208 protein-coding genes, 4 tRNA genes and 3 pseudogenes (2 of these 215 only partly in view) are annotated in these 229,666 nt (G+C 68.8%); 128 read left to right on the forward strand and 87 right to left on the reverse strand.

Going from position 1 to position 229,666, the window contains the following annotated elements; genetic code table 11:
- The 3 genes from OIE13_RS34545 to OIE13_RS34555 form a co-directional block, all read right to left on the reverse strand.
- Positions 1-1,806: the 5' portion of a CARDB domain-containing protein gene (locus OIE13_RS34545; protein ID WP_326830332.1), read on the reverse strand. Its footprint begins 1,359 nt before the window's first position; 1,806 of the gene's 3,165 nt are visible here — the first part of the coding sequence; its start codon is at positions 1,804-1,806; its stop codon lies off the left edge, out of view.
- A gap of 542 nt (positions 1,807-2,348) precedes the next feature.
- The gene (locus OIE13_RS34550; protein ID WP_326829275.1) at positions 2,349-3,224 is read right to left on the reverse strand and encodes a DUF3037 domain-containing protein; all 876 of its coding nucleotides are present in this window, start codon (positions 3,222-3,224) and stop codon (positions 2,349-2,351) included.
- Entirely contained in the window at positions 3,221-3,628 is a 408-nt protein-coding gene (locus OIE13_RS34555; RefSeq protein WP_326829276.1) for a hypothetical protein, read from the reverse strand. The genes OIE13_RS34550 and OIE13_RS34555 overlap by 4 nt, the downstream gene beginning before the upstream one ends.
- Positions 3,629-3,793: 165 nt before the next feature.
- On the opposite strand from OIE13_RS34555, the gene OIE13_RS34560 reads away from it, so the two are divergent.
- Positions 3,794-4,282: a hypothetical protein gene (locus OIE13_RS34560; RefSeq protein ID WP_326829277.1), complete on the forward strand. Its 489-nt coding sequence runs from the start codon at positions 3,794-3,796 to the stop codon at positions 4,280-4,282.
- 145 nt (positions 4,283-4,427) lie between these two features.
- Here the strand turns inward: OIE13_RS34560 and OIE13_RS34565 are convergent, their stop codons facing one another.
- Positions 4,428-4,943: a helix-turn-helix domain-containing protein gene (locus tag OIE13_RS34565; protein ID WP_326829278.1), complete on the reverse strand. Its 516-nt coding sequence runs from the start codon at positions 4,941-4,943 to the stop codon at positions 4,428-4,430.
- Between the two features lie 842 nt (positions 4,944-5,785).
- Here OIE13_RS34565 and OIE13_RS34570 point away from each other — a divergent pair.
- The 3 genes from OIE13_RS34570 (at position 5,786) to OIE13_RS34580 (ending at position 12,118) form a co-directional block, all read left to right on the forward strand.
- Positions 5,786-7,870 carry a site-specific DNA-methyltransferase gene (locus OIE13_RS34570; protein WP_326829279.1) on the forward strand — a complete coding sequence of 695 codons (2,085 nt, stop codon included), beginning with the start codon at positions 5,786-5,788 and terminating at the stop codon, positions 7,868-7,870.
- Positions 7,871-7,932: 62 nt separating this feature from the next.
- A complete protein-coding gene (locus OIE13_RS34575; RefSeq protein ID WP_442816028.1) occupies positions 7,933-9,504 on the forward strand; it encodes an IS1182 family transposase in 1,572 nt (523 codons plus the stop codon).
- A gap of 76 nt (positions 9,505-9,580) precedes the next feature.
- Entirely contained in the window at positions 9,581-12,118 is a 2,538-nt protein-coding gene (locus OIE13_RS34580) for a DEAD/DEAH box helicase (RefSeq protein WP_326829281.1), read from the forward strand.
- A gap of 488 nt (positions 12,119-12,606) precedes the next feature.
- On the opposite strand, the gene OIE13_RS34585 is transcribed toward OIE13_RS34580, so the two are convergent.
- Positions 12,607-13,725: a hypothetical protein gene (locus tag OIE13_RS34585; protein ID WP_326829282.1), complete on the reverse strand. Its 1,119-nt coding sequence runs from the start codon at positions 13,723-13,725 to the stop codon at positions 12,607-12,609.
- 228 nt (positions 13,726-13,953) lie between these two features.
- Here OIE13_RS34585 and OIE13_RS34590 point away from each other — a divergent pair, with 228 nt between their 5' ends.
- Positions 13,954-14,193 carry a hypothetical protein gene (locus OIE13_RS34590; protein WP_326829283.1) on the forward strand — a complete coding sequence of 80 codons (240 nt, stop codon included), beginning with the start codon at positions 13,954-13,956 and terminating at the stop codon, positions 14,191-14,193.
- A gap of 300 nt (positions 14,194-14,493) precedes the next feature.
- On the opposite strand, the gene OIE13_RS34595 is transcribed toward OIE13_RS34590, so the two are convergent.
- A complete protein-coding gene (locus OIE13_RS34595) occupies positions 14,494-15,834 on the reverse strand; it encodes a hypothetical protein (protein WP_326829284.1) in 1,341 nt (446 codons plus the stop codon).
- Positions 15,835-16,213: 379 nt separating this feature from the next.
- Between OIE13_RS34595 and OIE13_RS34600 the strand changes: the two genes are divergently transcribed.
- From OIE13_RS34600 to OIE13_RS34610, 3 genes are read left to right on the forward strand one after another with little or no spacing between them, the layout of a single operon-like run.
- Entirely contained in the window at positions 16,214-16,336 is a 123-nt protein-coding gene (locus OIE13_RS34600) for a hypothetical protein (protein ID WP_326829285.1), read from the forward strand.
- Positions 16,337-16,350: 14 nt separating this feature from the next.
- Positions 16,351-16,482: a hypothetical protein gene (locus tag OIE13_RS34605; protein WP_326829286.1), complete on the forward strand. Its 132-nt coding sequence runs from the start codon at positions 16,351-16,353 to the stop codon at positions 16,480-16,482.
- A 38-nt stretch (positions 16,483-16,520) separates the two neighbouring features.
- Positions 16,521-18,077: an asparagine synthase-related protein gene (locus OIE13_RS34610; protein ID WP_326829288.1), complete on the forward strand. Its 1,557-nt coding sequence runs from the start codon at positions 16,521-16,523 to the stop codon at positions 18,075-18,077.
- Here OIE13_RS34610 and OIE13_RS34615 read toward each other — a convergent pair.
- The 3 genes from OIE13_RS34615 to OIE13_RS34625 all read right to left on the reverse strand — a co-directional run bounded on the left by OIE13_RS34615 (position 18,070) and on the right by OIE13_RS34625 (position 19,405).
- A complete protein-coding gene (locus OIE13_RS34615) occupies positions 18,070-18,606 on the reverse strand; it encodes a GNAT family N-acetyltransferase (RefSeq protein WP_326830333.1) in 537 nt (178 codons plus the stop codon). The two genes, OIE13_RS34610 and OIE13_RS34615, sit on opposite strands and share 8 nt — an antisense overlap.
- 65 nt (positions 18,607-18,671) lie before the next feature.
- Positions 18,672-19,118 (reverse strand): ATP-binding protein, encoded by a 447-nt coding sequence (locus OIE13_RS34620; RefSeq protein ID WP_326829290.1) that lies wholly within the window; start codon positions 19,116-19,118, stop codon positions 18,672-18,674.
- Positions 19,115-19,405 carry a hypothetical protein gene (locus OIE13_RS34625; protein WP_326829291.1) on the reverse strand — a complete coding sequence of 97 codons (291 nt, stop codon included), beginning with the start codon at positions 19,403-19,405 and terminating at the stop codon, positions 19,115-19,117. The genes OIE13_RS34620 and OIE13_RS34625 overlap by 4 nt, the downstream gene beginning before the upstream one ends.
- A 180-nt stretch (positions 19,406-19,585) precedes the next feature.
- Here OIE13_RS34625 and OIE13_RS34630 point away from each other — a divergent pair, with 180 nt between their 5' ends.
- From OIE13_RS34630 to OIE13_RS34655, 6 genes are all read left to right on the forward strand, one after another.
- The gene (locus OIE13_RS34630) at positions 19,586-20,449 is read left to right on the forward strand and encodes a helix-turn-helix domain-containing protein (protein ID WP_326829292.1); all 864 of its coding nucleotides are present in this window, start codon (positions 19,586-19,588) and stop codon (positions 20,447-20,449) included.
- Positions 20,449-20,679 carry a DUF397 domain-containing protein gene (locus tag OIE13_RS34635; protein ID WP_326829293.1) on the forward strand — a complete coding sequence of 77 codons (231 nt, stop codon included), beginning with the start codon at positions 20,449-20,451 and terminating at the stop codon, positions 20,677-20,679. The genes OIE13_RS34630 and OIE13_RS34635 overlap by 1 nt, the downstream gene beginning before the upstream one ends.
- Positions 20,680-21,284: 605 nt before the next feature.
- Positions 21,285-22,094 (forward strand): hypothetical protein, encoded by an 810-nt coding sequence (locus tag OIE13_RS34640; RefSeq protein WP_326645123.1) that lies wholly within the window; start codon positions 21,285-21,287, stop codon positions 22,092-22,094.
- A 723-nt stretch (positions 22,095-22,817) separates the two neighbouring features.
- On the forward strand, positions 22,818-24,149 hold the full coding sequence (gene ltrA, locus OIE13_RS34645; RefSeq protein ID WP_326635403.1) for a group II intron reverse transcriptase/maturase: 1,332 nt from the start codon (positions 22,818-22,820) through the stop codon (positions 24,147-24,149).
- Positions 24,150-24,820: 671 nt separating this feature from the next.
- On the forward strand, positions 24,821-25,522 hold the full coding sequence (locus OIE13_RS34650) for a hypothetical protein (protein WP_326645119.1): 702 nt from the start codon (positions 24,821-24,823) through the stop codon (positions 25,520-25,522).
- A 2-nt stretch (positions 25,523-25,524) separates the two neighbouring features.
- Positions 25,525-26,961 (forward strand): AMP-binding protein, encoded by a 1,437-nt coding sequence (locus tag OIE13_RS34655; protein ID WP_326829294.1) that lies wholly within the window; start codon positions 25,525-25,527, stop codon positions 26,959-26,961.
- A gap of 43 nt (positions 26,962-27,004) precedes the next feature.
- On the opposite strand, the gene OIE13_RS34660 is transcribed toward OIE13_RS34655, so the two are convergent.
- Positions 27,005-27,781: a lytic transglycosylase domain-containing protein gene (locus OIE13_RS34660; protein ID WP_326645114.1), complete on the reverse strand. Its 777-nt coding sequence runs from the start codon at positions 27,779-27,781 to the stop codon at positions 27,005-27,007.
- 342 nt (positions 27,782-28,123) lie between these two features.
- Positions 28,124-28,294, reverse strand: a complete 171-nt coding sequence (locus OIE13_RS34665; RefSeq protein ID WP_326645113.1) for a hypothetical protein — start codon at positions 28,292-28,294, stop codon at positions 28,124-28,126.
- Between the two features lie 233 nt (positions 28,295-28,527).
- Between OIE13_RS34665 and OIE13_RS34670 the strand changes: the two genes are divergently transcribed.
- Positions 28,528-28,899 carry a hypothetical protein gene (locus OIE13_RS34670; RefSeq protein ID WP_326829295.1) on the forward strand — a complete coding sequence of 124 codons (372 nt, stop codon included), beginning with the start codon at positions 28,528-28,530 and terminating at the stop codon, positions 28,897-28,899.
- A 113-nt stretch (positions 28,900-29,012) separates the two neighbouring features.
- Here OIE13_RS34670 and OIE13_RS34675 read toward each other — a convergent pair whose 3' ends face one another.
- Entirely contained in the window at positions 29,013-29,291 is a 279-nt protein-coding gene (locus tag OIE13_RS34675; protein ID WP_326829296.1) for a hypothetical protein, read from the reverse strand.
- A gap of 65 nt (positions 29,292-29,356) precedes the next feature.
- Here OIE13_RS34675 and OIE13_RS34680 point away from each other — a divergent pair, with 65 nt between their 5' ends.
- The 5 genes from OIE13_RS34680 to OIE13_RS34700 all read left to right on the forward strand — a co-directional run bounded on the left by OIE13_RS34680 (position 29,357) and on the right by OIE13_RS34700 (position 33,513).
- The gene (locus tag OIE13_RS34680) at positions 29,357-30,091 is read left to right on the forward strand and encodes a MerR family transcriptional regulator (RefSeq protein ID WP_326829297.1); all 735 of its coding nucleotides are present in this window, start codon (positions 29,357-29,359) and stop codon (positions 30,089-30,091) included.
- A 257-nt stretch (positions 30,092-30,348) separates the two neighbouring features.
- A complete protein-coding gene (locus OIE13_RS34685) occupies positions 30,349-30,822 on the forward strand; it encodes a hypothetical protein (RefSeq protein ID WP_326645105.1) in 474 nt (157 codons plus the stop codon).
- A gap of 386 nt (positions 30,823-31,208) precedes the next feature.
- Positions 31,209-31,994, forward strand: coding sequence for a neutral zinc metallopeptidase (locus OIE13_RS34690; protein WP_326645103.1), 786 nt, complete (start codon positions 31,209-31,211; stop codon positions 31,992-31,994).
- 210 nt (positions 31,995-32,204) lie between these two features.
- Positions 32,205-32,420: a winged helix-turn-helix domain-containing protein gene (locus tag OIE13_RS34695; RefSeq protein ID WP_326829298.1), complete on the forward strand. Its 216-nt coding sequence runs from the start codon at positions 32,205-32,207 to the stop codon at positions 32,418-32,420.
- Positions 32,421-32,487: 67 nt separating this feature from the next.
- Positions 32,488-33,513, forward strand: a complete 1,026-nt coding sequence (locus OIE13_RS34700) for an HD domain-containing protein (RefSeq protein WP_326645100.1) — start codon at positions 32,488-32,490, stop codon at positions 33,511-33,513.
- A gap of 82 nt (positions 33,514-33,595) precedes the next feature.
- Here the strand turns inward: OIE13_RS34700 and OIE13_RS34705 are convergent, their stop codons facing one another.
- From OIE13_RS34705 to OIE13_RS34715, 3 genes are all read right to left on the reverse strand, one after another.
- Entirely contained in the window at positions 33,596-34,072 is a 477-nt protein-coding gene (locus OIE13_RS34705; RefSeq protein WP_326645098.1) for an NUDIX hydrolase, read from the reverse strand.
- Between the two features lie 3 nt (positions 34,073-34,075).
- Complete coding sequence (locus tag OIE13_RS34710; RefSeq protein ID WP_326645097.1) at positions 34,076-34,816, reverse strand: XRE family transcriptional regulator; 741 nt, start codon at positions 34,814-34,816, stop codon at positions 34,076-34,078.
- A gap of 1,145 nt (positions 34,817-35,961) precedes the next feature.
- Positions 35,962-36,034, reverse strand: a tRNA-Arg gene (locus OIE13_RS34715).
- A 1,005-nt stretch (positions 36,035-37,039) separates the two neighbouring features.
- On the opposite strand from OIE13_RS34715, the gene OIE13_RS34720 reads away from it, so the two are divergent.
- From OIE13_RS34720 to OIE13_RS34730, 3 genes are all read left to right on the forward strand, one after another.
- Complete coding sequence (locus OIE13_RS34720; RefSeq protein ID WP_326645027.1) at positions 37,040-37,180, forward strand: hypothetical protein; 141 nt, start codon at positions 37,040-37,042, stop codon at positions 37,178-37,180.
- Between the two features lie 127 nt (positions 37,181-37,307).
- Positions 37,308-38,387: a D-alanyl-D-alanine carboxypeptidase family protein gene (locus OIE13_RS34725; protein WP_326829299.1), complete on the forward strand. Its 1,080-nt coding sequence runs from the start codon at positions 37,308-37,310 to the stop codon at positions 38,385-38,387.
- A 133-nt stretch (positions 38,388-38,520) separates the two neighbouring features.
- Positions 38,521-38,679 (forward strand): hypothetical protein, encoded by a 159-nt coding sequence (locus OIE13_RS34730; protein WP_326645024.1) that lies wholly within the window; start codon positions 38,521-38,523, stop codon positions 38,677-38,679.
- 253 nt (positions 38,680-38,932) lie between these two features.
- Here OIE13_RS34730 and OIE13_RS34735 read toward each other — a convergent pair whose 3' ends face one another.
- Together OIE13_RS34735 and OIE13_RS34740 are read right to left on the reverse strand one after the other, a co-directional pair.
- The gene (locus OIE13_RS34735) at positions 38,933-39,541 is read right to left on the reverse strand and encodes an RcpC/CpaB family pilus assembly protein (protein WP_326645022.1); all 609 of its coding nucleotides are present in this window, start codon (positions 39,539-39,541) and stop codon (positions 38,933-38,935) included.
- A 271-nt stretch (positions 39,542-39,812) separates the two neighbouring features.
- Positions 39,813-40,622 (reverse strand): S-methyl-5'-thioadenosine phosphorylase, encoded by an 810-nt coding sequence (locus OIE13_RS34740; protein WP_326829300.1) that lies wholly within the window; start codon positions 40,620-40,622, stop codon positions 39,813-39,815.
- Between the two features lie 210 nt (positions 40,623-40,832).
- Here OIE13_RS34740 and OIE13_RS36890 point away from each other — a divergent pair, with 210 nt between their 5' ends.
- Entirely contained in the window at positions 40,833-41,060 is a 228-nt protein-coding gene (locus OIE13_RS36890) for a hypothetical protein (protein WP_442811756.1), read from the forward strand.
- Positions 41,061-41,074: 14 nt separating this feature from the next.
- Here the strand turns inward: OIE13_RS36890 and OIE13_RS36895 are convergent.
- The 3 genes and pseudogenes from OIE13_RS36895 to OIE13_RS34755 form a co-directional block, all read right to left on the reverse strand.
- Positions 41,075-41,215, reverse strand: a pseudogene (locus tag OIE13_RS36895) (FmdB family zinc ribbon protein); the annotation flags it as partial.
- Positions 41,216-41,388: 173 nt separating this feature from the next.
- Positions 41,389-42,894: a potassium/proton antiporter gene (locus tag OIE13_RS34750; protein WP_326645016.1), complete on the reverse strand. Its 1,506-nt coding sequence runs from the start codon at positions 42,892-42,894 to the stop codon at positions 41,389-41,391.
- A 340-nt stretch (positions 42,895-43,234) separates the two neighbouring features.
- Complete coding sequence (locus OIE13_RS34755) at positions 43,235-43,816, reverse strand: 5-formyltetrahydrofolate cyclo-ligase (RefSeq protein WP_326645015.1); 582 nt, start codon at positions 43,814-43,816, stop codon at positions 43,235-43,237.
- A gap of 25 nt (positions 43,817-43,841) precedes the next feature.
- On the opposite strand from OIE13_RS34755, the gene galU reads away from it, so the two are divergent.
- The 7 genes from galU (at position 43,842) to OIE13_RS34790 (ending at position 48,738) form a co-directional block, all read left to right on the forward strand.
- Positions 43,842-44,741 carry a UTP--glucose-1-phosphate uridylyltransferase GalU gene (galU, locus tag OIE13_RS34760; protein WP_326645013.1) on the forward strand — a complete coding sequence of 300 codons (900 nt, stop codon included), beginning with the start codon at positions 43,842-43,844 and terminating at the stop codon, positions 44,739-44,741.
- A 5-nt stretch (positions 44,742-44,746) separates the two neighbouring features.
- Positions 44,747-45,934, forward strand: a complete 1,188-nt coding sequence (gene glp, locus OIE13_RS34765) for a molybdotransferase-like divisome protein Glp (protein WP_326646907.1) — start codon at positions 44,747-44,749, stop codon at positions 45,932-45,934.
- Positions 45,931-46,407, forward strand: a complete 477-nt coding sequence (gene moaC / locus OIE13_RS34770) for a cyclic pyranopterin monophosphate synthase MoaC (protein WP_326645011.1) — start codon at positions 45,931-45,933, stop codon at positions 46,405-46,407. Before glp ends, moaC begins: the two co-directional genes overlap by 4 nt.
- Positions 46,404-46,877 carry a MogA/MoaB family molybdenum cofactor biosynthesis protein gene (locus OIE13_RS34775; protein ID WP_326645008.1) on the forward strand — a complete coding sequence of 158 codons (474 nt, stop codon included), beginning with the start codon at positions 46,404-46,406 and terminating at the stop codon, positions 46,875-46,877. Before moaC ends, OIE13_RS34775 begins: the two co-directional genes overlap by 4 nt.
- Positions 46,878-47,094: 217 nt before the next feature.
- A complete protein-coding gene (locus OIE13_RS34780; RefSeq protein WP_326646906.1) occupies positions 47,095-47,748 on the forward strand; it encodes a GNAT family N-acetyltransferase in 654 nt (217 codons plus the stop codon).
- 124 nt (positions 47,749-47,872) lie between these two features.
- A complete protein-coding gene (gene sepX, locus OIE13_RS34785; protein WP_326645007.1) occupies positions 47,873-48,607 on the forward strand; it encodes a divisome protein SepX/GlpR in 735 nt (244 codons plus the stop codon).
- Between the two features lie 57 nt (positions 48,608-48,664).
- A tRNA-Ala gene (locus OIE13_RS34790) sits at positions 48,665-48,738 on the forward strand.
- A 202-nt stretch (positions 48,739-48,940) separates the two neighbouring features.
- Here the strand turns inward: OIE13_RS34790 and OIE13_RS34795 are convergent.
- Positions 48,941-49,162, reverse strand: a complete 222-nt coding sequence (locus OIE13_RS34795; RefSeq protein WP_326645005.1) for a helix-turn-helix domain-containing protein — start codon at positions 49,160-49,162, stop codon at positions 48,941-48,943.
- Positions 49,162-49,653 carry a DUF2975 domain-containing protein gene (locus OIE13_RS34800; RefSeq protein WP_326645003.1) on the reverse strand — a complete coding sequence of 164 codons (492 nt, stop codon included), beginning with the start codon at positions 49,651-49,653 and terminating at the stop codon, positions 49,162-49,164. The genes OIE13_RS34795 and OIE13_RS34800 overlap by 1 nt, the downstream gene beginning before the upstream one ends.
- Positions 49,654-49,702: 49 nt before the next feature.
- Between OIE13_RS34800 and OIE13_RS34805 the strand changes: the two genes are divergently transcribed.
- The 4 genes from OIE13_RS34805 (at position 49,703) to OIE13_RS34820 (ending at position 54,052) form a co-directional block, all read left to right on the forward strand.
- The gene (locus OIE13_RS34805) at positions 49,703-50,230 is read left to right on the forward strand and encodes an NAD(P)-binding domain-containing protein (RefSeq protein WP_326829301.1); all 528 of its coding nucleotides are present in this window, start codon (positions 49,703-49,705) and stop codon (positions 50,228-50,230) included.
- 75 nt (positions 50,231-50,305) lie between these two features.
- Positions 50,306-51,154 carry a hypothetical protein gene (locus tag OIE13_RS34810; protein WP_326644999.1) on the forward strand — a complete coding sequence of 283 codons (849 nt, stop codon included), beginning with the start codon at positions 50,306-50,308 and terminating at the stop codon, positions 51,152-51,154.
- Positions 51,148-53,790 (forward strand): outer membrane protein assembly factor BamB family protein, encoded by a 2,643-nt coding sequence (locus tag OIE13_RS34815; protein WP_326644997.1) that lies wholly within the window; start codon positions 51,148-51,150, stop codon positions 53,788-53,790. The genes OIE13_RS34810 and OIE13_RS34815 overlap by 7 nt, the downstream gene beginning before the upstream one ends.
- Before the next feature lie 49 nt (positions 53,791-53,839).
- Complete coding sequence (locus OIE13_RS34820) at positions 53,840-54,052, forward strand: hypothetical protein (protein ID WP_326644995.1); 213 nt, start codon at positions 53,840-53,842, stop codon at positions 54,050-54,052.
- A 28-nt stretch (positions 54,053-54,080) separates the two neighbouring features.
- Here OIE13_RS34820 and OIE13_RS34825 read toward each other — a convergent pair whose 3' ends face one another.
- Together OIE13_RS34825 and OIE13_RS34830 are read right to left on the reverse strand one after the other, a co-directional pair.
- Positions 54,081-54,248, reverse strand: a complete 168-nt coding sequence (locus OIE13_RS34825; RefSeq protein WP_326644993.1) for a hypothetical protein — start codon at positions 54,246-54,248, stop codon at positions 54,081-54,083.
- Complete coding sequence (locus tag OIE13_RS34830; protein ID WP_326829302.1) at positions 54,209-54,556, reverse strand: alpha/beta hydrolase; 348 nt, start codon at positions 54,554-54,556, stop codon at positions 54,209-54,211. Before OIE13_RS34830 ends, OIE13_RS34825 begins: the two co-directional genes overlap by 40 nt.
- Positions 54,557-54,685: 129 nt before the next feature.
- Between OIE13_RS34830 and OIE13_RS34835 the strand changes: the two genes are divergently transcribed.
- From OIE13_RS34835 to OIE13_RS34880, 10 genes are all read left to right on the forward strand, one after another.
- Positions 54,686-55,765, forward strand: coding sequence for a hypothetical protein (locus tag OIE13_RS34835; protein ID WP_326644989.1), 1,080 nt, complete (start codon positions 54,686-54,688; stop codon positions 55,763-55,765).
- On the forward strand, positions 55,762-56,880 hold the full coding sequence (locus tag OIE13_RS34840; protein WP_326644988.1) for a DUF5624 domain-containing protein: 1,119 nt from the start codon (positions 55,762-55,764) through the stop codon (positions 56,878-56,880). The genes OIE13_RS34835 and OIE13_RS34840 overlap by 4 nt, the downstream gene beginning before the upstream one ends.
- A gap of 9 nt (positions 56,881-56,889) precedes the next feature.
- On the forward strand, positions 56,890-58,107 hold the full coding sequence (locus tag OIE13_RS34845; RefSeq protein WP_326829303.1) for an amino acid ABC transporter substrate-binding protein: 1,218 nt from the start codon (positions 56,890-56,892) through the stop codon (positions 58,105-58,107).
- A complete protein-coding gene (locus OIE13_RS34850; protein WP_326644984.1) occupies positions 58,107-58,979 on the forward strand; it encodes a branched-chain amino acid ABC transporter permease in 873 nt (290 codons plus the stop codon). Before OIE13_RS34845 ends, OIE13_RS34850 begins: the two co-directional genes overlap by 1 nt.
- The gene (locus OIE13_RS34855; protein WP_326644982.1) at positions 58,976-60,700 is read left to right on the forward strand and encodes a branched-chain amino acid ABC transporter ATP-binding protein/permease; all 1,725 of its coding nucleotides are present in this window, start codon (positions 58,976-58,978) and stop codon (positions 60,698-60,700) included. The genes OIE13_RS34850 and OIE13_RS34855 overlap by 4 nt, the downstream gene beginning before the upstream one ends.
- Entirely contained in the window at positions 60,697-61,410 is a 714-nt protein-coding gene (locus tag OIE13_RS34860) for an ABC transporter ATP-binding protein (protein ID WP_326644980.1), read from the forward strand. The genes OIE13_RS34855 and OIE13_RS34860 overlap by 4 nt, the downstream gene beginning before the upstream one ends.
- 22 nt (positions 61,411-61,432) lie before the next feature.
- Positions 61,433-62,179: an HpcH/HpaI aldolase family protein gene (locus OIE13_RS34865; RefSeq protein WP_326644978.1), complete on the forward strand. Its 747-nt coding sequence runs from the start codon at positions 61,433-61,435 to the stop codon at positions 62,177-62,179.
- Positions 62,176-63,018, forward strand: a complete 843-nt coding sequence (locus OIE13_RS34870; RefSeq protein ID WP_326644976.1) for an amidohydrolase family protein — start codon at positions 62,176-62,178, stop codon at positions 63,016-63,018. Before OIE13_RS34865 ends, OIE13_RS34870 begins: the two co-directional genes overlap by 4 nt.
- A gap of 23 nt (positions 63,019-63,041) precedes the next feature.
- Positions 63,042-63,620 (forward strand): TetR/AcrR family transcriptional regulator, encoded by a 579-nt coding sequence (locus tag OIE13_RS34875; protein ID WP_326644974.1) that lies wholly within the window; start codon positions 63,042-63,044, stop codon positions 63,618-63,620.
- A 614-nt stretch (positions 63,621-64,234) separates the two neighbouring features.
- On the forward strand, positions 64,235-64,693 hold the full coding sequence (locus OIE13_RS34880; protein WP_326644972.1) for a hypothetical protein: 459 nt from the start codon (positions 64,235-64,237) through the stop codon (positions 64,691-64,693).
- Positions 64,694-65,401: 708 nt separating this feature from the next.
- On the opposite strand, the gene OIE13_RS34885 is transcribed toward OIE13_RS34880, so the two are convergent.
- The 3 genes from OIE13_RS34885 to OIE13_RS34895 form a co-directional block, all read right to left on the reverse strand.
- A complete protein-coding gene (locus OIE13_RS34885; protein WP_326829304.1) occupies positions 65,402-65,920 on the reverse strand; it encodes a GNAT family N-acetyltransferase in 519 nt (172 codons plus the stop codon).
- A gap of 548 nt (positions 65,921-66,468) precedes the next feature.
- A complete protein-coding gene (locus tag OIE13_RS34890) occupies positions 66,469-68,043 on the reverse strand; it encodes an ABC transporter permease (RefSeq protein WP_326829305.1) in 1,575 nt (524 codons plus the stop codon).
- Positions 68,043-68,906, reverse strand: coding sequence for an ABC transporter ATP-binding protein (locus OIE13_RS34895; RefSeq protein WP_442816080.1), 864 nt, complete (start codon positions 68,904-68,906; stop codon positions 68,043-68,045). The genes OIE13_RS34890 and OIE13_RS34895 overlap by 1 nt, the downstream gene beginning before the upstream one ends.
- Positions 68,907-69,012: 106 nt before the next feature.
- On the opposite strand from OIE13_RS34895, the gene OIE13_RS34900 reads away from it, so the two are divergent.
- Complete coding sequence (locus tag OIE13_RS34900; protein ID WP_326829307.1) at positions 69,013-69,471, forward strand: GbsR/MarR family transcriptional regulator; 459 nt, start codon at positions 69,013-69,015, stop codon at positions 69,469-69,471.
- 104 nt (positions 69,472-69,575) lie between these two features.
- On the opposite strand, the gene OIE13_RS34905 is transcribed toward OIE13_RS34900, so the two are convergent.
- Positions 69,576-69,806 (reverse strand): winged helix-turn-helix transcriptional regulator, encoded by a 231-nt coding sequence (locus OIE13_RS34905; RefSeq protein ID WP_326644962.1) that lies wholly within the window; start codon positions 69,804-69,806, stop codon positions 69,576-69,578.
- Between the two features lie 20 nt (positions 69,807-69,826).
- Here OIE13_RS34905 and OIE13_RS34910 point away from each other — a divergent pair, with 20 nt between their 5' ends.
- The 3 genes from OIE13_RS34910 (at position 69,827) to OIE13_RS34920 (ending at position 72,291) form a co-directional block, all read left to right on the forward strand.
- Positions 69,827-70,204: a RidA family protein gene (locus tag OIE13_RS34910; RefSeq protein WP_326829308.1), complete on the forward strand. Its 378-nt coding sequence runs from the start codon at positions 69,827-69,829 to the stop codon at positions 70,202-70,204.
- A 158-nt stretch (positions 70,205-70,362) separates the two neighbouring features.
- The gene (locus tag OIE13_RS34915; protein WP_326829309.1) at positions 70,363-71,439 is read left to right on the forward strand and encodes an NAD(P)/FAD-dependent oxidoreductase; all 1,077 of its coding nucleotides are present in this window, start codon (positions 70,363-70,365) and stop codon (positions 71,437-71,439) included.
- Positions 71,440-71,616: 177 nt separating this feature from the next.
- Positions 71,617-72,291: an ankyrin repeat domain-containing protein gene (locus OIE13_RS34920; RefSeq protein WP_326644956.1), complete on the forward strand. Its 675-nt coding sequence runs from the start codon at positions 71,617-71,619 to the stop codon at positions 72,289-72,291.
- A 29-nt stretch (positions 72,292-72,320) separates the two neighbouring features.
- On the opposite strand, the gene pgsA is transcribed toward OIE13_RS34920, so the two are convergent.
- From pgsA to OIE13_RS34935, 3 genes are all read right to left on the reverse strand, one after another.
- Complete coding sequence (gene pgsA / locus OIE13_RS34925) at positions 72,321-72,929, reverse strand: phosphatidylinositol phosphate synthase (protein WP_326829310.1); 609 nt, start codon at positions 72,927-72,929, stop codon at positions 72,321-72,323.
- Entirely contained in the window at positions 72,926-73,714 is a 789-nt protein-coding gene (locus tag OIE13_RS34930; protein WP_326829311.1) for a PEP-utilizing enzyme, read from the reverse strand. The genes pgsA and OIE13_RS34930 overlap by 4 nt, the downstream gene beginning before the upstream one ends.
- A 530-nt stretch (positions 73,715-74,244) precedes the next feature.
- Complete coding sequence (locus OIE13_RS34935; protein ID WP_326829312.1) at positions 74,245-74,748, reverse strand: hypothetical protein; 504 nt, start codon at positions 74,746-74,748, stop codon at positions 74,245-74,247.
- 86 nt (positions 74,749-74,834) lie between these two features.
- Here OIE13_RS34935 and OIE13_RS34940 point away from each other — a divergent pair.
- Positions 74,835-75,095: pseudogene (locus OIE13_RS34940) on the forward strand (3-oxoacyl-[acyl-carrier-protein] synthase III C-terminal domain-containing protein); the annotation flags it as partial.
- Between the two features lie 171 nt (positions 75,096-75,266).
- Positions 75,267-75,746 carry a CDP-archaeol synthase gene (locus tag OIE13_RS34945; RefSeq protein ID WP_326644950.1) on the forward strand — a complete coding sequence of 160 codons (480 nt, stop codon included), beginning with the start codon at positions 75,267-75,269 and terminating at the stop codon, positions 75,744-75,746.
- Between the two features lie 152 nt (positions 75,747-75,898).
- On the opposite strand, the gene OIE13_RS34950 is transcribed toward OIE13_RS34945, so the two are convergent.
- The 3 genes from OIE13_RS34950 to OIE13_RS34960 all read right to left on the reverse strand — a co-directional run bounded on the left by OIE13_RS34950 (position 75,899) and on the right by OIE13_RS34960 (position 79,956).
- Positions 75,899-76,468 carry a TetR/AcrR family transcriptional regulator gene (locus OIE13_RS34950; protein WP_326644948.1) on the reverse strand — a complete coding sequence of 190 codons (570 nt, stop codon included), beginning with the start codon at positions 76,466-76,468 and terminating at the stop codon, positions 75,899-75,901.
- A 546-nt stretch (positions 76,469-77,014) separates the two neighbouring features.
- Positions 77,015-78,229 (reverse strand): hypothetical protein, encoded by a 1,215-nt coding sequence (locus OIE13_RS34955; RefSeq protein WP_326644946.1) that lies wholly within the window; start codon positions 78,227-78,229, stop codon positions 77,015-77,017.
- A gap of 110 nt (positions 78,230-78,339) precedes the next feature.
- Entirely contained in the window at positions 78,340-79,956 is a 1,617-nt protein-coding gene (locus OIE13_RS34960) for a dolichyl-phosphate-mannose--protein mannosyltransferase (RefSeq protein WP_442816029.1), read from the reverse strand.
- A gap of 97 nt (positions 79,957-80,053) precedes the next feature.
- On the opposite strand from OIE13_RS34960, the gene rsmI reads away from it, so the two are divergent.
- Together rsmI and OIE13_RS34970 are read left to right on the forward strand one after the other, a co-directional pair.
- Positions 80,054-80,908, forward strand: a complete 855-nt coding sequence (rsmI, locus tag OIE13_RS34965) for a 16S rRNA (cytidine(1402)-2'-O)-methyltransferase (protein ID WP_326829313.1) — start codon at positions 80,054-80,056, stop codon at positions 80,906-80,908.
- Positions 80,909-80,962: 54 nt separating this feature from the next.
- Positions 80,963-82,492: a dolichyl-phosphate-mannose--protein mannosyltransferase gene (locus OIE13_RS34970; RefSeq protein ID WP_326829314.1), complete on the forward strand. Its 1,530-nt coding sequence runs from the start codon at positions 80,963-80,965 to the stop codon at positions 82,490-82,492.
- Here the strand turns inward: OIE13_RS34970 and OIE13_RS34975 are convergent.
- Complete coding sequence (locus OIE13_RS34975) at positions 82,440-84,059, reverse strand: hypothetical protein (protein WP_326829315.1); 1,620 nt, start codon at positions 84,057-84,059, stop codon at positions 82,440-82,442. The genes OIE13_RS34970 and OIE13_RS34975 overlap by 53 nt on opposite strands.
- A 101-nt stretch (positions 84,060-84,160) precedes the next feature.
- On the opposite strand from OIE13_RS34975, the gene OIE13_RS34980 reads away from it, so the two are divergent.
- The 3 genes from OIE13_RS34980 (at position 84,161) to OIE13_RS34990 (ending at position 88,188) form a co-directional block, all read left to right on the forward strand.
- Entirely contained in the window at positions 84,161-85,441 is a 1,281-nt protein-coding gene (locus tag OIE13_RS34980; RefSeq protein ID WP_326644938.1) for a glycosyltransferase, read from the forward strand.
- Between the two features lie 10 nt (positions 85,442-85,451).
- The gene (metG, locus tag OIE13_RS34985; protein WP_326829316.1) at positions 85,452-87,233 is read left to right on the forward strand and encodes a methionine--tRNA ligase; all 1,782 of its coding nucleotides are present in this window, start codon (positions 85,452-85,454) and stop codon (positions 87,231-87,233) included.
- Between the two features lie 85 nt (positions 87,234-87,318).
- Positions 87,319-88,188: a TatD family hydrolase gene (locus OIE13_RS34990; RefSeq protein WP_326829317.1), complete on the forward strand. Its 870-nt coding sequence runs from the start codon at positions 87,319-87,321 to the stop codon at positions 88,186-88,188.
- Positions 88,189-88,296: 108 nt separating this feature from the next.
- On the opposite strand, the gene OIE13_RS34995 is transcribed toward OIE13_RS34990, so the two are convergent.
- The gene (locus tag OIE13_RS34995; protein ID WP_326644932.1) at positions 88,297-89,682 is read right to left on the reverse strand and encodes an FG-GAP-like repeat-containing protein; all 1,386 of its coding nucleotides are present in this window, start codon (positions 89,680-89,682) and stop codon (positions 88,297-88,299) included.
- The gene (locus OIE13_RS35000) at positions 89,679-91,541 is read right to left on the reverse strand and encodes a serine/threonine-protein kinase (RefSeq protein ID WP_326829318.1); all 1,863 of its coding nucleotides are present in this window, start codon (positions 91,539-91,541) and stop codon (positions 89,679-89,681) included. Before OIE13_RS35000 ends, OIE13_RS34995 begins: the two co-directional genes overlap by 4 nt.
- Before the next feature lie 225 nt (positions 91,542-91,766).
- On the opposite strand from OIE13_RS35000, the gene rsmA reads away from it, so the two are divergent.
- The 3 genes from rsmA (at position 91,767) to OIE13_RS35015 (ending at position 95,585) form a co-directional block, all read left to right on the forward strand.
- Positions 91,767-92,627, forward strand: coding sequence for a 16S rRNA (adenine(1518)-N(6)/adenine(1519)-N(6))-dimethyltransferase RsmA (rsmA, locus tag OIE13_RS35005; RefSeq protein WP_326644928.1), 861 nt, complete (start codon positions 91,767-91,769; stop codon positions 92,625-92,627).
- A gap of 90 nt (positions 92,628-92,717) precedes the next feature.
- On the forward strand, positions 92,718-93,620 hold the full coding sequence (locus tag OIE13_RS35010) for a 4-(cytidine 5'-diphospho)-2-C-methyl-D-erythritol kinase (protein WP_326644926.1): 903 nt from the start codon (positions 92,718-92,720) through the stop codon (positions 93,618-93,620).
- 153 nt (positions 93,621-93,773) lie between these two features.
- Positions 93,774-95,585 (forward strand): ABC-F family ATP-binding cassette domain-containing protein, encoded by a 1,812-nt coding sequence (locus tag OIE13_RS35015; protein WP_326644924.1) that lies wholly within the window; start codon positions 93,774-93,776, stop codon positions 95,583-95,585.
- 106 nt (positions 95,586-95,691) lie between these two features.
- On the opposite strand, the gene OIE13_RS35020 is transcribed toward OIE13_RS35015, so the two are convergent.
- Entirely contained in the window at positions 95,692-96,243 is a 552-nt protein-coding gene (locus OIE13_RS35020; protein WP_326644921.1) for a MarR family winged helix-turn-helix transcriptional regulator, read from the reverse strand.
- A 56-nt stretch (positions 96,244-96,299) separates the two neighbouring features.
- On the opposite strand from OIE13_RS35020, the gene OIE13_RS35025 reads away from it, so the two are divergent.
- Complete coding sequence (locus tag OIE13_RS35025; RefSeq protein WP_326829319.1) at positions 96,300-97,064, forward strand: trans-aconitate 2-methyltransferase; 765 nt, start codon at positions 96,300-96,302, stop codon at positions 97,062-97,064.
- 94 nt (positions 97,065-97,158) lie between these two features.
- Here OIE13_RS35025 and OIE13_RS35030 read toward each other — a convergent pair whose 3' ends face one another.
- Positions 97,159-97,944, reverse strand: a complete 786-nt coding sequence (locus OIE13_RS35030) for a GntR family transcriptional regulator (protein WP_326829320.1) — start codon at positions 97,942-97,944, stop codon at positions 97,159-97,161.
- 364 nt (positions 97,945-98,308) lie between these two features.
- Between OIE13_RS35030 and tnpC the strand changes: the two genes are divergently transcribed.
- The 3 genes from tnpC (at position 98,309) to OIE13_RS35045 (ending at position 101,929) form a co-directional block, all read left to right on the forward strand.
- Positions 98,309-99,796, forward strand: a complete 1,488-nt coding sequence (gene tnpC / locus OIE13_RS35035; RefSeq protein ID WP_326829321.1) for an IS66 family transposase — start codon at positions 98,309-98,311, stop codon at positions 99,794-99,796.
- 120 nt (positions 99,797-99,916) lie between these two features.
- Positions 99,917-100,417, forward strand: coding sequence for an ATP-binding protein (locus OIE13_RS35040; RefSeq protein WP_326830335.1), 501 nt, complete (start codon positions 99,917-99,919; stop codon positions 100,415-100,417).
- Between the two features lie 15 nt (positions 100,418-100,432).
- The gene (locus OIE13_RS35045) at positions 100,433-101,929 is read left to right on the forward strand and encodes a CYTH and CHAD domain-containing protein (protein ID WP_326644897.1); all 1,497 of its coding nucleotides are present in this window, start codon (positions 100,433-100,435) and stop codon (positions 101,927-101,929) included.
- Between the two features lie 51 nt (positions 101,930-101,980).
- On the opposite strand, the gene OIE13_RS35050 is transcribed toward OIE13_RS35045, so the two are convergent.
- The 4 genes from OIE13_RS35050 to OIE13_RS35065 all read right to left on the reverse strand — a co-directional run bounded on the left by OIE13_RS35050 (position 101,981) and on the right by OIE13_RS35065 (position 107,045).
- Entirely contained in the window at positions 101,981-102,859 is an 879-nt protein-coding gene (locus OIE13_RS35050) for an NUDIX hydrolase (protein WP_326644895.1), read from the reverse strand.
- On the reverse strand, positions 102,852-104,915 hold the full coding sequence (locus OIE13_RS35055; RefSeq protein ID WP_326644893.1) for an RNA degradosome polyphosphate kinase: 2,064 nt from the start codon (positions 104,913-104,915) through the stop codon (positions 102,852-102,854). Before OIE13_RS35055 ends, OIE13_RS35050 begins: the two co-directional genes overlap by 8 nt.
- 62 nt (positions 104,916-104,977) lie before the next feature.
- Positions 104,978-105,988 (reverse strand): TetR family transcriptional regulator, encoded by a 1,011-nt coding sequence (locus OIE13_RS36900; RefSeq protein ID WP_442811668.1) that lies wholly within the window; start codon positions 105,986-105,988, stop codon positions 104,978-104,980.
- A 115-nt stretch (positions 105,989-106,103) separates the two neighbouring features.
- Entirely contained in the window at positions 106,104-107,045 is a 942-nt protein-coding gene (locus OIE13_RS35065; RefSeq protein ID WP_326644891.1) for an acyl-CoA desaturase, read from the reverse strand.
- Positions 107,046-107,358: 313 nt separating this feature from the next.
- On the opposite strand from OIE13_RS35065, the gene OIE13_RS35070 reads away from it, so the two are divergent.
- The 5 genes from OIE13_RS35070 to pth all read left to right on the forward strand — a co-directional run bounded on the left by OIE13_RS35070 (position 107,359) and on the right by pth (position 111,523).
- Positions 107,359-107,430, forward strand: a tRNA-Gln gene (locus OIE13_RS35070).
- A 166-nt stretch (positions 107,431-107,596) separates the two neighbouring features.
- Positions 107,597-109,048: a bifunctional UDP-N-acetylglucosamine diphosphorylase/glucosamine-1-phosphate N-acetyltransferase GlmU gene (gene glmU, locus OIE13_RS35075; protein ID WP_326644888.1), complete on the forward strand. Its 1,452-nt coding sequence runs from the start codon at positions 107,597-107,599 to the stop codon at positions 109,046-109,048.
- Positions 109,049-109,124: 76 nt separating this feature from the next.
- On the forward strand, positions 109,125-110,102 hold the full coding sequence (locus OIE13_RS35080) for a ribose-phosphate diphosphokinase (protein ID WP_326644887.1): 978 nt from the start codon (positions 109,125-109,127) through the stop codon (positions 110,100-110,102).
- Positions 110,103-110,253: 151 nt separating this feature from the next.
- Positions 110,254-110,853, forward strand: coding sequence for a 50S ribosomal protein L25/general stress protein Ctc (locus OIE13_RS35085; protein ID WP_326644885.1), 600 nt, complete (start codon positions 110,254-110,256; stop codon positions 110,851-110,853).
- 64 nt (positions 110,854-110,917) lie between these two features.
- A complete protein-coding gene (pth, locus tag OIE13_RS35090) occupies positions 110,918-111,523 on the forward strand; it encodes an aminoacyl-tRNA hydrolase (RefSeq protein WP_326644883.1) in 606 nt (201 codons plus the stop codon).
- A 749-nt stretch (positions 111,524-112,272) separates the two neighbouring features.
- Here pth and OIE13_RS35095 read toward each other — a convergent pair.
- Positions 112,273-112,878 (reverse strand): 3'-5' exonuclease, encoded by a 606-nt coding sequence (locus OIE13_RS35095; protein WP_326829322.1) that lies wholly within the window; start codon positions 112,876-112,878, stop codon positions 112,273-112,275.
- A gap of 132 nt (positions 112,879-113,010) precedes the next feature.
- Here OIE13_RS35095 and OIE13_RS35100 point away from each other — a divergent pair, with 132 nt between their 5' ends.
- The 7 genes from OIE13_RS35100 to OIE13_RS35130 all read left to right on the forward strand — a co-directional run bounded on the left by OIE13_RS35100 (position 113,011) and on the right by OIE13_RS35130 (position 121,036).
- Complete coding sequence (locus OIE13_RS35100; RefSeq protein WP_326646903.1) at positions 113,011-114,396, forward strand: sugar transferase; 1,386 nt, start codon at positions 113,011-113,013, stop codon at positions 114,394-114,396.
- Positions 114,396-115,163 (forward strand): 3'(2'),5'-bisphosphate nucleotidase CysQ, encoded by a 768-nt coding sequence (locus OIE13_RS35105; RefSeq protein WP_326644880.1) that lies wholly within the window; start codon positions 114,396-114,398, stop codon positions 115,161-115,163. The genes OIE13_RS35100 and OIE13_RS35105 overlap by 1 nt, the downstream gene beginning before the upstream one ends.
- Before the next feature lie 19 nt (positions 115,164-115,182).
- Positions 115,183-116,097: a sulfate adenylyltransferase subunit CysD gene (cysD, locus tag OIE13_RS35110; protein ID WP_326644878.1), complete on the forward strand. Its 915-nt coding sequence runs from the start codon at positions 115,183-115,185 to the stop codon at positions 116,095-116,097.
- Between the two features lie 79 nt (positions 116,098-116,176).
- The gene (gene cysN, locus OIE13_RS35115) at positions 116,177-117,439 is read left to right on the forward strand and encodes a sulfate adenylyltransferase subunit CysN (protein WP_326644877.1); all 1,263 of its coding nucleotides are present in this window, start codon (positions 116,177-116,179) and stop codon (positions 117,437-117,439) included.
- A gap of 386 nt (positions 117,440-117,825) precedes the next feature.
- Positions 117,826-118,785 (forward strand): sulfotransferase, encoded by a 960-nt coding sequence (locus OIE13_RS35120; protein ID WP_326829323.1) that lies wholly within the window; start codon positions 117,826-117,828, stop codon positions 118,783-118,785.
- Complete coding sequence (locus tag OIE13_RS35125; protein WP_326644873.1) at positions 118,782-119,723, forward strand: glycosyltransferase family 2 protein; 942 nt, start codon at positions 118,782-118,784, stop codon at positions 119,721-119,723. Before OIE13_RS35120 ends, OIE13_RS35125 begins: the two co-directional genes overlap by 4 nt.
- A gap of 26 nt (positions 119,724-119,749) precedes the next feature.
- Complete coding sequence (locus tag OIE13_RS35130; protein WP_326644871.1) at positions 119,750-121,036, forward strand: WecB/TagA/CpsF family glycosyltransferase; 1,287 nt, start codon at positions 119,750-119,752, stop codon at positions 121,034-121,036.
- Positions 121,037-121,050: 14 nt separating this feature from the next.
- Here OIE13_RS35130 and OIE13_RS35135 read toward each other — a convergent pair whose 3' ends face one another.
- From OIE13_RS35135 to OIE13_RS35160, 6 genes are all read right to left on the reverse strand, one after another.
- Positions 121,051-121,983, reverse strand: coding sequence for a sulfotransferase (locus OIE13_RS35135; RefSeq protein WP_326644870.1), 933 nt, complete (start codon positions 121,981-121,983; stop codon positions 121,051-121,053).
- On the reverse strand, positions 121,983-123,281 hold the full coding sequence (locus tag OIE13_RS35140; protein ID WP_326829324.1) for a lipopolysaccharide biosynthesis protein: 1,299 nt from the start codon (positions 123,279-123,281) through the stop codon (positions 121,983-121,985). The genes OIE13_RS35135 and OIE13_RS35140 overlap by 1 nt, the downstream gene beginning before the upstream one ends.
- Positions 123,269-124,126, reverse strand: a complete 858-nt coding sequence (locus tag OIE13_RS35145) for a sulfotransferase family protein (protein ID WP_326644867.1) — start codon at positions 124,124-124,126, stop codon at positions 123,269-123,271. Before OIE13_RS35145 ends, OIE13_RS35140 begins: the two co-directional genes overlap by 13 nt.
- Positions 124,127-124,208: 82 nt before the next feature.
- Positions 124,209-125,249, reverse strand: coding sequence for a hypothetical protein (locus OIE13_RS35150; protein WP_326644865.1), 1,041 nt, complete (start codon positions 125,247-125,249; stop codon positions 124,209-124,211).
- Positions 125,246-126,538: an O-antigen ligase family protein gene (locus OIE13_RS35155; RefSeq protein WP_326644863.1), complete on the reverse strand. Its 1,293-nt coding sequence runs from the start codon at positions 126,536-126,538 to the stop codon at positions 125,246-125,248. The genes OIE13_RS35150 and OIE13_RS35155 overlap by 4 nt, the downstream gene beginning before the upstream one ends.
- The gene (locus tag OIE13_RS35160) at positions 126,535-127,764 is read right to left on the reverse strand and encodes a YveK family protein (RefSeq protein WP_326644861.1); all 1,230 of its coding nucleotides are present in this window, start codon (positions 127,762-127,764) and stop codon (positions 126,535-126,537) included. The genes OIE13_RS35155 and OIE13_RS35160 overlap by 4 nt, the downstream gene beginning before the upstream one ends.
- 311 nt (positions 127,765-128,075) lie before the next feature.
- On the opposite strand from OIE13_RS35160, the gene OIE13_RS35165 reads away from it, so the two are divergent.
- Positions 128,076-129,239: a glycoside hydrolase family 26 protein gene (locus OIE13_RS35165; RefSeq protein ID WP_326644859.1), complete on the forward strand. Its 1,164-nt coding sequence runs from the start codon at positions 128,076-128,078 to the stop codon at positions 129,237-129,239.
- A 162-nt stretch (positions 129,240-129,401) separates the two neighbouring features.
- Here the strand turns inward: OIE13_RS35165 and cysC are convergent, their stop codons facing one another.
- The gene (gene cysC, locus OIE13_RS35170) at positions 129,402-130,631 is read right to left on the reverse strand and encodes an adenylyl-sulfate kinase (RefSeq protein WP_326644858.1); all 1,230 of its coding nucleotides are present in this window, start codon (positions 130,629-130,631) and stop codon (positions 129,402-129,404) included.
- 101 nt (positions 130,632-130,732) lie between these two features.
- On the reverse strand, positions 130,733-131,461 hold the full coding sequence (locus OIE13_RS35175; RefSeq protein ID WP_326644857.1) for a class I SAM-dependent methyltransferase: 729 nt from the start codon (positions 131,459-131,461) through the stop codon (positions 130,733-130,735).
- Positions 131,462-131,614: 153 nt separating this feature from the next.
- Between OIE13_RS35175 and mfd the strand changes: the two genes are divergently transcribed.
- The 15 genes from mfd (at position 131,615) to OIE13_RS35250 (ending at position 146,961) form a co-directional block, all read left to right on the forward strand.
- Positions 131,615-135,172: a transcription-repair coupling factor gene (mfd, locus tag OIE13_RS35180; protein WP_326644856.1), complete on the forward strand. Its 3,558-nt coding sequence runs from the start codon at positions 131,615-131,617 to the stop codon at positions 135,170-135,172.
- Positions 135,173-135,198: 26 nt separating this feature from the next.
- The gene (locus OIE13_RS35185; RefSeq protein ID WP_326644855.1) at positions 135,199-135,846 is read left to right on the forward strand and encodes a SurA N-terminal domain-containing protein; all 648 of its coding nucleotides are present in this window, start codon (positions 135,199-135,201) and stop codon (positions 135,844-135,846) included.
- 9 nt (positions 135,847-135,855) lie between these two features.
- The gene (locus tag OIE13_RS35190; protein ID WP_326829325.1) at positions 135,856-136,815 is read left to right on the forward strand and encodes a MazG family protein; all 960 of its coding nucleotides are present in this window, start codon (positions 135,856-135,858) and stop codon (positions 136,813-136,815) included.
- 337 nt (positions 136,816-137,152) lie between these two features.
- Complete coding sequence (eno, locus tag OIE13_RS35195; protein ID WP_326644852.1) at positions 137,153-138,430, forward strand: phosphopyruvate hydratase; 1,278 nt, start codon at positions 137,153-137,155, stop codon at positions 138,428-138,430.
- A 164-nt stretch (positions 138,431-138,594) separates the two neighbouring features.
- The gene (locus OIE13_RS35200; RefSeq protein WP_326644850.1) at positions 138,595-139,005 is read left to right on the forward strand and encodes an FtsB family cell division protein; all 411 of its coding nucleotides are present in this window, start codon (positions 138,595-138,597) and stop codon (positions 139,003-139,005) included.
- Positions 139,006-139,044: 39 nt separating this feature from the next.
- Positions 139,045-139,563 carry a DUF501 domain-containing protein gene (locus OIE13_RS35205; protein WP_326644848.1) on the forward strand — a complete coding sequence of 173 codons (519 nt, stop codon included), beginning with the start codon at positions 139,045-139,047 and terminating at the stop codon, positions 139,561-139,563.
- Positions 139,560-140,519 (forward strand): Ppx/GppA phosphatase family protein, encoded by a 960-nt coding sequence (locus OIE13_RS35210; protein ID WP_326644846.1) that lies wholly within the window; start codon positions 139,560-139,562, stop codon positions 140,517-140,519. Before OIE13_RS35205 ends, OIE13_RS35210 begins: the two co-directional genes overlap by 4 nt.
- Before the next feature lie 231 nt (positions 140,520-140,750).
- Positions 140,751-141,803, forward strand: coding sequence for a hypothetical protein (locus tag OIE13_RS35215; protein WP_326644844.1), 1,053 nt, complete (start codon positions 140,751-140,753; stop codon positions 141,801-141,803).
- A gap of 304 nt (positions 141,804-142,107) precedes the next feature.
- Positions 142,108-142,908, forward strand: coding sequence for a uracil-DNA glycosylase (locus OIE13_RS35220; RefSeq protein WP_326644842.1), 801 nt, complete (start codon positions 142,108-142,110; stop codon positions 142,906-142,908).
- Between the two features lie 171 nt (positions 142,909-143,079).
- The gene (locus OIE13_RS35225; RefSeq protein WP_326644840.1) at positions 143,080-144,396 is read left to right on the forward strand and encodes an NAD(P)/FAD-dependent oxidoreductase; all 1,317 of its coding nucleotides are present in this window, start codon (positions 143,080-143,082) and stop codon (positions 144,394-144,396) included.
- 173 nt (positions 144,397-144,569) lie between these two features.
- Positions 144,570-144,642: transfer RNA gene (locus OIE13_RS35230), tRNA-Leu, on the forward strand.
- A gap of 107 nt (positions 144,643-144,749) precedes the next feature.
- A complete protein-coding gene (locus tag OIE13_RS35235; protein ID WP_326644838.1) occupies positions 144,750-145,133 on the forward strand; it encodes a winged helix-turn-helix transcriptional regulator in 384 nt (127 codons plus the stop codon).
- Positions 145,134-145,280: 147 nt separating this feature from the next.
- Positions 145,281-146,066, forward strand: a complete 786-nt coding sequence (locus OIE13_RS35240; protein ID WP_326644836.1) for a Bax inhibitor-1/YccA family protein — start codon at positions 145,281-145,283, stop codon at positions 146,064-146,066.
- A gap of 186 nt (positions 146,067-146,252) precedes the next feature.
- Positions 146,253-146,480, forward strand: coding sequence for a DUF4287 domain-containing protein (locus OIE13_RS35245; RefSeq protein ID WP_326644834.1), 228 nt, complete (start codon positions 146,253-146,255; stop codon positions 146,478-146,480).
- Positions 146,481-146,550: 70 nt separating this feature from the next.
- On the forward strand, positions 146,551-146,961 hold the full coding sequence (locus OIE13_RS35250) for a PPOX class F420-dependent oxidoreductase (protein ID WP_326644833.1): 411 nt from the start codon (positions 146,551-146,553) through the stop codon (positions 146,959-146,961).
- A 24-nt stretch (positions 146,962-146,985) separates the two neighbouring features.
- On the opposite strand, the gene OIE13_RS35255 is transcribed toward OIE13_RS35250, so the two are convergent.
- The 3 genes from OIE13_RS35255 to OIE13_RS35265 all read right to left on the reverse strand — a co-directional run bounded on the left by OIE13_RS35255 (position 146,986) and on the right by OIE13_RS35265 (position 150,461).
- Positions 146,986-148,203: an acetyl-CoA C-acetyltransferase gene (locus OIE13_RS35255; RefSeq protein ID WP_326829326.1), complete on the reverse strand. Its 1,218-nt coding sequence runs from the start codon at positions 148,201-148,203 to the stop codon at positions 146,986-146,988.
- 273 nt (positions 148,204-148,476) lie between these two features.
- Positions 148,477-149,820 (reverse strand): outer membrane protein assembly factor BamB family protein, encoded by a 1,344-nt coding sequence (locus OIE13_RS35260; RefSeq protein ID WP_326644830.1) that lies wholly within the window; start codon positions 149,818-149,820, stop codon positions 148,477-148,479.
- Between the two features lie 59 nt (positions 149,821-149,879).
- A complete protein-coding gene (locus OIE13_RS35265) occupies positions 149,880-150,461 on the reverse strand; it encodes a GDSL-type esterase/lipase family protein (RefSeq protein ID WP_326644828.1) in 582 nt (193 codons plus the stop codon).
- A gap of 261 nt (positions 150,462-150,722) precedes the next feature.
- Between OIE13_RS35265 and OIE13_RS35270 the strand changes: the two genes are divergently transcribed.
- A complete protein-coding gene (locus tag OIE13_RS35270; protein ID WP_326644825.1) occupies positions 150,723-152,093 on the forward strand; it encodes a cystathionine beta-synthase in 1,371 nt (456 codons plus the stop codon).
- Between the two features lie 58 nt (positions 152,094-152,151).
- Here the strand turns inward: OIE13_RS35270 and OIE13_RS35275 are convergent, their stop codons facing one another.
- A complete protein-coding gene (locus OIE13_RS35275) occupies positions 152,152-153,396 on the reverse strand; it encodes a sensor histidine kinase (RefSeq protein WP_326644823.1) in 1,245 nt (414 codons plus the stop codon).
- A 210-nt stretch (positions 153,397-153,606) separates the two neighbouring features.
- On the opposite strand from OIE13_RS35275, the gene OIE13_RS35280 reads away from it, so the two are divergent.
- Entirely contained in the window at positions 153,607-154,746 is a 1,140-nt protein-coding gene (locus tag OIE13_RS35280; protein WP_326644821.1) for a cystathionine gamma-synthase, read from the forward strand.
- Between the two features lie 14 nt (positions 154,747-154,760).
- Here the strand turns inward: OIE13_RS35280 and OIE13_RS35285 are convergent, their stop codons facing one another.
- A complete protein-coding gene (locus tag OIE13_RS35285) occupies positions 154,761-155,186 on the reverse strand; it encodes a hypothetical protein (RefSeq protein ID WP_326644819.1) in 426 nt (141 codons plus the stop codon).
- Positions 155,187-155,753: 567 nt separating this feature from the next.
- Between OIE13_RS35285 and OIE13_RS35290 the strand changes: the two genes are divergently transcribed.
- Positions 155,754-156,164, forward strand: a complete 411-nt coding sequence (locus tag OIE13_RS35290) for a DUF6292 family protein (RefSeq protein ID WP_326644817.1) — start codon at positions 155,754-155,756, stop codon at positions 156,162-156,164.
- Between the two features lie 45 nt (positions 156,165-156,209).
- On the opposite strand, the gene OIE13_RS35295 is transcribed toward OIE13_RS35290, so the two are convergent.
- Together OIE13_RS35295 and OIE13_RS35300 are read right to left on the reverse strand one after the other, a co-directional pair.
- Positions 156,210-158,156: a vWA domain-containing protein gene (locus OIE13_RS35295; protein ID WP_326644815.1), complete on the reverse strand. Its 1,947-nt coding sequence runs from the start codon at positions 158,154-158,156 to the stop codon at positions 156,210-156,212.
- 10 nt (positions 158,157-158,166) lie between these two features.
- Positions 158,167-159,564 (reverse strand): sigma 54-interacting transcriptional regulator, encoded by a 1,398-nt coding sequence (locus OIE13_RS35300; RefSeq protein ID WP_326829327.1) that lies wholly within the window; start codon positions 159,562-159,564, stop codon positions 158,167-158,169.
- Between the two features lie 305 nt (positions 159,565-159,869).
- On the opposite strand from OIE13_RS35300, the gene OIE13_RS35305 reads away from it, so the two are divergent.
- Entirely contained in the window at positions 159,870-161,051 is a 1,182-nt protein-coding gene (locus tag OIE13_RS35305) for an FIST signal transduction protein (RefSeq protein WP_326644811.1), read from the forward strand.
- 79 nt (positions 161,052-161,130) lie between these two features.
- On the opposite strand, the gene OIE13_RS35310 is transcribed toward OIE13_RS35305, so the two are convergent.
- Positions 161,131-161,745: a hypothetical protein gene (locus tag OIE13_RS35310; RefSeq protein ID WP_326644809.1), complete on the reverse strand. Its 615-nt coding sequence runs from the start codon at positions 161,743-161,745 to the stop codon at positions 161,131-161,133.
- A gap of 232 nt (positions 161,746-161,977) precedes the next feature.
- On the opposite strand from OIE13_RS35310, the gene ilvA reads away from it, so the two are divergent.
- The gene (ilvA, locus tag OIE13_RS35315) at positions 161,978-163,186 is read left to right on the forward strand and encodes a threonine ammonia-lyase (protein ID WP_326644807.1); all 1,209 of its coding nucleotides are present in this window, start codon (positions 161,978-161,980) and stop codon (positions 163,184-163,186) included.
- A 126-nt stretch (positions 163,187-163,312) separates the two neighbouring features.
- Here the strand turns inward: ilvA and OIE13_RS35320 are convergent, their stop codons facing one another.
- From OIE13_RS35320 to hppD, 3 genes are all read right to left on the reverse strand, one after another.
- Positions 163,313-164,791, reverse strand: coding sequence for a M1 family metallopeptidase (locus OIE13_RS35320; RefSeq protein ID WP_326644805.1), 1,479 nt, complete (start codon positions 164,789-164,791; stop codon positions 163,313-163,315).
- Positions 164,792-164,864: 73 nt separating this feature from the next.
- Positions 164,865-165,557, reverse strand: coding sequence for an RDD family protein (locus tag OIE13_RS35325; protein WP_326644803.1), 693 nt, complete (start codon positions 165,555-165,557; stop codon positions 164,865-164,867).
- Positions 165,558-165,626: 69 nt separating this feature from the next.
- On the reverse strand, positions 165,627-166,736 hold the full coding sequence (hppD, locus tag OIE13_RS35330) for a 4-hydroxyphenylpyruvate dioxygenase (protein WP_326644802.1): 1,110 nt from the start codon (positions 166,734-166,736) through the stop codon (positions 165,627-165,629).
- 102 nt (positions 166,737-166,838) lie between these two features.
- Between hppD and OIE13_RS35335 the strand changes: the two genes are divergently transcribed.
- Positions 166,839-167,318, forward strand: coding sequence for an Lrp/AsnC family transcriptional regulator (locus OIE13_RS35335; protein WP_030910940.1), 480 nt, complete (start codon positions 166,839-166,841; stop codon positions 167,316-167,318).
- A 104-nt stretch (positions 167,319-167,422) separates the two neighbouring features.
- Positions 167,423-169,582 (forward strand): transglycosylase domain-containing protein, encoded by a 2,160-nt coding sequence (locus tag OIE13_RS35340; protein ID WP_326644799.1) that lies wholly within the window; start codon positions 167,423-167,425, stop codon positions 169,580-169,582.
- A gap of 62 nt (positions 169,583-169,644) precedes the next feature.
- Here the strand turns inward: OIE13_RS35340 and OIE13_RS35345 are convergent, their stop codons facing one another.
- The gene (locus OIE13_RS35345; protein ID WP_326644797.1) at positions 169,645-171,645 is read right to left on the reverse strand and encodes a thioredoxin domain-containing protein; all 2,001 of its coding nucleotides are present in this window, start codon (positions 171,643-171,645) and stop codon (positions 169,645-169,647) included.
- A gap of 335 nt (positions 171,646-171,980) precedes the next feature.
- Between OIE13_RS35345 and OIE13_RS35350 the strand changes: the two genes are divergently transcribed.
- Positions 171,981-173,141 (forward strand): hypothetical protein, encoded by a 1,161-nt coding sequence (locus OIE13_RS35350; protein ID WP_326829328.1) that lies wholly within the window; start codon positions 171,981-171,983, stop codon positions 173,139-173,141.
- 303 nt (positions 173,142-173,444) lie between these two features.
- On the opposite strand, the gene OIE13_RS35355 is transcribed toward OIE13_RS35350, so the two are convergent.
- Together OIE13_RS35355 and mca are read right to left on the reverse strand one after the other, a co-directional pair.
- Positions 173,445-173,645, reverse strand: a complete 201-nt coding sequence (locus tag OIE13_RS35355) for a hypothetical protein (RefSeq protein ID WP_326644794.1) — start codon at positions 173,643-173,645, stop codon at positions 173,445-173,447.
- 34 nt (positions 173,646-173,679) lie between these two features.
- A complete protein-coding gene (mca, locus tag OIE13_RS35360; protein ID WP_326644792.1) occupies positions 173,680-174,564 on the reverse strand; it encodes a mycothiol conjugate amidase Mca in 885 nt (294 codons plus the stop codon).
- Positions 174,565-174,792: 228 nt separating this feature from the next.
- On the opposite strand from mca, the gene OIE13_RS35365 reads away from it, so the two are divergent.
- The 3 genes from OIE13_RS35365 to OIE13_RS35375 all read left to right on the forward strand — a co-directional run bounded on the left by OIE13_RS35365 (position 174,793) and on the right by OIE13_RS35375 (position 177,273).
- The gene (locus tag OIE13_RS35365) at positions 174,793-175,221 is read left to right on the forward strand and encodes a DUF4307 domain-containing protein (protein WP_326644790.1); all 429 of its coding nucleotides are present in this window, start codon (positions 174,793-174,795) and stop codon (positions 175,219-175,221) included.
- A gap of 106 nt (positions 175,222-175,327) precedes the next feature.
- Entirely contained in the window at positions 175,328-175,828 is a 501-nt protein-coding gene (gene greA, locus OIE13_RS35370) for a transcription elongation factor GreA (protein ID WP_326644787.1), read from the forward strand.
- Between the two features lie 200 nt (positions 175,829-176,028).
- Positions 176,029-177,273: a C40 family peptidase gene (locus tag OIE13_RS35375; RefSeq protein WP_326829329.1), complete on the forward strand. Its 1,245-nt coding sequence runs from the start codon at positions 176,029-176,031 to the stop codon at positions 177,271-177,273.
- Positions 177,274-177,278: 5 nt separating this feature from the next.
- On the opposite strand, the gene OIE13_RS35380 is transcribed toward OIE13_RS35375, so the two are convergent.
- Complete coding sequence (locus OIE13_RS35380) at positions 177,279-177,422, reverse strand: hypothetical protein (RefSeq protein ID WP_326644784.1); 144 nt, start codon at positions 177,420-177,422, stop codon at positions 177,279-177,281.
- Between the two features lie 24 nt (positions 177,423-177,446).
- On the opposite strand from OIE13_RS35380, the gene OIE13_RS35385 reads away from it, so the two are divergent.
- The 7 genes and pseudogenes from OIE13_RS35385 to OIE13_RS35410 all read left to right on the forward strand — a co-directional run bounded on the left by OIE13_RS35385 (position 177,447) and on the right by OIE13_RS35410 (position 184,192).
- Positions 177,447-177,974, forward strand: a complete 528-nt coding sequence (locus OIE13_RS35385) for a hypothetical protein (RefSeq protein WP_326644782.1) — start codon at positions 177,447-177,449, stop codon at positions 177,972-177,974.
- Between the two features lie 291 nt (positions 177,975-178,265).
- A complete protein-coding gene (locus tag OIE13_RS35390) occupies positions 178,266-180,065 on the forward strand; it encodes a phosphoenolpyruvate carboxykinase (GTP) (protein WP_326644781.1) in 1,800 nt (599 codons plus the stop codon).
- A 107-nt stretch (positions 180,066-180,172) separates the two neighbouring features.
- Entirely contained in the window at positions 180,173-180,979 is an 807-nt protein-coding gene (locus tag OIE13_RS35395) for a TIGR04222 domain-containing membrane protein (RefSeq protein ID WP_326829330.1), read from the forward strand.
- Between the two features lie 89 nt (positions 180,980-181,068).
- A pseudogene (locus tag OIE13_RS36905) lies at positions 181,069-181,215 on the forward strand (DUF7064 domain-containing protein); the annotation flags it as partial.
- Positions 181,216-181,303: 88 nt separating this feature from the next.
- On the forward strand, positions 181,304-181,780 hold the full coding sequence (locus OIE13_RS35400; protein ID WP_326829331.1) for a hypothetical protein: 477 nt from the start codon (positions 181,304-181,306) through the stop codon (positions 181,778-181,780).
- A gap of 79 nt (positions 181,781-181,859) precedes the next feature.
- On the forward strand, positions 181,860-182,627 hold the full coding sequence (locus tag OIE13_RS35405) for an isoprenyl transferase (RefSeq protein WP_326644776.1): 768 nt from the start codon (positions 181,860-181,862) through the stop codon (positions 182,625-182,627).
- A gap of 242 nt (positions 182,628-182,869) precedes the next feature.
- On the forward strand, positions 182,870-184,192 hold the full coding sequence (locus OIE13_RS35410) for a PhoH family protein (RefSeq protein WP_326644775.1): 1,323 nt from the start codon (positions 182,870-182,872) through the stop codon (positions 184,190-184,192).
- A gap of 81 nt (positions 184,193-184,273) precedes the next feature.
- Here the strand turns inward: OIE13_RS35410 and OIE13_RS35415 are convergent, their stop codons facing one another.
- Genes OIE13_RS35415 through OIE13_RS35425 form a run of 3 tightly spaced genes read right to left on the reverse strand, consistent with a single transcriptional unit; the run spans position 184,274 to position 186,896 of the window.
- Positions 184,274-184,822 carry a hypothetical protein gene (locus OIE13_RS35415; RefSeq protein WP_326644773.1) on the reverse strand — a complete coding sequence of 183 codons (549 nt, stop codon included), beginning with the start codon at positions 184,820-184,822 and terminating at the stop codon, positions 184,274-184,276.
- Positions 184,819-186,225: a HAMP domain-containing sensor histidine kinase gene (locus tag OIE13_RS35420; RefSeq protein WP_326644771.1), complete on the reverse strand. Its 1,407-nt coding sequence runs from the start codon at positions 186,223-186,225 to the stop codon at positions 184,819-184,821. Before OIE13_RS35420 ends, OIE13_RS35415 begins: the two co-directional genes overlap by 4 nt.
- Positions 186,222-186,896: a response regulator transcription factor gene (locus OIE13_RS35425; protein WP_326644769.1), complete on the reverse strand. Its 675-nt coding sequence runs from the start codon at positions 186,894-186,896 to the stop codon at positions 186,222-186,224. Before OIE13_RS35425 ends, OIE13_RS35420 begins: the two co-directional genes overlap by 4 nt.
- Positions 186,897-187,289: 393 nt before the next feature.
- Between OIE13_RS35425 and OIE13_RS35430 the strand changes: the two genes are divergently transcribed.
- A complete protein-coding gene (locus OIE13_RS35430; protein ID WP_326644767.1) occupies positions 187,290-187,922 on the forward strand; it encodes a transglycosylase SLT domain-containing protein in 633 nt (210 codons plus the stop codon).
- A 60-nt stretch (positions 187,923-187,982) separates the two neighbouring features.
- Entirely contained in the window at positions 187,983-189,959 is a 1,977-nt protein-coding gene (locus OIE13_RS35435) for a glycosyltransferase family 2 protein (protein WP_326644765.1), read from the forward strand.
- A gap of 231 nt (positions 189,960-190,190) precedes the next feature.
- On the opposite strand, the gene OIE13_RS35440 is transcribed toward OIE13_RS35435, so the two are convergent.
- From OIE13_RS35440 to OIE13_RS35465, 6 genes are all read right to left on the reverse strand, one after another.
- Complete coding sequence (locus OIE13_RS35440; protein WP_326829332.1) at positions 190,191-192,245, reverse strand: helix-turn-helix domain-containing protein; 2,055 nt, start codon at positions 192,243-192,245, stop codon at positions 190,191-190,193.
- 259 nt (positions 192,246-192,504) lie between these two features.
- Positions 192,505-193,248, reverse strand: coding sequence for a 3-hydroxybutyrate dehydrogenase (locus OIE13_RS35445; RefSeq protein WP_326646902.1), 744 nt, complete (start codon positions 193,246-193,248; stop codon positions 192,505-192,507).
- A 173-nt stretch (positions 193,249-193,421) separates the two neighbouring features.
- Positions 193,422-194,834 carry a class II fumarate hydratase gene (locus OIE13_RS35450; RefSeq protein WP_326644760.1) on the reverse strand — a complete coding sequence of 471 codons (1,413 nt, stop codon included), beginning with the start codon at positions 194,832-194,834 and terminating at the stop codon, positions 193,422-193,424.
- Between the two features lie 69 nt (positions 194,835-194,903).
- Positions 194,904-196,526, reverse strand: a complete 1,623-nt coding sequence (locus OIE13_RS35455) for a protein kinase domain-containing protein (protein ID WP_326644758.1) — start codon at positions 196,524-196,526, stop codon at positions 194,904-194,906.
- A gap of 35 nt (positions 196,527-196,561) precedes the next feature.
- Positions 196,562-197,770, reverse strand: coding sequence for a serine/threonine-protein kinase (locus OIE13_RS35460; protein ID WP_326644756.1), 1,209 nt, complete (start codon positions 197,768-197,770; stop codon positions 196,562-196,564).
- A 332-nt stretch (positions 197,771-198,102) separates the two neighbouring features.
- Positions 198,103-199,755, reverse strand: coding sequence for a fumarate hydratase (locus OIE13_RS35465; protein ID WP_326644754.1), 1,653 nt, complete (start codon positions 199,753-199,755; stop codon positions 198,103-198,105).
- 250 nt (positions 199,756-200,005) lie between these two features.
- On the opposite strand from OIE13_RS35465, the gene OIE13_RS35470 reads away from it, so the two are divergent.
- Positions 200,006-200,350, forward strand: coding sequence for a hypothetical protein (locus OIE13_RS35470; protein WP_326644753.1), 345 nt, complete (start codon positions 200,006-200,008; stop codon positions 200,348-200,350).
- Here OIE13_RS35470 and OIE13_RS35475 read toward each other — a convergent pair.
- Positions 200,277-201,206, reverse strand: a complete 930-nt coding sequence (locus tag OIE13_RS35475) for a DMT family transporter (RefSeq protein ID WP_326644752.1) — start codon at positions 201,204-201,206, stop codon at positions 200,277-200,279. The two genes, OIE13_RS35470 and OIE13_RS35475, sit on opposite strands and share 74 nt — an antisense overlap.
- Positions 201,207-201,273: 67 nt before the next feature.
- Between OIE13_RS35475 and OIE13_RS35480 the strand changes: the two genes are divergently transcribed.
- On the forward strand, positions 201,274-202,797 hold the full coding sequence (locus tag OIE13_RS35480) for an aminotransferase-like domain-containing protein (protein ID WP_326829333.1): 1,524 nt from the start codon (positions 201,274-201,276) through the stop codon (positions 202,795-202,797).
- On the opposite strand, the gene OIE13_RS35485 is transcribed toward OIE13_RS35480, so the two are convergent.
- Complete coding sequence (locus OIE13_RS35485; RefSeq protein ID WP_326644749.1) at positions 202,781-203,245, reverse strand: hypothetical protein; 465 nt, start codon at positions 203,243-203,245, stop codon at positions 202,781-202,783. The genes OIE13_RS35480 and OIE13_RS35485 overlap by 17 nt on opposite strands.
- Before the next feature lie 270 nt (positions 203,246-203,515).
- Between OIE13_RS35485 and OIE13_RS35490 the strand changes: the two genes are divergently transcribed.
- Positions 203,516-204,121, forward strand: coding sequence for a DUF1707 SHOCT-like domain-containing protein (locus tag OIE13_RS35490; protein WP_326829334.1), 606 nt, complete (start codon positions 203,516-203,518; stop codon positions 204,119-204,121).
- Between the two features lie 61 nt (positions 204,122-204,182).
- Here the strand turns inward: OIE13_RS35490 and glpX are convergent, their stop codons facing one another.
- Positions 204,183-205,217, reverse strand: a complete 1,035-nt coding sequence (glpX, locus tag OIE13_RS35495) for a class II fructose-bisphosphatase (RefSeq protein ID WP_326644746.1) — start codon at positions 205,215-205,217, stop codon at positions 204,183-204,185.
- A gap of 82 nt (positions 205,218-205,299) precedes the next feature.
- Between glpX and OIE13_RS35500 the strand changes: the two genes are divergently transcribed.
- Complete coding sequence (locus OIE13_RS35500) at positions 205,300-205,905, forward strand: TetR/AcrR family transcriptional regulator (RefSeq protein ID WP_326644744.1); 606 nt, start codon at positions 205,300-205,302, stop codon at positions 205,903-205,905.
- Positions 205,906-205,943: 38 nt separating this feature from the next.
- On the forward strand, positions 205,944-206,477 hold the full coding sequence (locus OIE13_RS35505; RefSeq protein ID WP_326644742.1) for a DUF4245 domain-containing protein: 534 nt from the start codon (positions 205,944-205,946) through the stop codon (positions 206,475-206,477).
- A 128-nt stretch (positions 206,478-206,605) separates the two neighbouring features.
- Here the strand turns inward: OIE13_RS35505 and OIE13_RS35510 are convergent, their stop codons facing one another.
- Positions 206,606-206,836 (reverse strand): exodeoxyribonuclease VII small subunit, encoded by a 231-nt coding sequence (locus OIE13_RS35510; protein ID WP_326644740.1) that lies wholly within the window; start codon positions 206,834-206,836, stop codon positions 206,606-206,608.
- Between the two features lie 149 nt (positions 206,837-206,985).
- Between OIE13_RS35510 and OIE13_RS35515 the strand changes: the two genes are divergently transcribed.
- Positions 206,986-207,456: a GNAT family N-acetyltransferase gene (locus tag OIE13_RS35515; protein WP_326644738.1), complete on the forward strand. Its 471-nt coding sequence runs from the start codon at positions 206,986-206,988 to the stop codon at positions 207,454-207,456.
- Here OIE13_RS35515 and xseA read toward each other — a convergent pair.
- Together xseA and OIE13_RS35525 are read right to left on the reverse strand one after the other, a co-directional pair.
- Positions 207,434-208,642: an exodeoxyribonuclease VII large subunit gene (xseA, locus tag OIE13_RS35520; protein WP_326644736.1), complete on the reverse strand. Its 1,209-nt coding sequence runs from the start codon at positions 208,640-208,642 to the stop codon at positions 207,434-207,436. The genes OIE13_RS35515 and xseA overlap by 23 nt on opposite strands.
- Before the next feature lie 27 nt (positions 208,643-208,669).
- A complete protein-coding gene (locus OIE13_RS35525) occupies positions 208,670-209,947 on the reverse strand; it encodes a hypothetical protein (protein WP_326829335.1) in 1,278 nt (425 codons plus the stop codon).
- A 111-nt stretch (positions 209,948-210,058) separates the two neighbouring features.
- Here OIE13_RS35525 and OIE13_RS35530 point away from each other — a divergent pair, with 111 nt between their 5' ends.
- Positions 210,059-211,027 carry a 4-hydroxy-3-methylbut-2-enyl diphosphate reductase gene (locus OIE13_RS35530; protein WP_326644734.1) on the forward strand — a complete coding sequence of 323 codons (969 nt, stop codon included), beginning with the start codon at positions 210,059-210,061 and terminating at the stop codon, positions 211,025-211,027.
- 188 nt (positions 211,028-211,215) lie between these two features.
- Here the strand turns inward: OIE13_RS35530 and OIE13_RS35535 are convergent, their stop codons facing one another.
- Positions 211,216-211,740 carry a DUF6542 domain-containing protein gene (locus OIE13_RS35535; protein WP_326644733.1) on the reverse strand — a complete coding sequence of 175 codons (525 nt, stop codon included), beginning with the start codon at positions 211,738-211,740 and terminating at the stop codon, positions 211,216-211,218.
- Positions 211,741-211,866: 126 nt separating this feature from the next.
- The gene (gene rmuC / locus OIE13_RS35540; protein WP_326830336.1) at positions 211,867-213,171 is read right to left on the reverse strand and encodes a DNA recombination protein RmuC; all 1,305 of its coding nucleotides are present in this window, start codon (positions 213,169-213,171) and stop codon (positions 211,867-211,869) included.
- 264 nt (positions 213,172-213,435) lie between these two features.
- Here rmuC and ychF point away from each other — a divergent pair, with 264 nt between their 5' ends.
- On the forward strand, positions 213,436-214,524 hold the full coding sequence (gene ychF / locus OIE13_RS35545; RefSeq protein WP_326644732.1) for a redox-regulated ATPase YchF: 1,089 nt from the start codon (positions 213,436-213,438) through the stop codon (positions 214,522-214,524).
- A 40-nt stretch (positions 214,525-214,564) separates the two neighbouring features.
- Here ychF and OIE13_RS35550 read toward each other — a convergent pair whose 3' ends face one another.
- Positions 214,565-214,975 (reverse strand): tyrosine-type recombinase/integrase, encoded by a 411-nt coding sequence (locus tag OIE13_RS35550; RefSeq protein WP_326829336.1) that lies wholly within the window; start codon positions 214,973-214,975, stop codon positions 214,565-214,567.
- Between the two features lie 1,624 nt (positions 214,976-216,599).
- Positions 216,600-216,812 (reverse strand): hypothetical protein, encoded by a 213-nt coding sequence (locus tag OIE13_RS35555; protein ID WP_326829337.1) that lies wholly within the window; start codon positions 216,810-216,812, stop codon positions 216,600-216,602.
- Positions 216,813-216,855: 43 nt separating this feature from the next.
- Here OIE13_RS35555 and OIE13_RS35560 point away from each other — a divergent pair, with 43 nt between their 5' ends.
- Positions 216,856-217,143, forward strand: a complete 288-nt coding sequence (locus OIE13_RS35560) for a transposase (RefSeq protein WP_326637890.1) — start codon at positions 216,856-216,858, stop codon at positions 217,141-217,143.
- A 47-nt stretch (positions 217,144-217,190) separates the two neighbouring features.
- Complete coding sequence (locus OIE13_RS35565) at positions 217,191-218,015, forward strand: IS3 family transposase (protein ID WP_326829338.1); 825 nt, start codon at positions 217,191-217,193, stop codon at positions 218,013-218,015.
- Between the two features lie 376 nt (positions 218,016-218,391).
- Here OIE13_RS35565 and OIE13_RS35570 read toward each other — a convergent pair whose 3' ends face one another.
- Positions 218,392-218,844: a hypothetical protein gene (locus OIE13_RS35570; RefSeq protein WP_326644727.1), complete on the reverse strand. Its 453-nt coding sequence runs from the start codon at positions 218,842-218,844 to the stop codon at positions 218,392-218,394.
- A 388-nt stretch (positions 218,845-219,232) separates the two neighbouring features.
- On the opposite strand from OIE13_RS35570, the gene OIE13_RS35575 reads away from it, so the two are divergent.
- The 7 genes from OIE13_RS35575 to OIE13_RS35605 form a co-directional block, all read left to right on the forward strand.
- Positions 219,233-219,484, forward strand: coding sequence for a winged helix-turn-helix domain-containing protein (locus OIE13_RS35575; RefSeq protein WP_326644723.1), 252 nt, complete (start codon positions 219,233-219,235; stop codon positions 219,482-219,484).
- A 144-nt stretch (positions 219,485-219,628) separates the two neighbouring features.
- Positions 219,629-220,189 (forward strand): hypothetical protein, encoded by a 561-nt coding sequence (locus OIE13_RS35580; protein WP_326829339.1) that lies wholly within the window; start codon positions 219,629-219,631, stop codon positions 220,187-220,189.
- A 1,407-nt stretch (positions 220,190-221,596) separates the two neighbouring features.
- The gene (locus tag OIE13_RS35585; protein WP_326644719.1) at positions 221,597-222,628 is read left to right on the forward strand and encodes a conjugal transfer protein; all 1,032 of its coding nucleotides are present in this window, start codon (positions 221,597-221,599) and stop codon (positions 222,626-222,628) included.
- Between the two features lie 151 nt (positions 222,629-222,779).
- Entirely contained in the window at positions 222,780-223,055 is a 276-nt protein-coding gene (locus OIE13_RS35590) for a hypothetical protein (protein ID WP_037970213.1), read from the forward strand.
- A gap of 47 nt (positions 223,056-223,102) precedes the next feature.
- Positions 223,103-225,604 (forward strand): TcpE family conjugal transfer membrane protein, encoded by a 2,502-nt coding sequence (locus tag OIE13_RS35595; protein ID WP_326829340.1) that lies wholly within the window; start codon positions 223,103-223,105, stop codon positions 225,602-225,604.
- A gap of 106 nt (positions 225,605-225,710) precedes the next feature.
- Positions 225,711-228,203, forward strand: coding sequence for an ATP-binding protein (locus OIE13_RS35600; RefSeq protein WP_326644715.1), 2,493 nt, complete (start codon positions 225,711-225,713; stop codon positions 228,201-228,203).
- Positions 228,200-229,666, forward strand: partial view of a type IV secretion system protein gene (locus OIE13_RS35605; protein ID WP_326829341.1) — the 5' portion only. It continues 924 nt past the right edge of the window; only the first 1,467 of its 2,391 coding nucleotides appear in the window; it begins with the start codon at positions 228,200-228,202; the stop codon falls past the right edge of the window. Before OIE13_RS35600 ends, OIE13_RS35605 begins: the two co-directional genes overlap by 4 nt.

Below are 229,666 nucleotides of genomic sequence, written 5' to 3' on the forward strand. Positions count from 1 at the left end.
GGGGATGGAGTTGCGCACCACGATCGAGTTGGCGGAGTTGGTCGAGGTGAACTCGACGAACTGCCCCGTGCTGTTAAGCCGCACCGACTGCCGGCCTGAGGACTCGGTGGCGAAGTTGGTGTGCCCGAAGGTGCGCAGCGGGTCGGCCGTCAGCAGGGTGCCCTGGTACCTGGCGGCCTCGGCCTCGTACTCGACCCACGGAACCGCCGCCCCGCGCCCGACCACGATCGCCTGGGAGAGCGTGTTGTTGGTCTCGTTGGTCTCGGCGACGGCGTTGGTCGCGTCGGCGGTGGCGGTGATGGTGGCACCGCCGCTGGTGGCGGTCCAGCTGCCGCTGACGGCCACGTTGACCGTCGCGCCCGCGGCGATCGACGGGGTGTCGGTGTTGAGCGTGGTGCCGCCCACCGTCAGCCGGGTGACCGTGGTCGCGCCCGTCGCGGTGTTCCCGCGGTTCTTCACCGCCACGGTGAACGTGACCGCCGCTCCGACCGCCGGGTTCGGCGGGTTGGAGCTGATGCCGAGGACCTGCAGGTCGGGGCCGGGAGCCTCGGTGACCACCAGCGGCGACGCCGCGGTGAAGGCGTTGTTGCCCTCGTTCTGCTCGAAGACCGTGTTCGACTCGTCCACCTTGGCGCTGACGGAGTAGCCGGCCGCGCCGCGGGTGCCGATGTTCGCGGTCACCGTGGCCTGGGCGCCGGCCGCGAGAGCGGCGACCGGAGCGGTGCCGGCCAGCGTGCCGCCGAGATAGAAGTTGACATTGGTCGCGCCGGAGGCGGCGGTGCCGATGTTCTTCACCGTGCCGGTCAGCGTGATCGCGTTGGTCTCGATCGGCGCGTTCGGGGACCAGGTGAGAGCCGAGACCGTCAGGTCGGGGTTCGGCGCGGGGACGCCGATGACCTGGAACTCGGCGACCTGCCCGGCGGGTGCGCCGGTGTTGCTCGCGAACTTCAGCTGGACGTCGGCGACGGTGGCGTTGAGGTTGATCGTCACCGTGTTGCCGCCGGAGGCCGGGTTGAACGTGTAGTTCTGCGCCGACACCAGGTTGGTGTGGCCCGTGGCGTTCTGCTCCCGGCCCAGGACCTGGATGTTCTGGGTACGGGTGCCCCACACGGCGTCCGGGTTCAGCTTCAGCACGACCGAGCTGACGCTCGCGTTGGCGCCGAGCCTGACCGTCAGCGTGTTCGGGTAACCGGCGTTGCCCTCCCAGTAGGTGGCCGTGTTGTTGTCGTTGGCGTTGGCCGCGACGAACGTGTGCACGTGGCCGGACTCGACCATCTCCTTGCCGATGGCCAGGTTCGAACCGGGGTCGCCGCTGCCGGCGGCGGCGTAGATCTCGAACTCGGAGATCTGCGCGGCGGGCCAGCCGGTGTTGGCGGTGACGTTGACGCGCCAGTACCGGTGGGTCGCGGCGCTGAAGTCGATCGTGACCTTGTTACCGGTCGCCGGGTCGAACGTGTAGTTCGACGAGGCCACAACGGTGCTGTAGCCGGTGCCGTCGGCACTGCCCTGGACCGAGAGGGTCTGGGCGCGGGTCTGCCAGGCGGCCGGGGCGGGCACCTTCAGCACGATCTGGTCGACGCTCGTGGCAGTGCCGAGGTCGATCCGTGCCCACTGCGGGAAGCTGTTGTTCGCGCTCTCCCAGTAGGTGTTCTGGTCGCCGTCGTTGATGGCCGACACCGGGTACCCGGCGGTGGAACTGCCGGCCTGGGTCGCCTTGCCCGGCGACAGGTTGGGTCCGCCCGCGGCGGAGGCCGGCACGACCGATCCCATGACGAGCAGACCGGCGGCGACCGTGGTCGCCAGCATGGCCGCCACTAGCCGTAACGGTCCGTACGGTTTTCTCATTCGCGTTCTTCCATCTCTCGTCGAGCACGACAGGGCCGAGGCGTGAAGGCATGCGCCTTCACCGCACACAGATGGGGGGCAGGTGCATGGGCGCAGCGCATTCCTGAAGTTGCGAAGAGTCGCGAGAAAATAAACTTTTCTTTGCAAGATTCTTGCGTAGTGTTGGCCAAAGGTTGCATATGTGCTACGACCGCGTCAACGGCGAAAAACGGCGTGCCGAACCGGCCCGACGCCGGGGTGTGAAAGGGCTCGGGGCGGCCGTGAACACGTGTCCCTCTCCCGGCCGAGAGCTCGTCGCGGTGGCTGCGGGCACGCGGATGGCGTCGGCCGAGGCCGGTTCCGTCGCCTATGAACGCCGCGTGCTGGGGATCGGCTCGCAGTGGCCGTTTGATCAGTGGGGCCGTTTCCTGCCCGAGCAGGTCAACAAGGCCAGGCGGGAGACCCGCGACCAGAGCCCCGACGTTCAGATGAGTTTTGGACGGCGGGCACTGCGCCGAGCTGATCTACATGTGTCGGATGAGCTTGGCGGCGCGAGTCGCAATGGCTTCGATGTCCTCTAACGGGTGAACTTCGGCCGACAGGCTGTCGAACACCTCTCGTGCCTCCGCGTAGACGCGCTTCTGTTCTGCGGTCTCCGGTGAAGCCACGACGACTTGAAGATCAACGTTCCTGTCGATCGTGCTTACGTGGTCGTTTGTTTTGTCAACCACACGGGCACTCTCGCCGTGGCGAAGGCGCTCCAGAGCGTACCCCCAGGCCTTTACCTGCATTGACACCTCGTCCAGGCCGGAGCGGCGGAACGACCACGCCTGTGTCAACTGAACCGCATGGCCGTTGGCGATCGCGAAGTCCAGGGTGTAGTTGACATGTTCGCCTACGAAGATGTGAGGTCGTTGACGGACGAGGGACGGATCGATGTCCACACGTCGATAGACGTCTCGGAGCCTGCTGGTGAGTGCGTACTTTGTGACCGATGCTGGACGGGGTTGCGTCACCGGATCATTGATGAGGTATTCGAAGACCAGATCCAGTGCTTCTCGTGCGTTGTCCGCCAAAATGGGGGCCGGTGGGCTGAGCTGAATGACACTACGGTGATCGTTGTGCATCTCCAGCAGCCATTCTTCGTTGAGAGGGGGGCCGCCGTCTTCCATCAGTGCACGACGAGCGTCGATCTCGTTGCCCAGCCGAAGCATGAAGGTGTTGGCCGTCTCCAAGGCGGAAATGCCGGCGAACTTGCGGATGCGATCAGTTGTTTTACTGAGATGACGGATGTCCCAGTCCCCGGTGGATGGATCGCCGGCGATCGCCCCATAGTTGACGAATTCGCCCGTTCGTGGATAGGGGAGACATCTGATGATCGAGTAGACGTAACGACTCATCTTGACTGGCCCTCCCTCGCGATCAATGCTCGGACGCGTCTGGCGACAGCAGGCGCTCTGTGTTCGAGAAACCAGCCAAGCGCTTCCAGGTCGTCATCACTGACTGGCCACGATGCTGGCACACCACGCAGAATGTTGACGAGAGCATCGCGATTTATCTTCTCAAGTGCCTCTGACACTTCTTCGACCGCCTCCCCGCTCAGCCCGCCTGGAGGGTCGGGAAGCTTATAGAAAATTATCTCCCGGCTTATGGGGTGACGTTTTTCTGAGACGGATAAGAGGTTTATCCGGTTCCTCATGGAGTACGACCCGCGGCCACCCTTCGCGGCAGGCTCCCGGAGAGCGCCGGAGCCGAGCTCACCTCCCAGGCCTGCGCGTTCAACGAACCTGTAACGCGTCACCATCGCAGAGGACCTCGCCGCCCGAGGTTGGGGCCGTGCCCGCCCGGTTGTCACCGCTCAGGCCACCCGTCGAAGCGGGTCCCCGGTCGGCCCGCCTCTGGCCGGAACCTGTCGGCCGGGATGGCGACGGCACCATACATCTAACCAAGCGCTTGCTGCCCTCCGCGCATGCTCTCCACGATTGTCTGGGGCACCGGCAACGTCGGCTGCGCGGCCATCCGAGCCGTCGAGGCCCATCCGGCGCTGAAACTCGCGGCAGTGCTCGTCCACAACCCCGACAAGGTCGGCCGCGACGTGGGCGGCCTCGGCGACCTCGGCCACGAGCTGGGGATCGCCGCCACCGACGGCATCGACGCGGTGCTGGCAGGCGGTCCGCACGCCGTGGTGTACGCGGCGTCCGGCGACATCCGTCCCGACGAGGCCCTCGCCGACTTCATCAGGGCGATCCGGGCCGGAGCCGTGGTCACCACCCCCTCGCTGTACGCGCTCTACGACCAGCGGGGCGCCCCGCCGGAGCTGCGCGAACCGGTGCTGGCCGCCATCGCGGACGGTGGCGGCTCGCTGTTCGTCTCCGGCGTCGACCCCGGCTGGGGCAACGACGTACTGCCTCTGTCACCCGGCCCGAACCCCTTCTTCCCGCCCTTACGGCGGTGGTAGGTGATCGTCCGGTACATCAGCCTCGTGCGTCTTCCCGGCTTGATGCAGACCAGCCCGGCGATCGACACCCGTCCTGAGCCCTTGCCCGACACCCGCAGGATCGGGGGTCTGCCCCGAGGCGCCCAGGTGCGGCCCTTGGGCGGTCTCAGACCCCGCCCGGACTCGTCGACGAAGACGATCCAGGCGCCCCAGGCCGCCGCGACGCTTTTATATTCGCCCACCCCCGCTCGTGCCGGCGGGTGATCTGTTCCTCGTCGCGTTCCAGCGCGCGGTGAGCCGGCACCTGCGGGGAGTACTCCAGCCGCGCCAGCAGGTACCCCACCCCGCGCACCGTGTAGGACACCCCGAACAGCTCCTTGATCAGGAGTCTGACCCGAGACAGGGTCCAGCGCTGATCGGTCCAGCCGTACGCGGCCGCGCCGCGTTTCAGCTCCTCTTGCAGCCGCTCCAGCTGTTCATCGCTCAGCTGGCATCTGCTGCTGGGCCCTTTGGAGACCAGAGCGGCTTTGCCGCCCTCCAGCCAGGTCCGGCGCCACTCACACGCCGACTTGCGGGTGATGCCCAGCAGCTGGGCCACCCGCGGTGCACCGATTCCCCCGGCGAACATGTCCGCCGCCCGAAACCGCAACTCCTCGCGCTGCGATCGAGCCCGGGCGGACAAGCCCCCGCTTCTGTCCGCGTATCTCATACCTTCAGGTCTACACCTGCGAGAACAACGCACTGGAATCGGCCTCGGGCACACCGTCACGCCGAGATTTCATGGTCAGTAATGCTCATCGCGGTGATCCTGGAGCCCAGGGCAGCGGACGGACCTGCCTCCAGGTTCTCCAGGCGATGGGAGCGATCTACGTTGACCTTGGCGCGACGATCTTCTACGCCCCCAAGGCGGTGTAGGGGCTCGACGTGACAGCAGCGAGCGAAGCTTCTTGTCGAGCAGGCGCTGGAGCTCCAGCTCGACCTGCCGCTCTCGAATCCACTTTTCGTGCGTTCGGCTGGGCGAAGGTCCCCGTGGCCGCCTACGCCGTCGATTCTTGCAGCGGCACGCTGTTCCTGAAGATCACTCAGCGGGCACCCGCCGCACCGGGCTTTTGAGGTAGCAGCTCCCGCTCTGACCGCCCCTTATCCAGGCACCGATTCGGTCGAATCCCGCCGATCGACAACCGCCGACTGGTCCTGAGTGGTATTGAACCTGAAAGCTCGACGTGACACACGATCATGCCTCTGACCTGCATAGATAGAAATCCTCTAGGTGAAGTCCGCCTTTGATCACCGGTACGTGAGGAACCAGCGGTGCAAAGCCCTTCAAGGCTTCCACCAGCTCAAAGCTGGCGGATACGGGCTAGGTTACGGTTGGCGCCCAGCCAGACGTGCAGCCGAGGTCTCGTGCTCTGAGCTTGGCCGAAACTCAGGGTCTCCGCGCGGCAACAACTACGAGCGTGTGCGTCGCTCGGCGGGGTCCGGCAAGATAGGCAGTGCCGCCTTCAACTCGTAAGGGAACGCTGCATGGCCTCGAACTCGACGTCCCGGCACCAGGGCCGCCTCGAACTGACCTGGACCGACAAGGACAAGACGCTCTTGTCGACTGGGGACGGAAAGTACGATTACACCTTCGTCGATCCGTCGGACTACCGGGTCTCCGAGGTCCGGCTGCTCCACGAGGTGGGGCTCGTTGACGCCCCTATGCCTGCGAGTCGACCAGCAGGCTTGCCGGAGCCCACCAGAGACAACCTGCTGATTACCGGTGACGCGATGCACGTGCTGGACGCGCTCGCCAAAATCCCGGCGTACGCCGAGAAGTACCTCGGTCGGGTCAAGTTGGTCTACATTGATCCGCCCTTCAACACCGGGCAGGCGTTCGCCCACTACGAAGACAACATCGAGCACTCAATTTGGCTTACCCTCCTGCGGGATCGGATCCGCCAGATCAGGCCGTTGCTCGCTGAGGACGGATCCGTATGGGTGCATCTTGACCACATGGAGTCGCATAGGTGCCGCGTTGTCCTCGACGAGGAGCTGGGGGAGGGCAACTTTGTCGCTGAGATCGCCTGGCAGAAGGCGGACTCGCCCCGGAACGACACCAGACTGCTTTCGACATCTCAGGACACGATCCTGGTCTACCGGAAGACCGAGTCCTGGACCCCGAACAGAATGCCCAGGCTCGCCGTCTCGAATACGAGCCGCTACCAGTCACGTGACGGGGACCCTGTGCCGTGGCGCGATGGGGACGCGACTGCGGGCAAGGCAGCCACGAACCACCCGATGGTGTACGCGATCCAACACCCTGTCACCGGCACCCTGATGTATCCGACTGCGGGCCGCTGCTGGGGGAAGGCCCAGACGTGGATGCTGGAGCAGATGTCGGAATACGCGCCTTACGAGTTGCGTGACATCGGCGACGAGGTGGAGCGCGCACTTATCTGTGGAACAACGCCGGACAAGGTCCGGGCGGGTGTCCCGGCAATCATGCTGTCGGTGCCTGTGGAGGAGGCAGCCCCTCTCGCCCGTGCCCGCTACGACGCCGGGCACTGGCCGGATGTTGTCATGCTCGGCCTCCGGGAGCGGATCCAGCGTAAGAAGCACCTGGAGGACAACGGCCGCGTCCCCGAAACTCTCTGGCTGGGAAGCGAGGTCGGAGGGAACCTTCGCGGGAAGCTCGAGATCAAGGCCCTGTTCCCCGACGAGCATCCATTCGCGACGCCGAAACCAGAGGCCCTGCTGGCCCGCATCATCCACATTGCATCGAATCCCGGTGATATTGTCCTCGATTGTTTCGCCGGGTCAGGTACCACCGCAGCCGTCGCTCACAAGATGGGCCGCCGGTGGGTGACCAGCGAACTGCTGGCCGATACCGTGGCCCGATATACGCTGCCTCGGCTCGCCAAGGTCGTCAACGGCCAGGACCCCGGGGGCGCTACCGCCGTCACCGAGCGGGTTTCTGCGATGGGTGACGACGAGGAAGGCGAGCGCGGCCTTCCCGATGGAATGACTCCGGAGGAGGCGCAGGAGTTCAACCGACTGCTCGCCAAGGTCGCCAAGGCCGTCGGGCCAGAACTCGATGACACTACGGTCAAGGCCCTCAGGGCAGCAAGTAAGACCAAGAACGTTACGACCGTCAACTGGCACGGCGGAGGCAGCTTCACACACCTTCAGGTTGGCGAGTCCATGTTCGTCGAGATGGCCGGGATTGTCCTTTTAGCCGACTGGGCCACCCAAGGCGCACTGGCCGAGGCGATGTGCGCGCAGCTATCCGTCCCCTACAAGCCCGACGGCATCTTCGCAGCCAAGCAGGGCCGCACCCGATACGTCGTCATCGACGGCATGGTAGGCGAGGGGACCGTCATCGCGATCCTTGATCGGCTAGCCGAAGACGAGGTGGTCGAGGTATGGGCGACCCAGATAGTGGACGGCGCCGCAGAAGCGCTGAAGGCGGCACGCAAGGGATCACGGCTCGAGTTAATCCCAGATAAGGTACTCGATAACTACCGTCGCAAATCGGCTCGTAAGTCGCCATTCGGTGCTGGTCACTCCAGCCTGCAGCCAGTGAAAGTCGCCGTTGGCGAGGCAGAAGTGCTGGAATCTGTGAGCTAGAAGTGCACTGAAAATCTTGCGTTCTGGTCCCGCCTCGGATGATTCGGGGCCAGACTCGTTGCGTGCAGGGTGAATGGGCTGGAGAACCGGTAGGGCCGGATGTGTGGCAGACCTGCCGGGAGCTGATCCCAGCCGGGAGCGTTTTCGCGTTCCTGGCCGAACATCGGCAGACGCTGTTCCCAGCAGACATGTTCACGGACATGTATCCCTCGGCGAACGGGCGGCCGAGCATGCCGCCGCAGGTGCTCGCCACAGTGATCGTCCTGCAGAGCCTGCACGGGCTGTCGGACTTCGAGACGGTTCAGGAACTGCGTTGTGACCTGAGGTGGAAGGCCGCCTGCGGCCTGGGTCTGTACGACACCGCGTTCGACCCGTCGCTGTTGACCTACTTCCGACGGCGCCTGCAGCGCTCGGCCGATCCGAACCGGCTGTTCACCAAGGTCAGGGAAGTCGTCGCGGCCACCGGCGTCCTCAAAGGCAGGCAGCGCCGGGCGTTGGACTCCACCGTGCTGGACGACGCGGTCGCCACCCAGGACACCGTCACCCAGCTCATCGCCGCGATCCGCCGGGTCATCCGCGACGTCCCCGGCGCCGAGCCGGTCGCCGCCCAGTGGTGCACCGCCCACGACTACACCGACCCCGGCAAGCCGAAGATCGCCTGGAACGACCAGCAGGCGCGGGACACACTGGTCGACGCCCTGGTCACCGACGCCCTTAATCTCATCGCTCACGTGCCCGGCCAACCGCTCGGCGAGACGGCGGCAGGCGCCCTCGGACTGCTGGCACTGGTCGCAGGACAAGACGTCGAGCCCGCCGACGGCTCCGACGGCCGATGGCGGATCGCCCGGCGCACCGCCCACGACCGCATCGTGTCCACGGTCGACCCCGAGGCCCGCCACATCCACAAGAACCGCACCCGCCACCAGGACGGCTTTCGCGCACATGCCGCGTTCGAGCCCGAGGCGGGGCTGTTCACCGAGGTCGCCCTCACCGCGGGCAGCGGCGCGGACAACCACGAGGCCGCCGTCGCCCGAAGCCTCCTCGCCGGCGACGACGATGCCCTGACGGTACTGGGCGACACCGCCTACGGCACCGGCGACCTGCGACAGACCCTCCAAGCCGACGGCCACACCCTGGTGATCAAGCCGCCGCCGCTACGCCAAGCCGTCCCCGGCGGCTTCACCACCGACGATTTCCAGGTCGACACCCAAACCGGCCGCGTCACCTGCCCGGCAGGCCACACCAAAACCCTCGGCCGCCCGCTGGCAGGTGGTAACCGCCAGGCCCAGTTCAAGATCCTGTGCCGCACCTGCCCACTGCGCGAACGCTGCACCACGTCCAAGACCGGACGCACCTTCAACGTCCACCCCCACTATGACCTCCTCAAAACCGCCCGGCAGCAGGCCGCCACCAGTCAGCGATGGCAGCAGGAGTACCGCCGCTGGCGACCACCCGTCGAACGCGCCATCGCCTGGCTGGTCGACAAAGGCAACCGTCGCGTTCCCTACCGCGGCGTCCTCAAGAACAACATCTGGCTCCACAACCGCGCTGCCGCACTCAACCTCCGCCGCCTCATCAACCTCGGACTCACCCACACAGGCGGCGCCTGGGCACTGAACCCCGCCACTGCATAAGCCGCCGGGGCGCCTGCTCCGCGCCGATATCCACTCAAACCAAGATCTTCAGTGCACTTCTAGAGAGGAATGCCCGATGGGCGAGTTGCAGTTCCAGCCCGACCTGCTCGACGAGGTTGCCCATCGCATGGACCTTCGGGAGCCGAACCGCAAGGCCATCGAGTCAGTGGTGCTCCGCACCTCCGACCACTACGACGTGCAAAGCAAGACCGAGCCGTACGAGTGCATCGTGGACTCGGCCACCGGTGTTGGCAAGACCTACGTGATGGCCGGGCTCATGGAGTACCTCGCCGGCGCCGAGGCCCCGGTGCGGAACTTCCTGCTGCTGGCACCAGGGCGAACGATCCGCGACAAGTCGGTCCGGAACTTCACGGCGGGTAACCCGAACTCCCTACGCCATCTGCTCCGCTCGAACCCCATCGTGATCACCGCGGACAATTTCGACACGCAGGCGACTCGCATCGCCATGGACGACCCCACGGTGACGAAGCTGTACATCTTCACCGTCCAAGCCTTGACATCGTCCACGGGAGAGGGCCGGGCGACACACGAGCCTCAGGAAAATCTGGGGATGTCGTTCTTCGAGTACCTGTCGCGACTCGATGACCTTGTGATCCTCGCAGACGAGCACCACTGCTACCGCGGCCCGGCCTTCTCCCGCACGATCCGGGATCTGAAGCCTCAACTCGTCGTCGGCATGACGGCCACTCCTGTGAAGGCCGACGAATCCATGGTCGCCTTCCGATATCCACTGGCTGCCGCGATCGCAGACAAGCTGGTGAAGACACCGGTCATGGTCGGTCGCCGCGACGACCGCTCAGACATCGAGACGAAGCTTCTCGACGGGGTCAACCTTCTGCGCTACAAGGCACAGGCCGCTGACGCCTATTGCAATGAGAGCGACCGCCCCTCGGTCAAGCCCGTCATGTTGGTGATCGCTCGGAACATCGAGGAGGCCGAAGAGTTCCATGCGGTGCTGGACTCGAACACTTTCGACAATGGTGCATGGGTCGGCAAGACCCTGCTGGTTCACTCGAAGCTGACCGGCGAGAACAAGGAGAAGGCACTCGCTGACCTGAACGCCGTCGAAGACCCGGACTCACCGGTCCGCATCATCATCAGCGTCGGGATGCTGAAAGAGGGTTGGGACGTCAAGAACGTCTATGTGATCGCATCCATGAGAGCGTCGGTCTCCGAGGTCATGACCGAGCAGACCCTCGGACGCGGCATGAGGCTGCCGTTCGGCAAGTACACGAACATCGAGATCCTGGACACGCTCGAGGTGCTCGCCCACGAGAAGTACAGCGAGCTGTTGGAGAAGCGAAAAGTCCTCAACGAGGCGTTCATCGACTACGGGACCTACGCCGAGGTTCGGCAGCTTCCCGATGGTAGTGCCGTGGTCCGCCAGAAGACGGTCGAGGCGGACGTGGATGTGTTCGCCTCTTCCAATGTAGCTTCGGCGGAAGCTGCTGACGCCAGCCAGGGTTCCAGAGTGGCCGATGGCCGTGTATCGCCCCTAGGATCCGCCGCGCTGGCCGCCGCCGCTGGCGGGACAACAATCGTCGACGTGGAGACAAGGACCCGTGAGGCAGCGGAGGTCGCGAAAAAGACCTCCACTCTGGTTAATTACGAACCGCTGTCCGATCGGGAATCGATCATCATCCCAAAGCTAACCTCAGAGCCGCAGTATGTCGCGGTCAGCCTCAACGAAATCGATGACTACCGGCCGTTTGAGCAGCTTGGCCGCACGCTCACTTTGGACTATTCGGCTGAGCTGAAACGAACCAAGATTGTCGCTACCCATGACGGCCGAAAGGCAGTTGTGACGACCGAGGCGACAACTGACAAGATCGCCTCTGCCCTGCCGTTCGACATTCCCTTGCCAGCTTCCCGCGAGGCACTCCTCCGGCGAATTATCAAAGTCAAGGGCGTCCAGAACCGTCCGCTAGAAGTCGGTGCCGCCGTGCGAATCGTCGATCACCTAATCGAGGCGATGGGCGACAAAGCCGAAGAGCACCTTTCGGTTTTTGGTGACCGCTGCGGGCAGCGTCTCGCCGTCGAGGTTTCCAAGGTACTTCATGCTGCTAGCCAGGCTCAGGTCACCTACTCCGACGACGTGCAGCTGATCGCCCTGAGCAAGACCCGCGAGACCCGCAAGCTTCAGATAAACGGCCACGCGGACGGCTCGTTCGATAAGGCGATCGCGTTCGGTGGTTGGAGTAAGAACCTCTACAGCCATGCCTGGTTTGACACCTCTCTCGAATTCAAGGCAGCGAACGCCATCGATGATGACGATGCCGTGATTGTCTGGGCACGCCTCCACATCAACGATGTGCCGATCACGTGGACCTCGGGGGGGCGTCAGTACAACCCCGACTTCGTTGTTATCGAGGAGGAGAACGGAAAGCGCCTCGGCTGGCTTGTGGAGACGAAGGCCGACAAGGACCTGACCTCCGATGAAGCAATTGCTAAGCGCAAGGCCGCGAAGAGGTGGGCTAACACGGCAAACTCTTCGCCGGATGTCGACACCGCCTGGAGCTATCTGCTCGTTGGCGAACAGGACGTTGAAGACGCTCAGGGATCCTGGAAATTCCTTAGAGGATTCGGTAAATAGGATCGGCCTGCCTGGCGGGTAGTAGCGACACAGTGAGGGCCTTTCAGCATGCGCCGACCTCGCGGTTGTGCAAGCCATGGCTGGCTTTGGCGGCTCTTTGATGTTGAGGGGGCGTCGGCGTGGCCTAACGCACGAAAGCTCATGCCCCCGTGACACTGGCTGGTGATGACGGGGGCCGCGAGCTGTGAACGACAGTACTTCGATTGTCGGCGTACCGGAAATCGCGGTGGTAAAGGTCGAACGCGTCACCGATGATGGCTCTTCAACATTGAGGGTGAACATTCCCTCGATGTTGAAGAGCTGCTTACGCCCCCGGTACCCAAAGGCGCCCGAAGGCGTGTGGGTCCAACCTGTACCACGGCATCGATGAGATCAACGGCCTGATCAAGAACCGGCTCAAATCCCTGTAGTACCAACCTGACCTGTTGAGAAATTAAGTGTCCACCAAGCGGGGCAAGCCCATTCGATTGTACGGATATAGTCAACTATCAATTAATAATGCGTTGCAGGGCTCTCCAGGTGGCAAGTTCTCCGTTTTGAGCTATAGCGAAAATGAGACGTCCTTCGGCTGCGATATCGAGAGGAGCGACCGTGTTGCCTTCAAGGCTGGCAAAATATGTTCTCCGGATCTTTGTCAGAGAGTCCCCCTCCGGCTCTTCTTTGAAGATTCCTACAAAAAGGGAGCGGCCGTCTGCTCCGATGGGCGACCATGATCCTCGTATGGGAAGACCAGCGAGAAGCTGGCTCTCCCTGGGCGGGTTCGGGGCACTCCAGAAGAGAGGATCTTCGTAAAACTGTATGGGAGTTGGTTCGGTAAGATTTCTGACTATCCTTGTCCACTCGCGCTGTAGGTCTTCGACACCTGTCGAAGGAAGCGCTTGATTTAAAAATTCTTCACGCAGATCCGGAGAGGATTGGATATCTTGGTCTAGGTGCTGCGAAAGCGGCTCTACTTCCTTCGTGGGATCCGTGTGGTACAGATCTACGATGGTTTTATCTTCAAGAATCGATGCCCAGCTCAGGGCGAGCGGAAAACCTTCATACTTATTATTTGATGCCCATTCGTGCAACTTTGAGAGAAATTTTCGCTTCTCCTTGGTAGTGTGTGATGAGCCTTTTCTTCTACCCTTTGCTTCTCCAACCATCTGACGACCATCGGGAAGGTTGATTAACAGGTCTGGTCGGGAATTTCCGCCACGTGGTCCCCGGGGTGTGAGGGCGGGCATTAGGTCAAATTGCCTGATCTGGAATGACTTAAGTTTGCCCTGAATCATTAGACTCTCGATGCTGGCCGTCAACAGGCCGAGGCCCGCGCCGGTAATCACGAAAGACTTGATGTGTAGAGATGAGCAGTCAAATGATCTTGTTCTGTGTAGTGCGTAAGATCCCTTCATGCGTGTATTAGCCAGGGCGGTTGCAAGTAATTGAGCTTCAAGTCTCAGTGAGTCAAAAGAGCCATGGCGGCTTCCGGCAATAGAGGCAAGCCCGTTAACGAGTACGACGCGGGCCAAGCTGATTGCTAGGTTCAGCCTGTCGCGGCGAATGATTTGGTCGTGCCCAAGTGGGGAAGGTGTCCATTCGTGTCTGGAAAACTGAACTATTCCCATGGGTTGGGATGGTACTGAGCCGATCATAAGTTCTGGGACTTTTGAGAAGATCGGAAGGCGCGTCGGCCCTGCTGGAGTGGCAGGCGGACCACCTGGACCTCCGGAAAATCTCAATATTTATGATCGCCTCAGTAACGGAAGAGGGCGCGATGCCCAAACCGTTCGCCCCGCGGCTTTCCAGCGCGCGGGCACTGCCTCCGCTAGCTTCCACCGCTGGGCCCTGGGCCGATGATCGAGGGGTGGCAGACCGAACAGAGCTGCTGGGAGGTTTTCTTCGCCGGCTGCGGCCTCGCGCGCAGGCTGACCGAGCGGGGCATGCTCACCGGACTCACCCGGCATCTGGGCGCCGACACCGCCGAGGAGCTCATCCGCCTGGCCGCCGAACAGAAACGCATCGAAGAGCGACTGAACAGGATACCCCGGCGCCCTGCCCGCACTGCGGGCACGTCCAGGAGGACGCGCCGCTGATCGTGGCGGCCCAAGAGCCGATAACCGTCGAGCGGCGCGCACGCAGGCAACTCGACCTGGTCTCCGCCTCAACGGCCGTACCCGTGAGAACACCCGACATCCCGAAGACGCCCGCGGGCTCGTGCGCCCAGACGGTCGAAGCGGGGCCTGGCCCGGGGGCCGGTCGTGGTCGGCTTTCCGCCGCGGTGTCGCCGACCGAACTCCCTCGCGGTCGCCCTACGGGTGACCTGCGGTCATTCCGCCGGCCACACCGCTCCCGTACTCGCTTCTCCCCACAGAGCGGCTCTACCCGTCACCAAGTCACGCGGCGATTCGTTCAATGTAGTCGGCGGCAATACGCGCATCGGCTTGAGCGAGGAGGCCGCCGATAGCGGCGGCTTGTGCCAGGAGCAACGGAACCCGCTGATGTGTTGCAAGGCTGGTGATCGCTCCGGCTGCTGTGTCAGCGGCGGCGTCGATCTCGTCACGAGCAATGAGGAACCGTGCCCGATCCAGGAGGATGAGCGGCCGGTCCATCGGATCGTCATCGGGATAGCCATTCAAGGCGATTTGCTGGGCATCCCACGCATCAGCCGAACCGGTCGCGGTGAGAACTTGGCTGGTGTACATAGCCAGCTCACGGCCGGGAAAACCAAAGAACGTCTCATGCTGCTGAGCCAGGGTGAGCTTGTCGGCAAGCGTCTGCGCCTGCCGTAGGGCTTGCCTCGCTTCGGTATGGCGGCCGAGTTGGGCATGGGCGCGAGCGACGAGCCCAGCCAGTTGCGCCGCACCGGGGCCAGCCTCCCGGATGGCAGGGGCAGCCCGATCGGCGATTGCAATCACATGAGCGAGTTGCGGTGAGTACAACGCGGTCATGGCTTGGGCCATGACGATCCAGGCGGAAGTCTCGTTGTCGCCTGACAGGTCAGCCAGACGGGCAGCGGTGTGGAGCCATTCGCGGGCATCTCGGTCATGGCCAAGGTCGGTATGCGCCGCCCCGATCAATCCCGCGAGGCGAGCCGCGGTGACATGCAGGTCCCGCTGATGAGGATGGGTCCGGCATAGTTCGGCGAGCGCGGCCATGTCCGGAGTGAGGCCGGTCAGTAGTTCAGCCGGTGGAGTGTGGCCGTAGGTGCTGGCATGACCAATAACGACATCACGCCAGTGATCCACATCGGCGGTGCTGATGGTGACGCCGAGGTGACTGTCGAGCCCTTTGCGGACATCCTCCAAGGTGATCATTGGGACTGCTGCCGCAAGGCCCAGGAACGTGCGTCGCTTCAAAGGGTCCTCCTCAGACTCGGCGTACGCCGGATAGGTGCTGATGGGGTCGTCGCCGAGACCAAGACGGTCCACATTGGTGCGATACCAGCGGGTCAGGAGCCGCCGGTAGAACGAGCCGGGGCGTTCTTTACCGTGTTCCCATCGAGAAAGCTGCTGGCAAGAGACGGCGCACTGCTGCCCGTCGTCTGATGCCAAGCCGCGCAAGCCCTGACACACCTGCTCTTGAGTTACCCCCATCGCCAGACGCCACGCCATAAGCAGTGTCGGAGTGTCCGCCTGCTGCTGGATTTCACTGGTCAGTCGCCATGACGGCCACTGCTGATCGGCCGCTGTCTTCCGGAGCCGATCAACGATCTGCGCACGCGGGTGGGGGGCCACGCCTCGACCGTAACAGCGGACAAGCGCCCCGTGAAGTTGCGTCTTTCCCGCAACCCACGGCCACCCGGCTACCAATACCGCCGCAACATTCCCACTCGCCACGATCGCCTCAACACCGCAAACCACAGCCGAAGGAGGCGCAACGGTGACGATCCCCACGATGCGGCAGATGCCCCGAACGCAGGAACAGGCCGGACCCGCATCGACCAGACCGGCGCGGCAGAAGAGCCCGCCGAGGCTGATTCAGGCAGGCGGCCTCTGTAACACCTGCGGCGGGGCCGGAACCGTCTCCACGAATCAGGGTCTGAAGACCTGCCCGGCCTGCGGGGGCTCTGGCAGCAGGTAGCCGGTGAGCCTCACCAGTAGGGAGGAAAGCCGGGTGAGTGCAATGAACGACGTGTTCCGCAGTGTGCCCCGCATCATGGCCGTTCCGTTGGTCGAGCGGTACGAACACAAGAAGTTCGCGGGTACGAGCGACACGGCCCACATCAAGGACGAATGAAGGAGGTGAATCGGATGAGCACGATGAACCACATATTCCAGGGTGCGCCACTGGTCAGGACAGTGTCCCTGGTCGAGCGGCACGACTACAAGAAGAAGGCGGGCTCCAGCGACACGGCCCACACCCAGGACGAGATCATCACCTGATCCGGCGGGGTCTCGGCGGCAGGAGTCCGCAAGAGGACATGTCCGCCGGGACCCCGCCTTTCGCATGGGAAGGCCCTGTCATGTTGACCTTGTGTATCAACCCCGCTGACCTCATCCAGGGATGGCACTGGAACGGTGACCGCTACGTCGCTGGAACGTCGTGGCTGGCTCCGTTCACTCACCCCGCACTGGAGCACCACCATTACACCGGACCAGAGAGAACAACGATCGTCATCCGTGAACGCCGCACCGATATCCCTCCTACGGTGACCACCCCAGAGGCATGGGACGGCCCGATCATCATGGTTTCTACAACCCCGTCCGGGCGTGTGACCATCCAGACCAGTGCGTCGGTCGTCGTCCCGCTGTATACGACCGTGGACGGGACCGGAGTAATTCACGCCTCATGGGACCTGAACGACCTGCGGGGTCGTACCCCGTCTGATCGTTTGAATGAGGTGGAGGTGGCGCGACTGCTCGCCTTGTGGCTGCGCTACACGCCCGCAACTTTCCTGGACGACGTCGTCCGACTGACCGAGCGCGCGACTCTCACCATTGAGCACGGCAGGTTTCGCCTGCTCTTCCCGGATGACGGAGTTCACTACGCGCCACGTGAAGTCCAGCCGGGCGCCGACGTGATCGCCGCATTCGACCAGCTTCTCAGTGAGGCGATCGAGCATCGCGTCTACGATCCGGACGCGGTGTTGGTCGAGGTATCCGGCGGCGCGGATTCGGCCCAGGTCGCCCTATCTCTGACCGCCCGGCATCCAGGCCGGTTAACCGCCGCCGGAATGCTGCTTCCTGGCCTGATTGGCAAGCAGCAGGCATTCCGCCGCGATGCATTGATCACCGGCCGATTCGCCCAGGACGTGACAGTCGCAGCGCTACCGCCGATGCACCCGGAGGGAATCCGCGCAACCAGGCAGACAGTCAGCCCCTATGAGGAGCCCTACACCGAGGCCACCACGGCAATGCTGCACGCTGCCGCCGCCGGACGGCAGGCAACGGTGTGGTCGGGGATCGGCGGTGACGAGATGCTTGCCCTGTCCTCCAGCGAGCGGGAACGACTGCCAATCGGCCACGGCCGGGACGTGAACGGCTGGCTTTCGAACAAGACCGTTGCCCTACTGGAAACCGCTGACGAAGGGTTGCCGCCGGTGTCGGTGGTCAACGAAATGACCCTTCTCGCGTTCGGCTACCGGGCTCCGATGATGCTCCGGGCGAACTGCTGGCCAATGCATCCGTTGGCCGATCCGGCGCTGATCCGGTTCGGGGAATGGCTACCGGTGCAGTGGCGGCGCGGCAAGCGGCTCGCCCGCGCCCGGTTGGAGCGCGCCGGATTCGCCCCCGAGGTGGTTCACCCGGCGGTATCGGAGAACTTCGCCGACCTCATGCGTACGGCCATCACTCGCCATGTGACCCCGTGGCTACGGTTGATGCTCGCCCAGGGCGGGGTTCTGCTGGACTGCGGATTCATCGACCCAGACGGGCTCACCGTCACACTCGATCGAATCGAGGCCGGCGGCTACGTCGAGCGAGACGCCGAGCTATTCGACCTACTCATGGTCGAGCAGGCCGCCGCCGCGTTCAGTTGAGGCGCATTCCCAGGGCCGGGAGATGGGGTTGCGGCTCAGCGCGGCGAGCCAGCGCGTACCCGGTTACGCCGCTCTGCTGGAAGGTCCGCACCACCTGCCAGCCTTGCGTCTCGTAGTAGGCAACGAGACCGGGAAACGGACCAGTGCCCCGTCTCACCCAAGATCGCCCTTGAAGCGCTGCTTGGTGCAACGCCCACCAGGCGATCAAACTGCCCGGCTTGTGGCGGGCGTAGGAAGGATCGGTCACGGTCGTGGCCAGGAACAGCGCAGACTCGGCGCGTTCGGCTTCATCCGGCCAGCCAAGCGATGGCGTGTTCTCAAACACGCTCGTCACTCCGGCTATGGTCGCGGCAGCTGTGTGTACCAGCACCCACACTGGGATGTCTGAGATGCCTGCCTGCCCGGCGAGCATGTCAGCGTTCTCGCGCCAGCCGTCCCAGCCTTCGATCTCGCGTTCCCGCATCCAGTCAGCGCGCGCCCGAATCAGATCAGCGATAGGGCCGATGTCACCGTCGGTCGCAGGGCGCATCTCGAACACGGAAGTCACCCTAGCCCTTCGCTGGCCAAGCCCAGGGGAGGTTGCACCGTCTACCGTCAGAGGGACGGCACCTCATAGGCGAGCTGAAACCAGACCACCCGGCCCATCTCCTCGTCGTGATGGGTGCCCCACGCGGTAGCGAGAAAATCCACCCAGCCCAGCCCCCGTCCGCCGGGGCTGTCGTCATCGGCTTGCCGCATCGCGGGCACGCTGATGACTGAACCGTCGTCGATCACCTCTATGTGGATCATGTTCTCAACGAGTCCCGCGCAGACCGTCACCAGCCCACCCGGCTTACGCGAGTCACTGTGCACGATGGCGTTGGTGACTACCTCGCTGACCAGCAGTTCGAGCGTCTCCATGACCTCGGTCGAAGCCTGACCGGCCAGTAGATCCACCACCCACTTTCGGGCGGCCCCCGCCGATTGTGGGGTGCCGGGGAAGTCCCGCTGACCGATGAAGCATGGCGCGGCATTCCGGCTTGTCTCCTGCTCGCCCCTCATACGGTCACCGCCGCCATGATCAGATTGGCCGCGAAGTCGTCTTCGGCCCAAACCCATTCGCTCCGCCGCCACAGCACTGACCACCATGGCCGCCAGGTGAAGACCCAGCCCCACGCGCGACGAATGACCCGGACACGGATCTCTACCCCGGCGGTAGACGAGATCTCTAGCACCGGAGGACCAGCGGCAGGAATGACCAGCGAGGTAGTCACTCCCAGGACACGCAGGTCCCAGCCCAGCCGGACCAGGTGAATGAACTGTTGTTCCTCTTGCGTACCCGCTGCCATCTTCTGCTCCCTCTACCCAACGTCATGGGTGTACTACGGACGGTCATGTCTCCTTGCCGCTAACATGGTGCAGGCAGCACGCCTTTATTGGCAAGATGCCAAAAGCATGTTTCCGGTTTGCCCATGACTGTCCCATGAGGGACTTTCAAGGCCGAACCGTCTTCCGCGAACCAAGGAGAGGTGACCGCGTTGACCATCGGGAGCAGTCCCACGGTGAGGCGCAGACGGCTGGCCAGCGAACTCCGCCGTATCCGCAAAGAAGCCGGCCTTACCGCCGAAGCGGTCGCCGAGAGACTGGAACTCAACCCGTCTTGGGTCAGTCGCGTCGAGACAGGCCGTCGCGGAATCCGTGCGATCGATCTCCGCGCGCTTCTCGACGTCTACAACGTGCATGGCACCGCGCGGGACGAGCTGCTGATTCTCGCCCGTCAGGCCCGGCAACGCGGTTGGTGGCACTCCTACGGAGACGTGATCCCTGAGTGGTTTCAGATTTTCGTCGGCCTGGAGGCCGAAGCGGCCGAGCTGCGCAGCTACGACACCGAACTCGTGCCCGGCTTGCTCCAGACACCCGACTACTACCGGGGCTACATCAGCACCGCGCCCATGGCATCGAGCCCCGAAGAGATCGACCGAAAAATCGACTTTCGCCAGGCCAGGCAGGCGAGGATCACCGGCGCCAATCCGCTGAAGCTATGGGCGATCATGAACGAGGCCGTTATCCGTCGCCCTGTCGGTGGCCAGACGACCATGCGGGCCCAGCTTCGCCACCTGGTGGAGACGTCGGAACGACCCAACGTCACTCTGCAAGTTCTTCCGTTCGCTGCAGGGCCACATCCGGCGATGGACGGTGGATTCGTCATCCTGGAATTCCCTCAGGCTCCAGACCCTGACGTCGTCTACCTGGAGAACCAGGTAGGTAGCCTTTATCTGGAGGAACCGACAGGGATTGATCGGTATAACCTGTTGTTCAACCACCTGCGAGCGAAGGCCCTCGATCCGGACCAGACCCGGAGCCTGCTCGCTCAGGCGGCAAAGGAAGCGTGATGATCGTGAACGGTGACGGTGCAGGGATGGAGACCAACCTGTCTCTCTTTCTGTGGCGCAAGAGCAGCTATAGCAACAACGGCGGCAACTGTGTCGAGGTCGCGTCGAACCTGCCCGGCATCATCGGAGTCAGGGACAGCAAGAACCCGGCCGGTTCGGTGCTGACCTTCACCCCTGGCGAATGGTCGGCATTCCTAAGCGGCGTCAAGAGTGGCGAGTTCGACGCCTGACGTCCCCCCGACCTGTCTGGCCAGCCGCCAGCCCCGAGAGCCCTCGCCGTGACGGGGGCTCTCTCCATTTCATCTGTGCGCACAGTGTGTGCAGGGCGGAGTCAGGCCCAGGAACCCAGCATGACAAGATCCCTGATAGGTCCATGACCTGCGGATATCTACAACTTGGCCCGACAACGATAGCTTGATGGTGAGCTTGCACGTACCTCTGTGTCAGAGACCGGTGAGGCGGCGGTCGCCGTTGGTGGTTACCACATAGACCTGCCGGTTGTATTACGGGTAGTAGTTCCTGATATCCCGCTTGATCTGGCGTGCGTGCAGTTGCACCGCGTTGAAATGGCTTTCTTGTCGGTGGCCTGGTGTACGGAAATGCCGTACCTGAGCCTTCAACCCATCGCTGCGGCCCGGTAGGGATCCGCCGAGACATGGCTCGATCGAGTTCGACGGAGCCGCGTCGGTCCTGCTCGGAGGGTTAGGTGAGATATGGCGAGAAAGTCCAGCCAATCAGATTTTCACGCGGAATCACATATTTCGAGACGCGCTCGTGATCAAGATCCGGCAGGCTTTCCTTTTTCTCCTCCCTGTCGGACCACCAAGGAATCCAGATGAAGCGAGTGATCGCGAGTGTCACGGCGGCCACGGCGGCCCTGCTCGTTGCCGCAACCCCCGCCCAGGCCGCTCCCGCTCCCGCGGACCCGGTCAAGGCGTTGAAGAGCCGGCTCGTCGTGGGCAAGGGCGTGAAGTTCACCGAGCTCAGCACCATGAAGGAGGAGGGCAAGACCGAGCCCTACGTTCGGCGCACGGGCTCGTTCCAGTTCGGCAGGGCCGGGATCGTCGCCTCGGACATCAGCTCGAAAGGCGCGGCGCCTGTCGACCCGAGGGACGGGCAGGGCGACGGTATGTTCGCCCCCGCGCGGACGATCCGGATCGGCACCACGAGCTACTCCCAGGGCGGCACCTACCGCGACAAAATGCCGAGTGGCAAGAGCTGGTACAAGACCCCGAACGGCATGACCGGCGGCGTGGCCGGCTGGTTCAGCCAGCTCGTGAACGTCGCCGAGCCGACGACCCTCGCCGCTCTGCTCAAGGATGCCAAGCAGACCCGTAACACCTACACCGGCACCACCACGTTCGGCCGGCTCGCCAAGGTCTCACCCTGGTTCCGCGCCACCCTGCCGCTCAGGTCGAGCGACAAGACCGTGGTGACGTTCAAGCTCACCGTGGACCGTAACCGGCTCCCGCAGCACCTGACCACGTCCTTCCCGGTCACCGGCATCTTCGACAGCACCGGCTGGGAAGGAAAGACGATCAGCGCCGAGACCCGCTTCACCGGCTGGGGGAGCAGGGTCTCCATCAAGCCCCCGCCCGCGAACAAGGTGACCACCAAGCTTGAGGACAGGGACGGCCTGCCGTAGCGGTCATCGGGCCCGGTGGCGGCGCCATGAGATGAGGACCTCCCGGTGCGGCGACTCCCGCATCGGGGGGTGCTCGACCCCCTCGCAGAACAATCGACCTGGCGGCCGCGTTGGGGCTGGCCGTGCCCGAACCGCCCATCGGTCTGAAGGGGTCGTGACCACCTGCCCCAGGCCCCGGCCCGCACTCGCGGGCCGGGGCCTTTCGCGTGTGCGCCCAGCATGGGCGATCGCTTGGGGGTGTAAGTCCCCTGGAGGAAGAGGTGGTGCTAACTCCGAGCCGGAGGCAAGGGCGTCGTCGTGAGGCGGGGTCTGGAGGAAGCCCGAGGCGAAACCCTGCACCGAGGGATACGAACCGCGTAGAAGGCGGGTCGATCTGGGTGAGCCTGCACGCGAAGGCGAAGCCCGTCACCATCGACAGGATCGGCACGTAAACGCGGCGGGCGTAGGGGGAAAGTGGTCGTTCTTACCTGGGGAGATCTGCTCGGGTGTCGGTTGTGCTGTTGGTGTCGCCGCGCCGACGGGTCTGGTCGTGAGGCCGGGGTCTGACCGGGCAGAAGTCAGCAGAGGCCGTAGTACCGGTGAGGGGAACGGACAATCAGCCGGGAAGGGCCGAACGTCGAGTGTCACGGTGGAAGGTGAGGTGCTCGTGCCGGTCGCGGTGATCGCAGCCACCCCGCGAACGCGGGCCCGTGGTGGGAGGAGACGGTGAGTCCGTCAGTGCCCATGGCGGAGCGTAGTGGCCGGTCGGTGCCCTTGTCGGAGGCGGTGATCCCTGGCCTGGAGGTGTCGGTGTGGGAGGAGTTCCTCTCGCCGGGCAACCTGGGCAGGGCGTTGAGGCGTGTGGAGGTCAACCGGGGCGCGCCGGGTGTGGACGGGATGGGCACGGAGCAGTTGCGGCCGTGGATCCGTGAGCACTGGGCGGGCGTGCGGGAGGCTTTGGACGCGGGTGGCTACCGGCCGTTGCCGGTCCGCCGGGTGGTGATCCCCAAGCCCGGAGGATCAGGGGAGCGGTTGCTGGGAGTGCCCTCTGCGCTGGACAGGTTGATCCAGCAGGCGATCGCGCAGGTCCTGACGCCGATCTTCGACCCGCATTTCAGCGGGGCCAGTTTCGGGTTCCGTCCCGGCAAGTCCGCTCATCAGGCGGTGCGGGTCGCGCGGCGGGCGGTCGAGGATGGCCATCGGTGGGTCGTGGATGTCGATTTGGACCGGTTCTTCGATCGGGTCGATTTCGACATCCTGATGGCGCGGGTGGCGCGCAAGGTGTCTGACCGCAGGATGTTGAGGCTCATCCGGGCGTATCTGGAGGCCGGGGTGATGATCGACGGGATCGTTTCGGCGAGCAGGGAGGGGACCCCGCAGGGTTCCCCGCTGTCGCCGATCTTGTCGAACATCATGCTGGATGATCTGGACCGGGAGTTGTGGCGGCGCGGTCATCGGTTCGTGCGCTACGCCGACGACCTTCGGGTCTTCGTGCGCAGCAGGCGAGCTGCCACGAGGGTGCTCGACTCGGTGACAACCGTGGTCGAGCAGCGGTTAAAACTCAAGGTGAACCGGGAGAAGTCCTCGGTCCGGCACGCGCGTGAGGCGACGTTGCTGGGGTTCGGGTTCTACTTCTCCCGATCAGGCGTCGGCATCCGGGTCGATCCCAAGGCGATGAGCCGGTTCAAGGATCGCATCCGGGAGTTGACCAGTCGCAGGTGGAGCGTGTCGATGATCTGCAGAATCGACAGGCTCAATGCCTACATCACCGGGTGGATGGCCTACTTCCAGCTCGCCGGGCTGTCACGGCGGCTGCGTGAGTTGGATAAGTGGCTGCACCGCCGGATGCGGCAGATCCGCTGGAAGGAATGGAAGCGCTGGGCGGCCAGGCGTCGGAACCTTCGCCATCTTGGCATCCCTGACCGCACCGCGCGGGAATGGGCGGCCAGCAGCAAGGGGTACTGGCGCATCGCCGGGTCAGTGGTCCTTCAACGGGCTCTGCCCAACGCTCACTGGGATGACCTTGGTCTGCTGGGCCTTCAGAACACCTGGCGCAGGCTCAGAACCACGGCTTGACGAACCGCCGGATGCGGGCCCGCATGTCCGGTGGTGTGAGAGGGGGACGGGCGACCCGTCCCCCTACTCGATGTTTCGGGTCCGCGGGGCTCCTCGCGGCGGCCCGCGCCAAGCGCGACGGCGGCCAGAAGCTGTTCGCTGGGAGACGGCAACGGGTCAGGGCCGTGATCGTCACGGTCGTGGTGGAACTCGAAGATCTGGTGGTCGGCCTCCCGCGTGAAGTCCGGCCTGTTTCTGTTGACGACGCGCCAACGGTCGGGGGTGAGCATGCCTGGGCCATGCACCCCTTACAGGATCATGTGATCGACGCGCCAGGATTTCGGGAAAGTCGGCCACAAGCAGACTCTGTCTAGTTACATAGACGGGGATGTGTCTAGTAGATTAGACTCCGGAGTCATGGTGCGGGGAATGAGGACTGCCGCCGAGGCGGAGAGATGTCTGCGGGCTGCTGCTCGTCGTGCTGAACAAGGCTTCACTGTCAAGGAAATTCCTGGTAAGAACGGTCGGCGGTGAGGTAAGGGATCTCACAAGCTGATCGGCCTGTATGACGAGGACGGGAGTGTGCTTGCTTGGACAACGATCCCGCAGCATCCTGGCGATCTGTCCCCGGTTGTGACCCGGGAGATAGAGGCGACCTTCGAGCCGTACCTTGGGAAGAGGTGGATGGACAAATGAAGCCGGTCTATGAGGTGAGGGCATGGCAGGAGGACGGCTGGTGGCTGGCCCGTGTCATGGCGGCCGGCGACGGTGCTGATTCCACTCCGCTCAACGCTCTCACTCAAGCACGAACTCTGACCAAGATCGAATACATGGCCCGCGACTTGATCGCAACGATTCTCGATGTCGAACAGGACGCGTTCGAGATTGAGTTGATGTACGACCTGCCCAACGATGTTGGAGAGTTGCTGTGTGAGGCGAAGGGCGCTCGTGCATGGTTGGACGCCGCCCAGGAGTTGTGGCAGGAGCGATCCACGATCGCTGCCCGGGCGCTTACCGAAAAGGGCTACTCCCTCCGGGAGACCGCGACGCTGCTGGGGCTCTCCCATCAGCGTGTGGACCAGCTTCTGCGAGTGAACGAAGGCCACGGGCGGAGCAATGTCCTGGCCCTCCAGGTAAAGATCTACAGGAACATGGGTTCCTTCGCGCACTGCACGAAGGTTTCGTCTCTTGAAGACGCGGATGTAGTTCTGGTGCTCCGAAGTGCGGCCGAGGATGGCGAATCCGGAGCTCCTGGCGATGATGAGATGAGGGAAAAGCTCCGGGAGCAGTTGCGAGCAGCCATCGCAGCGTGCCTCTCGCGGACGCGTCAGTCGGTTATAGCCACCGAAGACCCTCAAGAATGCCCGCAAGGAGTGCGGCATCTGAACTTCTAGCGATGACCCGGTGGGCCGCCCAGGCCGGGATAGGCGAGGGCGGTTGTGTCGCGCTGCTGATGCACAACGGTCTTGACCAGGTTCTCGTCTGGTTCGCCCTGGCCCGTCTGGGTGCCGTCCACGCCCCGCTCAACACCGCGCTGTTCGGGGAACGCCTCGGCTACGCCCTGCGGGTGACGCGGGCCTCGGTGCTGGTCGCCGACGCCGAGCTGCTGACGGTCCTCACGCCCGTGCTCGACCGGCTTCCCGAGCTGGACCGGGTCATCGTGCGCGGCGGTTCGAGTGACGGGCGGTTCGAGGACCTGGCCGACCACCGAGGTGAAGGAACCCCGGCTCCCGTCGCCGAGGTCGACGAGCTGGCCGCGGCGACCATGCTGTTCACCTCCGGCACCACCGGTGCTTCCAAGGCGTGCGTTCTCTCCCACCGGTACCTGGCCAGGCAGGGGCAGTTGCACGCCAAGTACCTGGGACTGCGCTCCGACGACGTGCTGTACTGCCCTTTTCCGCTGTTCCACATCGACGCGGCCACGCTGACCGTCGTGGCGGCTCTGGCCTGCCGAGGCACGGCCGCGCTGAGCCGGCGCTTCAGCGCCTCCCGGTTCTGGGCGGAGGTACGCGCGTTTGACGCGTCCGTCTTCAACTTCATGGGCGCGACGCTGACGATCCTGTGGAAACAGCCGCCGTACGCCGGAGACCGCGATCACCGGGTCCGGCTGGCGTGGGGGGTGCCCATGCCCGAGTGGCACCGTGGCTGGGAGGAGCGTTTCGGCATCCCGCTCAGGCAGGTCTACGGCCTGACCGACGGTGGGGTGTCCGTCTACGACCCCGTCGACGGGCCGCGGAAGCCGGGGGCGTGCGGCCGGGTGATCCCGGAGTTCGACGTCCGGATCGAGGACGGCCACGGATCGCCGCTGCCCAGCGGAGAGATCGGTGAGATCGGTGAGATCATGGTGCGCGGTCGCGAGCCGGGGTTGGTGATGAACGGCTACCACGCGATGCCCGAGGCCACGGCACAGGTCTTCCGGAACGGCCGGCTGCGCACCGGTGACCTCGGCAGGTTCGACGACGACGGATACCTGACCTTCGAGGGCAGGCTCAGCGACTCCATCCGGCGGCGGGGCGAGAACATCTCCGCCCACGAGGTGGAACAGGTGCTGATCAGACATCCGGCGGTGCTGGAGGCGGCAGCCATCGGGGTGCCCAGTGAGCTCACCGAGGAGGACGTCAAGGCCGTCGTCGTGCCCAGACCCGGTGCGACGCTGACCCCCGGGGAACTGCACGCGTTCTGCCGGGCCACGGCACCGGGCTACATGGTGCCCCGCTACATCGAGCTGGTGCCGACGCTGCCGAAGACGCCGACGCAGAAGATCGAGAAGTTTCGGCTGCGGCAGGACGGGATCACCCAGGCCACCTGGGACGGCGAGGCCCGGCACGGCTGATTCTCGGTTGTCCCTGGCCTTCAGGTCGGCGTAGGGATCCGGGTCAGGGGCCGGTGAGGCGGCGGTCGCCGTTGGTGGTGACCACGTAGACCTGCCAGTTGTAGTACGCGTAGTAGTTCCTGATGTCCCGCTTGATCTGGCGGGCGTGCAGCTGCACCGCGTCGACGTACGCCCAGGAGTGGTTGTAGGCGTAGAGCGCACGCCGGTAGTCGCGCGGCGCTCCCGAGGCACGCAGGTAGTTGGCCGCGGCGAGCAGGGCGTCGCGGGTGTCCTGGATGTCGCCGCCCATCCCGTAGGCGGCCCAGGTGCCCGGCATGAACTGCATGGGCCCTTTGGCGCCGGTGTGGCTCGGTGACCGTACCCGGCCGAACTTGGTCTCGACGAACATCACCGCCGCCAGGATCTCCCAGTCGACGCCGAACCGGCGCTCGGCGTGCTTGAAGTGGCCGAGCAGGACGTCGGCGGGCTTGGCCGGCTGGACGCGGAACTTCGCCGACCCGCTGATGGGGCGGACCAGGGAGAGCAGGTTCCGGATGGCCGTCACGTTGTCCTTCGCCTGCGCGGCCAGGGACTTCGACAGCTTGGCGTAGGTGCGGGACGCGACCTCCGGGTTGCGGGCCAGGTGGCGGTATATGCGCTGCTGTTGCAGGGCCAGCAGCACCACCGGCTCGGGGGGCTGCCCCTTGCCGGGGTCGCCGTCGCGGATCCAGGCGTCGGTGGCGCGTCGGAGCTCCGCGACGGTACTGGTCAGGGAACGGGCCAGCTTCGCGGGGTCCTTGGGGATCGTCGCCTTCGGATCGGGCAGGGCGGGTTGCGACACCGCCGACTGCTTCGGAGCCGACTGCTCCGGAGCCGACTGTGCCGCTGTCTGACCTGGAGCTGTCTGACCTGGAGCTGTCGCGCTCGGAGCTGCCCGGCTCGGCGCGTTCGATGAGGCGGCACCCGACGAGGCTGCGCAGCCGGAGGTTGCCACGGCCAGGCTGACGAGCGCCGCGGCCATCGGTCTCCACCGGCCTGTACGCACGGTCGGCGGTACGGGCATCGCCCGCCCGCTCGGTCGGTGGCTGTGAATCCCCGCGCGCTGATCACTCATCGGTCTCAACGTACCCGAGCGACGACCTTTCAGGGGCGACAGCCAGAACCAGAGCTACCAGAACCAGAGCTACCAGAACACCCAGGGGCTTTCGCTGCCCCCGCCGAAGGCGGAGGTGCCGCTCCTGCGCCAGCGTTGCCGGACGTCGAGTTTCGCACCCACGCGCTGAGCGGTGATGGTGAACGGGCCGCAGGTGGCGACCGCGCCGTCGCCGGCCGGTGACAGACCGGTGCAGATCATGGGGGGGACACGTTGCTATCGGCGTCGGTGTTGTACAGCTGGACATGTACGTCCGAGCGCACATCGGCGGCGCCCCGGATACGGCCGAGGAGATGGAAGACATCGCCGACCAGGGCGATGCAGGGTGACATCTGCGTGCCGGTGCCATCTCCGGCGGAGAGCCACGACCTGCACCCCACTGGGGTTCTGGTTGTTCGGAAGCGGGGGTGTCTGCCGGTCCTTCGGTTTCCGGTGTGACCTCCGTCTTCGGCCGTGTGGGTTTCGGCAACGGCCTGGCGGTGACCTCGTCCTTCTTGGCGGGCTCAGTGGCGGTGATCGGCGGGGTGCTGGGCGCCGTCTTGGGCGCCGTCTTGGGCACCGTCTTGGCCTTGGGCTTGGGCTTGGGCTTGGGTGGAGGGGACTCTTCCGAGGAGGGGGCGTCGGTTTGCGGGATCGGTGGTGTGTTCCGGGCCGTCATGGGAGCCAGGGCGGCCGCGGTCGTGGAACGCTCTGCCGGCGTGGTGAGACCGGCCTCGCCGGAGGAGTTCACGACCAGGGCTACGGCGGCTGAGGCGGCCAGCGCGGTCGTGACCGCCGCCGCGCCCCTCTCTGTCAGACTCTCGTGAGACATGGGACATGCAAGTCCTTTTGATGTGAAGCAGGGCGAGACGGGACGATCCACTGCCAGCCGGGCTGATCGGCGAGCTGACCAACCGTCGGTCGCGCGGCATCGAAGCCGTCAGCCCTCACCGACGCCGGTTGGCGCGGCGAGCAGCCGTTCCACCTCGTGGCCGGCCTCGTCGCACCCGGCGTCCCACAGCCGCTGCAGCTCGCGCAGGTCACCCACCGTGACCGCGCGTCGCGTGAGCAGGTGCCCGGCCCGCATGCAGCCCTCGTCCAGCAGGTCGCTCAGCTCTTCGAGGTCACCACGAGCGTCGGCAAGGTCGGCCAGGCGGTCCAGGGCCGTCTCGTTGCCCTCGTCGGCCAACGCGCGGAGGGTGTCCCGGTCAGGGTTCATGTTCGCCATGGCAACATGCTGCAACCCTGCCCTTGGGGCAAGGTCAAGTGGGAGAACATGGAGAGGTGATTACCATCGGCCGGCTCGCCCGGTACGCCGGCGTTTCGATCAAGACGATTCGGGTCTACCACGACAAGGGGCTGCTGCCTGAGCCCGACCGTGACTCCTCCGGTTACCGGCGTTACACCGCCCAACACGCCATCGACCTGATCAAGATCCGCACCTTGGCCGAAGCCGGAGTCCCCCTGGCCCGCATCCGGGAACTTCGCGCAGCCTCCGATGAGGACTTCCGAGAAGCTCTCCACCAAGTGGACACCGACCTCACCGCCCGAATCCGAGGCTTGCGAGAAACCCAACGGCGGCTGCGACGGCTCGCGGCCGGCCGCCTCCAGACACTTCTCCCCGAAGTCAGCGGCCACCTCGAGCAGTTGCCCGAACTTGGGTTCAGCCCGCGATGGGTCGCCCTTGAGACCGACCTGTGGATTCTGGTCTTCGCCACCCACCCCGATACCGCTATCGAGTTGTTTCACGACCAGGCCCAGGCCCTCACCGATCCCGCGCTACGTCAGATCTACCTCGACTACGACCGCGCCCACGACCTCGACCCGCACGACTCCCGCGTTGACGACCTCGCCCGACGCATCGTCCGCGCGACCCGAGGACGATACGGATCCGGCGATCTTCCTGGGCAGAACACCGGCTCTGAGATCCCGACACTGATCCAAGGAGCGGTCAACGCCTCATCACCGGCATGGCAACGACTCGACGCCTTGGTCCGAGACCAGCTCCTCCGCACCTGACGTCAACATTCCCAGACGCACCACCACGCCGCTACAGGCCGGGGCCGGGATTCATAGAGAAACGCTGTCAGAGAACCCGGCCATCTCCAGCCTGGTGGAGGTCGACCGGACCGTCAGCCGAGCCGACACGGACAGCCTGGCCGGACGCATCGCGCCGGCCACCGAGATCCTCAACGGGCACTGCGTCAGTGTCCGGAATCTCTGGAGCGCCTCACTCTGGCTTGGGTTCGGGCGCCGGTTATGGTCAACTCTTGCGGGTGAGCGCTGTCCTTGGGAGCCTGATCGCCGTCCTCGGGACCCTGCTGGGGTCCTTCAGCACCTACCTGTTCCAGCAGCGGACCGCGATGCGGGCTGAGGCGGTCGCGCGCGAGGAGCGGCTGCGCCAGGAACGTCTGGCCGCCTACAGCGAGTTCGCCGCCGCGGTGACCGAGCTCAAGCGCGCTGTCGTCGCCGTGTGGCTCCGGCGGTCGGATCCTGCCGAACTCAACCATGCGCTCGCCGAGGCCGACCGCCTGGGCGCCCTGGCCGAGACTGCACGCTTTCGGCTGCGGCTGGTGTCAGGCCGGCCCGAGCCGCTCGCCGACGCCGCGTTCGCACACATGGACGCGCTGCGCGGCGCGGCAGACCAGGCCGAGCTCAAGATCCGTGAGGTGGAGTTCGAAGCCACGGTGTCGGCGTTCATCACGGCCGCCGCAGAGCGCCTCGTCGCACCTCGACGCGCCGCACTGTAGTCCAACCATCGCGGCGGCGAAGGCCCAGGAGTTGCTCGTCCTCGCCGGTATTCCGCACGCTGGAAGATCACGGACTGGCATTCCGCGCGCGGGAAGATCACGGAGTGCTGTCGAAACTCGGCGACACGTGCTGACAAGCGCTGCCGGAACTCGCCGACGACCAAGAAGGGGGACCGGCGGGCCCGTGGAACCCCGCCCATCCGGCGCGACAGCCGGGCCACCACGCTGACCAGAAAGCGAAAACAACCCTCAGCCGAACCGCTCAGCCGACCGCACGAAGATCATGAAAGATCGAGGCTGAGTTGCTTATTTCCGCAAATAAGGGAAGGAGGGGACGTACGTCAAACACCTGCCACTCTCGGACATATGCCCTAATGTTCATCGCCATGAAGACTCGTGCGATCATGGTGGCTGCCGGGGCGTCCGTCCTGCTCTTCTCTGGTACGACCAGTGCCTACGCGTATCCGGTCAACGATGCCTCGGACCTGACCAACAATTCTCTTTACGCCGCCGGTAAGCTCCCCGCCGCGGCATGTGCGAAGAAACCCGCCAAGGGAAAGACCCTGGCCTCGGTCACGAAACACGTCAACGCGGTCATCTCCTGCCTGAACAACACCTGGGGTTCCTACCTCAAGGAAGCCAACCTGCAGTTCGTCCCGACCCTGGTGGAGATGAAGGGCAGCAAGTACAAGACCGACTGCCGAGGGCGGACGCTGAGCCCGAAGAAATCAGCGGTCTTCTACTGCGGAAGACGCGCCAACTTCATCGTGCAGATCCGTTCTGACTGGATCAAGGCGTCCGACGACGTTCAGATTTTTGCGCAGCTGAACTCGGCGTACGGCGAGCACGTGCTGAACATGGTCGACATCACCGAGGCCTACAACGCCCTGCGCGCCGACGACGGCACTGAGATGTCCGAACAGCTTCGCCGCTACAACCTGCAGGCGCAGTGCATCAGCGGAGTAACCGCCAAGAGTCTGTGGCCCGCTCTTGGCTACCCCGCCAAGGATGCCAAACGCCTGGCGGGCCTGGCGAAGGCCGGGGCAGACAAGGGCAAGGTCGGCATCTTCGGCCAGGGTGTCAACCTGGCCTACTGGTTCAACCGGGGCCATTCCACCGGCAACCCCAAGTCGTGCAACACCTGGACCGCCCCGGCCGGCAAGGTCGCGTAGCCCGTCGCGGCGGAGTCCTGTTGCCGCCGTTTTTCCGTTCGACGGCACGGCTCTCGCTTTGCGGGCGCCGTGCCGGACCTGGATTGGGGGGCTACGAGGGTTCCGGATGGTTTCAACCCTAATGGGCTGTCTGTCCGGAACCCTCGTACTGAGCCGATCATAAGTTCTGGGACTTTTGAGAAGATCGGAAGGCGCGTCGGCCCTGCTGGAGTGGCAGGCGGACCACCTGGACCTCCGGAAAATCTCAATATTTATGATCGCCTCAGTAGCCCCCAGACGCTCGCGGCAGGCTCCAAGCTGGCACTGTGCGAACAGCACGGGGCATCGCGCAACACGGTCCGTCAGGCTCTCGACGAGCTGAAATGCGAGGGATTGATCGTGATCCGGCACGGCAAGGGCCATTTCGTCCAATCCGTGCGGGATTGAGACGTCTTGGGACGTCTCGTTTCGAGCTCTGGATTCATTCCGGGGACCGGCGTCTATCGTGGGCCGCATGGGACAAGCCGAGTGGGCGCGTGACCTGGCCAGGCAACTGCTGGAGAAGCCATTGCCGCGCCGGCGGGCACACACCCAGGGAGTGGCCGCGCGTGCCGAGACGCTGGCACCGATCCTCGGGGAGGAAGCCGACCTGCTGACCGCCTCGGCCTGGCTGCACGACATCGGATATGCACCCGAGCTGGTCGACACCGGCTTCCATCCGCTGGACGGTGCCCGCTACCTACGCGACGTGCACCAGGCCGATGGCCAGCTGGCCCGGCTGGTCGCGCACCACTCGTGTGCGGTCTGCGAGGCGACCGAGCGTGGCCTGCTCGACGCACTGAACGAGGAGTTCGATCGGGAACGTCCGGAGCTGGTGGAGGCGCTGACCTACTGCGACATGACCACCAGCCCGGACGGCCTCGTCCTGGACGTTGATGCCCGTCTCACGGAGGTCCACTCTCGGTACGGCCCCGAGTACCTGGTCAGTCGCTCGATCAGCACGCGACCCCGTGCATCATCTCGGCCGTGCGCGCCGTACAGGCCGCGTCGGCGCGAAGCTAGTCCTGACGAGAGGACATCAGACGACATGACACCCCCCACGGGCTGCTACTCGTGTGAGCAGGAAGCGCAGTTCGACGTGCTGCCGCCACGGGAGAGGGTTGCCTTCGACGAGCACTGGCGCGTGGTCCATGCCATCAACACGGCGCTGCCGGGGTGGCTGGTGCTGGTTCCTCGTCGCCACGTCACCGCGATCGCTGCCCTGACCGATGCCGAGACGGCCACTCTCGGTGCCTGGCAGGTCCGCCTGTCACGGGCGCTGCACGAGGTAACCGGCTGCATGAAGACATACGTGGTGCAGTTCGCCGAGCTGGAGGGCTTTCAGCACGTGCACTTCCACGTCGTGCCGCGCATGAGCGACCTGCCACGAGAACTGCGCGGGCGCGGGGTGTTCGACCTACTGGGGCATACCGGCGAGGATGCCGTTTCCGCCGATCAGATGGATGAGATCGCGGTGAGGCTCGGTCGGTCTCTCCAGTGACCACGGTTCGCAGCCGGGTGCCGGATCTTCACCCGTAGGTGCCTGATCCGACGCGCCCGTACGACGCATCAGGCAGGGCGCCTTACCCGATGTGCGGCAGCGCCCTGCCGGTCAGGAAGTGGCCGATGCGCAGCCGCATCGACCGATCCATGGTCAGTGAGTCGACCTGGTCGCGGGGTACCCACCGCACTTCGCGGGACTCGTCGCTCGTGGTCGGCTCGCCGCTGATCGGTCGGCCACACAGCACGATGGAGAACTCCTGGCGGGCCTCGCCGTTGGAGGTGTAGAGGATGACGTGCCTGGGGTCGGTGTAGGTGCCGACCAGGCCGGTGATCTCGCAGGTGATCCCGGTCTCCTCCAGCGTCTCCCGGATGGCCGCGTCCGGCAGGGACTCGCCGAGGTCGATGGCGCCGCCGGGGACGGCCCAGTTGTCGTTGTCGGTACGGTGGATCATCAGGATGTCCCCGGCGTCGTTGACGACCACGACGTTCACCGAGGGGACCAGGCTGTTGGGCGCGGGCGCTGAGGGGTCGTCGTAGAAGTCCAGCCGGCGGGCCATGGCTTAGGACTCTACCGGGGTGGCCCGGTTCCAGACGGCTTCGAAACTGTCGAGGTAGGTCGAGACCATGTCTCCGCCGGTGACCTTGCGCAGGTGCATGACCGGTGCGTCCGCGGCGAACCTGCCGTAGACGTGGGTGTTGACGAGAAGCTGGTCGTCGCCGCGGTAGATGGAGTTGTACAGGACGGTGTCGTGCAGCTGGATCTCCACCCCGTCGCACTGCCCCAGCGACTGGTAGAGGAGCAGCGCCATCCTGCTCTGGGAGGCCATGCCCTCCTCAAGACCACCGTCCGCGCCGTGCCGCGCGACCTCTGTACAGGAGGGATCTCCGAGCAGGATCCGTACCCGTACACCTGCCTGCGCCTTCTCGGCGAACAGGCGCATGAGGCCGGTGTCCTGGGCGATGAAGATGCCGCTGTAGACCAGCACACCGATCTCCCGCTCGGCCGCAGAGAACAGACGTCCCCAGGTGTCCTTGGGTACGGCCCAGCGGTGCGGGTAGACGGTGGCGATCTCGCTCTCGGACACCGCCGCGGTCTGCTGGGAGGTCAGCGCGCCCGGCCACAGGTACGCCTCCTGCACGCCGAGGAGTTTGGCGACCGCGAATCGATGCTTTCGGTACGGTATGCGGCCCTGGGTGATCCAGCGCTCCACGGTCTTGGCGTCGACTCCGACGGCCTCGGCCAGCGCGTCGACCGTGGTGCCGTGTTCGAGCAGGGCCACCCGCAACCGCTCGTTCGCCATCTCACCTGCCCGTAGAAGGGGACGTTCAGGGACCTGGCAATCGTAGACCGGATGTCTGGAACATGTCCCAACCTGTAGTGATCTCGTCCTGACTCTCTGTCGCACTCTCGGTATCGCACGGCACCACCGACAGCGACCGAGAGGAGAGACAACAGTGATCAACTAAGGGCCATCCGTTCTCCTCCTCGGCCTACTCCGCCGTCTGGCAGGAGGCTCGACGGCTCGCCCTCGCTCCCGAACAGGTCGTCTCCGCCGTTGGCGGCCCGGCCGTACGACCTGAGGCACGCGGTGGTCTCTCTGTGGCTGTCCCGCCGACTGAGGTAGCCCAGCGTGCTGGCCACGGGTGGACGCGCTCCTCCGTGTCTACGCGAAATGCCTCGAAGGGCAGCGAGATCGTGCCAACGGTCAGATCACCAAAGCTCTCGAAGATTGACAGACAGCGCTACACGAGAGGCCCCGGCGAACCCGAGGCCTCTCGTGTTTTCTGGCTGCGGGCTACTTGGATTACCGGTGGCCAACTCTTCCCTGGTGATTGCGGATGCTCTCTGAAGTTCCGGCGTAGTTACAGCCTCCGTATCCGCACCTGATCCAGGCGCCGCTCTGGACAGCTTCATTGGTCACGGGTCGGCCTGGTCCGTAGCCATGCTTGTGCAGTAGTCGCGGTACAGAGCCGCCGTACTCCGCGGCCAACAGTGCAGCCTCGGCGATCTTGTCGTGTCCGCGGGCAAAGAAAGAGCCGATGCCGGTCTCCTCGCCGCAGCCACACCAGCACGTGCCGGTAGGGATAAGTCTGGGTAGCTTGGGACTAGTCATGCCTTCAAGATAAGTAACCTGGAAGATTAATCAAGGAGGGGGAACAAGGTTGAGGCCTTTAGGTGACGTCCGGTAGGTCTTGCGGGCGGCCGTTGCTCGGAAGGCCGTTCTGACGGAGAAGCTCGACGCGTGCTGAGTTTCTGCGTCACGAGGTGAGGGCGAAGGGGGTGTGAATTGAGCTCTGGTCTGGCGAAACGCTTCCAAGATCATCACGTGTATATTCCGTGAACGGCGGCTCAAGGCCGCTCACGGTGGCCTACGGCTGCATAGGGGAACATGCCGCTTCGGGGGAGAACTCCCAAGTCAGACGGCAAGCCACAAGGTCAACTAGGTGCCCCCGGCATGATTCGAACATGCGACACCCGCTTTAGGAGAGCGGTGCTCTATCCCCTGAGCTACGGAGGCAGGGGCTCTTAGTAAGAGTAGCGAAAGTAGCGAGTGGTTGCGCGCTCGGAGGGGGAGTCGGGGCGGACTGTGGGTTATCGGTTCGCTCGGCTGGAGTAAAAGGGCGGCAAGTGGGCGGGTGTGCGAGGTTGGGCGGGGTTAGCGTCACGCTCCGTGATTGACAGGCGACGGAAGCGCATTCGTGGGCGTAGGGCGCTGCGGCCGGTGGTGCTGTGTGGCGCGATGCTGGCGCCCGCGCTTCTGGCCGGAGGGTTGCTGGTGGCCAAGCTCACGGGCTACGAGGCGACCATCCGGATGGCTGATGCCGGTACGGGGCCTGACGGGCTCGGAGACGGCGAAAAATCCCATAAGGGCCTAGGTCTCCGGGAGAGGGGCCGCCAGGGATATGAGGGCGGAGGCCAGGGACCTGAAGAGAGGGAAGGGGCCTGGGACGGCGCGACATCCCGGGTTGAGGCCGGTGATGGCGCAGGGCCATGGGCGGGGACGGGCTATGGCGCTGAGTCCCGGACGGAGGCTGGGAGCGGTGCTGGGCCCCAATCCGGGTTTCAAGTCGCGCCCCAAGCTGGGCACCGAGGTGGGCCCCAAGCCGGGTCTCAAGCTGCGTCCCAGATGGGAGCAGGGAGCGTGGGGCTCCGGACGGGAAGTGGCACAGGGGCGCTGGATGAAAGGGGCGACGCGGTAGCCGTGGTCCCGGTCGCGGTCGGGGCCGTGCAAAGCGGGATCTTCGGGCCGAGGCTGCTGCCTCCGCCCCTGCGACCGGAGCGGGTGTACGGAGGGTGGGTGCCCGTCGCCGCGAAATCGGAAGCGGGCCGTTCGGTCGGCGGGCAGAAAGAGTCGGGCGGGACGGGCCAACTGGGGCATCCGGGCGGGATGAACGGGGCGGGTGAACTGGGGCGACCGGGCGGGATGAACGGAGCGGGCGAACCGGGCGGGTTGAGCCAGCCGAGTCAGCCGGATGTGGTCGTACCTGTAAGAGTCCCCAGAGGCCCCAGGGGGCCGCGGAGGGTGGCGTTGCGCCCGCAGGTGGAGCCCGAGCCCAAGAAGGAGCAGGCGCCGTCGCCGGAGCCGTGGGACGGCTGTCCGGGGGAGTGGCGGGGGACGTGGCTCTGGGAGGTCTGCAAGAAGCACGCGCGGCAAGAAGTCTGACTTGTCCGGTCACAAAAAGGGGTGTTCGGCGCATAGCGGCTGTGGAGGTCTGGCCCGTGCAGTTGGTCAGCTGTAGTAGCGTGCGTGCCTGACCCAGGTCACGAGTTCGCAAACGGAGGGGTCGAACGTGCCACCTCGTCGATCAGCGGGTCTGATCGCCGTCGTCGCGACGATGCTTTCCCTCCTGCCGGGAGCCGCTGCCGCGCAGCGGGCGCCGGTGGAGGTTCAGGCCGTCGTCGCCGCCGAGCCGGTGAATCTCACAGAGCTGCGTCGCGAGGCGGAGAAGGCGACGAAGGATCTTGAGGCCGCGACCAAGGCGCTGGAGCAGCGGCGGACCCAGATCCGTGACTCGGAGAAGCAGCTCACGGCCAAGCTGAGGGAGCTGCAGGTGGCCGAGATGGCTTTCGAGCAGGTACGGCAGCCGCTCTCGGACCTGGTCGGACTCCTCTACCAGCAGCCCATCAGCGGCGAGGTGGCCGGTTTCCTGTCCGGCGAGTCCAATACGGACACTCTGCGGGCCATGGCCGGTGTCACCCAGCTCGTTGCCGAGCAAGACCTGATCCTCAAGGACAGCAGCCGACTGCAGCTGGAGCGGGAACGGCTGGCGGGTGAGGCGCAGGAGCTCCGGGCGACCAACCTCCTCGCGGAGGCACAGATGGGTGCCGAGATCGAGACGCTCAGGGCGCGCTCGCAGAAGATCGTGCAATCCCTGACCAAGGCGCTGGTGAAGCTGGGCGTCAAGATCAACAAGAATGGGCAGCCGGCGGCCGGGTGTGACCCGACCCGGGCGACCTCGATGGACGATTTTCCCAACGGGCTCATCCCGCAGGCGTACCTCTGCCCGCTCCAGCAGCCGGGCAACCAGCTACGAGGCGACGCCGCGCTCGCGTTCATCAGCCTCAACGAGGCGTACAAGCGGCGGTTCGGCAGGCCCATATGCGTGACCGACAGCTACCGGAACCTGGCCGAGCAGCAGTCGGTCTACTACCGCCGCCCCGGCTTCGCCGCGGTTCCCGGGCGGAGCAACCACGGCCTGGGGCTCGCGGTCGACCTGTGCGGGGGCGTTGAGCGCTTCCGCTCGGCCGAGTTCAACTGGGTGGAGGCCAACGGCAAGCAGTTCGGCTGGATCCACCCTCAGTGGGCCTACGTCAGCCCCTTCGAGCCCTGGCACTGGGAGTACGACCCCAGGCTCGGCTCCCTGCTGTGAGGAGGCGGTCAGTCACCGTTCCGCGGATGCTTGTGACCGGGGGTCGGGCAACTGACCAAAGAGCTGCTCCCGGTATGTCGGGATCTTCCTTGGCGCGAGGGCGTCGAAGGAGTTAGGGAGTCTTCGTGGTCGCGTGGCTAGCGATCATGACGAGGGCTGGTGTTGCCGCACGACTGGACGGTTTTCCAGCTGTGCGGTGCTCGTCGTCGGGTCAGATTTCGAGGCCGAGATGAACGCACTCCTGCACCGCTGGGCGCTCACCTCCACCTCGGCCGGCATCGGCCACTTCTGAGCGGGCACGGCAGCCACGCCCCTTCCCCGGTCCAGGCCGCCGTGCCGTCATCAACGCACCACGCGGGCGCGACAAGGCGTCCGTGCGGTGCGTGACGCGGGCGGGTGTGCTCATCATGCATGCATGCCTGCGGATGAGCACACCCGCCCGCGCCCGCCCGCCAGGCAGGAGCACCCAGGTGACCAAGCCCGGGACAGACGCCACCACAGCACGACCCGTTCGAGCCCTGGCGCTGGGAGCACGCTCCTGAGAATCACCTCGCGCGAGCGCCGATCGTGATGGAGAGCCGTCCGCCTGCCTGGGCGGAGGCCAGTTCGGTTGCCTGGGCCGAGGTGGTGGCCAGTACGACGAGGGCGCCTCGCTCCGACTTCTCGTCCGGAGTGGCCAGGACCGTGACGTCCTCGGCCACGGTCATCGCGGGGGCGGTGCCGTCCCACGTCGAGGTGGCGGCGGCGAGCACGTCCACCACGTCACCCGGCGAGAGTAGGCGCGCGGTCTCGGGGTCGGCGACGCGGACCGGAGTGGCGACCGTTCCCGGAGCGTGGGCGGCCAGCAGGCCGGGGCCGAGCAGGCGGACATCGGTCAGCGGCTCCCCGCGCCGCGCGGGACCGGCCAGGATCTTTCCGGCGAACGGTGTGCCAGGTCTCAGGGCGCCGTCGGGGACCGTGCCGGGCCTCAGGGCCGCGGGTGTCAGATCGGTCCCCTTCAGCACGCCGCCGGGAAGATCCCTGGCGGCGGTCAGGACGATCACCGAGGCGGTGTCCGGGCGCAGGGCCAGCACGGCGCATCCCATCGCCAGGGCGGCGACGAGGGCGGAGAGCAGGCGATGACGGCGGCCGAGGAGGCGGCGTAGGGCGCGCATGGCTGACTCCAGAAGCGGGAGCCGGGCGGCGCGGTGCCCGTGACGGAACGCCCCGCCGGGCGGCGGGACGCGATGATTCCTGATGTATGACGTGGGCGGGACGATTTCCACCGGCTGACGGGAGCGAAATCATGCCCAGTGGGTGATTTTCGGGTGGTGAGCCCCTCAGGAGAGCGTGGGCTTGGCCGAGGAGGCCGAAAGGGAGTTCGGCCGTCCGGGGCGTGCGGGCAGCGGATGACAGGAGTGGTGGTCTCCTCGGAAAGGCGTGGGCTCAGTTGGGGAGGTCGAAGGGGAGTTTCAGGCCGTCCAGGGCGGTGGGGCAGGGGCAGGTGCGGTCTTCGGGGAGGGCGGCGACGACGTCGGTGATCAGGGAACGCATCCGGGTGACGTTGGTGGCGAAGAAGGCGAGGACCTCCTCGTGGGTGACCCCCTCACCTGCCTCGACCCCGGCGTCGTGGTCGGTGACCAGGGAGATCGAGGTGTAGCAGAGGGCCAGCTCGCGGGCGAGGATGGCCTCGGGGAAGCCGGTCATGCCGACGATCGACCAGCCGTTGCCGCTGAACCAGCGGGACTCCGCGCGGGTCGAGAAGCGAGGGCCCTGGATGACCACGAGGGTGCCGCCGTCGGACACCCCCCAGTCGGAGGAACGCGCGCTGGAGACCGCCGCCTCGCGGCCCGAGGGGCAGTAGGGGTCGGCGAAGGCGACATGGACGACGCCGCCCTCGTCGTAGTAGGTCTGCGTGCGGCCGGAGGTGCGGTCGACGAGCTGGTCGGGGACGACCAGGGCGCCGGGGCCGAGATCGGGGCGCAGCGAGCCGACCGCGCTGGGGGCGAGGACCTGGCGTACGCCGAGAGAGCGCAGCGCCCACAGGTTCGCCCGGTAGGGGATGAGGTGCGGCGGGAAGCGGTGGTCGCGGCCGTGGCGGGGCAGGAACGCGACCGAGCGTGACCCGATGTGGCCGACGGTGACGACGTCGCTCGGCGGCCCGTACGGTGTGGTGATCTCGACCTCTGTGGCGTCGTCGAGCAATGAGTAGAAGCCCGAGCCGCCGATGACCCCGATGTCCGCGCGAGTGACCATGGCGCCGAGATTAGCGCTACCGGCCGCCTCCCGTGGAGCCCCGGTGGCGGCCTGTGGATAACCGCTTCACCGAGTGTTCGGCCGGTTACTTTCGGCGGTCCGTCAGCCGCCGCCTCGGCGAGTGGAGGGCTGGAAAGCCGGGGCGCGAGGTCGGCCTGCGGACCGCCCGCCGCGGACCGCCTGCCGGAGAGCGGCGTTCGGGGGATCGGGGTGGAGAACCCGGGGCGCGCTCAGGAGGCTGCGGGGTGCGCTCAGGAGGCCGCGGGGGCCGGGCTGCTCGCCACCTTCGCCGGCTTGGAGTCGGACTTCGAGTCCGATGAGGCCGAGGAGCTCGACGAGTCGGACGACTTCGACGAGCCGGACGAGTCCGAGGAGCTCGACGAGCCGTTCGAGGAACTCACCGTGCTGGACGAGGACGACCGGCTGTCGGTTCGGTAGAAGCCCGAACCTTTGAAGACGATGCCGACCGCGGAGAACACCTTGCGCAGGTCACCCGCGCAGCTCGGGCACTCGGTGAGAGCGTCGTCGGAGAACTTCTGGACGATTTCGAACTGGTGGGTACAGGCACTGCAGGCGTACTGGTAGGTGGGCACGCGCTCCTCCTCGTGTGGTCCGCGCCGATTGGCACTCTAGTGGCGCGACTGCTAATGGTACGCAGCCGACAAGCTTAAACGCGAGTTGGAGTCTTCGCATTCCATCGGGAGATCTCAACGGGAGATCTCGACAGGGAGATCTCGACAGGGAGATCTCGACAGGGAGATCTCGATCAGACGCCGCGCTCGCCGAACCAGCCCGCGAGCTTGCCCTTGCGGCTGATCGCGCGCATCCGGCGCTCGACCATGTCCCGGCAGGCGGCCGTCGTCACGACCAGGAGCTGGTCCTCGACCCTGATCCTGGTGGAGTCGGTGGGGACGAACGTCCGGCCGTCCCTGACGATCAGCGTCACCTGGGCGTCGCGGGGCAGTCGCAGCTCGAAGATCTCCACGCCCTGCAGCTTGGACGTCGGCGGCACCTTGACCTGGAGCAGGTCGGCGTTGAGCTCCTCCAGCGGCGCCGACTCGACCTCCAGGTCGCGGGCCTCGTCGGGGGTGGACAGCCCGAGGAGTTTCGCCACGAACGGCAGGGTCGGCCCCTGCAACAACGTGTAGACGACGACGATCACGAAGACCTCGTTGAACACGAGCTTGGCCGTGCTGTTCTCGATGGAGGTGGCGGCCCAGGGGATGGTCGCGAGCACGATGGGCACCGCGCCGCGCAACCCGGCCCACGACAGGAAGGCCTGTTCTCGCCAGTTGAGGCTGGCGATGCCCATCAGCCGGGTCAGGAAGGCGGAAACCATGATCGACAGAGGGCGGGCCACCGCGACCAGGATCAGCCCGGCCACCAGGCCGGGTACGACCGCGGCCGGCATCTCCGAGGGGCTGACCAGTATCCCGAGCATGACGAACAGGCCGATCTGGGCCAGCCAGGCCACGCCCTCGGCGAAGCCCCGCGAGGCCGCGCGGTGCGGCATCCGGGAGTTGCCCATGACCAGCGTCGCGAGATAGATCGCCAGGAAACCGCTGCCGTGCAGCAGCACGGCTCCCGCGTAGGCGACGAACGCGAGAGCCAGCACCGCGATGGGATACAGGCCGGAGACGGGGAGCGCCATGCGGCGCAGCGCGTAGATGCCGAGCGGACCGACCGCCAGGCCGACGGCCGTGCCCACCACCAGCTCGAAGAGCACATTGAACAGGGCGACCCCGAGGCTGGGCGAGGTGGCGGCGCTCAGCAGCATCACCGCGATCACTGTGGGCGCGTCGTTGAAACCCGACTCGGCCTCCAGGATGCCCGCGAGGCGCGGCGGCAGGGGCAGGCGGCGCAGCACGGAGAAGACCGCGGCGGCGTCGGTGGAGGCGAGGATCGCACCGAGCAGCAGCGCGGTCCGCCAGTCCAGGTCGAGGATCAGGTGAACCGAGATCGCGACGGCCGCGATGCTCACCCCCACGCCGACGGTGGCGAGCACCAGGGCGGTGGGAATGGCTCCCTTGACGTGGCTCCAGGTGGTGGTCAGGCCACCCTCGGCCAGGATGATCGCCAGTGCGATCAGGCCTATCTGCTGGGCGAGTTCCGGGTTCTCGAACTGCAGCCCGAGCCCGGACTCGCCGAGGAGCACCCCGAAGCCCAGGAAGATCAGAAGGCTGGGGAGTCCGCTCCAGTGGGCGACACGTACGGCGACGACGGCCGCGATGACGACTCCGGCACTGAGAAGCAGCCAGACGTCCAGCCCCATCTGGTCCCCTCTCTGTCTGTGGGGATCATTGTGTCGCATTCGAAAAGGGCGTCACACACGTCCCACGCGCACAGCGGGTCACAGCCCGGGTGCGCACCGACCCGGGACGGGTGGTGATTCGACCTGCCGGTCATGCGTTCACGATGCCGGTTCCGGTGACTCACCGTGGTCGGGCACGTGCCTCCGGCACCGGTTTTGACGACTCGGTCGTCCGCGTGCCGGTTGTGGAGATCACCGGGTCGGCCGGGTGCCTGGGGCGTTGGCATCGGGGGTTTTCCCGGGTGGGGTGTCCACGTGCCGACTCAGGCGTTCGTCCTAATACGCATGCCCGCGCGCCGGCTCAGGCGTCCGTGGCGCCCGTCCTGAAGACCCCCCCGGGCGTCGCCGCGTAGCGGACCGCCACGTCGTGCGGCTCGGCGGGTACGCCGTCGAGCAACTCGCCCTCGTGCAGCAGCGCCACGGTCGGCACGTTCGGGCCGACCCTCGCCAGTGCCCGGTCGTAGGAGCCGCCGCCCCGCCCGAGCCGTACCCCGGTGGACCTGTCCACCGCCAGCGCGGGCACGATCACCAGGGCCGCGGTCCTGATCGCGTCGACACCGCGCCGGGTGTCGACCGGTTCCATGATCCCGAAGCGGCCGGGGGCGAGGGTGTCGGGGCCGTCGTACACGGCCCAGTCGAGATCGTCGTCGTCGCGGAGCACGGGTAGGATCACGGTCGCGCCGTGCTTCCACAGGGCGAAGACCAGTCCGTGGGTCGCGGGCTCCGTCCCGACCGACCAGTAGCACGCGACGAGCCCGGCCATCTGGACCCAGGGCAGGTCAAGCAGGGATTCCCTGATCTGGACGGAGGCCGCGTGTCGCCGCTCATCGGGGATCGCGGCCCGCGTCGCCTCGATAGTGGTACGCAGCATCTGCTTGTCCACAGGTCCCTCCACTATGGTTTCGGTTATGGCCGACTTAGAAGCTGTGACGAAAGCCGTCGTTCCCGCGGCGGGTCTGGGCACCCGCTTCCTACCTGCGACCAAGGCGACCCCCAAGGAGATGTTGCCGATCGTCGACAAGCCCGCGATCCAGTATGTCGTCGAGGAGGCGGTCTCCGCCGGACTGCTCGACGTCCTCATGGTCACCGGGAAGAACAAGCGTTCCATCGAGGACCACTTCGACCGGGCGATCGAGCTTGAGGAGGCCCTGGAGGCCAAGGGCGACGACGAGCGCCTCTCCCAGGTACGCGAGCCCGCCGACCTGGCGACCCTCCACTACGTACGGCAGGGCAAGCCGCGCGGTCTCGGCCATGCGGTTCTCTGCGCCAAGCAGCACGTGGGCGACAACCCCTTCGCGTGCCTGCTCGGTGACGACCTCATCGACTACCGCGACGAGCTCCTCAAGCGCATGATCGAGGTACGCGGCGTGCACGGCGGCAGCGTCGTCGCGCTGATGGAGGTCCCCAAGGAGCAGGTCTCCCTGTACGGCTGCGCCGCCATCGTGCCCACCGACGAGGACGACGTGGTCAGGGTGACCGACCTGGTGGAGAAGCCCCCCGCGGACGAGGCCCCGTCCAACTGGGCGGTCATCGGCCGGTACGTGATCGACCCGGCCGTCTTCGAGGTGCTGGAGAACACACCGCCTGGGCGCGGCAACGAGATCCAGCTCACCGACGCCCTGCGTACCCTCGCCGGGCGCGGCCGCGACCAGGGCGGCCCGGTGCACGGAGTGCTGTTCCGAGGCCGCCGCTACGACACCGGCAACAAGCTCGACTACCTGCGGACGGTGGTGCAGTTCGCCGCCGACCGCCCTGACCTGGCGCCGGAGTTCCTGCCCTGGCTCAAGGAGTTCCTGGCCGCGCGATGAACTCCATGAGATCGGTCGACGATCACCTTTCCGACATCCTGCGCACGGTCCGGGTTCTCGCTCCGCTGGAGGTGGAACTGGAGCAGGCGCTGGGCACCACGCTGGCCGAGGAGATCACGGCCCCGGTTCCGCTGCCGCCCTTCGACAACTCCGCGATGGACGGCTACGTCGTGCGGGCCGAGGACGTCGCCGACGCGCCGGTGACGCTTCCGGTGATCGACGACATCGCGGCCGGCGACGGCCGGATGCAGGCCATCGGTCCCGGTATGGTCATGCGGATCATGACGGGGGCCCCGCTGCCCGCCGGGGCCGACGCGGTGGTTCCCGTCGAGTGGACCGACGGCGGCACGGCGCAGGTGGTGATCAACCGCTCCGTGCCGAAGGGGAACGCCATCCGCAGGTCGGGGGAGGACGTGCGCGCCGGTGACGTCGTGCTGCCGGTGGGCACCCCGATCGGGCCCGCGCAGCTCGGAGTGCTGGCGGGGGTGGGCCGCCGCCGGGTGCTGGTGCGGCCTCGTCCGAGGGTGGTGGTGATATCCACCGGGGCCGAGCTGGTCGAGCCCGGCCTGCCCCTGGGGGACGGCCAGATCTGGGAGTCCAACAGCTTCGCCCTGATCGCCGCGGTCCGTGAGGCGGGTGGCGAGGGCTACCGGGCGGGGATCGTCGTCGACGACGCCGCGCGGCTCCTCGACCAGCTCGATGCACAGCTCCTGCGGGCCGACCTGGTGATCACCAGCGGCGGTGTCTCGATGGGGGCGTACGAGCCGGTGAAGGAGGCCCTCGGGCCGCTCGGCACGGTCCGCTTCGACCGGGTCGCCATGCAGCCGGGCATGCCCCAGGGGTTCGGCGTGGTCGGTGAGGACCACATCCCGATCTTCGCGTTGCCGGGCAACCCGGTGTCGTCGTTCGTGTCGTTCATGGTGTTCGTCCGGCCCGCGTTGCGGAAGATGGGTGGCCGGGCCGCCGAACCCACGGCGACCGTGCGGGCGGTCACCACCGGGCCGCTCCGCTCGCCCGAGGGCAAGCGCTCCTACCTGCGCGGAGTGCTCGGCCCCGACGGCACCGTCGACCCGGTGCGCAGGCAGGGTTCCCACCAGCTCGCCGCCCTGGCCTCGGCCAACGCCCTGATCGTGATCCCCGAGGACGTCGTCGAGCTTCCCGAGGGCGCGAGCGTGGAGGTCATCCCACTATGACTGGATTCACACACATCGACGAGACCGGCGCGGCGCGCATGGTGGACGTCTCGGCCAAGGACGTCTCCGTCCGTACCGCGACGGCCACCGGCAGGGTGCTGCTCTCGGCGGAGGCCGTGGCGCTGCTGCGGTCGGGGGAGGTCCCCAAGGGCGACGCGATCGGCACCGCGCGGATCGCCGGGATCATGGGCGCCAAGCGCACCCCCGACCTGATCCCGCTCTGTCACCCCATCGCGCTGCACGGGGTCAAGGTCGAGTTGGCCGTGGTCGACGACGGAGTGGAGATCACGGTACGGGTCAAGACCGCCGACCGTACCGGGGTGGAGATGGAGGCGCTGACCGCGGTCTCGGTCGCCGCGCTCGCCCTGATCGACATGGTCAAGGCGGTCGACCCGGCCGCCGTGATCACCGATGTCCGCGTCGAGGAGAAGACCGGCGGCAAGACGGGCGTCTGGACCCGGGGGGTCTCGTGAGGGCTCTGGTGATCACCGCGTCCAACCGGGCCGCCGCCGGGACGTACGAGGACACGTCGGGGAAACTGCTGGCCGGGCTGCTCGCCGAGGCCGGGTGCGACGTGGAGGGCCCGAGGGTGGTTCCCGACGGCGAGCCGGTCGAGGCGGCGCTGCGTTCCGGGGTGGCCGAGGGATACGACGTGATCGTCACCACCGGCGGCACCGGGCTGACCCCGGCCGACCTCACCCCGGAGATGACCCGGCGGGTGATCGACAGGGAGGTCCCCGGCATCGCCGAGGCGATCCGTCAGGTCAACCGGGAGAAGGTGCCCACCTCGATCCTGTCGCGCGGGCTCGCCGGGCAGGCGGGTGGCACGTTGATCGTCAACCTGCCCGGTTCCTCCGGAGGGGTGCGCGACGGCATGGGCGTGCTGGCGCCCGTGCTCCGGCATGCCGTGGATCAGATCCGCGGCGGAGACCACCCGCGCTGACTCATGCCTCCTCGGTTTCCGCTCGGGTGGGTTCGTGCGGGCTCGCGTGGGTTCACACGGGCTCGCGTGGGTTCGTGCGGGCTTGCCGGGTAGACGGGCTCCCGGGTAGACGGGCTCGCCGGGTAGGTGAGAACGCGACGGCATGGGTGTGCTCCGGCACGCTGTGGGTCGGAGCCGCCCCGGCTCCCATGGCACGGTGGGCCGTGTTGGGGGGATGATGGAGGGCGTGGATCGACTTCGTGGCTGGCCGGTGACCCTGACGGAAGGTCCGGTGGGACTTCGACCGCTGCGGCTGCGGGACGTACGCGTCTGGCGGGAGTCGCGGCTGCGCAACGCGAACTGGCTCCGCCCCTGGGAGCCGAGCAATCCCGAGACCCCCCTTTTCAAGACCGGCCTCGGGCCCTACATCTCGATGGCCGGAACCCTCCGCAGGGAGGCCAGGCAGGGGCTGGCGCTACCGTGGGTAATCACCTACGAGGGTGCCTTCGCCGGGCAGCTCACCGTGGGCGCCATCGTCTGGGGCTCCGCGAGGTCGGCCCAGATCGGCTACTGGGTGGACGGCGCGCTGGCCGGTCGAGGGATCACCCCCACCGCGGTCGCCATGGCGGTCGACCACTGCTTCTTCACCACGGGGCTGCACCGGATCGAGGCCAATATCCGGCCGGAAAATCACGCAAGCCGCAGAGTGGTTGAAAAGCTTGGTTTTAGGGAAGAGGGCATCAGACGTAGGCATTTGCACATCGATGGTGCCTGGCGTGACCACATCTGTTACGCGCTCACGGTCGAAGACGCGCCGAGAGGGTTGCTTGTGCGGTGGCGGCGGGCCCGTGAGGCGGCCGCCCACGGCGGCACTCCGCACGAAGAGGTTTGAAGATCTCACGACACACCGCATCGAATGCTCGTCAAATAGTGACACGCGGTCTTACTGTGCGTGACATGAGCACATCGAAGGCGCCGGGGGACCACCCGCGTCTTCATGCTGCCCGGAGGTGGCCGTGAGCAGCGTTGTCCTGTATTTGGCCATTGTCATCATGTGGCTGTGCGTGCTCGTGCCCATGTGGCTGCGCCGCGACCGCAACACCCTCGTCGAGACGACCAAGGACCCCGAGTCGTACGCCTACGACGAGGATTCCGCCGAGACCCTGATCGAGCCACCGCACGCATCCTCCCCGGAGTCCCCGGCCGAGTCCTCCCCGGGAGTCCTTTCCGCCACCGAGACCATGCCGGAGTTCCCGCCGGGCGACGACGCGCCGCCGCCCGTTGCCCGGGAGACCTCGACGGGTGCCCAGACCGAGTCCGAGACCTCGCCCGCACAGCCCCCGGCCGGCCGGCCCAACCCACGTAGGGTCGCGGCCGAGCGCCGTCGCGCCGAGCTCCGCCGCAGAGGGAGGCAGGTGGCCAAGCGCAGGCGGCTGACCTTCTGGTGCGTGCTGCTCCTGCTCGCCTCCGTGGTGACGGCCACCGTCCAGGTAATCCCCTGGTGGGGCGTGGCGCCCTCAGTGGTGCTTCTGGGGACCTATCTGGCCATTCTCCGGGTCACCGTCCAGATCGACGCCGAGCAGCGGAGAGCCGCCGCCAAGGCCCGCGCGGAACGTGTCAGACGCGCCCGCCGCCGCGCCGCCCTGCTGGAGGCCCAGCGCCCGGTGGCCGAGGTCATCGACCTGACCGCGCTCCGCGACGAACTCTTCGACCAGTACGCCGAGACACCCCGCCGCGCGGTCGGCGACTGACCGAGGCTCTGGATGGCGCGAGTGCCCCCGGAAGTTTGCTAATCTAGTCCACGTCTTGGGGATGTAGCGCAGTCCGGTAGCGCACTTCGTTCGCATCGAAGGGGTCAGGGGTTCGAATCCCCTCATCTCCACCGCAGGGCCGTTCTTGAAACGGCTGGACTGAAGTTGACGGGATCCCGTCTGATCATCACGATCAGGCGGGATCTTGTCGTTTCAGAGGTTTCCGAACGGGGTCGGGACGGTGCTGCGGGCGAGCGGCGATCCACGTCCATGCGGTCGACGTGCCGTGTCAGGCCGGTGGTGTCAGGCGTTTTCACGCCCGCTGTGGGCATGTCATCCGCTCGCGGCGTCTTTGGCCTCCCAGCGCAGCAGGTCGCCCGGTTGGCAGTTGAGTGCCTCGCAGAGCGCGGCGAGTGTCGTGAAGCGCACCGCCTTGGCGCGGCCGTTCTTGAGTACCGCCAGGTTGGCGGGTGTGATCCCGACGCGGTCCGCGAGGTCGCCCACGGACATCTTCCGCCTGGCCAGCATCACGTCGATGTCGACGACGATCGGCATCAGATCGTCTCGTCCAGCTCGGCCTGCATCTGCGCCGCTTCGACGTCGCGCGCGACGGCCTGGGCGAGCAGCATCCGCAGCACGAGCACGATGAGCGCGACCCCCAAGATGGCCAGGCCGACGCCGCCCATGATGACGGTGACGCCCGGGTCGGCCCGCTGGTCCGGCGCGTTGAGGGCCGTGACCGCGAACCACAGGAGGGCAGCCGCCACGATCGCGCCGATCACGGCGTCCACGTACCGGAAGGCGGCGGAAGAGAACACGGTTTTGCGTCGGACCATCGTCACCAGCCGCCATACGCTGACCAGGGCGACTTGGGCCGACACCATGCCCAGGATCGTGATCACGCGCAGCGGGGCCAGCGGGAGCGACCCGTCCTCCGGGTCGCTCCCGCTGGCCAACGCCCACACCATAAATGCCTGTACGAACACGGTGCCGGCGAGCACCACCACGAGCACGGCGCGAAGCGCACGCACTATCAGCTTTCCCATGACCCATCCTTCTATCGAGTTGCGATGAGAATCTATCGAACATCGATAGATGAGGCAAGGGCTGGGGCGGAGGGCCGGGCATCCCACAACCGTGTGGAACCGCACGACCTCCAAGGCCGACCAACTGGTGGCCGAGGGTGCACGGCTGGCGCCCACGGTTGGCGACGCGCTCAAGGCGGGTTCCCTGACGATCATCTGCGTCACCGATTACCAGGCCATGCACGAGCTGCTCGGCGCGAGCGATATCAAGCTGAATGGCACGATGTTGATCAACCTGACCTCGGGCGACCTGCCCTGGGCGGGGCGGGGCGGGGTCGTGCTCGTCAGGTGTTGCCGTGTCCTGAGGTGTGGGCTCCTCGGGGCGGTCGTGGGCTTGCCGCCGGCTGAGCAGGATGTGCTGGTTGGCCAGGCAGACCATGAGCGCGGTCAGCAGTGTTTGGGCCACGCGGCCATGCGCGAGTCGTTTCTTGAGGTCGCCCACGAGCCGCGAGGTCATGTCCAGCGTGGCAACCGGCGCCTCCGAGTGGCCCAGGGATCTGCAGGACACATCGGACACGCTCGCCAACGGTGTGAATAGCCGGAAACCGCTCCGGCGCGCTCAGGCTCAAGCCTACGCTGGCCTTGACGATCGGTCATGGAGGAACGTGTCCCAATGGGCAGAGCGCGCCGGAACAAGAGCACGTCCCCCAGCCGCGACGTCGCGGCCCGGCAGCAGGGGGAAGTCGAAGCGTCCGATCCCGCCCCGCCGAAAGGATCGCCGGCGTGGCTGGCGGGGATCGCCAGCGCTGTAATCCTGGCCGTGTTCGGCGTCGTGTTCACCGAGTGGTACAACGCGCACGGCTCCGACACGGTCGAGCAGGTACGCGGCGCGGCCCCGATCACCGTCGGCCACGTGGCCGTCGACTACTCCGAGCGCGATACCGTCCTGCGCGAACCGGTGACCGACCCCGAGGGCCGGGCGGTCATGCTGGCCGCTCACGCGGGCAAGCAGCGTGACGGGGTGCTGGCGCGCCACCAGATGGCCCTGATCGACAGCATGGACGTCACCGTCGTGCTGACCGGGAACCGCACCAGCCTGCGCATCGTGAACATCGTGCCGCAGGTCCTCGCCCGCATGCCGGTGTCGGAGGGCGCCCGCCTGATCGCCATCACCGGCAGCGGCGAGACGGGCACCGTCGAGATGGCCGCCGACCTCGACCGCCCCGCGCCCCGGTTCACGACCGACGGCGGTACCGAGTACTTCCGGAAGAAGCAGATCGACCTGAAACGGGACGAGCGGGTCACGCTCAGCCTGAGCTTCACCGGCAAGAAGGCGTACTACGAGTTCGACCTGCTGGTCACGGTGCTCGCGGACGACCGTGCCGAAAAGGTTGTGATCAAAGGGCCGGATGGGGGGCCGTTCCGGTTGAGCGGGGAGGCCGACCGCTACCGGGCCTACTACCGGGAGGCGCCGCAGGGAGGCTGGCGGCCGGTCTCCTGCGCGGGACGCCGGACGTGCTGATCACCCGTTGCCTCCGGGCCCTGACGGCGCTCTCGCTGGCCGCGGCGGTCGCGGTCGCCGACGACTCGCGGCCTCCGCTGGAGCTCATGAGATGGGAGGCGGCGTGGTCGGCCCCCGCCGATGAGACGGCCTCGTTCTCCTTCCTGTCCGGCGAGAATCTGATCATGGCGACGCCGGAGGGGACAGTGACCGTGCGCGATCCCGGCACCGGCGCGATCCGGCTCACCATTCGCACCCCGGTCACTTCCCTCAGCGACGCGTGGGCCACGGTCGGCACCCTCGTCGTGACCGGGAGCCCGAAAGGATCGTCGGACCGGACCCTGTACGGCTACGACCTGGCCTCCGGCGGCCCGTTGTGGCGGCACGAGCTGCCCCCGTCGGGGCCACGGGCGGACGACCTCCCGCGGATCCTGGTGTCCGAGTACGGCGTCGTCGTCTTCCACCAGGAGTCCGGGCTGCTCTCGCTGGACGTGCGAACCGGCGGCGTCCGGGCGCGGGCCGCCGAGGCGGTGGGCTGCGAGGGAGAGACCGGCTCCACATCCCGGGCCCTGCTGCTGCTGAGCCGCTGCGGGCAAGGCCGCGTGCGACTCGACTCCTTCGATCCGCGCACGCTACGGCGAAACTGGACACGTCCGGTGACCACCTGGAACGTCCCGCCGGGCGTCGGTATCCGGCTCTGGTTCAAGAGGGCGTCGGAGGGCTTCGTCATCGCGGCGGTGGACGGCGACGATTTCCTCTTCACGCAGGACGGCACACCGCTGCCCCGCTCCCGCCTGGACAGGGCCGCCGCCGGGAGCCCGTCGCCGGAGGTCGGTCAGCATCCCGACGCCGAGGACCGCCCCGGGTTCGACTGGAACAACGCGTGGCCGCTGCCCGGTTACCTCATCTCGCGAGAGCAGGACACCGGCCCTCCCGTCGCGCTTCCCCTCGACAGGCCGCTCACCCACACCACCGTCCTCGTGGGGGCGACCTCCCATATGGCCTTCATCCACGGTGACGCCCGGATCACCGCCCTGCGTCCCGTCTACGGACGTCCCACCGGCCCCGTCGCGCTCGGCGGCGTCCCGCCGGGCGAGTGGCCGGATGCCTGCTCCCTGCTCACCTCGCGCGACCTCGGCCAGGACGTCCGCCGCGTCCCGGGAAACAAGTCCCTGGGCCACCTCACGCTGCCCAGGCCCGTGACCTGCGACTGGGTGCCGCCCGAGGACGACGGCGAGGTCATCTCGCTCTCCGTGAGCTGGGTGTCCCCGAACGCCGGCGCCCTCTTCACCGACGCCGCCGAGCAGACCAGGCGTCACGAGAGCTTCGACTACGACCCCACGATCGAGGGCGACGGCATCTTCTCCTACACCGCCCACGGCCCCGGGGGGACCTTCGGCGCGATGCTCGTCAATGTGGGTCCGGTCATCGTCCGGCTGACGTCGCCGTCGCGGCTGGTGCAGCGCCTGGCCGCAGTCCGGGTGCGTGACAACCTGATGGCCCGCTACCGGCCGGGGGAGCGCGTCCTGCCTCCGGCGCGGACGGGCGGGTGGACCCATCTCGCCGACGGGAGCGTCAACACCGACCCGGTGGTGGGCGGCGGTGTCGTGTACGCCGGCGCCGACGACGGGCTGTACGCCCTGGACGCCGTCACCGGCCGGGCACGGTGGAAATCCTGGCCGGCCGCGCCCATGCTCGTGGACGGCGTGCTCTTCGGCGCGAGGAGCGACGGGGTGGCGGCCATCGACACCGCCACCGGCCGGATGCGGTGGAATCGCCGCTTTGGCACCCGGTACGTCGGCATCAAGGACCTCGTCATCCAGGACGGCGGCGTGTACGCGGGCGTCGGCCTCACCCACGTCGTCGCGCTGGAGGCCGCCACCGGCGAGCAGCGGTGGCGCTTCCGCGTCCCCGGCACCCTGGGCCGCGTGGCCGTGGCCGCCGGCACCGTCCACGTGAGCAGCCGGGAAGGCATGCTTTACGCCCTCGACGCCAGGACGGGTGCGCTTCGCCGGCGTTCCCGCGTGGGCACCGGCAATATCAACCCGGCCGGTTACCTGGCCGCGACCGGGGAGGCCGTCTTCGTGATCACCGGCGCGAAGGCGTCCGCGCTCGACCCCGCCACCGGGAAGGCGCGGTGGCGCGCCCGCGTCAGCGCCGCCGTCCGGTACGACCCCGTCGTGATCGGCGGTACCGTCTACCTCGGCGATCTCGCCGGGCGCACGTACGCGCTGAACGCCGCCTCCGGCCAGGAACGATGGAGGCTCGCCGCCGAGGGCGACAGCGGCATCTGGAACGTCACCGCGTCACGAGGAAAGGTCTACGTCGCCGGCCGGAGCCTGCACGCCCTCGACCCCGAAACCGGGCGGGAACGGTGGAGCAAGCCGTTCACCGCCACGGTGTCGGTCCAGGGGGACACCGTCTTCGTCCAGGACGAGGACGGTACGCTGTACGCGCTGGACCCGGCCACCGGCGCGCCCCGCTGGCGCTTCCAGACCGGCGGCCGCTTCCAGACCCGGCCGGTCGTGGCCGGCGGCCTCGTCTACGTCGGCAGCTCCAACGGCAACCTGTACGCGCTGCGCGCCACGGACGGACTGGCCGACCATCGCGATTCTGGAGCGGTCGATCAGGTCGGAACCGCCCCGCTTCGCTGGTAACCGGTCGAGCACGAAGGAGACGTCGGCCGTCTGGCCCTGAACCACCCTCGTGCCGAAGCCCGGATCGGTGTCGCTGTCGCACGCGATGCAGTCGGCGACCCGCCCGTCGGACAAGGTCGTGGCGTGGCTCTCGGCGGAGCTGAAGTGCTCACACGCCGAGGCGCAACTGCGGTCGGTGAGCACCACCAGCGGCAGGTTGAGCAGTTCGACGGTGTCGTCGGTCCGCAGGGCTTCGCACTTGGCGTCCACTGTGCACAGGTAGGCGGTGACCTTGCCATGGACGAAGGCGCTCACCAGCCGGATCGCTTGGCCAGGCCCAGGGTGAGGGCGAACTGGGCGCGTTGACCGCCCGACAGCTTGCCCGCCCGGAAGTCGAGGATGAGACCGAGCCGCGCGATGCGCTCCCGCGCCGTGGCCGCTACCGCCTGAACACAGCTGGAGGGGCCGCGTCCACCCACCTTGCCTTCCAGCGCGGGAACCCCGCAACTCGTGCCCGCCAGGGCGCAAGCTGCCCACCCGCAGATCCGCCCCACAGGCCGATCCGGCCGTTGAGGCCGTAGCGGAAGCCGTTGGCGCGCAGATACCGGATCGAGGCCTTCACCTCGTGGATCTGCTGCGGGAACTTGGCGCTCGTGCTCAGGGTGTAGTTGACGGAGGCAACGGCAAATCCCTGCGAGAGCAGTGATGTCCACTCAGGGATCCGCTGCAGCTCGCTCTTGTCTCCGGCGGACCAGCCACTGCCGTGACGGCCCAGACGCGCTTTCAAGCCTAGGTGCACACTGATCTCCCCTCAAGATGAAGATGAATTCAAATTCACCCCTTGGGCAAGGGTTGTCAACTCCAGCCGATGCCTGCATGATGAATCAGAATTCACATTCACTGTGAGGGGGATCACATGTATCTCGTGGAGTCGTGCCGCATTCGCACCTCAGGTGCCCGGGCGGTGGAGCTCTTCCAGGTTGACGGCCTCTCACTGCTGGCCATCCCGCAGCTGGCCGTCGACGTGCCCGGGCAACCACCCGGTATGAACGTCGGCGACAGTGACACCGAACTGCGGGTACTCCGCCTTACAGCCGAAGGTTTCGAGCCCTTCCAGAGCCTTCAGGTGCCGGGCGGTGAGGACGCGGAGTTCTTCCGGATCGGCCGGCGGGCGTTCCTGGCGACTGCGAGCATCCGCCGCGGCCAAGACCCCTATGCGTTCGGCGTGGACTCCCAGCTGTACGAATGGGACGGCGCGCGCTTCGTCCCCTTCCAGAGCGTGCCCGGTTTCGCGGCCAAGCAGTGGCGGCACTTCACGCTGGCCGATCAACATTTCCTGGCCCTGGCACAGGGGCTTCCGCTGGCTGGGAGCCAGCCGTCGCGGATCTACCGATGGGACGGCCGGGCCTTCGAACCGTTCCAGGAGATCGCCTCCGAGCAGGGCTACAACTGGCACGCCTTCCGGGTGGCGGGGCACGACTTCCTCGCCCACGCCGACCACCTCGCTCCGTCCGTCCTGTACCGCTGGGACGGAGCGCGCTTCGCCGTACACCAGAAGCTGGCCGAGCAGCACGGCCGGGCTTTCGCCTCCTTCCGCGCCGACGGCGAGGAGTATCTACTCGTCGGCTGCATCCTCAGCCCGTCGCGGCTACTGCGCTGGGATGGTGAGTCGTTCGTGGAGCACGCCGTGCTGGACGGGCTCGGCACCCGCGAGTTCGCGGTCCTGCAGGGCAAGGGCGGCCTGTACGTGCTGCGGGTCAACTTCATTCACGGCACCCCCGCCGCGCCGACGACCGCGCTGAGTTCCCAGCTCTACCACTGGCAGGACGGTGGGCTGCGCGTCGTCGAGGAGTTCCCCACCAGCGGCGGCACGGACGTTGCCGTCTTCACCGACGACCGGGGGCCACTCGTGGCGGTCTCCAACGGGCTCAGCGCCGACGTGCGGTTCGCCACCGAGAGCGTCATCTACCGCTTCATCGAGCAGGAGCACCAGTGACCGAGGAGTTCATCCGGCTGTTCGCCACCTACACAGCCGATCCGGACAGCATCGGCAGGAGACTGGGGCGCGCGGTCACCGATCGCGCGCGCAACAACCCGCTGATCGCCGCGACGGCCACCGACATCGCGCTCTACCCGGGAGACGGCAGGCCGCCCACGGTCGAAGGGTTCCGGCTCTCGACCAGGGGCTTCAAGGAGCTGACGGCGATCTCCCACCTGGGTCCCGCCGTGGCTTCGCTGGTCAGGCTCCGCGACCTGGGCGAGGAGTCCTGGCGGAAGGCCGCCGAGCGCCTGCTGGCCGAGGTCAAGGCCACCCGCGCCGCCAACAGCATCGAACTGTGGCGGGACCGGATCGCGGTCGAGGCCTACCGGGGCAGGGAACGTGAGATCGCCGACATGGTCGACCACGCGTGCGCGATGACCGCCCGCTACCTCACGGCCGCGCTGGACGACGAGGACTATCTCACTTCCGAGACGCTCCGCCGCGACTACCTCGACAACGGCATCAACTCAATGATGGTGGCCACGTTCTTCCTGGTCAGCCTCGACACCAGCTTCCGCATCACGCGCTGGTTCACCGAGCAGGACCTGGCCTGGGAGCGGGCCATGGTGGTGATCGCGGGCAGGCAGGGCCGTCCGACCGCGGGCGTCACCTGGAACACCAGCAGCGTGGCCACGATGATCCTCGCCGCCTCGCGCGGCCGCCTTCCGTTGGATCGCGTGTACGTGGCCCCGCACGCGCCCACCTTCCCCTCCCCTGCCGGCGGCGACCTCACCCAGGTGATCGCGCTGGAGGAGGACCTGCGCACCCTCTGGTGCAGCACCAGGGCCACCGTCGAACTCGGCGACGTGATGTTCGACGGCTATCCGCGCTACGTCCCTGGCGGCCTCACGCTCCCCGACGTCACCGACCTCGGCGTCGCCGAGGTGAGCGAGATGCCCGCCATCCACTCGGCCGACGACATGCGTGCGCTTGTGACCAGGCTCCGCATCGTGCTGGAGGACCCGAGGCAGCTGCTGTCCAGCTGCGTCACCGACTTCGCCGCCGCCTCCCTGGCGGCGGTGGGTAACGATCCCACCCAGGTAGTGGTGCCTGGGCTGACCGACCTCTGAGAGTGAACCATGACCATCGACCGGCGCTCGTTCCTCCTCGGCGCATCACTGCTGTCGCTGACCACCGCATGCGGTTCGTCAGGCTCCTCCTCCTCCTCTTCTTCCTCCTCCTCGAACTCACTCAAGATCGGCGCATCGCTGCCGCTCACCGGCCCGGCCGCGGACGTCGCCGATCCCGGCTACAAGGGCTACCAGGTCTGGCAGAGCCAGATCAACACGCGCGGCGGGCTCCTGGGCCGCAAGGTGGAGTTCGTCATCCTGGACGATGGCTTCGACCAGAACACCGTGGTCTCCAACTACAACCGGCTGATCACCCAGGATCGGGTGGACCTGCTGATCGGCACGTTCTCCTCGTTCCTGAACCTGCCGGCTTCGACCGTCGCCGACCGCAACCGCATGCTCTACATCGAGCCGTCGGGTGGTGCGGCGGATATCTTCTCGCGCGGCCACACCAGGCTGTTCTTCAGCCAGCCGGGCACGACCGACACCGCGCATCGGCCGTTCGCCGCTTATGTGGAGGGCCTGAAGGAGCGGCCCGCCACCGCGGCCTACCTGTACCAGGACGACCCCAGCACCGACGTGCCCGTCCAGAACCTCCAGAAGACCTTTGAAGGGCTCGGCATCGAGACCGTCTACGGGCAGAAGTACCCGCCGGACACCAAGAACTTCGACGCGATCGCCAACGCGATCCGGCAGACCAACCCCGCCCTGCTGGTGCACGGGGCGCTGGAGGTCGACGGCGTGGCCGTGGTCCAGGCCCTGCAGCGGGTCGGCTTCACCCCGTCGATCCTCTACCAGACCAGGGCGCCCTCCAGTGTCAACACCTACCCGCAGGCCATCGGCGCCACGAACACCGAGGCCGTCTTCACCGCCGGCAGCTGGCATCCGGCCTCGAAGTATCCGGGCAACGCCGAGTTCGTCGCGGATTACCGCAAGCAGTTCAAGCAGGAACCGAGCGAGGACGCCGCCAACTCCTACACCGCGGCGCAAGTGCTTCAAGCCGGCGTCCAAGCCGTCGGCAAGCTCGACCAGGATGCGATCGCCGCCTGGCTGCACGCCAACACGGTCGACACCATCGTCGGCCCGCTGAAGTGGGACAAGCGCGGCGTTCCCGACGGCAGCCTGCTGCTGATGCAGTGGCAGCGTGGCAAGCTGGAGGTCGTCGCCCCGGCCTCGGCCGCGACCGTCACCTCCGTGATCGCCGCCAAGCCAAGCTGGGCGACCTGATGCAGGCGTTGCTCTTCGGCCTACTCGTCGGCGGCGTATACGCCCTGGCCAGCAGCGGCCTGACGCTGATCTTCGGCGTCATGCACATCGTCAACCTGACCCACGGCGCGATCCTCATCGCCGGGGCATTCCTCACCTACAGCATCTGCACGGCGACGGGCCTCGACCCCTTCGCGACGATCCCCGTCACCGGCACCGTGCTGTTCGGCCTGGGCTGGCTCATCCACAAGCTCGTCATCCAGCGGGCCGAGCGCGGCGGTGAGGGCACGATCATCCTCTCCACGCTCGCGCTCGCCATGATCCTGGAGGGAATCACCATCCTCATCTGGGGCCATGAACCGCACACCGTCGTCACCTCCTACGCCCGCACGTCCATCCGGCTGGGCGACCTGGTCTTCCCCACGGCCCAGGTGTACGGCTCCGCGTGCGCGCTGGCCCTGCTGGCCGCGCTGTACATGGTGCTCAACCACACGTGGCTGGGCAGAGCCGTACGCGCGGCCACGGCCAACCCGCAGGGTGCCGAACTCGTCGGCATCCGGGTGGAGCGGGTCAACGTCGCCGCCTTCGCCCTCGGCGTCGCGCTGACCGGCGCGGCGGGCTCGATCCTCGCGGTCCTGTCTCCCTTCACCCCGGACTCCGGGGAGCAGTGGATCGGCCTGGGGCTCGCCATCGTGGTGCTCGGCGGCATGGGCAGCCTCGGCGGCGCGCTGATCGGCGCCCTGGTCCTCGGCGTGGCCGAGACACTGACGGCCACCTACGGGTCGCCCTCGTGGGCCACTGCCATGCCCTTCGCCGTCATCGTGCTGACCCTCCTGCTGCGCCCGCAGGGGATCTTCGGCGTTCGAGTTCGACAGGATGTGGTCACCGGATGAGGATCCTGATCATCGCGGCCGGCGGCGCCCTCCTCGCGCTGCCCGTGCTGTGGGGCGACGCCTACTACCTGAACATGCTCATCCTGATCTTCCTCCTGGCGATCATGGCCAGTTCCTGGAACATCATGGGCGGCTACACCGGCTACATCTCCCTCGGGCAGAGCGCCTTCCTCGGCGTCGGCGCCTACACGACCGCCATCGCGGCCAACACGTGGTCGATCTCCCCATTCCTGGCCGCTCCCCTGGGCGGCCTCGCGGCGGGGGCGCTCGCCGCCGTCCTCGGCCTGGTGACCTTCCGGGCGCGAGGCAACGCGTTCATCATGATCACGTTCGCGATGCTCTACCTGCTCGGCATCGTGGCGCTGAACTGGACGTCGGTCACGAACGGCAACGACGGCATGATCCTTCCCGCGCCGACCTGGAGTAGGGACTACGCCCTCTGGCCCTTCTACTACGCCCTGCTCGGTCTGCTGATCCTGACGCTGGTGATGTCGAAGGCGATCGCCTCCTCACGCTTCGGCCTCGGGCTGACGGCCATCCGCGAGGACGAGGAGAAGGCCGCGGGCATCGGCGTCAACACCTCGGCGGCCAAGCTCGCCGCCTTCGTGGCCAGCAGCGTGCCCATCGGCGTGGCGGGCGGCTTCTACGGCTACTACCTGAGCTTCCTCGACTCCAGAGCCATGTTCAGCATCGTCACCAGCATCATGATCGTGCTCGCCGCCCTGCTCGGTGGCTCGGGCACGCTGTGGGGCCCCGTGCTGGGCGCCTTCCTGCTGGAGCCGTTCTCCCAGCTGACCAACCAGCTGTTCACCGGTCCGACCGCGGGCGCCTGGCGGCTGGTCGTCTTCGGTGGGCTGCTCCTGGCCATCCTGCTCTTCCTGCCCAAGGGCATCATTCCCGGGGTACGGCAGGCGCTGGCCAGAAAGCGACCGGCCATCGTGGGCAAACGCCTGGCCCCCGCCGCCGTCCCGTCCTGGCTCGCGGTCGGCGACGGGGGGCGATTGGAGGTGCACGGCATTCGCAAACGCTTCGGCGGGCTCACCGTCCTCGACGGCCTGGACCTCACCGTCGAGCCCGGCTCGATCACCGGGTTGATCGGGCCGAACGGATCCGGCAAGACCACGCTGTTCAACCTTATCGACGGCGCGATGAAGCCGGACAGCGGCACGATCCTGCTCGACGGCCGGCGGATCGACGCCTCGAGCCGATGGGCACGCAGCCGGGCGGGGCTGGGCCGTACCCACCAGATCACCCGATTGTTCCCCCGGTTGTCGGTGCTGCGGAACGTCGTCGCCGGATCCAACGGGTCCTGGGCGGCACCGGCGATCACCGGTGTCCAGGCCGCCAGGGGCGCTGAGCTCCTCGATCTCGTCGGGCTCGGCGACTATCGTGACCTGCCCGCCGGCGAGCTCTCCTACGGCCAGCAGAAGCTCATCGAACTGATCCAGATTCTCCTGCTCCAGCCCCGCCTGGTGCTGCTCGACGAACCGGCGGGCGGCATCAACCCGACGCAGATCGAGCAGATGGGCGCCCTGATCCGCGAACTCAACCGGACCGGGACCACCTTCCTGATCGTCGAGCACAACATGCCCTTCGTCCTCGGGCTCTGCGACACGGTCCACGTCCTGGCAGGTGGCCGCCGCATCGCCTCCGGCACGCCGCAGGAGGTGCGGAGCGACCCGCTGGTGCTGGACGCCTACTTGACAGGAGCGAGCCAATGATCTCGATGACCGGTGTCTTCGCCGGGTACGGCGGAGGCGACGTGCTGCAGGGGCTGGACCTGGAGGTCTTCCCCGGCTCGGTGACCTGCATCGTCGGCCCCAACGGCGCGGGCAAGTCCACCGTGCTGCGGACCATCAGCGGCCAGCTCGCACCGCGTCTCGGCGCGATCCGCTTCGACGGCCGCGACATCGCCGGACGGTACCCCGCCGAGCTGATCAAGGCGGGGATCGTGCAGGTGCCGCAGAAGAACGGCCTGTTCCCCGCGATGACCGTCGCGGAGAACGTACTTCTCGGCGGCTACCTGCGCCGCCACGAGAAGACGTATCTGCGGGGGCGCTTCGCCTGGCTCGCCGAGCGCTTCCCGATCATCGCTGAGCGGAGCGGCGAGCCGGCGGGGAACCTGTCCGGCGGGCAGCGGCGAACCGTCGAGTTCGCCAGGGCGCTCATGCTGGAACCGGCGATGGTGCTGCTCGACGAGCCGTCTCTGGGGCTCGACCCGCGCTCGCTCGGTCTGGTCGGAGATGCCGTGAACGCCATGCGCGACAGCGGCATCACCGTGCTCATCGTGGAACAGAACGTGCGCTTCGGGCTCGGGATCGCCGGCCACGGTGTCGTCATGGAGAGCGGCCGCGTGCTCATGGCGGACTCCGCCCAGACAATTCTCGACGACCCGGAGATGGGCGCGCTCTTCCTGGGCGGCACCCCGTGAGCGCCTTCCTGGGCGGCACCCCGTGAGCGCCTTCCTGGAGCGGCTGCGGCAAGGGCTGCCGACGCTCATGCTCGGCATCCGCGGCAGCCGTACCTCCGAGGTCGTGCGGATGGCACACGCGACCGGCCACCACGCCGTCCTGGTCGACCTGGAACACTCCGTCATGTCCACCGATGTGGCCGCGCAGCTCTGCTCGGCCGCCGACAGTCTGGGAATGACGCCGCTGGTGCGAGTGCCGGAGCGCGAATACGGCATGATCGGTCGGCTCCTGGACGGTGGCGCCCACGGCATCGTCGCCCCGCGGGTCGAGACGGCGGACGAGGCACGGCAGGTCGCCCGCGCCTGCCGGTTCCCGCCGCGCGGGCAACGCTCGCAGACCGCCCAGGTGCCTCAGTACGGCATGCGTCCGGTGCCCGCCAGGGAGCTGAACCCGGCGCTCGACGCCGCGGCCGTGGTGCAGATCCTCATCGAGACCCCGGCGGGGATCGCCAACGCCGACCACATCGCGCAGGTGGACGGCGTGGACATGCTCGCGATCGGTGTCAACGATCTCACCGCGGAGCTCGGCAGGCCCGGCGCCTACGACGATCCGCGAGTGCTCGACGCGATCGCCACTGCGGCCGCGGCCTGCCGTACGCACGGGAAGTTGCTGGCGGTCGGCGGCATGCCCGCGGCCGGTCTCGCCGGTGTCTGCCCACTCCGAATCACCGGTATGGACTCCGCCCTGCTCTTCCAAGCCATCGGCTCTGCCGCGAAGGATGCGTCATGACCCTTCAGACCACGCCCATGCGGGCCACGACGAGCAACACCCGGCCGGGTTTCACGATGCCACCGCTGAGCTGTGACGCCCATTTCCACGTGTTCGAGCCCGGCTACGCACATGTTCCCGACCCGCTCTACACCTTTCCCGACGGCGCACTCGACCAGTACCTTCGCCTGGCCGGCTGGCTCGGCATCGAGCGGATGGTGCTGGTGCAGCCGACCTTCTACGGCACCGACAACAGCCTGCTGCTCGACGTGCTGCGCAAGGTGGGGCCGCGCTGCCGCGGCGTGGTCCGGATCGAGGACTCCGTGAGCGACGCGGAGCTCGACCGCTTCCACGAGGCGGGGGTGCGGGCGATCAGGCTCGACCTGTTCGCCCGCGCGTCGTGGCGCACCGACGAGCTCATCGCCTACATCCGCGCGATGGCCCAGCGCGCCAGGCCGCGCGGCTGGCACCTGCAGTTCTACACGCCGGGCGCGGTCGTGCGGAATCTCCTGCCCTTCCTCGCCGAGCTCGAACACACCTTCGTCATCGACCACATGGGGTACGGGATGGACCTCGACGGGCTGCTGCCGCTGCTCGCGGGCGGGCACTGCTATCTCAAATTGTCGGGGCCGTACCGGCTGGCCAAAGACGGGCCGCTGTCGGCCGTCGAGCCGCTGGCCCGCGCGCTGGTCGAGACCCACCCCGACCGGCTGCTGTGGGGCTCGGACTGGCCACACCTGCCCGACGGCCAACGCGACACCGGCGAGTTGCTGAATCTGCTGGCCGATTGGGCGCCCACCCCGGAAGATCGCCACCAGATCCTCGTTGAGGCGCCCGGGAGGCTGTTCTACGGGCAGTAATCTCGGTGATGGGGAGGTATCTGGTGAAGTCCAAGCGTACCGAGGCAGAGCTCAAGGACGCCGCGCGGCGGCTGTTGACCCGCAAGAGCTATGCCGAAATCAAGATCATCGATATCACCGCGGAGGCGGGGAAGGCAGTGGGCTCGTTCTACCGCTATTTCGAGGACAAGGACACCCTGCTCGCCTCGCTGGCCGGGGACTTCCAAACGGCGCTGCGCTCCCACGTCGTCGATCACCTCGGTCACGAGCACACGCTCTCCACGACCGACGACATCCGCCGCCACGTCGGCGCGTACTGGGCCACCTACCGCGAACACCTGCCGGAGATCGTCGGTATCTTCCAGGCGTCCATGTCCAGCGGAACCTTCCGCCACATCCACGACGAACTACGCCAGCGCCACGTGGAGAACTGGACGCGGCACATCCGCGAGACCGACACCCCGGCGGCCAGGAGCGAGGAGAGCGCCCGGCTGGCGGCGCTCGCAATATCCTGCATGCTGGAGTCCTTCTGCTACCACCGCCTCGCGGAGAACCCGGGAGGCGACGACGACGAGGCCATCGAAACCCTGACCCAGCTGATCGCCAGGGGGTTGCTGGGGTGACCGGTGGGTGACCGGGGTCCTTGCTGAAAGACCACTGAAGATCTTGAAGACCACTGAAGATCTTGCGTTCCGGCTGCGTTCCGGCTGCGTTCCGGCTGCGTTCCGGCCGTGACGAAGTCAGACTTCTGGGTCATGCAGGGGGAGTGGGCCGGGGACCCGCTCGTGGTGGCCGTCTATTGACAGACCCGGACGGGCGGCTCATCCAAGCGTACGTTTCGACGAGATCGACGAACCCCGACCGGAAGCGTCGCAGGCGCTGATCAAGGTTGAGACAGCCTCGCTCAACTTCGGCGAGCCTGCCTTCGCTGCCCGGCAGAAGCGAGGTCGCGTCCGCGCAGGTGGTGTACGAGTGTTTGAGATCGGTACCTGCGTCGCGCCTGGCTGATCGCCGTTGAAAAGCGTGGCGTAGTACGTGGGGAAAAGCGTGGCGTAGTACGTGGGGAAAAGCGCGGCGAGGGCGGTGGAGTGGTGTGCGACCGATCTGACCTGCGTATTCGTTGAAAATTTCGCCGATACCACCGGGACCCCATTGTCGGAAAGCAGAGGAGTAAGCAAAGATCGACGGGTTGATCCACTGTGGTAGGGGCCGCAGCCCCCCGTCGAAGGGTAGACAAGTGATCAGGTCTGTTACGAAGGTCATCGCCGTGACGGCCTTAGCCGCCGGCGTTCTCGCGGTCAACCCGGCATACACGGCGTACGCGGCCTCCGCCCCCTACACTCCCGAGGGAGTCTGCGGGGCGGGGTTCACCCGGGTGAAGGACGGCATCCGCCCCCTCAAGTCCGGACGTGACACCTTCGGCTACGTCTACCTCATGTACAACCGCAGCACCGGTTACAACTGCGTGGTCAGTATCAAGACCGCCTTCTACCGGACCGCCACCTACACCACCGCCACCCTGAAGGTGGAGGGCGGCAAGTCGAAGACCGACGCGGGCAAGTTCAAGTACTACGCCGGGCCGGTCAAGCTGAAGGCCCGTGGCGATTGCGTCTCGTACTGGGGCAGCACCCGAGACACCCGGCTGGACTACGCCGAGGCGACCGGCGGCCGCAAGACCTTCGGCAACTGCGGATAGCGAGACCTCAAGCGCCGGGGCCACACCCGGTCCCTCGCCCCCAACCTGACGGTTCCAAGTGGTGTGGTAGGTGCTGGAGGTCACCGTTCACCCGGCGCCGGCAGTGCCCGCGCAGCGAGTCGGACCACCTGGGGCCAGCCACGTTAGAGGGCTGGTCGGAGTCATGATCAGCGACCGGTTTTCAACTGGGTTTCCAAAACACTGACTGTTGACTCCGGCGGCTGCTCGACCAGTTTGTTTTCGTTCTGCCAGTTGACACTCTGGTGTACATGTACTTAGCGCGCGTCGTAGTCTGGACGGGCGGAGCTTGCCTTCCAGGCAAGGGCCCGCGCATGGGGAGAGGCCCCGACCAGGCCGCCAAACCAAGATCGAGGCCCCTCTGGGATGTGATGCGGGTTCAGCTAGGCCGGCTGCCTAGTTGGGCACGATCACGCGCAGCGCCCAATCCACCACGATGAGAACCGCTCGGACAACGAGCAGGTGCGCCTCCGTGGAGTCGGCCGCCTTGCGACGTGGCTTTCCCGCCATGGGGGGTTACCCCTCTCTGTGGGCCTCGGTGATCCTGAGATCGGCCGTGAGGCCCGTCCCGGTCGATCCGGGCGTACCGGCCGAAGCAGAGATGGCGCTTAAAACGACGCTGGAGTCAGCGTAATCGGCCTTTCCCGTCTGCGCCTTCACCGTCTGGCCTGTCCGTCCGGTGAAGGCGCGTCAGATGCCGAACGGCGCGGCGTAGCGGACGATTCCGCCGGGCAGTGGGCGGCAGCGGCCGGTGTCGAGAGCGAGGGCCATCAGGGCCTCGTCCGGGACGTCGATGGTCAGGCCGATGCCATGGGCGGAGGCACGGGTGAAGCCGAACCGGGGGTAGTAGGCCGGGTGCCCCAGGACGACGACGTAGTGCTCGCCCATGTCCGCGGCCGCCTTCAGGGCGGCACGGACGGTCGCAGAACCGGCGCCGCTGTTTTGCCGCTCGGGCCGGACGGCGCACGGGGCCAGGCACAGGGCCGGGGTGTCGCCGATGTGACAGCGGGTCAGCAGTGCGTGGCCGACGAGATCGCCGCTCTCGTCCGCGGTGACGAGGGACAGTCCCTCGATCCACGCGGCCGGGTCGGCGCGCAGTGCGTCGACGAGGTCGGCCTCCTCCGCGGTGGGAAAGGCGGCAAGGTTGATCTCACGGACGGCGGGGATGTCGGCGCCGGTCTCGGCGCGCGTGATCCAGGTGTTGCGCATGATCGCTGAGGATCCGTTTCGGAGTGATGTTCGTGTGGACACCCCGCGGGCTCACGCTCCCGAAGGAGGGCAGGCCGGATGAGATCAGGCCGCGGCCCGGGACGCGAGGGAGACCCGGACGCTGCACATGGCGGGCCTGAGCGCGGTCATCGACCCCACCTCCCTGCTTCTCCGCTCCTGGTCGAACACGAACGGAAGCCAGTTTACAGAGGGGGATGGAACCGCTGGCGCATCGGATGTAGACGTGGTGCGGGCCAGGCCTTGGCGGAGAGTGCAGATCCCAGCCATGATCTCGAAATGTCACCGGAGTGCTGACGCGGGTGTCCTACGCTGCGGCGGGGCTTCCGTTCGGGCCTGTCCGGAAGATCCGGGGCGCCTCACTCCTTCGGACTGTTACCACCCTAGCGAGTGGTCTGTCCGGAATCTCTGGAGCACCTCGGTGTCGATCGCTGCCTGCGTCGCGGTCGGCGTCGGCCTGGTGATCGCCGGCCTGAGACCGCGCCTCAACGAGTACCGCCAGCTGTACCTGACCTCTCAGGTCAGAACACCTAGCCGACGTCGCGGCGGCGGAAGCCGTACAGGCCGGCGATGGCCAGCGCTGCGGCGATCGCGGTCATGGCCGCCAGCGGGGTCGCCGAGACCTCGCCGCCCGGCAGTGTGGGCAGGTGGCTGAAGGGTGACAGGTCCAGCAGCACCTGGGGCAGCTCCAGTAACGCGCCCACCTGGCCGAAGAGCAGGAACAGCGCCAGGACCGCCCATGCCGCGGCGACCAGGCGGGGCAGCAGGCCGAACAGGGCGAGGGCCAGACCGGAGAAGATCCATACCGCGGGGAGCTGAGCGAGAGCCGCGCCCAGCGTGGCAGGCAGGTGGGCGGCTATGTCTCCTGAGGCTGCGCCGTACGACAGACCGACGGCCAGGCCGGTCACGGCGAGGACCGCCGCCGGGCCGAGCACGGCGAACAGCATGTGGCCGGCCGCCCAGCCGACGCGGCTGACCGCGGTGGCCAGCAGCGGCTCGGCGCGGGCGAGGCTCTCCTCGGTGCGCAGCCGCAGCGCGGCCTGGATGGCGTAGCCGGACACGGCGATGCCGAAGATGCTGATCAGCGCGGCGATGAACAGGTCGGCCGGGTCGGTTCCGCCGCCGAGCCGGTTGAGCATCTCCATGATCTGGGCGTTTTGCCGCAACGCGGAGGAGGCGGCGTCGGCGGCGCTGCCGATCACCGCGCCGAAGACGGCGAAGCCCGCGCACCAGGCCAGCAGCAGCCCCCGGTGCAGGCGCCAGGCCAGTGCGAGCGGACCGGCCAGGCCGGGCGCGGCCTGCGCGGGACCCAGCCGGGGCGGCAGCAGACCGGCCGCGATGTCGCGCCGGGCGGCCAGCGTGTAGGCGGCGTAGCAGGTCACCGCGATGAAGGCGGCGAACAGGGCCAGCGGCCACCACTCCTCGCCGGCGAAGGGGCGCAGTTTCTGCCCCCAGGCGATCGGCGACAACCACGACAGCCAGGAGGCGTCGGTGGTGTCACCGGCCATCCGCAGCAGGAACGCCAGCCCGAGAGCGGAGATGCCGATCACCCGAGCCCCGGAGGCGCTCTCGGTGAGCTGGGCGGCCACCGCGCCGATCGCGGCGAAGGCGATGCCGACCAGGGCGTAGTCGAGCCCGGCCGCCAGTGCGCCGGCCACCGGATACGTCCCGGCGAGGGAGCCGGCCACGATCAGCCCGGCGATCACGTTGGCCGACGCGACGACGATGAGGGCGGCGGCCAGCGGGGCGTGGCGGCCGAGCACGGTGGAGCCCAGCAGCTCGCGGCGTCCGCTCTCCTCTTCTGCCCGGGTGTGCCTGATCACCGTGAGCAGGCCGGCCAGGCCGAGGATCACCGGAACGAATCCGGCACGCCACACGCCCAGTGCCGCCACGTGCCAGTCCAGCAGCGGGCCGTACAGGGCGAAGAAGGCCGGAGTGGCACGCATGGAAGCGGCGAACGACTGCAACTCGGCGTCGGTGGAATAGAGCCCGCCGATGGCGGAGATCTGGGTGACGGGCATGATCGCCAGAAGGAGCACCCAGATCGGCAGGATCACGCGGTCGCGGCGCAGAATCAGCCGGACCAGCGCTCGCGTGCCCGTCATCAGCCGTCCAGCCGGGCGTAGTGGCGCATGAACAGCTCTTCCAGCGTCGGCGGCTGGCTGGTCAGCGTGCGCACGCCCACGCTGGTCAGCTGGCGCAACGCCGCGTCGAGCTCACCGGTCGTCACCTGGAAGGTCACCCGGTTGCCGTCGACACGAAGGTCGTGCACGCCGTGCAGGCCGTTGGGCGACCCGGCCAGCTCCGCGGTGATGGTGGTCCTGGTCAGGTGGCGCAGCTCGGCGAGGGTGCCGGTCTCGACTATGCGGCCGTCGCGGATGATGCTCACCCGGTCGCACAACTTCTCGACCTCGGCCAGGATGTGGCTGGACAGCAGGATCGTACGGCCCTGCGCGCGTAGTTCGCCGACGCACTCGGTGAAGACCGCCTCCATGAGCGGGTCGAGCCCGGAGGTCGGCTCGTCGAGCAGGAACAGCTCGACGTCGGAGGCCAGCGCGGCCACCAGGGCGACCTTCTGCCGGTTGCCCTTGGAGTAGGCGCGGCCTTTCTTGCGCGGGTCCAGCTCGAAGCGCTCGATCAGCTCGGCCCTGCGCCGGGGGTCCAGGCCGCCGCGCAGCCGGCCGAGCAGGTCGATGACCTCGCCGCCGGACAGTCCCGGCCAGAGGGTGACGTCGCCGGGCACATAGGCCAGGCGGCGGTGCAGCTCGACGGCGTCCTTCCACGGGTCGCCGCCGAGCATGGAAGAGCTGCCCGCGTCGGCGCGCAACAGCCCGAGAAGGACGCGGATGGTGGTGGACTTTCCCGCGCCGTTCGGGCCCAGGTAGCCATGCACCTCGCCGGCCCTGACCTCAAGGTTGAGGCCGTCCAGTGCGGTCGTCCGGCCGAACCGTTTGGTCACGCCGGACATGGAGATGACGTTACTCACGCTTTAGAATGTACATAGTCTTCACAGGTTCGTGAAAGATGTGAAGACACTAAACTACGAATCCTTGACGCGGGGTGAGAGGGGCAGGATGAGGGACGAGGAAGCGGTGCGCCAGTTCGTCGAGCGGCTCAGCCGGATGCTGGCCGACTGGGGCTTCCCGCCGATGGCGGGCCGGGTCCTGGTGACGTTGTCGGTCGCGGAAGAGGACACGCTGAGCGCCCCCGACCTGGCCGAACGCCTCGACGTCAGCCCGGCCGCCATCTCCGGCGCGGTCCGCTACCTCATCCAGCTGGGGATGGTCGCCCGGGATCCGGTGCCCGGATCCCGGCGCGACGTCTACCGGCTGCTCCACGACAGCTGGTGGGAGGTCGCGCTGACCAAGGTCGGCCTCTACAAGACCCTCGCCGACATGGTCGACGAGGGCATCGAGGCGCTCGGCGGACCGCAGACCCACGCCGGGCACACCATGACCGAGCTCCGCGACTTCTACCTGTTCATGCACCGGGAGATCCCTATGCTGCATGACAAGTGGCGCGGGACGCACTAGCGGCGGCTGTCACGGGGACGATCCGACTCTGTTCCCCGAACTCGCGGCGGCTGTCCGCGGCCTTGATCTGTCCCAAGACGAGATTGGTATCCTCCGGGCACCCGTCAGGCGTCGAAGCGGCGGCGGGAGGCCTCGATGTGACCGAGGTACTGGTGGGTCCAGTCGCACATTCTGTGGACCGTCTCTCGTAGGGCTTGGCCCGGCTCGGTGAGGGTGTACTCGACCCGCGGCGGCACGGTGGGGTACACGTTCCGCTCGGCCAGGCCGTTGCGCTCCAGCATGCGCAGGTTCTGGGTGAGCATCTTGTGGCTGATGCCCTCGATCTCATTCCGCACCCCTGGTGAACCCCAGCGGATTGCCGGAAATCGATGTCTACCGGCAGGTGTCGATCGCGACCGGGTCGAAGCTGGTCTTCATCGCCGGGCAGGTCGCCTGGGATGCCGATGGGGTCACGGTCGGCGAAGGCGATCTCGCCGCTCAGGTCGAGCAGTGCCACCTCAACATCGGCACCGCCCTGGCCGAGGTCGGTGGTTCCTTCGACGACGTGGCGAAACTGACCGTCTACGTCGTCGACTGGACCCCCGACAAGATGCCCCTGTTCCTGGAGGGGGTCACTCGGGCGGCCACGAAGCTGGGGATCACCCCGGTGCCGCCGGGCACGCTGCTGGGCGTTGCGGCACTGGACGTCCCCGACCATCTGGTCGAGGTCGAAGCCACCGCGATCCTCGACTGAACAGGTGACCCTCGCCCTGAGCTTGTTCTTGACCTCGGGCCTCGAACGGTGTCTCGAACTGGTTCGCCGGTCTCGAGTGTGGCGACGGTGTGGAGGTATGGGGCAGGTAGCGTGCAAACCGTCGCACGGACGGGGCATCGCCCCTACCGTCGCAAGGTATGCAGACAGTGGATGTACTGGTCGTGGGTGCGGGCCTGGCCGGCCTGCGCACAGCCCGTCTGCTCGCGCGACGGGAACTGAACGTGATGGTGGTCGACCGTCGTAGGTCGCTGTCGACGGGCATCCGCACGACAGGGATCTTCGTGCGCCGCACCCTCGATGACTTCGACCTGCCGGACCACCTGCTCGGGCCAGGTGTCCGGGATGTGCTGCTGTATCCGCCGTCGCGGCGGGCACCGATCCGGCTCACCAGCGACCGGGACGAGTACCGCGTGGCCGACATGGCGGCCGTCTACGAGCACGCGCACCGCGCGGCGGAGTCGGCCGGAGCACGGGTCCTCCTGGGCGTACGGTATGTCGACGCGTCGATGGGTTTTGTGCGGTTCGCGGGTGCGGAACCGGTGACGGCCCGGTTCATCGTCGGCGCGGACGGCGCCCGCTCCCGGGTGGCCCGTGATCTCGGTCTTGATGTCAACCGGCGCTTCCTCGTCGGTGCCGAGATCGTCCACCCGGTCGCGTCGGGCACGACCGACCCGGTGTTCCACTGTGTGCTGGACCCCCGGGTCGCTCCGGGGTATCTGGGATGGGTCATCGACGACGGCCGGCATGCGCATGTCGGCGTCGCGGGATATCCGGACGCGATGCGCACCGGCATCCGCCACCTGCTGGACGCCTTCGCCGCGGATGCGCCCGGCCGCGTGGCGCCGGCCGGGCCGATCGAGCGCCGAGGTGGTCCGATCCCGGTCGGCGGTCTGCTGCGACGGTTGGCGTGCCCCGCCGGACTGCTCGTCGGAGACGCGGCGGGCGCGGTGTCGCCGCTGACGGCCGGTGGGCTGGACCCCTGCTTACGCATGTCCGAACTGGCCGCGGCGGTCACCGCCGGGTACCTGCGTACCGGCGACCAGCGCATGCTGAGCCGGTACGACGGGGACGTGTTGCGGGCCCGGTTCCGAGGCCGGCTGTTGCTGCGCCGCGTGTTCGCCGGCATTCGATCCCCCACTGCGGCAGAGGCGGCGGTGACCGTGCTACGCGGTCGTGCCGGTCGTGCCCTGGCGGCGCGGATCCTGTTCGGCTGACCCTGGCGCCGGCCACCTGAGCCACCTGTCCACACGCGCCCGGACCGTCGCCGGTGCCCTCGCCGGTTTCGCCGTCGTGGGCGGCGCGACATCGACGAGGCCGTCGCCGAAGCCGACCTCAAGGCCGTCGCCGGGCAGTTCGGCTGACACCCTTGGCAGCGCTGGAAGGATGTGACCGTGGACCGCCGTGGTTTCCTGCTCGCCGGGCTCGCCGTGGCCCTCACCGGGTGCGGTCCCTCCGGCATGAAGGGATTTGCTGTGCTCAACGAACAGTTGCTGACCGCCGCCGCCCAAGGCGACGTGGCCAAGGTCCGCGAGGCGATCGCGAACGGGGCCGACATCGAGGCCCGGGACCCGCAGCGCCGTACCGCCCTGCTGCTCGCCGCGGCGGCCGACCATGTGGAGGTCGCCAGGGTCCTGGTGGCTGCGGGCGCGGATCCGAACGCGCTGGATTTTCAGCACGACACGCCCTGGCTGGTGACAGGGGTGACCGGCGGCGTGGCCATGCTTCATGCGCTGCTCCCGGCCAAGCCGGACCTGACCATCAGGAACCGGTACGGCGGGGTCTCGCTGATCCCGGCATGTGAGCGCGGTCATGTGGACTACGTGCGCGAGGTGCTCAAGACGGGTATCAACGTCAACCACGTCAACGACCTGGGCTGGACCGGACTGCTGGAGGCGGTCATTCTCGGCGACGGCTCCGCGCCGTACCAGGAGATCGTGGGTCTGCTCATCGCGGGAGGGGCCGACGTGAACCTGGCCGACAAGGAGGGCACGACCCCGCTCCAGCACGCACTCGACAGCGGTCAGAGTGAGATCGCCGTCATCCTCCGCGCCGCCGGAGCACGATAACCCGTTTTTGCGGGTCGAGGTGCTATTGATCATCCTTCGTGCATCGAATGCGATGTGTGGAACTGCCGTTGGGCATGGACGAAACGCTGCGCCACAGTGATCGTGGAGAGCGCGGTGAGCACCCAGAGGGTGACCTCCAGGGCCCAGATCAGCCCCAGACCGCCGAGCAGGGCGCCTACTCCTGCGATCTTGAGTCTTAGGTACCGGTGTGCGATCCCGATTTCTCCCGACACGCCGAGACCCTCGGCTCGGGCCCGGACGTATGAGACGAGGTAGGCGGCGACCAGGCAGCACAGGGCGGCGGCGGCACGGGGCCTTCCGCTACCGGCCGGCCAGAAGGCCAGTGAGGTAAAGATGACACCGTCGCCGATCCGGTCCGACGCCGAGTCGAGTAGTGCCCCGAATCGGGTGCCGCCGCCGCTCAGGCGGGCCATCATCCCGTCCAGTGCGTCGCACAGCGAGCCGGCCGTCACGATGGCGGTGGCGATGAGCAACTGGCCGCGGGCGGCGAAGCCGACCGCCCCGGCTACCGTGCCGAGCAGGCCGAGCACCGTCATCGCGTTGGCCGACACACCCGCATTGAGCAGTAGCCGGGCGGCGGCGGAGCGGGTCCAGGTGATCACTTCGGCCGCCCTCAACGGCTTTCCTTCGAACCTGGAACGTCCGGAGCGTCGTAGCTCGCGGCCGGTACGTCTCCAAGAAGGTGTATCCGGCCGGTCAGTCCGTCGATGCTCACCTGCTGCCCGTCCTTGATCACCTTGGTCGCGCCGTACACGTTGACCACGGCGGGCAGGCCGTACTCGCGGGCCAGGATGGCCGCGTGCGAAAGCTGTCCGCCGATCTCGGTGATCAGGCCGCCCAGTAGCGGGAAGACGGCGGTCCAGCCGACGTCGGTGGATCGGGTCACCAGGATCTCACCGCGCCGTATCCGGGCCGCCGCCCGTGGATCCAAGACGACGCGGGCGGTGCCCCGTACGCTGCCGGCGATACCGGTGAGGGGGCGGCCTTGTGCCGGCATGGCACCCGGAGAAGCGCCTGGCGTGGCGGGAGAAGCGCCTGGCACGGCCCCCGGAGAAGCGTCTGGCGCGGCGGGAGAAGGGCTGAGCGGGGTCCCGTCGGCGCTGACGACATCAGGAGCCTCGACGTCGAACCAAGCGGTGAACGTCTGGCGCCGCAGGCGAACCAGGTCGATGAGGTTCAGGCCGGCCGCCGCGGGTGAACCATGCTGGATCACCCGGATGATGTCGTCCAGGGTGAGGAAGAACACGTCGTTCACGGCTGCCAGCCAGCCGTGTCCGGTCCAGCGTTGGCCGAAGCGGACGGCGATCTGGCGAGCAGGGTAGGACGCCTTGATCGCCGAGTCCTTCCCGTTGTCACGGAGCCGGATGGCATCGTGTGCCCGGAGTAGTACGGAGTGGAACATCCGCCGGCGGATCGGGCCGAGGTGAGCGTTTGCCCAGGCGACCGCCTCCACCCGGTGCCGGCGCTGGATCGCCGTGCTCGTGGCGAGGTCGTCCTCGCCCGGGGGCAGATAGCCGGCGAGTAGCTCGATGACGAGTTCCGGCGCGTCACGCCAGCGCGGATAGAGCCATTCGGCCTCGTTGGCGCACCGGTAGCCGTGTTCGTCCAGGAACTCGTCGAGCAGCCGCAGGACCGGCTCGGAGCGGGCAGCTCCCGCAGCCGGGACAGCGCGGTCACGGCGTCCGTGCCGAGTATCTCCTGGACGAGCCGGGCTTCGTGAACCGCATGCGCGATCCGGGACAGCGCGGCGCCGAGCTCGGCCGACCTGATTCCGGACAGCCCTCCGATCAGCCAGTACGTCATCTCGGGGCGGTCGAACCAGCGGGTCGTCAGCCGCTCCAGCATGGCGATCGCGGTGAGGGACACCCCGCTCATGTCGTTTTGCAGCTTCATCGCGTCGCTGGTCCGGGTCAGCCAGAGTTGGGCCGCCGACTAGAGTTCGGCGTCGGTCCGGCCGTCGTGGTCGCGCACATCGAACTCGGCGGCCCAGCGGTCGATGCGCGGAATCAGCGCGCGGAGCTCGCGAGCGGTGCCGCGCTGCCGGGTCGCCGGCCGGGCCAGCGTCGGCAGGTGGCGCAGCAGCCGCCATGGGCGTACCCGGCCGTCCCTTGACCCGGTGAACTCGCTGTTGCCGCGGCCCCGATCCATGAGCGCGGGCGGCAGGCCGAGTTCGTGCTCCAGAAGGTGCACGAGCGCGCCCTCGTTGTAGTAAATGCGCCCGTAGATGCGCCGGGCCCAGCTGATCTCGTCCAAGAACGGCGCGTGGAGCGACCTGAAGGAGTGGCGCACCGCGTTGGTGATGATCTCGGGAGCCACCGAGGCGACCAGCGGGCTTACCGGGTCGGGCCACAGCTCGCCGACGTTGGCACGGGTCCAGACGTCAAAGTCGTGCGACCGGTCGGTGCCTTGGACCGGCCAGTTGTCGTCACCTGGCACGAGTGGCGGGACGGACCCCGGCGCGGCCGTGGCGTGGTCCGTCCTTCGGGTGATCGGGCGGGCCTGAGGAAGTACTCGCCCGCGAGGGCATCGACTCGGGTCGGCTCGGCGTCGTGCTGGCGCCACAGCGCTCGCCCGAGTTCCTTCGGCGGCTGGGAGTCGCGCTGGGCGTGTCACCGGAACGGGTTGTGGACACCTGCGCCGGCGGCCTTGATCTCTGCACCTCCTCACTGCCGTACGGCTTCCACGAGGCACAGAAGCGGGGATTGGCCCGGCCCGGCGACGTGGGACTGGTGCTGGGGGCGGGCGCGGGCATTCAGGTGGGCGCCGCGCTGTACTGGTTCTGAACGCCGCGGTGGCGAGGTGGCGAGGTGCCGCGGTGGTGAGGTGCCGCGGTGGCGAGGAGAGCGGGACTCGGCGTGACGAGACCCTCCTGGTCGACAGGATGGCGACGAGCGATGTGGGCCGGAACACGATGAGCGCGGGAGCGAGGGCCGGACTTGACCAAGGTGGGCCACTTGGACAGCTTTGCGGTGAACAGCTGTGGCCTGCACTGTTTTTACCTGTACAGCGCCCAGGCGCTCTACCTGTTCGCTCCGCTCGCCGTCGGCATGGTGGTGCTCGGCGTCGCGCTTCGGTTCGATTCCGTGCGGTGGCTTCGGCGGCCGGTCGACGGGGGTCTGACCATACGGGGGCGGCGCCTCTTCGGCGCGAACAAGACCTGGCTCGGGGTGCTGTGCGGCTTGGTGGGCTGCGTCGTGGGAGTGGCGGCACAGGCCGCTGTCGGTGGCCGGGCCGGTGACATCGCGCTCATTGACTACCGCGCCGACATCGTCCTGCCACTGGGGGCGACGCTAAGTCTGGGGGCGACATCCGGTGAGTTGATCAACTCCTTTGTCAAGCGTCAACTGGATGTGCCGCCGGGGCGACCCGGCCCTCGACGGTGGAGAGCATTACTGCATGTCGTGGACCAGGTGGACGCCTTGGTAACGCTCTGACCCCTGCTGCTGCTCTGGCCGGCGCCCGAATGGCCACTGGTGGCGCTCTCCTTCGGCTGGGTGTTCGTGCTGCACCAGGCGATCACTTTGGTGGGTCGCCGGATCGGGTTGACCGGTTGAACCCGGCCTTTGCCGCAGGCGGGTGGAGGATGTCAAGAGAAGCGGCTGAGCAGCAGTGCCAGCCTCCGCTCGTGATCCTCACGCCGGAGCCTGCCGCTGCGCATGAGCATGAGGAGCCCGTGCAGCCCGCTCCAGATGGTCTCGGTGAGCGTCTCCAGGTCGTCGTCTCGTACCAGAGGCCGCACGGCCTCGCGCAGCCCGCCAAAGGCTGCCTGCAGGGCGGGCGGTGCTTCGGGGGTGGCGAACGGCAGGTCGACGGTGTGGGTGAACATCGCGTCGTACAGCGCGGGCCGCCGCTCGGCGAACGCGGCGTACGCTGCGCCGACGGCGGCGAGGGCCTGCCGGGGGTCGGTCGCCGACGTACGGGCCGCGCACAGTTCGGCGGCGAGGTCGGCGAAGCCCTCCACCGCGACCGCCGCCATGATGGCGTCCTTGCCCTTGAAGTGGCTGTAGAGGACCGGCTGGCTGTACTCGATCTCCTCGGCGAGCCGCCGCGTGGTCACCGCGTCCCAGCCTTCGGATTCGGCCAGTTTTCGCGCGGTCGTGACGATCAACCGCTCCCGCTCTGCCCGCTCGCGTGCCCGGCGCACCTGAATCGACATGGCCGTGATCCTAGTGTCGCTAGCACTGCTGTCGAAACTATTTTATCGTCACGCTAATATCTAGCGGCGCTAGAAATTGAAGTAGATCGTGCTCACCCCCATCGCCTGCGGATTCGCCATCCTGCTCGACCTGTTCGTCCTCTGGTGGCTTCGCGGCCGTGAGCAGATCAGGCAGGCGCTGCTGGACCCGGACGCGTCCTGTGCGGGCGCACGCCTCGTTCCGGCCGCGGCGAACGGCTTGCCGGCGTTCTGGCAGATGCGGCCTGGCCCCGACGGTGTCCACACGCCCTTCGGGCTGATCCTCCTCCAGGTGTTCGAGGGGCTGATCAGCGGCATCACCACATACCTCGACGCCGACCGGCTGATCCTGCTTTTCGGCTCTCCGACCGATTTCTCCCAGCCGCCGGATGAGACTTCATGGCGAAGAAGTGAGAAATTTTCGCGGCGGAATCGGGCTACGGAGCCGGATCACGGAATCGGGCCGCGGAGCCGGATCACGGAATCGGGCCGCGGAGCCGGATCACGGAGCCGGGCCACGGAGGGGAGTCAGGCCATGTTGACGTACTGGCGGGGGCGGAGGGCATGGCTGCGCAGGGCGGCCAGGGCGGCCGCCCGGCCGGCAGGGGTGAGGCGGCCGTCGACGCGCAGGCCGAAGGCGTCCAGGCGCCTGCCCAGCTCGGTGAGCGAGGCGTCGACCTCCACGGTCTGCCACTCCGCGCAGTCGATCACCGCGGTGACCTGGTCGCGGTCGGCGGGGGCGCCGTCGGCGAGCAGCATCAGCGCCACCTCCCTGGCCGAGGCCCGGAAGCCGCTCTCCCCCGAGGCGGGGGCGAGCAGTGCGGCGGCGGCGGTCTCCCAGAGCAGGTCGGCGTCGCCGAGCAGGCGCTCACCCGCCGGAGTGGTCACCAGGCGCCTGCCACTCTGGCGCAGTGCGCCCATGTATTCCTGGGCCACCTCGCGGACCGCCGCCAGCTCCGCGCCGCTCCAGGTGCTCTCCGCGAGCACCGAACGGGCGAGGTTGTGCCGCTGGGTCAGCGGGATGCCCCCTGGGCGGCGTCCCACGGTCAGCAGCCAGCGAAGCGCTCCCAGGTGGGCCTCGTCCGGGGCCGGGATGGGGGCGTGCAGGCGCACCTCGAAGGGCTGGGCGAGCTCGCGCCAGGCGGTGCCCCGGCCGAGGACCCAGCGGTTGAGCCGCTCGCCCTGGACCCGGTGGAGCCAGTTGTCGCCGCCCAGCTCCGGGCGGGGCGCGGTGAGCCAGTGGCTGGTGAGCGTCTGCCGTTCGGCGGAGTCGGGGGCGAGCTTTCCCGAGACGATGGCCAGCTCCAGCGCGGCCGAGCAGGCGCCGTGCGCGCCCAGCTCCTCGGGGCCCATGATCGAGCTCCACCGCAGCTCGGGGACGTCGGGCGGGAGCACGCCCGTGGCGTCCAGGGCGCTCTGGTAGGCGGCCATTCCCGCGTCCTCGCCCAGGCGGGCGTAGGTACGCAGGATGTGGGCGGTCGTGGGGGAGGAGCAGAGGGCGGCGTAACGCTCCAGACCGCCCAGCAGCAGCAGCCGGCCCAGCGCGTGGGCGATCACGGTGCGGTCTCCGGTGACCTTGGAGGGCAGCGTGTACCAGAGGAACTCGCACACGTTGAGCTCAGTGATCGTCTCCAGCGGTTCGCCGCCGGTCAGCCAGTCGATCGCGCTGCGCGCGTGCTCGGCGGAGGCGGGCTCGGAACGCTCCAGCTCCGACAGGAGTGCGGCCACGTCCGGTGCAGGCATGCCTCGAAGTCTGCCGTATGCGGGCCTCCTCTGACGATGGACGTGACGTAATGGATCCTGCACGGCGCCTACCCTAGGAAATGTCTTCTAAGTGGCTCATATGCGAGCTGTCAGATCCAGCCTTTCTTGAAAAGCATTCGTGAACTCCACTCGGCGTAGGGGATGATCTCGGCGGTGAGCACCGGGTACAGCCACCAGAAGTTGACCAGTGCCAGCAGGGCGAAGGCCCCCACGATCGCGGCGCCGGCCATCCGCCGCCCGGGCAGGGCGCCGGACGGACCGATGATCATTCCGGCCGCGAGCACGATCGCGAGGATCATGAACGGGACCATGGGGATCGCGTAGAACAGGAACATGGTCCGGTTGTCGGCGATCGCCCAGTAGAACCAGGGGAGCCAGCCCGCGGCGTAGGCGAGGAGCACGGCTCCGGCGCGCCAGTCGCGGGTGGCGACGTACCAGGCGACCATGGCGATGAGGGCGGCCAGGCCGCCGTACCAGATGACCGGGGTACCGACGCCCAGCACCGCCTGCGAGCAGCTGTCGGTGCCGCAGGCGCCCTTGGGGCTCTCGTAGAAGAACGCCACGGGGCGGAGCAGCAGCGGCCAGGACCAGGGATCTGACTGGTAGTTGTGCGGGGTCGCCAGTCCGGTGTGGAAGCTCAGCACCTGGAAGTGGTAGCTCAGCCAGGAGCGGAACGAGTCGAAGACGAAGAACACCGGGCCCTGCGAGGTCGCCTGCGCCCAGTTGCGGCCCCAGCCGTCGGCGGAGGCGAACCAGCCGGCCCAGGAGGCGATGTAAGTGATCGCGGGCAGCAGGACCAGCGCGGGCAGGGCGCTCGGCAGATCCTTGCCGAAGACCCCTCCGTACGGCCTGCGCAGGCCGATCGCCCTGCGGGCTCCGGCGTCCCAGACCAGGGACATGACCGCGAAGGCGATGAGGAAGAAGATCCCCGACCACTTGACCGCGCAGGCCGCGCCCAGGCACAGCCCGGCCGCGATCCGCCACGGCCGCAGCCCCAGCCAGGGGCCGTGATCACTGAGCGGCGAGGTCTCGTACCAGTCGACGAGTTTCCCGCGCGCCCGGTCACGGTCGGCGACCAGGCAGGCGAACCCGGCCAGCACCCAGAACATCAGGAAGATGTCCAGCAGCGCGGTCCGCGACAGCACGTAGTGCAGGCCCTCGACCGACAGCAGCAGCCCGGCCAGGCAGCCCAGCAGGGTCGAGCGGGTCATCCGGCGGGCCACCCTGGCCAGGATCAGGATCGACAGCACGCCGACCACCGCCCCGGCGAACCTCCAGCCGTACGGGGTCATGCCGAAGATCTGCTCGCCCAGGCCGATCATCCACTTGCCCAGCGGCGGGTGGACCACGTAGGAGGCGCACTTGTCGATCTCCGCGGGCGCGCACTGCTGCCAGATCTCGGTGCCGCCCCGCATCAGGATCTTGTCGGCGTCCTTGACGACGTTGTGCTCGGCGCCGAAGTTGATCAGCGCCCAGGCGTCCTTGGCGTAGTACGTCTCGTCGAACATGACCGCGTGGGGGTGACCGAGGTTCGTGAAGCGCAGGATCGCCCCGAACACCGTGACCAGCAGCGGGCCCAGCCAGCCCCACAGGGGGTTGCCGGGCATCGGCGGCACCAGACGGTCACGAGCGGAACCCGAGGGCCCGTCGCCCGGCTGGGGCTCCGGCTGCTCTGGCGCCTGGTTGGTGAAGTCGGTCACGGCCACCCGGACATCGTACGGTCCCCTTACCGCGCCCAGCCCAGGAAACACCTCACTACGGGACTAAATGGCGAACTTCTCCCCACGCCGAGGGCCATCCGAGATGCGGGAGGATGGAACGGTGACGGACAACGGCAGGCTTGTGCTGGCAGGGGCTCCGATCGGGCAGGTGGGCGACGCCTCGCCCCGGCTGCGGCTGGCACTGGAGAGCGCGGACGTGGTCGCGGCGGAGGACACCCGGCGGCTACGCCGCTTGGCCGGTGAGCTGGGCGCGGAGATCGGCGGCCGGGTCGTCTCCTACTACGACGCCAACGAGGCCGGACGGGCCGCCGAGCTCCTGGCGGCGCTCCAGGAAGGCAAGACGGTGCTGGTCATCACCGACGCCGGCATGCCGGGCGTCTCCGACCCCGGCTACCGGTTGACCCATCTGGCGGTCGAGGCCGGGATCGCGGTCACCTCGCTGCCGGGACCGTCGGCGGTGACCACGGCGCTGGCCGTCTCGGGGCTGCCCAGCGACCGGTTCTGCTTCGAGGGCTTCCCGCCGCGCAAGTCCGGGGAGCGCTCCCGCAGGCTCTCGGCCCTGGCCGAGGAGGAGCGCACGATGGTGTTCTTCGAGGCGCCGCACCGGCTCGGCGCCGCGCTGGCGGCGATGGCGGAGGCGTTCGGCGCCGACCGCCGGGCGGCGGTCTGCCGTGAGCTCACCAAGACCTACGAGGAGGTGCGGCGGGGTGGTCTCGGCGAGCTGGCCGAGTGGGCGGCCGAGGGCGTCAAGGGGGAGATCACCGTCGTGGTCGCCGGGTACGCCGGGCCGGCCCTGCCGCCGGTGATCGGGGACCTGGTGGACGAGGTCGCGCGCCGCGAGGAGACGGGGGTGCCGAGGAAGCAGGCGATCGTGGATGTGGCGAAGGCTGCGGGAATCCCCAAACGGGATCTTTATGACGCTGTCCATCGGGGTTGATTTATCACCATAATTCCCTGAATGGGATCAACACGGGATCGTCTCTTGCCGCCCATGCCGGGAAATATCGCCTGGGGTTGGCTGGGGCCGTTGCTGGTCGCGGCCTTCGGAGGGATCCTGCGCTTCGTCGACCTCGGACGGCCGCGTGCCGTCGTGTTCGACGAGACGTACTACGCCAAGGACGCCTGGGCACTGATCAACCACGGGGTGGAGCGGGCCTCGCTCGGCAGCGTGGAGGATCCCGTCGCCGACAGAATGATCATGCAGGGGAACACCGACTTCCTGGTCAAGTGCACCCCGCCGGAGGCCGATCCCTGCCCGCTCTACGTGGCCCACCCGCCGCTGGGCAAGTGGATGATCGGCCTGGGCGAGCAGATCTTCGGCATGACCCCGTACGGCTGGAGGTTCGCCGGGGCGGTGGTCGGCGTGCTGTCGATCCTGATCCTGGCCAGGGTGGCCCGCCGGATGACCCGCTCGACCCTGCTGGGCTGCCTGGCCGGGCTGCTGCTCGCGCTGGACGGGCTCCACCTGGTGCTGTCGCGGACCGCGCTGCTGGACATCTTCCTGATGTTCTGGGTGCTGGCCGGGTTCGCCTGCCTGGTCGCCGACCGTGACCGGGCGCGCGGGAAACTCGTCGACTGGTACGAGACCTCACCGCTCAGTGATCACGGCCCCTGGCTGGGGCTGCGGCCGTGGCGGATCGCGGCCGGGCTGTGCCTGGGCGCGGCCTGCGCGGTCAAGTGGTCGGGGATCTTCTTCCTCATCGCCTTCGCGGTCATGTCCCTGGTCTGGGACGCCGGAGCCCGCAGGGCGATCGGCCTGCGCAGGCCGTACCTGGGGGCGGTCGGCCAGGACCTGACCGGCGTCGTGCTGGCGCTGGGCCTGCTGCCCGCGATCACCTACATCGCCTCCTGGGCCGGCTGGTTCGCCTCGCCGCTCGGCTGGGGCCGCAACTGGGCGCAGGCGACCTCGCAGGGCCCCGGGTTCTTCGTCTTCGACTCGTTCCGTTCCTGGCTGAGCTACCACTTCCAGGTGCTCGGCTACCACACCGGGCTGAGTGAGGGGCACACCTACCAGTCCGCCCCCTGGACCTGGCCCGTCCTTTCGCGCCCGGTGGCGTTCCACTACCCGTCCGACAAGACCGGATGCGGTGCCGACAGCTGCGCCGAGGCGGTGCTCGGGGTCGGCACCCCGGTCATCTGGTACGGGGGGCTGGCCGCCCTCATCGCCATGGTCGCCTGGTACGTCGCCACCCGCGACTGGCGCGCCGGAGCCGTGCTCCTCGGCTACGCCGCGGGCTGGCTCCCCTGGTTCTACTACGCCCTCGCCGACAACCGGACCATGTACCTCTTCTACGCGATCACGATGGTCCCGTTCATGATCCTCGCACTGACCATGGCCGCCGGGCTGATCATCGGGCGGGCGGACGCCGCGCCCAACCGCAGGGCGCTCGGGGCCGCGGTCGTCGGGGCCTTCACCCTGCTGGCACTGGTCAACCTCTGGTGGCTCTACCCGGTGCTGGTGGCCGAGGTCATCCCACACTCCCAGTGGTGGTCGCGGATGCTGTTCCGGAGCTGGGTGTGACGGGTGTGACAGGCGTGACGGATGTGACAGGCGCGGCGGATGCGACAGACGTGACGGATGTGACAGGTGCGACAGGCGCGGCGGGCCGGGAGAGCCCGTGGCGCAGCGAGATCGCGGCCGCCAGGCACGCCAGCGGCACCGCGGGCAGCAGGTAGCGGTAGTCGAACTCGGCGGTCGCGGCCGGAGCCAGGATGAGGCCCAAGGCGGCCAGCCACGGCAGGAGCACGGGGCCGCCCAGTTTGCGCAAGCGCACCGCCACCCCGGCCAGGCCGATCAGCAGCAGCACGCCGATCACGAGGCCGGGCAGCCGGACGATCCGCTGGTAGCCCTGCATGAAACCGGCCCACGGGTCGTGCACGTCGGTACCGATCACGCGCAGCTTGCCCTGGATCGGCGCGGTCCGCAGGCCCGGATCGTACTTCTGCGCGTCGGTGTCGGTACTGCCCCGGTACGACGTCCAGGCCGGGAGGATCTTGTTCTCCGGAAGGAACTCGTACTGCCGGTAGGTGTTGAAATCCGGAAAGCGCGGCCGGTCCCAGTGGAAGGCACGGAAGAAGTCGCCGGCCACCAGGCTCAGATAGTCGAGCGGCTGGGACAGGATGGCCCGCTGGGCGAACGCGCCGGCCGTCTTGTTCGTCTCGGGGGTGAACGTGCTGCCCACCCCGAAGGCGTGGAAGCGCTGGCCGTTCTGCGCCCACCAGAGGTACTTCTGCCCGGAGAAGCCGCGCTGGCCGGGCGGCGCGCTGATGCACAGCAGCGCCAGCTCCAGCTCCTCACGAGGGTCGATCCGCATCTTCTTGCAGTCGGCGAAGAGCGCCGTCCGCATGTAGAGGATCGCGCCGTCGCTGTTGGTCATCGCGAAGTTGCCGTGCGCGGACGCGAACCAGGCCATGTAGCCGACCACCGGGAGCGCGCACGCGGTCACCATCGCCGCGATCGTCTTCCAGGCGGTGCGCTTGACCAGCAGGTAGACCACGACCAGCGCGAGGATCGGCAGGCCGATCGACCGGGTGAGCGCGGTGAGGGCCAGCAGCAGCCCGATCACCGCGCCGATCCGCCAGGACATCCGCCGGTGCCAGAGCACCAGCATGATCACGCCCACGACCAGCAGCATGAACATCGCGTCGGACATGACCAGGTGTTCGAGCTGGAGCTGGTAGGCGTCGAACAGCACCGGCACCGCGGCCAGCGTGGCCCCCCAGCCGGGCAGGCCGAACCTGCCGCGCAGCAGGGTGTAGATCAGCACCGCGATGCCCAGGCCCATCAGGTGCTGTACGAAGACCACCAGGCCGAAGCTGTGCAGCGGCCGCAGAGCCAGGAGCAGGAAGGAGTAGCCGTTCGGGCGCAGCGCGCTGGGCCGTTCGGGGTTCACCGCCCCGGAGACGTACTCGTAGGAGTCGTTGAACCACAGGGCCGGGCCGTAGCCGAGCATGGTGACCACACGCAGCAGGAATGCCAGCGCGAGGGCGGCCACGAAGAGGCGATGCCGGTGCAGGAAGACCCGCATGCGAGTGACCCGGTCGGGCGGAGGCACGTCCAGGGGAGGGCGGTCGGCGACGGTCACCATGCATTACAGGATGCCAGTCGTTTCAGGGAGTTGACCCGGGCAAGGGGGTTCAGAGGGCATCATGGTGGGATTGGCTTGTGCCGTGAGTGAAGGGTTGAGACGTGGAACTGACCGTGGTCATGCCTTGTCTGAACGAGGCGGAGACCGTGGAGACCTGCGTACGCAAGGCACTCGCCTGCATGCGGGAGCACGGGATCGACGGGGAAGTGCTGATCGCCGACAACGGCAGCACCGACGGCTCACAGCAACTCGCGCGCGAGGCCGGGGCCCGGGTCGTGCACATCGACGCAAAGGGGTACGGCAACGCCCTGATCGGCGGCATCCGAGCCGCGCGCGGTAGCTACGTCATCATGGGCGACGCGGACGACTCCTACGACTTCACGGCGCTGCTGCCGTTCGTCGAGCAGCTCCGCGACGGTGCCGACCTGGTGATGGGCAACCGGTTCAAGGGCGGCATCGCGCCGGGCGCCATGCCCCCGCTCCACCGCTATCTGGGCAATCCGGTGCTCTCCTTCATCGGACGGCTCTTCTTCCCCAGCGCCATCGGTGACTTCCACTGCGGCCTGCGCGGTTTCCGGCGCGACTCCATCCTCAGGCTCGGCCTGCAGACCGGCGGCATGGAGTTCGCCAGTGAGATGGTGGTCCGCTCGACCCTGTCGGGCCTGGACGTGCGCGAGGTGCCCACCACGCTCTCGCCCGACGGCCGCTCCCGCCCGCCGCACCTGCGCTCCTGGCGCGACGGCTGGCGCCACCTGCGCTTCCTGATGCTCTACAGCCCGCGCTGGCTGTTCTTCATCCCCGGCCTGGTGCTGATGACCCTCGGTCTGGTCGCCGGCGCCGCCCTGACCTTCGGCCCGGTCTACATCGGAAAGCTCGCCTTCGACGTCGACACCCTGGTCGGTGCCTCCGCCATGGTGGTGATCGGCTTCCAGGCGGTGCTGTTCGCGCTGTTCACCAAGGTGTACGCGGCAGAGGAGGGCTTCCTGCCGGAGGACAGGCGGGTGCGCAAGCTCGTCGACATCGTCTCCCTGGAGAAGGGGCTGGTCGTCGGCGGGCTGCTGGCCCTGGGCGGCCTGGGCGGCCTGGTGGCCTCCCTGGTCCACTGGCAGACGCGTAGCTTCGGCCCGCTGATCCCCTCGGAGTCGCTGCGCCTCGTCGTGCCCTCGGCCACCGCGCTGATCGTGAGCTTCCAGACGATTTTCGCCGCGCTGTTCATCAGCATCCTCGGCATCCGCCGTACCAAGGAGACGCCCATCGACGTGGCCGCCTCCGCGGCGGAGGAGGCCGCCGAGGCCGTCAGCCGCGCCGCCGAGGTCGCGGAAGCGGCCGCGCGTGCCGCTGGCGACAGGGAGAGCACCAAGACCCAGGGCCGCGTCCCTTAGGCTGGGCACCATGTCCCAGCACATCCTGACCGCGGTCGCCTGGCCCTACGCCAACGGCCCTCGCCACATCGGGCACGTCTCCGGATTCGGCGTGCCGTCCGACGTCTTCAGCCGCTACCAGCGGATGGCGGGCAACATGGTTCTCATGGTGAGCGGGACCGACGAGCACGGCACCCCGATCCAGGTGCAGGCCGACAAGGAGGGCCTGAGCGCCCGCGAGCTCGCAGACCGCTACAACAGGGTGATCGTCGAGGACCTCCAGGCACTCGGCCTGTCCTACGACCTGTTCACCCGGACCACGACGGAGAACCACTACGCGGTGGCGCAGGAGATCTTCAAGGGACTCCACGCCAACGGCTATATCTTCCCCCAGACCACGATGGGCGCCATCTCGCCCTCCACCGGGCGCACCCTGCCCGACCGCTACATCGAGGGCACCTGTCCCATCTGCGGTTACCAGGGCGCCCGTGGCGACCAGTGTGACAACTGCGGCAACCAGCTCGATCCGGTCCAGCTGATCAACCCGGTGAGCAAGGTCAACGGCGAGACGCCGATCTTCGTGGAGACCGAGCACTTCATGCTCGACCTGCCCGCGTTCGCCGAGGTCCTGGCATCGTGGCTGCGCTCCAAGGAGGGAGACTGGCGGCCCAACGTGCTGAAGTTCGCCCTCAACATGCTCGGCGACATCCACCCCCGCGCGATCAGCCGCGACCTCGACTGGGGCGTGCCGATCCCGCTGGAGGGCTGGAGCGACCAGGCCAACAAGCGGCTCTACGTCTGGTTCGACGCGGTGGTGGGCTACCTCAGCGCCTCCATCGAGTGGGCGCGCCGTTCCGGCGACCCGGAGGCCTGGCGCCGCTGGTGGCAGGACCCCGAGGCGCTCGGCTACTACTTCATGGGCAAGGACAACATCGTCTTCCACGCGGAGATCTGGCCGGCGATGCTGCTCGGCTACAACGGCCAGGGCGCCCGCGACGGCAAGCCGGGCTCGCTCGGCGCGCTGAACCTGCCCGCCGAGGTCGTCTCCAGCGAGTTCCTGACCATGGAGGGGCGAAAGTTCTCCTCCTCCCGCCAGGTCGTCATCTACGTGCGTGACTTCCTGGAGCGCTACGACGCCGACGCGCTGCGCTACTACATCGCGGTGGCGGGTCCGGAGAACCAGGACACCGACTTCACCTGGTCGGAGTTCCTCAACCGCAACAACGGCGAGTTGGTGGCGGCCTGGGGCAACCTGGTGAACCGATCGATCTCGATGGCCGCCAAGAACTTCGGGGTCATCCCCGAGGCCGGTGACCTCACCGATGTCGACCGCGCCATGCTGGAGCGCAGCCGCTCGGCCTTCCCGAAGGTCGCGACCGAGCTCGAGAACTGCCGGTTCAAGAACGCGACGAACGAGGCGTTCGAGGTCATCCGCGAGGCCAACAGGTACCTGGCCGAGCAGGAGCCCTGGAAGATCAAGGACAACCCCGAGCGGGTGAAGACCATCCTGCACGTCGCCCTGCAGGTGGTGGACGACGCCAAGACCATGCTGACCCCGGTCCTGCCCAACTCCTCCAACAAGATCTACGCGATGCTCGGCGGCACCGGCGTCTGGACGGGCATGCCGGAGATCCAGGAGGTCACCGACGAGGACGGCCGGAGCTACCCGGTCATCACCGGCTCCTACGACGGCGCCGCGCGCTGGGAGTCCGTCCCGATCCGGGTGGGCTCCCCGCTCTCCCCGCCGACCCCGCTCTTCGTCAAGCTCGACCCGAAGATCGTCAAGGAGGAGCTGGCCCGCCTGGGCCAGTAGCCGAGAAGGACCCCCGGCCCGGGAGCGGGCCGGTCCGCGCGGCACCGGGCGCGGGCCACGCCGGCTCCTCGGTAGGTTGGACGGCGTGAGCACGCAGAAGCTTCCCGCCGCCCCCGAGCCCCTGCCGGCAGAGGTGTTCGACAGCCACTGCCACCTGGACATCATGGTGGGCAACCGCCAGGCGTCCTCGGGCGATCCGGTCGCGCAGGCCGCGCAGGCCGCGCAGGCGGCCCGGGCGAGCGTCGAGGGCATCCTCGACGAGGCCCGGGCCGTCGGTGTGACACGGCTCGTCACGATCGGCTACGACCTGCCGTCCTCGCGCTGGAACGCCGAGACGGCCGCGCTCCACGCCGACGTCTACGCCGGGGTGGCCGTCCACCCCAACGAGGCGCACGCCTCGACGCCGGAGACCCTCGCCGAGATCGAGCTGCTGGCACGCCTGCCGCATGTCAGGGCGGTGGGGGAGACGGGGCTCGACTACTACCGCGACTGGGCGTCGAAGGACGACCAGCATGCCAGTTTCCGGGCGCACATCGAGATCGCCAAGCGGACGGGCAAGGCCCTGGTGATCCATGACCGCGAGGCCCACGACGACGTGCTACGCGTGCTGGCCGAGCAGGGCGCCCCGGAGGTCGTGGTCTTTCACAGCTTCTCCGGTGACGCCGAGATGGCCAAGCAGTGCGTCGATGCCGGATATTTCATGTCATTTTCTGGGCCTGTCACCTACAAGAACGCCGGGTACCTCCGAGAGGCCGCGAGGGTCGCGCCGAGGGAGCTGATCCTCGTCGAGACCGACGCGCCCTACCTCCCGCCCGCGCCGCACCGGGGCAAACCCAACGCGCCCTACCTCATCCCGCTCACGCTGCGCTGCCTCGCGGAGGTCAAGGAGGTCGGCCTCACCGACCTCGCCGCCGCCGTCAGCGCCAACGGAGAGACCGTCTTCGGCTCCTGGTGAGGTGCCTCCGGCACCGGGACGTCTTCTGCGGGGCGTCGTGAGGGGGCTCAGCCCACGGCGGGGGCGTCGTGAGGGGGCTCAGCCCACGGCGGGGGCGTCGTGAGGGGCTCAGCCCACGGCGGAGCCGAAGTCGGCGGAGGCCGCGCCCTCAAGGGCGGGAATCCTCCCGGTGCCCGGCGAGAGCGGGACGCCCTGGGCGTCGTTCCTGCCCAGCAGGACGACCTCGCCCGCGCCTTCCCGGTCGGGCGCGCCGACGACCAGCCGGTTGCCGCTGAACCCGACCGACCAGCCGAAGTGGTCGCCTGCCTGGCTCTGGGCGATCAGCCGGCCCGCCCCCTCCTCGCCCATGGTCAACAGCCGCACGCCGCCCCGCTGGTCGGGGCCGTCGAAGGGCACGCCCACGGCGAGCCTGACGTCGTCGGCGCTGCTGAACGCCAGCGAGGTCCCGTACCCCTCGTCCGGGGCACCTTCGGAGCCCCGGTGGAAGGTGGCGGCCGCGGTGATCTCCAGGCTGCTGGAGGCCAGGAACAGCTGGACGAGGCCGGAGTCCTTCACCCCTCCGCCGTCGCCGAGCGGTGCGCTCACCGCGAGGTAGCCGGTGTCGCCCTGCTCGCCGTAGGCCACCGCGTAGCCGAACAGGTCGCCCGCACCGGCGTCGACGATGTCGCGGAGGTCCCACTTCCTGCTCTTGTACTCGTCCTTGGCGCGCCCCACGTCGAAGATCACTGTGAGCGCCCCCGCGTCCAGCTTGCCCCCGCCGGCCTGGGCCCCCGTTCCGTCGTCGTTCTCGTACGGCGATCCGACCGCGAGATCCAGTTCGCCCGGGGCGCCACCCAGCTTGCCGAGCACCGGTGACCAGCCGAACATGTCGCCGGCCTCGCTGTTGCCCGTGACGCCCTTGGTCTCCTGGGAGATCCGCCGGCCCTCGCCGGACGTCTCGGTGTCGAACAGGTAGACCGCGCCGGAGTCGGCGACACCGTCGGCGTTCTCGTGTGGAGCGCCGACCGCCACCAGCGTCCCGCCGAAGGCCAGGGACCAGCCGAAGTGAGCGTCGGCCTCGGGGTAGGGAGAGACCAGGCGGATCGTCCTGGGGTCGGGGCCGCCGTGCACCACGTAGACCGCGCCCGCGTCCCGGTGGCCCGCCACGTCCGCGTACGGGGCGCCGATGATCAGGTCGGCGCAGCCGTCGCCGTCGATCCTGACCAGCCGCACCGACCACCCGAAGCCGTCACCCGCCTCGGTCTCGGCGACGGTCACGGCCGTCCCACCCTCCCCCCGGCCGAACAGCACGTGCACGGCCCCCGTGCCGGCCGATCCGCCGGGGCCGGCGAACGGGTCGCCGACCGCGATGTCGTCCACCCCGTCGCCGTCGAAGTCGCTCGCGCCCGTTCCGGTGCAGTCGGCGGCCGGGGCAGAAGCGGCATCGGACCAGGCGGATCCGGTGGACGACCACGCGATCGCGACCGCGGCCACAAGAGAGAGCAGCAGCCTCATGACACCCTCACTTCTATCTCCCCGCCGCCCTCGATCACCGTTCCGGTCAGCTTCGCGGGCTTGCGGGACGTGGGCAGGTCGTAGACCAGGACGCCGTCCACCTTCGCCCCGGGGGGCAGGGTGGCAGGCAGTTCCGTCGACGCCCTCTCGGCGGTGTGCGCCGTGCCGACGTCGTCGAGCAGGGTGAGCGGGGTGCGGCTGAGCCGGGCCGCCTCCCCGCCGGTGTTGACCAGCGTCCACGGGATCGTGCAGAGCCTGCCGCGTACCGGGGTGGCGCCCTCGTAGGCGGTGAGGCCGCATGTCGGGGTGCGCGGGATGATCAGCTGCGGGTCCGTGAGGAACGAGCCTGTGGTGATCCTGCGGCCCACGTCGGTGGCGCCGTTGCCGGCGATACCGCCGGTGCCGCCGTTGCCACCGGTACCGGCGGCACCGCGGGTGACACCGGTGCTGCCCGCCCGCGTCTCCCCCTGGTCGCCCGGGTCCGGGCCGCGCAGGTTCAGCAGTACGACGACCGTGACGGCCAGTGCCGCGAGTACGGCCAGCCCGGCGAACAGCCAGCGCCGCCGGGGCGCCGTCCCCCCGGTGTCCGGCGCGTCCGATTCCGGGGGGAGCCGGATGCCGGGCGGAGGCAGGGCCGGTGTCCGGGCCGCTGTCTGGGCCGGTGTCCGGGCCGCTGTCTGGGCCGGTGTCCGGGCCGCTGTCCGGGCCGCTGTCTGGGCCGGGACGGGGCCCGTCAACGGCTGGGACGGCGATGTCGCGGACTCGGCCCTTGAGGGCGGGGGGAAGTCCAGTGGCGTCGGTGTCGTGGACGGGCCGGGCGGCGGGGGTGCGGATGTGGAGGATGCCGTGGCCGGTGTCGCGGGGCCCTGGACCGAGGGCGGGGCGGGGAACCGCGTCCCCAGATTCAGCGCGCTGAGGGTCTGGGTGGAGTCGGGCTCCACGTTGGCGGGGGGCTGCCACGACTCGTGGAGCAGATCACTGGCTATCAACGTGGGCGGGTCGGTCCGGGCGGGAGCCGGTGAGGGCGGGGCGGCGATCCCGCCGCCGACCAGGGCGATCAGCAGGTCCTGGGCGGTGGGCCGCCGGTAGGGGTCCATCGCGGTCGCGCGGCGGACCAGGTCGTTCAGCGGGGCGGGGAGCGCGCCCAGGTCAGGCGGGCTGTTGAGCAGCCGGGTGGCCATCGTCATCAGGTCGCCCCGCCCGTAGGGGTGGCGGCCGTTGCCCGCGTACGCGACCATGCAGCCCCAGGCGAAGATGTCCGCGGCAGGAGTGATGTCCAGGCCCTGGATCTGCTCAGGAGCCCACCAGCCGGGGCTGCCGAGCACCTCGCCCGAGCGGGTGAAGCTGTGCGTGGAGTCGAGGGCTCTGGCGATGCCGAAGTCGATCACGCGGGGCCCGGACATGGACAGGATCACGTTGGCGGGTTTGAGATCGCGGTGCACCAGGCCGGCGACGTGGATCGCGGCCAGCGCCGCCGCCACTCCCAGGGCCACGCCGTGCAGCGTTCCGGGCTCCAGCGCGCCGTGCTCGGAGATCTGGCGAGACAGCGGCGTGCCGGCGATGTACTCGGTGACCATGTACAGCCGGTCGTCGTCATCGGTTCCGTCGTCCAGCACCTGCGCCGTGCAGAACGAGGCCACCCGCCGGGCGTTCTCGACCTCGGCGTGGAATCTCGCCGCGAAGCCGTCCTCGACCGTGAGCTCCGCCTTCACCACCTTGAGCGCGACCGGTCGCCCCGCCGGCGCCAGCGCCAGGTAGACGGTCCCCATCCCGCCCTCGCCAAGGCGCCCGAGCAGGCGGTAAGCCCCGATGCTCTCGGGGTCGGTGGATCGCAGCCCTTCGACACCGGGCCGGTTCACGTCCTCTTCACCGGGAAGGTTCCCTTCCTCGCAGTCGGTCCCCCGTATGGCAACGTTATCCACAACGGAACCTTTCGTGCTCCATCACGCGTCCTTGCATGGGCTTCGGTGCGGGAAACTTGTCGGATGACATGGGAGAGCAACCTTGGGTGATCGAGGCAGACGAGTCGGAGACCACAGCGGTCCGGCGGATGCAAGGTTCAAGCCGCTGTGTGAGGACCTATCATGAGCCTTCTTGGTCCAGCGGAAATACGTATTTTGGCGAACAAGCTCAATATTCGTCCCACGAAGAAGCTCGGCCAGAACTTCGTGATCGACGCGGGCACGGTCCGCAAGATCGTGAGGGTGGCCGGGCTTGAGCCCGACGACGTCGTCATCGAGGTCGGCCCGGGGCTGGGATCGCTCACGCTCGCGCTGCTTCCCGAGGTCCGCGGCGTGATCGCCGTGGAGATCGACCCCGTTCTCGCCGCCCAGCTGCCGCTGACGGTCGACAGGCACGCCCCGGAGCTCGCCGACCGGCTCACCGTGGTGCTCGCCGACGCCATGCGTGTCCTGCCCGCGGATCTGCCCGCGGAGCGGCCGAGCGCGCTGGTCGCCAACCTTCCCTACAACGTGTCGGTCCCGGTGGTGCTTCACCTGCTGGAGACGCAGCCGTCGCTGCGCAAGGTCCTGATCATGGTCCAGGCCGAGGTGGCCGACCGGCTGGCCGCCGCTCCCGGTTCCAAGGTCTACGGCATCCCCTCGGTCAAGGCCGCCTGGTACGCCGACGTCCGCCGGGCCGGTCCCATCGGCCGCACCGTCTTCTGGCCGGTTCCCAACGTCGACTCAGGCCTGGTCGCGATGGCCCGGCGGGAGCCGCCCAGCACGGCGGCCACCCGCGAGGAGGTCTTCGCGGTGGTGGACGCCGCCTTCGCCCAGCGCCGCAAGACGCTGCGCGCGGCCCTCGCCTCCTGGGCCGGTACGGCCCCCGCCGCCGAGCGGGCGCTGCGGGCCGCCGGGATCGACCCCGCCAGGCGCGGCGAGCAGCTTACGGTCGAGGATTTCGCGCGGATCGCCGAGCACCGTGCGCCTGAAAACAGTACATAGTCTGATTTGCCGGTTCGTTTGCGTGCGGAGGGGAGGGATCCCGTTACGATCTGACGTCGTGACCAGTGAGCGAGCCCCCATGGGGGACGCATGAACTCCGTGACCGTCCGCGTACCCGCGAAGGTCAACCTGCAACTTGCCGTCGGACCGCTGCGGGATGACGGCTACCACGACCTCGTCAACGTCTTCCACGCAGTCTCGATCTTCGACGAGGTCACGGCCACCGCGGAGACCGGGGTGAGCGTCCGGGTGGAGGGCGAGTCCGCGGACCAGGTGCCCGAGGACGGCGACAACCTCGCGATCCGGGCGGCCCTCGCGCTGGCCGGGCACGCGGGCCGCCCGTACGGGGTGAACCTGCTCATCCGCAAGTCGATCCCGGTGGCGGGCGGCATGGCGGGCGGCAGCGCCGACGCCGCCGCGGCCCTGGTCGCCTGCAACGAGCTGTGGGGGCTCGGCCTGCCGCTTGAGGACCTGATGGAGATCGCCGCCGACATCGGCAGCGACGTCCCCTTCGCCCTGCTCGGCGGTACGGCGGTCGGCACCGGCAGGGGAGAGCGGCTGACCCCGCTGGATGTCGCGGGTACCTTCCACTGGGTGTTCGCACTGGCCGACGGCGGCCTGTCCACGGCCGCGGTCTACGCCGAGTGCGACCGCCTCCGCCAGGTGAGCGGCGAGCAGGTGGCCTGGCCCCAGGTCACCGAGGCACTGCTGGCCGCGCTCCGCGAGGGAGACGCGGAGACCCTCGGTGCCCAGCTGAGCAACGACCTGCAGCCCGCCGCCGTGACGCTGCGCGGCTCACTGGCCCGCACCCTGGACGCGGGGCGGGAGCAGGGCGCCCTCGGCTCGCTGATCTCCGGCTCCGGGCCCACCTGCGCCTTCCTCGCCCGGTCGGCGGCCCACGCGGGCGAGCTGGCAGCCTGCCTGAAGGACGTCGGCGTGGCGCGCGACGTCATCACCGCCCACGGTCCCGTGCCCGGCCCGGTGGTCGTTTAGCCTGTCCCCGTAGCACCATCCCCACGGGTACACGACCGGCCGTTCTCGCCGGTCGAGGCACGCGGGGCTGCCGTTCCCGAAGGCGCCGTCAGGGCCGGGACGGTTCTCGCGGCGGGGGCCGCGTGGGCCGGGAGCGGATACGCTTGTCTGGCGATGAATCTGGTCAATCTTGAGTCGGTCTCCCACTCCTACGGTCCCAAGCCCCTGCTCAACGACGTCTCACTCGGCATCGAGGCGGGCGACCGCATCGGCGTGGTCGGCCGCAACGGCGGTGGCAAGACCACCCTCATCTCGGTGATAGCGGGTGATCTCAAGCCCAACGCCGGGCGGGTCACCCATAACCGGGGGCTCCAGGTGGGGGCGCTGTCGCAGGGCGACGACCTCGACCCGGCGCGGCCGGTGCGCGACATCGTCCTCGGCGACAGGTCCGAGCACGAGTGGGCGGGTGACGCGGGCATCCGCGAGATCCTCGCCAGCCTGCTCGGCGACATCGATCTGACCGCGCTCGCCGGGAGCCTGTCGGGAGGTGAGCGGCGCCGCACGGCCCTCGCCAAGCTGCTCATCGACGAGCACGACCTGATCATCCTGGACGAGCCCACCAACCACCTCGACATCGAGGCCATCGACTGGCTCGCCAGACACCTGGCCGGTCGCAGGACGGCGCTGCTGGTCGTCACCCACGATCGCTGGTTCCTCGACGCGGTCTCCACCAGGACGTGGGAGGTCGTGGACGGTGCGGTCGAGCGCTACGAGGGCGGGTACGCCGCGTACGTGCTGGCCAAGGCCGAGCGCGCCCGGGTGGCCGCCGCCTCAGAGGCCCGCCGCCAGAACCTGATGCGCAAGGAGATCGCCTGGCTCCGCCGGGGTCCGCCCGCGCGCACCTCCAAGCCCAAGTTCCGCATCGACGCCGCCCAGGCGTTGATCGCCGACGAGCCTCCCGCCAGGGAGAGCGTCGAGCTGGTCAAGTTCGCCGCCGCCCGGCTGGGACGCACGGTCTACGACCTTGAGGACGTCACGCTGCACGCCGGAGGACCCGGCCAGGGACCGCTGGTCCTCGACCACTCGACCTGGCAGTTCGGCCCGGGTGACCGGATCGGCCTGATCGGCGTGAACGGCTCGGGCAAGTCCTCGCTGCTCCGCCTGCTCGCCGGTACCGTGCACCCCGACTCGGGCAAGCTCGTGCGCGGCAAGACGGTCCGCCTGGCGCACCTGTCGCAGGAGCTGGCCGAGCTCGACCCGGCGCGCCGGGTGCTGGAGACCGTCGAGGAGGTCCGCAAGTTCATTCAGGTCGGCAAGAAGGAGTGGACCGCCTCCCAGCTGCTGGAGCGCCTCGGCTTCAAGGGCGACGCGCAGTGGAAGGTCGTCGGCGACCTGTCCGGTGGCGAGCGGCGCCGCCTGCAACTGCTCCGCCTCCTCATGGACGACCCCAACGTGCTGCTGCTCGACGAGCCGACCAACGACCTCGACATCGAGACGCTCAACGAGCTGGAGGACCTGCTCGACGGCTGGCCGGGCACGCTGATCCTGGTCAGCCACGACCGCTACTTCCTGGAGCGGGTCACCGACAAGACCGTCGCCCTGCTCGGTGACCACAGGCTGTCGATGCTCCCCGGCGGAGTGGACGAATACCTGTCCCGGCGTGCCGCGGGCGCGGCCCTGTCCGCGCGGGCGGCGTCCGGCGCGGTCTCCGGTACGGCCTCCGCGACCTCGGCCGCGGTCGCGAAGGAGACGGCCCCCGGTCTGTCGGCGCGCGAGGAGCGCGATCTCCGTAAGGAGCTCTCCCGCCTGGAACGCCAGCTCGACAAGCTGAGCGGCCGCGAGGTGAAGCTGCACACGTCCATGGCCGACGCCGCCGCCGACTACGAGCGGTTGGCCTCGCTCGACGCGCAGCTGAAGGAGATCCTCGCGGAGAAGGACTCGATCGAGGGTGAGTGGCTGGAGCTGGCCGACCGCCTGGGTGAGTGAGTCTCGGAGAGTCCCTGCCGGTCGCCGCCGGAGCCGTTCGCGGAGGGGGCTGAGAACGTGCTTTCGGGGTGGGCCGGGTCTGCCCCTCCGTCCTCGGGCATGGAGGTCAGGGCGCTCCGGTGTCGGTTGCGTCAAAAGGGACGAGTAGCGTGCGCAGCAGGTCCGCAAGGGCCTGCTGTTCGCGTTCCTGCAGGCTCGCGAGGAGCTCGCGCTCGCGGCGCAGCAGGTCGTCGAAGGCACTGTCCACCCGCGTCCGCCCGGTGCCGGTCAGGGAGACCAGGACGCCGCGCCGGTCCTCGGGGTCGGGGCGCCGCCTGACCAGTCCGGCCGCGGTCAGCCGGTCGATCCGGTTGGTCATCGTCCCCGACGTCACCAGCGTCGCGCGGAGCAGTGCTCCCGGGCTCATCTCGTACGGCTCCCCGGCCCGGCGCAGGGCGGTGAGCACGTCGAACTCCCAGATCTCCAGGTCGTGTTCGGCGAAGGCGGCCCGGCGGGCGCGGTCGAGATGGCGGGCCAGCCGGGAGACCCGGCTGAGCACCTGGAGCGGCTGCACGTCGAGGTCCGGGCGTTCCTGATTCCAGGCGGTGACCAGCAGGTCGACCTCGTCCTTCGCGCCGGCCGAACGCCTGGAGCCGTGGTCCGCGTGGTGCAGGGTCATGCCGGGAGTCTATCTGTCTTGACATCGAGATATCTCGCCGGATATCAATTATCTTGATGTCAAGAGATATGTGGGATCCCGCGGTTTACGGTCGCTACGCCGACGAGCGCGCACGACCCTTTTTCGATCTTGTTTCCAGGATACCCGCAGCGGACCCCGGCTACGTGGTCGACGCGGGCTGCGGCACCGGCGAGCTCACCGCGGAACTCGCCAGGCGCTGGCCGGACGCCCGCATCCATGGCTTCGACTCCTCGCCCGCCATGATCGAGAAGGCCCCCGCCGGTGGCTCGCTCTCCTTCTCCGTCGAGGACGTCAGGCGCTGGAGCCCCGCGTCACCGGTGGACGTGATCGTGTCCAACGCGGTACTGCAGTGGGTGCCCGAGCATCGCGAGCTGCTACCGCGCTGGGTGGAGGCGCTCGCCCCCGGCGGCCGGCTCGCCTTCCAGGTGCCGGGTAACTTCGACGCCCCCAGCCACGCCCTGGTCCGCGAGCTGTGCCGGACGAAGTGGCGCGACCGGCTGGGTGACCTGGCCTCGTACTCTCCCGTCGACGACCCGGCCGGCTACCTTGGCCTGCTCGCTCGACTGGGCTGCCGGGTGGACGCCTGGGAGACCACCTACCTGCACGTGCTCCCCGGCGACGACGCCGTGCTCTCCTGGATCACCGGCACCGCCCTGCGCCCCATGCTCGACCGCCTGGACCCCGCCGAGGCCGCCGCCTTTCTCGCCGACTGTGCCGCCCTGCTCCGCGAGGCCTACCCTCGGGGGCCGTACGGCACGATCTTCCCCTTCCGTAGGATCTTCGTGGTCGCCGGGAAGTGACCGCCCGTAAAGACGTGAGGTTTCGTGGGACTGTGGCATCGAGGGAGGCCGGGTAAGCCTCCCGGGGATTCGGCGGAGCACTCTCCTCGCTGCCTCAGTCAGGGATGTCGAAGGTGTACGACCAGACGAACCGGCTCGCTGCGTGCACGCCACGGGCATACTCGATCGCTCGGCCGTCGGCCATCCGGGTGACACGGTGAACCTCCACCACCGGCTCGCCCGCTGACAGTTCCAGGAGAAGGGTCTCCTCCGTGGTGGGCATTCGCGCCGACAGATCCTCGCTGATCTCGTGTGGGATCAGCCCCTGGTCGGTGAGCACTTGGAACCCGCCGCCTCTGCCGGCGATCCCGGGTGACTGGTCGACCAGCGGTGTGCCCTCGACGTCGGCCGGTCGATAGTACGAGGTCATCGTGTGGGTGGGGATGCCGTCGCGGGTCATGACACGTGCCCGTTCGTACACCGACGCTCCGATGTCCACGCCGAGCGCCGCTGCGGTGTGACCGTCGGCGGCGATAAGGGAGACCTCCTGCGTCTGGTAGCCCTGTTGTTGAGTGGTCTCGCTGTTCGGACGGTCGTCGGCGTGTGCCGTGACGGTGGTGACCTGCCACCGATGACGCGCGTAGCGGTCGGGTCCCAGACGTCTGATGGGATGCGGTTCGCGAACGTACGCCCCTGATCCGTGCCGGGTGACGACCAGCCCTTCCATTTGAAGCAGCCCGAGAGCCTTGTTCGCCGTGTTCCGGGTGACACCGTAGCGCTCGGCAAGATCACGCAGCGGTGGCAGTTTCGCGCCTGGAGGTAAGCGCCCGGCGTCGATCTCGGCTCGCAGGTCGTCGGCGATTTGTCGTGAAGGTAGCGATATACGCGGCTCGTTCGACACGCTTACACCCTACCGCTAAGTGTCGTACGCCAATAAGTGTCATGGGACACTCTTGACCTCTGGCGGTCTCGGGTTTATCGTCAAGTGTCGTAGGACACTTTGTCGTACGTCACCTCGGCTATCGCTTCACGGTGGTACGGCTTTGTCTTCACCTCAACGGTGCGACTTCGGTCCTGAAACCTCGATGCCGTCCGATTGCTCGATCATGCACAGGAGGTAACGCTCCATGACCATCGTCTCCGATCAGGCTCATCTCTCAGAAGGTTCGGAGAAACGAAGAGAACTCAGGTGACTGTTCAGGTGCCCTTTCCTCGTGAGGTTGGGCGTGGCATGGGCATGATCGGACTCATGGGATGATCTTCGGGTGATTCCGGCTGAGGGCGAGCGTCCGTCATACGGCGAGCTTGCCGCTTTGGTCGTGGCGCTGACCGCCCGGCTGGATGTGCTGGAAGCGCGGGTCGTCGAGTTGGAGGCGGAAAACGCCCAGCTCAAAGCGGAGAACGCGGAGTTGCGGGCTGAGAATGCCGAGCTGCGGCGGCAGGTAGGGCGAAACTCGCGTAATTCCTCGCAACCTCCGTCGGCCGATGGCCTGGCCAAGCCACCGCCCAAGTCGATGCGGGGTAGGAGCGGACGTCGCCCCGGTAAGCAGCCCGGCACGTCGGGGACGGCGTTGATGCAGGTGGACTGCCCGACATGGACGGTGCCGCACCTTCCATCTGCGTGTGGCGGGTGTGGCGGGGACCTGACCGATGCAACCCCGGCGGGCGTTGCGGTGATTCGGCAGGTTTTCGACATCCCCGAGGTCAAGGCCGAGGTCACCGCGCATGAGTTGCACGCCCTGGCCTGTGGCGGTTGCGGGACGGTGACCCGTGCTGCGGCTCCGGCGTTCGCCACGGCCCCGGCGGTGTACGGGCCACGGGTGAGCGCGCTGGCCGCCTACCTGTCCGCCCAGCACCACATCCCGGTTGGGCGGGTCGCCGAGGTCCTCGCCGATCTGGCCGGGATCGAGGTGTCGACCGGGTGGATCAGCGACACGGTCACGAAGGTGGCCCAGGTCCTGGCGCCGGTCAACGCACGGATCCGTGACGCGATCGCCGCTGCGAGCGTCGCGCACTTCGATGAGAGCGTCACCCGCGTGGGCGGCAGGAACCACTGGCTGCACGTGGCCGCCACACCTGTGCTGACCGCCTACCACATCGACGCCCACGGGCGCGGCACCGAGTCGATCACCGCGTTCGGGATCCTTCCCCGCTTCACCGGCGTGGCCGTCCACGACGCCTACCGCTCCTACCAGGCATTCGAGGGCTGCACGCACGCCTTGTGCAATGCGCACATCGTCCGGGAGGCCGCCGGGATCGGCGAGTACGACCTTCGCGCGCGGGCCGATGGCTGGGCTGAGGCGCTGGTGCTGTTACTCGGTGACGGATACCGGTGGGTGGCCGCCTGGCGAGACAAAGGGCATGACCGCCTGCCGGACTTCAAGCTGAAGGACCTGTCCCAGCGCTTCGACGACCTGGTGGAACGAGCGTTGACCGCGCATTCCCCACGCGGAACGGGCAAGCAGAGCCCTGCACGTAACCTGGCGCTACGCCTGCGAACCCGAAAGAGTGAGGTGCTGCGGTTCGCCACCGACTTCACTGTGGCGTACTCCAACAACGTCGCGGAGCAGGCCATCCGTATGATCAAGACGAAGACCAAGGTCAGCGGTGGTTTTCGCACGCTCAAGGGCGCCCAGACTTTCCTGGCCATCCGCGGCTACATCTCCACCGTCCGAAAGAACGGTCTCCGCGCCGCTCACGCGCTGCACGACGCGCTGCTCGGCAATCCCTGGATGCCCGCACTCACGCGATGACCTGAATAGTCACGAACTCAGGTCTCTGCCGGTGGCGTCACCGCCTGCGGTAATGAGTTGAGTGCCGTCATGAATGATCCGAGTTCCGCGCAGGAGGCGCGCGTGCCTGTGGAGCGAGCGATGGTCGTGTCCACACCTGGCCCATGGCCAGGCTGGGGCAAGGCGAATGCGCGATACCTCGGCTTGCCGCGCCATCCCGAAATGGTAAGGCGAGCGCGAGAGTTCGCCCGTCGCGCGGCGACGGACTGGGCTGTAAGTGAAGAAATGATCTTCACGATCGAGGTGCTGATCTCCGAGCTGGTCACCAACTCGGTCCGCCACGCCGTGGGAAGGCATGTCCGGGTGTGGGTCCGGCTCCGTGGCCACCTGCTGTTCGTCGAGGTGCAGGACGGAGGGGCCGTCCAGCAGTTGTGCATGAGAACACCTGACCTGGAGGCCGAGAACGGCAGGGGACTCCTGCTGGTGAACGCGCTGGCCCTGAGGTTCCGGTCGATCGGGTTCGTACATCCTCGTGACCCGCCGCCCGGTCGGTGGTGTCCTGGTCACGGCGATGGTTGGGGTTCCTGGACGGATAACAGGGCATCAATAAATACTGCGAAGACATGGTGGATATCTTGGTAAATCTAGGGATGACCTGTGGCGATAGAGATCGAGGACAAGTTCGACGTACCAGTGGATTACCAGCTGCCGGATCTCGCCGGACTGCCAGGCGTAGGGGAGGTCGTGGGTCCCAAGACCCATCGGCTGGTCGCCCTCTATTTCGACACGCCCGACCTGAGGCTCGCCGCGCGGGGAATCACCCTGAGAAGGCGCAGGGGCGGTACGGATCCGGGCTGGCACCTCAAGCTCCCCAAGGCCCAAGGCGTACGGCAGGAGATCACCCACCCGCTGACCCGGAGCATCAAGATCGTCCCTGCCGAGCTGGCCGACCTGGTGCTCGCCCACACCCGAGGCGCCCCGCTGGCGCCCATCGCCGAGCTGGACACCCGCCGTGCCGTCACCACGCTGGTCAACGGAGCCGGGGTGAGGCTGATCGAGATCGCCGATGACCGGGTCAAGGGCACGGTGTTCGGCGACGAACCCCATGTCGAGCGCTGGCACGAGGTCGAGGCGGAGATCGTCCAGGGCGACGAGAGGCTGCTGAAGAAGGTCGGAAAGCGGCTACGCCAGGTCGGCGCCAGTCCCGCCGAATCGGCCAGCAAGCTCGCGCGCCTGCTCAACGCGGCCGGGGCGGTCTCAGCGCAGCCGCGTACCAGGCCGATCCCGGGTTCCGCGGGTGAGGTCGCCGTCGGCTATCTCACCGCCCAGGTCGGCGCGTTGCTCGCGCAGGATCCTCGGGTCCGTAAGGCCGAGGAGGACGCCGTACACCAGATGCGCGTCGCCGCCCGGCGGCTCCGCAGCGCGCTGAAGTCGTTCAAAACGGTCGTCAAGGGGACCGGGAGCGTCCAGGACGAGCTCAAGTGGCTCGGCACGGTCCTCGGCGAGGCGCGCGACCTGGAGGTCATCCGCGAGCGGTTCGAGAACAGGCTCGACAGCCTGGACAACGCGCTGATCGTGGGCCCGGTCAGGGCCCGCCTCAGCTCCGACCTGCTGGACGACGAGCACGAGGCCCTCGACCGGGTCAGGGACGCCCTCCGCGGGGAGCGCTACTTCGCCCTGCTCGACGCCCTCGACGACCTGATCGCCACCCCCGTGCTCACCAAGGCCGCCGACAGGCCCGCCGAGACCCTGAAGACCGTCGCGGCCTTCAGCTGGCGCCAGGTCGTCAGGGCCTACGACACCGCGCGGTCCATCGAGGACCCCGCCGAGCGCGAACTCGCCATGCACGACGTACGCAAGGCGGCCAAACGGGCCCGTTACACCGCGGAGGTGCCCGGCATGAAGAAGCTGGCCAAGCGGGCGGAGGCGATACAGGAGGCGCTGGGCACCCACATGGACGGCGTCGTCGCGCAGGAACGGCTGGTCGCCGAGGCCGCGAACGCACGCCTGGCAGGGGAGGACACCTACACCTACGGCGTGCTGACCGGCGTGGAGCGGGCCGGGGCCGAGCGCGCCGACGAGGAGTTCCCCCGGCTCTGGGCCGACACCGCGGCCGCCGTCGCGAAGCTTCTCCGACGCTCCCCCGGCCGCTGAGCGCTCGGGATCGTTTGGCGAGGCCCTGGACCGAACCGCCGGAAGCGGGCGTCAGACGACGTAGCGGTCCACGGCCACGACACGGCCGCCGTTGTGGTGCAGCACCGTGAACGCGCCCTTGGCCAGCCACGTGTCGCCGGACCGGCCGCCGACTTCGGAGATCAGCTCGGGCAGGGTCTTGCCGTGGCCGCAGAGCGTCGTGGGCCGGTTCGAGGCCAGTGCCTCCTCGACCAGGAGGAGGGAGCCCTGGAAGTCGTGGTGGGTCTCCGACAGGACGGGTTCGAGCCGGACCGGCAGGCCGGCCCGTTCGGCGTACGGCTCCAGGGTCTGCACGCACCGCCTGCTGGGGGAGCTGACCAGCTCCGCGGGGCGGAAGGCGCCCAGCACGCTCGCGAGCACCTCGGCCTGTCTCAGGCCGCTCTCATCGAGCGGGCGGTCGTCGTCGTCGCCCTCCCAGTCCTGCCGGTTCCCCGCCAGGGCGTGCCGTACCAGCACGAGCGGGGTGGTCGCGGGCGATGCCGCGCCGAGCGCGCGGAGCAGGTGGGCGTCCCAGTCGTAGGTCAGGCGCCGTACGGCCTCCTCCACAGGCAGCCAGACCACCTCGTCGACCTCGCGGCTGTCGGTACGGCGCTCCTCGGAGAGCATCCTGGCCACCCAGTAGTCGACGCGCTTGGGCCGGCCGTCCTTCGTGTAGTGGCTCGACGGCAGCGACCGGCCGAGTTCCACGGTGATCCCCGTCTCCTCGGTCACCTCGCGCAGCGCGCCGGCGATGGCGTGCTCGCCGTTCTTCAGCTTCCCCTTGGGGAACGACCAGTCGTCGTACTTGGGCCGGTGGACGAGGGCGACCTGCGGCGCGCCCGGTGAGCCGCGCCAGACGACCGCCCCGGCCGCGCGGATCACGCCGTCCGGGCGGGTGGTGTGCTCAGTCATCGATGGCCCTCCACCTACGGGTGCCGATCAGATGGGTCTGCAGGTCATCGCCGGGATGTCGGAGCCAGGTCCCGTCCGGGTCGAGCCACCAGCTCGTGGTGTCGTCGGACATGGCCCGGTCCAGCAGGCCGCTGAGGTAGTTCCGCTGTTGCTGGCTGGCGACCTTGACCAGTACCTCCACCCGGCGCTCGATGTTGCGGCGCATCATGTCACCGCTGCCGATCCAGATCTCCGGGCGTCGGCCGCGGCCGAACTCGTAGATCCGCGAGTGTTCGAGGAAACGGCCCAGCACACTCCTGACCCGGATGTTCTCCGACAGCTCCTGTACACCGGGACGGAGCGTGCAGACCCCCCGCACCCACAGATCCACCGGTACGCCGGCCCGCGACGCCCGGTAGAGGGCGTCGATGATGGGCTCGTCCACCAGGGAGTTCGTCTTCATCCTGATGCCGGCGGGACGGCCCGCCTCCTGATGGGCGATCTCCCGCTCGATCCTGGCCAGCAGCCCGCCGCGCAGCGAGTGCGGGGCGACCAGCAGCCGCCGGTAGGCCGAGTGGTTGGAGTAGCCGGTCAGGTGGATGAACAGGTCCGTGACGTCCTCGCCGACCAGCCGGTCGGCGGTGAGCAGGCCCAGGTCCTCGTACAACCTGGCGGTCTTGGGATTGTAGTTGCCCGTGCCGATGTGGCAGTAGCTGCGCAGTTCGCCCGAGGATTCCTGCCGCACCACCAGGGCCAGCTTGCAGTGGGTCTTCAGCCCCACGACACCGTAGACCACGTGGCATCCGGCCCGTTCCAGCTTGCGAGCCCAGGTGATGTTGGCGTGCTCGTCGAACCTGGCCTTGATCTCCACGACCACGACCACCTGCTTGCCCGCCTCGGCGGCGTCGATCAGCGCGTCCACGATCGGTGAGTCGCCGCTGGTGCGGTAGAGCGTCTGCTTGATGGCCAGCACGTTCGGGTCGGCGGCGGCCTGCTCGATGAACCGCTGCACGCTCGTGGAGAACGAGTCGTACGGGTGGTGCAGCAGCACGTCCCGCTCGCGCAGCACCGCGAAGATGTCGTCCTCGACGTGCACGACCTCCGCGGGTACGAACGGGCGGAAGGTCAGCTCGCCCCGGTCGAGGTCGGCGATCGCGTGCAGCCCGGTCAGGTCCAGTGGCCCCGGCAGCCGGCAGATCTCGTGCTCGGCCACTCCCAGCTCGTCCACCAGCAGGTCGAGCACCTCGGGTGTGATGGTGTCCTCGACCTCCAGCCGGACCGGAGGGCCGAAGCGGCGCTTGAGAAGCTCGCGCTCCAGTGCCTGCATGAGGTTCTCGGTGACGTCCTCGTCGACGTCCAGGTCCTCGTTGCGGGTCACCCGGAAGGCGTGGTGTTCGACGATCTCCATGCCTTTGAAAAGCTGCCCCAGGTGAGCGGCGATCACATCTTCCAGCGGGACGAAACGGTTCACGGACGCCGTGACGAAGCGGGGGAGCCGGCTGGGCACCTTGACCCGGGCGAAGACCGTGTTGCCGGTCGAGGGGTTGCGGACGGTGACGGCCAGGTTCAGTGAGAGTCCCGAGATGTACGGGAAGGGGTGGGCGGGGTCGACGGCCAGCGGCGTCAGCACCGGCCTGATCCGCTCCCTGAAGAACTTGCGCATCTCGGTGCGCTCGTCGCGGCCGAGGTCGTCCCAGCGCACGATCTCGATGCCCTCGGCGCTCAGCCGCGGGCGGATCCGCTCGTGGAAGCAGGCCGACTGCCGCAGCGCGAGATCGTTGGCGATCCCCGCGATCCTGGGCAGCTCCTCGCGGGGCTTCAGCCCGCTCTTCGTGCGGAGCAGGAGGCCGGTGGCCATCCGCCGTTTCAGCCCGGCCACCCGTACCCGGAAGAACTCGTCCAGGTTGCTGGCGAAGATGGCAAGGAACCGCACCCTCTCCAGCAGCGGCAGGGACGGATCCTCCGCCATCTCCAGCACACGCTGGTTGAACTGGAGCCAGCTCTCCTCGCGGTTGAGGAAGCGCTCCTGAGGGAGGGGGAGTCCGGCGGGGGTGGCTCCGGCGAGTTCAGCGGACATATGACCAGAATGCCCGCTTTTGTTGAACGGAACGTTAATTTCGGCTCAACGAGCGCTGTTGTTTACCCACTTGGCTCAAGTTTTTCTTGTTCTTCAGCCACGAGTTCCGCTCGCTTGACAGCCTCGCGCTCGGCGGCCTTGGCCTCGCGGAGCATCGCCTTCTCCAGCTCCCTCTGCTCCCGCTCACGCGCCTTCTCCAGCTCCCGCTGCTCGCGGAGCCGTGCCTTCTCCAGCTCCCTGGCCAGCTTCTCGGCCTCGCGCTGTTCGCGCTCGCGCAGCTTCTCCTGTTCCTTCTGCTCCCGCGCACGTGCCTTCTCCAGCTCCCGGAGCTCCTTTTCCGTCGGGGGCGGTGACGGTTCGGCGGGGCGGGGCTGCGGGCGCCGCCGCGATCCCGGGGGATGGGGGCCGGCATCGGCCGTGCGCTGCGGCGCCTGGGCCAGCCGCTGCCCCAGGCCACGAGAGGAGGCGGTCAGCCGGGGGCTCGGGTCCAGCCCGGTCAGACCGTTCCAGGCCAGGTTGACCAGGTGCGCGGCGACCTCCTCGCGCGACGGCTTGCGCACGTCCAGCCACCACTGGCCGGTCAGCGCCACCATGCCGACCAGCATCTGGGCGTACATGGGCGCCAGCTTGGGGTCGTAGCCACGTTCGACGAACTCGTCGACCATGACGTCCTCGACCTGGCTGGCGATGTCGTTGATCAGGCTGGCGAACGTGCCGGTTCCCGAGGCGGCGTGCGAGTCGCGAACGAGGATGCGGAAACCCTCGCTGTTCTCCTCCACGTAGGCCAGCAGGGCCAGGGCCGCCCGCTCCAGCTTGATCAGTGAGTGCGAGGCGGACAGCGCCTCGGTCACCATGATCAACAGCTTCTGCATCTCCCGGTCGATGACGACCGCGTACACGCCCTCCTTACCGCCGAAGTGCTCGTAGACCACCGGTTTGGAGACGTTGGCGGTTGCCGCGATCTCCTCGACCGATGTGCCGTCGAACCCTTTCTCCGCGAACAGGGTCCGGCTGATCTGGATCAGCTGTTCCCGGCGTTCCTTACCTGACATCCGCCGTCGGGGCTCGCTCACGGTTCTAATAATGGTGCTCCGGAGTATTGATCGCGACGCGGGTCGACTGCGTCGCTAACGCGACGCCAACGCGTCGCGGTTCGGCCGCCTAGACCCGGGGGGAGAGGTGAGGGTGTCAGGCGGCGATGCGTTTGGCGGCCAGGCGTTCGGGGGTCGGCCAGCGGACGTCGTGTGCCCAGCCGGCCTTCTCGAACCAGCGGATGACACCCGCACTGAGGTCGATCTGCCCCTTCAGCACGCCGTGCCGGGCGCAGGTGGGGTCGGAGTGGTGCAGGTTGTGCCAGGATTCGCCGAAGGAGGGGATGGCCAGCCACCACACGTTGCGGGACTTGTCACGCGACTCGAAGGCCTCCTCGCCGAAGACATGGCAGATGGAGTTGATCGACCAGGTCACGTGGTGCAGCAGGCCGATCCTGACCAGCGTGCCCCAGAAGAAGCCGGTCGCCATGCCCCACCACGACCAGGTCAGCAGGCCGCCGAGCAGGGCGGGCATGACTATCGTGGTGATCGCCAGGACCGGGAAGAACTTGTGCAGCTTGATGATGTCCGGGTCCTTGACCAGGTCGGGGGCGTACTTCTCGCGGTTGGCCCGATCGGCCTCGAACAGCCAGCCCATGTGCGCCCAGAGCAGACCCTTGGACACGGCCACGAAGCCGGTGCCGAAGCGCCACGGCGAGTGCGGGTCGCCCTCCTTGTCGGAGAACTTGTGGTGCTTGCGGTGGGTGGCCACCCAGTCGAGGACCGACATCTCCATCGAGAGGCTGCCCGCGATGCCCAGCGCGATCTTCAGCGGGCGCTTGGCCTTGAACGAGCCGTGCGTGAAGTGGCGGTGCAGGCCGACGGTGACACCCAGGCCGGTGACCACGTAGAAGACCGACGCGATCACGATGTCGGACCAGCCGAGTCCCCAGCCCCAGGCGAACGGGATGGCCGCCGCCAGGGCGATCAGCGGGGCGCCGACGACCACTCCGAAGGTGATGATCTCGGGCAGTGTCTTCGACTCGGGGTCGATGTCGGGTTTGGGGCCAGGGGCAGAGCGTTCTTCGATGACGGTCATGCGCTACCTCGCGGTGGCTCGGAAAAGGCAAGGATTCACGTGCGGCTACGCCACCGTAACCTACGCCATCGTAAGTTAGGAATCCCTAAGCACCAAGTGTGTGAAAGCTGACTCTCCGGGGCTGGCGCCGTAGCGGCTCCCTAATCTGTTCTACCCGCGTCTGACCTGCCAAACGACGGGTTCCTCGCGTTCATCGCCCGGACCGCTCGACTTCGCGAGCACGCCGGCTCTCAAACGGCGCGCGTTCGGCGCCGTGGGCTCTGTATCGTAGGGGTGCCAGGCGTACGGGGCGTCGTCCCTGCCGCTTGGCCGATCCGGCATTGGGTAATTGGCAGCCCGCAAGGTTTTGGTCCTTGTTGTCCAGGTTCGAGTCCTGGTGCCGGAGCTGTCTCTTGTGTCTGTTTTATTGGCTCGGCTAGTCGGCTGGGTGGGTTCCCGAACGGGAAGGTATCCTCACGTTGTCGAACAGGTGACGGTGCTATGCCCTGGGGGTGGATGTCCGTCATCGTGTTTCGTCATGTCTCAGCCGCGACGCCGAGGGAGCCTCGTCCGTGAGTGTGCCGCGCCCGGCCGCCGTCATCGTCCTTGCCGCAGGCGAGGGCACCCGGATGAAGTCGAGAACACCAAAGATCCTTCATGAGCTGTGCGGCCGTACCCTGGTCGACCATGTGCTCACCGCCGCAAGGGGTCTCGAACCCGAGCGGCTCATCGTCGTCATCGGCCACGAACGGGAGCGGGTCCAGGCGCATCTGGCCGGCACCAGCCCCGATACGCAGGCCGTCGTCCAGGCCGAGCAGAAGGGCACCGGTCACGCCGTCCGTACCGTCCTGGAAGCGGTGGGCACCATCGGTGGCACCGTTCTGGTGACCTACGGCGACACGCCGCTGCTGCGCACCGAGACCCTCGCGGCCCTGCTCGAACGGCACGGCGAGGACGGCAACGCCGTCACCGTGCTGACGGCAGAGGTTCCCGATCCGTATGGCTATGGCCGGATCATCCGCGACGCCTCGGGGGCGGTCCTGGAGATCGTCGAGGAGAAGGACGCCGACCCCGCGCAGCGGGCGATCAGGGAGATGAACTCCGGCGTCTACGCCTTCGACGGGCTCCTGCTGGCCGACGCGGTCAAGCGGGTGTCCACCTCCAACGCCCAGGGCGAGGAGTACCTCACGGACGTCCTCGCGATCCTGCGCCAGGACGGTCACCGGGTCGGCGCGCATGTCGCGGCCGACTACGTGGAGGTGGAGGGGGTCAACGACCGCGTACAGCTCGCCTTCGCCAGAAGGGTGCTCAACGCGCGCCTGCTGGAGGCGCACATGCGGGCCGGGGTGACCGTGGTCGACCCCGCCAGCACCTGGGTCGACGTGGACGTCACCCTCGAACCGGACGTGGTGATCCACCCCGGTACCCAGCTGTACGGCCGTACGGCGGTCGCCGAGGGCGCCGAGGTCGGTCCAGCCAGCACGCTGACCGACACCGTCGTCGGCGAGGGTGCGCTGGTACGCAACGCCGTCTGCACCGAGGCCGTGATCGGCCCCGAGGCCCTGGTCGGGCCGTACACCTATCTGCGTCCCGGCACCGTGCTGGCGCGCAAGGCCAAGGCCGGAACGTACGTCGAGATGAAGAACGCCCAGGTCGGAGAGGGTGCGAAGGTGCCGCACCTGAGCTACGTGGGCGATGCGACGATTGGCGCCGGCGCCAACATCGGCGCCTCGGCGATCTTCGTCAACTATGACGGGGTCAACAAGCATCACACGACGGTGGGCGAGCACGCCTTCGTCGGATGCGACACCATGCTCGTCGCGCCGGTCAACATCGGCGACGGCGCATATACGGCCGCGGGCTCGGTCATCGACGGCGATGTCCCGGCAGGGAGCATCGGGGTGGCCCGCGGACGGCAACGCAATATCGAAGGGTGGGTCGTGCGCAGGCGCACGGGCACCAGATCGGCTCGGGCGGCACTGAAGGCCGCCGAGTCGGGGAAACAGCAGGGGAGCCAGACGTGAGTGAGCGGAGCGAGCGGCCCGGTGGGCGCGGCGGCGTCGCGCGGGCATCGATGTGCTCTCCGGCGAGGGGGACGGCATGAGCAGCATCAAGAAGACCGGCGAGAAGAACCTGATGTTCTTCTCCGGGCGGGCGCATCCGGAGCTGGCGGACGAGGTGGCGAGCCACCTCGGGGTCGCGGCGGCACCGACCACGCTGCGCGACTTCGCCAACGGCGAGATCTACGCCCGCTACCAGGAGTCGGTCCGTGGCTGTGACGCGTTCGTCATGCAGAGCCACACCTGGCCGATCAATCAGTGGATCATGGAGCAGCTGATCATGGTGGACGCGCTCAAGCGCGCCTCCGCCAAGCGGATCACCGTGATCATGCCGTTCTACGGCTATGCCCGCCAGGACAAGAAGGGCCGGGGCCGCGAGCCCATCACCGCCCGTCTGATGGCCGACATGTTCAAGACGGCCGGCGCCGACCGGCTGATGTCGATCGACCTGCACACCTCCCAGATCCAGGGCTTCTTCGACGGCCCGGTGGACCACCTGTTCGCCATGCCCGTCCTGGTCAACTACCTCAAGGACAAGCTCGACCTGGGCACGACCACGATCGTCTCGCCCGACACCGGTCGGGTGCGGCTCTCGGAGCGCTGGGCCGACACGCTCGGCACCCCGCTGGCCTTCATCCACAAGCGCCGCGACCTCGACGTGGCCAACCAGGTGAAGGTGAGCGAGGTCGTCGGCCGGGTGAGGGGCCGGACCTGTGTGCTGATCGACGACATGATCGACACCGCGGGCACGATCTGCAAGGCGGCCGACGCGCTGTACGAGCAGGGTGCCACCAACGTGATCGTGGCGGCCACCCACGCGGTCTTCTCCGACCCCGCGGTCGACCGGCTGAAGAACTCCAGGATCTCCGAGGTCATCGTCACCAACACGGTGCCGCTCCCCGAGGAGAAGAGGTTCGACAAGCTCACGGTCCTGTCGATCGCCCCGTTGATCGCCCGCGCGATCAACGAGGTCTTCAGCGACGGCTCGGTAACCAGCCTCTTCGAAGGCGACAGCTAATCCCCAGGCTCCTTGCGGCCGAGCCGCGACGCGTTAGCGTCGGCAACAACACGGTAGACTTGTCAGGTTGCGTGCGTTCGTAACGCCTTCCGCTAGGGCGGGTGAGGGGGAACGCACCTTTCCGATTCTCGAGATCCCTAGGAGATCAGCCATGTCCGAAGTGGTAATCACCACCGAACTGCGTGACAAGTTCGGCAAGGGCGCCGCACGCAAGATCCGCCGCGAGGACAAGGTGCCCGTCGTCCTCTACGGGCACGGTTCCGAGCCGCAGCACCTGTCCCTGCCGGGTCACGAGCTGCTGCTCGCCCTGCGTACGCCGAACGTGCTGATCCGCCTCCAAGGCGCGGTCGACGAGCTCGCGCTGCCCAAGGGTGTCCAGCGCGACGCGATCAAGGGCTTCCTGGAGCACGTCGACCTCCTCCTCGTCAGGCGCGGCGAGAAGGTCACCGTCGACATCCCCGTCGTCGTGATCGGTGAGGTCGCCGACGGCATCCTCGACCAGCAGCTGGTCTCCGTCTCGGTCGAGACCGAGGCCACCCACATCCCCGAGGGCGTCGAGGTCGACGTCGAGGGCCTGGAGGTCGGCACCCAGATCACCGCCGCCGACCTGAAGCTCCCCAAGGGCACGACCCTCGCCGCCGACCCGGAGGCGCTGGTCCTGATCATCTCCGCGGCCCCGACCGCCGAGCCCGCGGCCGAGGCCGCCGTGGCCGCTCCGGCCGAGGGTGAGGGCGCTGAGAGCGCCGAGTAGTTTTCTCTGCTAGATCTGTCAGGGCGGCCCGGGACCGGGCCGCCCTGACGCGCGTATGAAGGGGATGCCGATCGTGGACCGCTGGTTGGTCGTGGGCCTGGGAAACCCCGGGCCGGAGTACGCAGGAAACCGGCACAACGCGGGGTTCATGGTTCTGGACGAGCTCGCCGCGCGAGCCGGCGGGCGGTTCAAGACGCACAGGTCGCGCGCAGAGGTGCTGGAGGGCCGCCTGGCGGGCGTCCCCGCGGTGCTGGCCAAGCCGTTGTCCTTCATGAACCTGTCCGGCGGGCCGGTCAAGGCCCTGGCCGACTTCTACAAGGTCGACCCGGCCCGCGTGATCGTGGTCCACGACGAGCTGGACATCCCGTACGGCGCGTTGAGGGCCAAGCTGGGGGGCGGCGACAACGGTCACAACGGGCTGAAGTCGATCACCAAGTCGCTGGCGACCAGGGACTACCTGCGGGTGCGGTTCGGCATCGGCCGCCCACCGGGCCGGATGGACGCCGCGGCCTATGTCCTGCGTGACTTCGCCACCGCCGAGCGCAAGGATCTCGGGTTCCTGTTCGACCGTGCCGCCGACGTGGTGGAGTCACTGATCAGGGTCGGCCTGGAGCCGACCCAGAACGCCTTCCACGCCGGTGACCTGAACATCTCAGGACCTCCTCGCTAGCGACGCTGGCGCGTCGCGGTTCGGCCGCTGGGATCCGGCTCCTTCCCTCGTCGATCGGGGCCGCTCGTTCCTCACGACCCCGCTCTCCTCAGTCCAGTCCCCGGCGCGGCCTCACGGGTCGTTGGCGACGCTGGCGCGTCGCGGTTCGGCCGCTGGGATCCGGCTCCTTCCCTCGTCGATCGGGGCCGCTCGTTCCTCACGACCCCGCTCTCCTCAGTCCAGTCCCCGGCGCGGCCTCACGGGTCGTTGGCGACGCTAACGCGTCGCGGTTCGGCCGCTGGGATCCGGCTCCTTCCCTCGTCGATCGGGGCCGCTCGTTCCTCACGACCCCGCTCTCCTCAGTCCAGTCCCCGGCGCGGCCTCACGGGTCGTTGGCGACGCTAACGCGTCGCGGTTCGGCCGCTGGGATCCGGCTCCTTCCCTCGTCGATCGGGGCCGCTCGTTCCTCACGACCCCGCTCTCCTCAGTCCAGTCCCCGGCGCGGCCTCACGGGTCGTTGGCGACGCTAACGCGTCGCGGTTCGGCCGCTGGGATCCGGCTCCTTCCCTCGTCGATCGGGGCCGCTCGTTCCTCACGACCCCGCTCTCCTCAGTCCAGTCCCCGGCGCGGCCTCACGGGTCGTTGGCGACGCTAACGCGTCGCGGTTCGGCCGCTGGGATCCGGCTCCTTCCCTCGTCGATCGGGGCCGCTCGTTCCTCACGACCCCGCTCTCCTCAGTCCAGTCCCCGGCGCGGCCTCACGGGAGTCCCTTAAAGGGGGAGCACAGGCGTGTCCTCATGGGGGGATGGTGGGAAGGCCATCAGGTTCTGCAGGAGTTCGGCCTGCTCGATGGCGTCGTCCAGGGCGTTGTGCGTGTGCGGCCGCAGGGAGAGCAAGTGCCTGGGCATCTGCCGCTTGGTCGCCCAGCCGATCGGCACTCCAGCCTTGGCCGCGTACAGCGTCTTCATATCGATGCAGCGCGAGTGCCCGAACGGTGAGGCGCCGGCGAATCGCATGAAATACCAATAAATCCACATCCAGTCGTAGGAGAGCGGGTAGGCCGCCAGCACCGGCGTGCTGTTCCCGCACGCGTCGCGGATCCAAGCGGCGGCCTCCCGCATCGCCTCGGCCGGGTCGCGGCCCTCGCGGATCAGCGTCTCCCGGTCAAGCCCGCTCACGGCGAGAGCCTCGGGCACATGATCGTCGCTGATCGGCCGCAGCTCCGCGTAGAACGTACAGGTCTGCGGATCGACCGGTTCAAAGACCTTTCCGGTCATCCGCCCGGCCACGGTCATACCAAAGCTGACCATCGAATACGGCCCCGGAATGGGGCCGTCGGCCTCGACATCCACAGAGATGTACGTTTCGGTCTTCAACCTTCGGGCCTCTCTTGTCGCCGCTACCATTACGTGACTGTCTGTCCGCGAACGGTTACGCAGGGGGAGTGTGTGCGCGACGTGACCGCGGTCCAGGACGCATCCGGAGTCGTGTCGGCCTCGCGCCGGCGCATGCCTGACTGGGTGCGGGGGCACCGCGCGATGGCCGTCGTCGCCGACACCGCCTGCGCCGCCCTGGCCGGAGCCCTCGCACTGCTCGTTCGATTCGGCGAGGTTACCGCCTACGTCTTCCCGTACGTCGTGTCGAGCGCCGCACTGCCCGCCGTCTGGGTCTGCGTGGTCGCGCTGAACCGCGCCTACGAGCCTCGGCTCATCGGCCTGGGCTCGGAGGAGTTCCAGCGGATCCTCCAGTGCGGCTTCATGCTCACCGCCGCCCTCGCTGTCGGCGCCTACCTCACCAAGACCGATGTGGCCCGCGGCTACGTGGTCCTGGCCCTCCCGCTGACGACGTTGCTCACCCTCCTGGCGCGGTATGGGCTGCGCCGCTCCCTGCACCGCAGGCGGGCCCGGGGCAGATGCATGCGGCGGGTGGTGGCGGTGGGTCACCGGGTGGCGATCACCGAGTTGGTCCGCCGGTTCCGCCGGGAGCGCTACCACGGCATGGAGGTCGTCGGGGCCTGCGCCCCGCACGACGGGATAGGCGACGTGGAGGGCGTTCCGGTCCTCGGTGACTTCTCCGACGTCGCGCTTGCGGTCGGGCAGGTCCACGCCGACACCGTGGCCGTGCTCGCCTGTCCGGAAATGGACGGGGTGGCGCTGCGGAGGCTGGCCTGGCGGCTGGAGAAGACCGACACGGACCTGGTCGTGGCCCCCGCTCTGATGGAGGTGGCCGGGCCGCGGATCACCATCCGCCCGGCGGCTGGGCTGCCGCTGCTGCATGTGGACCATCCTGAGATCTCCGGCCTGCGCCAGGTGGTCAAGAATCTGTTCGACCGCGTCGGCGCCGGGATGCTGCTGGCGGCGCTGCTCCCGCTGCTGGTGGGGGTGGCGGCGGCCGTGCGGGCCTCCGGGTCCGGGCCCGCGCTCTTCCGGCAGACGAGGGTGGGCCGCGACGGAGCCGAGTTCACGATCTACAAGTTCCGGACGATGCGCGCCGATGCCGAGCGTCGGAAGATCACCCTGTCCAGTGACGGACAGGGTCCGCTCTTCAAGATCAAGAATGATCCGAGGGTGACCCCGCTGGGCGCCTGGCTGCGCCGACACTCGCTGGACGAGCTGCCCCAGCTGATCAACGTGCTGCTGGGACACATGTCCCTGGTGGGCCCCCGGCCGCCACTGCCGGAGGAGGTGGCCGGGTACGGTGACGATGTCCGCCGCCGGCTGCTGGTCAAGCCGGGCATGACCGGCCTGTGGCAGGTGAGTGGTCGGTCTGACCTGTCTTGGGAGGAATCGGTACGGTTGGACCTGCGTTACGTGGAGAGCTGGTCCCTCATGCTGGACCTGCAGATCCTGTGGAAGACCTGGTCGGCTGTCGCGCGAGGAGCTGGAGCATACTGATGACCGTTCGCGACGATCACACACTCGCCGCGGAGTTGGCGACGACGGCCGGCGAGAAGCTGGCGGCCCTGCGCGCGGAGCGGGGCTTCGGCAACCCCTCCGAGCTGCGCAAGGAGGGCGACGTCGCCTCCCACCTGTTCCTGACGGAGGCCCTGGCACGGCTGCGCCCGGACGACAGCGTGCTGTCGGAGGAGGCGACCAGCGAGGAGCGTCTCGACCCGCGCCGGCTCCGTGCCGAGCGCGTCTGGATCGTCGACCCGCTGGACGGCACCCGCGAGTTCGCCGAGGAGGGTCGCGAGGACTGGGCGGTCCACGTGGCGCTCTGGGAGCGCGGCACGCTGACGGCCGGAGCCGTCGCGCTGCCGGCCCAGGGCCGTACGCTCTCCACCCTCGAACCTCCGGTGCGGTCCGCCCCCGAGGCGGGCGCCAGGCCGCGGATCGCGGTCAGCAGGACCCGGCCGCCGGAGTTCGTCCAGAATCTGGCCGGTCTTGTCGGCGCGGACCTGGTGCCGATCGGATCGGCGGGAGCCAAGATCTCCGCGGTGCTCACCGGAACGGTCGAGGCCTACGTGCACGCCGGAGGCCAGTACGAGTGGGACTCCGCCGCGCCCGTCGCGGTGGCCCTCGCCGCGGGGGCCCACGCCAGCCGCATCGACGGCTCGCCGCTGGTCTACAACCAGCCCGACCCCTCATTGCCGGATATCCTTGTATCCCTACCGGGACTGGCACCGACGTTGCTCGCTGGAATCCGGGATCTGCACCGCTAATCCCCGCTAGGAGAGTTTGATGCTTCAGCGCGACTACACCACGTCGCAGCTCGACGTCCTCGAGGCAGAGGCCATCCACATCATGCGTGAGGTCGCGGCCGAGTTCGAGCGTCCCTGTCTGCTCTTCTCCGGTGGTAAGGACTCCATCGTCATGCTCCGCATCGCGGAGAAGGCGTTCTGGCCCGCGCCGATTCCCTTCCCACTGATGCACGTCGACACCGGTCACAACTTCGCAGAGGTCATCGATTTCCGTGACCGCCGCGCCGTGGAGCTGGGCGCGCGCCTGGTCGTCGCCAGCGTCCAGGACTCCATCGACGCCGGGCGCGTCGTCGAGGAGACCGGCCGCAGGGCCTCGCGCAACCGGCTGCAGACCACGACGCTGCTGGACGCGATCGAGGAGAACGAGTACGACGCCGTGTTCGGCGGCGCCCGTCGCGACGAGGAGAAGGCACGCGCCAAGGAGCGGGTGTTCTCCTTCCGCGACGACTTCGGCCAGTGGGACCCCAAGAACCAGCGCCCCGAGCTGTGGAACCTCTACAACGCCAGGATCCGCAAGGGCGAGCACATCCGGGTGTTCCCGCTGTCCAACTGGACCGAGCTCGACATCTGGGACTACATCCGGCGCGAGGACATCGAGATTCCCTCGATCTACTACGCCCACACCCGCAAGGTGTTCGAGCGCGACGGCATGCTGCTGGCCGACAGCGAGTTCATCATCCGCGACGAGGACGAGCCGCTCCAGGAGATGACGGTCCGCTACCGCACGGTCGGCGACGTGACCTGCACCGGCGCGGTCCAGTCGGGTGCCGCGACGGTCGAGGCGATCATCGAGGAGATCGCGGTGACCCGGATCACCGAGCGTGGCGCCACCCGCGCCGACGACCGCGCCTCCGAGGCATCCATGGAGGACCGCAAGAGGGAGGGCTACTTCTAGTGCTCACCCGCCCTCCCTCCTCCCTACTTCCCGCGCGCTCCCGCGCCGCAAGCCGTACGACCTCTGGAGAGCACCTCTGATGGACATCCTTCGCTTTGCCACGGCGGGAAGCGTCGACGACGGAAAGTCGACGCTCATCGGGCGGCTGCTCTTCGACTCCAAGGCGATCTTCGAGGACCAGCTTGAGGCCGTCGAGCGCACCTCCCGTGACCGCGGCACCGAATACACCGACCTGTCTCTTCTCACCGACGGCCTGCGGGCCGAGCGGGAGCAGGGCATCACCATCGACGTGGCCTACCGCTACTTCGCCACTCCCAGGCGTAAGTTCATCATCGCCGACACCCCCGGGCACATCCAGTACACCCGCAACATGGTCACCGGTGCCTCCACCGCCGACCTGGCGATCGTCCTGATCGACGCGCGCAAGGGCGTGCTGGAGCAGTCGCGGCGGCACGCGTTCCTCACCACGCTGCTGCGGGTGCCGCACCTGGTCCTGGCCGTCAACAAGATGGACCTGGTCGACTACTCGCAGGAGCGCTTCGAGGAGATCCGCGAGGAGTTCACCGCGTTCGCCTCCAAGCTGAACGCGCCGGACCTGACGTTCATCCCGATCTCGGCGCTGCACGGTGACAACGTGGTGTCACGCTCGGAGAACACCCCCTGGTACAACGGCTCCTCGCTCCTCCACCACCTGGAGCACGTGCACATCGCCTCCGACCGCAACCTGGTCGACGTGCGCTTCCCCGTGCAGTACGTCATCCGCCCGCAACGGGCCACCGACCCGGCCTTCCACGACTACCGAGGCTACGCCGGCCAGGTCGCCGGAGGTGTGCTGAAGCCGGGGGACGAGGTCATGCACCTGCCCTCGGGCCTGGCCACGCGCATCGCGTCGATCGACACCTTCGACGGCCCGGTCGACGAGGCGTTCCCGCCGATGTCGGTGACCCTCCGGCTGGAGGACGACATCGACATCTCGCGCGGTGACATGATCTGCCGTCCGAACAACCAGCCGCACGTCTCCCAGGAGCTGGAGGCGATGGTCTGCTGGATGGCGGACGTGGCCAGGCTGGCCCCGCGCGCCAAACTGACCATCAAGCACACCACTCGTACGGCCCGTGCCCTGGTCAAGGAGCTGCACTACCGGCTGGACGTCAACACCCTGCACCGGGACGAGACCGCATCCTCGCTTGGACTCAACGAGATCGGACGCGTCTCGCTCCGCATCACCCAGCCCCTGTTCGTGGACGACTACGCCCGCAACCGCCTCACCGGCGGCTTCATCCTCGTGGACGAGGCCACCAACAACACGGTCGGCGCCGGGATGATCGTCGACGCCAAGTAGTCCCACCCCGCCGCCCGCGCCCGGCCGCCGTAACCTCTTCTCCTCCGCACGACGGGGAGAGGGCAGGCTCACCGGCCGCGGGCGGTTCGCCGTTCCCTGAGCCGTCCACGGGACCGTCTCCAGGACCGTCTCCGGCGTCGTCTCCGGGATCGTTCACGGCGCCGTTCCCTGAGCTGTCCACGGGACCGTTCACGGGATCGCCTCCGGCGCCGTTCCCCGAGCCGTCCAGGGGCCGTCTCCGGGGCAGGGGCTTCGGGAGCACTCCGTTCAGGAGGCGGGCGGCGCCAAACCCGCTGGGTAGATCCTTTATCCGTTCTCTGACCTCTCCGTTACGCTCCGCGCTAGCCTCGGCACGTTCCGTATCCATCGGGTAAGGATTCGTGCCTGTGTCTGATAGTCCGTCACCTGCTCGGGTGGTTTTCCTGGGCGGCCTCGGCCGCAGCGGGACCACACTGCTGGAGCGCCTGCTCGGGGAGGTCCCCGGCATCGTGCCGCTCGGTGAGGTCGTCCACCTCTGGGCCAGGAGCGTGCTCGCGGACGAGGCCTGCGGATGCGGCGAGCCCTTCGGGGCCTGCCCCTTCTGGGACAAGGTCGGGATGCGCGCGTTCGGAGGCTGGTCGGCGGACCTGGCCCACCGGGTGATCGCGCTCAGGTCTCGTGTCGACCGCACCCGGCGCATCCCGACCCTGGCCAGGCTGCTGGCCGAGGAGCGGGCGGGCAACGGCAGGCGGCCGACGCCCGGCACCGCCGAGCTGGACGAGTACGTCGCCGTCCACCGCGATCTGTACGCCGCGGCGGGGGAGGTCGCCGACTGCCCGGTCGTGATCGACTCCAGCAAGCACGCCTCGCTGGCCTTCTGCCTCGCGGCGGCCGGGGTCGACGTCCACGTCGTGCACGTGGTCCGCGACCCCCGTGCGGTCGCGCACTCCTGGCGCAGGCGGGTCGAGCGTCCAGAGGACGGGCGGCCGATGACCCACTGGTCGCCCTCCCGGACCTCGCTGCACTGGCTGAGCGAGAACCTCAGCCTCGGACTCCTCGCCCGCAGGGGCGTCCCGGTCACCCTGGTCCGCTATGAGGACCTGCTCGGCGCCCCCGCCGACACGCTCAGGCGCCTGGTCGCCAGGATCGGTCTCTCCTGCCGCCTCGACTTCCTCTCGGGCAGCTGGGCGGAGCTCTCGACCGCGCACACGGCCTCGGGCAACCCCATGCGCTTCGCGACCGGCCGCACCGAGCTGACCAGGGACGACAGCTGGCGCGCCGCCGCGGGGTCCCGGCAGCTGCGCCTGGTCACCGCGCTGACCTGGCCGCTCATGATCAAGTACCGCTATCACAGGAGACTCGTGTGAACACATCGGTGGGTGTCGTCATCCCCACCCGGGGACACCGGCCCGACCAGCTGCGCGCGGCCACGCTCGCGGTGCTCGGCCAGGACCACTCCGGCCCCGTCGAGGTGGTCGTCGTCGTGGACGGCGGAGATCCGGCCTGGGTCGCCGACCAGGTGGCCGACCTCCTGGCCAGCCGGGCGCTGGCACCCGGTCGGCACGGGGCACCCTCCCGCGGGGTGCGGGTGATGGCCAACCGGCTCACCCCGGGCCTGCCCGGTGCCCGCAACACCGGCATCGCGGCCCTTGGCACCGATCTTGTCGCCTTCTGTGACGACGACGACCAGTGGCTGCCCGGCAAGGTCGCCGCCCAGGTCGCCGCGCTGGAGGCGGAGCCGGACGCCCGCTTCTCCAGCTGCGCCATCGAGGTCGAGTACGGTTCGCGTCGCATCCCCCGCCTGGCGGGGACCAGCCGCGTCACCTACCGTCACCTGGTGCGCTCGCGCATGGTGATGGTGCACTCCTCGACGTTCGTGTTCCGGCGCGGCGGGCTATGGGTGGACGAGAGCGCCCCCAAGGGCCAGAACGAGGACTGGGACCTGGCGCTGCGCGCCGCGGCCCAGCACCCCATCGTGCATGTCGACCGGCCCCTGGTCCGGGTGCGCTGGGGTGGCTCCTCGTACGTGGCCCGCTGGGCCGACCGGATCGCCGGGCTGCAGTGGATGCTCGCCCGGCACCCTGATCTGGCCGTGGATCCGCGCGGCGCGGCGCGGGTCTACGGTCAGCTTGCCTTCCACCACGCGGCCCTCGGCCAGCGGCGGGAGGCGGGCCGCTGGGCCTGGCGGGCGTTCACCGCCCGCCACGGCGAGCCCCGGGCACCCATCGCGCTCGCGGTGGCGGCCGGTCTGGTCCCCGCGCGGACCCTGCTCAGCGTCCTGCACCACCGAGGGCACGGCATCTGATGGCGCCCATCGCCGAGCGTCCGCGCGTGACAGTCCGCTACGGCCCGCAGGTCGCCCCGCCTCTGGCGGGTCAGGCCGTCGAACGCCTGCCGGTGCTCGCGCGCCACCGCTCGCAGGTCGCTCCGCCCACGCTGGGGCCGGCCGTCGAGCGCCCGTCAATGATCGCTCGCCACGATCTGGCCGTCGTTCCGCCGGAGGTGGGGCGGGCCGTCGATCGTGCGCGCGTGACCGCTCGCTACGACCCGCGGTCCGCCTCGTCCGTGACGGGGAAGGCCGCGGTCGCGGCCGCTCGTTATGCGGTGATGCCGATCCCGCCCAGCACCGACCACCGGTCCGCGACCACCGGGTACGATCCGGTGCCCGGCCTGCCCGGCCTGCCCGGCCTGCCCGGCCTGCCCGGCCTGCCCGGCCTGCCCGGCCTGCCCGGCCTGCCCGGCCTGCCCGGCCTGCCCGCCGTCGCCGGGCGGGCCGGGACGCCGGCCGCCAGGCGGGGGGCGGCGCAGGTCGCTCCCCGCCGGCGGCCCCGGCCGGACAAGGCCACCCGCAGACGCCTGCGCAGGCGCGTGCACGTGGCGGGCGTCGCGATCGACCCGATGACCGAGGGCGAGGTGGTCGACCACGTGGTCGCCGCGCTGAAACGCGGTGAAGGCGGCCACCTCGTCACCCCGAACGTCGACATCAGCCGGATCGTCGCTCGCGATGAGCGGGTCCGCGGGCTCGTCGAGGGCGCCGACCTCGTGCTGGCGGACGGCATGCCGCTGGTGTGGGCGGCGAGACTGCTCGGTACCCCACTCCCCGGCCGGGTCGCCGGCGCCGACCTGATCTGGTCCCTGTCGGAGGCCGCCGCCTTCTACCACCACCCCGTATACCTGCTGGGTGGTCCCGAGGGCGCGGCCGTGCAGGCGGCCCGCGAGCTGGTGGGCCGCCACCCGAAACTGATGATCGCCGGAGTCGACGCCCCGCCGTACGGGTTCGAGGACGACCCCGAGAGCTACGCCCGGGTGCGCGACGCCGTGATCGCCGCAGGACCCCGGTTGGTCTTCGTCGGGCTGGGCTTCCCCAAGCAGGAGCGGCTCATCGCCTCGCTCCGCCGGGACCTGCCGGGCACCTGGTTCATCGGCTGCGGCGCGGCGATCGCCTTCGCCGCGGGCACCGTCCGGCGGGCTCCGGCGTGGATGCGCAGAGGTGGCCTGGAGTGGCTCTTCCGGCTGACGCGGGAGCCGGGCAGGCTCGCCCGCCGTTATCTGGTCGACGACCTGCCGTACGCCCTCAGGCTCCTCGCGCTCTCTCTCCTTCGGGGCCTCTTCTCCTGAAAGACCGCCGACCGTCAGGAGGCCAGTTCCCTGACCCGGAGGGCCTCCTGTGGGCTCAGCCTGGTGTCGGCCTCGGCGAGGGCGCGGCGCGAGTCCATCGGCCGGTAGGCCGTGCGGGACAGGCCGCTCCAGGCGAAGCCGCCGCTGCTCGCGCCGGACGTGGCGGTGCTCGCACTGGACGTGGCGGTGCACGCGCGGCGGACGCGCTCCTCGGCGCGAGCCGACCACGTCAGGTCCGCCCACCCGTACAGGCGGCGAAAACCCGTCAGAGGGTCGCGGGCCAGGTCCTCGTAGCGGGCCAGGGTGATCTCGGGGTGCCGCTCGGCCAGGCGGGCGGCGGTGATCCCCGCCGCCCGCCACAGGGCCACGGCCTTGGCGATGCGGTCCTGGGAGCCGACCAGCGGGCGCAGTGCCTCCAGGTGGGGCTGGTCGCGCACCAGCAGCGGCTGTTCGAGTAGTTCGTGGAAGTAGACGGTCCAGCCGAGCCGCTGCCAGCTACCGACGAAAGCCACCGGGTCGCGAAGCAGGATGACAACCCGGCAGCCGAGCCGGTCGGCGAACCACCCGGCGGAGAACAGTGCGAACGGGTCGTCGAGCAGCGCGCGGCGACCGCCCAGCCGCCCCAGGGTGAACGCGGTGCCGTACCGGACCATCCGCGCCAGGTCGTACGGCGAGCGGTTGCGGCGTAGCTCGGCCCGGAACCCGTAGCGCAGCGCGACGGTGCGGGTGAAGGCGGGCAGCCAGGCACGCTCGTTGTCCGGGCAGATGTATTGGAAGCGGTGGCCGACCACGGAGTCGAGGACACCCGGGGAGCCGCCCGGCGGGTGCTCGGGGTTGAGCGGTTCGTTGACATAGACCAGCTCCCCGCTCGCCGCGAGCATCCTGCCCGTCCAGCTGGTCCCGGTCCTGGGCAGCCCGGTGACCAGCACGGGGGGCGGGGGGCTCATCAGGCTGCTCGCCACGGGCTCAGGGCGGCCAGGCTGTGCGCGCCGAAGGGCCGCAGGTCGTACCGGCGGTGGATGTGCCAGAGCGGCAGCAGGTTCTTGACCACCGTGCCCCCCGCCCAGCCGAGGGCGGCGCCGAGCGAGCCCAGGGAGGGGATCAGCAGCAGGTCCAGTACCGCGGTCGTCGCGATGGCGGCGGTCAGGTTGGCCAGGCTGGAGCCGGTGTGCCCGGCGGCGGTCAGCACCACGTCGGCCATCCCGCACGCGGTGGCGAGCGTCATCGTCGCGGCCAGCACGATCGCCACCGGTGCGCCGGAGGCGTAGCCGTCCCCGAAGACGGCTCCGAGCAGCCACGGAGCGAGCGCCGCGTACCCGAGCCAGACCGGCCAGGTCAGCAGGACCAGCCAGACGGTGGCCGACTGGTACAGCTTCCGGGCACGTGGCAGGTCGCCTTCGGCCAGGGCCCGCACCAGCCTCGGTTGGGTGGCCTGCGACAGGCCCTGGCCGGCCAGCTGACCCACGATCTTGAAACGGGTGGCGGCGGTGTACACGGCGGCCTCGGCCGGCCCGGCCAGCAACGCCACGATCACAATGTCCAGCCGCTGGAACACCGCCTGGATCCCGGCCGCCAGCGATCGGGGCCAGGTGTGGCGCCACAGGTCGTGCGCGGTGCCCGGCAGGTAGGGCGTCCGCGGCAGCCGCCGGCGCAACCAGACCGAGGCCAGCAACAGCACCGGCAGGTACGGCAGTGCCCAGGCCGCGACGAGCAGCGACACGGAATCGCGGCCCGCGAGCACCACCGCCGCGACCAGGGCGAGCTGGGCCACCGGCTGGAGCACGCCGTCCAGTAGCACGGTCGGCCGCATCGAGCCGAACCCTCGGGTCGCGCTCACCACGACGCCTGAGCAGGTCACCACGGGCAGAGCCACCGCCAGCACCCGCAGCTCGGGGTCGGAGGTGCTGAGGACGACCGCGCAGGCGGCCGCCAGCGAGAGTGACGCGACCGGGACGAGCGCCGCGCGGACGTAGCCGGAGGTGCAGCGGTATTCGAACGGCCGGGACCTGGCGATGAAGTAGACGAGCCCGTTCCCCGCGTCCAGCCGCAGGACCGTGGCGACCGCCAGGCACAGGGCGGTCGCCGGGAAGAAGACACCCGCCGTCTCCTGACCCACCCCCCTGGTGACCAGCACGACGGTCAGGAACTGGGCGGCGGCCCCGGCGCACGCTCCCAGCAGCCCCGCCACCCCGCTTCGCGTGACCCCGGTCAGACCCGCCAGACGGGTGAGGGTCAGCGGCGCCACGACGGCTCCCCGCCCAGCCATGAGGTCAGCAGGGTGTCCTGCTCCTTGAAGCGGTCCGACAGCTCGCGGCGGAGCCTGCGAGGCATCGGGGCGGGTCTGCTCCGGGAGTTGTGCTGTTCGAACACCGGATCGCCGAGGTGCGGCAGCCCGAGGAACGCCAGCACGCGGTCGTAGACGAGCTCCGGTTCGGCGAAGAACCGGCCGCTGTCGAGGACGAGCAGACGCTCCCTGCCGACCAGCGGCTCCAGCCGGGCGAGCTGCTCGGCGTAGCGGCCCCTGGCCAGGTAGGCGTGGTGGCGGTGGGCCGGGTTCGTCGAGTGCGGCGAGTCGCGCAGGGCTTGCGCCGCTCCGGCCAGCCGCTCCTCCTCCAGCTCCACGGCCCTGGCGAAGGACGGCTCCGTCTCGAAGCCCCTGGCCAGTTCGTGGGCGTGTGCGGAGAAGGCCCGCTCGACGGGGTCGCGGACCAGCACGATCAGCCTGGCGCCCGGCAGGTCGCGGGCGATACGGGGGCCGGCCAGGGGATGGAACAGGTAGTAGGGCGACGACTCGAAGGCCTGGGGCCGGCAACCGTACCTGCGGGTCAGCGCGGAGGCCGACACCTGTAGCGGAAAGTGCGCCCGGTACCAGGACAGGCCCCGGTCGTACGCCGTGTCGAAGTAGTGCACGCCCTTGCGCAGTACGGGTTTAAGGGCGAGCGGGTGCTGGGACAGGGCGCGGTACAGGGAGGTGGTGCCGCAGCGCTGCGCTCCGACGATGAGGAAGGAGGGCAGCACCCGGCTCCCCGAGGTGAGGCGCCCCAAGGTCCACGCGGCCGCGTGGACCGAACGCTTCAGCGCTGGTTTCACGGCGGGGTCTCCCGGGGGTCGGCGGCGGGGTTGGTCCGGGTGGTCCACGCGGCCGCGTGGACCGAACGCTTCAGCGCTGGTTTCAAAGCAGGGTCTCCTGGGAGTCGACGACGGGGTTGAGCCAGAGCTCGGGCGGTCCGAGGGGTGTGTGGCCGTCGGCCGCGTGCCGGTCGGCGAGCGTGATCAGGTAGCGGAGGGCGGTCAGCCGGGATTCGGAAGCCGACAGTCCGAACGGGGCCAGGACCCGCAGGGCCCGCGCCACGCAGGCTCTGGCGGCGGTGGCCGGATCGTCGCGGCGCAGGGTCCGCTGGAAGAAGTGGTGGACCGCGTCGAAGCCGAGCGGTACCCCGGTGCCGAACCGCTCCCAGTCCCAGACCAGCAGCCGCCCGTCGGGGCCCCGCGAGACGTTCCAGGGCGTCAGGTCCCCGTGCCAGGCGAACCCCCGTCCGGAGAGCGGCTCTGGCCGTACGGGTTTCCCGGCGGCCTGAGCGGAGGCTTCGAAGGCACGCGCTGCCGGGTGCGGGGTCACCCGGGTGGGGTTCCCGTGGATCGGGTTTCCGGGGGGCGCGCGGTCCGGGGCCGGGTCCGAGGGGATGTGGGCGATCTCGGCGATCGCGTCGGTGAGGACGACGCCGGGGATCCGCCCCCGTCGTACGGGGAGCGGGGTCAGCGCCAGCACGGACAGACCGCGCCAGGATCCGTGGTGCAGCACGGCGGGCGGGACGACCGTCTTCAGCGGCACGTCGGCGAGCAGGTCGAGCGTCCGCGCCTCGTGCGCGACGAGCTCCCGGGTCAGGTCGGTGTCGCCGACCTTCACGAAGGCGATCGGCCCGTCGGGGCCGCGTGCCTCCAGGATCGGCTTGCGGTTGGCGCGCAGGGCGGGGCGCACGCGCAGCGTGACGCGGACGGGAGCACCGAACACCTCGCTCAGATGGTTCTCGATGCCGTTTCGGCCGGACGGCACGATGAGCCTCCCGCCGGGGTGCCACCACGCGCGGGGGACCAGCCTGCGGGGGAGCAGCCGGTGGGGGAGCAGGGTGTAGGGCCTCGGTGCGCCGGGACCGGGGAACAGCAGGTCGATGGTCTCGTCGAGATAGCGCAGACGGGCGCGCGCGTCGTTCATGCGGCGGTGCTCGCCATCGAGTTCCTCCAGAGCAGCGCGAAGGAGATCAGATACAGGCTGAGCGGCGTGAACAGCCCGTCGTAGACGAACATGTAGAGCAGGGTGAGGATCATCACGAGGACCCCCGCCATGCCGATCGGGCTCCGGTCGCGCCAGTGGCGGCGGACGGCCCCGGCGAAGAACGCCACGTAGAGCGCGGCCCCGGTGAAGCCCTGCGTGATCATCAGGTACCAGAGCTGGCCGTCGCTCCCCAGCGGCGGGTGGCCGCAGGTGGGACACCAGCCGCTCCTGCCGGTGGTGATCGTCCGGTGGTTGCCCATGGCGTTTCTGGTGTTGCCGTAGCCGATGAGCGGTGAGGTGCCCGCGGCGGCGATGGTCGCCGACACGGTGAAGGCACGGATGTCGTTGCTGTGCGGGCGGTCCAGCCGCTGGGTCACCATCGCCTGCAGCGGGCTGAGGGCGAACACCAGCGTCCCCGCGGCCAGAGCCGAGCAGGCCGCGACGCGGGCCCGGGTGCCCAGGCGCACCAGGAGGTACGCGGCGGCGACGCCGAGCCCGATCCACAGGCCGCGGTTGAGCGAGTAGACGACGGGGATCGCGGCCAGAGCGGCCAGCGGGACCATGGCCAGGCGCCTGCGCGGGCCTCCGTACACCCACCAGCCGACCACGAACCAGACGAGCAGCACCGAGATGTTGCCGCCCCAGGCGTTGGCCCACTCGAAAGGCGCCTCCGGGCGGGGGGAGGCGTGACCGAGGACCTTCTGCATCTGGGCGGCGGTGGGATGGATCAGGTTGTGGACGAAGGGGTTGTCGCTGATCCAGCCGGGGAGGATCAGCTCGACCGGTGAGGTGAACTCGGCGCGTGGGGCGAGCACGCCCAGCAGGCCGCCCGCGACGGTCGTGACGAACAGCGCGCCGAGCATGCGCACCAGGGTGAGCTGGGGCAGCTCCTCCTCCGTCAGGTTGCCGAGGTAGAGCACCATGATCATCATTGAGAGGTAGAGGCAGAGTCGCATCAGGTAGCCGACGAGCCGCCCGGCGCCGAACTCGCCGTAGGTGTCCGGTGGCATCTCGCCGAGCATCAGCGCGCTGATCAGGTAGCCCGCCAGGAGCAGCAGCCAGAGCCCGAACCCGCGCGGCGCCCTGATCGGCCGCCTCCGCCAGAGGACCAGGGCCATCGCCGGGGCCACCGCGACCACCGACAGGCCGCCGAAACCGAGCGCCCACCAGAGCGGGTATCCCACCAGGAGCGCGGCGATCGGCCAGGCGGCCGGACGCAGCCCCCTCACAGCCGGCGTCCCCTCCGCCCGGCCGCGGCCTGCCGCCCGGGCGGAACGTTCCCATACGTCCCGGGCGCGACCATGGCGTCCGGGGCGCCGTGCGTTTCCGGTGTGGGCCGGTCACCGCCGGCCAGGCCCGCGAGGGGCCGTTCGGCTCTCCTGGAGCGCGCCGCGCCGGGCTGTGCCGCGGAGGAGATGTGCGGGGCCCGCGCGGCGCCGGCCGGGGGATCGGGCGAGAGGTCGTCGCCGCCGGTGACGAAGGCGCCGACCACGCGGACTCCACGGTCGTTCAGGGTCCGTACCGCACCTCTCACGTCGCGCGAGGAGGTGCCGGGCACGGCGACCACGAGCACCGCGCCCGCCAGGTGGCGCATCTCCTCGTCGCCGAGGGCGTCGAGGCCGGTCAGGCGCCTGACGTCGGCGGTGGTCCGCAGAGCGGTGTCGAGGCGGTCACGGAGCCAGGCGAGCCCGACCCCGCAGAGCAGTCCTGCCATGAGGCCGCTGCCCAGGTAGAGGGGCGGGCGGGGAGCGCTGGGGGTGGTGGGGGCCACCGCCTGGCTGATCACCGACCCGGGAGTGACGGCGACGGTCCTGAGGGCGTCGTACCTGGCGGTGAGGCTGTGGGCCTGGCGGCCGAGGACATCCCTCCGCTGGAGGGCGAGGGCCCGCTCCGTGGTGCCGCTGCTCAGGCCGGGAAGCGTGGTGGCGACCTTGGCGAGGCCCGCGTTGACCTGCCTGAGCTTGACCATCACGGCCTTGAGCTGGGCCGTGAGCATCTGGGTGGACGACTCGCGGCGCTGGGCCAGGTAGGCGAGGGCGTAGGCGCTCGCGCCCGAGGCGGCCGCCCTTGGGTCGGTGGCGGTGCAGGAGATCTCCAGGACCGAGGTGTTGGGCGGCACGGAGACCTCGGCGGGACAGCCAAGCTCGCCGGGCATTTCGCGGGCCTTCGCCGAGACCACCGCGGACCGGGCGATCTGGGCCTCGGTGTCGAGGTTGAGCGGTTCGCGCTGGCGGTTGGTGACCTGGTTGGTCTGCTCCTGCGAGCCGGTGGCGGTCACCAGGACCTGAGCGGAGGCGGTGTAGGAGGGCGGGGTGAGCCGTAGCAGGGCGGCGCCGCCACCGGCTCCGGTGAGGAGCAGGGAGCAGATGATCAGCCACCGGCGGCGGAGGAGCGACGCGTAGTCCGCCAGGTCTCCGCCTTCGCGGCGGGCGGGGACGTCCGGTGACGGGCTCATGTTTCGCGTGTGCCTCTCCGGCGAACAGGCGCTGGGAACTCTAGGAACTATAGGTCGGCTTTCCATTTCCCCGAACCGATACACAAGATTTTCTTCGCGCCGATCCTGCTAATCACGGTGAGATAACGGTTATTTATCCGACATTTCCTGTCGACCGCACCGGGGGTCCGGCATGGACCGGTAAAGTCGGGGACGAGGCACGTCCAGGCGGTGGGAAGGTGTTTCCCGGTGATGGTCGACGAATGCGTACGCGCGACAGCTGTGAGGAACCGGTGCATCGGACAAATGCCACTATGGACATAATTCCGCGTATGGTGAGAATCGCCGGTTCGGGTGTCGTCCTGCTGCTGGGACTGGGCGCTCTCGGACTGGGCATCGCTGGACTGAGCGGGCGTGGCCAGACCTCGAAAACCTCCGACGTCGCGAGCGCCCAGCAGGCGCCGGGCACGCCGGGCACCCAGCCGGGAGCGGGGAGTCCCGGCGCGTCGCGAACACCCCGGACGCCCGCGCGCGCGGCGGGCCCGACCGGCGAGCGTCCACGGGCCTCCTGCGAGGTCACCGGCAAACTCGTCCCCTCCTGCGGTGCCTGGTGGGGTGTCGCACCGGAGATCTTCACCGGGAGGCGTCCCGAGCGGGCGCTGGCCGGAGCCGAGAGGCGGATGGGCCGCCCGGCCGACATCATGCACGTCTACCACCGGGGAGACGAGCTCTTCCCGACCCCCGCGGAGCGCGCCATCGCCCGCGACCCCGACGGCCGCAGGCTCCTGCTGATCAACTGGAAGCCCTCCCTCGACCACACCTGGGAGCAGATCGCGCACGGCGCGCTGGACGAGCGGATCGACCGGCTGGCCGCCCACATCGTGCGGACCTTCCCGGAGAGGTTCTTCCTCACGATCCACCACGAGCCGGAGAACGACGTGCGGGAGGCCCGCGGCGCGGGAATGTCCGCGGCCGACTACGCGGCGATGTTCCGGCACGTGGTGCGACGCCTGCGGCACGGGGGCGTGACCAACGCCGTCACCGTGATGACCTACATGGGTGCGCCCAACTGGGCGTCAGAGCCCTGGTTCGAGAGGCTCTACCCCGGTGACGACGTGGTCGACTGGGTGGGGATGGACCCCTACGCCGACCACAGGGTCCACAGCTTCGACGGCCTGGTCAACAAGACCAGGCCCGACTTCCCCCGCTGGCCGGGGTTCTACCGCTGGATGAGCGAGCGCTTCCCGGGAAAACCCGTCATGGTCGCCGAGTGGGGCGTCTTCGAACGCCACGACCGGCCCGGGTTCAAGGAATGGTTCTTCGCCTCGGTACGCGAGGAGATCCGCGACTACCCGCAGATCAAGGCCCTGGTCTACTTCGACTCGCCACGCGCCCCCCGGGGGGACACCCGCTTCGACACCACACCCGGCGGGCGGCGGACCTTCGCCGAACTCGCCCGCGACCCGCACCTCAGCACCACCGTCCCCACAGGCTGACCCCGCAGTCTCCGCCGGGCCGGCTCCGCACCTCCCGGGCCGGCCCCGCAGTCCCCGCAGGCTGACCTCTCCGTCCCCCGCTCGTCCCCTCCCGGGCCGGCCCCGCCTTCCCCGCGGGCGCCACCCGGCCGTGCCGCGACGCCCTCGCGGGGCCGGGATCCGTCAGCGGATCCAGCCGCCCTGGATCAGCGGGTCGAGCACCTGGTGCACCGCCCGGTCCACGCTGATGTCCGTGGTGTCGATCTCCATGTCGGCGTCGTCCGGCTCCTCGTACGGGTCGGAGATGCCGGTGAACTCGGGAATGAGCCCCGCGCGGGCCTTGGCGTAGAGCCCCTTGCGGTCGCGGCGCTCGCACTCCGCCAGCGGGGTGGAGACGTGGACCAGCAGGAAGTCGGCGCCGACGGCCTCGACCATCGCGCGTACCTCCTCGCGGGTGGCGGCGTAGGGCGCTATGGGCGCGCAGATCGCCAGGCCGCCGTGCCTGGCGACCTCGGCGGCGACGAAGCCGATGCGGCGGATGTTGAGGTCGCGGTCCTTCTTGGAGAAGGTCAGCCCCGCCGACAGCAGGTGGCGCACCACGTCGCCGTCGAGATAGGTCACCGTGCGGCTGCCACGCTCAAGCAGCGCGTCGCGCAGCCCCCGGGCGACGGTCGACTTGCCGGAGCCCGACAGGCCGGTGAAGAAGATCACCAGCCCCCGCCGGTGCGGGGGGCCGGGGAGCGTCACGGGGTTCGGGCCGGCCAGGTGCTCGGTCGCGCCATAGGCCTCGGCCACCCGCTCGCGCAGCTCCAGGTCGATGGCGGGCTCCCTGGGCGCCAGCGGCACCACCGCCACGAGCGTGCCCTCGGGCAGTCCGTCACGGGCCCTGAGCGCGGCGCGGACCACCGCGGGCCCACCCTCGCCGTACGCCAGCGGGAGAAGCAGGATCGACGCCTTCAGCTCCTGCGCGGTCGCCACGATCTCGCCGAGGTCGCCCAGCGGCCCGCGCATGGTGACGGCCAGAACCGCCTCCCGCTCGCCCACCTCCTCGCGGACCCGCGCCGGGGGGCGGCGGAGCCGGGCGAACGGCCCGTGCTCGGGGGAGTCCAGGGCCTCGACTCCTCCGGCGGTGAAGCCGTCCTCGCGCCCGGTGACGGTCAGCACGGCCAGTGCCGCACCCTCGGGGTCGCGCAGGGTGATCCGGTCGCCGGGGGCGGCGGGGTGGTCGCCGGGCAGCGTGAGGGTGACCGGCGCGGGCCATGGCGTGCCGTCGACGAGCGTGCCGGACTCGTCCACGGAGTGCGCGTCAGCCGAGCTCATGAAGCCCGTCAGCGGGCTGAAGGCGCCGGAGAGCAGCAGTTCGAGGTCGGCCAGCTCACGGGCGTCGGGGGTCCACTCGAAAGGCGCCGTCATCTGCTCCCGCTCCACAATCCCGATCGTCGGACTTTCCGGTCCCGGCTGCTCAGGATGGGCGCTCCGGCCGGTGAACCCCGACCCCACCGCCCCGGCGAATCTCAGATCAGCCGGGCGAAATGGCTCTGGGGCTTGCGGATCACCATGGTTATCTCGTCGTGAGACGCGGGCCGGCGTCCTCTGGAGAGGACCTCCACCACCGAGCAGGCGGCGCGGGCAAGCTTACCGAGAGGTCCGTTGAGCGCGGGCCCGCTGTTGGCGGAGATGTCCTCCGTCACCATCAGCCCGCGCACCAGGCAGAAGGAGTGCATCCCCTCGCGCGAGGCGATCTGCTCGTAGACGGCGGGCAGCGGGCCCACCGTCCCCGAGGGGGCGAACCTGCGCCACAGCATCCGCCGCAGTCTCGACGGCGCCAGCCGGTCGCAGGCCCCGTACGCCGAGGCTCGGTCACGCATCCTGACCAGCAGCAGCCCGCCGGGGCGCAGACCGGTGAGCAGCCGGTCGAGCACCAGTTCCGAGTGCTCGATCCGCTCAAGCAGGAACGGCACGTAGACGACGTCGAACGCCCGCGGCGGCACCGGTACGGAGCGCAGGTCGCCCAGCGCCCACGAGTCCAGATCCTTGCGGGCGGACGTGCTCTTGCGCAACGCGGGCAGGTCCTCGTCGATCCCGATGACCCTGGCCTCCGTCTGCGCCAGATCGAGCGGCTCCGGCCATCCGCACCCGGCGATCAGGACATCGAGCCGCCGACCGAGCTGGCTGGTCCACTGCTCCCTGACCCGCTGACTCAACAGGTCGTCTCGATCGACGACCGACCTCACCTCTGACATATAACCGAGAGTAGTCAACCCAGCACGATTCATCGCGCATTTACCACTCCTTGCGAGGTCGTGCGCCAGGGCAAGTAGCCTTGACCTGGTACCCCCCGTGTCTGCACGGCTCGGGGCTGTCGTGTTGCCGTCGTGGGGCTGTGGGCGAATCTGATGAGTCTTTCCGGACTTCTGGACCTTGTCGCCGGGGAGCCTGAGCTGGCTTCCCTTCTTCGGGATGTGCGCGAGGGCGACTCGTCCGACGTGTCGCTGGTCGCGCCGCCGGCGCTCCGTCCCTTCGCGGTGGCCGCGCTGGCCAGGGAGGGGGCCAAGGGGGCGGCCAGGACCGTCCTCGCGGTGACCGCGACCGGTCGCGAGGCCGAGGATCTCGCCTCGGCCCTCACCAGCCTCCTGAACGAGAGCACCGTCGCGGTCTTCCCCGCGTGGGAGACGCTTCCGCACGAGCGCCTGTCGCCGCGCAGCGACACCGTGGGCCAGCGCCTGGCGGTGCTGCGCAGGCTGGCCCACCCGGTCGAGGGCGATCTCTCGGCCGGCCCGCTGCACGTGGTCGTCGCGCCGATCAGGGCGCTGCTCCAGCCGATCGTGCGCGGCCTGGGCGACCTGCAACCGGTGCGGCTGCGCGCCGGGGACGACGCCGACCTCGACAGCGTCGTGCACAGCCTGGTGGAGAACGGCTACCACCGGGTCGACATGGTGGAGAAGCGCGGGGAGGTCGCGGTCAGGGGCGGGCTGCTCGACGTCTTCCCGCCGACCCAGGAGCACCCGCTCCGGCTGGAGTTCTGGGGCGACACCGTCGAGGAGATCCGCTGGTTCAAGGTCGCCGACCAGCGCTCGCTGGAGGTGGCCGAGGACGGGCTGTTCGCCGCCCCCTGCCGGGAGCTGCTGCTGACCGCCGAGGTCAGGGAGAGGGCGAGGCGGCTGGCCGAGGCGCACCCCTCGCTGGCCGAGGTCCTGGCGCAGCTGGCCGAGGGCGTGCCGATGGAGGGCATGGAGGCGTTCGCGCCGGTGCTCGCCGGAGAGATGGACCTGCTCGTCGACCACCTGGGGGAACAGGCGGCGATCTTCGTGTGCGACCCGGAGCGCATCCGCGGGCGCGCGGACGAGCTGGTGCGGACCAGTCAGGAGTTCCTGGAGGCGTCCTGGATCAACGCGGCGTCAGGCGGCGAGGCGCCGATCGACCTGGGCGAGGCGGCGTTCCGCACCCTGGAGGAGATCCGCGACCACGCGCGGCAGCTCGGCCAGCCATGGTGGTCGCTCGCGCCGTTCGGCGTGGAGAGCGAGACCGGCGGCGCTCGGGGCGGGGGGCCGGACGGCGGGCTGGTGCTCGGGGCGCGCGAGGCCGAGGCATACCGGGGCGACACCCAGCGGGCGCTGTCGGACATCAAGGGCTGGCTCGACTCCGAGCGGGTGGTCGTCCTGCTGAGCGAGGGCCACGGCCCCGCCGAGCGCATGGTCGAGCTGCTCAAGGGCGTCGACCTGCCCGCGCGCCTGGAGCCGGACCTTGAGCGGATCCCCGACCCCAAGGTCGTCCACGTCACCACCGGCCTGGTCGAGCACGGGTTCGTCACCCCGTCGCTGGCCGTGCTGACCCACCTCGACCTGGTCGGCCAGAAGGCGTCGACCAAGGACATGCGGCGGTTGCCGTCCCGGCGCCGCAACATGGTCGACCCGCTCCAGCTCAAGGTCGGCGACAACGTCGTGCACGAGCAGCACGGCGTGGGCCGCTACGTCGAGATGGTGCAGCGCACCGTGCAGGGCGCCACCCGCGAATACCTGGTGATCGAGTACGCCAGGGGCGACCGGCTCTACGTGCCGACCGACCAGCTCGACGAGGTCACCCGCTACGTCGGGGGCGAGTCGCCCACGCTCAACCGGATGGGCGGCGCAGACTGGGCCAAGGCCAAGACCAAGGCCAAGAAGGCGGTCAAGGAGATCGCCGGAGAGCTGATCCGCCTGTACTCCGCCCGGATGGCCTCACCGGGACACGCGTTCGCGCCCGACAGCCCGTGGCAGCGCGAGATGGAGGACGCCTTCCCCTACGCCGAGACCGGCGACCAGCTTGAGGCCATCGACGAGGTCAAGCGCGACATGGAGCGCCCGATCCCGATGGACCGGCTGATCTGCGGCGACGTGGGCTACGGCAAGACCGAGATCGCGGTGCGGGCGGCGTTCAAGGCGGTGCAGGACGGCAAGCAGGTGGCCGTCCTGGTGCCGACCACGCTGCTGGTGCAGCAGCACATGTCGACCTTCGCCGAGCGGTTCTCCGGATTCCCGCTCAATGTCAGGCCGATGTCGCGGTTCCAGAGCGACGGCGAGGTCAGCGCCACCTTGGAGGGGCTGCGCGAGGGATCGGTCGACGTGGTGATCGGCACGCACCGGCTGTTCTCGTCCGAGGTCGGGTTCAAGCAGCTCGGCCTGATCATCATCGACGAGGAGCAGCGGTTCGGTGTCGAGCACAAGGAGGCCATGAAGCACATGCGCACCCAGGTCGACGTGCTGGCCATGTCCGCGACCCCGATCCCCCGCACGCTGGAGATGGGACTCACCGGCATCAGGGAGATGTCCACGATCCTCACCCCGCCCGAGGAGCGGCACCCGATCCTCACCTTCGTCGGCCCGTACGACGAGAAGCAGATCGGTGCCGCGGTCCGGCGCGAGCTGATGCGTGACGGCCAGATCTTCTTCGTCCACAACCGGGTGGCCAGCATCAACAAGGTCGCGGCCATGCTGCGCGAGCTCGTGCCCGAGGCCAGGGTCGCCGTCGCGCACGGCCAGATGCAGGAGCACCAGCTGGAGAAGATCATGGTGGGCTTCTGGGAGCGCGACTTCGACGTGCTGGTCTGCACCACGATCGTCGAGTCGGGCCTGGACGTGCCCAACGCCAACACCCTGATCGTCGACCGGGCCGACAACTACGGCCTCTCCCAGCTCCACCAGTTGCGCGGCCGGGTCGGCCGGGGCCGCGAGCGCGGCTACGCCTACTTCCTGTACCCGCCGGAGAAGCCGCTCACCGAGACCGCCCACGAGCGTCTGGCCACCATCTCCCAGCACACGGAGATGGGCGCGGGCATGTACGTGGCGATGAAGGACCTGGAGATCCGCGGCGCGGGCAACATCCTGGGGGCGGAGCAGTCGGGCTTCATCGCGGGTGTCGGCTTCGACCTGTACGTGCGGATGATGGCCGAGGCGGTGCAGGAGCAGAAGGCCAAGCTGGCCGGCACCTACCAGGAGGACGAGCGGCCCGACGTCAAGGTCGAGTTGCCGATCAACGCCCACATCCCGCATGACTACGTCACCTCCGAGCGACTGCGCCTGGAGGCGTACAGGCGGATCGCCGCGATCGGTTCCGACTCCGACATCGGCGCGGTGCGCGACGAGCTCGTCGACCGGTACGGACGACCGCCCCAGCAGGTGGAGAATCTACTGGAGGTCGCCCGCTTCCGGATCCGAGCTCGCCGTGCCGGGCTCACCGACGTCACCCTGCAGGGCCAGAACATCAAGTTCGCGCCGGTGGAGCTGAAGGACTCCCAGCAGGTCAGGCTCCAGAGGCTGTACCCGAAGGCGCTGCTGAAGCAGGCGGCGGGTACGTTGCTGGTGCCCGTGCCCAAGACCAGGCCCCTCGGCGGTCAGCCGTTGCGCGATCTGGATCTGCTCAAGTGGTGCGGCGATCTCGTCGAGGCGATGTTCCTCGAAACCGCGCGGGTAGAGTAAGCACGTTTGTCGTGAAGGGAACGCATGTGAAGTCGACCCGAGTGCGCGTCATCCTGGCGGTCGCCGCCGCCGGTGTCGCGCTGACCGCCTGCTCTCCGAACCAGGTCGGCGCCGCCGCCGTCGTGGGTGGGGAGCGCATCAGCTCCAGCGAGCTGGACAGGAATGTCCGTGAGTACGAGGCGGCGCTGTCCAAGGCGGGTGTCTCCGCCTCGGAGCTGCAGTTCCAGGACAGCGTCCCGCAGCTCGTGCTCTTCCAGCTGGCCAATGCCAAGCAGTACGCGAAGGTCGCCGAGAGCAAGGGCATCACGGCCACCGCCGGCGAGATCGACCAGGTGATCGCGGGTCAGGGTGGTCAGGAGAAGTTCGAGCAGCAGATGCTCCAGCAGGCGGTGGCCCCCTCGCACGCACGCGAGTTCATCAGGTCGCAGGTGCTGATCAGCAAGCTCGTCGCCAAGTACGGCGGCGGCACGGACGAGGCGGCCATCCAGCGCGGCCAGCAGCAGGCGGTCAAGGACCTGCAGGCCATGCCGATCACCTGGAACCCGCGCTACGGCCAGCTCAACCAGCAGCGGAGCCAGGAGCAGCCGAGCGTCTTCGTCGACGCCGGTCGCTTCGGTGCCCCGGCGGCACCCGCCGCCCCTGCCGCCGAGCAGCCCGAGACCCCGCAGCAGTAGCCTCCGGGCATGTCGCTGATCATTGTCACCACCTCGCCCCGGGTCGCCCCGGGGCTGCTCGGCCATCGCGCCTGGCAGGTTCTCGCGGAGGGTCCGGTCCGCACCGGGGCCGCGGACCATCCGCACCTGCCCTACCTGGCGGAGGCCGGGATCGACGTCGAGGTGGTCGCCTGCGACCCGGCCGCGCTGGTCCGCGAGGCGGTGGCGGCGACGGTCGTGTGGCTGGAGGCCGACGAGGCGCTGATGCGCTCCATCGGCCACGCCGCCGTGGCGCTCGAGGACCCGCCGGTGATCGAGGTCGTGCCGGGCTCGTACGACCTGCCGGGCGCGCGGCTGCTCGACCTGGTCTCGGTGATGGACCGGCTACGGGTCGAATGCCCGTGGGACGCCCGGCAGACCCACGAGTCCCTGGCCCCGTACCTCATCGAGGAGGCCTACGAGGTGCTGGAGACCATCGAGGAGGGCGACCACGCGGCGCTGCGCGAGGAGTTGGGCGACCTGCTCCTCCAGGTGGCCTTCCACGCGCGGGTCGCCCGGGAGCGGCCGGACGGGTTCGACGTCGACGACGTGGCCGACGGGATCGTCGCCAAGCTCGTCCGCCGTCACCCGCACGTCTTCGCCGACACCCGGGTGGAGGGTGCGGGCGAGGTCAGCGCCAACTGGGAGACCATCAAGGCGGCCGAGCGCGCGGCCAAGAGCGGCGGTGATCCCGGCTCGGTGGTCGACGGCGTTCCGATGGGCCAGCCCGCGCTCTCCCTCGTCGCGCAGCTCCTGCGCCGCGCCGAGCGCGCCGGAGCTTCCGCGGACCTTCCCGAGGGGGTGCCCGCCGACGGCCTGGGAGCGAAGCTCTTCGAGCTCGTACGGCAGGGGCAGGCGGCCGGTCTCGACCCCGAGGCCGAGTTGCGCGCCGTCGCCCGCGCCTACCGCGACCAGGTGCGTGCCAATGGCGACGCTAACGCGTCGCGGTGAGGCCGCTCTTATCCGGCTCCTTCCCTTGTCGAGGGAGGCCGCTCTTATCCGGCTCCTTCCCTCTCCTCAGTCCAGTCGCCGGCGCGGCCTCACGGGTAGTCCCCCTAAGGGAGAAGCGCGGGGCGCGTCCTCAGGGGGCTCCTTGGGATGGTCTTCTCAGTCCGGTCTCCGGTGGGAGCTGAGCGCCGGGCGGGTCCTGATGTCGGCGGCGGAGCGCCTTCGGGTCCTCATATGGAAATTGCGCGAACATTGTTCGGCGGTATCCCGGTCACCGTACCTGCACATAGATCTCGATAGGCTTCCGAGGCAAACTGTCCTGCGACTTTAGGAGCGCTTCGTGGCTTCCATCGAGGGCGTTACCGCCCGAGAGATCCTTGACTCCCGGGGTAACCCGACGGTCGAGGTCGACATCCTCCTGGACGACGGCAGCCAGGGGCGCGCCGCGGTTCCCAGCGGCGCGTCCACCGGCCAGTTCGAGGCTGTCGAGCTCCGTGACGGCGATGAGCGCTACGGCGGCAAGGGCGTGGAGAAGGCGGTTCTCGGTGTGACCGACGAGATCGCCGACGAGATCCTCGGGTTCGACGCCGCCGAGCAGCGCAGCATCGACCAGGTCATGATCGACCTGGACGCCACGCCCAACAAGGCACGCCTGGGCGCCAACGCGATCCTGGGCGTCTCGCTCGCCGTGGCCAAGGCGGCCGCGGACAGCGCCGAGCTGCCGCTCTTCCGTTACCTGGGCGGGCCGAACGCGCACGTGCTGCCGGTGCCGATGATGAACATCCTGAACGGCGGCGCGCACGCCGACACCAACGTCGACATCCAGGAATTCATGATCGCCCCGATCGGGGCGGAGACGTTCCGGGAGGCCGTGCGGATGGGCACCGAGGTCTACCACGCCCTCAAGGCGGTGCTGAAGGAGAAGGGCTACGCCACCGGTCTCGGCGACGAGGGCGGCTTCGCCCCGAACCTGCCCTCCAACCGCGACGCGCTCGACCTGATCCTGGTCGCCATCGAGAGGGCCGGGTACGTGCCCGGCGAGGACATCGGTCTGGCCCTCGACGTGGCCGCCTCCGAGTTCCACTCGGACGGCGTCTACACCATCGACGGCAAGGGCCTGTCCGCCACCGAGCTGATCGCCTTCTACGAGGACCTGGTCGCGAACTACCCGCTGGTCTCCATCGAGGACCCGCTGGACGAGAGCGACTGGGAGGGCTGGAACGCCATCACCCGCGCCCTCGGCGACAAGGTCCAGCTGGTCGGTGACGACCTGTTCGTGACCAACCCCGAGCGCCTGGCCCGCGGCATCGCCGAGGGAACCGCCAACGCGCTGCTGGTCAAGGTCAACCAGATCGGCACCCTGACCGAGACCCTCGACGCGGTGGACCTGGCCCACCGAAGCGGTTACCGCTGCATGATGAGCCACCGCTCCGGCGAGACCGAGGACACCACGATCGCCGACCTCGCCGTGGCCACCAACTGCGGCCAGATCAAGACCGGCGCCCCGGCCCGCTCCGACCGGGTGGCCAAGTACAACCAGTTGCTCCGCATCGAGGAGCTTCTGGACGACGCGGCCCGTTACGCGGGTCGGGCGGCCTTCCCCCGCTTCCAGCGGTAGTTTCTTCTGGCGGCTCGTACCCGTGCCGAGCGCGGGCGCACATCGGGAACGCCGGCTGCGGTCCGGCGTTCCCGATGTGCGGAGATCGGCATCCGCCGGTGTCGGAGCCGCCGTACGGGGCACGGTGGACGGCGCCGCGAGAACGTGTGGACGAGGAGGGGCGCATGGCGACACGGCCGCAGTTGACGGGACGGGCCGCGGTCCTCGCGATCGTGGTGTGCGCGATCGCCATGAGCCTCGCCTACCCCATCAGGGAGTACGTCGCCCAGCGCCGCCAGATCGCCCAGCTGGAGCAGGAGAAGGCCAGGGAGATCGCCGCGATCAAAGCCCTGGACGACCGCCACAAGCAGCTCCTGGACCCCGGTTTCATCAAGCGGCAGGGCAGGGAGCGGCTTTTCTACTGCGACCCCGGGCAGAAGTGCTACGTCGTCATGGGCGAGCAGCCCTCGCCGGGTAGGGGCACGACCGGTGGGCGGAAGGCCGTCGCCAGGCCGCCGTGGTACGAGACGCTGTGGGACTCGGTCAAGGTCGCCGACAGCGGTGGGGGACAGAAGGCGGCCAGGGCCGCCGGGTGACGCGGATACCCTGGTTGTCATCTTTTGGGGGTGTCACGAATGGTTGATGACCGCGACGTGGCGGCGGTGGAGCGACAGCTCGGCCGGGCGCCGCGAGGACTGCGGGGGGTGGCGCACCGCTGCCCGTGCGGGCTGCCCGATGTCGTCGAGACCGCCCCGAGACTGCCGGACGGATCGCCCTTCCCGACCCTGTTCTACCTCACGTGTCCCAGGGCCGCCTCGGCCATCGGCACGCTGGAGACCTCGGGGATGATGCGGGAGATGCAGGCCAGACTCACCGATGATCCGGAGCTGGCCGAGGCGTACCGGGCCGCTCACGAGGACTACGTGGCGCGCCGTGACAAGGCGGCCGCCGCGGGCGGCCTGGAACCGTTGCCCCGCGACATGCAGAGCACCGGGGGCATGCCCACCCGGGTCAAATGCCTGCACGCCCTGGTCGGGCACGAGCTCGCGGTGCCGGGGAGCAATCCCTTCGGCCGTGAGGCCCTCGACGCGCTCGGCGAGTGGTGGGCCGCCGGGCCATGTGTGGAAGTCGAAGACATAGAGGAGAGCAAGTGATCCGCGTCGCCGCGATCGACTGCGGTACCAACTCCGTCCGCCTGCTCATCGCCGAGGTCGGCAGGGACAGGCTGATCGACGTCGAGCGCCGAATGGAGATCGTCCGGCTGGGGCAGGGGGTCGACGAGACCGGCAGGCTGGCGACGGACGCCCTGGAGCGCACGTTCACCGCCATGCGCGGCTATGCCGAGCTCATCGATCGGCACGCGGCCACCTCGGTCCGCGTGGTCGCCACCAGCGCGACGAGGGACGCCGCCAACCGGCAGGACTTCGTGGACGGTGTACGCGAGATCTTCGGCGTCGAGCCGGAGGTGATCACGGGCGTCGAGGAGGCGGAGCTGTCGTTCGTCGGGGCCACCCGCGAGCTGGTGCGGTTCTCGCCCGAGACGGGACTGCCCGCGCCCGACGGCACCCGCCCCCCGTACCTCGTGGTCGACATCGGTGGCGGCTCGACCGAGTTCGTGCTCGGTTCGACGCATGTGGAGGCCGCGTTCTCCGTCGACATCGGGTGTGTCCGGTTGACCGAGCGTCACCTGCGCGGCGCGGGTGACCCGCCGTCGGCGAAGGCGATCGAGGCGGTGACCGCCGACATCGACGACGCGCTCGACCGGGTCGCGGCCGAGGTGCCGGTGGAACGGGCACTGACGCTGGTCGGGCTCGCCGGCTCCGTTACCACGGTCGCCGGAATAGCCCTTGGGCTGCCTGAATATGATTCGCAGAAAATTCACCACTCGCGAATTTCGGCAGGTCAGGTGCATGACATCGCCGACAGCCTGCTTGGAATGACAGTCGGGCGACGGGCGGCGATTCCGGTCATGCACCCCGGCAGGGTCGACGTGATCGGGGCGGGCGCGCTCATCCTCGACCGGATAGTGACCCGGTTCGGTTTTGGCGAGGTGGTCGCCAGCGAGCGCGACATCCTCGACGGCATCGCGTGGTCTGCTGCCAAATCATAACAAGACCTAGACAATTCACCCGTTTAGGGAGTATTGAGAAAAGCTTCCCGTTTATGGTTAGGTAAAGAAGCTTTAGTGAGACTTTGCCGTGGGCCCGGCACAGCTGTTGCCGGGACGGCAACCGTCTCCGGAGCGAATCTTGCTTCCCAACGAACGGAGCATCCCCTCATGAAGTCCGGACTAGCAAGGAAGCTAGCCGCAGCAGGAGCCGGCGCGGCCATGCTGGCAACCATGGCAGTAGGCATGCTGGCCACGCCCGCAGCGGCGGCCAGTGGGTCGGGCCAGGCGGTCTCGGCCGCCGCCAAGCCGAAGCCCGCGGTGTGGGCGGGCACTCCCAAGGCGTCTCCCTCGAAGTACGAGGGTGAGTGCCCGGTCAAGGTGACCTTCTCCTCGAAGATCAAGGTGAAGGCCGTCAAGGCCAAGACCACCGTCGCCTACCGGTGGTTGCGCGGAGACGGATCCAAGGGCAAGGTCAAGACCTTCACCTTCCGCGGCAAGGGCGTCAAGAGCTTCACCGTCAAGGAGAAGGCGACCTTCAAGGGCGACGTCAAGGGCTGGCAGGCCATCCAGCTCCTGGCTCCGCGTGCCGCCACCTCCGCGAAGGGCTACTTCTCGGTCTCCTGTGGCGCGGGCGAGGATGACCACGAGGTCGTCAGGCCCGGCGTCGGTGCGCAGGTGTGGGTCGACGAGGGCAACTGCAAGGCTGCCCTGATCGGCCGGATCACCACCTCCGACAGCCGCTGGGTGCGTTACCAGTGGGTCGTCAACGGCCGCGTCGTCGACCGTGACGCCGTTCGCGTCGACGGCTCGCGCAAGGTCTACCACGTGATCAGGCCCCGTGACGACTTCAGGGGCTGGGCCTCGCTGGAGATCCTCAGCCCGGTCGAGACCTCGTCCAACCGCGCCTACTTCAAGATCTGGTGCAAGGACACGTCGCCGAAGATCTCGACCTACGTCAGCGCCCCGACCGACTACGTCGGCACCTGCCCGGTGACCCGTACGTTCACCGGCACGATCAGCGCTTCGCACGTCCGTGGCTCTGTGAAGTACCGCTGGATCCGCGACGGTGTCGCGGGCGACTGGCAGAGCGTCTACTTCAGCGGTCACGGCCCGCAGAGCCAGAGTGTGACCGACACCTGGACCGCCTCGACGTCCGGCTACGCCAAGCGTGCGATCGAGATCTACGACGGCCCGACGAGTGGCATCGCGGTGGGCAAGGTCTCCTGCACGCCCGCCCCGACTCCTACTCCCACCCCCACCTCCACCTCCACTCCCAGCGCCTGATGACCTGACAGGTCGCGACAGCGCGCCCGGCGGCTGCCGCCGGGCGCGTCCGGAGTGAGACAGGCGGCGCCCGCATCCAGCGGGCGCCGCCTGTCGCTTTCCCGCCCTGCTCCGCCGCCCCGCCCCGCCCTTTTCCCGCTCCCCGCCCCACTCCGCCGCCCTGTCCTGTCCTGTCCTGCCCCACTCCGCCGCCCTGCCCTGCACCGCCGCCCTGTATCGCCCCGCCCGCCCGGGACAGGGCGGGCGGGAGGCGGGCCGCACGGTGTGGGCACCGCGGCTCCCGGTGTCGGGCACCATCGAACGCATGACCTATGTTCCTCCTGGATCCGGCTGGCCCGATGATCCCGCCCGACCCGACACCCCCGTCGCCCACGACCCCGCCGAGGTGCGCAGGCTCGCGGAGGGGAGCGGCACCCTCGCGGAGCTCACGGCCGCGGAGTCGGTCTGCAGGGCCTGCCCGCGCCTGGTGGAGTGGCGCGAGGAGGTGGCGAGGGTCAAGAGGCGGGCATTCGCCGAGGAGACCTACTGGGGCCGGCCCATCGCCGGATGGGGCGACGAGCGGCCCGAGGTCCTCATTGTCGGGCTGGCCCCGGCGGCGCACGGCGGCAACAGGACCGGGAGGATCTTCACCGGCGACCGCAGTGGTGACTGGCTGTTCGCCTCGCTGTACCGGACTGGTCTGGCCGTACAGGAGACCAGCCTCCACGCGGGCGACGGGCAGAGGCTCGTCGGCACGCGAATGGTGGCGGCGGTCCGGTGCGCTCCGCCCGCGAACAGGCCCACGCCCGCCGAGCGGGCCGCCTGTTTCCCCTGGCTGGCCCGGGAGGTCGCCCTGCTCTCGGCGGACGTACGGGTGGTCGTCGCGCTGGGAGGATTCGCCTGGCAGGCGATCTGGCCCGCGCTGAAGGACGCCGGATACGCCTTGCCCCGGCCGAGGCCGTCCTTCGGGCACGGCGCCGAAGTGGAGATCACCTCCCCCGGGGGAAGGCCCGCACGTCTTCTCGGTTGCTACCACCCCAGCCAGCAGAACACCTTCACCGGCCGCGTGACCGCGCCGATGCTCGACGAGCTCTTCGCCAGGGTGAACGCGCTCCGCAACTTGTGAACTCAATCACAAACAGAAGATCAATGAAAATTTTCGCGAGAAGGGGGCAGGTTTCTAGTCGTTATCGGAAATTCCGTATAGATTGCCGGGATCGCGGCTGGCGCGACCGGGAGTACGCACGTATTCTTGTGAAAGGTTTCACAAGCCTCGAAACTTAAGGATGGCGTCGAAGTGGACCGCAACTCCAAGCACATCGTGGTCGTCGGTGGAGGCTATGTCGGCCTTTATACCGTGCTGCGCCTGCAGCACACGCTCCGTAAGGAACTGCGCGACGGAAGCGTGCGAATCACTGTCCTCACCCCCGAGTCCCACATGACCTACCAGCCCTTCCTGCCCGAGGCGGCCGCGGGAAACCTCTCGCCCCGGCACGTGGTCGTCCCGCTCAGGCGTGTGCTCTCGAAGGCGATGATCCTCAACGGCAAGGTGACCAAGGTCAACCACGCTGCCAAGAGCGTCACCTTCGCGCCCAACGTCGGCACGTCGCACGAGATCGGCTACGACATCGTGGTCATGGCCGCCGGCTCGGTCTCCCGTACGCTCCCCATTCCCGGCCTGGCCGACGCCGCGATCGGTTTCAAGACCGTCGGTGAGGCGATCGCGCTGCGCAACCGGGTGCTTGAGCTCCTCGACCGGGCCGAGAGCGACGACGACGAGGCCCTGCGCAGGCGGGCCCTGACGTTCGTCGTGGTCGGCGGTGGCTTCGCGGGTGTCGAGGCGCTCGCCGAGCTGGAGGACATGGCGGTCGACGCCACCCGCTACTACCGCACCATCTCCCGCGAGGACATGCGCTGGGTCCTCGTGGAGGCCACCGACCGCATCCTCCCCGAGGTCGGCCCCGAGATGGGCAGGTGGACCGCCGAGCAGTTGCGTGAGCGCGGCATCGAGGTCAAGATGAACACCCGCCTCGACTCCTGCGAGGGCGGCCTGGTCAAGCTCTCCGACGGCGACGAGTTCGAGTCCGCCACCATCGTGTGGACCGCCGGGGTGAAGCCCAGCCCGGTCGTCAACGCCGGAGACCTGCCCCTCGACGAGCGTGGCCGGATCAAGACGAGCAGCCGGCTGACCGTGGTCGGCGTCGAGGACGCCTACTCGGCCGGAGACGTGGCGGGTGTGCCCGACGTGACCAACCCGGGCCAGTACTGCGCGCCCAACGCCCAGCACGCCGTACGGCAGGCCAAGGTCCTCGCGGACAACATCACCCGCAGGCTCCACGGGCAGGAGCAGCTCGACTACCGGCACAGGTATGTCGGCTCCGTAGCCGGGCTGGGGCTGTACAAGGGGGTGGCCAATGTCTATGGGATCAAGCTTCGCGGGTTTGCCGCATGGTTCATGCACCGTACCTACCATTTGTCGCGGGTGCCCACTTTCAATCGCAAGGTCCGCGTTACGGCCGACTGGACTCTGGCGCTCTTCTTCAAGCGTGAAACCGTCTCCCTCGGAGAGATCGAGGAGCCACGCACGGAGTTCCGCGCCGCGGCGAGGACCTGAACCCTTCCGGGGGTGGACACTCGCGTCCGCCCCCGGATTGCTCGTTCCCGGCGGTGTGCTATTCCTTGACCGGGTTCCCGAATCCAGCGCGGGTCCGTAGATTTGGAGCGGTGAGTCATGCGACGGTTGGCTTGAGCAGTTACGCATGAGTGGTCTGTTACGTATGATTAGGCGCCCCCGTAGCCCAATGGCAGAGGCAAACCCCTTAAAAGGGTTCGAGTGAGGGTTCGAGTCCCTCCGGGGGTACCGCATTTCCCATTCGACAGTCGGCCTGTGACCAGTGCAAATGTGGCCATGGGCCGATTTTTCTTACTACTTGGGATTCGATGTGACCCTGGTATAAAATGGTAACCATGGGGAACGAGGCGAACCTGGAGTCGATGCTTCGGGCCAATGGGATCGCCCGGCAGGTGATCGATCACATCGGGGACAAGTGGTCCCTGCTGGTGATCGCGGCCCTGGGGCACGAGGCCCAGCGGTTCTCCCGGCTCAAGGTGCGGATCGAGGGGATCAACCAGCGCATGCTGACCCGGACGCTGCGTGCGCTGGAGCGCGACGGCATCGTCGAGCGCAACGTCTATCCGACCTCGCCGCCCAAGGTGGAATACGTGCTCACCCGGATCGGCCGCGACCTCTCGGTCACCGTGACCGGTCTCTGCGAGTGGGCGCGCCGCAACCTCGACGAGGTCGAGGCGTCGCAGCGCCTGTTCGATGAGAGATCGGCGAAGGAGATGTGAGGTCCGGGAACCAGACGTGCCAACCGTTCGTTGACACCATCGGCGGTAGCCGTACGGTCACTTGAACAACATGGATATCAGCACGATACGGCCGTGTGACAACCGATCTAATACGCTGATCGCGTAGGTCGCAGCGTGGAGGCAGCGATGGAGAGCAAGAACCCCGTATTCAGTCGGCAGGCCAAGGGGCCTCAGCAGGGCTGGGGCGTGCCGACCCCCACCCCTGATCAGCTTCAGGGAATGTACAACACGCCGTCATACGCGCCGCCCGCACAGCGGACGATGACGATCGACGACGTGGTCGTGCGTGGCTTCATCACGCTCGGCACGCTCGTTGTCTCGGCGGCGGTCGCCTGGGTGCTCAACCTAGGCATGGTCGCGGCGATCGTCGGCGTCGTCGTCGGTCTGGTGCTGGCCCTGATCATCTCGTTCAAGCAGAGCACCAACCCCGCGTTGATCCTCGGCTACTCGGTGTCGTACGGCGTCGCGATCGGCGTGATCAGTCACGTTTACAACAACCTGTACAGCGGCATCGTCTTCCAGGCGGTGCTCGGCACGGCTCTGGCGTTCGGTGCCATGCTGACGGTCTACGCGTTGCGCATCATCCGGGTGACGCCGAAGTTCACCAAGTTCGTGGTGGCCGCGGGGCTGGGCCTGATGGGTCTCATGCTCGTCAACCTGCTCGCCGGCTTCTTCATCGAGGACGGCATCGGCATCCGCTCCGGTGGCCCGCTGGCCTACGTGTTCAGCATCGCCGCGATCCTCATCGGCTGCTTCTTCCTGCTGCTGGACTTCGACGAGGTCGAGCGCGGGGTGCGGGCGGGCGCCCCGGAGAAGTACTCGTGGCTGATGGCCTTCGGCCTGACCGTCACCCTGGTCTGGATCTACCTGGAGATCCTGCGCCTGCTGAGCTACTTCTCGAGTAGCGACTGACAACCAGGTCAGGAGGCCCCGCCGGACCCGATCCGGCGGGGCCTCCTGTTTTTCTGATCGGGTACGCGAGTGAACGGAAGGCAACGGGGGATAGACGAACCGCGACGGGAGAGAGCATCGCGGGGCTTGCTATCTGCGCTTTCGTGATGCACTGTCGAGCAAAGGAGCCTATCCGTGGAGGTGCCCATGTCGTTGAACCACTCAATGGAGACGCAGAGCAAGCTGATCGCAAGGGTTCCGGATATCACGGGACGCGCACTCCCCGAGTGGTTCCGAGCAATCGACAACGGCCCGTCGTTCCTTCGCTGTGATGAGCGCGCCACCTGGCTCGCCAATGAGCACGGGCTGTCCCACGGCTATGCCGCCGCCATAGTGCACGAGCACGAGCGGCACCGCCGTACCCGCCACCTTTAAGTCGACCGTCTCTGCCAAGCCCGCGCCACCTTGGTGGTGCGGGCTTCGCCGTGTGCGCCATGATGAGGGCATGGATCATGAGAAGGCGCGCGGGTTCATCCGCGCCAACCACCGCGCGATCATGCTGACCTCGCATGCCGACGGACGCCCGCAGCTCTCTCCGGTCGTCGTGGGGCTCGACGCGGAAGGGAATCCGATCGTCAGTACCCGGGAGACCGCGGCCAAGGTCCGCAACCTGCGCAGGGACCCGCGACTCTCGCTCTGCGTGACCACCGACGCCTTCTTTGGCGAGTGGATCCAGATCGACGGCACCGCGGAGATCGTCCCGCTGCCCGAGGCGATGGAGACCCTGGTCTCCTACTACCGCGACATCTCCGGTGAGCACCCCGACTGGGACGACTACCGGGCCGTCATGGAGCGGGACCGGCGGGTGATCGTGAAGATCACGATCACCCGTGCCGGCCCCGATGTCCACGGCTGACCGGAACACCGGCCGGCCCTGGCCTCAGCTGAGGCGTTCCAGGACCATGGCCATGCCCTGGCCGCCGCCGACGCACATGGTCTCCAGCCCGATCGACCTGTCGTGGAAGGCGAGGCTGTTGATCAGGGTGGAGGTGATGCGGGCCCCGGTCATCCCGAAGGGGTGGCCCACCGCGATGGCGCCGCCGTTGACGTTGAGCCTGTCGAGGTCGATGCCGAGGTCCTGGTACGACGGGATGACCTGGGCGGCGAACGCCTCGTTGATCTCGACGAGATCCACGTCGCCGATGGACATGCCCGCCCTGGCCAGGGCCTGCTTCGAGGCCTCGACAGGGCCCAGGCCCATGATCTCGGGAGACAGGCCGGTCACGCCGGTGGAGACGATCCGGGCGAGCGGGGTGATGCCGAGTTCGGCGGCCCTGGTGTCGCTCATCACGATCACCGCGGCGGCGCCGTCGTTCAGCGGGCAGCAGTTGCCCGCGGTGACCGTGCCGTCGGGCCGGAAGACCGGCTTGAGCGTCGAGACGGCCTCGTAGGTGGTGCCGGCGCGGGGGCCGTCGTCCTTGCTCACCACGGTCCCGTCGGGCAGGGTCACCGGGGTGATGTCCTTCTGCCAGAAGCCGTTGGCGATGGCCTTCTCCGCCAGGTTCTGGGACCGGACGCCGAACTCGTCCTGTTCCTGCCGGGAGACGCCCTTCAGTCCGGCGAGGTTCTCCGCGGTCTGGCCCATCGCCACGTAGACGTCGGGCACCTGGCCGGCCTCGCGCGGGTCGTGCCAGATCCCGCCACCACCCTCGGCGGCCCTGGCCGTACGGGCGCGGGCGTCGTCGAACAGTTCGTTCTCCGTGCCGGGCAGGTCGGAGTTGCCCTTGGCGAAGCGGGAGACGCACTCCACGCCCGCCGAGACGAACACGTCGCCCTCGCCCGCCCTGATCGCGTGCAGCGCCATCCGGGTGGTCTGCAGGGAGGACGAGCAGTAGCGGGTCACGGTGGTGCCCGGCACGGTGTCCAGGCCGAGCAGGGTGGCGACCACCCGGCCGATGTTGAAGCCCTGCTCGCCGCCCGGCAGGCCGCAGCCCAGCATGAGGTCGTCGATCGTGGTCGGGTCGAGTTGGGGGACCTTGGCAAGCGCGGCCTGGATGATCTGTACTGTCAGGTCATCGGGGCGGATGTCCTTGAGGGACCCCTTGAAGGCGCGTCCGATGGGCGAGCGCGCGGTCGCGACGATGACTGCCTCGGGCATGTGGCTCTCCTGGGTTCGTGGCTGCTCCTCCAGCGGAGCGTACCGCGCGGTATGCCCAAAGCCGCGCCCAGGGGGGCGTTAAAACAGAACTTTGTACGGGGTGTGCAGGGGCCCGTCCGGGGACGGGCCCCTGCCGCGAGTCGACCGCCCCTGCGGGCTGCGGACGCCTGCTGCGGGGCCGTACGGGGCCGCGCACGCCGACCGTGAATCGGCCGCCTGTGCCGATCGCCTGTGCCGGCTGCCCGTGTTGGCCGCACACCTCGGCCGCGGATGTCAGCCGTACATGCCGGGCAAGGTACCGTCGCCGTCCTTGATTCCGTGGAGGCCGCCCTTCTCGTCGCGCCACATCCGCCAGCCGTTCTGGCTGCCGGTGAACCAGGCGGGCGGGACGCCGGGGCCGGACACCCGCTTACCGTCGGCCAGTCTGAACTCGCACAGCGAGGCCACCGAGTAGAACCCGGAGTTCTGGCCCTTGAGCGCGAGCGGTTTGGGATCGGTCGCGCAGAAGGACCAGCCGTGCTCGTCCTTGACGTCGGCGTTGCGGCCGGTGGAAAGGTCGAAGGTGTTGCCAGGCTTGTCGTGTCGCAGGAAGCCGACCTTCTCCATCCGGGGTGGGAAGGCCAGCCACCAGCCGGATTCGGGAACCTGCTCGGCGGAGATCTGGCCGAGCACCCGGCCGCTGTCGGCCTCCAGCCGGGCGAACCCGCCGTACCGGCCCTGCTGGTCGACGGGGCGGACCACCGGTGCGAAGCCTGGGCTGCCGCTGGGGTAGACGCGGACCACCGACGGGCGCATCCAGTTGACGGTGCCGTCGGCGAGCTTGACGGAGAACAGGCCGAAGGCGGAGACCTTGCTCGTCTTCGGGTTGGTGTAGGGGGCGACGTACCCGACGAGGTTTCCCGCCGTCGCGCCGAAGGACCAGCCGCCCGACAGGTCCACCCCGGAGCCGAGGGCCTGCTCGACGGGGACCCGCCAGATGACCTTGCCGGTCTTCAGGTCGTGTGATTCGAGGACGGGATGGCGGGCGAGGCGGAGGAAGACCACACGGGAGGTGTCGGACCATTCGACCTCGGCGATGCCGGGGAGCTTCCACGCGATCCTGCCGGTGACCGGATCGAGCACCACGACGCGGGCGCTCGCGAGCGCGGTGTGCTCGGCCACGCACACGAAAGCCCCGCACCGCTGGGGGCCGAAGGTGGAGTGCACCGGGCGGCTCCATCTGCGCGCCCCGGTTCTGGCGTCGAGGCCGACGAGAGTGGCCTTCCAGCGACCCCGCCTGGCGGGGTCGATCGTCACCGCGACGGTCTGCCCGGTGGCGGTCTCGACGATCGCGGGAGCGGGCACACCCATGCCCGGCAGGCGGCCCGCCATGGTCGAGGGGTGGGCCCACAGTTTCCTGCCGGTGGTGAGGTCGACGGCCACCGTCTCAAGCGTGCCGTCCGGCTTCATGGAGGTCGTCGTGGCGACGCCGTTGGCGACGGTGGTGCGGCTGACCGCGTTCACCTCGGTGTTGTGCCAGGTGGGATGGTCAGGGGTGGCCGCTTCACTGCCGGAGCAGCCGCCCAGGGTCAGAACTCCGGCGAGCACCAGGGCCGGTTTCGCGAGGGGCCGGATCACGGGTATTCCACTCCAATGCGGGCGAGGCGTTACGGCTTCGCGGCGGAGGGTGACCGTGTTCAGGAGCCGTCGGGTCGCGTTCCGGGCCTCCGGCCGAGCATGGTCACCCACCGTCCGTGAGGTCCGGTCGCTCGACCGGCGACACGGGTCGCGGAGACCTCGGCGCCGGGCTCCTCCGCGGCCTTGGCCGCCGCGAGGTAGATCGACTCAGCGCGCCGGGCACGAGGTTCGGGCCACAGTTCCAACGCACTGCATACGGAAGGTAGCACTGCGTAAGCTATCTGGAGATAGCCTTGGCTAGATGGGTGATAACGATCAAGGCCGAACATCTCCGCCGGGTTCATGTCGAACTCCGGCCCCAGCAGGTCCGCGAAGGCCACGGTCCGCCCGCCCGCCTCGACCACGGCGACGGTCTGCGCGGCGGCCAGCTGGCGGCTCCATCGCCTGGTCACCCGGCGCAGCGGCTGCGCGATCGGCCTGACGGTGCCGAGGTCGGGACAGGTGCCCACGACCACCTCCGCCCCCGCCTCCCGCAGCCGCCGGACCGCTTTCTGCAGGTGTCGTACGGCCTGGGCCGGCATGGTCTGCGAGGTGACGTCCGGACGGCGGTTCCTCCATGCCGTGCGGGCGGCCGACCGCACGGCGGGCCACCATGGCCTCGGCCAGCAGCAGGCCGTAGGCCGCCGCGCCGAGCACGGTGATACCTCCTCCCAGCGCGGCCGCCGCGGCGATACGACGGGCGGCTCGCGCCGTCCCGAATGTCCGGATCACGTGACGTTGCTCCCTCCGTACGGGGCGGTAGCGTTGCCTTGGAACACGATCGAGGTCCCGCCACCCCCATGGGATCACGGCGATCGACACAACAAGCTGACAGAGCTTTGGTATTTCGAGGTGATATTCCGGTGCGCGTACATGACTCGCTCGTCGAACTGATGGGCAATACCCCTCTCGTCCGGCTGTGGAAGGTGACGGAGGGCATCTCCGCCCAGGTGCTGGCGAAGGTGGAGTACTTCAATCCCGGTGGTTCGGTGAAGGACCGCATCGCGGTGCCGATGATCGACGCCGCCGAGAAGTCGGGCGAGCTGCGGCCGGGGGGCACGATCGTGGAGCCCACCTCGGGCAACACGGGGATCGGCCTGGCCATCGTGGCACAGCAACGGGGATACCGGTGCCTGTTCGTGGTGCCGGACAAGGTGGCCCAGGATAAGATCGCGGTGCTGCGTGCCTACGGCGCGGAGGTCGTGGTCTGCCCGACGGCGGTCTCTCCCGACCACCCCGACTCCTACTACTCCGTCTCCGACCGGCTGGCCAAGGAGACGCCGAATGCCTGGAAGCCGGACCAGTACTCCAATCCGAACAACCCTGAGAGCCACTACCGCTCCACGGGGCCGGAGATCTGGGAGCAGACCGAGGGTCGGATCACCCACTTCGTGGCGGGCGTCGGCACCGGTGGCACGATCAGCGGCACCGGCCGCTACCTCAAGGAGGTCTCCGGCGGCCGAGTCAAGATCATTGGTGCCGACCCGGAGGGCTCGGTCTACTCCGGCGGCACCGGGCGGCCGTACCTGGTGGAGGGCGTCGGCGAGGACATCTGGCCGGCCACCTACGACACCACGATCTGTGACGAGATCATCGCGGTCTCCGACAAGGACTCCTTTGGCATGACCCGCCGCCTGGCCCGTGAGGAGGCGCTCCTGGTAGGCGGCTCCTGCGGCATGGCGACGGTCGCGGCGCTGCGCGTGGCCGGGCAGGCCGGACCTGACGACGTGGTCGTGGTGCTGCTGCCCGACGGCGGCCGCGGCTACCTGTCGAAGATCTTCAACGACGAGTGGATGGCCGACTACGGCTTCCTGACCACCTACAGCGACGAGGGCCTGGTCAAGGACGTGCTGACCCGCAAGAGCTCAGGCATGCCGGAGTTCGTGCACACCCACCCGCACGAGTCGGTCGACACGGCCATCTCGATCATGCGCGAGTACGGAGTGTCGCAGCTTCCCGTGATGAAGGAGGAGCCGCCGGTCATGGCCGCCGAGGTGGTCGGCTCGATCCTGGAGCGTGACCTGCTGGACGCCCTCTACCACGGCCGGGTGCGGCCGACCGACCCGCTGGCGGCTCACATGTCGCAGCCGCTGCCGACGATCGGCGCGGGGGAGCCGGTCTCCATCGCCGTCGAGGCGCTGGAGAAGGCCGACGCCGCGGTCGTCCTCGACAACGGCAAGCCCGTCGGGCTGCTCACCCGCCAGGACCTGCTGGTCTTCCTCGCCAATCGCTGAGTGCCGCCCGGACGCCCGCCGGGAGACCCCGGTCGGGGTTCGGGCCGTCTCCTTGCGGTCAGAGAGGAAACTCGGCCACCACCTCCCAGGCACCGGAGTGGGTGGGCCCGGCCATGAGCCTGCCGCCGAGCGCCTCGACGCGCTCGGCCATGCCCACCAGGCCGAAGCCGCCACCGAGGCGGGAGACCCTGATGTCGGACGCCGAGCCGTAGTTGCGCACCCGCAGCCGCACGGCGTCCCCGTCGGACCAGGCCTCCGCGGCGGAGGCGGCACGCCGGCTCCGCTGCTCCTGGCCGTTCCTCGCACGCCCGCTCCCGGCCCAGGCGCGCAGGTCGGAGCCGTCGGTCAGCCTCAGCTCCGCCTCCACCCAGCCGGTGCCCGGGGCATGCCGGCGAACGTTGGTCAGCGACTCCTGGAGGACCCGGTGGAGGGTGGTCATCACCTCGGGGGCCACGGTGCCGTCGGTGATGCCCTGACCGATGTCGAAGGCGACCTGGGGGCCGGCGGTGGAGAAGCGCTCGACCATCGTGCGCATCTCCATGAGCGTGCTGCCCGGTGAGCGGGCGGCCTCGTCCTGCGCGCGGAGCACACCGACCAGGCGGCGCATCGAGGTCAGCGCGTCGGCGCCGGCGCCGGCGATCGCCTCCAGGGCCGGTACCACGGCCTCCGGCTTCTGCTCGGCGACGACCTTGGCGGCCTGTGCCTGTACCACGATCCCGGTGATGTGGTGGGCGACCAGATCGTGCAGCTCCCTGGCCAACTCCAGGCGCTCGGCCCGCCGCACCGCCTCGACGGCCTCCCTGCGGCGCTCCTGCTGGAAGCGGAAATAGGCGCCGATACCCGCGGCGAACGACCAGCTCACGAAGAGCAGGAAGCCGGAGACCACGCTGGCGGTCGTCTCGTTCAGGCGCACGCAGGAGGTCTCCAGTACGACCATCGCGGCCAGCGAGAACAGCGCGGCCTGCCGCACCGGCTCGATCGCGCGCAGCCCGCCGACGGTGAGGACCAGCAGCGCCCCGATCTCGGCCAGCCCAGGACTGCCGTCGGCCTCGGCGATCCCGATGGCCAGGCTGGACAGGAACGACACCGCCAGCAGGGCGACGAATCCGTTGACCCGTCGGCTGCGGCGCCACAGCACCGCCGCGATGCCCACCATGCCGCACACGAGACTCGGCCACGCCGCCCCGTTGGGCTCGCTCGTCACCACCACGAGGTCGATCAGCAGGAGCAGGAGGAGCCAGCCGATCAACGCGATCTCGCTGAGCCTTTTGACCCAGTAGACGAGCCGATTCGTTTCCCCCACGGTCACAGAGCCTAAGCCTGAAGGGGGAGATGTCATATCGACCGTTCGGACGAATCATCCCGGTTCGAACCGGACCTTCAGCGGAGGCGGTGCCAGGTGGGCGTCACCGATGCTTGAGACGTCGAAGTGGGAAGAGAAGGGAGTGAGCCTGGGGGATGGGGCGGTTGCAGGTGCCCTGAGGGCGTCGATGTTGCGAGTAGCGTTGACCTCATGAACCAAGGATTCGAGACGCTGGCCATCCACGCAGGTCAGGAACCCGACCCCTACACCGGGGCCGTGGTGCCGCCGATCTACGCGGTTTCCACCTACAAGCAGGACGGCGTGGGCGGGTTGCGCGCCGGATATGAGTACAGCCGGTCGGCCAACCCGACCAGGACGGCGCTGGAAGAGGCCATGGCCGCGGTCGAGGGCGGCAGCCGAGGTCTGGCCTTCGCCTCGGGCCTGGCGGCCGAGGACACGGCGCTTCGCACGATCTGCAAGCCGGGCGACCACGTCATCATCCCGAACGACGCCTACGGGGGCACCTACCGCCTGTTCGCCAAGGTTCACGAGCGCTGGGGGCTGCACTACGACCCGGTGCCGCTGGGCGACCTGGCGGCGGTGGCGGCCGCGGTGACCCAGAAGACCAGGATCATCTGGGTGGAGACGCCCACCAACCCGCTGCTCGGCATCGCGGACATCGCGGCCCTGGCCCAGCTCGCACGCGAGTGCGGTGCGTTGCTGGTGGTGGACAACACCTTCGCCTCCCCGTACCTGCAGCAGCCGCTGGCGTTGGGGGCGGACGTCGTCGTGCACTCCACCACCAAGTACGTGGGCGGTCACTCCGACGTGGTCGGTGGCGCGCTCGTCGCACGCGACGCCGGGCTGGGCGAGGAGCTCGCATACCACCAGAACGCGATGGGCGCGGTGGCCGGGCCGTTCGACGCCTGGCTGACGCTGCGCGGCCTCAAGACGCTCGGGGTGCGGATGGACCGTCACTGCGAGAACGCCGAGCGGGTGGTGGAGCTGCTGCTCGCCCATCCGCGGGTGACCTCGGTGCTCTACCCGGGCCTGGCCGATCATCCCGGTCACGAGGTGGCGGCCAAGCAGATGAGGCGCTTCGGCGGCATGGTCTCCTTCCGGACGGCCGGGGGGGAGGCCGAGGCGGTCGAGGTGTGTGACCGGACCAGGCTGTTCACCCTGGGCGAGTCGCTCGGTGGTGTGGAGTCGCTGATCGAGCACCCCGGCCGGATGACCCACGCCTCCGTGGTGGGCTCGCCACTGGAGGTCCCCGGCGACCTGGTCCGCCTGTCGGTCGGCATCGAGTCGATCGACGACCTCCTCGCCGACCTCACCCAGGCACTGGGGTAGGAACGCGGGCGCGCTCAGACCGGGTTGAACCAGACCATCAGCGCCAGGATGATCATCCAGATCAGCACGATCACGCCGGAGAGCGCGGCGATCCGGCCGACCTGCACCTGGGCGCCGTCCTCCGGGCTCTCGCTGGAGAGGACCCGGATGGCGGTGCCCTGGTCGCGGACCACCATGACCAGCAGTCCCAGGGTGACGATGAAGAGCGTCATGGACACCGACAGGTACGGCCTGCCGAGGGATCCGCCACCCAGCAGCAGGCCGAACAGGAAGATCCCCAGGGAGGCGAGGCCGTAGATACGGGTGGTCTTGTGCAGGTAGCGCAGGACGCTGACGTTCTTGGCGCGGATGAATCTGGGAGTGGACATCGTGGCGGCGGTCACCGGGCCCAGAGCGAAGATCGCAAAGCCGATGTGCAGCCAGAGCAGCAGGTCTGTCATGCGCCAGACCTTAGTCTTCGCCGATCTTTTCTGAGTACGGCTCGCGCGCACGTCGCCGACCTGGAGCGATCTTTTGAAGGAGGCTCCGGCACAGCGGGCGGGCGTGCCCCGGACCCTTCGTCTCCGGCGGGCGCCGTTCGGGCCGGGTCGGTCGGACACCCGGGGGTGGAGGTCAATCGCCCTCGATGCCGTCGTGCCTGTCGCGGCCGTGCGGGACCATGCACACCTCGAAGCAGACGCAGACGATGAGCATCAGTGCCACGAGAATTCCCGCGAGCATCGGACTCATTCCTCCCCCTTGAATCGGTGAACTTTCTTTACTAGGTAGACGGCGGCCGCCCCGAAGGTGTTGTTACGAAAGGGTCACGTTTCGGGGGGTGGGCGTTGAGGTGGACGTTGCCGGTCGAGGGATGGTCGATCTTCGCATCCTGCTCTGAGCACACCCAGGGATTAGTAGGATCGAGGAAGAGCCCGTTCCCATGTGATGTGAGACCGGCGGCGAAGTCGTGGTCGTGCCGGGCGGGCCTTCCACCGAACAGAGATAGACGGCACGAAGGAGTGCCCGCCGTGGCTGTCAAACACGTTGAGCCGTACACCGAGGAGTGGCGGGACCAGCCGGCCCACTATGTCAGCCTCGCCGTCGAGGCACTGGGTGACCAGGTCGAGAGCTGGTGGCAGGGTCCCTGCGACCCGCGCACCGTCACCGTCCGCCTGACCGGGGGCGACGCGCTGGTCTGGGACGAGGAGAGCGGCTGGCGCCGTGGCCGCTATGCGAGCGGCGACCCGGGCACCCCCACCGTCCTCGCCGACGATCGCTATCTCGGCGGCGGCCTCCTGCTCGCTCCCCGCCGGCTCCCCTCCGCTGTTGCCGACGCCCGCGCGGGCGTCGGCAACAGCACGGCGTGGCGCCCCTGCTACCGCTCCTACCGCCACTACCACGACGGCTTCGACCTGGCACTCGACGGCTACATCGGCTAGGCCGACGTCCGAGGCCCCCGGTGGGTGAATGCCGGGCGGGACCCGTCAGCGCGTGCGGCGGACCCGCAGGAAGTCACTGACGACGTACTCTCCCAGGCGGTCGGCGCCGGGAGAGAAGACCCGGCCGCCGTTGCGCCGCCCGACCTCGTTCACGAAATCCTTCAGACGCTCGTCATCGGCGAGCATGAAGACATTGAGCGTCGCCCTGCGCCGGGTCATCTTGTCGACCTCGGCGAGCGTCAGCTCCAGCGTCTCCTGGGTGGGCGGCCACTCGAAGGCCGCCGAGCCGTTGCGCCGCAGGTGGGCGGTGGGCTCACCGTCGGTGACCACGAGCACGACCGGCTCGAAGTCGGGGTGGCGGTCCAGGTGACGTCCGGCGATCAGCAGGGCGTGGTGCAGGTTCGTCCCCTGGACCATGTCCCACTCCAGGCCCGCCAGTTCGTCGGGCTGCAGCACGCGGGCGTAGTTGGAGAAGCCGATGATCTGCACCGAGTCCTGGGGGAACTTCGAGGCCACCAGCGCCTGCAGCGCCATCGCCGTCTGCTTGGCGGCTGCCCAGGTGCCGCGCAGCGCCATCGAGTAGGACAGGTCGACCAGCAGGCACACCGCCGCCGCCGTGCGTCGCTCGGTCTCGGCCACCTCGAAGTCGTCGACGGACAGGGTCACCGCGCCGGTGCTTCCGCCGCGCCGGACGCCGTTGATCACCGTGCGGACCACGTCGATCGGCTGCTCGTCGCCGAACCGCCAGGGCCGTGAGGAGCCGGTGAGCTCACCGGCCGAGCCCGCGTCCACCTGGTCGTGGTCGCCGCGGCGCCCGCTCTCCAGGGAGGCGAAGACGCGGCGCAGCGCGGTCTCGCCCAGGCGCCTGACGGCCTTCGGGGTGAGCTCCAGCTTGCCGCGCCGGCGCAGCAGGTAGCCCTGCTGCTCCAGTTCGCGCTCGATCTGCCTGAGCGCCTGCAGGTCGTCGACGGCCGCCCGGCCGAGGGCTCGCCGGATCGCGGCCTCGTCGATGTCGTCCATCCGGGCACCGGGGTAGTCCTGGCGGAGCGCGGCCTCCAGCTGGGTCAGGTCGGCGAGCTCGTCCAGCGCGCTCACCGCGTCGGACATCCCCAACGGCTCGTCGCCGCTCAGCCGCTCGGGGGTGTTCCAGGCGAGGTCGGGGCGGCGGGCGTACAGGGATTCGCCCAGGCGGCGCATCTGCTCGTCCAGCCCGGCCTGGGCGAGTGTCTGCTCGATCAGCCGGCCAAGCTCCTCGCGCTGGGCCGGGGTCAGGGAGGCCAGCAGGCGCTGGGTGGCCGCGGCCCGCCGGGCGAGGGTGTCGACCAGCTCTTCCAGGTTCCGTGGTGATTCCGGGAACATGTCCCCATATTTCGACATGAACTGGTCGAAATCTGCCTGAGTGTGCTCACCGCGGGCATCCCGGCCGAGCATGTCGTTCAGGTCGGACATCATCTCCCTGACCCGCTCCATGGCGGCGGGGTCGGGATCGGCCAGAGCCTGCCGCATGCCGCGGAACCGGCTGTCGAGCACCTCCCCGCGCAGCAGGTCACGCAGCTCCTCGAAGGTCTGCCCGGCGGCGGCCGAGCGCCATTGGTAGTCACCCAGCTCCCGGATGGCGCTCGCCGTGTCGTCAGGAAGACCGGCCAGCTCCGCCTCACGCAGCCTGGCCTCGTCCGAGGGGTCGGGGAACAGCTCGGCCCGCTCCTGGTCGATCGCCTTGTCCAGTAGCGCCCTGGCCCGCTCCAGCGTGCCGTCCAGGCGCCCGCGCTCGCGTAGCTCCCGGCGCCGCCGCCGCACCTCGCGGAGCAGATCGTCAAGCCCACGCCGATCCTGCGCGCCCGGCAGGCCCTCCTTGAGCAGGTCGCGCAGGGCGTGGGCGGGGTTGGAACCGGACAGGATCGCGTCGCCCATCCGGTCCAGCGCCGAACGGACGTCGTACGGAGGGGCGAGCGGGTCAGGCCCGTCCCGATATTCGCCATAGCGATAGCTCATGCCAGACACCTCAGGTGCGGTAGATCGTCGTGCCGTCCACCTCGTCCTTGGAGAGCCGACGCAGGAGGTACAGGCCCTCCAGGGCGAACTCCAACGCGGCGGCGGCGTGGCCGGGGGACTCGTCGCCGATGCCGAGCTGGGACATGATCTTCGCCAGGCCCTGCACCGGGCCGATCCTGCGCAGCAGCTCGGCCGCCGGGACCGTCACCCCCGACTCGACCTGGACGCCCTCTGCGAACATCTCCAGCAGCGGGGCCAGGTCCGTGCCGCCGAGCGTGCCGCGGAACGTCTCGGACACCGCCCTGCGGAGCAGGTGTGAGAGCACCTCGGTCTCCCGGCCCTCCTCGCTGACCTCGAACTCCACCTTGCCGCGGAGCGTGTGCACGATCCCCGGCAGGTCGGCGACCCTGGCCACCGCGTGGTCCTCGCCGGTCAGCGCCGCACGCCGTACGGCCGAGGCGGCCGCGGTCTCGGCCGCGGCGATGGAGAAGCGGGCCGAGACCCCCGAGCGCGTGTCCACGGCGGTGGACTCACGGACCAGCCGGGTAAAGCGGGCGATCACCTCGATCAGGTGGTCGGGCAGGTCGGCGCCCACCTGGCCGAGCGCGGCCTCCTGGCGGATCAGGACCAGCTCGGTCTCGATCGAGAGCGGGTAGTGGGTGCGGATCTCGGCGCCGAAACGGTCCTTCAGCGGGGTGATGATCCGGCCGCGGTTGGTGTAGTCCTCGGGGTTGGCACTGGCGATCAGCAGGATGTCCAGGGGCAGGCGCAGGTTGTAGCCCCTGACCTGGATGTCGCGCTCCTCCAGCACGTTGAGCAGCGAGACCTGGATGCGCTCGGCCAGGTCGGGCAGCTCGTTGACGGAGAACACGCCCCGGTTGCTCCTGGGGACCAGGCCGTAGTGGACGGTCTCCGGGTCGCCGAGCGTACGCCCCTCAGCGATCTTGATTGGGTCGATGTCGCCGATCAGGTCGCCGACGGAGGTGTCGGGGGTGGCGAGTTTCTCGCCGTACCGCTCGTCCCGGTGTTTCCAGGAGATCGGCAACTCCTCGCCCGCCTCGTCGGTCAGGCGGCGACAGCGGACGCACGCGGGATCATAGGGATGGTCGTTGATCTCGCAGCCCTCGACGACGGGGGTCCACTCGTCGAGGAGTCCGGTCACGGTGCGGATCAGGCGGGTCTTGCCCTGACCTCGCTCACCGAGCAGGACCAGGTCATGTCCGGCGAGCAGCGCCCGCTCCAGGTATGGCAGGACGGTGTCGTCGAAGCCCACGATGCCGGGGAACCGCGACTCCCCTGCCCGCAGGCGGGCCAGGAGGTTCTCACGGATCTCGGCCTTTACCGTACGGTGAATATGGCCGCTCGCGCGCAGCTCGCGCAGAGTACGTGGCTCTGGGATTTGAGGCACGGGACTGAGCCTACGTCCACAACGCCCGATCCGACACTCTCATCCATCTTTTGGATCTTGACCTTTGCGAGCCGAGAGGAGGTCAATATTGTGTGGGGCTTCACGCGAGTGCTTGTGTCGGCAGTGGGGAGAATCGCTCCAAGACAAGACACCGGGTGATTCCAGGATCAAGGCGTCATGACGACCTCGGAGGGGACGTCAGGCAGATCCGGCATTCACCAACTTCACGGCAGGCATCGGGCGGGACCGCGGTCACTCCCGGGCGAGCCGTCAGACGAGAGGGAGAGGCGAGACGAGTGGCGCTGATGACAAGCCGTTTCGCCGATGGCCTCGCAGTGGGGTCCGATCTGGTCGCCGCAGCCGAGACCGCGGTGCGTCAAGCTCTGTTCGGCCTGTCCGGACCCGCCGACCTGCTCTGCTTTTTCATCTGCGGAGACGATCCCGACGAGGTCTCCCGCGCCGGACTGCGTGCGATGAGCATGGCGCCGGGCGCCGCCGTCCTCGGCTGTAGCGCCACCGGGGTCATCGGTGACGGGCAGGGGGTCGAGGTCACTCCCGCGGTCAGTGCCTGGGCCGCCACCCTGGGCGGGGCCAGGCTGACGACCTTCGCGCTCGACACGCTGCGGACCGACGACCGCTTCGTCGTGGTCGGCCTGCCCGATCGCGGCCCCGATGATCACGCCGCCATCCTGCTCGCCGACCCCTACACCTTCCCCACCGACGGTTTCGTCGAGCGCTCCGAGGAGGTCATGGGAGACCTTCCGCTGATCGGCGGCCTGGCCAACGCGACCCAGGGCCGCGGCGCGGTGCGGCTGTTCGCCGACGGGAGGATCTACACAGAGGGGGCCGTCGGGGTGCTGCTCAGCGGTGACCTCAACGTCAGCACCGTGGTCAGCCAGGGCTGTCGCCCGATCGGCCCGACGATGGCCGTCACCTCCGTGGAGGACAACCTCCTGCTCGAACTCGCGGGACAGCCCGCCCTGGCTCGGCTGGAGGAGATCGTCAGCGCCCTGGACGAGGACGACCGCGACCTGGTCGCCTCGGGGCTGCAGATCGGCATCGCCATGGACGAGTACGCCGAACGGCACGAGCGCGGCGACTTCCTGATCCGGGGCGTGCTCGGCATCGACCCCGAACGCGAGGCCGTGGCCATCGGCGATGTCGTCGAGATCGGCCGTACCGTCCGATTCCAGGTCCGCGACGCCGCCACCGCCGACGAGGACCTGTACGAACTGCTGGACGCCCACCGCGAGGAGTTCGGCCGGGTGGACGGCGCTCTGCTGTTCTCCTGCAACGGCCGGGGCTCGGCCATGTTCGGCAGCGCCGACCACGACGCCGTCGCCGTCCGCGACACTCTGGGGCCCATCGGGGTGGCCGGATTCTTCGCCGCGGGAGAGGTGGGCCCCGTGGGCGGCCACAACCACGTCCACGGCTTCACCGCCTCGGTCCTGATCTTCTCCACCCGCCCACCCGCCGGCCACCCGTGAGGTCGGCGGGCACCGGTGGTGTTCAGCCGAGAAGGGCCGAGGGTCACAACGAGGGTCACAACGAGGGTCACAACGAGGGTCACAACGAGGCGAAGAGTTTGCCCGCGGCGTGGGCCGCCCGGTGTTCGGCGTCCACCGTCCTCTCCAGCACCTCGGGGTCCATGACGATGGCGGACTTGGGGATCTCGGCACGGCTGCGCGGCGAGATGGGCAGGCCGACGGCGGCGAACCGGTCCGCCAGACACGCGAACGCCTCATCGTCGATGCCGGAATCGTTGATCAGCGCCTCCAGGAGGGTGCTTCCCCTCGGGGCGAAGAAGGTGCCCTCGCTGTCGATCGCGACGATCGGCGGCCTCGCCGCCCGCTCATCCGGGTGCAGCCAGTATCCGTACACACCGTCGCCGAGCGAGGGCGAGTTGAACGTCTCCACGGCGGGGAACAGGTGGCTCAACAGCTCCGACCACGACCCGCCGATCTTTCGGTTGGCGTCGTCGTCGAAGACCGGATGGGTGCTCCCCGGCCCCAGCACGGTGATCTCCATCTCGTGCAGCGGGTCGGCGTCCCGGTCCGCACCGGGTGGCCGGGCGGCCTGGATGGCGACCATCCGCAGCAGCTCGCCGGGGATCGGGCGGTCGCCGAGCCGCCGCTTCGCCCATTCGACGTACTCCTCCTCTGTGAATCGCCCTTCCGTCATGTCAGGAAACCCTGCCCTCCGGTGTCGGTCACCGCGTACATCTGCGCTCCGTGTTGTCCAGGAACCGATTCCGTCTCCACCCGAGTCTGCTCGCACCGTCTTGTAAGGCCCTTGTAAGCGACTGGGGCGCCCCTGGACGGTGGCCGAGCCCGTCCTGGCCGTGACTCCCGCTTGATCCGGCGCGAGAGCGCGAGAGCGCGAGAGCGCGAGCGCACGTCGTACGATGGCCCGCATGTCGGAGTCCCGGGTGACCTACGAGGATGTGGTCGCCGCGCGCGAGTTGCTGGCCGATGTCGCCCTGCGCACCCCGTTGCTCCACTCGCACGTGCTGTCGGGCATCGTCGGCGGACCCGTCCACCTCAAGTGCGAGCACCTGCAGCGCTCGGGTTCTTTCAAGATCCGGGGGGCGTACGTCAGGATCGCCGGGCTGACCGAGAGCGAGCGGCGGCGAGGGGTGGTCGCGGCCAGTGCGGGCAACCACGCGCAGGGCGTGGCGCTCGCCTCCGGGCTGGTCGGGGCCTCCTCGACGGTCTACATGCCGCGAGGGGCACCGCTGCCCAAGGTGGCCGCCACCCGCTCGTACGGCGCCGAGGTGATCTTCGCGGGCGAGACCGTGGACGTCGCACTGGAGCGGGCGAAGGAGCATGCCGAGCGGACCGGGGCGGTTTTCATCCATCCCTTCGACCATCCCGACGTCATCGCCGGGCAGGGCACGATCGGGCTGGAGATCGCGGAGCAGCTCCCCGAGGTAGGCACGATCGTGATGTCGCTGGGCGGCGGGGGGCTGGCCGCCGGGGTCGCGCTCGCGGTCAAGTCGCTGAAGCCGGGCGTGCGGATCGTCGGGGTCCAGGCCGAGAGGGCCGCCGCCTACCCTGTGTCGCTGGCCGCCGGGCATCCGGTCGAGGTCCGGCCCGCCTCGACGATGGCCGACGGCATCGCCGTGGGCCGTCCGGGCGAGCTGCCCTTCGAACTGATCCACTACCTGGTCGACAACGTCGTCACCGTCACCGAGAGTCAGATCTCCCAGGCGCTGGTGCTCTGCCTCGAACGGGCCAAGCAGGTCGTCGAACCGGCGGGTGTGGCCGGGGTGGCCGCGATCCTGGCCCACCCACGGATCTTCGAGCCGCCCGTGGTGGCCGTGCTCTCCGGAGGCAACATCGACCCGCTGCTCCTGGCCAAGGTTCTCCGGCACGGTCTGGCCGCCGCGGGGCGCTATCTGACCCTGCGGGTGCCGCTCTCCGACAAGCCGGGCGCGCTGGCGGCGCTGCTGGTCAGGCTGGCCGAACTCGGCGCCAACGTGCTCGACATCGTGCACGAGCGGCTGGGCATGCACCCCGGCGAGGTCGAGGTGCAGCTCCAACTGGAGACCAGGGGGCCGGTGCACTCCGAGGAGGTGCTGGGCTCCTTGCGGGGGGACGGATACAAGATCAGCTTTACCTGAGTCATCAGGGGGGCGAGGGGGCGGACCCGGCCCGCGAGGTCCGCAGCCGGGTCAGGACGGGGGCGGGGATGTCTCGCCCGGGTTCTCAGGGTGGGCCGGACCCGGCCCGCGAGGTCCGCAGCCGCGTCACCAGGTGGACGGCTTCTCCGCGGTGAACAACCAGGCGTCGAAGAGCGCGGAGAGGTTCTTGCCGGAGATCTTCTCGGCCATCGCGATGAATTCCGGGGTCGTGACACTCCCGTACTTGTGTGTGGCGACCCACTGCTTCAGCAGCTTGAAGAACGCCGGGTCGCCGATCCGCTGCCTGAGCGCGTGGAGCGTCATGCCGCCCCGGTTGTAGACGGACTTGTTGAACAGGTCCTCCGGCTTGGCCCGGCCGGGGGCGTAGCTCCAGATGGGGTCGTCGGCGCCGGCGGCGTAGTGCCTGCGGAAGAGTTGTTCGGTGGTGGACCGGCCCTCGTGCTCCGACCAGAGCCACTCGGCGTAGGTCGCGAAGCCCTCGTTGAGCCACAGGTCCTTCCACCGCTTGATGCTGAGGCTGTCGCCGAACCACTGGTGGGCCAGTTCGTGGGCGATGATGTCGTCGCCAGGGGCGAATCCGCCGTACATGGGCTTGGTCTGGTTCTCCAGTGCGTAGCCCGCGGGGAAGTCGTCGACCACGCCCCCGGTGGAGGAGAAGGGGTAGGGCCCAAAAATCGTGCTCCAGTAGTCGGTGACCTTCCCCGACACGTCGTACAACCTCTGCAGCGAGCCGCGGAAGATCGGGTCGACGGCCGCCAGGTTCTTCAGGCCCCCGGCGGTCTTGCCCTGGAGCACCTCGAACCTGCCCAGTGTCATGGTGGCCAGGTAACTGGCCATCGGGTGGCTCTCCCGCCACCGGAAGGTCGTCTTGCCCCCGGCGGTCTTCGGCTCGCCGACGAGCTCGCCGTTGGCCAGCGCCGTCAGCCCCGTGGGCACGGTGAGCTCGAAGTCGTAGCGTGCCTTGTCGGCGGGATGGTCGTTGCCGGGGAACCAGGTCTTGGCGCCGTTGGGCTGACCCGTGACGAACGCGCCATCCCTGGTTGGAATGAAGCCGTACGTGCCCAGATTGGAGGAGTTCCGGACCGGTTTGGGCTCTCCGGCGTACGCGACCTCGACGGCGAACGCCGCGTCGTTCGGGATGGACGCGGCGGGGATGACGGTGAGCTCGCTTCCGGCCCGGTCGAATCTCGCGGGCCTGCCGTCCACGGTGACCCGGCTGACCGTGAAGCCTGAGAGGTCGAGGTTGAAGCTCGCCAGGTGCTGGGTGGCCCGGGCGTCGATCCTGGCCACCCCGGCCAGGTGTTTCGAAGACGGGTTGTAGCCCAGCTTGAGCAGGTAGTGGTCGACGTCGTAGCCGCCGTTGCCGTCTGTGGGGAAGCCGGGGTCGCCGATCCCGGGGGAGCCGGGCTTGGCCCCGCTGTCAGCGGTGGAGCCGGACAGGGGGGACGCGGAGGGGCCCGACAACGCCGAGTTCACCGCCGGGACGCTCTCCCCGCTCGACGCGGCACAGGCGACCGTGCCGACGGTCGCGAGTGTGCTGAGCAGAGCGGCGGTCGCCGTGGTGGCCAGCCGTTTGGACGCCATACCCTCAACTCCCCTTCCACGGCCCGAGAGGCCGAGCCCGTGTACGGCACACTACGCGACTGACCTGCGCCGATCAGGCGTCTACGACAAGGGTCCCGGCCGCGATGTCATGCACGGCCTGCTTGCGCGACTGAAAAAGGATGAAAGCCAGGTCTATCCACCCCAGGCAGCAGGTGACGTACATCACCCACCGGACCAGCTCGCGAATCGCCGTCTGCCCGGCGTCGGCCCTCCGTCCGCCCATGTCGGCCACGCGCAGATGGAAGAGGCGCTTGCCGGGCGTCTGCCCGTTCCAGAAGGCGGTCAGCAGCCAGTAGTACAGAAAGCCGATCACCGCCACCAGGAGGGTCTCCGCGTGGGGCGTTATCGAGACGAAGCCCTCGGAGCCGGTGATGGTGCTGACGGTCCGGTAGCTGAACGGCGCGGAGATGAGGCTGATGATGACGAGGTCGAGGATGCCCGCGAACAGACGGCGCCATCGCCCGCCCAGCCGTATGTTCCCGGCTCCGGGAAGCCCGCTGAAGGGCCCTCCGCCGTAACCGGGGCCGGGACTGTAGCCGGGACCGGGTTCCGGACCGGGACCGGGTTCCGGACCGGGGCCGTAGCCGGGACCGGGTTCCGGACCGGGCCCGTGGCGGGGGCCGGGTTCCGGGCCGGGTCCGTAGTGGGGACCGGGACCGGGGCCCGGGTGGCCCGGTCCCGGTGGAGCGGGCTCCGACCACGGGTCCGATCCCTGGTCATCCGGCGGTGGCGGTACTGATCCCATTTATGGTTGATTGCCGCAAGAGTGCCATCGCAAAGCCAAAGGCGGTTGTGGGTTGCCTCTGAGCCGCGATCACAGATTTCCCCTGAGGTCCTGCTCGCGCTCGATTGCCTCGAAAAGCGCCTTGAAGTTGCCCTTGCCGAAGCCGAGCGAGCCGTGCCGCTCGATCAGCTCGAAGAACACGGTCGGACGGTCCTGCACCGGCTTGGTGAAGATCTGCAGCAGGTAGCCGTCCTCGTCCCGGTCGACCAGGATCCCGCGCCTCTTCAGCTCCTCGATCGGCGCGCGGACCTCGCCGATGCGCTTCCGCAGTTCCGGGTCGTCGTAGTAGGAGGCGGGCGTGTCCAGGAAACGGACCCCGGCCTCGCGCATGTGGTCGACGGTGCCGAGGATGTCGTTGGTGGCAAGCGCGACGTGCTGCACGCCGGGGCCGCCGTAGAACTCCAGGTACTCGTCGATCTGCGACTTCTTCCTGGAGATCGCCGGCTCGTTGAGCGGGAACTTCACCTTGCGGGTGCCGTCCGCGACCACCTTGGACATCAGCGCCGAGTATTCGGTGGCGATGTCGTCGCCGACGAACTCCGCCATGTTGGTGAAGCCCATGACCCGCTTGTAGAACTCCACCCACTCGTCCATCTTGCCGAGTTCCACGTTGCCCACGCAGTGGTCGACCGCCTGGAACAGGCGGCCGTTCTTCACGTCGGGGGCTGGGAGGAGGGGCTCCGCCGGGACATAGCCGGGCAGGTAGGTGCCGCTGTAGTTGGACCTGTCGACGAGGGTGTGCCGGGTCTCGCCGTAGGTGGCGATCGCGGCGAGGACGACCTTGCCGTGCTCGTCCTCCAGCACCTGCGGCTCCGACAGCCCCCGCGCGCCCCGGGCGAGCGCGTGGGTGTAGGCCGCGTCCACGTCGGGGACCTCGATGGCGAGGTCGATCACGCCGTCGCCGTGCTCGGCCACATGGCGGGCGACGCCGGCGCCCGGGCGTACGGCCCCGCGGAACTCGAACCTGGCGGCGCCCGAGGTGAGGACGTACGCCACCTCGTCGCGGCTGCCGTTCTCCGGGCCCCGGTAGGCCACGAGTCGCATGCCGAAAGCACTGGAGTAGTAGTAGGCGGCCTGCTTGGCGTTGCCCACCGCGAAAACCACGGCGTCCATACCGTTCACGGGAAAGATGTCACTCATGCGGATACTGTCTGATTCGCTGGTCTGTTTGTGCAACACTCATTTGAAACAGTGCACAATATGTACAATCACCTGCCGATCATTGCGGAGCGCCTGTACATCATGACGATCGATCAGCTCGACGCCCGCCTCATCGCCCTGCTGGCGGCCGAGCCCAGACTCGGGGTACTGGAGTGCTCGCGGCGGCTCGGTGTGGCCAGGGGGACCGTGCAGGCACGCCTCGACCGGCTGGTCGCCCGGGGGGTGGTCACCGGGTTCGGCCCGGACATCGCCCCCGCGGCGCTCGGCTACGACGTGACCGCGTTCGTGACCCTGCAGATCCGCCAGGTCAGCGGGCACGACCCGGTCGCGGTGCAACTCGCGGCCATTCCCGAGGTGCTGGAGGTGCACACGATCACCGGTGGTGACGACATGCACTGCCGCGTGGTGGCGCGCAGCAATGCCGATCTGCAGCGGGTAATTGACCTGATCGTTGATGTCCGGGGCGTGGTCAGGACCTCGTCGGTGATCGCCTTGGACACCCCTGTGCCATACCGTGTTCTGCCTTTGGTGGCCGATGTCCCGCGCAAGGGGAGGAGCTAGCCGTACCATGCCAAGCAGGGGCCAGACACCGTTATCCATCGTTTACCCTTAACGGTCCGCGCAACCGTCGGGGGTCTGCGGCGGATCCGATCGGGGGGTCACGCGTGCTAAAGGGCGGGACGGGCAGTCCCAGGAGGAAGCTCCTGCGGATCACACTCATCGTCTTCGGCGTCGGTGTCATCTCGGTGATCGGCCTGCTCGGGGTGGTGTGGGCGATGACCCCCATCCCGGACAGCACGCAGCCCAGGGCCACCGCGCAGGGCTCGGTGATCTTCTACCGCGACGGCAAGACCGTGCTGGCCAAGCAGGGTGTCAACCGCAAGAGCGTGACCCTCGACAAGGTTCCGCAGAGCCTGCGGAACGCGGTCATCGCCGCGGAGAACCGCTCGTTCTACAACGACCAGGGCATCTCCCTCAAGGGCACCTTCCGGGCCATGTGGTCCACGGTCACCGGGCAGCAGCTCCAGGGCGGCTCCACGATCACCCAGCAGATGGTCCGCAACTACTACAGCGGCCTCAGTCAGGAACGTTCCATAATCCGCAAGCTCAAGGAGATCATGATCTCCCTGAAGGTGGACCAGTCGAAATCGAAGGACTGGGTGCTGGAGCAGTATCTCAACACGATCTACTTCGGCCGGGGCGCAGACGGGGTCCAGGCGGCGGCCGACGCCTACTTCCGCAAGGACGTGGGCAAGCTGACCCTCGCCGAGGGCGCCTATCTCGCCGCGGTGATCCAGCAGCCCTCCAGGTTCGCAGACCCGCAGGGCGCGGACCTCTACGCGGCCAGGGACCGCTGGAGGTCGGTGATCGACGGGATGGTGGCCATCGGGGCCGTCACCTCCACCGAGGCCGCCGAGGTGACCTTCCCCACCCTCGGAAAGCCCAAGGCGATCTTCGCGCCCAAGGGGCAGGAGGGTTACATGCTCGACCAGGTGGCGGCCGAGCTCAAGAGCAGGGGCTACACCGACGAGGTCATCAACCAGGGCGGGCTGAAGATCGTATCGACCTTCGACAAGAACCTGATGGCCGCCGCCGAGCGCGCCGTCACCTCGGTCCTGCCGGAGAGCACCCCCAAGAAGGTCCGCACCGGGCTGGCCGCCGTCGACCCCGCGACCGGTGAGGTTCTCGCCTTCTACGGCGGTCGCAACTACGCGACCAACAAGTTCGACAACTCGTTCTCGGCCAAGGTGCAGGCCGGATCGACCTTCAAGGCGTACACGCTGGCCGCGGCCCTGAACAACGGCTTCGGCCTCGACACCAGGGTCGACGGCAACTCGCCGCTGCGGATCGCCTCCGCCGACATCCCCAACTCGGGCGGCTACTCCTACGGTCAGGTCAACCTGGTCAAGGCGACCCAGAGCTCGGTGAACACCGCCTTCGTCGACCTCGCCCAGAAGGTCGGCCTGAACAAGGTGGTCAAGGTCGCCGAGGCCGCCGGAATCCCCGGCGAGCAGCTCGACCCACACCGGGGCGCGGCCACCCTCCCGCTCGGCGTGGCCTCGGTGAGCGCCGTGCAGAACGCCTCGGGCTTCGCCGCCTTCGCCGCCGAGGGCGTCCACCACGAGGCCCATGTGATCCGCTCGGTCACCGACGCCGACGGGAAGGTCGTGAAGAGCTCCACCAAGGGCAAGCGCGCCTTCAGCGAGCAGGCGGCCATCGACGCCACCTACGCGCTGACCCAGGTCGTCGAGGCGGGCACCGGCTCGGGCGCCCGCCTATACGACCGCCCGGTGGCGGGCAAGACCGGCACCACGGACGAGTCGGCGGCCGTGTGGTTCGCCGGGTTCACCCCGCAGCTGGCGACGGCGGTCAACATGTTCCGTGACGACAACAAGCCGGTGACCGTGGACGGCAGCGCCCAGTACGGCGGGTCCTATCCCGCCCAGATCTGGCGCGCCTTCATGACCGAGGCGATGAACGGCAAGCCGGTCAAGGAGTTCAAGGAGCCGTCCAGCTACGGCTACTCCAACCCGTACGACGACTACACCTCCGGCGGCCGGTACGACGACCAGGGCGGTGACCAGGGCGGCTTCACCCCCAACCCCACCCCCGGTGAGATGGGCACCCAGGACCCCGGCCAGAGCACGGGCCCCGCGCAGGAGACCCCGCAGGAGACCCCGGGTCCCGGTCGGACCTGGGCTCCCGGCGACGACGGGCAGGGTGGCCCCGACGACGGGGCCGGGGTGCGGGACGGAGGAGGCGGCGACGAGCTCGGCCTCGACGGCCTGGGCCGCCGGATCGAGGCCCCCACGCGGGGCGACTGACCCTACGCCTCCTGCGCCCCGCCTCCTGCGCCCCGCCTCCTGCGCCCCGCCTCCTGCGCCCCCTACGCCTCGCTCGCCAGCTCGGCTCGCAGGGCCATGGGGGTGGTGACGGGCATCTGGCAGGTGAAGCCGCGGCACACGTAGGCCGCGGGCCCGCCCCCCACCAGGCCCCGGCCGGCCAGGAGCGGAACCTCGCCGGAATCGGGCTCTCCGAGCGCCAGGACCAGGCCGGGCAGGGGCGACATCAGAGCAGCCCTGTGCAGGGCCGCCGTCGCCGGATCGCCGGCCGGCCCCACGACCGCGACCTCGATCGGGCCGGCCACCGCGGCCTGTGCCACCGCCAGGCCCCACCCGGCGAACCGGGCGTGCTTGTCGGCCAGGACGGTGACCGTGCCCAGGGCCGCCTCGGCCGCGACCCTGTGCCGGGACGAGCCGGTCAGCGCCGCGTACGACAGCAGTGCCCCCGCAGCGGCGAACTGGCCGGAGGGAGTGGCGTTGTCCGTCGGGTCCTGCGGGCGCTGGAAGAGCCGCTCGGCGTCGTCGGCGGTGTCGTAGAACCCGCCGGAGCCGTCGGGGAAGCGCTCCAGGACGGCCTCCAGCAGCGACTCGGCCCGCCGGAACCAGCGGACCTCCCCGGTCACCCCGAAAAGGGTCAGCAGGCCCTCCGCGAGGTCGGCGTAGTCCTCCAGGACCCCCGCGTTGGTGCCCGCGCGGCCGTCCCTGGACGTGCGCAGCAGCCGGTCGCCGTCAAGATGGAGTCCGTCGATCAGCGAGGCCGCCTCGCGTGCCGCCTCGACGAGATCCGGCCTGTCGAACAGGGCGCCGGTCTCGGCGAGGGCGGCGATGGCCAGGCCGTTCCAGGCGGCCACCACCTTGTCGTCGCGCCCGGGCCGTACCCGGCGGGCCCGCGCGGCCAGCAGCGCGGAGCGCACCCGGGCGAACCGCTCGGGATCGTCAGGGTCGGCGAGGAGCTGGAGCACCGAGGCGCCGTGCTCGAACGTCCCCGTCACCTCGAACAGGTCGATCGCCCAGGCGCCGTCCTCCTCGCCGAGGACCTCGCGGAGCTCTTCGGGGGTCCAGACGTAGAACTTGCCCTCCACACCCTCGCTGTCGGCGTCCAGGGCGGAGGCGAAGCCCCCCTCGGGGGTGCGCATCTCGGCCAGCAGCCAGTCGGCGGTCTCCAGTGCCACCCTCCTGCCTAGGACGGAGCCGCTTGAGCGCCACCAGTGCGTGTAGATCCGCAGGAGCAGGGCGTTGTCGTAGAGCATCTTCTCGAAGTGCGGCACCACCCAGTCGGCGTCCACGCTGTAGCGGGCGAAGCCGCCGCCGAGCCGGTCGTAGATGCCGCCCCGGGCCATGGCCTCCAGCGTCCGGTCGGCCATGGACATCGCCGCGTTCGCGGTCGTCCGCGCATCCTCCCCGCCCGCGGCCGCGCCGTACCTCAGCAGGAACTCCAGGACCATCGACGGTGGGAACTTGGGCGCTCCGCCGAAGCCGCCGCGGGCCGAATCGAAGGATTCGGCCAGGCTCTGCACGGCCCGCGTGAGCGTGCTCGGCGTGGGCAGTGGCCCGGCCGGCATCGCCGACCGCTCGTTCAGCGCCTCCACGATCTTCGAGCTCTGCTCCAGCACCGCCTCCCGGTCGCCGGTCCAGGCGTTCGACACACCGGCCAGCAGCCGCTGGAACTGCTGCCTGGGGAAGTAGGTGCCGGTGTAGAAGGGGTGGCCCTGCGGGGTGGCGAAGACGGTCATCGGCCACCCGCCCTGGCCTGTCATGGCCTGGGTGGCCGTCATGTAGACCGCGTCGACATCCGGGCGCTCCTCGCGGTCGACCTTCACGTTGACGAAGCGCTCGTTCATCAGCGCGGCCGTGCCGGGGTCCTCGAACGACTCGTGGGCCATCACGTGGCACCAGTGGCACGCCGAGTAGCCGATGCTGATCAGCAGCGGCACGTCCCGCCGCTCCGCCTCGGCAAAGGCCTCGTCCCCCCAGGCGAACCAGTCGACGGGGTTGTCCGCGTGCTGCAACAGATAGGGGCTCGTCGCGTCCTTCAAGCGGTTCATAAAGACCCTTTCTGCGTATGTGGTGCGTACGTTCTCCTCGCGAGGTGCGCGGAACCCGGTGCGTACGTTCTCCTCGCGAGGTGCGCGGAACCCGGTGCGTACGTTCTCCTCGCGAGGTGCGCGGAACTCGGCGCGTCACGGTTTTTCTCACACTAGGCCCTGTCCGGCGGATCTCGCCGTGGCGGGGAGAGATCTCGGGACAGGGCCACCCGCAAGGGAAGGTGTGTTCACCGTGTCTCGCCGGAAGGCCGACCGGCGGTGGTGAGAGACCTCGGGACAGGGCCACCCGCAGGGGAAGGTGTGTTCACCGCGCTTCGGGCGTAGGCTCACTGGGCGTGGATCTCGACTTCGTCTGTGTGCACGCCGGAAGGGCGGCTTCCGAGCTGACCCGGCGTGATGTTGCCCGTGCGCTGCTCGCCGTGCCGTCCGGGGTGGCTCTGGTGGCGCTGCCCGACCTGAGGCGGGCGCTGCTGGCGGCGGGCAACCCGCTGTCGGTGCCCTTCTGGGACTCCGCGAAGGCGACCCTCAGCGCGATCGAGTCCGGCGGCGCGACCGTGGGGGACGTGCAGCGCTGGATGGAGTCCACGGGCACCGAGCCGCTCCTGCTCACCCGCAGTTTCTTCGTCTGGCCTGAGGAGGACGAGCGGGGACCGGTCGGCGAGGAGATGTTCGACAGGCTGGTCGCCTACCTGGAGGAGCGGGTCGCCGCGGGGGAGATCGACCCGGACGCGCTCGCGCGGGGCGACGAGCAGGCCAGGGAGGTCTACGCGGACTTCCAGGAGCGCTGGCTCACCGGTCCGCTGCCCGACGGGCGAGTCCCGGGAACCGCGGTCTCCGACGAGCAGGACGAGGAGATGTTCGCCGCCTGGGACGAGGAGGAGGCGTTCGCCCTGGGCGAGCTGCGCCGCATCCTGGCCGAGCTGCCCGCCCCCGAGCGGCCTGTCAAGGAGCTGCGGGCCGCGGCCGCTCGGCTGCGCGAGGTGCTTGGCCGGCCCGGCTATCCGGGAAACGTGCTTCGGGCCTGCGCCGGGTACGAGGGGGGGCCGCTGCCGGCCGACGACGAGGAACTCTGGCTGACCGTCACGGCGGGTATCGCGGGGCCGATCTCCGACCTGCCGGAGGAGGAGGACCGGCTGGAGGTCTTCTCCGACCTGGACGGGGAGCTCAGCCACGAGGACTCGGTGCTGGCCGCCCTGTGCGCGATCCACCACGCCGACTGGCTGGCCGTGGTCGCGGCCCTGGCCAGGCGCGGCCCCGGGGTGCTCGCCTCGCCCGAGCGGATCGCCCGGCTCATCGCGGAGTCGGAGGACATCGACGTCGACATGGACGAGCCGGAGGACCTGGAAGCGGCCGAGACGCTCTTCAGCTCGGTCACCCCGCTCTGGGCGTGTCTCGGGATCGTCGACAGGACCGAGGTGCTCACTCCGCTGGGCCGATGGGGCCTGCCCAAGGCGCTGGAGCGAGCCTGGTCCTCGACGGACGCCCTGGGAGACTGAGGGCGGCGTGGCCGGGTCATCGGCGGGCGCCCTCGGCGGCTGACGGCAGGGGCGCGCGGAGGGGTCACGGGGACGGTTGTCGGCCAGGTCCGGGGAACCGGATGTTCGCCGTGCGGTCCCCGAGGTCAGGCGTCCTCGTCGATGTCGTCGGCCATGATCGTCCTCGGAGTGTCGGCCCTGCCGGGCGGGTTTTCGCGCGCGTCATACCCTCGCCGGTCGGGGTCACGGATCCGGCGATGCGGGTTGTCGCCCCCGCTCGCTCCCTGATCGCCCCCGGCGGCCGGGGACGTGCGCGGAGTCGGGCTAGGGGACGGTCGGTGTCGTGGTGGTCTCCTGCTTCCTCTGCTTCCTCAGCTCGGCCTCGGAGGGGACCTCGATCCGGGAGATCTGCTTCCTCATCGACTTGACGAGCATGTAGAGGGCGAACCCCATCGCCGCCACGACGAGGAAGCCCACGAGGCCAGGATTGACGACGGACTCATCGAGGACGTTAGGTGTAATCACACGTCAAGTCTGCCACCGCCACCCCATGGTCGCGTCAGTGGCAGGCGTGCGAGACCGCGTCCGCGTGGATGCCCGTGAACAGGTCGTTCTCGGGAAGCTCGACGTCCACGAGCGCGCGGGCCAGGTGGTAGTCCTCGGTAGGCCAGATCTCACACTGCAGGTCGCGCGGGCAGACGAACCAGAAGCCGTCCGGGTCTACCTGCGTGGCGTGCGCGAGCAGCGCCTCGTCGCGGATCTCGAAGTAGTCGCCACAGGGGACACGGGTGGTCACCGGCCACTTCTGCGGGCGGTCCTCCCAGCGGGAGATCCAGTCGGCGTAGGGGGAGCCCATGCCGCGGGAGTTCATCGCCTCGTGCAGCGCCTCGAACCGGTCCTTGGTGAAACCCATGTGGTAGTAGAGCTTCAGGGGCTGCCAGGGCTCGCCGGTGCCGGGGTAGCGGTCGGGGTCGCCCGCCGCATCGAACGCCTCCACCGAGACCCGGTTGGTCATGATGTGGTCGGGGTGCGGATAGCCGCCGTCGTCGTCGTAGGTGAGGATGACATGCGGCCTGAACTCGCGGACGGCCGCCACCAGTGCGGCCGAGGCGATTTCCAGGGGCTGCAGGGCGAAGCAGCCCTCGGGCAGCGGCTCGCTCTCGTCATCGGGCAGGCCGGAGTCGATGAACCCCATGAAGCGCTGCCGCACGCCGAGGATCTCGCGGGCGCGCTCCATCTCCAGGCGCCGCACCTCGCCGATGTTCTCCAGGATCTCCGGACGCTCCATCTTGGGGTTCAGGATCGACCCGCGCTCGCCCCCGGTGAGCGTACAGACCAGCACGTCCACGCCCTCGGCCACGTAGCGCGCCATGGTGGCGGCGCCTTTGCTCGACTCGTCGTCGGGATGCGCGTGGACGGCCATCAGCCTGAGTGGTGCACTCACGGGCTCGGTGTCTCCTCTGTGTCGGTCACGCTTCGGATCGTCGTCGGTTGCCTCACGGAGGGCCTAACCTGGCCGTATACCCCGCTCCGCTCGACGCGGTGCCCCGCGCGCCCTCGGCTTACGTCACTCTGTAAAGAGGTTAGTTTCTCTTGGGCGGTCGCGAGGGCGAGGCCCCCGCAGGGGACAATTGTCTCGGATAACACCGAGGTAGTGCAGGGAGATTCCGTCATGGCCACCAGCGAGGCCGAGAAGGGCCGTCAGAACGGTCCGGTCCTCGGCACCCCGGACGACTTTCCCGACCGTCCGGAGCGCAGGGGGCGCTTCGTCGTGCACGTCGTGATCGCGATCCTCTGCGCCGTGTGCGCGGGGGGTTGGGGCTATGTGATGTGGGCGTCCAAGGGCAACACGGAAGTCATCGACCAGGTCATCGCGTTCGATGCCGGCCGCGGCGATTCTGCGCAGATCGTGTTCGAGGTCGTCAAACCTTCCGATCGCGCGGCGCTCTGCCGCCTGCGGGCCACCGATGTCGGCCACGTCGAGGTCGGCAGCAAGGAGGTCAATGTCCCGGCTGGTGAGGGGTATGTTCGGCTTACCGAACGGCTAGAGACCAGTGCTCAGGCCACTTCCGTTCATGTCCAGTACTGCTATCTCGTATAGTGAGACATTTGAGGAGGCAGACGTAGGCTTAACTTGTTAGCCTGTCGAGATTCGACCGTCCGCAATCCCCAAGCACGAAGCCCCCTAGAGGAAGCAAGGAGAACCCGTGGCCGACTCCCACAACGAGAGCGTCACCTGGCTCACTCAGGAGGCGTACGACCGCCTGAAGGCTGAGTTCGAGCATCTCTCGGGGCCCGGGCGCGTCGACATCGCCAAGAAGATCGAGGCGGCCCGCGAAGAGGGCGACCTGAAGGAGAACGGCGGCTACCACGCCGCCAAGGACGAGCAGGGCAAGATGGAGGCCCGCATCTTCCACCTCCGTCAGATCCTGGACAGCGCCAGGGTCGGTGAGGCGCCCCGCACCGAAGGCGTGGTCGGTCCAGGCATGACGGTCACCGTCCGCTTCGAGGGGGACGACGAGGAGGTCGCCTTCCTGCTGGCCTCCCGCGAGGAGAGCGGCGCCCCGATCGACGTCTACTCGCCCAGGTCGCCGCTCGGCTCGGCGATCAACGGCAAGAAGATCGGTGAGAGGGCGACCTACACGATGCCGAACGGCCGTTCCAACACCGTCGAGATCCTTGAGGCCGTGCCGTACATCGGCAACTGACCTTCCCATACTCCGTTTGATGTGCTGATCCGCCGGGACGGGTGTCCCGGCGGATTGCCATGTCTTGGAGGATTTGGCAGGGTTTCATCAATCTTGCGGCCGCATTGCAGATAAGACGCTTTTCGATGAGTTCGCGGGCATCACTGGGCGGTGTACGGCACCCTCGTAGGATCGGCCCGGCGGGGAGGGGGGGATATGTCGTGTTCGATCGACGGCCACGCGTCTCCGACCTGATCCGGGAAGCCCGCAAGGATCTCGCCTACCGCCCCCGTCTCCGCCACAGCCGTCGCACCGCCCGCCTGATGAGGCAGGCGGTCCCGATCCTCGCCGTGCTGCTCGTCGGCGTGCTGGCCACCGGTCTGATGATCGTCACGCAGCTGCCGGAGGCCGATCCGGAGAGGGTCACCATGCGCAGGTCCGTCGCCACCGTGCCGACCCAGATGGCGAAGCCCACCCAGATGGCGCAGGCGCCCGCTCCGGTGGCGCCGCTCACCTCGATGCGGAAGCCGAATCTGTTCGTCGTCGCGCCCAGGCCGCTCAGTTCGGCGGTGGTGGCCAAGATCGCCCAGCTTTCCGGGGTGCGGGCGGTGGAGCGCGCCGACGCCGCGGAGGTGACCCTGGACGGTAAGCGGGTTCAGACGCTCGGGGTGAACCCCTCGACGTTCCGCGCCTACACTCCCAAGCCGACAGCGCGCTCCGACCGGCTCTGGCGGAACGTCTCGGCGGGGGAGGTCGCCGTCTCCTTCGTCCTGGGCAACGACGGGGGCATGCCGCTGGGCAAGACGTTCACCACCGCCGGGCGGAATCTGCGAGTCGGCGCCTACGCCACGATGGGCATGGGTGCCATCGACGCGGTGGTCTCCCGGCCGACCGCCCGCGCACTGGGCATCCCGGAGAACAACGCGCTCGTGGTGAGCGCCCCGAAGGCCGACTCCGCGAAGCTGCGCCGCACACTCCTGGGCGTACTGCCCAAGGGGGGGCAGGTCGCTGTGATCAACCCGGTGCTGACGGTCCCCCGGAGCACGAACTGGCCGGACGCCTCCTTCATGACCACTCCCCAGGTCAGGACCGCGCTCACCGCCGCGATCGGCAAGCTCGGCCGCCCGTACGTGTGGGGCGCGGAAGGGCCGGACAGCTTCGACTGCTCGGGCCTGGTCCAGTGGGCGTACGCCCAGGCGGGGATCAAGGTGCCCCGGGTGACGCACCAGCAGTTCGTCTCGGGCCCGCAGATCCCGCTCGCCCAGGCCCAGCCGGGCGACCTGCTGTTCTGGCGGCACGACCCCACCAACCCCGGCTACGTCTCACACGTGGCGATCTACTGGGGTGACGGCAAGATGCTGCACGCACCCAGGACCGGCGACGTGGTCAAGCTCGTCCCCGTCACCACCCGCAACTTCGCCGGGGCCGTGCGCATCAGCCCGGGGGTCGCCGCCCGCGTCCGTTAATGGCGCTACGGCGTGCCGGTGAGCGGAAGGCCGGCGGCGAGCCGGACGAGGGCGGTGTCGAGGAGGTCGGGCAGGTTCTCCGAGGGGTTCGCGGCCCATCCGCCGATTCTCGCGTCTGTGTGAACCTCCGTCCCCCCGTGGACAGCCACTGAAAACGTTGTAATCTAAATTACATGGAAAAAGATGAAGTGATGGAGAAGCTGCACGGCTGGTTCTCCGGAAGGCTGCCTCAGGAATGGTTCGAAGGCGAGCCTGAGATCGTGCTGGACCGTGAGGAGATCTCGGTGGTCGGCAGGCTCAGGCCTGCTGCGCTCGGTGACGACGTCTCGGAGGTGGAACGTTCCGCCGCGCTGGAGGGCGGCATCCTGCGCTTCCGCGAGGAGACCAGGGAGCGGCGGGTGGAGATCGCACTGGAGGCCGAGCACCGATTCCGCAGGAAGGTCTCCTGGGGGGTCGCCGTCGGCGACGAGACGGTGATGTTCACCACACTGTCGGTGCCCGTCATGACCAGGCTCAGGCAGTCGGAACGCCAGGTGCTCGACACCCTCGTGGCCGCGGGGGTGGCCCGCAGTCGCAGTGACGCGCTCGCCTGGTGCGTACGTCTGGTGGGCGACCACACCGACACCTGGCTGGCGGATTTGCGGGACGCGCTGCGGCACGTCGACCGTGTCCGGGCCACGGGCCCCGACGTGAATTCCTGAGGCTGGGCAGCGGAAATGACCGATAAATTGGTCTGAACCTGTGGCCCGATTGGTTTAGACCTGTCTCATTGGCCTATACCACTGCCGGAAAGGCTTTTTTTAGGATCGCTTCTTCTGGGTATGGGCTTCAGAGCCCTGCGGCTCCTGCCAGGCCATATGCCATCGGAGGCGTCGGGCCGGAAGTGCCTTGACATCTGATCGCGCGAATTCACTGGTCTATGCCAATTGGATTAAGTGCGCTTCTTTCCTCAATGATGTTTTGGCCCCGTGAAGCGTAAAGGAGCCCGACTAGTGTCCGTTACCATAGACGTGAACACCGCCAATCCGACCAGCCACGCCGAGCTGGCCGAATGGGTCAGGGAGATCGCCGAGCTGACCCGGCCGGACCGGATCGAATGGTGCGACGGCTCCGATGCCGAATGGACGCGCCTGACGAACCTGCTGGTCAAGCAGGGCACCTTCACCCGCCTGGCCAAGCGGCAGAACAGCTTCCACGCCACCTCCGACCCCAGCGACGTCGCCCGGGTCGAGGACCGGACCTACATCTGCTCGGAGCGCGAGGAGGACGCCGGGCCGACCAACAACTGGGTCGCCCCCGCCGAGATGCGCCGCACCTTTGGCGAGATCTTCAAGGGCAGCATGCGCGGCCGGACGATGTACGTCGTGCCGTTCTGCATGGGGCCGCTGGGCGGTGAGATCTCCCAGCTAGGCGTGGAGATCACCGACTCGCCGTACGTGGTGGTGTCGATGCGCGTCATGACCCGGATGGGCGCGGACGCGCTGCGGCTCATCGAGAAGCGCGGCGGCTACGTCAAGGCGGTCCACTCGGTCGGCGCCCCGCTCGAACCCGGTCAGGCCGACGTGCCGTGGCCGTGTAACTCCACCAAGTACATCAGCCACTTCCCCGAGACCCGCGAGATCTGGTCCTACGGCTCGGGGTACGGCGGCAACGCCCTGCTCGGCAAGAAGTGCTACGCGCTGCGCATCGCCAGCACGATGGCCCGAGACGAGGGCTGGCTGGCCGAGCACATGCTCATCCTCAAGCTCACCCCGCCTTCCGGGGAGACGCGCTACGTCGCGGCGGCCTTCCCGAGCGCGTGCGGCAAGACGAACCTCGCCATGCTCCAGCCGACCATCCCGGGCTGGAAGGTCGAGACGATCGGCGACGACATCGCCTGGATGCGCTTCGGCGACGACGGAAAGCTGCGGGCCATCAACCCCGAGGCGGGCTTCTTCGGCGTCGCTCCCGGCACCGGCGAGTCCACCAACGCCAACGCGATCAAGACGCTCTGGGGCAACAGCATCTTCACGAACGTCGCCCTCACCGACGACGGCGACGTCTGGTGGGAGGGACTCACCGACCAGCCCCCGGCACACCTGACCGACTGGAAGGGCCGCGACTGGACGCCGGAGTCCGGCGAGCCGGCCGCGCACCCCAACGCCCGCTTCACGGTCCCGGCCGAGCAGTGCCCGACGATCGCCCGTGAGTGGCAGGATCCCGCGGGCGTGCCGATCTCCGCGATCCTGTTCGGCGGGCGCCGCGCCAGCGCGGTCCCGCTGGTGACGGAGGCACTGAGCTGGCAGCACGGCGTCTTCATCGGGGCCAACATCGCCTCGGAGAAGACCGCCGCCGCCGAGGGCAAGGTCGGCGAGCTGCGCCGCGACCCGTTCGCGATGCTGCCCTTCTGCGGCTACAACATGGGCGACTACTTCGCCCACTGGCTCAAGATCGGCCAGCGGGAGAACGCCGAGCTGCCGCGCGTCTACTACGTGAACTGGTTCCGCAAGAACGACGAGGGCACGTTCATCTGGCCCGGTTTCGGGGAGAACTCCCGCGTGCTCAAGTGGATCGTCGACCGCCTCAACGGCCAGGCGGAGGCGGTGCGCACCCCCATCGGCATGCTCCCGGCCAAGCTCGACACCGAAGGCCTCGCGGTCTCCGACGAGGACATGCGGACGCTGCTCAGCGTCGATGAGGAGATCTGGAGGCAGGAGGCGTCGCTCATGCCCGCCTTCTTCCAGACCTTCGGCGATCACCTGCCCGCCGAGCTCTGGGAGGAGTACGAGGCACTCGTCGCCCGCCTGGGCTGACGGCGGCGAGAAGTCGAAGACGGGGGAGACTTCTGACAGGCTGTGCGCGTCAATCTGGATAACACGGGACGTCACGCCTGCGCCCCCTTTCCCCCGAGGAGGCGGACATGGGGTCTCCACTGTTCGTCATCGTCCTGGTCACCGGCCTGGTCATCGCCTTCACGGCCATCACGCTCAGCCGTGAGCACCGACGTGTCCGCTCGGCGGTGGCCCGCTACCATGGCGGGCCACCGACCCCGTACGAGCTCGCCTATCTCGCCGGAGGCCAGCGCCGTGTGATCAACACCGCGCTCGGCATGCTGACCAGGGCCGGGGCGATCCGGGTCTCGCGGGGCGGCCAGGTCAGCCTGGTCGCCGGGGCCGTGCCCTCTTCACACCCGATCGAGCACAGCGTCACGGAGGCGCTCGCCCGGCGCGGCGGCTCCGCCCCGGTGGGCGAGCTCCGCCACGCGGTGGCGGGGGGACAGGCCGTCGACGGCCTGCGCTACCGGCTGCTGGGGCTGGGCCTCCTCGTGCCCGAGAGCGTGCTCGACTACGCGGAGGGGCTGCTGAACAGGCTTCTGGTCGCCTCGGTCGTCGAGACGGTCGTCGTGGGGGTGACCCTGGCCACGGGGGCCGCCGCGGGAGCCGGCGTTCTGGCGTTGCTGGTGGGCCTGCTCTCGGCGTTCGCCGGTTTCACCGTCCACTTGCGGCAGAAGCGGGCACTGCGCGACGTCCTGAGCCACGCGGGCCGCGACGTGCTCGCCTCCGCCCGCAGGACCTACGTTCGGGGCGCCCGCCCCGTCGCGCCCGACCTGGCCCTCGCCGTCGGCATTCCCGTCGCCCTGTACGGGCTGGGGGAGCTCAACGAGCCGGGACTGGAGGAGGAGATCCAGAGCCAGAGTCAGAGCGTGAGCGGCTCGGGGAGCGGGTAGGCGGTCGGTCAGGTTGAGCCGGTACATGATCGGGCGCCTGTGTCGGGAGTGACCGTGGGGAAGTTCGTCGATCACGCGGCCCGCTCGTCTTCGCCCCGGTCGCCATGACCTCGCCGGACGGGGAGATCGCCCACTTCCCGCGTGCCCTGTGCCGGTTCGAGGCCGAGGACGGGCGTCTGGGGGGATGGAGCGAATGGCACCAGCCGCCCGGCTGGAGGGGACATGGATGGCGTTGATCATGTTTTGATGGTCTGAGCCGGGGATACCCTCTCTGAGGTGGGGGGACTGCGTTGTCTTGATGGTTCTTATCTGACCGTTACGCCGGTGGCGTGCCGGGACAGCGTCGGCACGCCGTACGAGATAACGCTTGAACTCCATCGCGACGGCGCGCTGTACGGGACGGTGGGCGAGCGATGCGGCTGGATTCTCACCCGCCTGGCGCGGGAGGTCGCCGAGGCCCGTGTCGGCCACGAGACGCGGTGGCCCGATCCCGACGACCGCTTTCCCGGCGACGCGGAACTGTTCGCCTTTCGTTACCGGGCCAGGAACGGTGTCGTCGGCGGGGGCGAACTCCGCTGCCAACTGCGCACCATCCCGATCTGGGTGCCCGGGGGGCGAGGGCCGGCCGGGGCGTGGCGGCTCACCAGGAGGGCGTTCCTGGAGGCGTGGGGTGGCGGCGGGGTGGGCATGCGCGCCGTGCTCACCTCGGCTGAGCTGGGGGTTTTCGTGGAAGAAATCATCGCGGAGGCCGAAGAGTGCCTAGGGCCATATAAGTCTGGCAAGTCGGTCAGATCCCTGTAGAGGGGGCGGAGGGGTCCGCGGGACAGCGATAATTGCCTGTCAGCGCCCATTCATGGCGGGTGCTGAGGGAGGGGCTCCAATGGGCGTGCGCGATCTCGTCTATCGACTGTACGAGCGCCGGCTCGAAGCGAAACTGTCCCGTCAGCGGGAGATGGCTCCCCGGCATGTCGGCGTGATCGTCGACGGCAACCGGCGATGGGCGCGCTCGATGGGCATCGACGACGTGAGCCGCGGGCATCGCAAGGGCGCGGACAAGATCTCGGAGCTGCTCGGCTGGTGCCGCGAGGCCGGTGTCGAGGTCGTCACCGTGTGGCTGCTCTCCAGTGAGAACATCAACCGCTCCAAGGACGAACTGGATCTTCTGGTGAAGATCATCGAGGACGTGGTCCAGGAACTCGTGGCCGACGGCTGGCACGTCAAGCCCATGGGTGCGCTAGATCTTTTGCCGGATCACACGGCTCGTGTGCTTAAAGATGCAAAAGAAGCGACATCACATCGTCCCGGGTTGATTGTGAACGTTGCCGTTGGGTATGGAGGAAGGCGTGAGATCGCTGATGCGGTGCGCTCCCTTCTTCAGGAGCACGCGAGCAAGGGCGCGAGCATCGAGGACCTTGTCGAGGTCCTCGATGTGGAGCACATCGCGGAGCATCTCTACACGCGCGGTCAGCCCGACCCGGATCTGGTCATCCGGACATCGGGAGAGCAGCGGCTCTCCGGCTTCCTGCTCTGGCAGAGCGCCCACTCCGAGTTCTACTTCTGCGAGGCCTACTGGCCTGACTTCCGCAGGGTCGACTTCTTGCGGGCCCTCCGCTCCTACGCCGCGCGGCACCGTAGGTACGGTTCCTGAAACACCATATGAACAGCCCCTTTCGGTCAGTCTTAAGCAGTTGGAAGTAGGGCATTCAGGACGTACCTTAAGAAGTAGGAGAGTGCAGCTCACCTACGCCGGAGAGGGCCCGCCTTTGCGTCACGAGTCGCTGAGGAGGGCCGGTCACCGGTCCCTGCTCGGTGTTCTCGTGAGCGGGTCCGAGGCCGGTCCGCATCCCAGCTCATGGCAGGGCGCCGTCCTTGGCGCCCGGGGGAGAACGCGTGGCAAACCCTTCGTCCTCACCCACGTCGCCGGCAGTCAAGCGGCGCACGTACGTCCTGGACACCTCGGTGCTCCTGGCGGATCCAACGGCGATGAGCCGTTTCGCCGAGCATGAGGTGGTCATCCCGATCGTCGTCATCACCGAGTTGGAGGGCAAACGCCATCATCCAGAGCTCGGATACTTCGCGCGCAAGGCGCTGAGGTACCTCGACGACCTGAGGGTGACGCACGGACGGCTGGACGAGCCCATGCCGATCGGCGAGGGCACCATCCGGGTCGAGCTGAATCACAGTGACCCGTCCATCCTGCCCGTCGGGTTCCGGCTCGGCGACAACGACACCCGCATCCTGACCGTGGCCCGCACCCTCGCCGCCGAGGGGAACGACGTGGTGCTGGTCTCCAAGGACCTGCCGATGCGGGTGAAGGCCGCCTCCATCGGGCTCGCGGCGGACGAGTACCGCGCCGAACTCGTGGTCGAGTCCGGCTGGACGGGCATGGCCGAGCTCCAGGTGACCTCCGAGGACGTCGAGGCGCTCTTCGAGCACGGCAGCACAGACCTGGAGGACGCCCGAGACCTGCCCACCCACACGGGTCTGCGGCTGCTGTCGAGCAGGGGGTCGGCGCTGGGCAGGGTGCTGCCCGACAAGTCGGTGCGGCTGGTGCGCGGCGACCGCGAGGTGTTCGGCCTGCACGGCCGTTCCGCCGAGCAGCGGATCGCGCTCGACCTGCTGATGGACCCCGAGGTCGGCATCGTCTCGATGGGCGGCCGGGCGGGCACCGGCAAGTCCGCGCTCGCCCTCTGCGCGGGCCTGGAGGCGGTGCTGGAGCGCCGTCAGCACCGCAAGGTCATCGTCTTCCGCCCGCTGTACGCCGTGGGCGGCCAGGAGCTGGGCTACCTGCCGGGTTCCGAGAACGAGAAGATGGGCCCGTGGGGGCAGGCCGTCTACGACACCCTGAGCGCGGTCACCACACCCGAGGTGATCGAGGAGGTGATGGACCGGGGCATGCTGGAGGTGCTCCCGCTCACCCACATCCGCGGCCGTTCCCTCCACGACGCCTTCGTCATCGTGGACGAGGCGCAGTCGCTTGAGCGCGGGGTGCTGCTCACCGTGCTGAGCCGGATCGGCGCCAACTCCCGGGTCGTCCTCACCCATGACATCGCCCAGCGCGACAACCTGCGGGTGGGCCGGCACGACGGCGTCGTGGCGGTGGTGGAGAAGCTCAAGGGGCATCCGCTGTTCGCGCACGTCACGCTGACCCGCTCGGAGCGTTCGCCGATCGCGGCGCTGGTCACCGAGATGCTGGAGGACATCACGATGTGACGGGCGTCCAGGACCGATCGCGGAGCGCGGCCGCGGATGTCGTACGACATCCGCGGCCGCGCTCCGCGCGTCAAGGGGTGCTCACGGCGGCAGTCGCACGCCGGGGGCCGCGAGCTTGCGGTACTCGAAGCAGGTGTGCTCGCCCATCGACTCCGGGACCCCGGGGAAGAGCCGGGTGATCTCGACGCTCCAGATGCTCTCCTGCTTGTTCTGCCGGATGGTGCAGGTGATCTGGGCGAGGCCCTCCTTGGAGATCTTGCCCTCGCCCGTGATGATCACATTCAGCCGGTAGCCCAGGCTGTCGTCCGGCTCGCTGCGCTGGTCGGTGCTGTCGGAGTATCGGGTGGTTTTGGTGTCGTAGTGGCTGAAGCTGTTGAGCGCGCTGGTCAGCCCCGGTTTCGGCGGCTGCTTGCCCGCCCGGAAGAGGGTGTCGATGATGTTCTTGGCCGAGTCGGAGACCACCGGGATCCTGGCCGGTTCCAGCCGTCCGTCACGGAGCAGGTAGACGGTCACCCAGGTCGGGCTGTAGCTGATCACCGGCGGGCGGCCGTAGTCCTGGACCTCGGTGGGAGAGATACCGCAGCCGCACAGCACCGCGAGGGCGGCGAGCAGGCAGGTGAGCCGCCTCATACCGGGGGGAGCCAGACCGTGAAGAGGGTTCCCGGCCGCTGCACGCGGACCGAGATCGTGCCGCCGTGCAACTGGGCGTTGGCCCGCGCGATGGACAGACCGAGCCCGCTGCCGTCGCCCCGGGCGCCCGCCTTGTAGAAGCGGTTGAACACGAACGGCAGATCCTTCGCGGGGATGCCCTTGCCGTGGTCGCGCACCTTCACCTCCAGACCGTTCGGGGTACTGCGGGCGGTCACCAGTACGGGGGGCTCCCCATGGCGCAGGGCGTTGCCCACCAGATTGGCCACGATGACGTCGAAGCGCCTGGGGTCGACGGAGAAGACCAGTCCCTGGGGCACGTTCACCCGTACCTGGTCCGACCAGCCTCGCATCTCCAGGCAGTCCCAGATCACGTCGATGATGTTCACCGTGTCCACGTTCAGTGTGGCGGTACCCGAGTCGAACCGGCTCGCCTCGATGAGCTGCTCCACCAGGGTCCGCAGCCGCGCGATCTCCCGCAGCACCAGCCGCACGGCGGCCGCGGGTTCGGGCGGCAGCCGCTCGGCCTCCTCGGAGAGCATGTCGGTGACCGCGGTCATCGCGGTCAGCGGGGTCCTGAGCTCGTGGGAGACGTCGGCGACGAAGCGGCGGGACATCGCCTCCAGCGAGCGGAGCTCGGAGACGCTCCGCTCCAGGGCGGCGGCGGTGTCGTTGAACGTGGCGGTGAGTTCGGCGAGCTCGTCCTGGCCGCGCACGGGCAGGCGGGTGTCCAGGTGACCGGCGCCGAGCGCGCGGGCCGCGGAGCCGAGCCGTCTGACCGGCAGCAGGACTCGCCGGGCCGACACCAGCCCCAGGGCCAGCGCGATGATTAGCATGGCGACGCTCGCGACGGCCAGCGGCTGCCGCAGGCCGCTGAGAAGGCGCTCCTCCTCGACGAGAGGGGCGAACACGAAGACGGTCATCCCGGTGGGCTGGGCGGTGTGGATGGGCTCGATCCGCCAGACGGGTGTGCCGATGAGCAGCCACATGTCACCGTCGATGGTCTGCCGCTTGGCGACCATCCGCTGGGTGGCCCTGGCGGAGAGGTCGCCGGGGACGTTCCTGATGCCGAATTCGCCGTCGGGGTAGAAGAAGTCCTCGTAGCGGACCACCACCCTGCCGCCCTGCGGGCGCAGGCTCTTCTGTAGCGCGCTGATCTCGTCGTCGGTCGGCGGGCTGTCTCCGGGCCAGAGCGCGCCGATGGGCACCCTGATGCCCTCCAGGACGTCGCGTACGCCGTTCACGGCCACCTGCTCGGCGCGCCCGATCATGCGGCTCTTGACGAGCTCGTAGCCGATCCCCGCGACCAACGAGGAGGCGGCGACGGCGATCAGAGTGAAGGTGATCACCAGACGGCCGCGCAGACCGCTGTAGGCCCGCTTCACGGTGGGCTGAACCGGTAGCCGAATCCCCGTACCGTGTGGATGAACTCGGGCTCGGCGGGAACCACCTCGATCTTGGCGCGGACCCGCTGCACGCAGGCGTCGACCAGCCGGGAGTCCGCGACGTGTGTGTGGTCCCAGACGGCCCGCAGCAGGTACCTGCGGTTGAGCACCTGGCCGGGATGGCGGACGAGTTCGAGCAGGAGCCGTAGTTCGGTGGGGGTGAGGTGGACCTCACGACCGCCCAGCGACACCTTGAGCGCACCCCTGTCGATGACCAGGTCGCCGAAGGTGATGCGGTCGGAGGCGACCGACTCCATCCGGCGCAGGACGGCGCGGATGCGGGCGTCCAGCACGCGGGGCTCGACCGGCTTGACCACGTAGTCGTCGGCCCCGGCCTCCAGCCCCACGACCACGTCGAGGTCGTCGCCCCTGGCGGTGAGCAGGATCACCGGCAGTTGGTCCAGCCTGCGGATGCGGCGGCACACCTCGACGCCGTCGATGCCGGGCAGCATGACGTCCAGGATGGCGATCTCGGGGCGGCGGGACTTGATGTGCTCAAGCGCCTCCTCACCGCTGGCGTATGCGGTGACGGAGTGGCCCTGCCGGGTGAGCGCGAGCTCCAGCCCGGTCCTGACCGAGGGGTCGTCTTCGACGAGGAGGATGCCTGCCACCGGGTAATCATTCTCCCAAGGCTTGGATGGATCTGCCAGGTCACGAACCTGACATAAGGCAAACAGTACCTGAATAAGGTGGTCAAGCCACGATTCAGGCACTTCCGTGATCACATAGAGTGGCTAAGTGGTGTCGCCGGGTAAAATGTGAGCAAAGTCACTCCCATCTTCTCCTTGCCGGGAAAGCGGCTGTGGCCTGGCGGTTAGCTTAGGAGAAGCTCGGCGGATCTCGTGGGGCGCAGGCCAACTCTCCCGTTCCGGTTGCGGACCACCCCCCTCCGCACGGCAAGCTCATAGGTCGTGAGTCCAGGATCACAGCAACTGAAGGACCGCTCGGCGCCCCGCGCTCGCCGTGCGAACCGCAGAACGGCCCGGACGAAGGGGCCAGGCCGGTTGACTCCCAAGCGTGTCCTGATCCTGGGCACCGTGCTCGTGGTCGTGGTGGGTGGTGGAGCCTTCACCGCCTACACCGCGATCCAGAACGCCTCGGCGCCACCGGCGCAGCCGCTCAGCCTGGACGAGATGGCGCAGATGCTCGGCTCCGACCCGTTCGGCTCCGACCTGGAGTCCGACATGCTGAAGGCCCAGGCCGCCCAGGCGCTCAAGGCCCAAAAGATCGCCGCCGAGCGGGAGAACCGCAAGGTGCTCAACCCGGTCAAGATCGTTGACGAGGCGCCGGGCGGTGGCGGGTTCAACCCGCAGCGGCTTCCCCCCGGCACCGCCAACCCGACCGGCAACAGGGCACTGGGCAAGCAGATGCTGGAGTCCCGCGGCTGGGCCGACCAGTGGGGCTGCCTGGAGAAGCTCTGGATGAAGGAGAGCGGCTGGAACGAGCGCGCCATGAACACCTCCAGCGGCGCCTACGGCATCCCCCAGTCCCTCCCCGGCCACAAGATGGCCAGCTCGGGAAGCGACTGGCAGACCAACCCGGCCACCCAGATCGAGTGGGGGCTCACCTACATCAAGGGCCGCTACGGCACGCCCTGCGGGGCCTGGGCCCATTCCCAGGCCAAAGGCTGGTACTGAGAGACCAGAACTCGGCAAGTCTGACCGCCTCCCGGCCCTGGGCATCGCACCCTTGGCCGCATGGATGTGAAGGTCAGCGTGGTAGTGCCGGTGCACAACCCCGGTGATGGCGCCGACGCCTGTATCCGGTCGGTGCTGGAACAGTCGATGGCCTCCGAGGACTACGAGGTGATCTTCGCCGACGACGGCTCCGACGACGGGACCCGGCAGCGCCTCGACGCCGTGGCCACGGCGCGATCGAACGTCAAGGTGCTTCACCTGGAGCGGACCGGTTCGCCGATGCGCGGCCGCAACGTCGCCCTCATGGTGGCCAGGGGCGACTACATCTACATGCTCGGCCAGACCGACCGTCTGGAACGGATGGCGCTGGAACTGATGTACCGGCGTGCCGTGGAGACCGAGGCCGACATCCTCGTCGGGCGGCTGGTCGACGACCAGAAGCCGCCCTCCCCGGTCTTCGACGCCAACCGTGAGCGTGCCGACGTCGTCAAGGACCGGTTGCTCACCCTGCTCACCCCGCACAAACTCTTCCGCCGGGCCTTTCTCGACGACGAGGCGCTGAACTTCTCCGACCCCGGCGGGCGCCTGGCCGAGCAGGCCTTCGTCGTCCGCGCCTACCTGCGAGCCAAGATCATCGTGGTCATGGCCGACCAGATCTGCTGTCACGTCACCGAGCGGCCCGAGCCGGAGGAGGACCCGTACGTCTGGGCCGCCGAGCTGCGCGAGCTGCTCGACATCATCGACGACGAGGTCCCGGAGGGCCGCCGCCGCGACCGGATGTACGCCCAGTGGTTCCGCACCGCTGTGCTGCGACGGCTCGGCGGGGGCATGTTCGCCACCTCCTCTCTGGGCAGGGCGGCCACCTTCACGACCCTGCGCGAACTGGTGGTCCAGCGCTTCCCCCCGCGCCTTGACCCTCTGCTGCCGGTGCAGTTGCGGGCCCGTGCCGCGCTACTGCGGGCGGGAAGGCTCGACCAGCTCGTCATGCTGGCCGGAGCCTCCCGCGGTATCCACCTCCAGGCCGACCTGATGGACGTCGTCTGGGACGACGGCGTGTTCACCATGGGGCTGACCGTGGAGATCATGCAGGCGGACGGCACCCCGATGCGCTTCATTCCCTACGGAGAGGACGGCCTGCTCTGGGAGCCTCCGGTCCCCCTCGACGGGCTCCGCCTCCCACCCGAGATGGCCGATGTCAGCCAGGCGGCGGCCAGGGCGCGGTTCGAGGTCTACATCAGGCACGAGGAAACCGGGGGCGTCTACTTCCTGCCCGTGGAGTGCTCGATGATCCGCTGCCGTCACCGCAACGGGGTCAGGCTCCAGGTCACCGGCACGGCCCGGCTGGACGTCGACTCGGTGGCCGTGGACGGCCCGCTGCCGCCGGGACTCTGGGAGATCCACGTGCGCATGTACGGGGGGGCTCAGCAGGCCCGCACCCGGGTGACCGGGTCACCGCTGAACTGCACCGGGGTGGTCGCCGACTACTCCAAGCGGCTGGTCGTCCCCTGGTGGTCCGACAGGGGAGAGCTGGGGATCTGCGTGGAGCCCCGCTCGTTCTCCGAGTCGATAGTCCTGGTCTCGCCGGGTACGACGGTCATCAGGCAGCGCAAGCACGTCTTCGTGGTCGTGCCCGTGCCGTACGTGCCACCGAGCGGGGGGCCGCCCGTGGAGCTGGTGCTTCGCCAGACCATGGGCAGGAAACGCGAGGTCACCGCGCCCGCCCTGGTCGAGCCGGGCGTCCCCGGGCAGCTCGCCGGGCGGCTGATCGCCAAGATCCCGACCCGGCTGGCGTACCGGGAGGGGTTCCTCGCGCCGGGCGTCTGGGCGCCCTTCCTGCGGGTGGACGGCAAGGAGACCGGGCTCCGCTTCAAGATGGAGATGAACCGCGGCGGGCGAGTGGAGATCCTCAAATCCGCCGCGGTCCGGCCTCCCGAGCCCTGGTACCCGCTGCTGAAACGCCTCGCACTGCGGATACCGTGGGTCAGGAACGCGGTCCGGGTCACCAGGACCGTGCAGCGGCGCTACATGCTCAACTGAGGCCGGTCATCCGTACCGCGACAGCCGCCTCAGGCACCCGGCCGGCACTCGTTGGGCAGGTCGTCGCCCGAAGGCCTCGGCAGGGTCGCGCCCGGCGGCGGGCTCTGCCCGCGCTCCCCCCGGCTCTCATGTTCGGCGAGAGGACTGCCGGGTTCACCCGGCAGGTTTACGGTTCCGGTTCACCCGGCAGGTTTACGGTTCCGGTTTACGGTTCCGGTGTTTGAAACGGTGTCAGCCGCTGAGGCGGTGCAGGCGGAGGGCGAGTTGGATCTCCAGGGCACGGTCGGGGGCCTGCCAGTCGTCGCCGAGGAGTCGGCTGATCCGATCCAGGCGCTGGGTGACCGTGTTGACATGGATGTGCAGGGCCTCGCTCGTACGCGACAGTGAGCCGCCCCCGCCGAAGTACGCGGTGAGCGTCCGCACCAGCGTGGTGCCCTTGCGGGCGTCATAGTCGATCACCGGGCCGAGCGTCGAGGTGACGAACGCCCCGATGTCGCGTCCCTCACCGACCAGCAGTCCGACGAAGCCGAGCTCCCTGGCGTCGGCACCGTCTCCGGCCCGCCCCAGGGCCACCAGGGCGTCGGCGCAGCGCTGCGCCTCCCGGTGCCCCGCGGCCACCGCCGCGGCGCCGCGTACGGGCCCTCCGGCGCCCGCCGTGGCCGGCTGGCCCAGCGAGGCGCTCAGTTCGGTCGCCACCCGCTTCGCCAGAGGGCCGGGCCGGTCCCCCGGCAGCAGCAGGACCACCTCGTCGCCACGCTGGGCGGCGAGGCCGTGGTGCAGGGCCGCCTGGGAGGACGCCCAGAACGCGGCCCGCTCCCGCCCGCCGCCGTGGCGGACCACGACCACCACGTGGTCGGCGTCCAGGTTCACGCCCACCCGCCGGGCACGGTCGGCCAGGCCGTCGAGGGCGGGCCGCGAGATCAGGTCGTCGAGCAGCTCACCCCTGACCCGGCCCTCCGCCTCGGCCACCGTACGCCGGAACAGCAGTAGCAACGCGGTGACCAGCGCGGCCCGTTCCAGGATGCGATGATCGGCGTCCGACGTCTGGCCGCCGTTGCGCAACACCAGCGTGCACAGCGGTTCCGCTCCCACATCCACCGAGGCGACCAGCAGGTTCCCCCGCCACACGGTGCGCCCGAGCGTCCTCGACGACCGCGCGGCGTCCGCGATCACGTCCGCCGCCTTCCGCGGCGACTGCCCGGCGCCCTCCTCCCGCCCGGCGCCGGCCCCCCGCGCCGGTTTCCGCGCCGACCGTCGTGCGGATCTCGGTGCGGATCTCTGCTCGGATTCCGTCTGGTCGAGCGTCTCCTCGTCCAGCGTGCCCTCCAGCACGCTCGCGTCCCCGGCGATCGGGCGCCCGGCGTCGTCGAGCACCGTCAGCGAACCGCCGAGCACCTCCGTCACCACCGCCGCCACGTCTTCGATCCCGCCGCCGCGCAGCACCAGACCGGTCATCCGGTCGTGCGCGAGAGCCGCGCGTTCCACGGCCTGGCTGTGCGCGTTCACCTGCCGGCTGGCCTCGCTGAGCTCCTCCAGCGCGTTCCTGGTCTCCTGCAGCAGCCGGGCGTTGTCGATCGCCACCGCCGCGTGCGCGGCCAGTGAACCCAGCAGCACGACCTCGTCCTGGGTGAAGGGCCGCACGCTCCGGTTGGCCGCGAACAACACCCCGATCACCCGGGTGCCCAGCTTGAGCGGTACGCCGAGGATGGCGACCAGCCCCTCCTCAAGCACCGCGTCGTCGATGTCGGTCTTGTGCCGGAAGCGCGCGTCGGCGAAGTAGTCGGCGGTCGAGTACGGGGTGGCGGTCTGGGCCACCAGCCCGCCGAGACCCGCGCCCATGGGCAGCCGTAGCGCCCGGAAATTCGCCGAGACCGAGCCGTCGGTCACCCGCATCCAGGTGTCGCCTCGCTCGGGGTCGTGCAGCGTCATGTAGGCGGCATCGGTCCCGAGCAACTGCCTGGCCCGGTGCACGATGGCCTCCAGGACGGCGTCCAGATCCCGCAGTCCCGCGAGGTCGCCCGCCGTGTCGAACAGCGCGGACAGCTCCGCCTCACGCTTCGCCCTGCGCCGCAGCAGCGCCCGTACCCTCAACGCGGTGAGCTTGGCCTCCTCCAGCTCGGCCAGCGCCTCCGCGCCGACCCCGCCGCTCCTCGCCGCGAGAACGGGGCCCTCGAACTCGACGGCGGACGCCTCCCTGGCCAGCAGCTCAAGAAAGACTGTGTTGTTGGCGACGCTGGCGCGTCGCGGTTCGGCCGCTGGGATCCGGCTCCTTCCCTCGTCGTTCATCCGCTTCGCTCTGTGTTGTTGGCGACGCTGGCGCGTCGCGGTTCGGCCGCTGGGATCCGGCTCCTTCCCTCGTCGTTCATCCGCTTCGCTCCTTCACTCCTCAGTCCAGTCACCGGCGCGGCCTCACGGGCACTCCTCAGTCCAGTCACCGGCGCGGCCTCACGGGCACTCCTCAGTCCAGTCACCGGCGCGGCCTCACGGGCACTCCTCAGTCCAGTCGGCGCGTCGCGGTTCAGAGGTTGGCACGGTCTCATGGGGATCAGCGGGCGGTCCAGCCGCCGTCGAGGGGGAGGGAGGTGCCGGTTATGGAGGAGGCGTGCGGGCCGCAGAGGTAGGCGACGAGTTCGGCTACCTCCGCGGGTTCGATGAGCCGTTTGATGGCGGCGGGGGCGAGCATGATCTGCTCGACCACCTCGTCCCTGCCGATGCCGTGGGTCCCGGCCTGGGCGCCGATCTGGTTCTCCACCAGGGGGGTGCGGACGTAGGCGGGGCTGACGCAGTTGGAGGTGACGCCGTGCGGGGCGCCCTCCAGGGCGATCACTTTGGACAGCCCTTCGAGGGCGTGCTTGGCGGTGACGTACGCGGACTTGTAGGGCGAGGCACGGAGCCCGTGGACCGAGGAGATGTTGACGATCCGGCCCCAGCCGCGCTCGTACATTCCCGGCAGCGTCTCCCTGACCAGTAGGAAGGGGGCCTCCACCATCACTTTGAGTATCTTGGAGAACACCTCGGGGGGGAACTCCTCGATCGGGGCGACGTGCTGGAATCCCGCGTTGTTCACCAGGATGTCCGTGCCGGGCGGGATCGCCCGGGTGAAGTCCGGTGCCGACAGGTCCGCGACGACGGGTGTCCCCGAGATCTCCGCGGCGACCTTGGCCGCGGCCTCGGCGTCGATGTCGACCACCAGCACGTGTGCTCCGGCCGCGGCCAGCCGGTGCGCGCAGGCGCGCCCGATCCCGCTGCCCGCCCCGGTCACCACGGCGCGCCGACCCGCTAGGTCCATCATGCTGCCGAATCTAGGCAATGACCTGAATCCCAGCCCATGTCGCCCACCCCCACACTCCATTCCCGGTATATGTGGCCTGACTCCGCCCTCCCGCCCGGTTCGGGGAGATGTCGATGCGTGCCGGAGTACGAGCCTCCCGGGCCGGCCACCGCCGAGGGAAGGGCGGTGTCTCAGACGGTGGCATGCGGAGGCTGGGACGGAGGCCGGGTCATGGAGAGCACGTCGAGCAGGTCGTCGAGCCGTTCCTCGGTGAGGGAGCCGTTGGTGACGTGGCCACGCTCGATGACGACCTCGCGGATGGTCTTGCGCTCGGCCAGGGCCTGCTTCGCTATCTTGGCGGCCTCCTCGTACCCGACGTAGGGGTTGAGCGGGGTGACGATCGACGGCGAGGACTCCGCGTACTCGCGCAGCCGGTCGGTGTTGGCGGTTATGCCGTGCACGCACCGGTCGGCCAGCAGCCGGGAGGCGTTGGCGAGCAGCCGGACGGACTCCAGGATGTTGCGCGCGATGACCGGGAGCATCACGTTGAGCTCGAACGTGCCCGAGGCGCCGGAGAAGGTGATGGCCGTGTCGTTCCCGATGACCTGGGCGGCGACCATGGTCACCGCCTCGGGGACGACCGGGTTGACCTTGCCCGGCATGATCGAGGAGCCGGGCTGGAGATCGGGCAGGTTGATCTCGCCCAGCCCCGCCCGGGGGCCGGACCCCATCCAGCGGAGATCGTTGGCGATCTTGTTGAGCGATACCGCGACCGTACGGAGCTGACCGGAGAGCTCCACGATGGCGTCCCGGGCACCTTGGGCCTCGAAGTGGTCGGGAGCCTCGGAGAACGGCAGCCCGGTGGCCTCGCGTAGCTTCTCGATGACCCTGGCCGCGAAGCCGGGAGGGGTGTTGACGCCGGTGCCGACCGCCGTACCGCCCAGGGGCAGCTGGGCGAGGTGCGGAAGCGCGCCGCGCACCCGCCCGACGGCATTGTCGATCTGCGTGGCGTACCCGCCGAACTCCTGCCCCAGCGTGACCGGGGTGGCGTCCATCAGGTGCGTACGTCCCGCCTTCACCACGCCGTCGAACTCCAGGGACTTGTCCCGCAGCGCGGTGGCCAGGTGCCGTAGCGAGGGGATCAGGTGGTACGACACCTCGGTCATGGCGGCGACGTGGATGGAGGTGGGGAACACGTCGTTGGACGACTGCGAGGCGTTCACGTGGTCGTTGGGGTGGACGGGGCGCCCCAGCCGCTCCTCGGCGAGGGTGGCGATCACCTCATTGGCGTTCATGTTGGAGGAGGTGCCGGAGCCGGTCTGGAAGACGTCGACGGGGAACTCGCCGTCCCACTCGTTCTCCGCGACGTCGGTGGCGGCCTCGGCGATCGCCTGTGCCGTCTCCTTGTCGAGCACCCCCAGTTCGGCGTTGACCTCGGCGGCGAGGGCCTTGATCAGGCCGAGCGCGGAGATGTGCGGGACCTCCAGCCCGCGCCCGGAGATGGGGAAGTTCTCCACCGCACGCTGGGTCTGCGCCCGCCACTTCGCGCCCGCAGGCACCCGCACCTCGCCCATCGAGTCATGCTCGATCCGATACTCGCTCATACGTCCAGTCTGCGTCCTCGGGAGGGAATCAAACCGGCGGGCACGGGTCCTTACCGGAGGGGGGTGTACTCAGGCGAAGGCGGCCACCACCAGGATCATGATCGTTACCAGTGCGATCGCCGCCACGCCCATGAGGACGAGGATGCCGATCGGAGGCTTCCGCGAGGGAGCCTTCCGCTCTCCCGGAGCGCCGGGGACGGGCTGGGCGTTCTGGCCCGCGATCGCGAACAGGTCGGTGCCCAGGCCGGAAGAGCGGCCGAAGGCGCCGTCGGACGCCTCGGGGCCCGGCGGGCGCCAGGGTTGCGGGGAGATCGGGGTTCCCGCGTCGGCGGGTCGGTCACCGGGGAGGAGGCTGTGCGGCGGGCGGCCGCCGAGGGCTCCCGGGTGTTCCGCGACGGGTGCCCCGAACTCCGGATCGACCGGGGGGAAGCCGTGTGGCGGGGTGGCGGAAAGATCAGGTTTTCCGCTGTCGGGGAATCCGCGCTCGTTTCCCTGCCGTCTGAAGACGCCCGGGCCGCGACCGGCGGCCACGGGGCCCCGCGCGACCGGGGTCCCGAGACCGGGAGGGCCCTGCCGTCCGGCGACCGGCCTGCCCGGCTCCGCGAGGGGCGGGCTGTCCGGGTAGGGCGAGGCCGTCTGGCGGCCGGGAGCCTCGGCAGGGGGAGGGGCGGCGGTGGGTTCCGCGACGGGCGTCGTTCCGCCGGGGATGCGCAGGCCGTCCCTGGGGCGGATGACCACCATGGTGCGGTCGGCATCAAAGTCGTCGCTGTCGTTCTCTGCCGCGTCCTGCCCGAAGGGTGTCTCCGAGGTGGGATGGGACGGTGCGAAGGGCGGCGCGGGGGTGGGGGGGATGGAGTCCGCGAGGTGCGAGGGGGTGTCCGCCACGGCCCGGAGCATCGCGCCCGCCTGGGAGGTCGTCAGCCGCGCCGTGTGGTCCTTCTCCAGCAGTTGTTCGAGCACCGGGCGCAGGGGTCCCGCCTGGGTCGGCGGGTCGACCTGCTCGCTCATCAGTGCGGCCAGGGTCTCCGCCACCGAGGCCCGTTCGTAGGCAGGGCGGCCCTCGACCGCGAAGTACAGCGTGGCGCCGAGGGACCACAGGTCCGACTCGGGTCCGTTGTGCTCGCCGCGGGCCCGCTCGGGCGCGGTGTAACCGGGAGAGCCGATCACCATGCCGGTCTTGGTGAGGTTCGTGTCGCCTTCGGCCTTGGCGATGCCGAAGTCGGTGAGCACCACCCGGCCGCTCTCGGTGATCAGTACGTTGCCGGGCTTGACGTCGCGGTGCAGCACTCCCTGGGCGTGGGCCGCGCGGAGCGCCCCCAGCAGGTCGGCCCCGATCTCGGCGACCAGGCGGGGCGGGAGCGGCCCCTCCTCCTCGATCACCTGTTCGAGGGAGCGTGCCTGTACGAGCTCCATGATGATCCAGGGGCTGCCGTCCTCGATGATGGCGTCGTGGACCGTGGCCACCGAGGGATGGCTGATGCGGGCGGCCGTACGACCCTCGCGGATCATCCGTTCCCGAAGTTCGGTGCGTTGCGCCTCGCTGAGGCCGGGCTCCTGACGGATCTCCTTGATCGCGACCTCACGGCCAAGGGAACGGTCATGGGCTTTCCAAACTGTGCCCATCGTGCCCCGGCCGAGCGGCGCGATCAGCTCGTAACGGTCCGCGAGCACGCGCATCTGCTGTTCCGGCATGAGAAGAAGATAGCCATTCCACCTTGAGAAGCGCTTTACCCGCGCTTACGGAGTTCCCTCGGCCAGAGAAGACGCGGGAGCATCAACCTTATAAGGGGCGTCATGAAACGGACAAATGGGCGATAGCTTGACGAAACCTCTGTCGGCTTTCTGTGTACGCCCTCGCCCGGGCGCCGGTGCGCACGAGGCTGAGACACCGGTACCGACATCGGTCCGGACGGCGGCGGGGCCGACAGGGGAGCCGAGGACCGAGGGGCGGGCGTCGGCGCCGAACCGAACCGGTGCAGCCCACGGTGCTGGGAACGGCGGCTGAACGGCGGACCCGAGGTCCCGTCGGACCTGCCCGCGGGCGGCCTGGCGTCGAATCGCCCGGAGGGCCTGGCGTCGGGCCGGCCGGGAGGCATGCCGAAGGGCTCCTCGACCAGCCCGCCGGCCGCCACCCGGGCGAGCATCAGCGAGGCCCGTCCCGCGTCGAGCCGGGAGTTCGGGTCGATGGTGAGGAGGCCCCGCAGCACCGGCGTCAGCGGTCCCGCCCGCTCTATGGGGATCGGCTCGCCGCTGGTCAGCGCGGCGAGCGCGGCGGCGGCCGTACGGCGGCCGTGCAGGCCGCGGCCCTCGACGGCGGTGTAGAGGGTCGCGCCGAGCGACCACAGGTCGCCGGACGGGCTGGCCTTGGCGCCCAGCACGCGCTCGGGGGCGATGTACCCGGCCGAGCCCAGCACGATGCCCGCCTGGGTGATCGACACGTCGCCTTCGAGCGCGGCCAGGCCGAAATCGGTGAGCACCGCCCGGTCGTCGGTCACCAGGACGTTGCTGGGCTTCACGTCGCGATGGAGGATCCCCTTGGCGTGCACGGCGCGCAGCGCCCCCAGGACCTGCCGGCCGATCTCCGCCACCTGGCGTGGAGGCAGCGGGCCGTGGTCCTGCAGGAGCTGCTCCAGCGATCTGGCGCGGAGCAGCTCCATCACGATCCAGGGGCGCTCGTCCTCGGTGACGACGTCGAAGACGGTGATGACCGAGGGGTGGGCGACCATCGCGGTCGCCCGTCCCTCACGCTCGGTCCTGGCGCACAGCTCGGCGCGGAGATCCTCGTCGAGGATCAGGGGGAGGCGGACCTCCTTGACCGCCACCTCGCGGTTGAGCAGCTCGTCATGTGCGCGCCAGACAGTGCCCATGCCACCGCGCCCAACCGGTTCCGACAGCCGGTAGCGCGCTGCAAGAAGGTATCCGGGCGGCGCACGCATGTGGTGCAGCTTACCGATTTGCGTAATGAGACCAGTAGAGACCGGGCCGAATCTTCTTGCCAACTTCGGTCAGATTTTCGCGCTCGTAACTGTTGAGAAACGCTACGTGATATCTGGCCAATTGCCCAGGGGTCCCGGCTTCTCCGGATAACCAGGATGAATGTTGCGAAACTGCAGGTAATAAGCGTGCTCCCCGGCGTCGGCCGGCTGCCCCGCGGGCGAGCGCGCCGGGCTTTCGCCGCCCGGCCGTTCACCTCCGCCAGGCGCTCCGAGGTCGAGGTCGTCGACCTCGGGCGCCTGTGTGACGGAGTTCGGCGAAGGCCGGGGTGTGATCAGCGGCGGCCGATGCTCAGCACGGGGCCGGTCGAGTCCGTAAAAAAATCTTCGCCCTTGTCGTCGACGACGATGAAGGCGGGGAAGTCCTCGACCTCGATCCTCCAGACGGCCTCCATGCCCAGCTCGGGGTATTCCAGGACCTCCACCTTCTTGATGCAGTCCTGGGCGAGGCGGGCGGCGGGGCCGCCGATGGAGCCGAGGTAGAAGCCGCCGTGGGTCCTGCAGGCGTCCGTGACCTGCTTGGAGCGGTTGCCCTTGGCAAGCATGACCTTGGAGCCGCCGGCGGCCTGGAAGCGTTCGACGTAGGAGTCCATCCGGCCGGCGGTGGTCGGGCCGAAGGAGCCGGAGGCGTAGCCCTCGGGGGTCTTGGCGGGGCCGGCGTAGTAGACCGCGTGGTCCTTGAGGTACTGCGGCATCTCGCCGCCGGCGTCCAGGAGCTCGCCGATCTTGGCGTGCGCGATGTCGCGGGCCACCACGAGCGGCCCCGTCAGCGACAGGCGGGTCTTGACCGGGTATCTGGTCAGCTCGGAGAGGATCTCCTGCATCGGGCGGTTGAGGTCGATCTTCACCACGTCGTCCGACAGGTGCGCGTCCGTGGTCTCCGGCAGGAACCTCGCAGGGTCGGTCTCCAGCTGCTCCAGGAAGACCCCCTCGGGGGTGATCTTCGCCAGGGCCTGGCGGTCGGCGCTGCAGGAGACCGCGATGGCGACGGGGCAGGAGGCGCCGTGACGGGGGAGGCGGATGACGCGGACATCGTGGCAGAAGTACTTGCCGCCGAACTGCGCGCCGATGCCGAGCTTCTGGGTGAGCTCGAAGACCTTGGCCTCCAGGTCGGTGTCGCGGAAGCCGTGGCCGGAGGGGGATCCTTCGGTGGGGATGGAGTCCAGGTAGCGGGCGCTGGCGTACTTGGCGGTCTTCAGCGCGAACTCGGCCGACGTGCCGCCGACGACGATCGCCAGGTGGTACGGCGGGCAGGCGGCGGTGCCGAGGGAGCGGATCTTCTCCTCCAGGAACTGGAGCATCCGCTTCTCGTTGAGCACGGCCTTCGTCTCCTGGTACAGGAACGACTTGTTGGCGCTGCCGCCGCCCTTGGCCATGAACAGCAGCTTGTACTCGTCGGGGTGGCCGAGCGGGTCCTCGGCGTAGAGCTCGATCTGCGCGGGGAGGTTGGAGCCGGTGTTCTTCTCCTCCCACATGCTGAGGGGGGCCATCTGGGAGTAGCGCAGGTTCAGCCGGGTGTAGGCGTCGTAGACGCCGCGGGAGATGTGCTCGGCGTCGGCGCCGTCGGTGAGCACGTGGCGGCCGCGCTTGCCCATCACGATCGCGGTGCCGGTGTCCTGGCACATCGGGAGCACGCCGCCCGCCGAGATCGAGGCGTTCTTCAGCAGGTCGAGGGCGACGAAGCGGTCGTTCCCGCTCGACTCGGGGTCTTCGATGATCTTGCGGAGCTGGGCCAGGTGGGATGACCGCAGGTAGTGGGAGATGTCGTGGACGGCGGTCTCGGTGAGCAGCCGCAGCGCCTCGGGCTCGACCTCCAGGAACCTGCGCCCCGCGGCCTCGACGACCCGCACCCCCTCGGCGGTGATCAGACGGTACTCCGTCTCGTCCGGTCCCATGGGAAGCAGGTCGGTGTAGTCGAACTCGGGCATCGTCGTGGATCCTCCGTGCGGGCGCCGTTTTCCTAGAGGGTACGGCCCTCGCGATCGTGCCCGACCGCCGCGGTCGGGCGGGCGGCGTCTCGATCCCTCTCCACACGAACACTTGGGGACAGATCATATGAAAACTACATATTTGGGACAAATATTAATGGCATATGCGCTCTTTGTTCACATATGTCCGAAGAGGCAGGGAAAATTGAAAAGGGCCGGACCGAGCGTCCGGTGGAAGTCGGGAGACATCATGGACATCGGAAACACCATCATGATCGGTGACATCATCCTGTTGATCCTCGTGGCCGTCTTCGTGGTGGCCGGTCTCGCCATATCGCTGATAGCCATCACGCTGACAAGCATCAAGGAGGGCAATGGACGGACTCCTCAATGGCCGGTGAGCTGGCCGGATTCTCGGACCGCCGTCCCCAGGCAGCGGATCGGCGCCGAGTCGGGACAGGTGATCCTGCCCCCGCATCAGGGGGCGGCGCCCCTGCGGCGGGCCGACAACGCCGAGCGGGTCAGCCTGCCCCAGCAGGGCGACGCACCTTCACAGACGATGAGCCTGCCCCGGCAGCGCGTGCACCGGCTCTGAGGCCGATGACGATGCCGGCGACCACGAGCGCCGCGCCGAGCAGGTCGGGCACCGAGGGCGTACCGAGGCCAAGGATCGCGCCGGTGGCGATGGCGCCGACCGGGATCAACCCGGCGAACAGTCCCGCGGTCCCCGGGCCGAGCCGGGGCAGCGCGTCGTACCAGAGGAAGAACGCCACGGCCGTCACGACCAGCGACTGGTAGCCGAGACCCGCGATCTCGGGTGCGGTCGGCACACGGATCATCGCGGTTCCGTCCGCGAGCAGGCCCGCCACGGCCAGCAGCGGCACGGCCAACGCCGCCGAATAGGCCGAGACGCGTACGGCGCCCAGCTTCGGCAGCAGCGGGATGGCCAGCATGGAGAAGCAGATCTCGCAGCCCAGCGCGCCCAGCGACCAGAGCAGCCCGGCCGGGTCGCCGCTGCCCAGCCCGGTGGCCACCGTCGCTCCGGCGACGACCACCGCCGCCGCCAGCAGGAGCCGGGGTGAGGGGCGCCCGCCGAGCAGGGCCAGCGCCAGCGGTACGGTACCGAGAACGGTGCCGACCAGGGCAGGGCCGCCGTGCCGGGTGGCCTCGATCACGCACACATTGAAGATCACCAGCCCCGTCAGGGAGAGCGACGCCAGCAGCGCCGTCTCACGGGGCGTGAGCCGCACGAACCGCAGCCCCGCCATCCGGGCGACCGTGAGAAGGACCACGGCCGCCAGCAGGTAACGCATGGCCTGGCCGCCGTAGACCGGATAGTCCCCGATCACCCCGGCGACCCCCGCCAGGGTTCCCACCAGGAACATCGCTCCCGCGGCCTCACTCAGACCGCGTAACTCCGGCCGGGCGGTGGTGCTGACATCCACGTTCATGTGCGGAATGCTAGGAAGCCAATGGCTCCCCCGTCGGGTCCAATGGAGCGTTGAATCAGAGGACCAATTGGCCGATCTGCATCTCATCGTCGACCGTGCGGCGGGCGGCGTCGCCGCCCAGATCGCCCGCGAGCTCCGCGAGGCGGTACGGCGCGGACGCCTGGCCGCCGGGGTCCGGCTGCCCGCCAGCCGCGAGCTGGCCAGAGACCTGGGGCTCTCCCGGGGCGTGGTGGTCGAGGCGTACGAGCAGCTCGTCGCCGAGGGCTTCCTGATCTCCAGGACCGGGGCGGGCACCACGGTGGCCCCGGCCGCGGGCCGCCCCACCGCCGTTTCCAGCGCCGTTCCCGGTGGCCTTTTCCGGCCGCGGGACAACACGCCCCCGCTCGCCGGTCCGGGGCCGGCGAGCCCCGCGAAGGACCGCGAGTCGTATCACGGGCGCCGCTCCACCGCGCCCGACCTGGGCGCGTTCCCCAGGGAGCGGTGGCTGGCCTCGATGAGGCGTACGCTCACCGCGCTGCCCGTCGAGGCCCTGGACTACGGCGACCCCGGCGGCGCTCCCATCCTCCGTGAGGAGCTGGCCGCCTACCTTGGGAGGGTCCGGGCGGCCAATGTGATCTGCGACAACCTGGTCATCGTGGGCGGAGTGGCGCAGGGGCTGAGCCTCACCGTTCAGGCGCTCGCGGGAAGGCTTCCCCGGGTTCGGGCGCGCCACGACCTCGACTGGTTCGTCCAGCGGGTCGCGCACTCCGTGTCCTCCCCGGGCCGGATCCTGCTGGCGGTCGAGGACCCGGCCGGGGTGCGCCAGCTCCCGCTGCTCCGCGCGGCGGGAGCCGACCTGGTCGCCGTCCCCGTGGACGACGAGGGCATCGATGTCGGGGCACTGGCCCGGACCGGGGCGCGGGCGGTGATGCTCACTCCCGCGCACCAGTACCCGACGGGGGTCGTGCTCTCGCCCCGCCGCCGCGCCGAGTTGATCGAGTGGGCCGCCGCGACCGGCGCGATGATCCTGGAGGACGACTACGACGCGGAGTTCCGTTTCGACCGCGACCCGGTGGGCTGCCTGCAGGGGCTGGCCGCCGACCGGGTGGTCCTGATCGGGAGCGTCAGCAAGTCCCTGGCCCCAGGGCTCCGCCTGGGCTGGGTGGTCGCTCCGCCCGAGATCGCCGAGTCGCTGCGGCTGGCCCGCGGCGAGCTGGACCTGGGCTCGCCCGTACTGGAGCAGTACGTCCTGGCCGACTTCGTGGCGACCGGCGACTACGACCGGCACCTGAGAAGGATGCGCCGGCAGTACCGCTCCCGGCGCGACGCCCTGGTGCTGGCCCTCGGCGAGCACCTGCCCGAGATCACCGTACGGGGCGTCTCGGCCGGGCTCCATCTGCTCGCCGAGCTGCCGTACGGCTGGGATGAGGCATCGGTGACGGACAGGGCGGAGGAATGCGGGCTGGCGGTCGAGCCGGTAGGTCCGATGCGCTACGCCCCCGGCCCGCCCGCGCTGTTGATGGGCTTCGCCCGCCTGCCCGTACACCGCGCCGACCAGACGATCCGCGCCCTCGCGGGTGCCCTGGGACCAGGGCCTAGGGGCGCGCGGTGACTTCCGGTTCCGGCTGGAAACCCCTGGCCAGGAACACGATCAGGGCCACCAGGACCACCGCGGGTAAGAAGGCCACGCGGATGTTCACCTCGTCGTTGAGGGTGCCGACCACGGCGGCGCCGACGAGGAAGCCGACGTAGTTGAACATGTTGACCCGTGCGATCGCGGTCTCCGCCCCGGCGCCGAGGCGCCCGGCGGCCGAGAACGACTGCGGGGCGATGATGGACAGGCCGACGCCGAACCGGCTCGCCAGCAGGCCCGCGATCGCGCTGCCGACACCGGCGATCATCGGCACGAGCAGCAGGACCAGGGTGAGGTCGCCGTCGCTGAGCCCGAACCTGTGCTGGAGGTCGATCACATGGGTGAGCAGGGTGGCGAAGCAGAGGCCCTGGACGAAGAACGCCGCCCAGGTCGCCACGCGCGCCTGTCTGTCACGTGGGAGGGGCACGCCGACCTCCAGAGAACATGAGGGGGGTTCAGATTCCCGTCAGAGTAGGGGCGGCGTACCCGGCGGTCAATGGCCGGCTACCTGCCGGGTTCGCCTACCCGGCCGGGGTTTGTGGTGGGCCGGAGGCCGGGGCCTGCAGTGGGCCGGAACGGATCGATGGAGCGCTCGGGGGCGACGACCTGAGCCCACCGCGCCCGCTGCTCGCTTTTCCGGAGCATGTCGGTGACCCGGCGACGCCGCCGGAGCCCCGGCAGGGATTATGGTCGAGATGTGGAGAGTCCCCGGCCCCCTGCCACCCGTCATAACAGCCCCGAGCCACGTCCCGCCGACCTGAGGGCCGGAGACGTCGACCGTGAGAGGGTGGCCGCCGTGCTGGGCGACGCGCTCGCCGATGGACGTCTCAGCCACGACGAGCACGACGAGCGCACCGACGCGCTCTACCGCGCCCGCACGCTGGGCGAGCTCTCCGCACTCACCGCCGACCTGCTCCCACCGGAGGCACAGCCGCTCCGCATCGACGTCGGCCCGGTGACGGCCCTGTTCGGCTCCGAGGAGCGTACGGGCCGCTGGGTCGTGCCGACCAGGTTCTCCGCCACCGCGATCTGCGCCAACGTCAAGCTCGATCTGTGCGAGGCAGTGCTTCAGTCCAGCCGGGTGACCCTGCAGGTCACCGTGGTGGGCGGCACCCTCACCCTGATCGTCCCCGAGGGCGTGCGGATCGAGATGCCCGCCTCATCCTTCATGGGGGGCAAGAAGAATCAGGTCCCCCCGGCCTCGCCCGACGGCCCGGTCATCGAGATCACCGGCGTCGTCACGCTCGGGAACATCGTGGCCAAGTCCCCCAAGCGCCCTCGCCGCCCTTGGTTTCGCCGCTGACCACCGCTCCCGGCGCCGTCGCCACTCCTCAGCCGGAGCTGTCGGAGTTGGTCGCCCCTCCTCAGCCGGCGCTGTCGAAGTTGATCGCGCTGTACGCCCGCAGCTTCCAGAGCTGGTGCTCGCTCTCGATCTTCCGGATCGTCCCGGAACGGCCGCGCATGACCAGGGAATTGGTGATGGCCCGCCCCGCGCGGTAGCGGACGCCCTGCATCAGCTCACCGTCGGTGATTCCGGTGGCCGCGAAGAACACGTCGTCGGACCTGACCAGGTCGTCCGTGCTCAGCGTGGCGTCGAGATCGAGGCCCGCGTCCAGCGCCCGGCGGCGTTCGGCGTCGTCCTGCGGCCAGAGCCTGCCCTGGATGACGCCGCCGAGGCACTTGAGGGCGCACGCGGCGATGATGCCCTCCGGCGTGCCGCCGATGCCGAGCATCAGGTCGACGCCGGTGCCCACCCGGGCCGCCATGATCGCACCGGCCACGTCGCCGTCGGTGATGAGCCTGATCCGGGCACCGGTCTCCCGGATCTCCTGGATGATCTTTTCGTGGCGGGGCCGGTCGAGGATGACCACGGTCACGTCCGAGGGCTCGCCGCCCTTGGCGCGGGCCACCGCGGCGATGTTGTCGGCCACCGGCGCGTTGATGTCCACTGACGAGGCGGCCTCGGGGCCGGTGACCAGCTTGTCCATGTAGAAGACGGCGGACGGGTCGTACATCGAGCCGCGCTCGCTGACCGCGATCACCGAGATCCCGTTGGGCATGCCGAGCGCGGTCAGCCGGGTGCCGTCGATCGGGTCGACCGCCACATCGCACGCCGCGCCGCTGCCGTCACCCACGTTTTCACCGTTGTAGAGCATCGGCGCGTTGTCCTTTTCGCCCTCGCCGATCACCACCACGCCGCGCATCGACACCGTGTTGATCAGCTGGCGCATCGCGTTCACCGCGGCGCCGTCGGCACCGTTCTTGTCACCCCGCCCGACCCAGCGGGCCGCGGCCATCGCGGCCGCCTCCGTGACGCGGACCAACTCCAGGGCGAGGTTGCGATCAGGGGCGTGCTCGCCCGTGGCGAGGGCGGCGGGAACGGACGTCTGATCAGACATGGTGGGAAACCCCTCTCGTGGATAATGCAACGATCGTAGTTGGAGCCCCTCTGAGCGGTCGGCGGAGGATAATGTGCCCAACATGAGCAGCGACACAGAACGGCTGGTGAAAGGCGTGGGCGGACGGACCTCCGAGCGAGGAGCCGCCACGCGCGTCGCGCTTCTGTCCGCCGCCAGGGAGATTTTCGTCACAAGCGGGTTCGCCGAGGCCGGGGTCACGGACGTGGTCGCCCGCGCGGGGGCGAGCGTCGGCAGCCTTTACCACCATTTTTCCGGCAAGGCCGACCTCTACCTTACGCTCTTCGACGAGTTCCAGGCCCGGCAGACCCAGCGGACCAAACAGGCGGTCGGTGAGGCCAGGGCGGCGGGCGAGAGCGATCCGATGCGGCTGTTCATCGCCGGGGCCCGCGCCTACCTGGAGGGCTGCCTGGCCGAGCGGGAGATCTCCGCGCTGTTCCTGCGTGGTGACGGGCCGCCGGGGTTCGAGGTCATCGTGCGCGACCGGCTCCGGCAGTGGGCCAAGCGCAACGCCGCTCTGTTCGAGGGGGACGAGGGAGCGCTGGTCGTGGTCCTCACCGGGGCGCTCGCCGCCGCGGTCTCCGAGGTTGCCCTGTCCGACGACGAGGACGCCTCACGGGCGCTCGCCGAGGACGTGCTGGCCATCATCGCCCAGATTCGCCGCCCCTGAGGCCGGACCACCTCCCTGAACGGATAGTGTCGACAGTCGTGCAAAAGTTCACTCAGGGCTTCTACGGCTACGTGGTCGCGATGGCGGTCTGCCTGGCCGCTGTCGGCCTGTTCCTGCTGGTCACACCGCAGAGCAGGACCGAGCACATCCCCAGGGTCGACTACTCGATCGCGCTGGCCGACCTGCGCCGTACGGCGCCCTTCCAGATGTGGGCCCCCGAGCCCGTCGCCGCCGGGTGGGTCCCGAACAGCTCCCGGAGCACCCGCGAGAAAGGCGCCACCACCTGGAAGCTCGGCTTCGCCACCGCCAAGCGCTTCCACGCGATGCTCGCCCAGAGCGACGAGAAGCCCGCGGCCGAGTTCGCCAACCGGTTCTCCAACACCTCCACGGTCACCGGGACCGTCCAGATCGACGGCGTGACCTGGGAGCAGCGCGTCCGTGAGGACAAGAACCAGCGTTCCCTCGTACGCTTCCTGCCCGACGTCACGATCGTCGTCACCGGCACCGCCCCGTGGGACGAGCTGTCCACCCTGGCGGGCTCCCTCAAGCGGCAGCCGAGGAACGACTCCTAGCTCTTCGGGGCCTCGTCGCCCGCCGGGGCCCGCCGAACCCTGACCTGTTCTCCCCAGGCCGGGACGCCTGTTCCCCGCAGGGACCTTTCAGTCCCTGATGGCAGAGACGCCGGACCTTGGAACACGCCTTAGAAAGGCGCTTCCCCGGCAGGGTCGGGGTGCCGCCGCTGAGCCATGGCCGCCGCGAGCTTCACCCGGGCACCCTGAAGCCACTCCTCGCAGACCGCGGCCAGCTTCTCGCCGCGCTCCCAGAGCTCGATCGACTGTTCCAGGGTGAGCCCGCCCGCCTCAAGGCTGCGGACCACCTCGGTCAGCTCCTCGCGCGCCTGCTCGTACGACGGTCTCTTCTCATCGGCCACGCACCCCACCTTAAGTCGTGACGTCCACCCGATGACGCCGCGCCGTACCGGGGATCGCCACCGGCTCGCGGCGCCCACCCGCGACGGTGTGATCGGCAAGGCCCCTCCCCGGTCGCTCCGCCGGGACGTACGGCTGGAAGAATGCCCAGGTGAACGTTCGTGACGCGACCGCCGGGGACATCCCCGAGCTGGTGCGCCTCCGTGAGATCCTGGCCGACCGGATGGCCCAGGACGGCAGCCTCCCCATCGAGGAGGAGTGGCAGAGGGCCTACGCCGAGAACCTCGAAGAGCGGTTGGGCAGCTCCGACACCGCCGTCTACGTGGTGGACTCCCCGGAAAGGGGGCTGGCGGCCTGCGGGATCGGCCTCATCTTCGACCGTTTCCCCGGCCCCAGCCTCCCCGACGGTCGCTACGGTTACATCCAGGGCATGACCACCGACCCGCGCCACCGGCGCAGGGGGCACGGCCAGGCCATCATGGGAGCCCTCCTGAAGTGGTACCGCGACAGCGGGGTCCGCAGGGTCGACCTGCACGCCACCTCGGACGCCGAGCCGCTCTACCGGCGGCTGGGATTCGTCGACAACGGCTATCCCGCGCTCACGTGGCGGGATCACTCCTGACCCGCACCCGGTCGTCGGAGAAGCGCACGGTCAGCTCGTCGCCGGGGGAGACCTCGCTCGCGAGCCGTATGACATCGCCCGAGGGGCGCTGCACGATCGCGTAGCCGCGCTCCAGCGTGGCAGCGGGAGAGAGCGAGATCAGGCGGGCGCGCAGGTGCTCCAGCGAATCGCCGGCGCGGTCCAGGGAACCGGTGAGGGAACGTCGTGCCCGGTCCCTGAGCTGCTCGGCCTGCTCGGCCCTGCGCTCGATCTCACGCACCGGGTCGGAGAGGGAGGGGCGGGAGCGGGCCGCGGCCAGCCAGGCCGTCTCGCGGTCCAGCCAGCCGCCCACCACCCTGCGGCCCCGGTCCCGGAGCTGGCGGATCAGTGTCATCTGCTCACCGACATCCGGCACCACCTTCTTCGCCGCGTCCGTGGGCGTGGACGCGCGCACGTCGGCGACCAGGTCGAGCAGCGGATTGTCCTGCTCGTGGCCGATCGCGCTGACCACGGGTGTGCGACACGCCGCGACCGCCCGGACGAGTGCCTCGTCGGAGAAGGGCAGCAGGTCCTCCATCGACCCGCCGCCCCGTGCGACCACGATGACGTCGACCTCGGTGTCGGCGTCGAACTTGCGCAGCGCCTCGGTGACCTCGCCGACCGCGTACGGCCCCTGCACGGCCACCGACTCGACCTTGAACCGCACCGCCGGCCAGCGGCGCCGCGAATTCTCCAGCACGTCGCGCTCTGCGGCCGAGTCTCGGCCGCAGATCAGGCCGACCGTACCCGGCAGGAACGGCAGCCGACGCTTCCTGTCGACGCCGAAGAGCCCCTCGGAGGCGAGCAACCGGCGCAGCCGCTCCAGCCGGGCCAGCAGCTCGCCGACCCCGACCGGCCGCATCTCCAACGCGGTGAACGCGAAAGAGCCCTTGTTGACCCAGAAATCGGGCTTCAGATGGGCCACGATCCTCGCGCCGTCGACCGGCCGGGGGACGGTCGCCTCGTAGACACCACGCGGGCAGGTGATCCGGGCCGACACGTTGGCCACCGGGTCACGCAACGTCAGGAACACCGTGCCGCCGCGGGCGGTCAGCTCGGTGATCTGTCCCTCGACCCAGACGGTGCCGAGCTTGCCGATCCAGCCGCCGACCATCTGCAACACCGTGCGAACCGGGAGGGGCTGCTCAGGGGTGGTGTTCGAGCTCATGGCCGGGAGCCTACGCGCCGGAGGCGACTATTCCGCGGCCTCCAGCTTGGCCAGGCGGTTCTCGTACATCCGTACGACGGCCTCGCGGTCGGAGGTGGCGCGCTCGTAGGCGATCAGCTCCCGGATCTGCTCGGACGTCCTGCCGCGCATCCGCGCCCGCAGCGACGCGATGCTCAGTCCCGCGTAGCCGGGCAGCGGCTCGGCCGGCGTGGTCGTCCCCGAGGAGGGCTCGGCCGTCTCGGGTGCCGCGTCCCCGGTCTCCGTCACCTTGACCGCCGCGGCGTCGGTGCTCTCGGGCTTCGCGGTCTCGACCCGCTCGACCTCGGCCTTCACCGCCGCGGGCGTCTCGACGGGGGCATCGCTCTCCGTGCCCTCCGCCACGGCGGTCGCCGGGGCGGCGGCCTTGGTGGTCTTGCGTGCCCTGGTCGCCTTGGCCTTGGGGGCGGCCTCGGGGGCGGTGACCTCGGGCTCCGCGGTCTCGACGGCCTTGGCCTTGGCCCGGGTGGCCCTGGGCTTCTTCACGGCGGGGGCCTCGGCGACCGGGGTCTCCGCGATCTTCGTTTCGGTGGGGGTTTCCGCGGCTTCCGGCTCGGTGGCGGGGGTTTCCGCGGCTTCCGGCTCGGTGGTGGCGGGGACCTCTGCGGCTTCGGGCTCGACGGTGGGGGTTTCTGCGGTTTCCGGCTCGGTGGTGGCGGGGACCTCTGCGGCTTCGGGCTCGACGGTGGGGGTTTCTGCGGCTTCTGGTTCGGCGGCGGCGGGGACCTCTGCGGTGACCGGGGCCTTGGTGGCCTCTGCTTCGACGGTGGCCTCCGCGATGGGGGCCTCGGTGGGCTTGGCCTCGGCGGACTCGGGCTCCGGGGTGGCGGCCGGGGTCTCGACGGCCGCTGCCTCGGCGGCGGCAGAGGGCTCCGCTGCCTTGGCCTCGGCGGCGAAGGGCTCCGCCGCCTTGGGCTTGGCGGGGCTGAAGATGACCGGCTCGTGGGTGGTCCTGGCGCCGTTGCTCTCGGCGGCGGTCGGCTTGTCCGCGGCCTTCTCCGGGCGCGGTGCGAAGATGACGGGCGCGCGGCGGGCGGGCTTCTCCACCTGGTCCGTGGCCTTCTCGCCGGTCTCCGTCGACTGGCCGTTCGCCGCCTCACGGGCCCCGTCGGGCTCTTCCCCCTGGCCGGAAGTACCCTTGATCTTGGACCGTACGCGGTCGCCGAGGAGCAGGGCCTGGCCTACCCCGCTCAGCGCGGTCTGCAACATGTGCAGCGGCAGGTCTTTTGCCTTTTGTGTGACATTGCGAATGATGTCGGGGACTGACATGTCGTCTCCCTGGGAGGTCTGTATCGAGAAGGCTAGTGTGGCAAGACTGTGCCGCATGAGCTTGTGGGGCGTTTGGGCTGTCTCGCGGGCGTCTCCACGTAGCATAAGAGCATGACTTCGAAGACCCCCGCGACCCGACGCGTACTGGTGGCGAAGCCCCGCGGTTACTGCGCGGGGGTCGATCGTGCTGTTCAGGCCGTGGAGAAGGCGCTGGAGCAGTACGGTGCCCCGATCTACGTCCGCAAGCAGATCGTCCACAACACCCACGTGGTCAAGACGCTGGAGGCACGCGGAGCGATCTTCGTCGAGGAGACCGAACAGGTGCCGGAGGGGGCCATCGTGGTCTTCTCCGCCCACGGCGTCTCCCCGGCGGTCCACCAGGAGGCCGCCCGGCGCAGCCTCAAGACGATCGACGCCACCTGCCCCCTGGTGACCAAGGTGCACAACGAGGCCCGGCGCTTCGCCTCCCAGGACTACGACATCCTCCTCATCGGCCACGAGGGCCATGAGGAGGTCGAGGGCACCGCGGGCGAGGCACCCGACCACATTCAGCTCGTCGACGGTCTGGAGTCGGTCGGCACCGTGCGGGTCAAGGACCCCGAGCGACTGGTCTGGCTGTCGCAGACCACGCTGTCGGTGGACGAGACGGTCGAGACGGTCTCCCGGCTCAAGGAGCGCTTCCCGAACCTGATCGACCCCCCGAGTGACGACATCTGCTACGCCACCCAGAACCGCCAGGTCGCCGTCAAGGAGATCGCCGCACAGGCACAGCTGGTCATCGTCGTCGGCTCGGAGAACTCCTCCAACTCCAAGAGGCTGGTCGAGGTCGCCCTCGACCACGGGGCCGACGCCTCCTATCTCGTCGACGACGCCTCGCTCATCGAGGACGCCTGGCTCGACGGCGTCACCACGGTCGGTGTGACGAGCGGCGCCTCGGTGCCGGAGGAGCTCGTCGCCGAGGTTCTGGCCCGCCTCGCCGGGCACGGCTTCGAGGACGTCGAAGAGGTCGAGTCCGTCCAGGAGAGCGTGCGCTTCGCGCTCCCGCACGAGCTGCGCAAGGATCTGCGCGCCACGATCTGACCGCGCCGGTCCGATCAGTCGCCTCCTCAAGGGCGCCCCGCTGTCGGGGTGCCCTTGCTGTTTGGGGTGCCCTGCTTCGGTGCCCTGCCGCCTGAAGGGTTCGGATGGGCACGATGTCGCCGTACGACCCGCTGCGGATGTCCGGCCCTGTAGGGACCCGGCCGTCTGTGAGATCTACTGACCGGCGGTTACGCGCCCTCGCGCGGTGTGCCGTACACCTTGGGCTCGAAGTACCCCTCGGGCTCGGGGGCGAAGGCGGTGTCGCCGCTCCTCGGGGCGGGAACGGAGGCCCTGCCGACCCTGAGCTCGTCGCGCAGCTCACGGACGCAGCGGGTCAGGCCGCGGCGCCAGGCGATGACCAGCACCAGGAGCGAGCCGCCGAACAGCCACGGGGCGCCCTGCGAGAGCGCGGTGTACATGCCCAGGCCGAAGGCCTGGATGGGGGTGGACGCGAACAGGGAGCGGACCGCCTCGATGAACACGGTGGTCACGAAGAAGACCAGGGGCGGGGAGACCACCAGCGACAGCAGGTCCCTGCGGTTCACCAACAACGCCGTGGCCACGCAACCGGCCACGAACGCCGCCCCGGTCAGCGCCGCCACCTCCAGCAGCGCCTGCAGCACGCTGCCCACCAGCGTGGACGCCAGCACGAGGGCCAGCGCGCCCCGGACGGTCAGTCGGATGCCGCCGGCGGCCCGGCCAAGCTCACTCATATGATCACCCCGCCGGCCGGCTCTACGCCGCCTCGCTCGTCCACCACTCGCCCCCTTGACCTCGGCCCCCGCGTCGTCAACCCCGCCGCCTCCAGTGTCCGGCCGTCGGCGCCTCGGGGGAAGTTTTCAGGGCAGGTCGTTGGCCAACCTACCGTTCATACGGGATACGAGAGGCGAGCTTGGCTCCTCTTCCGCGAGTAGTTCCGGCGAGGTCAGCGCGCGGGGCAGGTCCTCGACCACCTGCGGCCTGTCCAGATCGGTCTCGACCAGTCCCAGATCGTTGAGTTTGCGTGCGCTCACCAGCACCCGGGTCTCCAGCGAGCCGACAGTCCTGTTGTACGACTCCACGGCCCGGTTCAGCGAGCGGCCCAGAGCGTCGACGTTACGCCCCATGCTGCTCAGCCGCTCGTACAGCTCCTTGCCGACCTCGAAGATCGCCCGCGCGTTCTCGCTGAGCGCCGCCTGCTGCCAGGCGTACTGCGCGGTGCGAAGCATGGTGATCAGCGTGGTGGGGGTGGCGATGTGGACCCGCCGCCGCATGGCGTACTCCAGCAGGGCGGGGTCGCGCTCCAGCGCCGGGGCGAGGAAGGCCTCGCCGGGGATGAACAGCACCATGAACTCCGGCGCCGGGCTGAACGCCTGCCAGTAGGTCTTGGCAGCAAGCCGGTCCACGTGCTCGCGTACGTGACGGGCGTGGGAGTCGAGCCGGGCCGACTGGTGGTCGGGGTCGGCTGACTCGGCGGCCTCCAGGTAGGCGGCGAGGGAGACCTTGGAATCGACCACGATGTTCTTGCCGCCGGCCAGCCGCACGACCATGTCGGGCCGGAGCACGCCGTCCGGCGTGGTGACGCTCACCTGCTCGTCGAAGTCGCAGAACCGCTGCATCCCGGCGATCTCGGCGACCCTGCGGAGCTGGAGCTCCCCCCACCGGCCCCGGGCCTCGGGGCGCTGCAGGGCCCGTACCAGCGAGCTCGTCTGGGCGCGGAGCTGCTCGTTGCTCTCGCGGACGACGTCGATGTGCTTGGCCAGCTCCGCGTAGGCGGCCCGCTGGCCCGTCTGCGTGTCGCGCAGCTGCGCCTCGACGCGGGCCAGGGTGTCCTTCAACGGCTCGATCAGGTGCTCGACCGCCTGCTTGCGCTGCTCCAGCTCTCCGGCCGCCTCGGCCCGGTTGGCGGCCAGCCTCGTCTCGGCCAGTTCCAGGAAGCGCAGGTTGTTGACGTCGAGCGCCCGGCTCGACAGGGCCTGGAACCGCTCGGAGAGCTGCTCCTCGATGTAGACGACCTTCTCCTCGGCGACCTTCGCGCGGGCCTCGGCGTCGGCCAGGCGCGCGATGACGTCGGCGGCTCCCGAGGAGGCACGCGCCCGGCCCAGCAGGAAGCCGATCGCGAGCCCCGCGGCGAGACCCACCGCGAGCTGGAAGGAGAGCGCCATGACGTCCACCCCGGCATGATTCCAGGCCCGGCCACTCCTGGCGCGCCGACACGCCTTCGGAAGGCGCCCTGGGCCCGGCCGGGGGTCGGGCGAGGGACATGCGGAATCGTGTCCGAACCGGCCCGAATCCGGGAGAGTCGCCTTGACGGCTCCGAGGCGCGGGTGAGTTCAACCCGCCGTCGGCGAGGGGCACGGGGATGTCCACCACCCTGTGACCTGCCCGCGGCGGGTAGCAGTGGGTGATTCCGCGTAAACTCGGCTCACGTGAGCCTGAGCATCGGCATCGTCGGATTGCCCAACGTCGGCAAGTCAACGCTTTTCAACGCGCTGACGAAGACCGCCAACGCCCTGGCGGCGAACTACCCGTTCGCCACCATCGAGCCCAATGTGGGCATCGTCGGCGTTCCCGACCCGCGTCTTGAGAAGCTGGCCGAGATCTTCGGGTCCGCGAAGATCCTGCCGGCGAAGGTCGAGTTCGTCGACATCGCCGGGCTGGTCCGCGGTGCCTCGGAGGGGCAGGGGCGGGGCAACCAGTTCCTCGCCAACATCCGTGACACCGATGCGATCTGCCAGGTCATCCGGGTCTTCAACGACCCCGACGTGACCCACGTGGACGGCGGCGTCGCCCCCGGGCGCGACATCGAGACGATCAACACCGAGCTGATCCTCGCCGACCTGCAGACCCTGGAGAAGGCGATTCCCCGCCTCCAGAAGGAGTCTCGGACCAACAAGGACCGCAAGTCCGTGCTCGACGCGGCGGAGGCGGCGTTCAAGCTCCTCGACGGCGGCACCACCCTGTACGCCGGGGCCTCCGGCGCCGGGATCGACCCGAAGGACCTGCGCGAGCTGCACCTGCTGACCGCAAAGCCCTTCCTGTACGTCTTCAACCTCGACGCCGACGAACTGGTGGACGAGAAGCTCCGGGCACAGCTCTCGGCGCTCGTCGCACCGGCCGAGGCCGTCTTCCTCGACGCGAAGATCGAGTCTGAGCTGGTCGAGCTCGACGACGCCGAGGCGCTGGAGCTCCTGCAGTCCGTCGGCCAGGAGGAGTCGGGCCTGACCCAGCTGGCCAGGGTGGGTTTCGAGACCCTGGGCCTGCAGACCTACCTGACCGCCGGCCCCAAGGAGACCAGGGCCTGGACGATCCGCAAGGGTGCCACCGCCCCCGAGGCGGCCGGGGTCATCCACACCGACTTCCAGCGCGGCTTCATCAAGGCCGAGATCGTCTCCTTCGACGAGCTGCTGGAGACCGGCTCCATCGCCGCCGCCCGCCAGGCCGGCAAGGCCCGCATCGAGGGCAAGGACTACGTCATGCGCGACGGCGACGTGGTGGAGTTCCGCTTCAACGTGTAGGCGATCATGGAAACCACGCTCTGACCTGGGCCGAGGTGATTCACTGAGCCACCTCGGTCCGCACAGAGTCCGCATGATCTTGAAATGCGGTGTCGATGGCCTTCCTCGTCCGGTCCTCCGAATCGGGGAACAGGTGGCTGTAGACGTTCAAGGTCATCGTCGCGTTCGTGTGCCCCAGGCGCTCGGAGACGACCTTCACCGACTCGCCGCCCGCGATCAGCATCGAGGCGTAGGCGTGCCGCAACGCGTGAGGCCCGGTGCCCGCAGGAAGGCCCGCTGTTCTCACCGCCTTGTGCCACGCGTTATCCATGAAGTGTGTGTAGACGATCGGGCCGCCTTCCGGTGCACTGAAGACGAACTCCTCCGGCTTGTAGATGGGGTGTGTCCAGTCCGCATCCTGACCACATGACCCGATGTTCGATTTGTGTCTATAAAGGTGGATATGAATCACAATATCCTATTTGAATGGCACTGGTAGGTAGTAGCGCCTGCCTATCTGCGAGGTCGCGTCCACGGATGTGGTGTACGAGTATCCGAATCCGGTAAGCCGATCACGGTTGAAAAGCGCGGCGTTGTCCGTGGTGAAAAGCGCGGCGTTGTCCGTGGTGAAAGCGCGGCGAGGGTGGTGGAGTGGTTCAGGGCCGCTCGTCGGTGTCGCGTCGTGCGGGGTCGAAGATCAAAAGCGCAGCGAGGGCAGTGGAGTGGCCCAAGACCGCTCATCGGTACGGGTCCGCCGCGGTGCGGCAGGATTCGGGGCCGCTCCTCGCCGCTGCTCGCCGCCGCCTCGTGCGGGGCTCTCGCCGTGCGGGGTACGAAGGTCCGCGGGGTGTCCGGTCACGGGTCGCCCCCGGCCGGGTGCGGGGACGAATCGGGCCTTCCACCACGAAAAGCGGCCCACCCGAGGGGCCGGAGTTGTGCTTTCCATGATCTGGGTGAATCCGCACGCCCCCAGCGTGCCAACTCACCCAGATCATGGAAAATCCCCGATCGTCACCACCACGGCCCCGCCTCCACGCCCGCCATGACCCGCTTTGCCCCCTCCCGGAGCTCCACCGGCCCGCCCCCGGTCACCCACACCCGACCAACGCCCGCCCCCACCCTGCGTGATGCGTTACCGGTGAGCGGCCCCCGACCACTCCACCGCCCTCGCCGCGCTTTTGATCTTCGGCCCTGCGTGATGCGTTACCGGTGAGCGGCCCCCGACCACTCCACCGCCCTCGCCGCGCTTTTGATCTTCGGCCCTGCGTGATGCGTTACCGGTGAGCGGCCCCCGACCACTCCACCGCCCTCGCCGCGCTTTTGATCTTCGGCCCTGCGTGATGCGTTACCGGTGAGCGGCCCCCGACCACTCCACCGCCCTCGCCGCGCTTTTGATCTTCGGCCCTGCGTGATGCGTTACCGGTGAGCGGTCCCCGACCACTCCACCGCCCTCGCCGCGTTTTTGATCTTCGGCCCTGCGTGATGCGTTACCGGTGAGCGGTCCCCGACCACTCCACCGCCCTCGCCGCGTTTTTGATCTTCGGCCCTGCGTGATGCGTTACCGGTGAGCGGTCCCCGACCACTCCACCGCCCTCGCCGCGTTTTTGATCTTCGGCCCTGCGTGATGCGTTACCGGTGAGCGGTCCCCGACCACTCCACCGCCCTCGCCGCGTTTTTGATCTTCGGCCCTGCGTGATGCGTTACCGGTGAGCGGCCCCCGACCACTCCACCGCCCTCGCCGCGTTTTTGATCTTCGGCCCTGCGTGATGCGTTACCGGTGAGCGGCCCCCGACCACTCCACCGCCCTCGCCGCGTTTTTGATCTTCGGCCCTGCGTGATGCGTTACCGGTGAGCGGCCCCCGACCACTCCACCGCCCTCGCCGCGTTTTTGATCTTCGGCCCTGCGTGATGCGTTACCGGTGAGCGGCCCTGAACCAGGGCACCGCCCTCGCTGCGTTTTTCCCCACGGACGACGCCGCGCTTTTCAACGGCGATCAGCCAGGCGCGACGCAGGTACCGATCTCAAACACTCGTACACCACCTGAGCGGACGCGACGGGGTCCCTGTCAGGGTTTCAGTGACGTTATTTGGCAGAGTCAGTTGGTGCCGACGACGAGGGCGTCCCGTGCGGCATCGATGACTTCAGCGGTGACTCGATCGAGCCCGTTGAGCTTCATGACGCGCTCGCCCTGGTTCAGCAGGCGGGTGACGAGCCGGAAGTTGCCTGCGGTCGTGCGGGTGATGGCGGCAATGGCATCGGTTGTGGTGACGTCGGGGACATCCTGAGCTTCCCCCCGTAGCACGGCCACCTCACCTGAGTTGACCCTGTGTCGGCTGGGAAGGAAGTGCTTCGTGCCTGCACCTCACCCGATCGAGTTCCGTCAGCGTGCCGTCGAGCTTGCCCGTAAGGGTGATAAACCGGTCTCTGTCCTTGCTAAAGACCTGGGTATCAGCGATTCCTGTCTGCGGAGTTGGATGCGCCAGGCCGACACCGATGACAACGGCGGCGCGAAGCTGACCAGCGCGGAGAAGAAGGAACTCTCCGATCTGCGGCGTCGAACCCGGCAGCTTGAGCTGGAGAATGAGATCCTCAAGCGGGCTGCTGCGTATTTCGCCCGGGAGAACGTGCTCCCAAAATAGGGTACGCGCTGGTCCGTGAACTCGCCGATGATGACTTTCCTGTCGCGGTGGCCTGCCGGGTGTTGAACATTTCCAGATCGGGTTACAAAGACTGGGTTGGCCGGCCGCAGTCTCCACGCGACCAAAGAAACACCGAACTATTGAAGCTGATCCGTGACATCCATAAGACGTCACGTTACAGCTACGGCTCACCGCGGGTCCACGCGGAGCTGACGCTCGGCCTGGACCTGGAGATCAACCGCAAGCACGTCGAACGGCTCATGCGCGAGGCCGGCATCCAGGGCATCTACCGGCGCAAGGGCCGCCGCAACCTCGTCAACGCCGCCACCGAGGAGGATCTGGTCCGCCGGGCCTTCACCGTGGAAGCGCCGGACCGGCTGTGGGTCAGCGACATCACCGAGCACCCCACTGACGAAGGGAAACTGTATTGCGCCGCTGTCATGGACGCCTATTCTCGTCGCATCATCGGCCATTCTATCGACATAAGCCAGACTAGCGCTCTGGTCGTCGACGCGATGGTCATGGCCGTCGCCCGCCGTAACCCGCCCAGCAAGAAGACGGTCCTGCATTCTGACCACGGAACACAGTACACATCGTTCTCGTATGGGAAACGGCTCCGCGATGCTGAACTCCTCGGCTCGATGGGAACCGTCGGAGATTGCTGCGACAATGCCATGATGGAATCGTTCTGGGGAACGATGCAGCTCGAACTGCTCGACGTTAATAAATGGTCAACAAGAGCCGAGTTGGCCAGCGCGATGTTTGAATGGATCGAGTGCTGGTATAACCCGTATAGGCGTCATTCCAGCATCGACATGAACAGTCCAATCGCGTTCGAAGAGCTCTACAAGCCCTCAGACGCAACCTCGTGATCCCCACCATCGGTGGCTGTCGTACGGGGGGAACCTCATCCAGGCCCAGGTGGGCGAATGCGGTGGCAAGGACGGCGGCCAGTTCACCGGCGGCGAGAGTGCGGTAGTGGTGGACGAAGCCGACGCGACTGTAGAGCTGTGGATAGCGGGCCGGTCTCTTTCCGATGCAGGGCATGCCGATGAAGACCAGGACGAGGGCGCTGCGGTCGTAGAAGTCGCGGACCTGCTCGATCGCGCGGGTACTGAGGCGCTCGGCCTCGTCGATATTACCGACCGGGGGAGCTCGGATCCCTGCTCTGACCTGTGGATATTCATAGACTGCATGTCCGCGATGAGGGCCGATGGAGCTCGGCAGCGTGGGCGTGTCGGCTCCGCCTCAGAGTTCGCTCTCGCGCATGTCCCAGACCGGTCTCTGGCCGTCAGGCGGGCCGGAAAGCACTCGAAGAGCGAATGGCCGGTATTCCTCGTGGGCGTCGGCAGCGGAGAATCCTGCTGATGTCAGAACGTCGATCATCGCGTGCATCATGGCACGGGAGATGGCGCCTTGGTGGCGCACCGCCGCGATCTCCGCGTCGTCTTCAGGCGGGGTGCGCATGTATTTGAGCTCGCGCAGCGCGCAGTCCCTCAGGCGAGGGCTCACCTGCCAGCTGACGAAGACGCCGCCTGCCGCATCGTCTCCGGGGTCAACATCGACCTCGGCTCCAGCGGCGAGCTGCGGAGCGAGTTCGGGTGCGAGGACGGGTAGTCCAGCGGTGACCAGTGCGTTCCGAACTTGGGCCGCCAGCCGGTTCAGGCGGGCCGAGGCCTCGGCGCTGACTCTCTCGAACATCCCGGCAATCTATCTGCCGATCATGAGGCCTCTTGGGACGAGCTATCCAGGCGTCTGCGGTGGCGCGAGTTGGGCTTCGAGGTCGGCGATGCGCCGGTCTTGGAAGCGCAGGCCGAAGGCGTGGATGCCGTAAGCCTGCTGAATAGCGCCGCGCGTCACAACTTTCGCGACGCATCTACGCGTGCGCGAGCCTGTCCCGTTCGGGTGAGGACCGGCCGCGTACCACCACCCGTTCAACGTCCATACCGCCCACCTGGGGAAGGCGTGGCCGATGACCGCGGCGAGCGCGGATGACTCGGAGAGCGTAGTCATGGTGTGACAACACGTTGCCCTTGTCTGCAACGTCGCCCATATGGGCAAGGTGGGATACGTCTCTAGCGTCTTACTCATGGAAATTGACCGTTTCGACCCGTCGCCCATCTACCAGCAGGTGGTGCGGGTCGTCCGTGACCGGATCAAGGCCGGTGAGTTGAAGCCGCGCGATCCCATCCCGAGCGAGTCGAGCATGGTCGCGGACCACAACATCGCCCAGGACACCGCTCGAGCGGCTGTTGCCCTGCTCCGCGAAGAGGGTTACGTGATCACGCTGCCCCAGCGAGGAACGTGCGTCGCGACCAAGGAGAACTGGCCGGGGAAGTAAGCGGGCACCCCAGATCAGGCGACACGTCCGGATACTGCCCAAGTTTGAATTTACTCACTCTGAGTAGTCAAGCTAGTGCGCATAGTAACGGATGGGGTGGTCCGCAGCAGGCGGGGCACCCCTGCTCAAAGGAGAGAACCGCGGATGAACCGCAACACGATCGCCGCTGCACTGATTGCCCTCGGCGCCGTCCTGGCCGCGCCCGTAGCTGCCGGCCCGGCCCACGCGGCGCTCCCAACTGACCTCGTTGGCGATCTGGTTAACAGGATCACGGGCTCCAGCGACTCGCCCCCCGATGATCACGAGCCTCGCGACGCCAACTCCGACAGCAAGTCCGACAGTGACTCCGACAGCAAGTCCCGCTCCGACAGCAAGTCCGACAGTGACTCCGACAGCAAGTCCCGCTCCGACAGCAAGTCCGACAGTGACTCCGACAGCAAGTCCCGCTCCGACAGCAAGTCCGACAGTGACTCCGACAGCAAGTCCCGCTCCGACAGCAAGTCCGACAGTGACTCCGACAGCAAGTCCCGCTCCGACAGCAAGTCCGACAGCAAGTCCGACAGTGACTCCGACAGTGACTCCGACAGCGACTCCCGCTCCGGCAGCTCCGGCAGCTCCGGCAGCTCCGGCAGCTCCGACGACGACGACGACGACAACGACAACGATGACGACGGCAACGACAACGACGACAACGACAACGACTAGGGGGCCGTGGAAGGTAGCGAGGGCGGTGAAGGACTTCGTGACCGACGCCTGCGGCACCCCGGTTCACGTCCTGCCCGACGACAACCGGCCCCGCCCAGCGCTCTCGCAGGTAACCCGCCCCCCTGCCCCCCAGGGCAGTTTTCAGGGGTTGTGGCGGCACCCGTCAGGGCTGCCTAAAGCGCCTGCTGAACCTGAAAGCTCGACGTGACACGCGATCATGCCTCTGACCTGCAGTGACAGGCGCGTTCTGCGTAACGTCGACCTTTGATCATCAGTAGGTCGCAGATCAGGAGGGGTCTAGAAAGCTAGGTGGAGGGTCTGGAAACTAGACCCTCCTCGCCTAGATCTAGACCCCGTGGCGGGTCCTAAACGCTGCTCTAGGCCCTCTCCAGCGCCCTCAGCACGTCGCCCCGCGGTAGCCCGTTACGGTTCCGGCCGCCCACGCCAAGCTGCCTTGGAGCCACGCCGAACGGGTGCAACTCATCGGCGAGCCGGGCCGCGTGCCCACACGTACGGGCTCCACCGCGACCTGGGCCAGGCCGACGTCGGCACCAGTGGCGAAGTCCAGACGCTTCCCGGCTGCTTTCACCGCGGGGATGCGGGCCGGGCAGAGGGGGCGGCCCGCAGAGATGGTCGCGTGGATGGTGCCTGTGGTGCGGGCCTGCAGGTTCACGGGAAGAAAGGTGTGAGCCGATCATCCAGAAGGCCTCCGCTCGCCGGTCGAGTGGAGGCCTTCTCCAGTTCGTGCGAGATGCATGTCACCTCGCACGGTCACCTCGCACGGTCGGCTTGCCGCGATTGGCTGCCTCGTATGCTCCGGAGCCGAGCACGCTGCTAACGGCCGTCCAAGACGTCGGCGAGGATTTTTGCCCGTATTTCCGCCCGTATCAGGAAGGCGAAGGTCATGATCATTCATGACGGGAGCGGGCCGGATCATCCTCCCGTCGCGTAGTGGGACGACGACCTGTGGTGACCGGTTCTGTCCGCGAGTGGGAGAGTTCCGGTACCTGGCGGCTTTTCCGGCTCGCCGTCCTCAGAGTGGTGAGTTGTCTGGTTGGAGGCAGGTAGGCATGGCCATTCCGGGGGGTGTGACACTGGGTGACGTATTTCGGGTTAAATGCGCAGGTCGCGACAGTCAGAGGGCCGTCCAGTTAGCAATGCGTGGCGTTTGAGTAATCGCACCATGCGCTGGCCAGGGGCAATGTGCTTTTCGCCGGTCATCGATGACATCGGCGGCCTCGTCGGGGCTCCAGACCCGGTTTGCTCAGTCATCGCGATGCCTGCAGCATAGGCGTGGCTTTCCTGGAAGAATCGGCGGGGCGGCTAGAGTAAGTGCGTCACCATGGTCAACGGGATCAGCGGCAATACGACACCGTGCGGCCGAGGATTGACGCGAGCGGAGGCGTGATGGCTCGAAGGTCGACGGTCCAGCGTGATCCCCGGATCGCTGGCGACCCTGAGCTGTCGGCATACCCGGACTTCCCCGACGACCCCGATCTCGGACGCGCCCCGGCGCGCGGGCGGGGCGCGTCGCGTGGTCGCTGGTCCGGTGGAGGCGGTCGCTGGCTGGTGTGGACCGGCCGCGCCGTGCTCTGGGCGCTGATAGTCGTCATCGTCGTGAACGGGGTCCGCGCACCCTTTGAGCGCTTCACCCAGCAGAACGCCCCCTCGGGCGCGGCGCCCGCCTCCGCGGACGGATTCCCCGCCGCCCAGGGGTCCGCCTTCGCGACCCAGTTCGCCGAGGTCTACCTGAACTTCGACGGGGCCCGGCTTGAGGAGAGGAAGTCGCGGCTCGTCCCCTACCTGCCCGAAGGCACGGAGCCGCAGTTCGGCTGGGACGGTTTCGGCCGGATGAGCGCCGGCGCGGTGCAGCCGTACGGGATCGAGGTCGTCGACACGGACAACGCGGTCGTCACCGTCCTCTACCAGTCGGACGACCGCCGCCAGCTCCTGTCGGTGCCCATCTACCACGACCGGTCCACGAAGAGGTTCGTCGTCGCGGGGCGCCCGGGCATCCTGCCGGCGCCGAAGGCGGCGAGCCTGCCGCCCAAGGCCGCACCCGACCGTGACCGCGCCGCGGAGCAGGAGCTGCGCACCCCGCTGGAGGACTTCTTCAAGGCCTACGCGGCGAGCGACACCGCCTCGCTGCAGCGTTACGCCGACGCCGGGATCACCCTGGAGGGGTTCGGCGGCGCGTTCACCTTCCTGCAGCTCAAAGAGCTCGCCGTGCCCCTTCCCGGGGGGGCCACCCGCGAGGTGACCGCGACGGTCCTGTGGGGCGTGCCGTCGAAGGCGAGGCAGTCCACCGAACCGGAACCCGCCGATCCCGGCCAGATGGAAGGCAAGCTCGAGCAGGCCTACCTGCTCACCGTGGTCAAGCAAGGCGACAAGTGGTTCGTCAAGGATATTCGCGGTGCATATCGATCTGTGGCGAGGTAACACATGATCGAATGGTGCCGGTCCACGGTGAGCAGACCCCCCCTGATCGACGAGCCGCCGGTTCGGGTTCGCGCGCGAGTGCGTCGCGGGCCCGTCGCCGCCAGGAGGCCGCGATCGTGAGTACGGAGGACAAGAAGTGATTCTCAAGACCATGCTGCTGAGCGCCATGGAGTTCGCTCAGCCCACAGCCCCTCCGGCAGGCGTCAACACAGAGGGCCTCGCTGACTTCCTCCGCAGTTTCTTCGCGCCGCTCTTCCTCGTCATCGTCTCGGTGGTGGCCCTCTTCTTCCTCTTCACCCGTGAGATCACCAGATTCGTTCAGTTCATCATCCTGGCGATCGCCATCGGAGTGATCTTCTACGTGCCGAACATCATCGAGGTGACTGCCAAGGCGATTGCGGGCGCACTGGGCATCTCGGGGGGTTGAGACCGCCTCCAAACGGTCAAACAAGGAGAGGCGGAAAGGAGGATCACGTGGATCTGCCCACGTACACCAATATCTGGAGGATTGAGAAGCGGCTCTACAAGCTGTACGACCTACGGCTGCCGACGCCGCTCCCGATCGTCTGGATCGGTGGATTCGTGGGAGTGCTGGCCCCGTGGTCGCTCCTGCTCTACCTGCTCGGCCTGCCGTTCGCGGCCCCCTGGCATGTGCTTTACCTGGTGCCGCCCGGTGTCGTCACCTGGCTCTCCACCCGGCCGGTGATCGAGAGCAAGAGGCTCACCGAGCTGCTCCAGTCGCAGATGCGCTATGTGGGTGAGCCGCGTACCTGGTGCCGGATGGCTCCCATCTCCGAGCCCGCCGAGGTCACGTTGAACGGCCGGATCTGGCGGGCCGCGCCGCGGCCCGCGTCGGTCCGGGTCAGGGCGTCGCGCAAGGCCCGCCACGCCCAGTCCAAGCGTGCCGCCGCACGCTCGCGCGAGGTACGTCCAGCCGTGGCCGCCGCGGCTGCTGCGGCAGCCGCGGCCCCGGTCGCCCGCGAGCGCGTCGCCTGGGGTGAGGCCCGCGCACTCCGTCAGGGCACCGCCCCGGCTCTCACCCAGACCGCGGCGGCCGAGCCGTCCCCGGCGGGCGTCCCCGTCGTCCCCGTCATTTCCGCGGTGCCCCGCGCGTCCCTGCCTGTCGCGCCCCAGGAGTCCGGTCCCGCCGAGCTTGCCGCCTCCATGCCGGACACGCCGGTCCGGGGTCCGCTCACCGGCGGCTCTTTGGGCCGGTCCGAGGCTCAGACGGACCGTGCTCCCGCCGCGACCGGGCCTGTTTCCCGGGGGGAGGAGGCTCCGGCGGCGCCCGATGCGCCCGACGCGCCCGACGCTCCGGCCGCTCCGATCAGCACCGAGGCGCTACGGCGCCTGCGCAGGCTCGCCGCCTCCGCCGGGGCCCAGCGCGCCGCCCCGCCCGCGCCCCCCGTGCCTTCTGAGCCCCCCGTGCCTTCTGAGCCTGCGGTGCCTTCTGAGCCTGCGGCGGCGTCCGAGCCCGACGCGCCTTCCGAGCCCGAGGCGTCTCCGGAGATCTCCGTGCCGGCTTCGCGCTCTCCCGTTCGGGGGCGCCCCGAGGCCCCGGCCGTGCCGACGCCCTCGCCCTCGGCTCCGGAGTCGGTCCGGGCGGAGACACCCGCCACGGGCCGGGCGATGTCCGCCGAGGGGCCCGCCGAGAGGCCGTCCTTCGTGTCCGACCCCGTGGAGAAGCCCTCTGCCCCGGCCGTTCCGTCCTTCGTGCCCAGGTTCGTCGGGCCGGCGTCGGCCGGGCGCCATGACGCGGAGGCGGCCGGACTCTCACCGGACGAGGAGAGCGCGCGTCGCCGGCACCGCAGGGGGCAGCCCGCGCCGATCGGGCGGTCGGCCGACACCTCGAAGGCGTGGCCGCCTGAGCGGGTCACCGGGGAGCAGGCGGGCCCAGGCGTCCCGGAGGAGGCCGATGTCCAGGCAGGCGCCGGCAGGGCGGCCAACATGTCGATCCGCGCGGTCCCTTCCGGGTCGGCGAAGGCCGATCCGGTGGCCCCCGTGGTGCCGGTGCCCACCTCCTCGGGTGGCGAGGCGGCCAGGGTACGCCGGGTGGAGTCGGTGGTCGGCCGGGACTCCTCGGGCGGCTGGCGGCGACTGGCCCAGGTGGTGATCGGGCCGGGAGGCGGTGGCCGTACGGACGGCTCGGAGGTCGACGAGGCCCGGGCCAGGGCGGTGTTCAGCGGCAGCCGCCGGGTGGTGGTGCTGGGATGCACGGGCGGCGCCGGGCAGACCACGACCGCGCTCATGCTCGGCCACACCCTCGCCCGCTACCGGGAGGACCGGATTCTCGCGGTCGACGCCGGCGCCGGCTCCCACGCCCTGTCCAGCCGGATCCAGGGCGAGTCGCCCGAGACCCTGAGCTCCCTGCTCGCCGGCCTCGACAACGTCCAGGGATATCTGGGCATGCGCGCCTACACCAGTCGCTGCGCCTCGGGGCTTGAGGTTCTCGCCGGAGACAGCGACGCCGGTGCCGAGCAGCGCCTGTCCGACCGCACGCTCTTCTCCGATCGGCGGCTCGGCCAGACGATGGACACGCTCGACCGGTACTACAAGATGATTGTCATGGACCCGGCGGCGGCCCTGGCCGCACGGGTCCTCCCCTACGCGGATCAGCTTGTCCTCGTCGTCCCGGCCAGCGAGGACGGGCCTGACGCGGTGGCCATGACCTACGAGTGGCTCGACGGGCACGGCTGCGCCGACCTCCGTCGCCGGGCGGTCATGGTTGTCAACGGGGTGAGCCGCCGCAGCATGGAGGACGTGGAGCAGGCGGAGGCGGTCGCGCGGGGCAGGTGCCGGGCGATCGTCAGGGTCCCCTGGGAGGACGCACTGGCCCCCGGCAGGGCCGATCGGGTGGAACCGTCCCACCTGAGGGCGCCGGGCCGCCGGGCGTACCTCGCCCTGGCGGGCGTCGTCGTGGCGGGCTTCGGAACGGTGCAGGCGAGTCGACCCAGCGAGGAGGAACTAGCTCAGTGATCCCCCGGGCGCGAGAAGACGTGGTGAACGGGCGTGACGAGGTGCGGGTGAGTGGGTGGGCCAGAGGCCGCGCGGGCAGGGCCGTACGACCGGTGGGGGAGGGCCTGTGAGTCGTGCGTCCCGAGCGCGCAGCCGCCTCGCCGTCCGGTACTTCGACGACCGGATCCTGCTGACCGAGTCGTCGGTCTGGGCCTATTTCAGGCTTCCCACCGTGAGCTACGAGTTCATCACTCCCGAGGAGCGGGAGGCGCTGGCCACCAACATCACGATCGCGCTGGCCGCCATCCGGATGCCGGACGCCGAGGTGCACCTGCGGGTGGCGCACCGCACCTATCCGGCCGCCGAATGGGCGATGGCGCTGAACGCCACCTCCGACGAGGGCCCCGGCTGGCGCGACTACCTCGAGGACATGTACCGGCACGTCTGGGCCAAGGACTTCTGGACCAAGGAGGTCTACCTCGGCGTGCGGCTCGGCACGCGTGGCAGGCAGCTGGGCGCCGGGGTCCTCTCCCAGCTCTTCGGCTTCTACCAGCGCAGCGAGAAGGCACTGGGCATCGAGGACGACCACGTCCCCAAGGCGGAGATCGCCAAGTGGTCCGAGCAGGCGGAGCGGCTGGGCAGGGCACTGTCGGCCAGCGCCCTGTACGCCAGGCACGCCACCTCCGTCGAGCTCGCCTGGCTGTTCCAGCACGCCACGACCGGCTCCCTCGGCGACCCTCCGGCCTCGGCCAGCCCCAAGCGGCGGTGGGGGCAGGGGGAGATCGAGTCCCTGGTCGAGGGGCAGATCCACAACGGCAGGGCGCTGCTCCGGATCGAGCAGCCGCACGGCGACTCCTACGTGGCGCACATGTCCTTCGCCCGCTTCCCCGACCTGATGCCCTTTCCCGACGGCGAACCCTGGATGCACTTCGCCGACCAGCTGCCCTTCCCGGTGGAGATCAGTTCGAGGATGCGGCTGATCCCGCCGGTCAAGGCGAGCAAGGACGTGGCGCGCCAGCTCGCCCATGCCCGTGACATGGACATCCACATCCGCGAGGCCGGGGCGGAGGCGCCGCTGGCCCTGGCCGAGCAGATCGACGCGGCCCGGATGCTGGAGCACGGCATCACCAAGGAGCGCCTGCCGTTCGTGTACGGCTGGCACCGGCTGATCGTGTCGGCCCCGACCGAGGAGATCTGTGTGCAGCGGGTCGAGGCGGTCGTGGAGCACTACCGCGACATGGGCATCGACATCGTCAACTCCACCGGCGACCAGTTCTCGCTGTTCTGCGAGACGCTGCCGGGCGAGCGGGTCAGGGTCAACGCCTACGCGCAGCGGCAGCCGCTGCGCACCATCGCGGGCGGCATGGCCACCGCCACCGTCGACCTGGGCGACCGGACGGACGAGGGCGGCTCGGGCTGGATGGGCCCGTACGTCGGGGAGACCCTGGGCCGGGCGCGCAGCATCGTGCACTTCGACCCGCTGGTGGCGGCGACGCGTAACCGGCCGACGGCCATCGCCATCACCGGCGAGCCGGGTGGCGGCAAGACCACGCTGGCGCTATTGATGATCTATCAGATGGCGCTGCGCGGGGTGACGGTCGCGGTCATCGATCCCAAGGGCGACGCCGACTCGCTGGTGCAGCTGCTGCGGAAGCGGGGCAGGAAGGCGCGGATCATCCCGCTCGGTTCCGCGGCGCCGGGCCTGCTCGACCCGTTCTCCTTCGGCGACGATCTCGCGGCCAAGAAGACGATGGCCACCGAGACCCTGCGCCTGCTGCTGCCGCGCATGTCGGAGGAGCGCGAGTCGGCGATGATCCAGGCGGTCGCCGCGGTCTCCAACGCCGAGGACCCGTCGCTGGGCAAGGTGGTCGACTTCCTTGAGCAGACGGACGACGCCGCTTCCAAGAACCTGGGCGCGGTGCTCCGCTCCATGTCCGACATGCATCTGGCCAGGCTCTGCTTCGACCCCTCGGGCGGTGACCAGATCGACACCGAAGGCTGGACCACCGTCTTCACCCTGGGCGGTCTGACCCTGCCCGACGCCTCCACCGGCCGCGACGACTACTCCTACGAGCAGCGGCTGTCGGTGGCGCTGCTCTACCTCGTCGCGCAGTTCGCGCGGGGGCTGATGAACGGCCTGGACCGGCGGACCCCCAAGGCGATCTTCCTGGACGAGGCGTGGGCGATCACCTCCACTCCCGAGGGCGCCAAGCTGGTGCCCGAGGTCAGCAGGATGGGCCGCTCCCGCAACACGGCGCTGGTCCTGGTCTCGCAGAACGCCGGTGACCTGCTGAGCGAGCAGGTGACGAACTGTCTCTCCTCGGTGTTCGCGTTCCGCTCCACCGAACGGGTCGAGGTGGAGCACGTGATGGCGCTCCTCGGCGTCGAGGCGTCCGAGGAGCACAAGGCGGTGCTGCGCTCGCTCGGTAACGGCGAGTGCGTCTTCCGGGATCTGGACGGCCGAGCGGGCCGTATCGGGGTGGACCTGATCTCGGACGAGCTGCTGCGCTGGCTGGATACGAATCCTACCCGCGACAAACCCGACGAGAAAGTGCATGATCTTCCTGGGGGCGACAGAGTCGGTAGGCCGGGGGCTGCGGCGCTGGAGGTGCGGTCATGATGGGCTCCCGCAAGGGGCTTGGGATTTTTCGCGAAAGAGGTGCCCGCAAGGGCTCCCGCAGGGGAAGGCTGGGCCGGCGGATCGCCATCGGGCTGGTGGCGCTGGCGGCGTTCCTCGCGCTGCCGCTGGTGTTCCCCGACGACACGTCCACGGCCGTCGCCGCGGCTCCCTGCGACATGTCGCCCGACCTGTCCCCTGACATCGTCGCGGGAGGTGTGGACGGCCTGATCAAGCCGCCGGTTCCCGACCCCGCGCAGCCGGGTGCCCAGGCGGCGGCCCCGGTGGCTCAGGGCAACTACGCGACCTACGGCATGAGCGGCCAGTTCTGGCACACCCACCTGCTCGGCTGTGACGACATCGCGGCGGTGATGGGCAACGCGATGGCCAACACGGTCTTCCTGTGGGCCAAGGCGCTGGACCGGCTGACCATCACCACCTACCAGGCGGCGGCCACCGAGGGCCCGCTGGAGTCGATCAAGAACGTCGTCGACGACATGGTGGTCCGCCTGGCCGATGCCATGTACTGGCCGTACCTGCGGCCGCTGGTGATCCTGGGCGCCATCTGGCTGGCCTGGTACGGGCTGATCCGCAAGCGTGCCACCACCACCGCCGAGGGCGTCATCTGGATGGTCCTCGCGGTCACCGTGGCCGTCTGGTTCTTCAGCCGTCCCGGCGACCTCACCGGGCTGGGCAAGGTCGTCACCGACAAGACCGGCGAGGTGATCAACTCGGCCTTCTCCGGGCTGCCCGGCGCGGGCGGTACCTCCTGCCTGCCGAGCAAGGGTGACACCAACCCGCAGGTCCAGGGCGGCGGGTACGGCCAGAGCGGCGTGCCCGGCGTCGACCAGAACTCCGACGCGCTCTGGTCCACCCTGGTCTGCAAGCCGTGGCTGATGGGCCAGTTCGGCACGGCCGACGCCGACGCCCCGGTCATCAAGACGTTCGGTGCCAGACTGCTGGAGATCCAGACGATCGACGCGGCCGAGCTGAAGGCCCAGCAGATGCCCGAAGCGGGATCTCATCAGGCACGATATGAGACAGAGGTCGCCGACAAGCTGCAGAACACGCCGATCTTCCCCCTTTTCCAGGGCAAGGACTGGACGAACCGGCTGGGGGTCGCGATCGGTGCCCTCATGGCCGCGGTGGTCGCGGGACTGCTGATCTTCCTGGTGGCGGTATCGCTGCTGGTCCTCAAGGTCGGGTTCCTGCTGCTGCTGATCCTCGCGCCGGTCTTCCTGCTGATCGGCGTCCACCCGGGATCCGGGCGGATCATCGCCATGCGCTGGGTGGAGATGCTGATCGGCACGTTGCTCAGACAGGCGGTGCTGGCCCTCGTCCTGGGTGTGCTCGTGTACGGCTACGCATTGATCATCTCCACCGCGATGCCGTGGGGCATGCAGGTCATGTTCATGGCGATCCTGACGATCGCGGTGTTCTTCTACCGGCGCCCCTTCCAGCACCTG

Source organism: Streptosporangium sp. NBC_01810, assembly GCF_035917355.1.
Lineage (GTDB): Bacteria > Actinomycetota > Actinomycetes > Streptosporangiales > Streptosporangiaceae > Streptosporangium.

Excerpts from the sequence above, each read along its gene's own strand:
- OIE13_RS35240 (WP_326644836.1), top strand. The coding sequence starts at position 145,281 with ATGGAGAGCAAGAACCCCGTATTCAGTCGGCAGGCCAAGGGGCCTCAG.
- OIE13_RS34620 (WP_326829290.1), bottom strand. The coding sequence starts at position 19,118 with ATGAGGGGCGAGCAGGAGACAAGCCGGAATGCCGCGCCATGCTTCATC.
- OIE13_RS35415 (WP_326644773.1), bottom strand. The coding sequence starts at position 184,822 with ATGAGGCGGCTCACCTGCCTGCTCGCCGCCCTCGCGGTGCTGTGCGGC.
- OIE13_RS35580 (WP_326829339.1), top strand. The coding sequence starts at position 219,629 with ATGAACCGCAACACGATCGCCGCTGCACTGATTGCCCTCGGCGCCGTC.
- OIE13_RS35105 (WP_326644880.1), top strand. The coding sequence starts at position 114,396 with ATGACCGTTCGCGACGATCACACACTCGCCGCGGAGTTGGCGACGACG.
- OIE13_RS35085 (WP_326644885.1), top strand. The coding sequence starts at position 110,254 with ATGTCCGAAGTGGTAATCACCACCGAACTGCGTGACAAGTTCGGCAAG.
- OIE13_RS34570 (WP_326829279.1), top strand. The coding sequence starts at position 5,786 with ATGGCCTCGAACTCGACGTCCCGGCACCAGGGCCGCCTCGAACTGACC.
- OIE13_RS34950 (WP_326644948.1), bottom strand. The coding sequence starts at position 76,468 with ATGTCGATTCAGGTGCGCCGGGCACGCGAGCGGGCAGAGCGGGAGCGG.
- OIE13_RS35345 (WP_326644797.1), bottom strand. The coding sequence starts at position 171,645 with ATGAACCGCTTGAAGGACGCGACGAGCCCCTATCTGTTGCAGCACGCG.
- OIE13_RS35325 (WP_326644803.1), bottom strand. The coding sequence starts at position 165,557 with ATGGGATCAGTACCGCCACCGCCGGATGACCAGGGATCGGACCCGTGG.
- OIE13_RS34885 (WP_326829304.1), bottom strand. The coding sequence starts at position 65,920 with ATGCGCAACACCTGGATCACGCGCGCCGAGACCGGCGCCGACATCCCC.
- OIE13_RS35150 (WP_326644865.1), bottom strand. The coding sequence starts at position 125,249 with ATGAACGACGCGCGCGCCCGTCTGCGCTATCTCGACGAGACCATCGAC.
- OIE13_RS35055 (WP_326644893.1), bottom strand. The coding sequence starts at position 104,915 with ATGTCCGCTGAACTCGCCGGAGCCACCCCCGCCGGACTCCCCCTCCCT.
- OIE13_RS35285 (WP_326644819.1), bottom strand. The coding sequence starts at position 155,186 with ATGACAGACCTGCTGCTCTGGCTGCACATCGGCTTTGCGATCTTCGCT.
- OIE13_RS35455 (WP_326644758.1), bottom strand. The coding sequence starts at position 196,526 with ATGCCGGAACAGCAGATGCGCGTGCTCGCGGACCGTTACGAGCTGATC.
- OIE13_RS34640 (WP_326645123.1), top strand. The coding sequence starts at position 21,285 with ATGAAGCGAGTGATCGCGAGTGTCACGGCGGCCACGGCGGCCCTGCTC.
- OIE13_RS35305 (WP_326644811.1), top strand. The coding sequence starts at position 159,870 with ATGACAAGCCGTTTCGCCGATGGCCTCGCAGTGGGGTCCGATCTGGTC.
- OIE13_RS35050 (WP_326644895.1), bottom strand. The coding sequence starts at position 102,859 with ATGACTGAGCACACCACCCGCCCGGACGGCGTGATCCGCGCGGCCGGG.
- OIE13_RS34700 (WP_326645100.1), top strand. The coding sequence starts at position 32,488 with ATGGGACAAGCCGAGTGGGCGCGTGACCTGGCCAGGCAACTGCTGGAG.
- OIE13_RS35220 (WP_326644842.1), top strand. The coding sequence starts at position 142,108 with ATGACCTATGTTCCTCCTGGATCCGGCTGGCCCGATGATCCCGCCCGA.
- OIE13_RS35465 (WP_326644754.1), bottom strand. The coding sequence starts at position 199,755 with ATGCCCGAGTTCGACTACACCGACCTGCTTCCCATGGGACCGGACGAG.
- OIE13_RS35530 (WP_326644734.1), top strand. The coding sequence starts at position 210,059 with ATGACTTCGAAGACCCCCGCGACCCGACGCGTACTGGTGGCGAAGCCC.
- rsmI (WP_326829313.1), top strand. The coding sequence starts at position 80,054 with ATGCGGGAGGATGGAACGGTGACGGACAACGGCAGGCTTGTGCTGGCA.
- OIE13_RS34930 (WP_326829311.1), bottom strand. The coding sequence starts at position 73,714 with ATGTTCCACTCCGTACTACTCCGGGCACACGATGCCATCCGGCTCCGT.
- OIE13_RS34900 (WP_326829307.1), top strand. The coding sequence starts at position 69,013 with ATGAGGGACGAGGAAGCGGTGCGCCAGTTCGTCGAGCGGCTCAGCCGG.
- OIE13_RS35100 (WP_326646903.1), top strand. The coding sequence starts at position 113,011 with ATGCCTGACTGGGTGCGGGGGCACCGCGCGATGGCCGTCGTCGCCGAC.
- OIE13_RS35040 (WP_326830335.1), top strand. The coding sequence starts at position 99,917 with ATGGTCGTGTCCACACCTGGCCCATGGCCAGGCTGGGGCAAGGCGAAT.
- OIE13_RS34705 (WP_326645098.1), bottom strand. The coding sequence starts at position 34,072 with ATGGCCCGCCGGCTGGACTTCTACGACGACCCCTCAGCGCCCGCGCCC.
- OIE13_RS35205 (WP_326644848.1), top strand. The coding sequence starts at position 139,045 with ATGGTTGATGACCGCGACGTGGCGGCGGTGGAGCGACAGCTCGGCCGG.
- glpX (WP_326644746.1), bottom strand. The coding sequence starts at position 205,217 with ATGTCTGATCAGACGTCCGTTCCCGCCGCCCTCGCCACGGGCGAGCAC.
- OIE13_RS35460 (WP_326644756.1), bottom strand. The coding sequence starts at position 197,770 with ATGCGTGCGCCGCCCGGATACCTTCTTGCAGCGCGCTACCGGCTGTCG.
- OIE13_RS34590 (WP_326829283.1), top strand. The coding sequence starts at position 13,954 with ATGATCGAGGGGTGGCAGACCGAACAGAGCTGCTGGGAGGTTTTCTTC.
- OIE13_RS34995 (WP_326644932.1), bottom strand. The coding sequence starts at position 89,682 with ATGAGGCTGCTGCTCTCTCTTGTGGCCGCGGTCGCGATCGCGTGGTCG.
- OIE13_RS35585 (WP_326644719.1), top strand. The coding sequence starts at position 221,597 with ATGGCTCGAAGGTCGACGGTCCAGCGTGATCCCCGGATCGCTGGCGAC.
- OIE13_RS34955 (WP_326644946.1), bottom strand. The coding sequence starts at position 78,229 with ATGCCTGCACCGGACGTGGCCGCACTCCTGTCGGAGCTGGAGCGTTCC.
- OIE13_RS34635 (WP_326829293.1), top strand. The coding sequence starts at position 20,449 with ATGATCGTGAACGGTGACGGTGCAGGGATGGAGACCAACCTGTCTCTC.
- OIE13_RS34890 (WP_326829305.1), bottom strand. The coding sequence starts at position 68,043 with ATGACGGGCACGCGAGCGCTGGTCCGGCTGATTCTGCGCCGCGACCGC.
- OIE13_RS34550 (WP_326829275.1), bottom strand. The coding sequence starts at position 3,224 with ATGAGTCGTTACGTCTACTCGATCATCAGATGTCTCCCCTATCCACGA.
- pth (WP_326644883.1), top strand. The coding sequence starts at position 110,918 with ATGCCGATCGTGGACCGCTGGTTGGTCGTGGGCCTGGGAAACCCCGGG.
- OIE13_RS35190 (WP_326829325.1), top strand. The coding sequence starts at position 135,856 with ATGTCGCTGATCATTGTCACCACCTCGCCCCGGGTCGCCCCGGGGCTG.
- OIE13_RS35395 (WP_326829330.1), top strand. The coding sequence starts at position 180,173 with ATGGGGTCTCCACTGTTCGTCATCGTCCTGGTCACCGGCCTGGTCATC.
- OIE13_RS34580 (WP_326829281.1), top strand. The coding sequence starts at position 9,581 with ATGGGCGAGTTGCAGTTCCAGCCCGACCTGCTCGACGAGGTTGCCCAT.
- OIE13_RS35470 (WP_326644753.1), top strand. The coding sequence starts at position 200,006 with ATGGACATCGGAAACACCATCATGATCGGTGACATCATCCTGTTGATC.
- OIE13_RS35310 (WP_326644809.1), bottom strand. The coding sequence starts at position 161,745 with ATGACGGAAGGGCGATTCACAGAGGAGGAGTACGTCGAATGGGCGAAG.
- OIE13_RS35475 (WP_326644752.1), bottom strand. The coding sequence starts at position 201,206 with ATGAACGTGGATGTCAGCACCACCGCCCGGCCGGAGTTACGCGGTCTG.
- OIE13_RS35025 (WP_326829319.1), top strand. The coding sequence starts at position 96,300 with ATGTCAAGAGATATGTGGGATCCCGCGGTTTACGGTCGCTACGCCGAC.
- xseA (WP_326644736.1), bottom strand. The coding sequence starts at position 208,642 with ATGAGCTCGAACACCACCCCTGAGCAGCCCCTCCCGGTTCGCACGGTG.
- OIE13_RS34850 (WP_326644984.1), top strand. The coding sequence starts at position 58,107 with ATGCAGGCGTTGCTCTTCGGCCTACTCGTCGGCGGCGTATACGCCCTG.
- cysD (WP_326644878.1), top strand. The coding sequence starts at position 115,183 with ATGCTTCAGCGCGACTACACCACGTCGCAGCTCGACGTCCTCGAGGCA.
- OIE13_RS35020 (WP_326644921.1), bottom strand. The coding sequence starts at position 96,243 with ATGACCCTGCACCACGCGGACCACGGCTCCAGGCGTTCGGCCGGCGCG.
- OIE13_RS34845 (WP_326829303.1), top strand. The coding sequence starts at position 56,890 with ATGACCATCGACCGGCGCTCGTTCCTCCTCGGCGCATCACTGCTGTCG.
- OIE13_RS34735 (WP_326645022.1), bottom strand. The coding sequence starts at position 39,541 with ATGCGCGCCCTACGCCGCCTCCTCGGCCGCCGTCATCGCCTGCTCTCC.
- OIE13_RS35440 (WP_326829332.1), bottom strand. The coding sequence starts at position 192,245 with ATGAACGACGAGGGAAGGAGCCGGATCCCAGCGGCCGAACCGCGACGC.
- OIE13_RS35175 (WP_326644857.1), bottom strand. The coding sequence starts at position 131,461 with ATGTCAGAGGTGAGGTCGGTCGTCGATCGAGACGACCTGTTGAGTCAG.
- OIE13_RS34625 (WP_326829291.1), bottom strand. The coding sequence starts at position 19,405 with ATGGCAGCGGGTACGCAAGAGGAACAACAGTTCATTCACCTGGTCCGG.
- hppD (WP_326644802.1), bottom strand. The coding sequence starts at position 166,736 with ATGAGTGACATCTTTCCCGTGAACGGTATGGACGCCGTGGTTTTCGCG.
- OIE13_RS35365 (WP_326644790.1), top strand. The coding sequence starts at position 174,793 with ATGGCCACCAGCGAGGCCGAGAAGGGCCGTCAGAACGGTCCGGTCCTC.
- OIE13_RS35590 (WP_037970213.1), top strand. The coding sequence starts at position 222,780 with ATGCTGCTGAGCGCCATGGAGTTCGCTCAGCCCACAGCCCCTCCGGCA.
- rsmA (WP_326644928.1), top strand. The coding sequence starts at position 91,767 with ATGAGCCTTCTTGGTCCAGCGGAAATACGTATTTTGGCGAACAAGCTC.
- OIE13_RS34835 (WP_326644989.1), top strand. The coding sequence starts at position 54,686 with ATGTATCTCGTGGAGTCGTGCCGCATTCGCACCTCAGGTGCCCGGGCG.
- OIE13_RS35280 (WP_326644821.1), top strand. The coding sequence starts at position 153,607 with ATGAACCAAGGATTCGAGACGCTGGCCATCCACGCAGGTCAGGAACCC.
- OIE13_RS35500 (WP_326644744.1), top strand. The coding sequence starts at position 205,300 with ATGAGCAGCGACACAGAACGGCTGGTGAAAGGCGTGGGCGGACGGACC.
- OIE13_RS34915 (WP_326829309.1), top strand. The coding sequence starts at position 70,363 with ATGCAGACAGTGGATGTACTGGTCGTGGGTGCGGGCCTGGCCGGCCTG.
- OIE13_RS35435 (WP_326644765.1), top strand. The coding sequence starts at position 187,983 with ATGGATGTGAAGGTCAGCGTGGTAGTGCCGGTGCACAACCCCGGTGAT.
- OIE13_RS35200 (WP_326644850.1), top strand. The coding sequence starts at position 138,595 with ATGGCGACACGGCCGCAGTTGACGGGACGGGCCGCGGTCCTCGCGATC.
- OIE13_RS35385 (WP_326644782.1), top strand. The coding sequence starts at position 177,447 with ATGGAAAAAGATGAAGTGATGGAGAAGCTGCACGGCTGGTTCTCCGGA.
- OIE13_RS35215 (WP_326644844.1), top strand. The coding sequence starts at position 140,751 with ATGGCAGTAGGCATGCTGGCCACGCCCGCAGCGGCGGCCAGTGGGTCG.
- OIE13_RS35445 (WP_326646902.1), bottom strand. The coding sequence starts at position 193,248 with ATGGACCTAGCGGGTCGGCGCGCCGTGGTGACCGGGGCGGGCAGCGGG.
- rmuC (WP_326830336.1), bottom strand. The coding sequence starts at position 213,171 with ATGGCGCTCTCCTTCCAGCTCGCGGTGGGTCTCGCCGCGGGGCTCGCG.
- OIE13_RS34870 (WP_326644976.1), top strand. The coding sequence starts at position 62,176 with ATGACCCTTCAGACCACGCCCATGCGGGCCACGACGAGCAACACCCGG.
- cysN (WP_326644877.1), top strand. The coding sequence starts at position 116,177 with ATGGACATCCTTCGCTTTGCCACGGCGGGAAGCGTCGACGACGGAAAG.
- OIE13_RS34615 (WP_326830333.1), bottom strand. The coding sequence starts at position 18,606 with ATGCGCCCTGCGACCGACGGTGACATCGGCCCTATCGCTGATCTGATT.
- OIE13_RS34810 (WP_326644999.1), top strand. The coding sequence starts at position 50,306 with ATGGGCAGAGCGCGCCGGAACAAGAGCACGTCCCCCAGCCGCGACGTC.
- OIE13_RS34560 (WP_326829277.1), top strand. The coding sequence starts at position 3,794 with ATGCTCTCCACGATTGTCTGGGGCACCGGCAACGTCGGCTGCGCGGCC.
- OIE13_RS35015 (WP_326644924.1), top strand. The coding sequence starts at position 93,774 with ATGAATCTGGTCAATCTTGAGTCGGTCTCCCACTCCTACGGTCCCAAG.
- metG (WP_326829316.1), top strand. The coding sequence starts at position 85,452 with ATGTCCCAGCACATCCTGACCGCGGTCGCCTGGCCCTACGCCAACGGC.
- OIE13_RS34855 (WP_326644982.1), top strand. The coding sequence starts at position 58,976 with ATGAGGATCCTGATCATCGCGGCCGGCGGCGCCCTCCTCGCGCTGCCC.
- OIE13_RS34610 (WP_326829288.1), top strand. The coding sequence starts at position 16,521 with ATGTCCGCCGGGACCCCGCCTTTCGCATGGGAAGGCCCTGTCATGTTG.
- OIE13_RS35010 (WP_326644926.1), top strand. The coding sequence starts at position 92,718 with ATGAACTCCGTGACCGTCCGCGTACCCGCGAAGGTCAACCTGCAACTT.
- OIE13_RS34780 (WP_326646906.1), top strand. The coding sequence starts at position 47,095 with ATGGAGGGCGTGGATCGACTTCGTGGCTGGCCGGTGACCCTGACGGAA.
- galU (WP_326645013.1), top strand. The coding sequence starts at position 43,842 with ATGGCCGACTTAGAAGCTGTGACGAAAGCCGTCGTTCCCGCGGCGGGT.
- ilvA (WP_326644807.1), top strand. The coding sequence starts at position 161,978 with ATGTCGGAGTCCCGGGTGACCTACGAGGATGTGGTCGCCGCGCGCGAG.
- OIE13_RS35450 (WP_326644760.1), bottom strand. The coding sequence starts at position 194,834 with ATGAGCGAGTATCGGATCGAGCATGACTCGATGGGCGAGGTGCGGGTG.
- OIE13_RS35065 (WP_326644891.1), bottom strand. The coding sequence starts at position 107,045 with ATGACCGTCATCGAAGAACGCTCTGCCCCTGGCCCCAAACCCGACATC.
- OIE13_RS35525 (WP_326829335.1), bottom strand. The coding sequence starts at position 209,947 with ATGTCAGTCCCCGACATCATTCGCAATGTCACACAAAAGGCAAAAGAC.
- OIE13_RS34585 (WP_326829282.1), bottom strand. The coding sequence starts at position 13,725 with ATGGGAATAGTTCAGTTTTCCAGACACGAATGGACACCTTCCCCACTT.
- moaC (WP_326645011.1), top strand. The coding sequence starts at position 45,931 with ATGACTGGATTCACACACATCGACGAGACCGGCGCGGCGCGCATGGTG.
- OIE13_RS34805 (WP_326829301.1), top strand. The coding sequence starts at position 49,703 with ATGAGGCAAGGGCTGGGGCGGAGGGCCGGGCATCCCACAACCGTGTGG.
- OIE13_RS35295 (WP_326644815.1), bottom strand. The coding sequence starts at position 158,156 with ATGAGCTATCGCTATGGCGAATATCGGGACGGGCCTGACCCGCTCGCC.
- OIE13_RS35135 (WP_326644870.1), bottom strand. The coding sequence starts at position 121,983 with ATGAGCCCCCCGCCCCCCGTGCTGGTCACCGGGCTGCCCAGGACCGGG.
- cysC (WP_326644858.1), bottom strand. The coding sequence starts at position 130,631 with ATGACGGCGCCTTTCGAGTGGACCCCCGACGCCCGTGAGCTGGCCGAC.
- OIE13_RS35535 (WP_326644733.1), bottom strand. The coding sequence starts at position 211,740 with ATGAGTGAGCTTGGCCGGGCCGCCGGCGGCATCCGACTGACCGTCCGG.
- OIE13_RS34665 (WP_326645113.1), bottom strand. The coding sequence starts at position 28,294 with ATGATCTGCACCGGTCTGTCACCGGCCGGCGACGGCGCGGTCGCCACC.
- OIE13_RS34605 (WP_326829286.1), top strand. The coding sequence starts at position 16,351 with ATGAGCACGATGAACCACATATTCCAGGGTGCGCCACTGGTCAGGACA.
- mfd (WP_326644856.1), top strand. The coding sequence starts at position 131,615 with ATGAGTCTTTCCGGACTTCTGGACCTTGTCGCCGGGGAGCCTGAGCTG.
- OIE13_RS35245 (WP_326644834.1), top strand. The coding sequence starts at position 146,253 with ATGTCGTTGAACCACTCAATGGAGACGCAGAGCAAGCTGATCGCAAGG.
- OIE13_RS35250 (WP_326644833.1), top strand. The coding sequence starts at position 146,551 with ATGGATCATGAGAAGGCGCGCGGGTTCATCCGCGCCAACCACCGCGCG.
- OIE13_RS34675 (WP_326829296.1), bottom strand. The coding sequence starts at position 29,291 with ATGAACCCTGACCGGGACACCCTCCGCGCGTTGGCCGACGAGGGCAAC.
- OIE13_RS34740 (WP_326829300.1), bottom strand. The coding sequence starts at position 40,622 with ATGGTCACTCGCGCGGACATCGGGGTCATCGGCGGCTCGGGCTTCTAC.
- ltrA (WP_326635403.1), top strand. The coding sequence starts at position 22,818 with ATGGCGGAGCGTAGTGGCCGGTCGGTGCCCTTGTCGGAGGCGGTGATC.
- OIE13_RS34975 (WP_326829315.1), bottom strand. The coding sequence starts at position 84,059 with ATGGTGACCGTCGCCGACCGCCCTCCCCTGGACGTGCCTCCGCCCGAC.
- OIE13_RS34970 (WP_326829314.1), top strand. The coding sequence starts at position 80,963 with ATGCCGGGAAATATCGCCTGGGGTTGGCTGGGGCCGTTGCTGGTCGCG.
- OIE13_RS34800 (WP_326645003.1), bottom strand. The coding sequence starts at position 49,653 with ATGGGAAAGCTGATAGTGCGTGCGCTTCGCGCCGTGCTCGTGGTGGTG.
- OIE13_RS35320 (WP_326644805.1), bottom strand. The coding sequence starts at position 164,791 with ATGGCGTCCAAACGGCTGGCCACCACGGCGACCGCCGCTCTGCTCAGC.
- OIE13_RS34690 (WP_326645103.1), top strand. The coding sequence starts at position 31,209 with ATGAAGACTCGTGCGATCATGGTGGCTGCCGGGGCGTCCGTCCTGCTC.
- OIE13_RS35575 (WP_326644723.1), top strand. The coding sequence starts at position 219,233 with ATGGAAATTGACCGTTTCGACCCGTCGCCCATCTACCAGCAGGTGGTG.
- OIE13_RS35570 (WP_326644727.1), bottom strand. The coding sequence starts at position 218,844 with ATGTTCGAGAGAGTCAGCGCCGAGGCCTCGGCCCGCCTGAACCGGCTG.
- OIE13_RS34655 (WP_326829294.1), top strand. The coding sequence starts at position 25,525 with ATGACCCGGTGGGCCGCCCAGGCCGGGATAGGCGAGGGCGGTTGTGTC.
- glp (WP_326646907.1), top strand. The coding sequence starts at position 44,747 with ATGAGATCGGTCGACGATCACCTTTCCGACATCCTGCGCACGGTCCGG.
- OIE13_RS35255 (WP_326829326.1), bottom strand. The coding sequence starts at position 148,203 with ATGCCCGAGGCAGTCATCGTCGCGACCGCGCGCTCGCCCATCGGACGC.
- OIE13_RS34795 (WP_326645005.1), bottom strand. The coding sequence starts at position 49,162 with ATGCCGATCGTCGTCGACATCGACGTGATGCTGGCCAGGCGGAAGATG.
- OIE13_RS35080 (WP_326644887.1), top strand. The coding sequence starts at position 109,125 with ATGAGCAGCATCAAGAAGACCGGCGAGAAGAACCTGATGTTCTTCTCC.
- OIE13_RS34750 (WP_326645016.1), bottom strand. The coding sequence starts at position 42,894 with ATGGGGCTGGACGTCTGGCTGCTTCTCAGTGCCGGAGTCGTCATCGCG.
- OIE13_RS34555 (WP_326829276.1), bottom strand. The coding sequence starts at position 3,628 with ATGGTGACGCGTTACAGGTTCGTTGAACGCGCAGGCCTGGGAGGTGAG.
- OIE13_RS35165 (WP_326644859.1), top strand. The coding sequence starts at position 128,076 with ATGGTGAGAATCGCCGGTTCGGGTGTCGTCCTGCTGCTGGGACTGGGC.
- OIE13_RS34710 (WP_326645097.1), bottom strand. The coding sequence starts at position 34,816 with ATGGCGAACGAGCGGTTGCGGGTGGCCCTGCTCGAACACGGCACCACG.
- OIE13_RS35405 (WP_326644776.1), top strand. The coding sequence starts at position 181,860 with ATGGGCGTGCGCGATCTCGTCTATCGACTGTACGAGCGCCGGCTCGAA.
- OIE13_RS35160 (WP_326644861.1), bottom strand. The coding sequence starts at position 127,764 with ATGAGCCCGTCACCGGACGTCCCCGCCCGCCGCGAAGGCGGAGACCTG.
- OIE13_RS34895 (WP_442816080.1), bottom strand. The coding sequence starts at position 68,906 with ATGTCCGGCGTGACCAAACGGTTCGGCCGGACGACCGCACTGGACGGC.
- OIE13_RS35335 (WP_030910940.1), top strand. The coding sequence starts at position 166,839 with ATGACGATCGATCAGCTCGACGCCCGCCTCATCGCCCTGCTGGCGGCC.
- OIE13_RS34860 (WP_326644980.1), top strand. The coding sequence starts at position 60,697 with ATGATCTCGATGACCGGTGTCTTCGCCGGGTACGGCGGAGGCGACGTG.
- OIE13_RS35235 (WP_326644838.1), top strand. The coding sequence starts at position 144,750 with ATGGGGAACGAGGCGAACCTGGAGTCGATGCTTCGGGCCAATGGGATC.
- OIE13_RS34650 (WP_326645119.1), top strand. The coding sequence starts at position 24,821 with ATGAAGCCGGTCTATGAGGTGAGGGCATGGCAGGAGGACGGCTGGTGG.